At 72.8% G+C, this 229,502-nt stretch carries 203 protein-coding genes and 7 pseudogenes (2 of these 210 running past the window's edge); 105 read left to right on the top strand and 105 right to left on the bottom strand.

All coding sequences use genetic code 11. The features are described 5' to 3' along the window. A protein-coding gene (locus ABB07_RS08395) for an ABC transporter (RefSeq protein WP_208898132.1) crosses the window boundary here: on the top strand, positions 1–165 show its final stretch. 507 nt of this gene lie to the left of the window's left edge; only the last 165 of its 672 coding nucleotides appear in the window; the start codon falls outside the window, past its left edge; the stop codon is at positions 163–165. On the opposite strand, the gene ABB07_RS08390 is transcribed toward ABB07_RS08395, so the two are convergent. The 11 genes from ABB07_RS08390 to zapE all read right to left on the bottom strand — a co-directional run bounded on the left by ABB07_RS08390 (position 157) and on the right by zapE (position 9,888). Continuing rightward, positions 157–339: a hypothetical protein gene (locus ABB07_RS08390; RefSeq protein ID WP_208898131.1), complete on the bottom strand. Its 183-nt coding sequence runs from the start codon at positions 337–339 to the stop codon at positions 157–159. The two genes, ABB07_RS08395 and ABB07_RS08390, sit on opposite strands and share 9 nt — an antisense overlap. An 18-nt stretch (positions 340–357) precedes the next feature. Beyond that, complete coding sequence (locus tag ABB07_RS08385; protein WP_208898130.1) at positions 358–1,215, bottom strand: polysaccharide deacetylase family protein; 858 nt, start codon at positions 1,213–1,215, stop codon at positions 358–360. An 82-nt stretch (positions 1,216–1,297) separates the two neighbouring features. Further along, the gene (locus ABB07_RS08380) at positions 1,298–2,821 is read right to left on the bottom strand and encodes an FAD-dependent oxidoreductase (RefSeq protein WP_208898129.1); all 1,524 of its coding nucleotides are present in this window, start codon (positions 2,819–2,821) and stop codon (positions 1,298–1,300) included. Positions 2,822–3,052: 231 nt separating this feature from the next. Continuing rightward, positions 3,053–3,331 (bottom strand): hypothetical protein, encoded by a 279-nt coding sequence (locus ABB07_RS08375; RefSeq protein WP_208898128.1) that lies wholly within the window; start codon positions 3,329–3,331, stop codon positions 3,053–3,055. Between the two features lie 115 nt (positions 3,332–3,446). Continuing rightward, the gene (locus ABB07_RS08370; protein ID WP_208898127.1) at positions 3,447–4,310 is read right to left on the bottom strand and encodes a PPK2 family polyphosphate kinase; all 864 of its coding nucleotides are present in this window, start codon (positions 4,308–4,310) and stop codon (positions 3,447–3,449) included. A gap of 104 nt (positions 4,311–4,414) precedes the next feature. Then, entirely contained in the window at positions 4,415–4,990 is a 576-nt protein-coding gene (locus ABB07_RS08365; RefSeq protein ID WP_244189271.1) for a YbhB/YbcL family Raf kinase inhibitor-like protein, read from the bottom strand. A gap of 10 nt (positions 4,991–5,000) precedes the next feature. Then, positions 5,001–6,005 carry a slipin family protein gene (locus ABB07_RS08360; RefSeq protein WP_244189270.1) on the bottom strand — a complete coding sequence of 335 codons (1,005 nt, stop codon included), beginning with the start codon at positions 6,003–6,005 and terminating at the stop codon, positions 5,001–5,003. A 113-nt stretch (positions 6,006–6,118) separates the two neighbouring features. After that, the gene (locus tag ABB07_RS08355) at positions 6,119–7,600 is read right to left on the bottom strand and encodes a SulP family inorganic anion transporter (RefSeq protein ID WP_244189269.1); all 1,482 of its coding nucleotides are present in this window, start codon (positions 7,598–7,600) and stop codon (positions 6,119–6,121) included. 8 nt (positions 7,601–7,608) lie between these two features. Beyond that, positions 7,609–8,187, bottom strand: a complete 579-nt coding sequence (locus tag ABB07_RS08350; RefSeq protein WP_208903336.1) for a carbonic anhydrase — start codon at positions 8,185–8,187, stop codon at positions 7,609–7,611. Positions 8,188–8,266: 79 nt separating this feature from the next. Continuing rightward, a complete protein-coding gene (locus ABB07_RS08345) occupies positions 8,267–8,620 on the bottom strand; it encodes a hypothetical protein (protein WP_208898125.1) in 354 nt (117 codons plus the stop codon). Between the two features lie 164 nt (positions 8,621–8,784). After that, the gene (gene zapE, locus ABB07_RS08340; protein WP_208898124.1) at positions 8,785–9,888 is read right to left on the bottom strand and encodes a cell division protein ZapE; all 1,104 of its coding nucleotides are present in this window, start codon (positions 9,886–9,888) and stop codon (positions 8,785–8,787) included. Between the two features lie 37 nt (positions 9,889–9,925). Between zapE and ABB07_RS08335 the strand changes: the two genes are divergently transcribed. The 5 genes from ABB07_RS08335 to ABB07_RS08315 all read left to right on the top strand — a co-directional run bounded on the left by ABB07_RS08335 (position 9,926) and on the right by ABB07_RS08315 (position 14,804). Next, a complete protein-coding gene (locus ABB07_RS08335) occupies positions 9,926–10,822 on the top strand; it encodes a pyrimidine reductase family protein (RefSeq protein ID WP_208898123.1) in 897 nt (298 codons plus the stop codon). Positions 10,823–10,952: 130 nt separating this feature from the next. Then, on the top strand, positions 10,953–11,426 hold the full coding sequence (locus ABB07_RS08330) for an indole-3-glycerol phosphate synthase (RefSeq protein ID WP_208898122.1): 474 nt from the start codon (positions 10,953–10,955) through the stop codon (positions 11,424–11,426). Positions 11,427–11,549: 123 nt separating this feature from the next. Further along, the gene (gene murC, locus ABB07_RS08325) at positions 11,550–12,938 is read left to right on the top strand and encodes a UDP-N-acetylmuramate--L-alanine ligase (protein ID WP_208898121.1); all 1,389 of its coding nucleotides are present in this window, start codon (positions 11,550–11,552) and stop codon (positions 12,936–12,938) included. 14 nt (positions 12,939–12,952) lie between these two features. Next, positions 12,953–13,360: a peptide-methionine (R)-S-oxide reductase MsrB gene (gene msrB, locus ABB07_RS08320; protein ID WP_208898120.1), complete on the top strand. Its 408-nt coding sequence runs from the start codon at positions 12,953–12,955 to the stop codon at positions 13,358–13,360. Between the two features lie 106 nt (positions 13,361–13,466). Then, the gene (locus ABB07_RS08315; protein ID WP_244189268.1) at positions 13,467–14,804 is read left to right on the top strand and encodes a PP2C family protein-serine/threonine phosphatase; all 1,338 of its coding nucleotides are present in this window, start codon (positions 13,467–13,469) and stop codon (positions 14,802–14,804) included. Between the two features lie 78 nt (positions 14,805–14,882). On the opposite strand, the gene ABB07_RS08310 is transcribed toward ABB07_RS08315, so the two are convergent. Then, the gene (locus tag ABB07_RS08310) at positions 14,883–16,307 is read right to left on the bottom strand and encodes a sensor histidine kinase (RefSeq protein WP_208898118.1); all 1,425 of its coding nucleotides are present in this window, start codon (positions 16,305–16,307) and stop codon (positions 14,883–14,885) included. Beyond that, positions 16,304–16,996: a response regulator transcription factor gene (locus ABB07_RS08305; protein WP_279617383.1), complete on the bottom strand. Its 693-nt coding sequence runs from the start codon at positions 16,994–16,996 to the stop codon at positions 16,304–16,306. Before ABB07_RS08305 ends, ABB07_RS08310 begins: the two co-directional genes overlap by 4 nt. A 149-nt stretch (positions 16,997–17,145) precedes the next feature. Between ABB07_RS08305 and ABB07_RS08300 the strand changes: the two genes are divergently transcribed. The 8 genes and pseudogenes from ABB07_RS08300 (at position 17,146) to ABB07_RS08265 (ending at position 25,280) form a co-directional block, all read left to right on the top strand. Beyond that, complete coding sequence (locus ABB07_RS08300; RefSeq protein ID WP_208898116.1) at positions 17,146–18,483, top strand: ferredoxin reductase family protein; 1,338 nt, start codon at positions 17,146–17,148, stop codon at positions 18,481–18,483. A gap of 16 nt (positions 18,484–18,499) precedes the next feature. Continuing rightward, entirely contained in the window at positions 18,500–18,931 is a 432-nt protein-coding gene (locus ABB07_RS08295) for an FMN-binding protein (protein ID WP_208898115.1), read from the top strand. Position 18,932: 1 nt separating this feature from the next. Continuing rightward, positions 18,933–19,655 (top strand): FAD:protein FMN transferase, encoded by a 723-nt coding sequence (locus ABB07_RS08290; RefSeq protein ID WP_208898114.1) that lies wholly within the window; start codon positions 18,933–18,935, stop codon positions 19,653–19,655. A 136-nt stretch (positions 19,656–19,791) separates the two neighbouring features. Further along, positions 19,792–20,910: pseudogene (locus ABB07_RS08285) on the top strand (ABC transporter ATP-binding protein); the annotation flags it as partial. 362 nt (positions 20,911–21,272) lie between these two features. Next, positions 21,273–21,926 carry an ABC transporter permease gene (locus ABB07_RS08280; protein ID WP_208898113.1) on the top strand — a complete coding sequence of 218 codons (654 nt, stop codon included), beginning with the start codon at positions 21,273–21,275 and terminating at the stop codon, positions 21,924–21,926. Continuing rightward, positions 21,923–22,591: an ABC transporter permease gene (locus ABB07_RS08275; protein WP_208898112.1), complete on the top strand. Its 669-nt coding sequence runs from the start codon at positions 21,923–21,925 to the stop codon at positions 22,589–22,591. Before ABB07_RS08280 ends, ABB07_RS08275 begins: the two co-directional genes overlap by 4 nt. A gap of 118 nt (positions 22,592–22,709) precedes the next feature. Beyond that, the gene (locus tag ABB07_RS08270; protein ID WP_208898111.1) at positions 22,710–23,672 is read left to right on the top strand and encodes an ABC transporter substrate-binding protein; all 963 of its coding nucleotides are present in this window, start codon (positions 22,710–22,712) and stop codon (positions 23,670–23,672) included. 213 nt (positions 23,673–23,885) lie between these two features. After that, entirely contained in the window at positions 23,886–25,280 is a 1,395-nt protein-coding gene (locus ABB07_RS08265) for an MFS transporter (RefSeq protein WP_208898110.1), read from the top strand. A 118-nt stretch (positions 25,281–25,398) separates the two neighbouring features. Here the strand turns inward: ABB07_RS08265 and ABB07_RS08260 are convergent, their stop codons facing one another. After that, a complete protein-coding gene (locus ABB07_RS08260) occupies positions 25,399–26,412 on the bottom strand; it encodes an Lrp/AsnC family transcriptional regulator (protein ID WP_208898109.1) in 1,014 nt (337 codons plus the stop codon). 28 nt (positions 26,413–26,440) lie between these two features. Next, the gene (locus ABB07_RS08255; RefSeq protein ID WP_208898108.1) at positions 26,441–26,896 is read right to left on the bottom strand and encodes a tellurite resistance TerB family protein; all 456 of its coding nucleotides are present in this window, start codon (positions 26,894–26,896) and stop codon (positions 26,441–26,443) included. A 175-nt stretch (positions 26,897–27,071) separates the two neighbouring features. Here ABB07_RS08255 and ABB07_RS08250 point away from each other — a divergent pair, with 175 nt between their 5' ends. Beyond that, entirely contained in the window at positions 27,072–27,440 is a 369-nt protein-coding gene (locus ABB07_RS08250; RefSeq protein ID WP_208898107.1) for an ArsR/SmtB family transcription factor, read from the top strand. Positions 27,441–27,456: 16 nt separating this feature from the next. Then, positions 27,457–30,204 (top strand): HAD-IC family P-type ATPase, encoded by a 2,748-nt coding sequence (locus tag ABB07_RS08245; RefSeq protein ID WP_244189267.1) that lies wholly within the window; start codon positions 27,457–27,459, stop codon positions 30,202–30,204. A gap of 236 nt (positions 30,205–30,440) precedes the next feature. Here ABB07_RS08245 and ABB07_RS08240 read toward each other — a convergent pair whose 3' ends face one another. Together ABB07_RS08240 and ABB07_RS08235 are read right to left on the bottom strand one after the other, a co-directional pair. Next, the gene (locus ABB07_RS08240) at positions 30,441–30,902 is read right to left on the bottom strand and encodes a DUF6114 domain-containing protein (protein ID WP_244189266.1); all 462 of its coding nucleotides are present in this window, start codon (positions 30,900–30,902) and stop codon (positions 30,441–30,443) included. 5 nt (positions 30,903–30,907) lie between these two features. Further along, a complete protein-coding gene (locus tag ABB07_RS08235; protein ID WP_208898105.1) occupies positions 30,908–31,624 on the bottom strand; it encodes a DUF6230 family protein in 717 nt (238 codons plus the stop codon). Between the two features lie 687 nt (positions 31,625–32,311). Here ABB07_RS08235 and ABB07_RS08230 point away from each other — a divergent pair. Beyond that, complete coding sequence (locus ABB07_RS08230) at positions 32,312–32,965, top strand: Tat pathway signal sequence domain protein (protein WP_208898104.1); 654 nt, start codon at positions 32,312–32,314, stop codon at positions 32,963–32,965. Positions 32,966–32,995: 30 nt separating this feature from the next. On the opposite strand, the gene ABB07_RS08225 is transcribed toward ABB07_RS08230, so the two are convergent. Then, complete coding sequence (locus ABB07_RS08225; protein ID WP_208903335.1) at positions 32,996–33,910, bottom strand: lytic polysaccharide monooxygenase; 915 nt, start codon at positions 33,908–33,910, stop codon at positions 32,996–32,998. Between the two features lie 449 nt (positions 33,911–34,359). Between ABB07_RS08225 and ABB07_RS08220 the strand changes: the two genes are divergently transcribed. Next, positions 34,360–35,007 carry a ScbR family autoregulator-binding transcription factor gene (locus ABB07_RS08220; protein WP_208898103.1) on the top strand — a complete coding sequence of 216 codons (648 nt, stop codon included), beginning with the start codon at positions 34,360–34,362 and terminating at the stop codon, positions 35,005–35,007. A 22-nt stretch (positions 35,008–35,029) separates the two neighbouring features. Further along, the gene (locus ABB07_RS08215) at positions 35,030–36,220 is read left to right on the top strand and encodes a damage-control phosphatase ARMT1 family protein (RefSeq protein ID WP_208898102.1); all 1,191 of its coding nucleotides are present in this window, start codon (positions 35,030–35,032) and stop codon (positions 36,218–36,220) included. Here ABB07_RS08215 and ABB07_RS08210 read toward each other — a convergent pair. After that, positions 36,213–37,475, bottom strand: a complete 1,263-nt coding sequence (locus tag ABB07_RS08210; protein ID WP_208898101.1) for a cytochrome P450 — start codon at positions 37,473–37,475, stop codon at positions 36,213–36,215. The two genes, ABB07_RS08215 and ABB07_RS08210, sit on opposite strands and share 8 nt — an antisense overlap. Positions 37,476–37,651: 176 nt before the next feature. Continuing rightward, positions 37,652–38,416, bottom strand: a pseudogene (locus tag ABB07_RS08205) (alpha/beta fold hydrolase); the annotation flags it as partial. A gap of 9 nt (positions 38,417–38,425) precedes the next feature. Between ABB07_RS08205 and ABB07_RS41500 the strand changes: the two are divergent. Beyond that, positions 38,426–38,557 (top strand): hypothetical protein, encoded by a 132-nt coding sequence (locus ABB07_RS41500; protein ID WP_279617382.1) that lies wholly within the window; start codon positions 38,426–38,428, stop codon positions 38,555–38,557. 108 nt (positions 38,558–38,665) lie between these two features. Next, on the top strand, positions 38,666–40,828 hold the full coding sequence (cyc2, locus tag ABB07_RS08200) for a germacradienol/geosmin synthase Cyc2 (RefSeq protein WP_208898099.1): 2,163 nt from the start codon (positions 38,666–38,668) through the stop codon (positions 40,826–40,828). Here the strand turns inward: cyc2 and ABB07_RS08195 are convergent. Further along, positions 40,821–40,958 (bottom strand): hypothetical protein, encoded by a 138-nt coding sequence (locus ABB07_RS08195; RefSeq protein WP_208898098.1) that lies wholly within the window; start codon positions 40,956–40,958, stop codon positions 40,821–40,823. The genes cyc2 and ABB07_RS08195 overlap by 8 nt on opposite strands. A gap of 112 nt (positions 40,959–41,070) precedes the next feature. Between ABB07_RS08195 and phsA the strand changes: the two genes are divergently transcribed. After that, positions 41,071–42,963 carry an O-aminophenol oxidase PhsA gene (gene phsA / locus ABB07_RS08190; protein WP_208898097.1) on the top strand — a complete coding sequence of 631 codons (1,893 nt, stop codon included), beginning with the start codon at positions 41,071–41,073 and terminating at the stop codon, positions 42,961–42,963. A 39-nt stretch (positions 42,964–43,002) separates the two neighbouring features. Here phsA and ABB07_RS08185 read toward each other — a convergent pair whose 3' ends face one another. Beyond that, positions 43,003–43,725, bottom strand: a complete 723-nt coding sequence (locus ABB07_RS08185; RefSeq protein ID WP_208898096.1) for a CTP synthase C-terminal region-related (seleno)protein — start codon at positions 43,723–43,725, stop codon at positions 43,003–43,005. 87 nt (positions 43,726–43,812) lie between these two features. Between ABB07_RS08185 and ABB07_RS08180 the strand changes: the two genes are divergently transcribed. From ABB07_RS08180 to ABB07_RS08165, 4 genes are all read left to right on the top strand, one after another. Beyond that, on the top strand, positions 43,813–44,772 hold the full coding sequence (locus ABB07_RS08180; protein WP_208898095.1) for a LysR family transcriptional regulator: 960 nt from the start codon (positions 43,813–43,815) through the stop codon (positions 44,770–44,772). Positions 44,773–44,901: 129 nt separating this feature from the next. Beyond that, positions 44,902–45,486, top strand: coding sequence for a PDZ domain-containing protein (locus tag ABB07_RS08175; RefSeq protein WP_208898094.1), 585 nt, complete (start codon positions 44,902–44,904; stop codon positions 45,484–45,486). Between the two features lie 582 nt (positions 45,487–46,068). Continuing rightward, positions 46,069–47,196 carry an aminopeptidase P family protein gene (locus tag ABB07_RS08170; protein ID WP_208898093.1) on the top strand — a complete coding sequence of 376 codons (1,128 nt, stop codon included), beginning with the start codon at positions 46,069–46,071 and terminating at the stop codon, positions 47,194–47,196. 66 nt (positions 47,197–47,262) lie between these two features. Further along, the gene (locus tag ABB07_RS08165; RefSeq protein ID WP_208898092.1) at positions 47,263–48,198 is read left to right on the top strand and encodes a phosphotransferase family protein; all 936 of its coding nucleotides are present in this window, start codon (positions 47,263–47,265) and stop codon (positions 48,196–48,198) included. Positions 48,199–48,246: 48 nt separating this feature from the next. Here ABB07_RS08165 and treZ read toward each other — a convergent pair whose 3' ends face one another. Further along, positions 48,247–49,992 carry a malto-oligosyltrehalose trehalohydrolase gene (gene treZ / locus ABB07_RS08160; protein ID WP_208898091.1) on the bottom strand — a complete coding sequence of 582 codons (1,746 nt, stop codon included), beginning with the start codon at positions 49,990–49,992 and terminating at the stop codon, positions 48,247–48,249. Between the two features lie 191 nt (positions 49,993–50,183). Here treZ and ABB07_RS08155 point away from each other — a divergent pair, with 191 nt between their 5' ends. Next, a complete protein-coding gene (locus tag ABB07_RS08155) occupies positions 50,184–50,735 on the top strand; it encodes a DUF1707 and FHA domain-containing protein (RefSeq protein WP_208898090.1) in 552 nt (183 codons plus the stop codon). A gap of 107 nt (positions 50,736–50,842) precedes the next feature. Beyond that, positions 50,843–51,277 carry a subtilase-type protease inhibitor gene (locus ABB07_RS08150; protein WP_208898089.1) on the top strand — a complete coding sequence of 145 codons (435 nt, stop codon included), beginning with the start codon at positions 50,843–50,845 and terminating at the stop codon, positions 51,275–51,277. Positions 51,278–51,321: 44 nt separating this feature from the next. On the opposite strand, the gene ABB07_RS08145 is transcribed toward ABB07_RS08150, so the two are convergent. Then, positions 51,322–52,572 carry a M14 family zinc carboxypeptidase gene (locus ABB07_RS08145; protein ID WP_208898088.1) on the bottom strand — a complete coding sequence of 417 codons (1,251 nt, stop codon included), beginning with the start codon at positions 52,570–52,572 and terminating at the stop codon, positions 51,322–51,324. A gap of 138 nt (positions 52,573–52,710) precedes the next feature. Continuing rightward, a complete protein-coding gene (lpdA, locus tag ABB07_RS08140; RefSeq protein WP_208898087.1) occupies positions 52,711–54,144 on the bottom strand; it encodes a dihydrolipoyl dehydrogenase in 1,434 nt (477 codons plus the stop codon). 109 nt (positions 54,145–54,253) lie between these two features. Between lpdA and ABB07_RS08135 the strand changes: the two genes are divergently transcribed. Beyond that, positions 54,254–55,168 carry a LysR family transcriptional regulator gene (locus ABB07_RS08135; RefSeq protein ID WP_208898086.1) on the top strand — a complete coding sequence of 305 codons (915 nt, stop codon included), beginning with the start codon at positions 54,254–54,256 and terminating at the stop codon, positions 55,166–55,168. 44 nt (positions 55,169–55,212) lie between these two features. On the opposite strand, the gene treY is transcribed toward ABB07_RS08135, so the two are convergent. Together treY and glgX are read right to left on the bottom strand one after the other, a co-directional pair. Further along, the gene (gene treY, locus ABB07_RS08130) at positions 55,213–57,588 is read right to left on the bottom strand and encodes a malto-oligosyltrehalose synthase (RefSeq protein WP_208898085.1); all 2,376 of its coding nucleotides are present in this window, start codon (positions 57,586–57,588) and stop codon (positions 55,213–55,215) included. 63 nt (positions 57,589–57,651) lie between these two features. After that, complete coding sequence (gene glgX, locus ABB07_RS08125; RefSeq protein ID WP_208898084.1) at positions 57,652–59,763, bottom strand: glycogen debranching protein GlgX; 2,112 nt, start codon at positions 59,761–59,763, stop codon at positions 57,652–57,654. A gap of 194 nt (positions 59,764–59,957) precedes the next feature. Between glgX and ABB07_RS08120 the strand changes: the two genes are divergently transcribed. From ABB07_RS08120 to ABB07_RS08105, 4 genes are all read left to right on the top strand, one after another. Further along, complete coding sequence (locus ABB07_RS08120) at positions 59,958–60,758, top strand: Tat pathway signal sequence domain protein (protein WP_208898083.1); 801 nt, start codon at positions 59,958–59,960, stop codon at positions 60,756–60,758. Between the two features lie 48 nt (positions 60,759–60,806). Continuing rightward, positions 60,807–62,150 carry a copper amine oxidase gene (locus ABB07_RS08115; RefSeq protein ID WP_208898082.1) on the top strand — a complete coding sequence of 448 codons (1,344 nt, stop codon included), beginning with the start codon at positions 60,807–60,809 and terminating at the stop codon, positions 62,148–62,150. Positions 62,151–62,266: 116 nt separating this feature from the next. Beyond that, complete coding sequence (locus tag ABB07_RS08110) at positions 62,267–63,505, top strand: SAV2148 family HEPN domain-containing protein (RefSeq protein WP_208898081.1); 1,239 nt, start codon at positions 62,267–62,269, stop codon at positions 63,503–63,505. Positions 63,506–63,607: 102 nt separating this feature from the next. After that, positions 63,608–64,333 (top strand): 3'-5' exonuclease, encoded by a 726-nt coding sequence (locus tag ABB07_RS08105; protein WP_208898080.1) that lies wholly within the window; start codon positions 63,608–63,610, stop codon positions 64,331–64,333. A gap of 64 nt (positions 64,334–64,397) precedes the next feature. Here the strand turns inward: ABB07_RS08105 and ABB07_RS08100 are convergent, their stop codons facing one another. Both ABB07_RS08100 and ABB07_RS08095 read right to left on the bottom strand, forming a co-directional pair. Then, positions 64,398–65,261, bottom strand: a complete 864-nt coding sequence (locus ABB07_RS08100; RefSeq protein ID WP_208898079.1) for a phosphotransferase enzyme family protein — start codon at positions 65,259–65,261, stop codon at positions 64,398–64,400. A 368-nt stretch (positions 65,262–65,629) separates the two neighbouring features. Next, a complete protein-coding gene (locus ABB07_RS08095; protein WP_208898078.1) occupies positions 65,630–67,888 on the bottom strand; it encodes an MMPL family transporter in 2,259 nt (752 codons plus the stop codon). Between the two features lie 443 nt (positions 67,889–68,331). Between ABB07_RS08095 and ABB07_RS08090 the strand changes: the two genes are divergently transcribed. Then, positions 68,332–68,883: a DUF1697 domain-containing protein gene (locus tag ABB07_RS08090; protein ID WP_208898077.1), complete on the top strand. Its 552-nt coding sequence runs from the start codon at positions 68,332–68,334 to the stop codon at positions 68,881–68,883. On the opposite strand, the gene ABB07_RS08085 is transcribed toward ABB07_RS08090, so the two are convergent. Beyond that, on the bottom strand, positions 68,849–69,718 hold the full coding sequence (locus ABB07_RS08085) for a transglutaminase-like domain-containing protein (protein ID WP_208898076.1): 870 nt from the start codon (positions 69,716–69,718) through the stop codon (positions 68,849–68,851). The genes ABB07_RS08090 and ABB07_RS08085 overlap by 35 nt on opposite strands. A gap of 242 nt (positions 69,719–69,960) precedes the next feature. Here ABB07_RS08085 and ABB07_RS08080 point away from each other — a divergent pair, with 242 nt between their 5' ends. Beyond that, positions 69,961–70,596, top strand: coding sequence for a mycothiol-dependent nitroreductase Rv2466c family protein (locus ABB07_RS08080; RefSeq protein WP_208898075.1), 636 nt, complete (start codon positions 69,961–69,963; stop codon positions 70,594–70,596). A 598-nt stretch (positions 70,597–71,194) separates the two neighbouring features. Next, complete coding sequence (locus ABB07_RS08075) at positions 71,195–71,503, top strand: hypothetical protein (protein ID WP_208898074.1); 309 nt, start codon at positions 71,195–71,197, stop codon at positions 71,501–71,503. A 22-nt stretch (positions 71,504–71,525) separates the two neighbouring features. Here the strand turns inward: ABB07_RS08075 and ABB07_RS08070 are convergent, their stop codons facing one another. From ABB07_RS08070 to ABB07_RS08000, 15 genes are all read right to left on the bottom strand, one after another. Then, positions 71,526–72,263 (bottom strand): sirohydrochlorin chelatase, encoded by a 738-nt coding sequence (locus tag ABB07_RS08070; RefSeq protein ID WP_208898073.1) that lies wholly within the window; start codon positions 72,261–72,263, stop codon positions 71,526–71,528. 10 nt (positions 72,264–72,273) lie between these two features. Continuing rightward, positions 72,274–73,158, bottom strand: coding sequence for an ABC transporter permease (locus tag ABB07_RS08065; RefSeq protein ID WP_208898072.1), 885 nt, complete (start codon positions 73,156–73,158; stop codon positions 72,274–72,276). Further along, positions 73,145–73,948, bottom strand: a complete 804-nt coding sequence (locus ABB07_RS08060; RefSeq protein ID WP_208898071.1) for an ABC transporter ATP-binding protein — start codon at positions 73,946–73,948, stop codon at positions 73,145–73,147. The genes ABB07_RS08065 and ABB07_RS08060 overlap by 14 nt, the downstream gene beginning before the upstream one ends. Positions 73,949–73,959: 11 nt before the next feature. Then, positions 73,960–75,069 (bottom strand): aliphatic sulfonate ABC transporter substrate-binding protein, encoded by a 1,110-nt coding sequence (locus tag ABB07_RS08055; protein ID WP_208898070.1) that lies wholly within the window; start codon positions 75,067–75,069, stop codon positions 73,960–73,962. Positions 75,070–75,307: 238 nt separating this feature from the next. Next, on the bottom strand, positions 75,308–76,642 hold the full coding sequence (locus ABB07_RS08045) for a sulfate adenylyltransferase subunit 1 (protein ID WP_208898069.1): 1,335 nt from the start codon (positions 76,640–76,642) through the stop codon (positions 75,308–75,310). Between the two features lie 2 nt (positions 76,643–76,644). Further along, positions 76,645–77,589, bottom strand: a complete 945-nt coding sequence (gene cysD / locus ABB07_RS08040) for a sulfate adenylyltransferase subunit CysD (protein WP_208898068.1) — start codon at positions 77,587–77,589, stop codon at positions 76,645–76,647. Further along, the gene (gene cysC, locus ABB07_RS08035) at positions 77,586–78,155 is read right to left on the bottom strand and encodes an adenylyl-sulfate kinase (protein WP_208898067.1); all 570 of its coding nucleotides are present in this window, start codon (positions 78,153–78,155) and stop codon (positions 77,586–77,588) included. The genes cysD and cysC overlap by 4 nt, the downstream gene beginning before the upstream one ends. Further along, the gene (locus ABB07_RS08030; RefSeq protein ID WP_208898066.1) at positions 78,152–78,862 is read right to left on the bottom strand and encodes a phosphoadenylyl-sulfate reductase; all 711 of its coding nucleotides are present in this window, start codon (positions 78,860–78,862) and stop codon (positions 78,152–78,154) included. Before ABB07_RS08030 ends, cysC begins: the two co-directional genes overlap by 4 nt. Beyond that, a complete protein-coding gene (locus tag ABB07_RS08025) occupies positions 78,859–79,038 on the bottom strand; it encodes a hypothetical protein (protein WP_208898065.1) in 180 nt (59 codons plus the stop codon). Before ABB07_RS08025 ends, ABB07_RS08030 begins: the two co-directional genes overlap by 4 nt. Continuing rightward, positions 79,035–80,729, bottom strand: a complete 1,695-nt coding sequence (locus ABB07_RS08020; RefSeq protein ID WP_208898064.1) for a nitrite/sulfite reductase — start codon at positions 80,727–80,729, stop codon at positions 79,035–79,037. Before ABB07_RS08020 ends, ABB07_RS08025 begins: the two co-directional genes overlap by 4 nt. Positions 80,730–80,853: 124 nt before the next feature. Further along, a complete protein-coding gene (locus ABB07_RS41725) occupies positions 80,854–80,937 on the bottom strand; it encodes a putative leader peptide (RefSeq protein WP_309486338.1) in 84 nt (27 codons plus the stop codon). A gap of 127 nt (positions 80,938–81,064) precedes the next feature. After that, the gene (locus ABB07_RS08015; protein ID WP_208898063.1) at positions 81,065–81,637 is read right to left on the bottom strand and encodes a GNAT family N-acetyltransferase; all 573 of its coding nucleotides are present in this window, start codon (positions 81,635–81,637) and stop codon (positions 81,065–81,067) included. A gap of 82 nt (positions 81,638–81,719) precedes the next feature. After that, positions 81,720–83,051, bottom strand: a complete 1,332-nt coding sequence (locus ABB07_RS08010) for a hypothetical protein (protein ID WP_208898062.1) — start codon at positions 83,049–83,051, stop codon at positions 81,720–81,722. Positions 83,052–83,226: 175 nt separating this feature from the next. Further along, a complete protein-coding gene (locus ABB07_RS08005; protein WP_244189265.1) occupies positions 83,227–84,528 on the bottom strand; it encodes a GAF domain-containing protein in 1,302 nt (433 codons plus the stop codon). 294 nt (positions 84,529–84,822) lie between these two features. Continuing rightward, positions 84,823–86,460, bottom strand: a complete 1,638-nt coding sequence (locus ABB07_RS08000) for an acyl-CoA dehydrogenase family protein (protein ID WP_208898060.1) — start codon at positions 86,458–86,460, stop codon at positions 84,823–84,825. A gap of 131 nt (positions 86,461–86,591) precedes the next feature. Between ABB07_RS08000 and ABB07_RS07995 the strand changes: the two genes are divergently transcribed. The 3 genes from ABB07_RS07995 (at position 86,592) to ABB07_RS07985 (ending at position 89,838) form a co-directional block, all read left to right on the top strand. Further along, the gene (locus ABB07_RS07995) at positions 86,592–87,851 is read left to right on the top strand and encodes a YihY/virulence factor BrkB family protein (RefSeq protein WP_244189264.1); all 1,260 of its coding nucleotides are present in this window, start codon (positions 86,592–86,594) and stop codon (positions 87,849–87,851) included. Positions 87,852–88,051: 200 nt separating this feature from the next. Further along, positions 88,052–88,936 (top strand): VC0807 family protein, encoded by an 885-nt coding sequence (locus ABB07_RS07990; protein ID WP_244189263.1) that lies wholly within the window; start codon positions 88,052–88,054, stop codon positions 88,934–88,936. Positions 88,937–89,151: 215 nt separating this feature from the next. Further along, a complete protein-coding gene (locus tag ABB07_RS07985; RefSeq protein WP_208898059.1) occupies positions 89,152–89,838 on the top strand; it encodes a helix-turn-helix transcriptional regulator in 687 nt (228 codons plus the stop codon). Here the strand turns inward: ABB07_RS07985 and ABB07_RS07980 are convergent. Together ABB07_RS07980 and ABB07_RS07975 are read right to left on the bottom strand one after the other, a co-directional pair. Next, entirely contained in the window at positions 89,821–90,222 is a 402-nt protein-coding gene (locus tag ABB07_RS07980) for a VOC family protein (protein WP_208898058.1), read from the bottom strand. The genes ABB07_RS07985 and ABB07_RS07980 overlap by 18 nt on opposite strands. Before the next feature lie 172 nt (positions 90,223–90,394). Beyond that, positions 90,395–91,027 (bottom strand): VOC family protein, encoded by a 633-nt coding sequence (locus ABB07_RS07975; RefSeq protein ID WP_208898057.1) that lies wholly within the window; start codon positions 91,025–91,027, stop codon positions 90,395–90,397. A gap of 79 nt (positions 91,028–91,106) precedes the next feature. Between ABB07_RS07975 and ABB07_RS07970 the strand changes: the two genes are divergently transcribed. From ABB07_RS07970 to ABB07_RS07960, 3 genes are all read left to right on the top strand, one after another. Continuing rightward, entirely contained in the window at positions 91,107–91,763 is a 657-nt protein-coding gene (locus tag ABB07_RS07970; RefSeq protein ID WP_208898056.1) for a ThuA domain-containing protein, read from the top strand. Between the two features lie 157 nt (positions 91,764–91,920). After that, positions 91,921–92,784, top strand: a complete 864-nt coding sequence (locus ABB07_RS07965; protein ID WP_208898055.1) for an isocitrate lyase/PEP mutase family protein — start codon at positions 91,921–91,923, stop codon at positions 92,782–92,784. After that, on the top strand, positions 92,781–93,044 hold the full coding sequence (locus ABB07_RS07960) for a hypothetical protein (RefSeq protein ID WP_208898054.1): 264 nt from the start codon (positions 92,781–92,783) through the stop codon (positions 93,042–93,044). The genes ABB07_RS07965 and ABB07_RS07960 overlap by 4 nt, the downstream gene beginning before the upstream one ends. A gap of 275 nt (positions 93,045–93,319) precedes the next feature. On the opposite strand, the gene ABB07_RS07955 is transcribed toward ABB07_RS07960, so the two are convergent. Next, positions 93,320–94,333, bottom strand: coding sequence for a hydroxyacid dehydrogenase (locus ABB07_RS07955; RefSeq protein ID WP_208898053.1), 1,014 nt, complete (start codon positions 94,331–94,333; stop codon positions 93,320–93,322). Positions 94,334–94,743: 410 nt separating this feature from the next. Between ABB07_RS07955 and ABB07_RS07950 the strand changes: the two genes are divergently transcribed. Next, positions 94,744–96,324: a carboxylesterase/lipase family protein gene (locus ABB07_RS07950; RefSeq protein ID WP_208898052.1), complete on the top strand. Its 1,581-nt coding sequence runs from the start codon at positions 94,744–94,746 to the stop codon at positions 96,322–96,324. A gap of 181 nt (positions 96,325–96,505) precedes the next feature. Here the strand turns inward: ABB07_RS07950 and mmuM are convergent, their stop codons facing one another. Continuing rightward, positions 96,506–97,435 (bottom strand): homocysteine S-methyltransferase, encoded by a 930-nt coding sequence (mmuM, locus tag ABB07_RS07945; RefSeq protein ID WP_208898051.1) that lies wholly within the window; start codon positions 97,433–97,435, stop codon positions 96,506–96,508. A gap of 1 nt (position 97,436) precedes the next feature. Further along, positions 97,437–98,143, bottom strand: a pseudogene (locus tag ABB07_RS07940) (polysaccharide lyase family protein); the annotation flags it as partial. A 1-nt stretch (position 98,144) separates the two neighbouring features. Here ABB07_RS07940 and ABB07_RS07935 point away from each other — a divergent pair. From ABB07_RS07935 to ABB07_RS07915, 5 genes and pseudogenes are all read left to right on the top strand, one after another. Further along, positions 98,145–98,270, top strand: a pseudogene (locus ABB07_RS07935) (carbohydrate esterase); the annotation flags it as partial. A 67-nt stretch (positions 98,271–98,337) separates the two neighbouring features. Further along, complete coding sequence (locus ABB07_RS07930; protein ID WP_208903334.1) at positions 98,338–100,029, top strand: DUF2264 domain-containing protein; 1,692 nt, start codon at positions 98,338–98,340, stop codon at positions 100,027–100,029. A 139-nt stretch (positions 100,030–100,168) separates the two neighbouring features. Then, positions 100,169–102,160 carry a PE-PGRS family protein gene (locus tag ABB07_RS07925; RefSeq protein ID WP_208898050.1) on the top strand — a complete coding sequence of 664 codons (1,992 nt, stop codon included), beginning with the start codon at positions 100,169–100,171 and terminating at the stop codon, positions 102,158–102,160. A 214-nt stretch (positions 102,161–102,374) separates the two neighbouring features. Continuing rightward, the gene (locus ABB07_RS07920; protein WP_208898049.1) at positions 102,375–103,163 is read left to right on the top strand and encodes an isocitrate lyase/PEP mutase family protein; all 789 of its coding nucleotides are present in this window, start codon (positions 102,375–102,377) and stop codon (positions 103,161–103,163) included. Between the two features lie 261 nt (positions 103,164–103,424). Then, on the top strand, positions 103,425–104,483 hold the full coding sequence (locus tag ABB07_RS07915) for a cellulase family glycosylhydrolase (RefSeq protein ID WP_208898048.1): 1,059 nt from the start codon (positions 103,425–103,427) through the stop codon (positions 104,481–104,483). Between the two features lie 33 nt (positions 104,484–104,516). Here ABB07_RS07915 and ABB07_RS07910 read toward each other — a convergent pair whose 3' ends face one another. The 9 genes from ABB07_RS07910 to ABB07_RS07870 all read right to left on the bottom strand — a co-directional run bounded on the left by ABB07_RS07910 (position 104,517) and on the right by ABB07_RS07870 (position 115,333). Then, positions 104,517–105,326, bottom strand: a complete 810-nt coding sequence (locus ABB07_RS07910; RefSeq protein WP_208898047.1) for an alpha/beta fold hydrolase — start codon at positions 105,324–105,326, stop codon at positions 104,517–104,519. Then, complete coding sequence (locus tag ABB07_RS07905) at positions 105,319–105,903, bottom strand: TetR-like C-terminal domain-containing protein (RefSeq protein WP_208898046.1); 585 nt, start codon at positions 105,901–105,903, stop codon at positions 105,319–105,321. Before ABB07_RS07905 ends, ABB07_RS07910 begins: the two co-directional genes overlap by 8 nt. 318 nt (positions 105,904–106,221) lie before the next feature. Beyond that, the gene (locus tag ABB07_RS07900) at positions 106,222–109,098 is read right to left on the bottom strand and encodes a glycoside hydrolase family 2 TIM barrel-domain containing protein (RefSeq protein ID WP_208898045.1); all 2,877 of its coding nucleotides are present in this window, start codon (positions 109,096–109,098) and stop codon (positions 106,222–106,224) included. Positions 109,099–109,116: 18 nt separating this feature from the next. Further along, complete coding sequence (locus tag ABB07_RS07895; RefSeq protein ID WP_208903333.1) at positions 109,117–109,932, bottom strand: carbohydrate ABC transporter permease; 816 nt, start codon at positions 109,930–109,932, stop codon at positions 109,117–109,119. A 23-nt stretch (positions 109,933–109,955) separates the two neighbouring features. Then, positions 109,956–110,921: a carbohydrate ABC transporter permease gene (locus ABB07_RS07890; RefSeq protein WP_208898044.1), complete on the bottom strand. Its 966-nt coding sequence runs from the start codon at positions 110,919–110,921 to the stop codon at positions 109,956–109,958. 20 nt (positions 110,922–110,941) lie between these two features. After that, a complete protein-coding gene (locus ABB07_RS07885; RefSeq protein WP_208898043.1) occupies positions 110,942–112,204 on the bottom strand; it encodes an ABC transporter substrate-binding protein in 1,263 nt (420 codons plus the stop codon). 190 nt (positions 112,205–112,394) lie between these two features. Further along, positions 112,395–112,658 carry a hypothetical protein gene (locus ABB07_RS07880; RefSeq protein WP_341845874.1) on the bottom strand — a complete coding sequence of 88 codons (264 nt, stop codon included), beginning with the start codon at positions 112,656–112,658 and terminating at the stop codon, positions 112,395–112,397. 17 nt (positions 112,659–112,675) lie between these two features. Further along, positions 112,676–113,917, bottom strand: a complete 1,242-nt coding sequence (locus ABB07_RS07875) for an ROK family transcriptional regulator (protein ID WP_208898042.1) — start codon at positions 113,915–113,917, stop codon at positions 112,676–112,678. A 153-nt stretch (positions 113,918–114,070) separates the two neighbouring features. Continuing rightward, positions 114,071–115,333 (bottom strand): FAD-binding protein, encoded by a 1,263-nt coding sequence (locus ABB07_RS07870; RefSeq protein WP_208898041.1) that lies wholly within the window; start codon positions 115,331–115,333, stop codon positions 114,071–114,073. A gap of 158 nt (positions 115,334–115,491) precedes the next feature. Here ABB07_RS07870 and ABB07_RS07865 point away from each other — a divergent pair, with 158 nt between their 5' ends. From ABB07_RS07865 to rsgA, 4 genes are all read left to right on the top strand, one after another. Further along, positions 115,492–116,166 (top strand): pyridoxamine 5'-phosphate oxidase family protein, encoded by a 675-nt coding sequence (locus ABB07_RS07865; RefSeq protein ID WP_208898040.1) that lies wholly within the window; start codon positions 115,492–115,494, stop codon positions 116,164–116,166. A gap of 58 nt (positions 116,167–116,224) precedes the next feature. Next, the gene (locus tag ABB07_RS07860; protein WP_208898039.1) at positions 116,225–117,568 is read left to right on the top strand and encodes a radical SAM protein; all 1,344 of its coding nucleotides are present in this window, start codon (positions 116,225–116,227) and stop codon (positions 117,566–117,568) included. Positions 117,569–117,869: 301 nt separating this feature from the next. Further along, positions 117,870–119,348 (top strand): cellulose-binding domain-containing protein, encoded by a 1,479-nt coding sequence (locus tag ABB07_RS07855; protein ID WP_208898038.1) that lies wholly within the window; start codon positions 117,870–117,872, stop codon positions 119,346–119,348. A 306-nt stretch (positions 119,349–119,654) separates the two neighbouring features. Further along, complete coding sequence (gene rsgA, locus ABB07_RS07850) at positions 119,655–120,749, top strand: ribosome small subunit-dependent GTPase A (RefSeq protein WP_208898037.1); 1,095 nt, start codon at positions 119,655–119,657, stop codon at positions 120,747–120,749. Positions 120,750–120,937: 188 nt separating this feature from the next. On the opposite strand, the gene ABB07_RS07845 is transcribed toward rsgA, so the two are convergent. Continuing rightward, positions 120,938–121,546, bottom strand: a complete 609-nt coding sequence (locus ABB07_RS07845) for a TetR/AcrR family transcriptional regulator (RefSeq protein WP_208898036.1) — start codon at positions 121,544–121,546, stop codon at positions 120,938–120,940. Positions 121,547–121,645: 99 nt separating this feature from the next. On the opposite strand from ABB07_RS07845, the gene ABB07_RS07840 reads away from it, so the two are divergent. From ABB07_RS07840 to ABB07_RS07830, 3 genes and pseudogenes are all read left to right on the top strand, one after another. Then, positions 121,646–122,458, top strand: coding sequence for an alpha/beta hydrolase (locus ABB07_RS07840; RefSeq protein WP_244189262.1), 813 nt, complete (start codon positions 121,646–121,648; stop codon positions 122,456–122,458). Between the two features lie 425 nt (positions 122,459–122,883). Then, positions 122,884–124,301 (top strand): annotated as a pseudogene (locus tag ABB07_RS07835) (bifunctional transcriptional activator/DNA repair enzyme AdaA). Then, positions 124,301–124,801, top strand: coding sequence for a methylated-DNA--[protein]-cysteine S-methyltransferase (locus ABB07_RS07830; RefSeq protein WP_208898034.1), 501 nt, complete (start codon positions 124,301–124,303; stop codon positions 124,799–124,801). The pseudogene ABB07_RS07835 and the gene ABB07_RS07830 overlap by 1 nt, the downstream one beginning before the upstream one ends. Before the next feature lie 36 nt (positions 124,802–124,837). Here ABB07_RS07830 and ABB07_RS07825 read toward each other — a convergent pair whose 3' ends face one another. Next, positions 124,838–125,458 carry a TetR/AcrR family transcriptional regulator gene (locus ABB07_RS07825; protein WP_208898033.1) on the bottom strand — a complete coding sequence of 207 codons (621 nt, stop codon included), beginning with the start codon at positions 125,456–125,458 and terminating at the stop codon, positions 124,838–124,840. 117 nt (positions 125,459–125,575) lie between these two features. On the opposite strand from ABB07_RS07825, the gene ABB07_RS07820 reads away from it, so the two are divergent. Further along, the gene (locus ABB07_RS07820) at positions 125,576–126,511 is read left to right on the top strand and encodes an alpha/beta fold hydrolase (protein WP_244189261.1); all 936 of its coding nucleotides are present in this window, start codon (positions 125,576–125,578) and stop codon (positions 126,509–126,511) included. On the opposite strand, the gene ABB07_RS07815 is transcribed toward ABB07_RS07820, so the two are convergent. Next, on the bottom strand, positions 126,508–126,900 hold the full coding sequence (locus ABB07_RS07815; RefSeq protein ID WP_208898031.1) for a PPOX class F420-dependent oxidoreductase: 393 nt from the start codon (positions 126,898–126,900) through the stop codon (positions 126,508–126,510). The genes ABB07_RS07820 and ABB07_RS07815 overlap by 4 nt on opposite strands. Positions 126,901–127,071: 171 nt before the next feature. On the opposite strand from ABB07_RS07815, the gene ABB07_RS07810 reads away from it, so the two are divergent. After that, positions 127,072–128,265 (top strand): GDSL-type esterase/lipase family protein, encoded by a 1,194-nt coding sequence (locus ABB07_RS07810; protein ID WP_208898030.1) that lies wholly within the window; start codon positions 127,072–127,074, stop codon positions 128,263–128,265. A 114-nt stretch (positions 128,266–128,379) separates the two neighbouring features. On the opposite strand, the gene ABB07_RS07805 is transcribed toward ABB07_RS07810, so the two are convergent. Beyond that, complete coding sequence (locus ABB07_RS07805; protein WP_208898029.1) at positions 128,380–128,862, bottom strand: DUF456 domain-containing protein; 483 nt, start codon at positions 128,860–128,862, stop codon at positions 128,380–128,382. A gap of 50 nt (positions 128,863–128,912) precedes the next feature. Further along, positions 128,913–129,893, bottom strand: a complete 981-nt coding sequence (locus ABB07_RS07800) for a helix-turn-helix transcriptional regulator (RefSeq protein ID WP_208898028.1) — start codon at positions 129,891–129,893, stop codon at positions 128,913–128,915. Between the two features lie 480 nt (positions 129,894–130,373). On the opposite strand from ABB07_RS07800, the gene ABB07_RS07795 reads away from it, so the two are divergent. From ABB07_RS07795 to ABB07_RS07785, 3 genes and pseudogenes are all read left to right on the top strand, one after another. After that, positions 130,374–132,167 carry a protein phosphatase 2C domain-containing protein gene (locus tag ABB07_RS07795; protein WP_208898027.1) on the top strand — a complete coding sequence of 598 codons (1,794 nt, stop codon included), beginning with the start codon at positions 130,374–130,376 and terminating at the stop codon, positions 132,165–132,167. A 27-nt stretch (positions 132,168–132,194) separates the two neighbouring features. Then, a pseudogene (locus tag ABB07_RS07790) lies at positions 132,195–133,936 on the top strand (pyruvate dehydrogenase). A gap of 302 nt (positions 133,937–134,238) precedes the next feature. Next, positions 134,239–134,724 (top strand): ATP-binding protein, encoded by a 486-nt coding sequence (locus tag ABB07_RS07785; protein ID WP_244189260.1) that lies wholly within the window; start codon positions 134,239–134,241, stop codon positions 134,722–134,724. A 170-nt stretch (positions 134,725–134,894) separates the two neighbouring features. Here ABB07_RS07785 and ABB07_RS07780 read toward each other — a convergent pair whose 3' ends face one another. Beyond that, positions 134,895–135,944 (bottom strand): DUF2637 domain-containing protein, encoded by a 1,050-nt coding sequence (locus ABB07_RS07780; protein WP_208898026.1) that lies wholly within the window; start codon positions 135,942–135,944, stop codon positions 134,895–134,897. A gap of 403 nt (positions 135,945–136,347) precedes the next feature. Here ABB07_RS07780 and ABB07_RS07775 point away from each other — a divergent pair, with 403 nt between their 5' ends. Further along, entirely contained in the window at positions 136,348–137,115 is a 768-nt protein-coding gene (locus ABB07_RS07775) for a GntR family transcriptional regulator (protein WP_244189259.1), read from the top strand. Positions 137,116–137,356: 241 nt separating this feature from the next. On the opposite strand, the gene ABB07_RS07770 is transcribed toward ABB07_RS07775, so the two are convergent. Together ABB07_RS07770 and ABB07_RS07765 are read right to left on the bottom strand one after the other, a co-directional pair. After that, a complete protein-coding gene (locus tag ABB07_RS07770) occupies positions 137,357–138,124 on the bottom strand; it encodes a hypothetical protein (protein WP_208898024.1) in 768 nt (255 codons plus the stop codon). A 166-nt stretch (positions 138,125–138,290) separates the two neighbouring features. Next, the gene (locus ABB07_RS07765; RefSeq protein ID WP_208898023.1) at positions 138,291–139,964 is read right to left on the bottom strand and encodes a PucR family transcriptional regulator; all 1,674 of its coding nucleotides are present in this window, start codon (positions 139,962–139,964) and stop codon (positions 138,291–138,293) included. Positions 139,965–140,307: 343 nt separating this feature from the next. Between ABB07_RS07765 and ABB07_RS07760 the strand changes: the two genes are divergently transcribed. The 5 genes from ABB07_RS07760 to ABB07_RS07740 all read left to right on the top strand — a co-directional run bounded on the left by ABB07_RS07760 (position 140,308) and on the right by ABB07_RS07740 (position 147,064). Then, a complete protein-coding gene (locus tag ABB07_RS07760; RefSeq protein ID WP_208898022.1) occupies positions 140,308–141,201 on the top strand; it encodes an FAD binding domain-containing protein in 894 nt (297 codons plus the stop codon). Further along, on the top strand, positions 141,201–141,800 hold the full coding sequence (locus ABB07_RS07755) for a (2Fe-2S)-binding protein (protein WP_208898021.1): 600 nt from the start codon (positions 141,201–141,203) through the stop codon (positions 141,798–141,800). The genes ABB07_RS07760 and ABB07_RS07755 overlap by 1 nt, the downstream gene beginning before the upstream one ends. 1 nt (position 141,801) lies before the next feature. Next, complete coding sequence (locus ABB07_RS07750; protein WP_208898020.1) at positions 141,802–144,186, top strand: xanthine dehydrogenase family protein molybdopterin-binding subunit; 2,385 nt, start codon at positions 141,802–141,804, stop codon at positions 144,184–144,186. Positions 144,187–144,400: 214 nt separating this feature from the next. Beyond that, positions 144,401–145,867: an NCS2 family permease gene (locus ABB07_RS07745; RefSeq protein ID WP_208898019.1), complete on the top strand. Its 1,467-nt coding sequence runs from the start codon at positions 144,401–144,403 to the stop codon at positions 145,865–145,867. A gap of 45 nt (positions 145,868–145,912) precedes the next feature. Next, on the top strand, positions 145,913–147,064 hold the full coding sequence (locus ABB07_RS07740) for an XdhC family protein (RefSeq protein WP_208898018.1): 1,152 nt from the start codon (positions 145,913–145,915) through the stop codon (positions 147,062–147,064). Between the two features lie 107 nt (positions 147,065–147,171). On the opposite strand, the gene ABB07_RS07735 is transcribed toward ABB07_RS07740, so the two are convergent. Together ABB07_RS07735 and ABB07_RS07730 are read right to left on the bottom strand one after the other, a co-directional pair. Beyond that, positions 147,172–147,612 (bottom strand): SRPBCC family protein, encoded by a 441-nt coding sequence (locus ABB07_RS07735; protein ID WP_208898017.1) that lies wholly within the window; start codon positions 147,610–147,612, stop codon positions 147,172–147,174. 45 nt (positions 147,613–147,657) lie between these two features. After that, the gene (locus tag ABB07_RS07730; protein ID WP_244189741.1) at positions 147,658–148,425 is read right to left on the bottom strand and encodes a polysaccharide deacetylase family protein; all 768 of its coding nucleotides are present in this window, start codon (positions 148,423–148,425) and stop codon (positions 147,658–147,660) included. 165 nt (positions 148,426–148,590) lie between these two features. Between ABB07_RS07730 and ABB07_RS07725 the strand changes: the two genes are divergently transcribed. The 4 genes from ABB07_RS07725 (at position 148,591) to dmpI (ending at position 151,738) form a co-directional block, all read left to right on the top strand. Then, complete coding sequence (locus ABB07_RS07725) at positions 148,591–149,235, top strand: phosphoribosyltransferase (protein ID WP_208898015.1); 645 nt, start codon at positions 148,591–148,593, stop codon at positions 149,233–149,235. Positions 149,236–149,448: 213 nt separating this feature from the next. Next, a complete protein-coding gene (locus tag ABB07_RS07720; protein WP_208898014.1) occupies positions 149,449–150,573 on the top strand; it encodes a winged helix DNA-binding domain-containing protein in 1,125 nt (374 codons plus the stop codon). Between the two features lie 23 nt (positions 150,574–150,596). Beyond that, on the top strand, positions 150,597–151,463 hold the full coding sequence (locus tag ABB07_RS07715; protein ID WP_208898013.1) for a LysR family transcriptional regulator: 867 nt from the start codon (positions 150,597–150,599) through the stop codon (positions 151,461–151,463). A 92-nt stretch (positions 151,464–151,555) separates the two neighbouring features. Next, entirely contained in the window at positions 151,556–151,738 is a 183-nt protein-coding gene (dmpI, locus tag ABB07_RS07710; protein ID WP_076090755.1) for a 4-oxalocrotonate tautomerase DmpI, read from the top strand. Positions 151,739–151,880: 142 nt separating this feature from the next. Here dmpI and ABB07_RS07705 read toward each other — a convergent pair whose 3' ends face one another. From ABB07_RS07705 to ABB07_RS07695, 3 genes are all read right to left on the bottom strand, one after another. Further along, positions 151,881–152,672 carry a S1 family peptidase gene (locus tag ABB07_RS07705; RefSeq protein WP_208898012.1) on the bottom strand — a complete coding sequence of 264 codons (792 nt, stop codon included), beginning with the start codon at positions 152,670–152,672 and terminating at the stop codon, positions 151,881–151,883. A 205-nt stretch (positions 152,673–152,877) separates the two neighbouring features. Next, positions 152,878–155,697 (bottom strand): helix-turn-helix transcriptional regulator, encoded by a 2,820-nt coding sequence (locus tag ABB07_RS07700; RefSeq protein ID WP_208898011.1) that lies wholly within the window; start codon positions 155,695–155,697, stop codon positions 152,878–152,880. Between the two features lie 150 nt (positions 155,698–155,847). Beyond that, a complete protein-coding gene (locus tag ABB07_RS07695; protein ID WP_208898010.1) occupies positions 155,848–156,678 on the bottom strand; it encodes a helix-turn-helix transcriptional regulator in 831 nt (276 codons plus the stop codon). Positions 156,679–156,854: 176 nt separating this feature from the next. On the opposite strand from ABB07_RS07695, the gene ABB07_RS07690 reads away from it, so the two are divergent. Then, a complete protein-coding gene (locus ABB07_RS07690) occupies positions 156,855–158,528 on the top strand; it encodes an AMP-binding protein (protein ID WP_208898009.1) in 1,674 nt (557 codons plus the stop codon). Between the two features lie 32 nt (positions 158,529–158,560). Beyond that, positions 158,561–160,141: an AMP-binding protein gene (locus ABB07_RS07685; RefSeq protein ID WP_208903331.1), complete on the top strand. Its 1,581-nt coding sequence runs from the start codon at positions 158,561–158,563 to the stop codon at positions 160,139–160,141. A gap of 114 nt (positions 160,142–160,255) precedes the next feature. On the opposite strand, the gene ABB07_RS07680 is transcribed toward ABB07_RS07685, so the two are convergent. Beyond that, positions 160,256–161,095: a hypothetical protein gene (locus tag ABB07_RS07680; protein WP_208898008.1), complete on the bottom strand. Its 840-nt coding sequence runs from the start codon at positions 161,093–161,095 to the stop codon at positions 160,256–160,258. A 262-nt stretch (positions 161,096–161,357) separates the two neighbouring features. Here ABB07_RS07680 and gcl point away from each other — a divergent pair, with 262 nt between their 5' ends. Continuing rightward, positions 161,358–163,145: a glyoxylate carboligase gene (gene gcl / locus ABB07_RS07675; RefSeq protein WP_208898007.1), complete on the top strand. Its 1,788-nt coding sequence runs from the start codon at positions 161,358–161,360 to the stop codon at positions 163,143–163,145. 257 nt (positions 163,146–163,402) lie between these two features. Here gcl and ABB07_RS07670 read toward each other — a convergent pair whose 3' ends face one another. The 17 genes from ABB07_RS07670 to ABB07_RS07590 form a co-directional block, all read right to left on the bottom strand. After that, on the bottom strand, positions 163,403–163,633 hold the full coding sequence (locus ABB07_RS07670; protein ID WP_208898006.1) for a hypothetical protein: 231 nt from the start codon (positions 163,631–163,633) through the stop codon (positions 163,403–163,405). Between the two features lie 409 nt (positions 163,634–164,042). Beyond that, positions 164,043–165,521 carry a catalase gene (locus ABB07_RS07665; protein ID WP_208898005.1) on the bottom strand — a complete coding sequence of 493 codons (1,479 nt, stop codon included), beginning with the start codon at positions 165,519–165,521 and terminating at the stop codon, positions 164,043–164,045. Between the two features lie 173 nt (positions 165,522–165,694). Continuing rightward, positions 165,695–166,585 carry a 2-hydroxy-3-oxopropionate reductase gene (locus ABB07_RS07660; RefSeq protein WP_208898004.1) on the bottom strand — a complete coding sequence of 297 codons (891 nt, stop codon included), beginning with the start codon at positions 166,583–166,585 and terminating at the stop codon, positions 165,695–165,697. A gap of 43 nt (positions 166,586–166,628) precedes the next feature. After that, entirely contained in the window at positions 166,629–167,468 is an 840-nt protein-coding gene (locus ABB07_RS07655) for a TIM barrel protein (protein ID WP_208898003.1), read from the bottom strand. 149 nt (positions 167,469–167,617) lie between these two features. Continuing rightward, positions 167,618–168,439 carry a hypothetical protein gene (locus ABB07_RS07650; protein WP_208898002.1) on the bottom strand — a complete coding sequence of 274 codons (822 nt, stop codon included), beginning with the start codon at positions 168,437–168,439 and terminating at the stop codon, positions 167,618–167,620. A 34-nt stretch (positions 168,440–168,473) separates the two neighbouring features. Then, a complete protein-coding gene (locus tag ABB07_RS07645; RefSeq protein WP_244189258.1) occupies positions 168,474–168,962 on the bottom strand; it encodes a hypothetical protein in 489 nt (162 codons plus the stop codon). After that, positions 168,959–170,233 (bottom strand): MCE family protein, encoded by a 1,275-nt coding sequence (locus ABB07_RS07640; protein WP_208898000.1) that lies wholly within the window; start codon positions 170,231–170,233, stop codon positions 168,959–168,961. The genes ABB07_RS07645 and ABB07_RS07640 overlap by 4 nt, the downstream gene beginning before the upstream one ends. Further along, on the bottom strand, positions 170,230–171,504 hold the full coding sequence (locus tag ABB07_RS07635; RefSeq protein ID WP_208897999.1) for an MCE family protein: 1,275 nt from the start codon (positions 171,502–171,504) through the stop codon (positions 170,230–170,232). The genes ABB07_RS07640 and ABB07_RS07635 overlap by 4 nt, the downstream gene beginning before the upstream one ends. Further along, complete coding sequence (locus ABB07_RS07630) at positions 171,501–172,610, bottom strand: MCE family protein (RefSeq protein WP_208897998.1); 1,110 nt, start codon at positions 172,608–172,610, stop codon at positions 171,501–171,503. Before ABB07_RS07630 ends, ABB07_RS07635 begins: the two co-directional genes overlap by 4 nt. Further along, positions 172,607–173,617 carry an MCE family protein gene (locus ABB07_RS07625; protein WP_425264805.1) on the bottom strand — a complete coding sequence of 337 codons (1,011 nt, stop codon included), beginning with the start codon at positions 173,615–173,617 and terminating at the stop codon, positions 172,607–172,609. The genes ABB07_RS07630 and ABB07_RS07625 overlap by 4 nt, the downstream gene beginning before the upstream one ends. Positions 173,618–173,859: 242 nt before the next feature. After that, positions 173,860–174,900, bottom strand: coding sequence for an MCE family protein (locus ABB07_RS07620; protein WP_208897997.1), 1,041 nt, complete (start codon positions 174,898–174,900; stop codon positions 173,860–173,862). Beyond that, the gene (locus ABB07_RS07615; RefSeq protein ID WP_208897996.1) at positions 174,897–176,144 is read right to left on the bottom strand and encodes an MCE family protein; all 1,248 of its coding nucleotides are present in this window, start codon (positions 176,142–176,144) and stop codon (positions 174,897–174,899) included. The genes ABB07_RS07620 and ABB07_RS07615 overlap by 4 nt, the downstream gene beginning before the upstream one ends. 5 nt (positions 176,145–176,149) lie before the next feature. Next, on the bottom strand, positions 176,150–176,965 hold the full coding sequence (locus ABB07_RS07610) for an MlaE family ABC transporter permease (RefSeq protein ID WP_055703659.1): 816 nt from the start codon (positions 176,963–176,965) through the stop codon (positions 176,150–176,152). Between the two features lie 3 nt (positions 176,966–176,968). Beyond that, complete coding sequence (locus tag ABB07_RS07605; protein WP_208897995.1) at positions 176,969–177,739, bottom strand: MlaE family ABC transporter permease; 771 nt, start codon at positions 177,737–177,739, stop codon at positions 176,969–176,971. After that, a complete protein-coding gene (locus ABB07_RS07600) occupies positions 177,736–178,665 on the bottom strand; it encodes an ABC transporter ATP-binding protein (protein ID WP_208897994.1) in 930 nt (309 codons plus the stop codon). The genes ABB07_RS07605 and ABB07_RS07600 overlap by 4 nt, the downstream gene beginning before the upstream one ends. Before the next feature lie 120 nt (positions 178,666–178,785). Then, complete coding sequence (locus ABB07_RS07595; RefSeq protein ID WP_208897993.1) at positions 178,786–179,793, bottom strand: sigma-70 family RNA polymerase sigma factor; 1,008 nt, start codon at positions 179,791–179,793, stop codon at positions 178,786–178,788. Positions 179,794–179,894: 101 nt separating this feature from the next. Then, a complete protein-coding gene (locus tag ABB07_RS07590) occupies positions 179,895–180,881 on the bottom strand; it encodes a lytic transglycosylase domain-containing protein (RefSeq protein WP_208903329.1) in 987 nt (328 codons plus the stop codon). A gap of 195 nt (positions 180,882–181,076) precedes the next feature. On the opposite strand from ABB07_RS07590, the gene ABB07_RS07585 reads away from it, so the two are divergent. The 8 genes from ABB07_RS07585 to ABB07_RS07550 all read left to right on the top strand — a co-directional run bounded on the left by ABB07_RS07585 (position 181,077) and on the right by ABB07_RS07550 (position 188,728). Further along, positions 181,077–181,328 carry a hypothetical protein gene (locus tag ABB07_RS07585; protein ID WP_208897992.1) on the top strand — a complete coding sequence of 84 codons (252 nt, stop codon included), beginning with the start codon at positions 181,077–181,079 and terminating at the stop codon, positions 181,326–181,328. Positions 181,329–181,375: 47 nt separating this feature from the next. Beyond that, a complete protein-coding gene (locus tag ABB07_RS07580; protein WP_397998403.1) occupies positions 181,376–181,687 on the top strand; it encodes a helix-turn-helix domain-containing protein in 312 nt (103 codons plus the stop codon). A gap of 127 nt (positions 181,688–181,814) precedes the next feature. Further along, positions 181,815–182,327 carry a 2-oxo-4-hydroxy-4-carboxy-5-ureidoimidazoline decarboxylase gene (uraD, locus tag ABB07_RS07575; RefSeq protein ID WP_208897990.1) on the top strand — a complete coding sequence of 171 codons (513 nt, stop codon included), beginning with the start codon at positions 181,815–181,817 and terminating at the stop codon, positions 182,325–182,327. Between the two features lie 4 nt (positions 182,328–182,331). Next, the gene (gene uraH, locus ABB07_RS07570; RefSeq protein WP_055703394.1) at positions 182,332–182,730 is read left to right on the top strand and encodes a hydroxyisourate hydrolase; all 399 of its coding nucleotides are present in this window, start codon (positions 182,332–182,334) and stop codon (positions 182,728–182,730) included. A gap of 4 nt (positions 182,731–182,734) precedes the next feature. Beyond that, positions 182,735–183,658: a factor-independent urate hydroxylase gene (gene pucL, locus ABB07_RS07565; protein ID WP_208897989.1), complete on the top strand. Its 924-nt coding sequence runs from the start codon at positions 182,735–182,737 to the stop codon at positions 183,656–183,658. 63 nt (positions 183,659–183,721) lie between these two features. Further along, positions 183,722–185,149: a nucleobase:cation symporter-2 family protein gene (locus ABB07_RS07560; protein ID WP_208897988.1), complete on the top strand. Its 1,428-nt coding sequence runs from the start codon at positions 183,722–183,724 to the stop codon at positions 185,147–185,149. Between the two features lie 67 nt (positions 185,150–185,216). Continuing rightward, positions 185,217–186,602 carry an 8-oxoguanine deaminase gene (locus tag ABB07_RS07555; protein ID WP_208897987.1) on the top strand — a complete coding sequence of 462 codons (1,386 nt, stop codon included), beginning with the start codon at positions 185,217–185,219 and terminating at the stop codon, positions 186,600–186,602. A gap of 758 nt (positions 186,603–187,360) precedes the next feature. Then, a complete protein-coding gene (locus ABB07_RS07550) occupies positions 187,361–188,728 on the top strand; it encodes a nucleobase:cation symporter-2 family protein (protein ID WP_208897986.1) in 1,368 nt (455 codons plus the stop codon). Between the two features lie 199 nt (positions 188,729–188,927). Here ABB07_RS07550 and ABB07_RS07540 read toward each other — a convergent pair whose 3' ends face one another. Further along, entirely contained in the window at positions 188,928–189,722 is a 795-nt protein-coding gene (locus ABB07_RS07540; protein ID WP_208897985.1) for a helix-turn-helix domain-containing protein, read from the bottom strand. A gap of 96 nt (positions 189,723–189,818) precedes the next feature. Between ABB07_RS07540 and ABB07_RS07535 the strand changes: the two genes are divergently transcribed. Beyond that, positions 189,819–190,673, top strand: coding sequence for an NAD(P)H-binding protein (locus tag ABB07_RS07535; RefSeq protein ID WP_425264689.1), 855 nt, complete (start codon positions 189,819–189,821; stop codon positions 190,671–190,673). 39 nt (positions 190,674–190,712) lie between these two features. Here the strand turns inward: ABB07_RS07535 and ABB07_RS07530 are convergent, their stop codons facing one another. The 6 genes from ABB07_RS07530 to ABB07_RS07505 form a co-directional block, all read right to left on the bottom strand. After that, entirely contained in the window at positions 190,713–191,135 is a 423-nt protein-coding gene (locus tag ABB07_RS07530) for an acyl-CoA thioesterase (protein ID WP_208897983.1), read from the bottom strand. Between the two features lie 51 nt (positions 191,136–191,186). Beyond that, positions 191,187–191,825, bottom strand: coding sequence for a hypothetical protein (locus ABB07_RS07525; RefSeq protein ID WP_208897982.1), 639 nt, complete (start codon positions 191,823–191,825; stop codon positions 191,187–191,189). Positions 191,826–192,313: 488 nt separating this feature from the next. Then, complete coding sequence (locus ABB07_RS07520; protein ID WP_208897981.1) at positions 192,314–192,913, bottom strand: histidine phosphatase family protein; 600 nt, start codon at positions 192,911–192,913, stop codon at positions 192,314–192,316. 34 nt (positions 192,914–192,947) lie between these two features. Then, complete coding sequence (locus ABB07_RS07515) at positions 192,948–194,108, bottom strand: serine hydrolase domain-containing protein (RefSeq protein WP_208897980.1); 1,161 nt, start codon at positions 194,106–194,108, stop codon at positions 192,948–192,950. Between the two features lie 202 nt (positions 194,109–194,310). After that, positions 194,311–196,128 (bottom strand): trypsin-like serine peptidase, encoded by a 1,818-nt coding sequence (locus ABB07_RS07510; protein ID WP_244189257.1) that lies wholly within the window; start codon positions 196,126–196,128, stop codon positions 194,311–194,313. 151 nt (positions 196,129–196,279) lie between these two features. After that, the gene (locus ABB07_RS07505) at positions 196,280–197,488 is read right to left on the bottom strand and encodes a pyridoxal phosphate-dependent aminotransferase (protein WP_208897979.1); all 1,209 of its coding nucleotides are present in this window, start codon (positions 197,486–197,488) and stop codon (positions 196,280–196,282) included. Positions 197,489–197,569: 81 nt separating this feature from the next. Between ABB07_RS07505 and ABB07_RS07500 the strand changes: the two genes are divergently transcribed. The 3 genes from ABB07_RS07500 (at position 197,570) to ABB07_RS07490 (ending at position 199,376) form a co-directional block, all read left to right on the top strand. Further along, on the top strand, positions 197,570–198,211 hold the full coding sequence (locus ABB07_RS07500; protein WP_208897978.1) for a winged helix-turn-helix transcriptional regulator: 642 nt from the start codon (positions 197,570–197,572) through the stop codon (positions 198,209–198,211). A gap of 228 nt (positions 198,212–198,439) precedes the next feature. Next, complete coding sequence (locus ABB07_RS07495; RefSeq protein WP_208897977.1) at positions 198,440–198,790, top strand: antibiotic biosynthesis monooxygenase family protein; 351 nt, start codon at positions 198,440–198,442, stop codon at positions 198,788–198,790. 160 nt (positions 198,791–198,950) lie between these two features. After that, on the top strand, positions 198,951–199,376 hold the full coding sequence (locus ABB07_RS07490; protein ID WP_208897976.1) for a DUF4267 domain-containing protein: 426 nt from the start codon (positions 198,951–198,953) through the stop codon (positions 199,374–199,376). Positions 199,377–199,495: 119 nt separating this feature from the next. Here ABB07_RS07490 and ABB07_RS07485 read toward each other — a convergent pair whose 3' ends face one another. The 3 genes from ABB07_RS07485 to ABB07_RS07475 are packed head-to-tail and all read right to left on the bottom strand — an operon-like array spanning position 199,496 to position 203,112. After that, the gene (locus tag ABB07_RS07485) at positions 199,496–200,299 is read right to left on the bottom strand and encodes a hypothetical protein (protein WP_208897975.1); all 804 of its coding nucleotides are present in this window, start codon (positions 200,297–200,299) and stop codon (positions 199,496–199,498) included. Further along, positions 200,299–201,561 carry a VWA domain-containing protein gene (locus ABB07_RS07480; RefSeq protein ID WP_208897974.1) on the bottom strand — a complete coding sequence of 421 codons (1,263 nt, stop codon included), beginning with the start codon at positions 201,559–201,561 and terminating at the stop codon, positions 200,299–200,301. The genes ABB07_RS07485 and ABB07_RS07480 overlap by 1 nt, the downstream gene beginning before the upstream one ends. Positions 201,562–201,570: 9 nt before the next feature. Then, entirely contained in the window at positions 201,571–203,112 is a 1,542-nt protein-coding gene (locus ABB07_RS07475; protein WP_208897973.1) for an IucA/IucC family protein, read from the bottom strand. Positions 203,113–203,197: 85 nt separating this feature from the next. Between ABB07_RS07475 and ABB07_RS07470 the strand changes: the two genes are divergently transcribed. Further along, positions 203,198–204,712: an IucA/IucC family protein gene (locus ABB07_RS07470; RefSeq protein WP_208897972.1), complete on the top strand. Its 1,515-nt coding sequence runs from the start codon at positions 203,198–203,200 to the stop codon at positions 204,710–204,712. A gap of 36 nt (positions 204,713–204,748) precedes the next feature. Here ABB07_RS07470 and ABB07_RS07465 read toward each other — a convergent pair whose 3' ends face one another. Next, positions 204,749–205,489 (bottom strand): CAP domain-containing protein, encoded by a 741-nt coding sequence (locus tag ABB07_RS07465; RefSeq protein WP_208897971.1) that lies wholly within the window; start codon positions 205,487–205,489, stop codon positions 204,749–204,751. Between the two features lie 366 nt (positions 205,490–205,855). On the opposite strand from ABB07_RS07465, the pseudogene ABB07_RS07460 reads away from it, so the two are divergent. Together ABB07_RS07460 and ABB07_RS07455 are read left to right on the top strand one after the other, a co-directional pair. After that, positions 205,856–206,769 (top strand): annotated as a pseudogene (locus ABB07_RS07460) (HipA family kinase). 37 nt (positions 206,770–206,806) lie between these two features. Beyond that, positions 206,807–207,082 carry an Rdx family protein gene (locus ABB07_RS07455; protein ID WP_208897969.1) on the top strand — a complete coding sequence of 92 codons (276 nt, stop codon included), beginning with the start codon at positions 206,807–206,809 and terminating at the stop codon, positions 207,080–207,082. 3 nt (positions 207,083–207,085) lie between these two features. On the opposite strand, the gene aceB is transcribed toward ABB07_RS07455, so the two are convergent. Both aceB and ABB07_RS07445 read right to left on the bottom strand, forming a co-directional pair. After that, positions 207,086–208,711: a malate synthase A gene (gene aceB / locus ABB07_RS07450; RefSeq protein WP_208897968.1), complete on the bottom strand. Its 1,626-nt coding sequence runs from the start codon at positions 208,709–208,711 to the stop codon at positions 207,086–207,088. A 184-nt stretch (positions 208,712–208,895) separates the two neighbouring features. Next, positions 208,896–209,498, bottom strand: coding sequence for a nucleotidyltransferase family protein (locus ABB07_RS07445; protein WP_208897967.1), 603 nt, complete (start codon positions 209,496–209,498; stop codon positions 208,896–208,898). Between the two features lie 129 nt (positions 209,499–209,627). Here ABB07_RS07445 and ABB07_RS07440 point away from each other — a divergent pair, with 129 nt between their 5' ends. Next, positions 209,628–209,942 (top strand): DUF5955 family protein, encoded by a 315-nt coding sequence (locus ABB07_RS07440; protein ID WP_208897966.1) that lies wholly within the window; start codon positions 209,628–209,630, stop codon positions 209,940–209,942. Positions 209,943–210,061: 119 nt separating this feature from the next. Here ABB07_RS07440 and ABB07_RS07435 read toward each other — a convergent pair whose 3' ends face one another. Then, positions 210,062–210,856: an IclR family transcriptional regulator gene (locus ABB07_RS07435; RefSeq protein WP_208897965.1), complete on the bottom strand. Its 795-nt coding sequence runs from the start codon at positions 210,854–210,856 to the stop codon at positions 210,062–210,064. A gap of 273 nt (positions 210,857–211,129) precedes the next feature. Between ABB07_RS07435 and allB the strand changes: the two genes are divergently transcribed. From allB to ABB07_RS07390, 9 genes are all read left to right on the top strand, one after another. Then, positions 211,130–212,470 (top strand): allantoinase AllB, encoded by a 1,341-nt coding sequence (gene allB, locus ABB07_RS07430; RefSeq protein ID WP_208897964.1) that lies wholly within the window; start codon positions 211,130–211,132, stop codon positions 212,468–212,470. Positions 212,471–212,520: 50 nt separating this feature from the next. Continuing rightward, the gene (gene alc / locus ABB07_RS07425) at positions 212,521–213,651 is read left to right on the top strand and encodes an allantoicase (protein WP_208897963.1); all 1,131 of its coding nucleotides are present in this window, start codon (positions 212,521–212,523) and stop codon (positions 213,649–213,651) included. A 134-nt stretch (positions 213,652–213,785) separates the two neighbouring features. Further along, complete coding sequence (locus tag ABB07_RS07420; protein ID WP_208897962.1) at positions 213,786–214,601, top strand: AIM24 family protein; 816 nt, start codon at positions 213,786–213,788, stop codon at positions 214,599–214,601. Positions 214,602–214,675: 74 nt separating this feature from the next. Further along, a complete protein-coding gene (locus ABB07_RS07415; RefSeq protein ID WP_208897961.1) occupies positions 214,676–215,302 on the top strand; it encodes a dihydrofolate reductase family protein in 627 nt (208 codons plus the stop codon). A gap of 110 nt (positions 215,303–215,412) precedes the next feature. Further along, positions 215,413–216,324: a DMT family transporter gene (locus ABB07_RS07410; RefSeq protein WP_208897960.1), complete on the top strand. Its 912-nt coding sequence runs from the start codon at positions 215,413–215,415 to the stop codon at positions 216,322–216,324. 85 nt (positions 216,325–216,409) lie between these two features. Beyond that, entirely contained in the window at positions 216,410–216,805 is a 396-nt protein-coding gene (locus ABB07_RS07405; RefSeq protein ID WP_208897959.1) for a ribonuclease domain-containing protein, read from the top strand. Positions 216,806–217,134: 329 nt separating this feature from the next. After that, positions 217,135–218,385: a sensor histidine kinase gene (locus tag ABB07_RS07400; protein WP_208903327.1), complete on the top strand. Its 1,251-nt coding sequence runs from the start codon at positions 217,135–217,137 to the stop codon at positions 218,383–218,385. A gap of 226 nt (positions 218,386–218,611) precedes the next feature. Next, positions 218,612–219,283: a response regulator transcription factor gene (locus tag ABB07_RS07395; protein ID WP_208897958.1), complete on the top strand. Its 672-nt coding sequence runs from the start codon at positions 218,612–218,614 to the stop codon at positions 219,281–219,283. A gap of 72 nt (positions 219,284–219,355) precedes the next feature. Beyond that, positions 219,356–220,540, top strand: a complete 1,185-nt coding sequence (locus ABB07_RS07390; RefSeq protein ID WP_208897957.1) for a cytochrome P450 family protein — start codon at positions 219,356–219,358, stop codon at positions 220,538–220,540. Between the two features lie 23 nt (positions 220,541–220,563). Here the strand turns inward: ABB07_RS07390 and ABB07_RS07385 are convergent, their stop codons facing one another. Then, the gene (locus ABB07_RS07385; RefSeq protein ID WP_208897956.1) at positions 220,564–221,580 is read right to left on the bottom strand and encodes a Gfo/Idh/MocA family protein; all 1,017 of its coding nucleotides are present in this window, start codon (positions 221,578–221,580) and stop codon (positions 220,564–220,566) included. Positions 221,581–221,709: 129 nt separating this feature from the next. Here ABB07_RS07385 and ABB07_RS07380 point away from each other — a divergent pair, with 129 nt between their 5' ends. The 7 genes from ABB07_RS07380 to ABB07_RS07350 all read left to right on the top strand — a co-directional run. Continuing rightward, entirely contained in the window at positions 221,710–222,447 is a 738-nt protein-coding gene (locus ABB07_RS07380) for a GntR family transcriptional regulator (protein WP_208903326.1), read from the top strand. A 182-nt stretch (positions 222,448–222,629) separates the two neighbouring features. Next, the gene (locus ABB07_RS07375) at positions 222,630–223,634 is read left to right on the top strand and encodes a sugar ABC transporter substrate-binding protein (RefSeq protein WP_208897955.1); all 1,005 of its coding nucleotides are present in this window, start codon (positions 222,630–222,632) and stop codon (positions 223,632–223,634) included. Further along, positions 223,631–224,683, top strand: coding sequence for an ABC transporter permease (locus tag ABB07_RS07370; protein ID WP_208897954.1), 1,053 nt, complete (start codon positions 223,631–223,633; stop codon positions 224,681–224,683). Before ABB07_RS07375 ends, ABB07_RS07370 begins: the two co-directional genes overlap by 4 nt. Beyond that, positions 224,680–225,450 (top strand): ATP-binding cassette domain-containing protein, encoded by a 771-nt coding sequence (locus tag ABB07_RS07365; RefSeq protein ID WP_244189256.1) that lies wholly within the window; start codon positions 224,680–224,682, stop codon positions 225,448–225,450. The genes ABB07_RS07370 and ABB07_RS07365 overlap by 4 nt, the downstream gene beginning before the upstream one ends. 116 nt (positions 225,451–225,566) lie before the next feature. After that, positions 225,567–226,712: an ROK family glucokinase gene (locus tag ABB07_RS07360; RefSeq protein ID WP_208897953.1), complete on the top strand. Its 1,146-nt coding sequence runs from the start codon at positions 225,567–225,569 to the stop codon at positions 226,710–226,712. Continuing rightward, positions 226,709–227,293, top strand: coding sequence for a sugar kinase (locus ABB07_RS07355; RefSeq protein ID WP_208897952.1), 585 nt, complete (start codon positions 226,709–226,711; stop codon positions 227,291–227,293). The genes ABB07_RS07360 and ABB07_RS07355 overlap by 4 nt, the downstream gene beginning before the upstream one ends. 95 nt (positions 227,294–227,388) lie before the next feature. Beyond that, a protein-coding gene (locus ABB07_RS07350) for a DEAD/DEAH box helicase (RefSeq protein WP_208897951.1) crosses the window boundary here: on the top strand, positions 227,389–229,502 show its 5' portion. It continues 727 nt past the right edge of the window; only the first 2,114 of its 2,841 coding nucleotides appear in the window; its start codon is at positions 227,389–227,391; the stop codon falls past the right edge of the window.

The following is a 229,502-nucleotide window of genomic DNA, read 5'->3' as shown; positions in this document are numbered from 1 at the left end:
GTGGCGGTCAGCGGCTCCCCGGCGCAGGCGGCGGTCAGCGGCCTGGTCACCGGTTCGCAGACCGGCCGCGCGCCACTGCCGCTGCTGCCGCTGGCCGGGGCGGCCCTGCTGACGGCCGCCGCCTTCGCCCTGGCCGGCCGGCTGACCTCCCGCCGCTCACCCTGAGCAGGCGCTGCGCTGCGCCTCCAGCCACTCGCACCGTGGGCAGAGCGTGATGCCCTTGTACGACTCCGGGTACTCCGTCGGCTCCCGGCACAGCACACACTCCGCGTACGGCGGACCGTCGGCCTTCGGCGGCTTCACCGACTCGACGACCGTGCAGTAGTCCTCCTCGCTCATGTGTCCAGCGTAGGCCGGTCACCGATGGCCGGACGCCTCGCCGATGAGCTCGGAGACCTTCACGAACCGGTAGCCGCGCCCCCGCAGCTGCGGTACGACCGCGCGGACGACCCGCTCGGTGGTCGGGGCGGCGCTGCGGGTGCAGTGCATGACGACCACCGAGCCGGGTTTGACCCCGTCCAGCACCTGCTTGGTGACGGCGGCGGCGTCGGTCGCGAACGCGTCGCCGCTCACCACGTCCCACTGCACCGCGGTCACCCCGAGCCCGCTCAGCGCGCGCAGCGCCCGCCGGTCGTAACAGCCGCCGGGGAAGCGGAAGTACGGCAGCGGGTGCGGCACGCCCGCCCTGCGCAGGGAGGCGTACGCCCGTTCCACGTCCGAGCGCATCCTGCCGGCGGCGACGGTCGGCAGGCCGTAGCAGTCGGCCGTGAACGCATAGTGGCTGTAGGAGTGGTTGGCGACCTCGAACTGCGGGTCGTGGCCGAGGCTGCGGGCCTCGGTCGGGTACTCGTCGGCCCAGCGGCCGGTCATGAAGATCGTCGCCGGCACCTTCAGCGCGCGCAGGGTGCCGATGAGGTCCGGGTTGTCGAAGTGCTCGCCGGCGGCGGCGCGGGGCCCCTGGTCGGCGGTCATGTCGGCGTCGAAGGTCAGCGCGACCGTCCGGCCCAGGGTGCGCGGGCCGTGCTCGAAGACCGGGGTCAGGCCGCCGGGACCGGGCGCCAGCACGGGCGGACGCGAGGCCGGCGGGGAGGCGGAGACGGGGGAGGGCTCGGCAGGGGCCGGACGGGCACTGCCCGCGGAGCCCGCGCCGCCACAGGCGGCGAGCGCCGCGCCCAGGACACAGACGGCGGTGATACGGCGTACTCGTGGGGTCACCGTATGAACGTAGGGCCGGCTGTCCGCTTGTATGGCGATATGCCCTCGTGGCGCGGTGCTGCGGTCACCCGCGTGGCGGCCCTCAGATCTCCCGCTGCTCCAGCGGTCGCACCGCCGGCCCCTGGAGCACTCTGCCGTCGACGTCGAAGCGTGAGCCGTGGCAGGGGCACTCCCAGGCGCGTTCGGCCCGGTTGAAGGCGACCAGGCAGCCCAGGTGGGTGCAGCGGGCCGAGACCGCGTGCAGGGCGCCCGCCTCGTCCCGGTGCACCGCGAGCCGGCCGCCGCCCGCCCGGACCACCGCGCCGTCGCCGGGCGCCAGGTCGTCCACCGAGGCGGGCGGTTTCAGCCGGTCGCCGACGAAGTGCCGGGCCACCTCCGCCTGCGTCTTCAGCAGCGACGGCGCCTCGCGCACCACCGACTTCAGCCGCCGCGGGTCGTACAGCTCGCGCCAGGCGCAGTCCCGCCCGGTGATCAGCGCGGTCAGCAGCAGCCCGGCCATGATCCCGCCGCTCAGTCCCCAGCCGCCGAAACCGGTGGCGACCCAGGTGTGCCGGGCGCCGGGGTGGAAGGGGCCGACCAGCGGCACGGTGTCGGTGGAGTCGTTGTCCTGGGTGGCCCAGGCGTGGTCCAGGGTGACACCCGGGAAGTGCTCCTCGGCCCAGCCGGCGAGGCCGTCGAAGCCGGCCGGTACGCCGCCGGTGCCCGGCGTGAAGTGCTCCCCGGTGACGATCAGCAGCCGCTGCCCGTCCGTGCCGTACGGCGCGGTGCGCACCGAGCGGGTGTTCTCCTCCGGGGTGATGTACATGCCCTCCGGGTCCGGGCCCGCGCCCAGCGGTCCCGCCACCACCAGCTCGCGGCGCGGCGACAGCCGGGCGAACAGCAGCGCCCGGTCGAACACCGGGTAGTGCGTGGCGATCACGACGTCCCGGGCGGTGACCGTACGGCCCGACTCGGTCGTCAGCCGGCAGGGCTCTCCGCCCTCCTGCAGCCCGACGACCCGTGTCCCCTCGTACAGCAGACCGCCGCGCGCGACGAGATCCTCGGTGATCGCCCGCAGGTACCTGACCGGGTGGAACTGCGCCTGCCCGGTCACCCGGACCGCACCCGCCACCGGGAACGGCAGCCCGGTCTCCGTGGTGAACGAGGCCGGCAGCCCGGCGTCCCGCGCCGCCTCCGCCTCCGCCCGCAGCTCGTCCGCGCGCGCGGTGTCGCGCACATACGTGTACGCGTCCCGGGTCTCCCACTCGCAGTCGATGCCCAGCTCGTCCACCAGCGCCGCCGCGTGCTCGATCGCCTCGGACTGCGAGCGCGCGTACAGCCGGGCCCCCTCGGGGCCGCGGGTGCGCCGCAGCCGGTCGTAGACCAGGGTGTGCTGGGCGGTCAGCTTGGCCGTGGTGTGGCCGGTGACCCCGGCCGCCGCCCGTCCGGCCTCCAGCACCGCCACCCGCAGCCCGGCCCGGGCCAGTTCGTGCGCGGTGCTCAGCCCGGCGATGCCCGCGCCGACGACGGCCACCTCCACGTCCAGGTCCTCGCTCAGCGCGGGACGGGACGGCCCCGGTGCGGTCCGGAGCCAGTAGGAGTCGGTGATGTGCCGCTGCTCGTGCATGGCCGCCGGGTACCCGCCCGGGCGCGCCGCTCACCGGGTCCGCGCGGCGCCGTGCGGCGGCGTGCCGCACGGGCGCGGCGACCTCACGCGCGCTGACGGTCTCGCCGTCCTGCGTGCCCGCACGCGCGTGAGGTCGCCACACCTTCCATGCCGGCGGTGGGTGGGGCGGCCGGCCCACCGGAAGACCGGCCTGCCGCCGCTGTCCGCCGGCATGGGGTCCGAACCGGCCTGTTACCTGCCGCCGGCGCTGTTGTTGCAGCCCATGGTCGAGCCGATGTGGGTGCCCTGGGCGCCCGGGTCGCCCTCGCCGTTGAGCGCGTTGCCCAGCAGGCCGTTGAGGATGCCGACCTCGCCCAGGACGTCGAGGTTCAGGTCGTGGTCCTTGCAGTTGGTGCTCTGCAAGACCTTGCCCTCGTCGTCGTGCCCGCCGGCATAGGCGGTGCCGGCGGGCAGGAGGCTCACGCTGCCGAGCGCCGCGAGCAGGACGGCGGCCTTGCGAAGTCTGCGCATGTCATCTCCATGAGTGTGAGTGCGAGTGTGGATGCGGTGCGTAATGGATCGACCGCTTACAGTCACGGAGATTAGTGTGAAAATATCCCGTACCGGGCAGCGACGCGCCGGTTTCTCAGGCGCCCTTCAGCAGCCGCTCCCGGCACCGAGCCACCTCGAAGTCGCCTTTCGGGTACTGCGGGTCCAGCTCCCGCAGGTGCTCCAGCAGCAGGCGGCTGATCGCCCAGTTGCGGTACCACTTGCGGTCCGCCGGGATCAGGTACCAGGGCGCGTACGGCGCCGCGCAGCGCTCCAGGGCCAGCTGGTACGCCTCCTGGTAGGCGGGCCACAGCGCGCGCTCGTCGATGTCGCCGGGATCGAACTTCCAGTGCTTGTCCGGGCGGTCCAGGCGGCGCAGCAGCCGGCGTCTCTGCTCGTCGCGGGAGATGTGCAGGAAGCACTTGACCAGGGTCACGCCGTCCTCGGCGAGAGACCGCTCGAAGTCGTTGACGAGGCCGTAGCGGCTGCCGATCTCGGCGGGCCGGGCGAGGTGCCGGACGCGGGCGATGAGGACGTCCTCGTAGTGCGAGCGGTCGAAGATGCCGATCTCGCCCGGCCGGGGCAGGGCCGGACGCACCCGCCACAGGAAGTCGTGCCGCCGCTCCTCCTCCGTGGGCGCCTTGAACGCCCGGATCCGGCAGCCCGCCGGGTTGAGCTGGCCGATGACGTGCTTGACCGTGCCGCCCTTGCCGCTGGTGTCCATGCCCTGCAGCACCACCAGTACGCGCCGACGGTCCCCCGCCGTGCTCGCCGCCCACAGGCGCTCCTGCAGCCGCGCCAGCCGTTTCCCGGTGCGCACGGTGTCCTCCTTGGTCGCCCGCTTCCCGCCGGGGGCACCGGGGGTGGCCCGGGTGTCATGGGCGGCCAGGTCGACGGGGCGGCCGGGCGGCAGGCGCAGCGCCTCCCGCAGGTCCTCACGGGTTTCCTTCGCCACGGCCATCCCCTTCCTCTGTCGCCGACAGGGCGTGCACGCGCCCGAGGGGCGCGGGGAACCGCGCGACAGGCCACGACGGATCCGCAGACGCATGACGGCCTTTCGCGGCACTATCCACGGCCGTACCGGCCCGTCACCGTGCCCACGGCAAGCGTGTGCCCGGAAAACGCCCGCAGCAGATCGGCCGGAGTGGCCCCGGCGCCCAGCGACACCCGCCGGTCGACGGCGTACACCGTGAGGACATAGCGATGCGGCCGGTCCCCACGTGGCGGACAGGGCCCGCCGTACCCCGTCCTCCCGAAGTCGTTGCGGCCCTCGGTCGCGCCCCGCGGATGCTCACCCGCCGCCAGCCGTGTGGTGTGCGCGGCGATGTCCCACACCAGCCAGTGGGTGAACGTGCCGTGCGCGGCGTCCAAGTCCCGCAGCAGCAGGGCCAGCGAGGCCGTGTGCGCGGGTACGGCGCCGAGAGCGAGCGGAGGCGAGACGTCGGCGCCGTCGCAGGTGTTCCGACGGGGGATGGCGCCGCCGTCGGGGAAGGCCGTACTGCTGACGGTCAGCCGGTGGACGGCGGTCGGGGACAGGGCCGTCGGGGAGGGGGCCGTAGGGGCGGCGGCCGGCCCGCCGCCGCCCCCGCAGCCCGCGGTCACGGCCGTCGCGGCCACGGCGATCATCCAGCTCCTGCGCATGCCCGGCACGCTATCCGGACCGGAGCCCTCCGTCGTCGTGCGGCGCGGTCTGCCGGTCGCCGCTCTCCGGGCGGAGCTCTCCGTCGTCGTGCGGCGCGGTCTGCCGGTCGCCGCTCTCCGGGCGGAGCTCTCCGTTGTCGTGCGGCGCGGTCTGCCGGTCGCCGCTCTCCGGGCGGAGCCCTCCGTCGTCGTGCGGCGCGGTCCGGCGCTCGCCGCTCTCCGGGCGGAGCTCCCCGTCGCCGTCCGGCGCGGCCTGCCGGTTGCCCCGCTCCAGGAAGTGCAGCAGTTCCACCGGGATGGGCAGGACCAGCGTGGAGTTCTTCTCGGCGGACACCGCCATCACCGTCTGCAGCAGCCGCAGTTGCAGGGCGGCGGGGGTGTCGGCCATCTGCTGGGCCGCCTCGGCCAGCTTCTTGGAGGCCTGGTACTCGGCGTCCGCGTTGATGATCCGGGCCCGGCGTTCCCGGTCCGCCTCGGCCTGGCGGGCCATGGACCGCTTCATCGTGTCCGGCAGCGAGACGTCCTTGATCTCGACCCGGTCGACCTGGACGCCCCAGCCGACGGCGGGGCTGTCGATCATCAGCTCCAGGCCCTGGTTGAGCTTCTCGCGGTTGGAGAGGAGATCGTCCAGGTCGCTCTTGCCGATGATCGACCGGAGCGAGGTCTGGGCCATCTGCGAGACCGCGAACTTGTAGTCCTCGACCCGCACCAGCGCGCTCTCCGCGTCGACCACCCGGAAGTAGACGACCGCGTCCACGCGGACGGTGACGTTGTCGCGGGTGATGCCCTCCTGGGCGGGGACCGGCAGCGTCACGATCTGCATGTTGACCTTCTGCAGCCGGTCCACGAAGGGGATGATCAGCGTCAGGCCCGGCGGCCGTACGTCACCCGCGACGCGACCGAGGCGGAACAGCACGCCCCGTTCGTACTGCTTGACCACGCGGGCCGCCATCGCCAGGTACACCAGTCCGGTGCAGCCCGCCGCGGCGATCGCTCCCAGCAGTTCCTGGACCATGATGACCTCCTCACCGAGAGGCCCGTTTTTGTCCGCTGCTGCAACGATATGCCACTTCCCGGCCGACCGAGCCGGGAGGGGGCTGTCTCCCGACCCGGTCGGCCCGCGCCGCCTCAGCCCGCCCGCACGGGCACCGTCAGCCGAACCGGCTCCGTCCCCACCGCGTGCCGCTCGGCCCAGTTCTCCAGGGCCGTACGGCAGGCGTGGTCCAGGTGGTGCAGGCCGGACAGGTCCAGGCGGACCGGGCGGTCCTGGGGCAGCGACTCCAGGCTGTCCAGGATCTTCGGCAGCCGCAGGAAGGTCGCGTTGCCCGAGAGGTGGGCGTCCACCGGGCCCGCGCCCTTGTCGATGACCTCCAGCTTGACGTGCGAGGCCTGCCAGGCGGTCTTGACCACCGCCAGCGCCAGCCCGATCAGCACGCCCTCGAACATGCTGACCGCCACGATCGACACCGCGGTCACGGCCAGGATCAGCGCCTCGCCCCGGTGCTCGCGCCACAGCACGGCCAGCGCCCGGACCGGGACCAGCTTGGCACCGGAGTGGACGAGGATGCCGGCGAGCGCCGGGACCGGGATGTGGGCGAGCACACCCGGCAGCAGCGCGGCGAACAGCAGCAGCCACCCGCCGTGCAGCACGCGGGAGGCCTTGGTACGGGCACCCGCCTGGACGTTGGCCGCACTGCGCACGATCACCGCGGTCATCGGCAGCGCGCCGAGCAGCCCGCACACCGTGTTGCCGGCGCCCTGCGCGAGCAGCTCCTTGTCGTACTCGGTGCGCGGTCCGGAGTGCAGCCGGTCCACGGCGGCCGCGCTGAACAGCGACTCGGCCGAGGCGATCAGGGTGAAGGCCACGACCGTGCCGAGCAGCCCGACGCCCGCCAACTCGCCGAACGCGCTCAGCGGCGGCGGCTGGACCGAGCCCAGCAGACCCCGCACCGCCACCGTGGCCACCGGCAGGTCCAGCGCGAACGCGGCCACCGTGGCGAGGCCCACCGCGGCCAGCGGGCCGGGCAGCGTGCGGACCTTCGCCGGAACGTGCCTCCACAGCAGCAGCACCGCGATCGTGCCCGCGCACACCGCGAGCGAGGCCACCGCCCTGCCGTCGCCGAGGGCGTCCAGGAACGCCCCGGGCAGCCCGGCGATCTTGCCCAGGCCGGAGTCGGGGGCCTTGGCGGCCAGCGCCGGGTACAACTGCCCGGCGATGAGCACCAGTCCGATTCCGGCCAGCATGCCCTCGACGACCGAGACCGAGATGGCGCGGAAATAGCGGCCCAGTTTCAGCAGGCCCATCGTTATTTGGAGGAGTCCGGTGGCGAGCACGATCACGCCGAGCGCCGGCAGCCCGAACTCCTTGACCGCCTCGAAGACGAGCACGGTCAGTCCGGCCGCCGGACCCGACACCTGCAGACTGCTCCCGCGCATCAGCCCGGTCACGAGCCCGCCCACGATGCCGGTGACCAGGCCGAGTTCGGCCGGGACCCCGGAGGCGACGGCCACGCCCACGCACAGCGGCAGCGCGACCAGGAAGACGACGAGGGAAGCGGCGAAGTCGTGCCGCAGATACGGGAACCGGGATATGAGGTTCTTGCTGGTCACCGGCGCGCTCACAGGGACTCGAAAGTGTCGGTCCGCGGGCGGTGCGCCCGTACGGCGCCGGTGTGCACCTCGTAGTACCAGGCGTGCAGGGCGAGTTGACCCGCCGCCAGCCTGCGTCCGACGCACGGGTACGAGCGCAGCCGCAGCAACTGGGTCAGCACATGGGCCTGCACGCCCTCGGCGACCTCCGGGTCCTCGGCCTGGCCGGCCGGGCGCGGCGTGGCGTGCGCGAGCCAGTCGCGCACGGCGGGTACGGCGGTCAGGTCGTCGCCGCGCACCAGCGCGCCGACGGCACCGCAGTGCGAGTGACCGCAGACCACGATGTCGCGGACGCCGAGCACCTCCACGGCGTACTCGATGGTGGCGGCCTCGCTGGTGGGGTGCTGCGAGGTGTGCGGCGGGACGATGTTGCCCGCGGTGCGCAGCTCGAAGAGCTCGCCGGGGCGGGCGCCCGTGATCAGGGCCGGGACGACCCGGGAATCGGAGCAGGTGATGAACAGCACCTGCGGGGACTGGCCTTCGGCGAGCTTGGCGAACTCCTCAGGGCGCTGTCCGAAGGTACGGGCGTTGTCGATGAGGGGCTGCATAGGTGTGGGTTCCTCCTGGCGCGCCTGCACGGGCGCGTCGGACTTGAACGACATGTGTGGGGGAAGAGTTGAGCGCCTGTCAGCAGCGGAAGACCTGAAGGGCTGCCGGGGTGGGGGCTCTGGAGACTCCGGTGGCCGGGACGCGCGCGGTGCCGGGTGTGGGTGCGGGGCCGGCGCCGGCTGCCCGGCCGGGTATGGGCGGGTGCTGCGGCGCGCGGCGGGAGGCGTCACGCGCGAGACGGCGCCCGCCGAACACGTCCGCCTGATCGCCCGCCGGCTGTTCGGAGGGTGTGGTTCCGGTCTCGGCCTTGGCCGTTGCTTCACTGAGCGTGTGCGCAGGTGTGAAGGTTTCGGTGGGCGCGGAGAAGAGCAGGGCGAGCAGGACGACGGCGAGGGAGGCGAGTGCGGCCCGGGCCGTCGTACCTCGGAACATGCGCCCTCCCTCCGGAGTTCACGCCTCTCGCGCGCACCAAGCATTGGTCAATGGATGGTCAAGAAACAGATTAACCCTGCAAAGTCCTTTGCAGGGTTAACTGGGCGTTACGAGCGCAAGAGAGCGTGAAAAGTGCCGTTCGCGTGGCTGGATCCGGCCCCTGGCTACGAGCCGACGAGCCCCTTCGCGTCGCGGGCGAGCGCGGTGAGCCGGGATATCGCGCGGAAGTACTTCTTGCGGTAGCCGCCGTTCAGCATCTCCTCGCTGAACAGCCGGTCGAACGGCAGCCCGGAGGCCAGCACCGGGACCTCGCGGTCGTAGAGGCGGTCCGCGAGCACCACGAGCCGCAGCGCCGTCGACTGGTCCGGCACCGGCGCCACATCGGTGAGGCACACCGCCTTCACCCCGTCGGTCAGCGCGCCGTAGCGGCTCGGGTGCACCTTGGCCAGGTGCGCCAGCAGATGCGGGAAGTCGTCCAGCGAGGCGCCCTCGGTGGCGTAGGCCGCCTTCGTCACCTCTTCGTCGGTGAAGGGCCGCGGCGCCTCGGGCAGGCCGCGGTGGCGGTAGTCCTCGCCGTCGATGCGCAGGGTGCGGAAGTGGGCCGACAGGCCCTGGATCTCGCGCAGGAAGTCGGCGGCGGCGAACCGGCCCTCGCCCAGCTTGCCCGGCAGCGTGTTGGAGGTGGCGGCGAGCGCCACGCCCGCCTCGACCAGCTTGCCGAGCAGCGTTGACACGAGGACCGTGTCGCCCGGGTCGTCCAGCTCGAACTCGTCGATGCACAGCAGGCGGTGCCCGGAGAGGGTCCGCACGGTCTGCTGGAAGCCGAGGGCGCCGACCAGGTTCGTCAGCTCAACGAAGGTGCCGAACGCCTTCAGCGCGGGCTCGGCCGGGGTGGCGTGCCACAGGGAGGCGAGCAGATGGGTCTTGCCGACGCCGTAGCCGCCGTCCAGGTAGACCCCGCGCGGGCCGGCCGGGGCCTTGGGCGCCCTGGCCCTGCCGAGGCCGAGGAAGCCGCGCCGGCCGGCGCCGGTGGCGTGCGCCCCGCCGAGCCCGCCCGCGAAGCCCTCGAGCACCCGCACGGCCTCGGTCTGGCTGGGCTGGTTCGGGTCCGGTATGTACGTCGAGAAGCGGACCGAGTCGAAGCGCGGGGGCGGCACCATCTCGGCGACCAGCCGGTCCGCGGGGACGTGCGGCTCGCGGGCGCACAGGGAGAGGGGGCCCGCTTCGGTCAGAGGGCTGGATCCGGGGGCGGTGGTGGAGGACGACACGGTTATCCATGCTAAGCGCCGTGTCACACTGCACGACATGCGACGCCTGTTCCCTGTGACCGACGAGACAGCAGCCCAGGCCTCCGGCGGGGTGGCCGAGAGGGAGGGGGCCAGGGGGGTTGCCGGGACTCTGGTGGCCCATGCGCCCGGTGGTACCGGCGGCCATGCCGACCACGACGTCCACGTCGACCATGGCGCCCACGTCGACCGTGAGTGGAGCCTCGCCGAGCTGTCCGCCGCCTACGCCTACCCGGAGCCGCCCGGCGCCCCGCGGCCGTGGCTGCGGGCCAACATGGTGTCCACGCTCGACGGCGCCGCCCAGCACGAAGGGCGCTCCCAGCCCATCTCCAGCGCCGCCGACATGCGGATCTTCGGCACGCTGCGGGCGCTCGCGGACGTGATCGTGGTGGGCGCGGAGACGGTGCGCCAGGAGGGGTACCGCCCCGCACGCGCGCGTGCGGAGTTCGCCGGGGCGCGGGAGGCCGCCGGACAGGGCCCGGCGCCGGCGATCGCGGTCGTCAGCGCGAGCCTGGACCTGGACTTCTCGCTCCCGCTGTTCACCTCGCCGCTGGTGCCCACGCTGGTGCTCACCGGATCCGCGGCCGCCCCCGACCGGGTCGCCGCGGCCGAGAAGGCCGGCGCCAGGGTGGTGATCGCCGGTGAGGGCGGCGGGGTCGACCCCGCACGGGCGGTGCGTGCCCTGGCCGGTCTCGGCCACACCCGGCTGCTCACCGAGGGCGGCCCCCGGCTGCTCGGCCAGCTGGTCGCCGCCGAGGTGCTGGACGAGCTGTGCCTGACCCTGTCGCCGATGCTCACCGCGGGCGGCGCGCAGCGCATCGCCGGGGGACCGCCCGTCGCCGTGCCGCACCGGTTCGAGCTCGTGTCCCTCCTGGAGGACGCCGGATTCCTGTTCGGTCGCTACCGGCGGTCCTGAAATCAGCGGAATGTGCCGTTCCGTTTCGCTCCCGCAGGGCAGACTTGGGTACCGGCAGAACTCGTGCGATCACGGGCAGGATGGTTTCCGCAGGGGCCTTGTCCGGCCCACGGAGGAGAAGAGGCGTTCGGTGTTCACCAGCGTTCTGATGATCGAGAAGGCTCTGACGTCCGCCGACGTGGAGTTCGTCACCACCTTGCACGGAGACGAGCCGGTCGCGTTCCACGTGCTCCTCCAGCCGCGCGGCGACCAGGCGGACCGCCTGCTGCGGGCCATCGACGACATCGCGCTCGGCGAACTCGACGAGGCGGTCCGCGAACACGAGACGCCCGAGGGGGAGGACGCCCGGAGCGTCGGACAGCAGGCCCTGGACGTGTCGGTGCAGGCGCTGCGGGCCTCCGGGAGCCGGGCGGCGGGGCAGCTGGTGGAGGACCATCCCCTGGACGCGCTGAAGTCCCTGGTCGCCGAGGTGGACGCGGACGAGGTGATCGTGCTCACCGACCCCCACTACGTGGAGGAGTTCTTCCACCGGGACTGGGCCTCCCGGGCCCGGCACAAGGTGGGCGTGCCGGTGCTGAAGCTCTTCTCGCACAGCAAGGCATAGGGCTGCGCCCGCCCGCCCCTCGCACGGGGCCCGGCGCCCGCCCGCCCCTCGCACGGGGCCCGGCGCCCGAGCGCATAGGCTAGGGCCCGCTCAGCGTCGTACCGGAAACTTGGGGAGAACCACATGGCACCCGGCCTTCCTGCCGCCATGGACCGACCGCACTTCATCGGCATCGGCGGCGCCGGGATGTCGGGAATCGCCAAGATCCTCGCGCAGCGCGGGGCCGAGGTGGCCGGCAGTGACGCCAAGGAGTCGGCCACCGCCGAGGCGCTGCGGGCACTCGGTGCCACCGTGCGCATCGGGCACGCCGCCGAGCACCTCGCCGACGACGCGAGCTGTGTCGTCGTGTCCTCGGCGATCCGCCAGGACAACCCCGAGCTGGCCCGCGCCGCCGAGCTGGGCATCCCGGTGGTGCACCGCTCCGACGCGCTCGCCGCGCTGATGGACGGGCTGCGCCCGATCGCCGTGGCCGGTACCCACGGCAAAACGACGACCACCTCGATGCTGGCCGTCTCCCTCACCGAGCTGGGCCTGAAGCCGTCGTACGCCATCGGCGGCGACCTGGACGCGCCCGGCTCCAACGCGCTGCACGGCGAGGGCGACATCTTCGTCGCCGAGGCGGACGAATCGGACCGCAGCTTCCACAAGTACGCGCCCGAGGTCGCCATCGTCCTCAACGTCGAACTCGACCACCACGCCAACTACGCCTCGATGGACGAGATCTACGAGTCCTTCGAGACCTTCGCCGGGAAGATCGTCCCCGGCGGCACGCTGGTGATCTCCGCCGACCACGAGGGCGCCCGGGAGCTGACCCGGCGGCTGGCGGGGTCGGTGCGGACGGTGACGTACGGCGAGGCCGAGGACGCCGGCGTGCGCGTGCTGTCGATCGTCCCGCAGGGGCTGAAGAGCCGGGTCACCGTGGTCCTGGACGGACAGGAGCTGACCTTCACCGTCTCCGTGCCCGGCCGCCACTACGCCCTCAACGCCGTCGCCGCGCTCACCGCCGGGGCCGCCCTCGGCATCCCGGCCGACGCACTCGCGCCCGCGCTCGCCGCCTACACCGGGGTCAAGCGGCGCCTGCAGCTCAAGGGCGAGGCCGCCGGGGTGCAGGTCATCGACTCCTACGCCCACCACCCCACCGAGATGACCGCCGACCTGGAGGCCATGCGCGCCGCCGCCGGCGACTCCCGCATCCTCGTCGTCTTCCAGCCGCACCTGTTCTCCCGCACCCAGGAGCTCGGCAAGGAGATGGGGCAGTCGCTGGCGCTCGCCGACGCCTCGGTCGTCCTCGACATCTACCCGGCCCGCGAGGACCCGATCCCGGGCGTGACCAGCGAGCTGATCATCGAGGCCGCACGCGCGGCCGGCGCCGACGTCACCTCCGTCCACGACAAGGCCGAGATCCCTGCCGTGATCGCGGGAATGGCGAAGCCCGGCGATCTCGTTCTCACCATGGGCGCGGGCGACGTGACCGACCTGGGCCCGCTCATCCTGGACCGCCTGTCGCAGTAAAGGGGCTGAGGCTCATGTCGTACGACGTCGAGAAGCCGGACGAGCAGTGGCGCGCGGAGCTGACGCCGGCCGAGTACGCCGTGCTGCGGCAGGCCGCCACCGAGCCCGCCTTCACCGGTGAGTACACCGACACCAGGACCGAGGGCGTCTACTCCTGCCGCGCCTGCGGCGCGGAACTGTTCACCTCGGACACCAAGTTCGCGTCGCACTGCGGCTGGCCGTCCTTCTACGACCCGAAGGACACCGACGCCGTCGAACTGGTCGAGGACCGCTCCCACGGCATGGTCCGCACCGAGGTGCGCTGTGCCCGCTGCGGCTCCCACCTCGGGCACGTCTTCGAGGGGGAGGGGTACCCGACCCCGACCGACCAGCGGTACTGCATCAACTCCATCTCCCTGCGGCTGGCACCCGCCGAGGACTGAGCCCGTCCCGAACGACCGACAGGGGCCCGGGGCCGCCGGGGGCGCCGGCAGAGACGAGGCCGGTGCCCCGCTCACCCCGGTTTGAGATTCTGTGAGGGTGTTGGGTGTGGCGCGCTGGATCCAGTCCCGTCGCGGGCCCGTGCCCGCCGACAGCGGCCGCCACCGTGAGGACCGAGGCGGCACCGAGGCGACGGCGGCGTCCGCGGGGGCCGGGGACGCCGCTGCCGTCGCGGGCTCCGCGGAGTCGGCCGGCGGCGTGCCGGGCGCCGACGCCCTGGCGGCCGGCGGCGCGGGGCTGAGCGTGCTGCGGGAGGCGCTGGCCGGCATAGGGACGACCCTCGACGAGGGCACGACCTGCGCGGAGCTGACCCGGCTCGCCGTGCGGCTGGCCGGTGGCACGGCCGCCGTGATCCGCCGCACCGGCCGGACCATATCCGGATACGAGGCGATCACCGGGGACGCCGACGCGCTGCCCGACGCCCGGTGGGCCACCGCGGTGGCCCGCGAGACCGGGACACCGGCGCTCGGCGCAGAGCCGGAGCCCTGGCTGGAGTACCCGGGCGCCACCCGGACCCGGATCGCGCTGTGCGCCCCGCTGACCAGCGGCGAGGAGGCGTACGGCGTCCTGGTGTGGGCCCGCTCCGGGCAGCCCCTGCGCCGCGCGGAGGCCGAGCTGCTCAGCCTCCTGGCCGAGCGCGCCGCCTCCCACATCCGGCACGCCCGCGCCCACGCGAGCGTCAACCGCACCGCCGGCGACCTGCAGCGCGCCCTGCTCTCGGAGCCGGGCCGCCCGCACCCCAACCTCGACATCGCCGTCCGCTACCTGCCGGCCGGCGGCGGAGTGCTGGTCGGCGGCGACTGGTGCGAGACCGTACGGCTGCACTTCGGGCGGACCCTGCTGGTCGTCGGCGACGTCATGGGGCACGGCCTGGAGGCCGCCGTCGACATGAGCGTCTACCGCTCCTCCCTGCGCTACATCGCCGCCGCCGACCTGCCCCCGCACCGGGTGCTGCGGCAGATGGACGACATCGCCTCGCGGGAGGCCGACCTCAGGCCCGCCACCTGCCTGCTCGCCCGCGTCGACCCGGGACGCCACCAGGTCACGCTGGCCAGCGCCGGGCATCTGCCGCCCGTGCGCATCGCCTCCGGCGGCGAGGCCGCGATGGTGCCGGTGCCGGTCGGTCCGCCGCTGGGCACCGGGCTCGGCGGCTACGAGTCGGCCACGTATCCGCTGGCCGCGGGGGAGACGCTGGTGCTGTTCACGGACGGGCTGGTGGAGCGGCGGGGCGAGGACATCGACCGGTCTCTGGAGCGGCTGGCCGCGGTTCGGTTTCCCGGCGGGGAGGGGCTGGACGACGTGCTGGACATCATCCTGCGGCGGCTGGACGCGGAGCATGCGGAGGACGACGTCGCCGCGCTCGCCTGCCGGCCGCTCAGCCGATAGGGGTCTCGCCGTAGGGGGTGCGGGTGGTCTGCCGGGTGCTCGTCCGTGGTGGTCGCTCGCGCGGTTCCCCGCGCCCCTTCAGGTTGGCAGCCTGACCGTAAAGACCGTCATACCGCACTCCCGCGCCAGCCGCAGGCTGCCCCCGTGGGCCTCCGTCAGTGCTCTCGCCACCGACAACCCGAGCCCGCTGCCGCCCCGGTCTCTGCTGCGGGCCTTGTCCACCCGGTAGAAGCGGTCGAAGACCCGGTCCCGGTCCGCGTCCGGGATGCCGGGGCCCGTGTCGGTGACCCGGACGGTCGCGCCGGCGGGGCCGGCGGAGAGGGTCAGGGAGACCTTGGTGCCGGGAGGGGTGTGCACGGCCGCGTTGGTGAGCAGGTTGTCCAGCACCTGGCGGATGCGGACCGGGTCCAGGCGCAGCCGCAGCGGGCCAGGGCCTGTGTCCACGGTCAGGGGGTGGCCGGGGTGGCCCGCGCGGAAGGCGTCCGCGGCCTCGCGCACCAGCTGGGTCAGGTCGGTGTCGGCGCGGCGCGGCGGAGCCTCCACCTCGGCCGCGTCCAGCCGGGCGAGCAGCAGGAGGTCGTCCAGGAGGACGCCCATCCGGGCCGCCTCGGCGCGCAGCCGGGCCAGGTGGCGGTCGCGTTCGGCGGGTTCGTTGGCGGCCGCGTACTGGAACAGGTCGGCGTAGCCGCGCACCGACATCAGCGGGGTGCGCAGTTCGTGGGAGGCGTCCGCGACGAACCGGCGCAGCCGCTGCTCGGCCTCCGCGCGCACCGCGAGCGAGTCGTCGATGTGCTCCAGCATCGTGTTGAACGCCGTACGCAGTTCCTCGACTTCCGGGCCACCGCCGGGGGCGTCGGCGCGCAGCGGCAGCCGGGCCGCCGGGTCGGTCAGGTCGTGCGAGGTGATCCCGTGCGCGGTGTGCGCCATGTCGCTGAGCGGTTTCAGGCCCCGGCGCAGCAGGGTGCGGCCGATGACCACGAGCGCGAGCAGGGCCAGCGCGAACGCCACCACCTGGACCGTGATCAGCTGCCGTACCGTCGCCTCGACCTCCGCCATGGGGGCCGCGCTCACCAGGACCACCCCGGGCTCCACCTCGCAGGCCCGCAGCCGGTACGTGCCCTCCCCGGCGAGGCGCACGGTGCGGAAGAGGTCCGTCGAGGCGTGGGCGCGGGTCTCGGCGAGCGCGGTGAGCGGGGCGGTGTCGGCGGGCACGTCGGCGGGGGTGCGCAGGCGCGCCGGACCGCCGGAGACGTCGTAGACGGCCGTGTACCAGCCGTAGTACGGCCGGCGCTCGACCGTGCCGTGCGCGGAGGCGTCCTTGGTCTGCCCGATCTGCACCAGCCGCAGCTGCTCGCCGAGCTGGCGTTCCAGATAGCCGCGCATGTACGTGGTCAGCGCCGTGCCGACCACCGCGAACACCAGCAGGGACAGCACGCCGAGACCCAGCGCCAGACGGGTGCCCAGGCGCAGTCTGCCGTACGTCCGGCGCAGCCGGCGGATCACCGGGCCGGCCGCCGGACCGCGTACCCGAAGCCGCGCACGGTGTGGATCAGCGGCTCCTCGCCCGGGCCGTCCAGCTTGCGGCGCAGCCGGCTGATCACCAGCTCCACCACGTTCGAGCGGCCGCCGAAGCCGTACTCCCACACGTGGTCCAGGAGCTGCGCCTTGGTGAGCACCGACGGCGACCTGCGCAGGAGGTGGCGCAGCACCTCGAACTCGGTGGGGGTGAGGGCCAGCAGCCGCTCCGCGCGGCGGACCTCGCGGGTGTCCTCGTCCAGGGTCAGGTCGGCGACCCGCAGCACGGAGCGTCCGAAGTCCGGTCCCGCGGTGCGCCGCAGCACCGTGCGCAGCCGGGCCATCAGCTCCTCCACCGCGAACGGCTTGACCAGATAGTCGTCCCCGCCCCGGGTCAGGCCCGCGACCCGGTCGGCGACCCCGTCACGCGCGGTGAGGAACACGACCGGCACCATCGTCCCCGACCTGCGCAGCCGGTCCAGCACGCCGAAGCCGTCCACGTCGGGCAGCATCAGGTCCAGGACGACGATGTCCGGCCCGAACTCGGCGGCCCGGGCCAGCGCTTCCTCCCCGGAGTACGCGGTGACCGCCTCCCAGCCCTCGTAGCGGGCGACCGTGGCCACCAGGTCGGCGATCGGCGGGTCGTCGTCCACGACCAGCAGGCGTACTTTCTGCACCCGCCCATCCTGCGCCACCCGTCCGGCCCCGTCCGAGCTGCCGGCCCCCACGGGCCGCATCGATACTCAAGTGAAAGTCGTCCGACAGGAAAACGACAGCGTTGCCGGGCGAAGCTCGTCATCCAGGACCCGATCAAGGAGCCGCGTCCGTGACGACCCTCCAGACCCGTCCCGCACCCACCGCGACCATCCGGCCCCGCGCCGTGGCCCGTACCGGCCTGTACCTGCTGCTGGCCGTCAACGCGGCCGTGGTGGCCCGGTTCTTCGTCCAGGCCGGATTCGCCTCCAACGCGCTGATCGTGCTGGGCCGCCTGGCCGGCCTGTACGGCGCCCTCCTGATGGCCTTCCAGCTGCTGCTGGTGGCCCGGCTGCCCTGGCTGGACCGCCGGATCGGCATGGACCGGCTGACCTCGTGGCACCGCTGGACGGGCTTCGCTCTCCTGTGGACCCTGCTCACCCACGCGGTGTTCATCACCTTCGGCTACGCCCAGGCGTCGTCGATGGATCCGGTGAGCCAGCTGGTGAACCTCGCCGAGACCGTCGAGGGCGTGCTGCGCGCCGTCGTCGCGCTCGCGCTGATCGTGGTGGTCGGCGCCGTCTCGGCCCGCTGGGCCCGCCGCCGACTCGCCTACGAGACCTGGCACTTCATCCACCTGTACACCTACGCCGCCGTGGTCCTCGCCTTCACCCACCAGGTCGCGGCCGGTACGACCTTCACCTCCTCGCCCGCCGCACGGACGTACTGGTACACGCTGTGGGGCCTCGCCCTCGGCTCGGTCGCCCTGGGCCGGCTGGTGCTGCCGCTGTGGCGGAACCTGCGGCATCGGCTCCGGGTGTCGGCGGTCGTCCCCGAGTCCGACGACGTCGTCTCCGTCTACGTCACCGGCCGCGACCTGGACCGGCTGCCCGCGCGGGCCGGACAGTTCTTCCTCTGGCGGTTCCTCACCCGGGACCGCTGGTGGCAGGCCAACCCCTTCTCCCTGTCCGCCGCCCCCGACGGCCGCACCCTGCGTCTCACCGCGAAGGCGTCCGGCGACGGCAGCGCCGCACTGCGGCACCTCAAGCCCGGCACCCGCGTCTTCGCCGAGGGCCCCTACGGCGCCTTCACCACACTCCACCGCACCCGCCCGGAGTCCGTGCTCATCGCCGGCGGCGTCGGCGTCACGCCCATCCGGGCGCTGATGGAGGAACTGCAGGGCCACGCCGTGGTCATCTACCGGGTGACCACCGACCGCGACGCCGTCCTCTACGACGAGCTGTGCGACCTCGCCCTCACCAAGGGCGCCGAACTCCACCTGGTGACCGGACCGGTCCTCCCCGACAAGCTCGCCCCGCGCGAACTGGCGCGGCTCGTGCCCGACATCGGGGAGCGGGACGTCTTCCTGTGCGGGCCGCCCGGGATGATGACCGCCGTGCTGCGCAGCCTGGCCGACCTGGGCGTGCCCAGACGGCAGATCCACTTCGAGCGCTTCAGCCTCGCCGGCTGAGAGAGGGCGACCGACCGTGAAGCGAGCCATTCCCGTCTTCGTGCTGACCGTCGCCGGCCTGATACCGGTGTGGCGTTACCACCCCTCGGCCGGGACCGTCGACACCGCCCCGCCGGCGCCGACCCCGACCGCCGTGCCGTCCGCCGCGGCCTCCTCGCCCGCCGCGTCCTCCTCCGCCGCGTCCACCTCGAAGGTCGTCCACGGCACCGCGGTGAGCACCTCGAAGGGTGTCTTCCAGGTCGAGGTGACCTTCCGGGGCGACCGGATCACCGCCGTACGGATGCTCCAGGCCCCCCACCATCCGCAGACCCGGTGGGCGGTGCCCGAGCTGGTAGCGGAGACCCTCAAGGCGCAGAGCGCCCACATCGACTCGGTGTCCGGGGCCACGATCACGAGCCAGGGATACAGGGAGTCCCTCCAGGCCGCCATCGACGCCAAGGGGGCGTGAGGTGCGGCGTGTCGAGCACGTCATGGGGTTCCCCGTCTCGCTGCGGATCGACGACGAGGGCGACTTCGGCGCGGCGGCGGACGAGGTCTTCGCCTGGCTGCGTCAAGTGGACACCCGCTTCAGCCCGTTCAAGCACGGCAGCGAGGTGTCCCGCTACGGGCGCGGGGAACTGGCGGACGGCGAGCCGAGCGCGGACCTGAGGGAGGTCCTCGGCCTGTGCGAGCGGTACCGGGCCGCGACCGGCGGTGCCTTCGACGTGCGGCTGCCCGGCCGGGCCTTCGATCCCTGCGCGGTGGTCAAGGGCTGGTCGGTGCAGCGGGCGGCCGGGCTGCTGGCGGCGGCCGGGGCACGGCGGTTCTGCCTCAACGCCGGCGGTGACGTGGTGGTCTCCGGCGGGCCGTGGCGGGTCGGGGTACGGCACCCCGAACAGGCCGACCGGGTCTGTACCGTGCTGGCGGTCACCGACGCGGCCGTGGCCACCTCCGGGCGGTACGAGCGCGGCGACCACATCCTCGACGGCCGCACGGGACGCCCCGCGACCGGGCTGCTCAGCCTCACCGTGGTGGCCCCCACCCTGACCGAGGCGGACGCGACCGCCACCGCCGCCTTCGCGCTGGGCGCCGACGGGCCGGCCTGGGCCGCCGCCCGCCCCCGCTGCGAGGTGTTCGCGGTCGATGCCGGGCGGAGCGTGCTGCGCACCCCGGGCCTGCCGGTGGCGGCCTGACGGCGGTGACGGGGCCACGCGGGCGACAGAACGCTGCAACACTCGCGGTCTAGACTCTCCCCGCAACGGGCTGCGCAGCGACGACCGTGGCCGACAGCAGGCGGAAGACCGCCAGACCCGAAGGGCATGCGGCGTTTTGATACGCATAGAGTCAGTCACGAAGCGGTATCCGGACGGCACGGTCGCGGTCGACCGGCTGTCGCTCGAGATACCGGACCGCGCGATCACCGTCCTCGTCGGGCCCTCCGGCTGCGGCAAGACGACGACCCTGCGGATGATCAACCGGATGGTGGAGCCCACCGAGGGCAGCATCCTCCTCGACGGCACCGACATCCGCCGGCAGCCGGTCAACACCCTGCGCCGCTCGATGGGTTACGTCATCCAGAACGCCGGGCTCTTCCAGCACCGCACCATCCTCGACAACATCGCCACCGTGCCCCGGCTGCTCGGCTGGAGCAAGCAGAAGGCCCGCGCGCGAGCCGCCGAGCTGATGGAGCGGGTGGGGCTCGACACCGCGCTCGCCAAACGGTACCCGTACCAGCTCTCCGGCGGCCAGCAGCAGCGCGTCGGCGTGGCTAGGGCGCTCGCCGCCGATCCGCCGGTGCTGCTGATGGACGAGCCGTTCTCCGCCGTCGACCCCGTGGTGCGCAAGGGGCTGCAGGACGAACTGCTGCGCATCCAGGACGAGCTGGGCAAGACCATCGTCTTCGTCACCCACGACATCGACGAGGCGATCAAGCTCGGCACCATGGTCGCCGTCCTGCGCACCGGCGGCCGGCTCGCCCAGTTCGCGCCGCCCGCCGAACTGCTCAGCGCGCCCGCCGACGCCTTCGTGGAGGACTTCCTCGGTGCCGACCGCGGCATCCGCCGGCTGTCCTTCTTCCCGTCCGCCGGCCTGGAGCTGCAGACCGCGCCGATCGTGCGCGTCGACGCCGGCGCCGACGAGATCGCCTCCCGCGCCGACGCCCCCTACCTCCTCGTCACCGACCCCGACGGCAGGCCGCTCGGCTGGAGCGAGCCGGACCGGCTCACCGCCGGGACCGTCGACCCGGCTCAACTCCTCGACCACGGGCGCCCGTTCGTGCCCGGCAAGGACTCGCTGCGCACCGCGCTCGACGGGGCGGTGCTCTCGCCGACCGGCTGGGCCGTCGCGGTGGACGGCGAGGGACGCGCCGTGGGCGTCGTCTCCCAGCAGGTCATCGGCGAGGCCATCCGCACCGCCCACAGCCGGGCCGCGACCGCATCCGACACCGGGCAGGACCGGCCCGCGGACGGGGCGGAGGGCCGCGCCGCGGACGGGGCGGACGGTGCGAAGGACCGGGCGGTCGACGGTGCCGACGCGGCAGATGACCAGGACGCGGATGCCGGCGACGGCGCGAGGGGCCAGTCCGTGGACGGTGCCGACGGCGCGAGGGGCCAGTCCGTGGACGGTGCCGACGGCGCGAGGGGCCAGTCCGTGGACGGTGCCGACGGCGCGAAAGGACGGTCCGTGGATGGTGCCGACGGCGCGGGGGACCAGGCAACCGACCGCCCCGGCCCGGTAGCTGCCCGGCCGGCCGACGGCGCCGATGACGGCGGCGGTCAGGCCGCCGACGGTGCCGACCTCAAGGCCGCGCCGTGAACGGCTTCTTCGACCTCCCGAGCGACCTCCAGCACAGCTACCTCGGGCTCGTCGGGCTGCATGTGCGCGAGGGACTGCTGCCGGTGCTGGCCGCGCTGCTCGTCGCGCTGCCCGTGGCCCAGCTCTGCGTGCGCTTCCGCTGGGTCTACCCGCCCGTCCTCGGCGTCACCACCGTGCTCTACTCCATCCCGTCGCTGGCCTTCTTCGTCGTACTCATCGACTACTTCGGGCAGAGCGAGACCACGGTGATGATCCCGCTCGGGATCTACAGCCTGGTGGTGCTGGTGCCGGGGATCGTGGACGGCGTCCGCTCGGTGCCGCAGGAGACCCTGGCCGCCGCGCAGGCCATGGGCTTCGGGCCCGTACGCCGCTATCTCCAGGTCCAGTTGCCCATCGCCGCACCCGCGATCATCGCGGGCCTGAGGGTGGCGGTCGTCTCCAGCCTCTCCCTGGTCAGCGTCGGCATGCTCATCGGCAACCAGGGTGCGCTCGGCAACATGCTCTACACCGCCACGACCTACCACCGGCCCGCCCTGGCCGTGAACTCGGTCCTGACGACGGCGCTGCTGGGCGTCCTCGCCGACGCGCTGCTGGTGCTGCTGCGCCGCCTGCTCACCCCCTGGATGCCGAGGAAGGGTGCCACCCGGTGAACGTCCTGAACTTCGCGCACGCCTTCTTCAGCGACAGCGCCCACTGGCACGGCTACGACGGCATCCCCACCCGGCTCGCCGAGCACGTCAAGTACTCCCTGGAAGCACTGCTGTTCGCCGCCCTGATCGGACTGCCCGTCGGCCTGGTCACCGGCCACTACGGCCGCGGCGGCAACGCCCTCGCCCTGATCGCCACGGCCGGCCGGGCCCTGCCCAGCTTCGGTCTGCTGGTCCTGATGTTCATCTGGATCGGATTCGGGCTGGTGCCGGTGATGATCCCGCTGGTCGTGCTCGCCGTACCGCCCATCCTGGTCACCACCTACGAGGCGGTCCGCTCCGTCGACCCCGCGCCGGTGGACGCCGCCCGGGGCATGGGCATGCCCGAGGCCAGGGTGCTGTTCCAGGTCGAGCTGCCGGTCGCGCTGCCCCTCGTCCTGAGTGGCCTGCGCACCGCGGCCATCCAGATCGTCTCCACCGCCACCATCGCCGCGTACGTCAGCCTCGGCGGACTCGGCCGCTACATCATCGACGGTCTCTACCAGAAGGACTACGAGAAGGTGGTCGGCGGCGCCAGCCTGGTCGCCGGGCTCGCCCTGGTCACCCTCGTGGTGTTCTGGGCGGCCTCCCGCCTCACGGTCTCGCCGGGGGTACGGCGGAGCGGCTGACGTTTGTTTCCGTTCATCAAGAATCCGTTACAAGGCAGGTGCAAGTGCCCGCAGACCCAGTCGAATCGGAGATCCGCGGCACTTGACTGACCGAGAACCGGCTGGATTGGATCGGCGGGTGACTTCCATCAACCGCATCAGCAGGTCCATCCGGAGGAACCGAGGCGCGGCGGTGGTCGCCCTCGCGGCGGCGACGGCCCTGCTGGCGGGCTGTTCCTCCAACGGCGGCAAGTCCGGCGGCAACCCGCTGACGGACAGCCAGGCGAGCGGCGACACCGTGGTCGTCGGATCCAACAACTTCCCCGAGAGCACCCTGCTCGCCGACATCTACGGCGAGGCCCTCAAGGCCAAGGGAATCAAGGTCAGTTACAAGCCGAACATCGGCAGCCGCGAGACCACCTACGGGCTGATCAAGAACGGCGCCATCAAGGTGCTGCCCGAGTACAACGGCGCGCTGCTGGCCTACCTCGACCCGAAGGCCAAGCCGGTGTCGGCCGAGGCCACGACGACGGCCATCGAGGCCAAGCTGGACTCCGGGCTGACCCTGCTCAAGCCCGCGGCGGCGCAGTCCAAGGACTCGGTGACGCTCAACGCGGACACCGCGAAGAAGTACCACCTCACCGAGAAGTCGACCGTCGCCGACCTGAAGGACATCGCGAAGGACCTGGTCATCGGCGCCTCGCCGGAGTTCCAGACCCGGCAGCAGGGGCTGGTGGGCCTGAAGTCGGTCTACGGCCTTCAGTTCAAGTCGTTCAAGGCGCTCGACGCGGGCGGCCCGCTCACCCAGGCCGCCCTGCAGAAGAACGCCGTGCAGGCCGCGGACATCTTCACCACGGACCCGACCATCTCCAAGGAGAAGTTCGTCGTCCTGCAGGACCCGAAGAACCTCTTCGGCTTCGAGAACGTCCAGCCGCTCGTCCACAAGGGCGCCCTGTCCCAGAAGGGCGCGGACGCGCTCGACGCGGTCTCGGCCAAGCTCGACACCGCGACCCTGCTGGACCTGGACACCCAGGTACAGGTCAAGGGCAAGGACCCGCTGGACGTGGCCCGCGCCTGGCTGAAGACCGCCGGCCTCGCCTGACGGCCGGTCCTCGGCACGACTGCCTGCATGCCGACGCGGGTGCCCCCGGAGACCGGGAGCACCCGCGTCGCTTTTCCTCAGGATCAGCGCGGTCCATGGAAGAAATCCGCATCCCCACCGTTCCCGATGGAGCCCGTCTCCCTCGCTCCCGCACGCTGACCCGGGGCCGGTCCCGGCCCCCGCAGCGAGCGCGAGAGGAACAGTGGAACACCCATGACCACAGCACAGGTGGCCGTCGCCACCCCCTACCGCGGGCGGTGGCCCGGCCTGGCCGCCCTGCTGCTCGGCGAGGCGATGAACCTGCTGGACGCGACCGTCGTACAGGTGGCCGCGCCCGCCGTCCACGCCGACCTGGGCGGGCCGGTCTCGGACGTCCAGTGGTTCGGCGCCGCCTACACCCTGCCGTTCGCGGTGCTGCTCATCACCGGCGGACGGCTCGGGGACATCGCGGGCCGGCGCCGCATGTTCGTGCTCGGCGTCGCGCTGTTCACGGCGGCGTCCATGGCCTGCGCACTGGCGCCGTCGCCCGGGCTGCTCATCGCCTTCCGGGCGGTGCAGGGCGCGGCGGCGGCGCTGATCATTCCCCAGACCATCGGGCTGATCAAGGCGATGTTCTCGGGGGAGGAGACGGCGAAGGCGCTGGGCAGCATCGGACCGGTGATGGGCCTCGCCGCCGTCTGCGGGCCCGTCCTCGGCGGTGTACTGACCCACGCCGACCTGTTCGGCTCGTCCTGGCGGTCCGCGTTCCTGGTGAACGCGCCGGTGGCCGCGCTGGTGCTGGTCCTCGCCCGGCACCTGCCGGAGAACCGCGCCCCGCACCGCCCGGCCCTCGACTGGCCCGGCACCGCCCTGGCCGCACTCGGCACCGGGCTCCTGGTGTACCCGCTGATCGGCGGCGACCTCAGCCAACTGGGTACTACCGACTGGCTGTTGCTCGGCACCGGACTGCTCGTGCTCGCCGGCTTCGCCCGGCACCAGCGGCGCACGGCCCGTCCGCTGCTGGAGCCCGGTCTGTTCACCCACCGCGGCTTCCCGGCCGCTCTCGTCACCTCCACGGCCTTCTTCGCGGTGACCAACGGTCTGACCGTCGTGGTCGTGCTCCAGCTCCAGCTCGGCGCGGGCACCGGCGTGCTGGCGTCCGGACTGAGCCTGCTGCCGTGGTCCGCCGGTCTCGCCGTCGCCTCCTGGTGGGCGGGTTCACGGCTGGTACGGCGGCACGGACGCCGGGTCATGCCGTACGGGCTCGGGCTGCTGCTGACCGGACTGCTGGCCGCCGTGGCCGCGTACCGCACGACCACGCCGGGCCACTACCCGGTCGCCCTGCTCCCGGCCCTCGCCCTCGTCGGTCTCGGCGCCGGCCTGTTCACCCCCGCCTTCTTCACCCTCGCCCTGCACCCCCTGCGCCCGCAGGAGATCGGCTCGGCAGCCGGACTGCTCAACGCGGTACAGCAGTTGGGGGCCACGCTGGGCGTGGCGGTCCTCGGCAGCACATACCTGGCGGGAACGGGCCGCGGCGCACCCCAGGCGGCGTGCTGGGTGGCGGTGGGACTGCTGATGGTGGCGTGGATCGCGAGCGGGGCGGTCGGGACGGCGGAGGGAGCTTCATAGGCGCCCCGTGCCGCGCTGGGCGCGGTGGGTTTCGCTTGCCGGCGCCGGCGGGAAGCGCCCCGAAGGGGCGCGGGGAACTGCGCGACGAGCCACAACGCGCCCGCAGTCGCGCACGGTCTCAACCGCCCCACCCGGCAGGCGCCTTGCCCGGCTGTCCCCGCCGCACCCTTTCCAGATCCGTCAGCACAGGACTCGCCGCCTTGAAAGTCCGCAGCACCGGACTCGTCTCCAGCGCGTCGATCTCCCGCAGCGCACCCAGCCGCCGCGTCAGATACCGGTGCAGGTCGGCCGGATCGCGGCACAGCGCCTGCGCGACCAGGTTCGTGCGGCCGGTGGTCGCGGCCACGAAGGCCAGCTCGTCATGGCCGGCCAGGGCGAGCGCGACCTGCTCCAGGTCGGCCGGCCGCACCGACAGCCACAGCAGGGCCCGGGTGCGCACGCCGAAGAGCGCGGCGTCCACCTCCACGTCGAAGAACAGCGTGCCCGACGCGCGCAGTTCGGCCAGCCGCCGGGCCACGGTCGTGGGCGACCAGCCGGTCGCCCGGGCCAGTTCGCCCTGCCCGGCGCGCCCGTCCCGCTCCAGCGCGGCCAGCAACTCCGCCTCCTCCGGCCCCGGTTGCCGTACCCCCTCGGCGCTCTCCCGGTACCGCAGGGCAGCCTGCTGCTCCTCGTCGAGGGCCTGGGCGCTGCGGCGCCAGTTGGCGGGGCCGCCCAGGTAGGTGTGCAGCAGGCAGTGGGCGGAGACGGCCGTGATGCCGCCGGTGCGCGGGACGTCGTGCAGCAGGAGGGGGCCGGGGGAGGCGTCCTCGGCCGGGGCGTGGATCACCGCCGTGATCTCGGTGCCCCCCGACGTCAGCTTCACCCAGGACGTGTCCGCCCGCCGTACCAGCGCCCCGGCGATGTCCTGGGCCGAGCGTGCCGTCGCCGTCAGCCGGACCAGCCACTGCGCGCGGCCCGCCCGGTGCGGGTCGGCGAGGCCCACCACGCGCAGACCGGCCTCCTGGCGCAGCCGGCGGTAGCGGCGGGCCACGGTCTGTGCCGAGACACCGAGCACCTCGGCGATCCTGCTGAACGGCGCCCGGCCGTCCAGGTGCAGGGCGTGGATGAGGGCACGGTCGAGGTCGTCGAGCATGCGCCCATCCTCGCGTGGCCCGACGGGCTCAGAGGTCGAACTCGTGCGGCGGCAGGTCCAGCGTGTAGCAGGCCTCACGCACCACGGCCTGCTCCGTCTTGTCGAAGTCGCCGTCCGCGCCGCCGATCACGATGCCGATCTGGATCACCGCCCGCGCCTCGGCCGGCTTCTTCTTCGCCTTGGCGATCTCCTGCAGCACGCTCACCTTGCCGAAGGCGAAGTCCGTCGTCAGCTTGCTCAGGTTCTCCTCGAAGCGGCGCCTGAGGTCATCCGCCGGGAAGTTCTGCAACACCTCGTTCGTCGCGATGAGCTGGGCCACCCGCTGGCGCTCCGACGGATCCACGCTCCCGTCCGCGGCCGCGACGAGCGCGCACATCGCCATGCTCGCGTCGCGGAACGCGCCGCTCTTCAGGTCGTTCTTCTTCGCCACCAACTGGGTCTGCATCTGCGTCGCCGATTCCTTGACGCGGTCCCACAGTGCCATGCGCACTCCTCGTATCACTCGCGATCCACGGCCGGGCGTTCCCCGGCACACCGGCGAAGACTTCCGCAGCACCGGGGAAACTCCGGGGACCGCCGGGAAGTTCCCGCCACCTAGACTGAATCGCCGTACACGGACGGACAGACGGCACACAGGACGACGCGGAGGGAAGGCGACAGTGGCGACAGCGCCCGGCACCGGCTACCAGGACCCCTCCGCCGAGGTGCTCGCCGAGGCGGCCGCCGCCTTCGGGCTGCTCGCCTCGCCCGCCCGGCTGCACATCGTCTGGGCGCTGATCCAGGGGGAGAGCGACGTCACCGGGCTGGCCGAGCGGGTCGGCGGCGCGCTGCCCGCCGTCAGCCAGCACCTGACCAAGCTGAAGCTGGCCGGGCTGGTCCGCTCCCGTCGCGAGGGACGCCGCCAGGTGTACTTCGTGGACGCCGCCGGACAGGCCGCCGTCGTCGAGGTCGTACGCCTCCTCGTCGGCCGGCTCGCCGAGCGCGCCGCGGCCGTCCCGGCCCCCGCCCGCCGCCTCCGTGGCCTCTGAGGCCCCGACGGGTCCGGTGGGCGGACCCGGGACCGGCCCGGCGAGCGGCACGTCGCTGCAGGTGCTGCGCCGCCTCGACACCGGCCCGCGCGGACTCACCGACGCCGAGGCCGCCGCCCGGCTCGCCACCCACGGCGAGAACGCGCCGCCCCGCCCGCGCACCCCCTCCGCGCTCCGGCGCTGTCTGCGCGGCCTGCGCGACCCGTTCACCGCCGTCCTCCTCACCCTCGGCCTGGTCTCGGCGTTCGTCGCCTCCTGGGGCACCGCCACGGTGATCCTCGCCCTGGTCGCCGTCAGCTGCGCGCTGCGCGCGGCCGGCGAGCGCCGCGCCGACCGCTCGCTCGCCTCCCTGCGCGAACTGGTCGCCGGCACGGCCAGCGTGCTGCGCCGCGCCGACGGCACCGCCGCCCCGCGCGCCCACGAGGTCCCGGTGGCCGACCTGGTGCCCGGAGACGTCGTACGGCTCGGCCCGGGCGACCTCGTCCCGGCCGACGTACGACTGCTGCGCGCCCGCGGTCTCACCGTGTCCGAGGCCGCGCTCACCGGCGAGTCGGCGCCCGTGGCCAAGGCCGCCGCCGAACCGCCGGAGCCGCCCGGCGAGTCCACGCTGTGCTTCCAGGGCAGCGCGGTCGTCGCGGGCAGCGCCACCGCGGTCGTCGTGGCCACCGGGGCGCGCACCCGGTTCGCGGCCGCGCAGCGTGCGCCCAGGGCGCGCGAGCCCAGCGCCTTCGACCGGTCCGTGCACGGCATCGCCCGGGTGCTGGTCCGGTTCATGCTGCTCACCCCGCCGCTGGTGCTCATGGCGGGCGCGGTGCTGCGCGGCCAGGGCCTGCAGACGCTGCCGTTCGCCGTGTCCGTGGCCGTCGGGCTCACCCCCGAGATGCTCCCGGTGATCGTCACCACGTGCCTCGCCCGGAGTGCCGCACTGCTGGCCCGCACCCGCCGGGTCGTCGTACGGCGGCTGCCCGCGCTGCACGACCTCGGCGCGATCGACGTGCTGTGCGTGGACAAGACCGGCACCCTCACCCAGGACCGGCCGGTCGCCGCCCGTTCCCTCGGGCCCGACGGCAGGGACGATCCGGAGGTGCTGCGCTGGGCGGCCGCCGGTGCCTGGTGGACCCTGAACCTCGCCGAACTGCCCGCCCCCGACGCCCTGGACGCGGCGCTGCTCGACGTCGCCGGGTCCGCGGGGGAGGAGTACGACGGGCTCGCCGCGCTGCCCGTCGCGCCCGGCCGGCGGCTCGCGACCGCCGTCGTCGCCGGCCGGCTCGGCCACCACCTGCTGATCACCAAGGGAGCCGCCGAGGACGTCCTGGCGCGCTGCGCGCTGCCGGACGCCGAGCGGCAGCGGCTGCTCGCGCTCGCCGCACGCGAGGCGGAGACCGGACAGCGGGTGCTGGCCGTCGCCACCGCCGAACGCCCCGCCCGCACCCGCCCGTACACCCCCGCCGACGAACGCGGACTCACCTTCCGCGGCCTGGTCACCTTCCGCGACGAACTCGCCCCGGGCGCCGCCGAGTCCCTGCGTACCCTCGCCTCCCTGGGCGTCGGCGTCCACATCCTCACCGGCGACCACCCGGCGACCGCGGCACGCGTGTGCCGGGAGGCGGGGCTGGAGCCCGGGGAGGTGCGCACCGCGCAGGGCGGCGCGGGGGAGGGCCCGGGCCCGGGCCGGGCCTTGGGGACCACCACGGTCGTCGCCCGGTGCACCCCCGAGGACAAGGCCCGTGTCGTCGCCGGGCTGCGGGCCGCCGGGCACACCGTCGGTTTCCTCGGGGACGGCGTCAACGACGTGGCCGCGCTGCTCGCCGCCGACGTGGGGATCGCGCCGCGCGGGGCCGTGGCGGTGGCGCGGGAGAGCGCGGACGTCGTGCTGGCCGAGAAGGACCTCACCGCCATCGGACACGCCGTCACCGCCGGCCGCCGCAGCAGCGCCAACATCGCCGCCTATCTGCGGGTGACCCTCTCCTCCAACCTCGGCAACGTCCTCGCCATGCTCGCGGCCGGACTGCTGCTGCCCTTCCTGCCGATGCTCCCCGTGCAGGTGCTCGCGCAGAACCTGTGCTTCGACGCCGCCCAGCTCGCCTTCGCCCACGACCGCCCGGCCCCGGGCGAGCTGCGCCGGCCGACCGTGCTGCGACCGCCCGCCTTCCTGCGGTTCATCACCGGCTTCGGCGTCCTCAACGCCTTCGCCGACCTCGCCACCTTCGGCGTCCTCACGCTCGCCCTGAACGGCCCCGACGCCCTGCACGACGAGGCCGTCTTCCACTCCGCCTGGTTCACCGAGAACCTGCTCACCCAGGCGCTGGTCATGCTGCTCCTGCGCGACGGCCGGCGCCTCGCGCGTGACAGCCGGATCCTTGTGCGTGACGGCCGGCGCCTTGCGTGTGACGGGAGGCGCCGCGCGTGCGGCGGGTGGTGGCGCCTTGCGTGCGGCGGGTGGTGGCCCCTTGCGCGTGGCGGTCGGCGCCTCATGTGCGACGGGTGGCGCCGCACGAGGAGTGGGCGGCGCCTGACAAGTGGCGGGCGGCTCCTTGCGAGCGGCAGGCGGCGCCTTGTGAGCGGCGGGCGGTCCGGGCCGGTCGGCTGGGCCGCCGCCTTCCTCGCCGCCGTGGGGATCGCCGTACCGCCCAGCCCACTGGGCGCCGCGCTCGGCATGACCGCCCTGCCCGCCCCGTACCACCTGCTGCTGGCCGCCGTCCTCGGCCTGTACGCCGTGGCCCTCACGGTGACCACGAAGCGCCACGCGCGACAGCGGCCCTAGCATCGCGTTGCTCGACGTCGTCAGTCGGTTGAGGCCACCGGCCCGCCAGGAGCCGACGGCTCCCTCGTTCAGCAGCCGCCAGTGTCCCGCGATGAGTCTGGCCGCAGACTTGGCAGGGAGCATCCGCGCGGTGATCCACCGCGCGTAGCCCCCCCCCGAGCAGCTGCTCGCGCTTTCGGCCGCCGGTTCCGAGCACGGCGAGCTCCGCGACGGACCGAACCCGCCCTGCGGTGCCGTCAGGCGGCCAAGCCCTTCGCCCCCTTGGTGCCCTCTGCCTGTGCTCGTGCCGTCGCCTTCGCCTGCTTGCGGCGTTCGCGGCGGCTGACGCGCGGCTCCTGGTCGGGGAGCCAGCCGAAGGCGAGGCAGCTGCCGGTGACGCCCAGCAGGAGGCCGATGAAGAAGCCGCCGAGGTTGGACGTCACCCAGGTGCCCAGGGAGAGCAGGACGCCGGTGATGGAGTAGAAGAGCCGCTGCGCCGGGTTGAAGAGGATCAGCAGGCCCAGCAGCGCCATCAGCGTCGGCAGCAGGTAGCCGGCCGCCCCCTGCATGCCGATGTGCATCACGACCTTCAGCGAGGCTTTCTCGGTGAGCAGGATCTCGCCGCCGGCCAGCGCGAGCAGCAGCCCGCCCCAGAACGGCCGGCGGGCCCGCCAGCCACGGAAGGCGGCCCGCGCTCCCCGGCGTGGACGGTCGGCCACGGCGATCAGCAACCCGAGCCGCTGAAACGGAGCTTGAGACCGGGCAGCTTGAACACCCCAGCCGTGGTCGCGTAGTTGGTCTGCCGCAGGTTGGCGATGCGCACGGTGTCGGCCTGCTGGCTGAACACACCGATCGGGCCCTTCACGCCCGCCTTGGTCAGAGTGCTGGCGTCGTTGCCGATCTCGATGTTGTTGAACGCGGCGTCGCCGGACAGCTCGGTGGAGTCGGTGGTCAGGTCGCTCGCCTGCACCTTGTCCGCACCGCCGCCCGCCGTGATGAGCAGGTTGGTGCCGCCGAGGTCGACGCTCTGGCACAGCTTGGTGAGCGTGGCGTTCTTGATGGCGGAGGTCACCACCAGCTCCTGGCCCCCGGTGTCGCCGGCGTTCGGGCTGCCGTCCGCCATGTTGTCGAGACCGCCGAACTGCTCGAAACCGGTTCCGTTCAGTTCCGTCGCGGTGACCGTGAACGGCATGCCGGAGATCGCGAACTGCACGCCCAGCGCTCCCTGGGCGGTGAGCACCGCGAGACCGGCGGCGACGAGGGTGGCGGGTACCGCCATCACCGCGGCCCGGCGGGCCCGGACCCGGCCCCGTCTCTCGCCGCCCGCGGCGGTGACGGCCGCCTGCGGTGTTTCAGGGGTTTCAGAGGTTTCGGAGGGTGAACCGTTTCCCGGGTTCTCGGGGGTGTTGCCGACGGACGGGACGTCCGGGGACGAGGCCATGTCTGCTCCCATGGGCATGCATCAATGCGGGTCGGGCTTCAGAGGCGCGGTGTCCTGGCGCGGACAGCGACTGTCGCGTACGACTCCTCGCACCCCGGCGGAGCAAGGGCTTTCTCGTTACGCGGCAGTAGCCTTCGTGGAAGTTACCGCCGGTTACTTCGGGGGGTCAAGGCAGTTGTGAAAAAAGCGTGCCGGATGTGCGCGAGCTGCGATCAAGAGCCGTAACCCGCCTTGCCCGGCTTGACGTTGACGGTTGATCAGGTCTACAACTTCCCCTGCTTCCGCGGATCCGTGGCGCCGGATCCGCCGAGCGGCACCGGATGCGTTTCCCGGCCTCTCACACCGGCCGCTCACCTCGGACGACAGAAACCGTTCACATCGGTGCGGCCCGGCACGGCCCCCTTCCCCCCGGATCGTGCCCGGCCGACCCCTGCCGGCCCGGCCGAAGGCCTACCCCCGGGCCTTCGGCCGGTGCCCGCACGGCCGCCGTCGCCGGACCGTCGCGTACGGAGAAGGCGCACGGTCCTGCGTCGGCGGCACCGCGCACCTGATGGCACCGCGCACCTGACGGCACCGCGCCCGTACGGCGTCACATGCCGTCCCGCACCATCACCCGCCCATCCGCCACCCCCATCCGCCACCCCCCATCCACCTCATCCGGACCCCACCCAGGAAAGAGGCATCCGCATGCGTACCCGATCCCTTCTCGCCCTCGCCGGCACCGCCACCGCCCTCACCCTCGCGGTCGCCGCCCCCGCCTCCGCCGACGGCGGCGCCGTCCTCACCACCGGCAGCGCGGGCGGTACCGCCGTCGCGGCCGGCGACACCGTCACCGCGCCGCTCGCCTCCGGCACCTCCGCCACGCTCTACTCCAGCGCGACCGGCACCAGCGGCGTCAGCTGCACGTCCTCCCAGTTCACCGCCACGGTCACCGGCAACCCGGCCGCCCCCGGCACGGCCACCGAGTCCGTCACCGGGCACACCTTCGACCCCAGCTCCTGCACCAGCAACGTCACCGGCGTGCTCGGCGTCAGCAGCATCACCGTCGACAACCTGCCCTACACGGCGACGGTCGCCTCCGACGGCACCCTCACCGTCTCGCCGGCGAGCGGCTCCACCATCCAGACCACGGTCAAGCTGCGCACCCTGCTGGGCTCCATCACCTGCGTCTACCAGGCGGCCTCGCTGACGGGGAAGGCCGACAACGCCGACAACAGCATCAGCTTCACCAACCAGCAGTTCACCAAGACCTCCGGTTCGTCGCTGTGCTTCGCCAACGGCTACTTCACCGCCAAGTACGCGCCCGTGACGGACGGCGGCACCCCGGTCTACGTCAACTGAGCGACGAACTTCCCCTGAGAACCGCAGAGTTCAGCGTCGACGGAGACGCACTGCGAGGGCGGCGCCCCCGGTGAGCACCAGCACCGCGGCGGCGCCGCCCGCCAGCATGGGCGCGGAGGGGCCCGTGCCCCGGGTGACCTGCCCGCCCGCGGCGGGAGCCGGGCCCGGAGTCGTCACCCGCGCGGTCTCGGCCTGCCCTGATCCTGATCCCGGCCCTGATCCTGATCCCGGCCCTGATCCTGATCCCGGCCCCGACCCTGATCCCGGCCCCGGCCCCGCTCCCGCTCCCGCCTTCTTCTCGCCCTTCTCCGGAAAGACCACGTCGGAACACGAGTAGTAGGTGTCCGGCGTGCTGGTGTTCTGCCAGATGGTGTAGAGAACCTGACGGCCCGTCCGATCCCGCGGGAGTCTCCCGGCGATGTGATACGCCCCGTCCCGCAGCGGTGGATCGGTGACCTGGGCGAAGGGCCGCTCCGGCAGATCCGACCACCTGAGCGGTTTCGCCGGGTCGTAGCCGGGCTTGGTCAGATACAGCCGGAACGTGCCCGTGTGCGCGATCGTCGAGGCGTACGTCATCGTCAGTGCGGCCCCGGGCGTCAGCCGGGTCGCCGGCCAGTCCCGCCGCGCCAGGTCCAGGCCCCGGTACGCCGGCAGGTTTCCGCTGCACAGCCTGCCGTCCGGAATCACCTGCCGGTCACGGCCGTTCACCCCTGCCACGCGCAGGTTGTCCCACGCGGTGAAGGGGGCGCCGTTCGCCGTGACCGCCGCCCGGCAGGCCGCCGAACGCGCGGCGTCGCCGCCCTGTGGGGAGCAGGAGTAGACCCGGCTGACCGGATCCGTGGGGGCGCCGTGTGCCTGGGCAGACCCCGCCGCCCACGACAGGAGCAGGAGCGGGGCCGCGGCGGCGGCCGCCGTGACGCTCGGGCGGGCGGTCATCCGGGTCATCCGGGATGTCTCCTCGGCGGGCGCGGGAACGGGGTCTGCGCGGTCCAGTACGGCCGAGGCGTTGGGTGTGTTCACCCCGAGGTTCACCCCGAGCGGCGTATCGATGGTCAGGGGGCGCGAAAGCACCGACCGGTTCGGACGTTTCGCGCCTGATTCGAGGCCCCGTTGAGGAGCCGGCGGCCGTCCTCGTATCGTGGCGATCATGGGTTCGGCGCCCGCTGTCCCGCGGCTGCCGACGACAGCCGGGAAAGGAAGGGGGAAACCGTTCTCATCTCGCTGTTCACGGACCGCCAGGGCCTGTCCGGCGCCGGATCCACCGGTGACACGTGTGGGCCTGCCGGCCCGCACCCCGGGACCGCCGCTGCCGCTCGGTGAGTTATCGTGTGCAGGGGGTTAAAAACAAACCGCATGTCCCGTTCGTAGGTATGAGTCGCGAGGAGGGGTCCTAGATGGCGAGGCAGTTACGCGCCGAACAGACCCGGGCAACGATCATCACGGCCGCCGCCGATCTGTTCGACCGGCAAGGTTACGAGTCCACGAGTCTGAGCGACATCGTCGCGCACGCGAAGGTCACCAAGGGGGCGCTGTATTTTCACTTCGCCGCCAAGGAGGACCTCGCCCACGCCATTCTCGAACTCAACGCCAAGGCCGCGAAAGCGCTCGTCGCCGAGGTCGAGAGCCGCGGCTGCTCCTCGCTGGAGGCCCTGATACGGACCACGTTCGGGGTCGCCCGGCTCGCCGTCGAGGACCCGGTGCCGCGCGCCGCGCTCCGCCTCGCCACCGCCGATGTCGCCGTACGGCCGCCCCTCAGGCATCCGTTCACCGAGTGGCTGGAGTTCTCCGCCCGGAAGTTCACCGGAGCCGTCAGGGAGTCCGATGTGCACGGCGAGCTCGACGTCGGGGTCGTCGCGCACTCCCTGGTCTCCTTCTTCGTCGGCACCCGGGTCGCCGGCCGCTCGCTCGAACCGACGGGACGGCTGCCGCGCCGGGTCGCCGAGATGTGGCACCTGCTGATCCGGGGCCTGGTCCCGGTGCACCGCCGCCCCCGCTACGTCACGCTCGCCACGCAGCTGGAGCGGGAGATCAGAACCGCCTGAGGCGCGCGATACGGTGACGGACATGCCCCCCACCCCGTTCGCACCCGTGATCCTCGGCAACGAACCCGGCTCGTTCCCGCACAGCGTGCTGGCCGAACGGCATCCCGCCGTCATCGGCCGGGTGCGGGACGCCTTCCCGTACGGCCCCGGGCAGCACCGGGCGCTGGACGAGCTGCTGAAGAGCTGCACGGAGGGCACGGTCGAGCCGCTGCCCGCCGCTGCTCCGGACCGGGACCGGTGGCAGGAGTGGGGCCTGCCCGGCTGTGCCGGGCGGTCCTGGTACGACGTGCCGTGGCTGTGGGCCGAGAGCTACTTCTACCGCCGGCTGCTGGACGCCGTCGGCTGGTTCGGACCCGGCCCCTGGCAGGGCATCGACCCCTTCCGCCCGTTCAAGCGCGCCGAACTCGACGCGCCGGAGACGGACGGGGAACTGGCCGCGCTGGACGCCCTGCCCGGCCTGCCGGAGGAGGAGCGGGCGCGCGCCCTGCTGCACGGCTCGCTGTGGGGCAACCGCGCCGACCTCGGCTTCCGGCTCTCCGCCGAGGGCGCCGAGGCCCGGGACCCGGCGCCCGCGCTGGTCGCCGACGACAGCGCGGCCCTGTGGTCCCTGCTGCCGCCCGGCAGAGCGGCCACACTCGTGCTGGTCGCCGACAACGCCGGCCGTGAACTCGTCCCGGACCTGCTGCTGCTCGCCCATCTCCTCACCGAGGGCCGGGCCGCCCGGGCGGTGCTGCACGTCAAGCCGTACCCGTACTACGTCTCCGACGCCACCACCGCCGACGTCGTCGACGCGCTCCACCGGCTGCGGGCCGCGTCCGGCGCGGCCGCCGAGTACGCGCGCGTGCTCTGGTCCGCCATGGCCGACGGCCGCCTCACCGTGCGCGCCCATCCTTTCTCCTGCGCCCCGCTGCCGTACGCGGAGATGCCGGACGACCTGCGCGCCGAGTTCGCCGCGGCCGACCTGACCGTCTTCAAGGGCGACCTCAACTACCGCCGTCTGGTGGGCGACCGGCTCTGGCCGCCGACCACACCCTTCCAGGAGACGACCGACTGGTTCCCCGGCCCGGTCGCCGCGCTGCGCACCCTGAAGTCGGACGTGATCACCGGCCTGTCCGCGCCGACCGAGGCCGCGCTGGAGGCGGCCGAGCCCGGGAGCTGGCGCACCAGCGGCACGCACGCGCTGATCCAGGTCTCCGGCGCCGACGTCAAGTAACCTGGACCTCCAGGGACTTGATGCCGTTGATGAAGTTCGACACGAGACGCCCGGCCGGTGCCGCCGGTCGCGGAGCGGGGAGCGCCCGCAGCACCTCCTCGTGGAACAGCAGTAGTTGCAGCCGTGCGAAGTGGGCGCCCAGGCATACGTGCGGACCGTCGCCGAAGGACACGTGCGGGTTGGGGGAGCGGGCGAGGTCGAGCCGGGCCGGATCGGTGAAGACCCGCTCGTCCCGGTTGGCCGAGGCGTGGAAGACCACGACCTTGTCCCCGGCCCGGATCCGCTGCCCCGCCAGCTCGGTGTCCCGCACCGCCGTCCGCCGGAAGGTCAGCACCGGCGGATGCCAGCGCAGCAACTCCTCGATCGCTGTGGACAGTTCCGTCTTCCCGGCGCGCAGCGAGTCGTACGCCTCCGGGTGTTCCACCAGTGCCAGCAGCCCGCCCGGAGCCGCGCTGCGCACGGTGTCGTTGCCCGCGACGGTCAGCAGGAAGAAGAACATCTCCAGCTCACCGTCGGCGAGTTCGGCCTCGTGGGCGAGCGTCGTCAGGATGTCGTCGGCAGGATGCCGTCGCTTGTGGTCGGCCAACTGTCTCGCGTACGCGAACATGTCCTTCAGCATCGCCGGGGACCGCGGATCGACCGGCTTGCCCGTCGCGTCCAGCACCGCGGGACCGGCCTCGTCCGGGTCCTGGTAGCCGATGACCCGCTGCGTCCAGTGCAGCAGCAGCCGCCGGTCGCTCTCCGGCACGCCCAGCAGGTCCGCCAGGTTCAGCAGGGCGTACTCGTCGGTGACGGTGGCCACCACATCGACGGTGCCGTCCCCGTCCCGCGCCTGCTGCAGCGCCCCGGCGAGCAGGGTGCGCGCCCGCTCCCGGGCGACCGCCGCGAACCGGTCGATCCGGCCCGGCGTGAACGCCCGGCTCACCAGCCGCCGCAGGCGTCCGTGCCGCGGCGGGTCCTGGTTGAGCATCATGCGGCGGATGAACGGCAGGTCCGCCGGGTCCGGGTCACGGATCTGGGTCGCGCCGAGGTGGGAGGAGTACGTCGTGGCGTCCTTCAGCACCCGGACGACGTCCGCGTGCCGGGTCACCGCCCAGAATCCCGGCCCGGCCGGCCAGCCGAGCACCTCCGGCTCCTCCTGCCAGGCGACCGGGTGATGGTCGCGCAGCAGGCGGTAGTCGTCGTACGGCACACCGACGGCGTACCGGCGCGGGTCGAACACGTCGGGCACCGGCGGGTTCTCACGCACGCTCACGCGGGCTCGCCTTCGCCGACAGGGGCCACGTCGGCCGCCGGGTTGCCGGCGTCCCCACGGTTTTCGGCATGCGCAGGCCTTTCGGTGTCCGCAGGCCTTTCGGTGTCGGCAGGCATTGTGGTGTCCGCAGGCCTTTCGGTGTCGGCAGGCCTTGCGGTCTCGGCGGGCCTTTCGGTGTCCGCGCGCAGGAAGTCCTCGACCGCCCGGATCAGGTCCAGCGGGGACTCGTCCATGGCGTAGTGCCCGGCGAACGGCAGTGCCACGAGTTGGGCGCGCGGATACCAGGACATCCAGGTCTGCCGCATGACCTCGGGCGACAGGGCCGGATCCAGCTCCCCGGCCACGGCCAGGGCGGGCACCTCGCTGCCCTCGACAGCGGCGTGGAAGTCCTCGCCCGCCCACGAGTCCAGCCAGGCCCGGAACGCCTTGGCGTCACTGCGCTGCAGCGAACGGGCGACCATCCGGTCGAGCCAGGCGGCGGGACGCCGGCTCCCGGTGGTGAAGTCGATGATCGCGCGTCGGTTCTCCGGCCTGTGCGCGGCCTCCGTGAACAGCGCGGCCTGCTCGCCGGCCAGCGGCAGCCCCGAGGCCGGCACCGGGGAGACGCCGACCATCCGGCGCAGCCGGTGCGGCACGAGCGCGGCCAGCCGCTGTGCCACCGCGCCGCCCATGGAGTGCCCGAGCACCGAGAACCGGTCCCAGCCCAGCCGGTCGGCCAGCTCCACCAGGTCCCCGGCCGCCTCGGCCGTCGTGTACGCACCCGCCGCGTCCCGTGCCTCGCCGTACCCTCGCAGGTCGACCAACGCGTAACTGAAGGAGGCGCGGTCGAGATCCGGCAGAACGGCGGCGTAGGCGGACCGGTCGGCGAACCAGCCGTGCACGGCGAACACCTTGTGGGCGCCGTCGCCGTGCACCTCATGGGGCAGCACGAAGGAGGTCATGCGCCTACCGTGACCCGCCCGCGGGGGCACGGCAAGGGCGCGGACGGGGGCATACGGGTGGGGGCCGGCGGTGTCGCAGACCAGGAGGCCCGGGGTCACCCCGACGTCCACGGCCGGCAGGTGACCGCCCAGCAGGTGTGATCGCCCACAGCGGCGCGGAAGTTCCCCGTGCCCGACGGGTTTCACGCATGGTGTGATCATGTCCCGCGCGGTGGATGGGTGTTGTGGGCCACGGGTAGGGCCCCGGCCATGACGCAGCCGTTCGAACTCCCGCACTTCTACATGCCGTATCCCGCGCGGCTCAACCCGCACCTCGACGAGGCACGCGCCCACTCGACCGCGTGGGCGCGCGAGATGGGCATGCTGGAAGGGTCCGGGATCTGGGAGCAGGCCGACCTGGAGGCGCACGACTACGGACTCCTGTGCGCCTACACCCACCCCGACTGCGACGGGCCCGCTCTCTCGCTGATCACCGACTGGTACGTGTGGGTGTTCTTCTTCGACGACCACTTCCTCGACATGTACAAGCGCACCCAGGACCGCGCCGCCGGCAAGGCCCACCTGGACCGCCTGCCGCTGTTCATGCCGCTCGACCCGGCGACCCCCGTGCCGGAGCCGGAGAATCCCGTCGAGGCGGGGCTGAAGGACCTGTGGGCGCGCACGGTGCCGTCGATGTCCGTGGACTGGCGCCGCCGCTTCTCCGTGGCCACCGAGCACCTGCTCAACGAGTCGATGTGGGAGCTGTCGAACATCAACGAGGGCCGGATCGCCAACCCCGTCGAGTACATCGAGATGCGCCGCAAGGTCGGCGGCGCCCCCTGGTCGGCCGGGCTCGTGGAGTACGCGACGGCCGAGGTGCCCGCCGCCGTCGCCGGCACCCGGCCGCTGCGGGTCCTCATGGAGACGTTCTCCGACGCCGTCCACCTGCGCAACGACCTGTTCTCCTACCAGCGCGAGGTGGAGGACGAGGGCGAGAACAGCAACGGCGTGCTGGTGCTGGAGACCTTCTTCGGCTGTACGACCCAGGAGGCCGCCGAGACCGTCAACGACATCCTCACCTCACGCCTGCACCAGTTCGAGCACACCGCGCTCACCGAAGTACCCGCCGTGGCGCTGGAGAAGGGCCTCACCCCGGACCAGGCCGCCGCGGTCGCCGCCTACACCAAGGGACTTCAGGACTGGCAGTCCGGCGGCCATGAATGGCACCTGCGCTCCAGCCGCTACATGAACAAGGGCGTCCGGACCGGCTCGCCCTGGCAGCTGCCCAGCGGCCCCGGGGTCTTCGCCGCCGACGTCGGCGCGCTCCTCGCCTCGGCCGCCCGGGAACGCCTGCGCGCCTACACCCACCTGCCGTACCAGAAGGTCGGCCCCTCCGTCCTGCCCGAGTTCCACATGCCGTACCGGCTCGCACTGAGCCCGCATCTCGACGCCGCCCGCCGGAACCTCGTCGGCTGGTCGCGCCGCATGGGCATCCTCCAGGAGAGCGTGTGGGACGAGGACAAACTCGCCGCCTGCGACCTCGCGCTGTGCTCCGCGGGCCTGGACCCGGACGCCACCCCCGAGGCCCTCGACCTCAGCGCCCAGTGGCTCGCCTGGGGGACGTACGGCGACGACTACTACCCGCTGGTGTACGGCCACCGCCGCGACCTGGCCGCCGCCCGGCTGACCACGGCCCGGCTGTCGCAGTGCATGCCCGTCGACGGCGAGCCGGCCCTGGTCCCGGCCGACGCGATGGAGCGCGGGCTCCTCGACCTGTGGACTCGCACGACGGCCGGCATGGCCCCCGACCAGCGGCGCACCCTCAAGGCCTCCGTGGACGACATGACCGAGAGCTGGGTGTGGGAGCTGTCCAACCAGTTGCAGAACCGCATCCCCGACCCGGTCGACTACCTGGAGATGCGGCGCGCCACCTTCGGCTCCGACCTCACCCTGAGCCTGTGCCGGATGGGCCACGGTCCGGCCGTCCCGCCGGAGGTGTACCGCAGCGGCCCGGTGCGCTCCCTGGAGAACGCCGCCATCGACTACGCCTGTCTGCTCAACGACATCTTCTCCTACCAGAAGGAGATCGAGTACGAGGGCGAGATCCACAACGCCGTTCTCGTCGTGCAGAACTTCTTCGGCGTGGATCACCCCACCGCGCTCGGTGTCGTCCACGACCTGACGACCCAGCGCATGCAGCAGTTCGAACACGTCATCGAGCACGAACTGCCCGTGCTGTACGAGGACTTCAAGCTGTCCGACCAGGCGCGGGCGGCCATGGACGCCTATGTCGTCGACCTGCAGAACTGGCTCGCCGGAATCCTGCACTGGCACCGGAACGTGGACCGCTACCGGGCCGAGTGGCTGGGCCGCCGCTCCCACGGCTTCCTGCCCGACCGGGCCCCCGCGCCGCCCGTCCGGCTCGTCAGCTGACCTCGCCGAACCGCTCCGCCACCTCCGCCGCGGCCTCGTCCAGCCCCGCACGGGCCGCCCCGCCCAGCTCGCCGCGTATCGCCTCGCCGCCCGGCGTGGCCGCGTACCACTCGGCGCCTCCGTCCGGCACCCGCTGTTTTCGGCCCTTCGCCTCCGGAAGCGGACATTCAGGGAACTTCGGAGAGTCGCCGGGAGTCTTGCAGGGTGAGGGAACGAGACCAGAACACACGGGGGTGTTCAGCTTGACCGACCTCATCGAGCGGACCACCGGCGCGGCCGGGCAGCAGGCGGACAAGGAGCCGGACAAGACGCCGGTCACCGACGAACTGACGCCGTACGTCGCGCCGTTGCCCGTCCCGCCCGTCCTGCGCCCGGCCTCCGCGGACGTCCTGCGCGAGACCGAGATCGCCATCCGCCCGGCCTGGGTGCGCCTGCACCCGCAGCTGCCGCCGACCCTGATGTGGGGGTACGACGGGCAGGTGCCGGGCCCGACCATCGAGGTGCGGCGCGGCCAGCGCGTCCGCATCGCCTGGACCAACCGCATACCGAAGGACAGCGAGTACCCGGTCACCTCGGTCGAGGTGCCCGCCCGCGCTCCCGGCACGCCGCCGCCCAGCACCGATCCCGGCCGCGAGGGCGTCGAGCCCGACAAGGACGTCGCGGCGCTGCCCGCCTGGACGGTGACGCATCTGCACGGCGCCCAGACCGGCGGCGGCAACGACGGCTGGGCGGACAACGCCGTCGGGCACGGCGACGCGCAGCTGTCGGAGCACCCGAACGACCACCAGGCGGTGCAGTGGTGGTACCACGACCACGCGATGAACATCACGCGGTGGAACGTGATGACGGGCCTGTACGGCACCTACCTCGTCCGGGACGAGGAGGAGGACGCCCTCCGTCTGCCGTCCGGGGAGCGGGAGATACCGCTGCTCCTCGCGGACCGGAACCTCGACACCGACGAGGACGGCCGCCTCAACGGCCGGCTGCTGCACAAGACGGTGATCGTCCAGCAGAGCAACCCGGAGACCGGAAAGCCGGTCTCCATCCCGTTCACCGGCCCGTACACCACGGTCAACGGCCGCATCTGGCCGTACACCGAGGTGGATGCGGCCTGGTACCGCTTCCGGCTGGTCAACGCCTCGAACGCGCGCATCTTCGAGCTCGTGCTGATCGACGAGGACGGCAACCCGGTGCCGGGCGTCGTGCACCAGATCGGCAGCGACGGCGGGCTGCTGCCGCGCCCCGTGCCGGTCGACTTCGACGGCGACCTGCCCACGCTGACCGCGGCGCCGGCCGAGCGGTTCGACCTGCTGGTCGACTTCCGTGCGCTGGCGGGCCGCACCCTGCGGCTGGTGAACAAGGGCCCCGGCCAGCCGGCGGGGGTGCCGGACCCGGCCGGCAACGTGCGCTACCCGCACGTCCTGGAGTTCCGGATCCGCGAGACCTGCGCGGAGGACACCTTCGAGCTGCCCGAGGTGCTCTCCGGGTCCTTCCGCCGCCTGACCCACGACCTCCCGCACGGCCACCGCCTGATCCTGCTCACCCCGCCCGCCACCAAGGGGGCCGGCGGCCACCCGGAGATCTGGGAGCTGACCGAGGTCGGGGACCCGGGGGGCCTCACGCTCCCGGCCGACGGCATCGTGCAGGTCACCGGGCCCGACGGCACCACGCGGACATACCGGCGCACCTCCCGTACGTTCAACGACGGCCTCGGCTTCACCATCGCCGAGGGCGGCTACGAGCAGTGGAGCTTCCTCAACCTCGCGCCCATCGTCCACCCCATGCACATCCACCTGGCCGACTTCCAGCTGCTCGGCCGCGACGCCTACGACGTCTCGGGCTTCGACCCGGCCGTCGGCGGCACCCGCACACCGATCCGCTACGACGCCGGCCGGGCGATCCCGCTCGCACCCAACGAGCGGGGCAACAAGGACGTCTTCCGGGTGCCGGGCAGCCAGATGCTGCGGGTGATGGGCCGCTTCGACGGGGCGTACGGCCGGTTCATGTACCACTGCCATCTGCTGGAGCACGAGGACATGGGCATGATGCGGCCCTTCGTCGTGATGCCGGCCGAGGCGATGAGGTTCGACCACGGCGGGACGCACGGCGGCCATGGGGAGGGCCACACGGGCTGACACCGCGACCGGTACCGGCGGACCATCCCCGGCGGGCTGTCACGCCGGCCGGGCGAGCCGGGACGCGGCGTGCTCGACCGCGGCTCGCGCCAGCGCCCGGACCACCGGGTGCGGGCGCGAGCCGTCGCCGGCCAGCTCCGGCTGGAACAGGGACGCCAGGAAGAAGGGGTGACCGGGCAGTTCGGCGACCCGCACCTGCCCCTCCTCGTCGTGCCCGGAGAAGCGCAGACCGCGGGCGAGGAGCGTGTCGAGGTGGCGGGAGGGGCCGTAGGCGCAGAAGTACCGCTCGACCGTGCGCGCGGAGCCGATCACGGACTCCGCCAGCGTGCCCGGCTCGATCGTCACCGCGGCCTCATGGCCCACCAGCGAGCAGGCCAGCGGCTCGATGAGCGGGTCGGCGGCGTCCGGATCGTTCTCGGCGTGCGCCACCCCGGTCAGACCGCACACGTTGCGGGCGAACTCCAGCAGCGCGTGCTGGAAGCCGCCGCAGGTGCCCAGGAACGGAATCCCCTCCTCGCGCGCCGTGCGCACGGCCGCGAGGACACCCGCCTCGCTGCGGTACGGGCTGCCCGGCAGCACCCACACGGCGTCGAACCTCTGGACCGCACCCTCGGCCGCGGCGTCCTCGGAGGGGATCCAGTACGCGTCGAGGACCAGCCGGTCGTGCGTGGCCAGAGCCTCCAGCAGCAGCGGGACACGGGTGTGGGACACGACGTTGGGGGAGCGGTCGCCGACGAGGGCGATGGTGGCGGTGTTCGTCATGCCCTCATCCTCGACAGGACCCCGAGTTCACGTCCAACGATGATTACTGCACCATCGATAAGCAGAACTGATGGAATCCTGGGCCGTATGGACCCGCATCTGCTGCGCACGTACGTCACCGTGGCCCGCCTCGCCTCCTTCTCGGAGGCCGCCCGCGAGCTGGGCTACACCCAGTCCGCCGTCTCCCAGCACATCGCCGCGCTCGAACAGGACCTCGGCGCGCCCCTGCTGACCCGGAGGCCGGTCGGCCCCACCGCGGCCGGAGAGCGGCTCCTGGAGCACGCGGGCCCGCTGCTGCTGCGCCTGGACGCGGCCCGCGCCGACGTCCGCCGCATGGCCGCCGCACCCCAGCAGGGACTGACCCTCGCCACCACCCCGACCGCGCTCGGCGCCGCTGTCCTCGCCGCCCTCCCGCCGGCCGGTGTCACCCTGTGCGTCCTCACCCGGGCCCAGATCCCGGCCGCCGTCGCCACCGGCACCGCCGACCTCGGCCTCCTCGACGGGCTCGCCGCGCCCAGCGATCCGCTGCGCCTGCCCGACGTGGCGCCGCTGACCACGCACGGCGTCGCCGAGGAGCCCGTGAGCGTCCTGCTGCCCGCCGGGCACCCCCTCGCCACCCGGACCGGCCTCGGCCTGGCCGACCTCGCCGACGCCCGCTGGCTCGACGCCCCCGATGCGGCCCTCCCGCTCGACCAGCTGCGCGCGGCGACCCGCGGCGGCGCGTTCCGCTCGGCGCTGCGCTACGAGGGCACCGACCTGCGCGCCCTCACCGCCCTCGCCGCCGCCGGACACGGCCTCACCCTGCTGCCCCGCACGGCCGCCGACGCCGTACCCGGCGCGGTCGCCGTCCCGCTCACCGCGCCCCGGGTCGTCCACCGCACGGAACTCCTCCACGGCACAAGCCCCCAGGGCGCGGCACAGGACGTGGTACGGCGGCTGGTCGGACCGGTGGGAGCACTGGCGGGACGGGCGGGAGCACCGGCGGGACCGGCGGGAGCACCGGCGGGACCGGCGGGAGCACCGGCGGGACCGGTGGGAGCAGGCTGAGCACCACGCCCCGCGCGGTGGTCCCTGGAGTCATGGCTACCCTCCGCCACGCTCCGGCCAGTCTCACTCGTTCGTGTCTCGTCGCGGCCCGGCGCGCCGGGTAGAGCACCAGCCGGAGGCGAGCGAACCATGGAACAGACTGCGTTGCGTCCCAAGCCGATGCCCGGTCAGGACCCGGGTGGTACCCCCGGCCCGTCCCGCCGCCCGCACGCCGCGCCACGGCGCGGACGGCGGCTGCGGACCCTGCTGTTCGCCGTGTGCACCGGCATCCTGCTGGTGCTGGCCGGCGTCGGCATCGGCACGGTCGGCGCCACGGTGATCGGCATGAGCAGGCTCGCCGAACTGCAACGCCAGGCGCCGCCGGGCACACCGGGCACGCCGCCGTCCAGGGCCACGCGCACCGCCCCCGCCCCTGCCGCCACGCCCAGCGCCGCTCCCGCTGCCCCGGCCGGGGCGACCCTGGGCGTCGAGGCCGTCGACGCCGACAAGGCGGGCGCGCTGGTGGTGGGCGTGCACGTGCCCGGCCCCGGCTATACGGCCGGACTGGTCCGCGGGGACGTGCTGCTGCAGTTCGGCTCCGTCCGCGTCGACACCGCCGCCGACCTCGCCCGCGCCGTCGCCCGAGCCCGCCCCGGACAGGCGGTGCTCCTCACCGTGCGTCACAGCGGCGGGGGATACCAGCAGTTGAGCGCCGTACCGGGCGTGGTGACCTGAGCGGGCCGACGCGGGCGTTCCCTCACGCTCGCAGCGGACCGGTGCCGGCACCCATGCCTCACCGCCCCTCACCGCCCCTCACCGTCCTCAGCGTCCGGCGCGGGTCCCTGCCTCGGAACTCCTCAGCGGACCGGCGCGCCCTGCTCCACGGCTCTCAGCGGTCCGATCCGTGCCCGGGCCCATGACGTCTCAGCGGGGCGGTGCGCGCCCCTGCCTCACGATCTCTCATCGGGCCGGCACCTGCTCCTCACGACTCTCTGCGGGCCGGTAGCTGCCCCTCCTCGACTCTCCGCGGGTCGGCACCTGCCCCTCCTCACGCCTCTCCGCGGGCCGGTACGTGCCCCTGGCCCCATGCTTCCCAGCAGGCCCCTACGGCCCCGCCTCACCGCGTTCCGGTCACCCCGGGAAACCCGCTGGTCACCATCCGCACCTCGCGCCATGATGGGCCCATGCCGAGTTCCCTCCGAGCCGACCGCGTCCTGAGGGGAGCACCGGCGATCGGCTCGCGCGAGCCTGTCCGGCCGGGCAGGATGCTGCCCGAGATGCCGTCGCCCGTTTCCCGACCCTCGACCGGAGGCCCGGATGACCGGTAGTACGCCCGCGCCCTTCACCGCCGCCGACTACAGGGCCCGCATGGAGCGCGCAGCGCGCTCCGCTGCCGACGCCGGCCTGGCGGGGCTGCTCGTGGCGCCGGGACCGGACATGGTCTGGCTCACCGGCTACACGCCCACCGCCGTCACCGAACGGCTCACCGTGCTGGTCCTCACCCCCGGTCAGGACCCCGTGCTCGTCGTGCCCACCCTGGAGGCCCCCGACGCCGAGCACGCGATCGGCGCGTCCGCGCTCACCCTGCGCGACTGGACCGACGGAAAGGACCCCTACGACGTCACCGCCGCCCTCCTCGACGGCCGCGGCCGGTTCGGCATCAGCGACAACACCTGGGCCATGCACCTGCTGGGCCTCCAGCGAGCCCTGCCGGACACCTCCTACGCCTCTCTCACCGACGCCCTCCCCATGCTGCGCGCCGTCAAGGACGCCGCGGAACTGGAACTCCTCGCCGCCGCCGGAGCGGCTGCCGACGCAACGTTCGAGGAGATCCGCAAAGTTCCCTTCGCCGGCCGCCGGGAGTCCGACGTCGGCCAGGACCTCGCCGGCCTGCTGCGCCGCTTCGGCCACTCCCAGGTCGACTTCACCATCGTCGGATCCGGACCCAACGGCGCCAACCCGCACCACGAGGTCGGCGACCGCCTCATCGAGCGCGGCGACATGGTCGTCCTGGACTTCGGCGGCCTGAAGGACGGCTACGGCTCCGACACCACCCGTACGGTCCACGTGGGCGAGCCCACCGAGGAGGAGCGCCGGGTGCACGACATCGTGCGCGAGGCCCAGGAGGCGGGCTGCCAGGCCGTACGGCCCGGCGTGGCCTGCCAGGAGGTCGACCGCGCCGCCCGCGCGGTGATCACCGAGGCAGGGTACGGCGAGTACTTCATCCACCGCACCGGGCACGGCATCGGCGTCACCACGCACGAGCCGCCGTACATGATCGAGGGTGAGGAACAGCCGCTCGTGCCCGGCATGTGCTTCTCCGTCGAGCCCGGCATCTACCTGCCCGGCCGCTTCGGGGTGCGCATCGAGGACATCGTCACGGTCACCGAGGACGGCGGCCATCGTCTCAACAACACCACGCGTGACATGGTCATAGTGGGCTGAGAGACCAGCCGGAGAGCCAGGAGACACCTCTTTTCGACGACAACCGGGAACGGCGACGCGCGACCCATGACCCAGGCACCGACACCCACCGCGGACACCGTCCGCAGACTGGTCCGTTCGCTGCTCAAGGAGGGTGGCGACGACACCGCGGGCCCCGATGTGCGCCCCGTGACGGAGGGCCGCGCGTACACGTGGTGGGTCGGCGCCCGCCATGTGCTGCGCCTCGCGCCCGACCGCGAGGCCTCGGCACTGCGCCGCCGGGAACTGCGCCTGCGCGACCTGGTCCGGCCGCACGTGCCCGTGGCCGTACCCACCAGCGTCGCGCACGGCGACTGGGCGCCGGGCCTCGCCTACACCCTGGACACCAAGGTGCCCGGCGGCACGGCCGACGAGCACGACGTCTCCGCCGTCGGCGAGGCCGACCTCGCCGGGCTGCTCACCGGGCTGCGCACGGTGCCCGTACGGCAGGCGGAGGCGCTCGGCGTGCCGCGCACCGCCCCGCGCTCCCTGGAGGCGCTGCGCCGCATGGCCGTGCACGCGGCCGAACGGCTCGCCGCCGCCGACGAGTTCGACGCCGCCCGGCTGCACCAGCTGACCCCGCCCGGCGCAGCCCAGCTCGCCGCGCAGCCCGGCACCGCCGTCCTCACCCACCACGGCCTGACCGGCGAACACGTAGTGGTCAGCGCCGACGGCCGGGTGCGCGGCGTCCTGGAGTGGACCCGGGCGGCGCTGGGCGACCCCGCCGAGGACATCGCCGGGCTCGCCGCCGCCGTCGGCTCCCCGGCGGCCGTCCGTGCCGCCACCCTCGCCGGCTACGGCGCCCGCCCCTGCCTGCGCGGCCTGTGGCTCGCCCGCTGCGACGCGGTCATCCGGCTCGCCGACCACCTCGAGGGCCGCGCGGGCGGTTCCCCGGTGCTGCTGCGGACCCAGCTGCGGAGCGCGTGGGAGCCGATCCTGCTGGAGCGGTTGTCGGACTTCAAGGAGGACGAGCCGGAGCCGTAGCAGACCGGAGCCGTGGCAAACCGGCTCCGGACGGCTTCCGGCCCCGCCTCAGGGCTGCTCCAGCACCACGCACGACTCCGCGGGCACCTGCAGCAACCCGTCCGCCCCCGGAGGCTCCACCGGCTCCCACGCCGCGAGGACGGCCGCCGGACGGCTGCCCAGCGGGATCGCCGCCGTTGCCTTGCCCAGGTTCACCGCCACGCGTACGTCACCGCGCCGGAAGGCCAGCCAGCGGGCGTCCTCGTCGTACGCCACCTTGGTGTCGGCCAGGTCGGGGTCGGTGAGGTCCGGCTGTTCGCGCCTGAGGGCGATCAGCCGGCGGTACCAGGCGAGCACGCGCGCGTGGGGCTCGCGTTCCGGTTCCGACCAGTCCAGGCAGGACCGCTCACGGGTCGCCGGGTCCTGCGGGTCCGGCACGTCCTCCTCCGCCCAGCCGTGCGCCGCGAACTCCCGCCGCCGGCCCCGCCGTACCGCGTCCGCCAGCTCCGGGTCGGTGTGGTCGGTGAAGAACTGCCAGGGCGTGCCCGCCGCCCACTCCTCGCCCATGAACAGCATCGGCGTGAACGGCGAGGCCAGCGTGAGCGTCGCCGCGCAGGCCAGCAGACCGGGGGAGAGCCGGGCGGAGAGCCGGTCGCCCTGGGCGCGGTTGCCCACCTGGTCGTGCGTCTGGCCGTAGCCGAGCAGCCGGTGCCCGGCCACCCGCGCCCGGTCCAGCGGGCGGCCGTGGTGCCGGCCCCGGAACGACGAGTACGTGCCGTCGTGGAAGTAGCCACCGGTGAGCGTCTTGGCGAGCGCGGCGAACGGGGCGCGCGCGAAGTCCGCGTAGTAGCCCTGCGACTCCCCGGTCAGCGCGGTGTGCAGCGCGTGGTGGAAGTCGTCGTTCCACTGCGCGTGCAGCCCGAGGCCGTGCTCCGCGCGCGGGGTGATGACCCGCGGGTCGTTCAGGTCCGACTCGGCGATCAGGAACAGCGGCCGGCCCAGCTCCTCGGCGAGAGCGTCCACGGCCGTCGACAGCTCCTCCAGGAAGTGGCACGCGCGCGTGTCGTACAGCGCGTGCACCGCGTCCAGCCGCAGCCCGTCGATCCGGTAGTCCCGCAGCCACGCCAGCGCGCTGCCGACGAGAAACGCGCGCACCTCGTCCGAGCCGGGCCCGTCCAGATTCACCGCCGACCCCCACGGCGTGTGGTGCGCGTCGGTGAAGTACGGCCCGAAGAGCGGCAGACAGTTCCCGGACGGCCCCAAGTGGTTGTGCACGACGTCCAGGACGACACCCAGGCCGAGTCCGTGCGCCCGGTCCACGAACCGTTTCAGCGCCTCGGGGCCGCCGTACGGCTCGTGCACCGCCCACAGCGACACCCCCTCGTAGCCCCAGCCGTGCCGTCCGGGGAACGGGCACACGGGCATCAACTCGACATGGGTGACGCCCAGTTCCACCAGGTGCTCCAGCCGGGCCGCCGCCGCGTCCAGGGTGCCCTCCCGGGTGTACGTGCCCACGTGCATCTCATACAGCACGGCACCCGGCAGCTCCCGCCCCGCCCACTCGCCGCGCCACGCGTGGCGCCCGTGGTCCACGACCGCGCTCAGGCCCTCGGGGCCGTCCGGCTGGCGGCGCGAGCGGGGGTCCGGCAGCACGGGTCCGTCGTCCAGCGCGAAGCCGTACCGCGCGCCGTCCCCGGCCTCCGCCTCCCCCGTCCACCAGCCCGCGCGCTCGGGATCGCGCGCCAACGCGCGCGTGCCGCCCTCGCAATGGAGCGTCACTCGGTCTGCCTGCGGTGCCCACACCTCGAACTGCACGGACGGTTCCCCTTCGTCTGCGATGTCTCGCCTGCCCACCGTGATGTCCCGCGCCCTCATCGTGCCCGCCCGGACGACCGATCCGCTTTCGAACCCGCCCTTTTCCGGCGGGTGTCGCGGAAGTACCCGCAGACCGGCGCCGATTCCGCGTTTTCTGGACACCCGGGGTTCACTGCCCGACAATCACCAGCGTGACGTCGTCCTTCGAGTTCTCCACGTACCCCGCGCGGCTGTCCGACGCGGAGCGCGACAAGGCGCTGCAGGTGCTGCGTGACGGCGTCGCCATGGGCCGGCTCTCGCACGACACGTTCGTGCGCCGCATGGAACTGGCGCTGGCCGCCCGCCGCGCCGACGAACTGGCCGCCCTCGTCGCCGACCTGCCCCGGGAGAACCGCTTCTCCCGCGCGGTTTTCGGCACCGTCGAGGCCGTCTCCGGGTTCACCGTACGGCTGCGCCGGGCCTGGCAGGCCGAGCGGCTGCCCAAGCTGCTGCTGCCGCACCCGGCGCACACCCACCCCCTGCGCATCGGCCGCGACCCGGCCAACGGGCTGCGCCTGAACCACGAGACCGTCTCCCGGGTGCACGCCGAGCTCAGCCGCCAGGGCGGCATGTGGTTCCTCAGGGACCTCGGCTCCACCAACGGCACCACCGTCAACGGCCGCCGGGTCACCGGCTCGGTCGTGGTCCGCGAGGGCGACCAGGTCGCCTTCGGCAGGATGGCGTTCCGGCTCGCCGCGGCCTGAGGGGCACCGGCCGGGTGTGTCCGTACCGGCGCTCCCGCACGCGCGCGTGCCTCCCGATCGGGTGATCCGGGCTGTGGAACGCGGCCGCGCGTGCCGATGCATCGGGCATGACGTACCTCACCCGACTGACCACGGCCGCCGGCGCCCTGCTGGCCTGTGCCGGTCTCCTCGCCGCGGCCCCGGCCCAGGCGGCACCCCGCGCCGCGCGATCCACGTTTCCGCTCACCGACAACTGGCTCTATGTGACCGTCATCCGCGGCGAGAACGCCCAGGCCGGTGACAAGCACGGCACGCTGCTGATGTGCGACCCGCTGCCCCTGGGGTACGCGCGCGCGGCCGAGGCCTGCGACGAGCTCACCAGGGCGGGCGGCGACATCTCGCGCATCCCGCAGAAGAAGGTCTTCTGCCCGATGATCTACGCCCCCGTGACCGTCCACGCGCACGGGCAGTGGAACGGGCAGCCGGTCGACTACCAGGAGACCTACTCCAGCAAGTGCGCCATGGAGGCGCGGACGGGAGCGGTGTTCGCCGTGGACCACTGAGCCCGGCGCTTCCCGGGAGAGCCGGCGCGGGCGGCGTGCGGGCCTCACACCGCCCGCTCCCGGGCCTGCTGAGCCGCCACCAGCACCGTCCGGGACTGGTGCTCCACCTGGTGCTCCAACGGCACCCAGCGGGCCCGGAACCGCGCCGCGAAGGCATCGCACCAGTCGGCGACGAGCTGCTCCAGCCGCGGCGCCGCCCGGTCGTCCGTCTCCCGCAGCACCCGCAGCAGCATCGCCGCCGCACGCAGCGGCAGCCGCCGCCCGAAGGCGTCCACGCTGCCGACGTACGCCATCGTCGTGGCGGCGGGCGGGGTGTGGACCCAGTCCTCGGCCAGGCCCGGGATCAGCTCCAGCGCCCAGCGCGCCGCCCGCAGCAGCGGACCGTCCACGCCGTCGAGGCGGGGCAGCGCCTCGGCGAGGATCCGCTCCACCTCCAGCGAGTCCCGCAGCAGCCGCTGTGCCAGGCGCCGCATCGCCGCCGCCGGCGCCGGGTGCGGTGCCGGATCGTCCACCAGGTCGCTCGCCCACATCGGCACCTCCACCACGGCCGTCAGACCGCCGTAGCGGTGCGCGTGGTACCAGGTGCTGTGCCGGGCGTCGTCCGGCATGCTCGGGTAGGCGGCGCCGGTCTCCGGGCCGGGCATGACGTGCACCCCGGGGCCGGAGGCCGGCCAGCCGGCGGCGTCCGAGGCGCCCGCCTCCACCGGGATGTGCAGCTGCGCCGCGGACTTGGCGAACGGCTCCGCGAGCCCGGGCACGTCCCTGGTCAGCTGCACCCAGCTGCCGCCCAGGTCGGTGCCGTGCAGGGTCACCTGGAGGTAGGGCCGCAGCTCGTCGATCACTCCGGTCAGCGCGCGGGTCTCGGGCGGCAGCCGGTCCGGCGGGAGCACGGACGGCGACCACTCCGGCTGCTCGGCGCCCGTCGGCCGGTAGAAGCCGAGGTGGTAGTCGAGCAGGCTGCGCGGCGCCGGCGTCACATGCAGGCTCGCCCCGTCCGGATCCGCGCACAGCAGGAAGTGCCAGGAGGTGTCCGCCCGCAACTCCCGCTCGGCCAGTACGCGTTCGGCCAGCACCCGCAGGGTGGAGCCCCCGGTCGGCTCGTTGGCGTGGGCGCCGGCGACCACCAGCACCGCCCGCCGGGCGTGCCCCACCGACAGCAGGTGCAGGGGTCTGCCCGCGCGTGAGACGCCCACCTGCCTGAGCGAGCACAGCCCGGGTTCCTGAGCGGCCAACGCCTGTGCGGAGGCGATCAGTTCGGGAACGCTGGGGTAGCGCAGCTCCGGCAGAAGACTCACCCCCGACTTGTTCCGCCCGGCTTCGCCCTCCAAGTCCCGCACGCGACGGGTGAACTGTCAAGCATGCGGCGGGGGAGGCTACCGGGGGCGCCCGGACGGAAGCGCGGGGGTGCGGCGGGCGCGGTGCGTGCCGCGGGTTCACTGCTGGTGCAGGCCGCGTCCCGCGAGGGTCAGGAACACCTCGCCGACCGCCTCCGACAGCGTCGGGTGCGCGTGCACATGCCGGGCCACGTCCGCGGGCTCGGCGTCCCAGCCGACGATCAGCTGGCTCTCGGCGATCATCTCCGACACGTGCGGGCCGACCAGGTGCACGCCGAGCACCTGCCCGCCGCCGGCCTCGGCGACGACCTTCACCATGCCGCCCCGGCCGTGCACCATGCCCTTGGCCACGGCGGTCAGCGGCATGGTGTTCACCTCGACCTCGCGCCCGCGCGCGCGTGCCTCCGTCTCGCTCAGCCCCACCGCGGCGGTCTGCGGCGAGGAGTACGTCACCCGGGGCACGGCCGCGTAGTCGACCGGGGCCGGCCGCAGCCCGGCCAGGGTCTCGGCGACCAGCAGGCCCTCCGCGAACGAGGCGTGGGCGAGGCCCAGGGAGGGTGGCGGCAGCAGGTCGCCGACGACATGGATGCCCGGCACGGCGGTCCCCAGCCGGTTCCAGTCGGCCGGTACGACGAACCCCCGCCCGTCCGTCGTCAGGCCGGCCGCGGCCAGGTCCAGGCCCTCGGTGACCGGCGCCCGGCCGACGGCGACCAGCAGCCGCTCCGCCTCCACCGTGCGCGTCTCGCCCCGCGCGGTGCGCACACGCGCGCGTACGCCGTTCTCCAGGACCTCCGCGTCCAGCAGCCGCGCGCTCGCCTGCACGTCGATGCCGCGCTTCTTCAGCCCGCGCGTCAGATGCCTGCTCACCTCGGCGTCCTCCAGCGGAACAATCCGGTCCGCGGCCTCGACCAGGGTGACCTCCGCGCCCATGGACCGGTGGAAGGAGGCGTACTCGACGCCGATCGCGCCGCCGCCCAGCACCAGGACGGACGCCGGCAGCCCCGGCGCGAACAACGCGTCGTCGCTGGTGACCACGCGCCGCCCGTCCGGCTCCAGCCCCGGGAGCGTGCGCGGGCGTGAGCCGGTGGCGAGCACGATCCCCCGGCGCGCGGTGAGGTCGCGCACGCCGAGCGCGGAATCCGTTGTCACACCCTCCACGCGCACCGTGCGTGCCCCCGTCAGGCGTGCGCTGCCCCGCACCACCCGCACTCCGGCGTGCGCCAGATGCGCCTCGACCCCCTTGTGGTTGCGCGCCACGATGTCGTCCCGCGTGGCCACCAGCGCCGCCCAGTCGACCGAGTCCAGCGTGGCCTTCACGCCCCACCGCTCGCGTGCCTCGGCGATGCCGTCGACCAGTTCGGCGGCGTGCAGCATGGCCTTGCTCGGGATGCAGCCCCGGTGCAGACAGGTGCCGCCGACCTTGTCGCGTTCGACGAGGACGACGTCGAGACCGAGGGCGGCGGCGCGCAGAGCGGTGCTGTAACCGCCGGTGCCGCCGCCGATGACGATGACATCCGATGTGTTGATGGTCATGGCATCCACCCTCCGCCCACCTCTTGCCATGAGTCCAAGGCAATGTTCTTGTAGGAGCCATGCAGGATGCTTATGAGCCGGCGCCGGTGACTCGTAGGGGGGCGCGGAGTTGAGCCTGCGGCAGATGGAGTACTTCGTGGCGGTCGTCCACGAGGCGTCCTTCACCCGCGCGGCGGACGCCCTGCACGTCACCCAGCCCGCGCTCTCGCACCAGATCAAGGCCCTGGAGAAGTCGGTCGGCGGCGCCCTGCTGGAGCGCATGGCCCGCGGTGTGCGCCTCACCCCGATGGGCCGGGCCTTCCTGCCGCACGCCGAACTCGCCGTCCGCAGCGCCGCGCAGGCCCGCCGTGCGGCCCGCGCCACGGCCGGCGCCGAGGGCGGCGAACTGCACGTCGCGACCCTGCACTCCCTCGCCGTCGGCGTCCTGCCCGATGTCTTCGCCCGCTGGCGCGGGGCCCACCCCCGGGTCCTGCTGCGCCTGCACGAGTACGCCACCGCCGAGGCACTGGAGGAGGCCGTCCAGCGCGGCACCGCCGACCTCGCCTTCGGCCCGGAACCCGCCGGCCGGCCCGGCACCGTCGTACCGGTCGGCGAGGAGGAAGTCGTCCTGGTGGTCCCGTTCGACGACCGGCTGGCGGGCCGTACGACGGTGACGCTGCCGGAGCTGGCCGACCGGCCCTGGATCCGCTGTGCCATGGAACCCGTCGTGCACGGTGAGCGCTTCCTCGACTGGGCCTGCGGCCGGGCCGGGTTCAGCCCGCGGACCGCCGTGTGGACCGAGCACACCTCGACGGCCGTGCGGATGGCCGCCGCCGGCGTCGGCGTGTGCGCGTCCTCGGCCCACCTCGTACGCGGCGCCGTCGGCGAGGACTGCGTGATCCTCACTCCCGACCCGGCCTGGAAGCGCTCCATGGCCGTCTACGCGCGCGTGCCGCTCACGGGAGCCGCCGAGGCCTTCGTGGACCTCCTGCGCGCCGCCTGGGCCGATCTGGGAGCCCCGCCGGAACGGCCGTACGAGCACTGACGGCTGTCCACCGCGCCCACCGCCTGAGCCGGCTCGGTCCTGGCTCAGTCCTCCGCGACCCGCTCCAGCAGGGCGACCGGCAGCCGTCCGAAGAGGTCCGCCACGCGCGCGTGGCCCGTGAACTCCCGCCCGTCGGTGAGCACGTCCGCCCACCGCCCCGGCGGAAGCGCCAGCCGGGTGTCGCGCCAGCCGCCCGCCTCCGCGAGCCGCAGCGACAGCCGGGTCACCGCCGTCACCACCTCACCGGAGCGCGCGAACGCCACACAGTGCCCGGCCGCCGGCCCCTCGGCGGTCAGCGGCTCGTACGACGCGGCCGGGCCGAAGGCGCCGGGACGGCGGGCGCGCAGCCGCAGCGCCGCCGTCGTCAGCGCGTCCTTCTCGCCGGGCGTCTCGGGCGGGAACGGCACCGGACGCCGGTTGTCCGGGTCCACCAGCGCCCGGTACTCGCCCTCCGTGCCCTGGTACACGTCCGGCACCCCCGGCATCGTCAGATGGACCAGGGCGGTGCCGAGCACATTGGCCCGGATGTGCGGCTCCAGCGCCTTGCGGAAGGCGGCCACGCGCTCACCGGGCGGCCCGCACGGCCCCGCGGCGACGAACGCGGCCACCGCCTCCTCGTACGGCGGCTCCTGCTCCGTCCAGCTGGTGTACATGCCCGCCTCGCGCACATGCTTCAGCAGCGCCTGTTGCACCCGCTCCTCCTCGGCCGGCCCCAGCCCGAACACCGTCTGCCAGGCCGCCCACGCCAGCTGCCCGTCCGGCACGCCCACGCCCTCCTCCGGCCGGTTCACCTCCGCCAGCAGCTCCGCCCACCGGTCCGGGCACTCGGCGAGCACGGCCAGCGCGGCCCGCACGTCGGCGCTGCGCTTGGTGTCGTGCGTGGAGACCACCGTGCCGGTGGCCGGCCAGTCGCGCTGCACGCGCGCGCAGTACGCGTGGAAGTCCTCCGGCGACACGCCCGGCCGGCCCGGATCGCCGCCCACCTCGGTCGCCGACAGCAGCGGCACATAGCGGTAGAACGCCGTGTCCTCCACCGACTTGGCGCGCAGCGCGGAGGCGGTCTGCGCATACCGGGTGCGGAACTCCACCCGGTCGGCGTGGTCCGGCGCCGACGGGTCACCGGGCGGCTCCACCAGCAGCCGCCGCACGATGCCGACGGCCTCCGCCTCCTCGGGCACCACGAAGGCGAGCCGGGCCTCCTCGGCGGCCTCCTCGGTGACGACGGCGGCCGCGTCACCGGAGGCGTACGGCCGGTACACCCGCATCCGCACCAGCAGCTCCTCCACGGCCGTGCGCAGCGCCCAGGGCGCCCGGTCGCGCAGGTCCAGGTCGGGCGAGGCGGCGCACAGCCGGGTGGCCACCCGGGTGAGCCGGTCGGTCTCGGCGGCCAGCTCGTGCGTGAGCACCTTGTAGGCGGCCCGCCGTACCGTCGCGTCCCAGTTGCCGCCCCGGTCCGTCTGCGGGGCCGCGAACGCCCGGTAGCGGCCCAGCAGTTCGTACGCCCCCGTCTGGTCGGTGAACAGGCCGTCCACCTGGCGCAGGGCGTCGTAGCCGGTGGTGCCGGCGACCGGCCAGGACGCCGGCAGCAGCTCGCCGTCGGCGAGGATCTTCTCCACCACCGTCCAGCACCCGCCGGTCGCCTCGTGCAGCCGCGCCAGGTAGGCGTCGGGATCGGCGAGCCCGTCGGGGTGGTCGACGCGCAACCCGTCGATCACTCCCTCGCGCAGCAGCTGGAGGATCTTGGCGTGGGTGGCGTCGAACACCTCCGGATCCTCCACGCGCAGCCCGATCAGCTCCGAGATGCTGAAGAACCGCCGGTAGTTCAGCTCGGTGCGGGCCAGCCGCCACCACACCGGGCGGTACCACTGGGCGTCCAGCAGCCGGGGCAGCGGCAGGTCCTGCGTGCCGGCGCGGAGCGGGAAGGCGTGCTCGTGGTAGCGCAGCACGTCGCCGTCGACCACGAGGTGCTCCAGCTGCGAGCCGACCGGACCGCCCAGCACCGGCAGCAGCACCCGGCCGCCCTGTGCCTCCCAGTCGATGTCGAACCAGCGCGCGTACGGCGAGCCGGGACCCTCGCGCAGCACCTCCCACAGGGCGTGGTTGTACCGGGGGGCCATGGCCATGTGGTTCGGCACGAGGTCCGCCACCAGGCCCAGACCGTGCTCCCGCGCGGTCCGCGCCAGCGAGCGCAGGCCCTCCTCGCCGCCCAGTTCCTCGCGCACGCGCGCGTGGTCCACCACGTCGTAGCCGTGCGGGGAGCCCGGCACGGCCTCGAGGACCGGGGACAGGTGCAGGTGCGAGACGCCGAGCGAGGCCAGATACGGTACGGCCGCCGCGGCGGCGGCGAACGGGAACGCGGGCTGGAGCTGCAGCCGGTAGGTGGCCGTGGGCACCTCCGGTCCGGGGCGCGCAGAAGTCATGGAAACCTACGTACCCAGCCCGCCGTCTTTCCTGTCATCGGCGCCTGAACGGACCACGCCCGGTCACGTCGGCCGCTGCAGCACCGTCAGGCTGCGGTCGGCCAGGGTGATCCGGTCGCCCGCCCCGACCTTCGTCCCGGATCCCGGCGGCACCCCGTCCGGACGGGCGGTGTCGACGACCACCTGCCACTGCCGGCCGTGGTTGACCGGCACCAGGAAGTCCAGTGGCCCGGGGGAGGCGTTGAACATCAGCAGGAACGAGTCGTCCGTGATGCGCTCCCCGCGCGCGCCGGGCTCGGAGATCGCGTTGCCGTTCAGGAACACCGTCAGCGCGGACGCCCGCGCCGAGTCCCAGTCCCGCTGGGTCATCTCCTTGCCCTCCGGGGTGAACCAGGCGATGTCGGACAGCTCGTCGTGGGTGCCCTCCACCGGACGGCCGTGGAAGAAACGGCGCCGGCGCAGCACCGGGTGGTCCCGGCGCAGCCACACCATCGCGCGCGTGAACTGCAGCAGCTCGCTCTCCAGGGACTCCGGCCAGTGCAGCCACGACAGCTCGTTGTCCTGGCAGTAGGCGTTGTTGTTGCCGCGCTGGGTGCGGGCGAACTCGTCGCCGTGGCTGATCATCGGCACGCCCTGGGACAGCATCAGCGTGGCGATGAAGTTCCGCATCTGCCGGGTGCGCAGCGCGAGCACGTCCGGGTCGTCGGTCTCGCCCTCCGCGCCGCAGTTCCAGGACCGGTTGTGGCTCTCGCCGTCCCGGTTGTCCTCGCCGTTGGCCGCGTTGTGCTTGTCGTTGTACGAGACGAGGTCGTGCAGGGTGAAGCCGTCGTGGCAGGTGACGAAGTTGATCGAGGCCAGCGGGCGGCGGCCGTCGTCCTGGTACAGGTCGGAGGAGCCGGTCAGCCGGGAGGCGAACTCCGCGAGCGCCCGCGGCTCGCCCCGCCACAGGTCCCGTACCGTGTCCCGGTACTTGCCGTTCCACTCGGTCCACAGCGGCGGGAAGTTGCCCACCTGGTAGCCGCCCTCGCCCACGTCCCAGGGCTCGGCGATCAGCTTCACCTGGGAGACCACCGGGTCCTGCTGCACCAGGTCGAAGAACGACGACAGCCGGTCCACCTCGTGGAACTGCCGGGCCAGGGTCGCCGCGAGGTCGAAGCGGAAGCCGTCGACGTGCATCTCGGTGACCCAGTACCGCAGCGAGTCCATGATCAGCTGGAGCACGTGCGGGGACCGCATGAGCAGCGAGTTCCCGGTGCCGGTGGTGTCCATGTAGTAGCGGGGGTCGTCGGTGAGGCGGTAGTACTGCCGGTTGTCGATGCCCTTGAAGGACAGCGTGGGGCCCAGATGGTTGCCCTCGGCCGTGTGGTTGTAGACCACGTCCAGGATGACCTCGATGCCGGCCTCGTGCAGCGCCCGGACCGCCGACTTGAACTCCAGCACCTGCTGGCCGCGGTCGCCCCAGGAGGCGTAGGCGTTGTGCGGGGCGAAGAAACCGATGGTGTTGTAGCCCCAGTAGTTGTTCAGGCCCATGTCGACCAGCCGGTGGTCGTGCACGAACTGGTGGACCGGCATCAGCTCCAGGGCGGTCACCCCGAGCTTGGTCAGGTGTTCGATCAGCGCCGGATGCGCGAGCGCCGCGTAGGTGCCGCGCAGCTCCTCCGGGAGCCCCGGATGGCGCATGGTGAGGCCCTTGACGTGCGCCTCGTAGATCACGGTGTGGTGGTACTCGGTGCGCGGCGGCCGGTCGTCGCCCCAGTCGAAGTACGGGTTGATCACCACCGAGGCCATGGTGTGCGGGGCCGAGTCCAGGTCGTTGCGGCTGTCCGGGGCGCCGAAGTGGTAGCCGTACACCTCCTCGCCCCACCGCACCGAGCCGCTGACCGCCTTCGCGTACGGGTCGAGCAGCAGCTTCGCGGAGTTGCAGCGCAGCCCGCGCCCGGGGTCGTACGGGCCGTGCACCCGGAACCCGTAGCGCTGTCCCGGCATCACGCCCGGCACGTACGCGTGCCGTACGAACGCGTCGCTCTCGCGGAGTTCCACCGCTGTCTCCGAGCCGTCGTCGTGCAGCAGACACAGCTCTACTCGGTCCGCGACCTCCGTGAAGACCGCGAAGTTGGTTCCGGCGCCGTCATAGGTGGCGCCGAGCGGATACGCCTCTCCAGGCCAGACCTGCATGGCTACGACTCTCCCAGGTGTGCCGCCGCCCCGGGGCCGCGTTGGGCCCCGAGTCGCCCCGAATTGACGGAACCTCACGTGTCTTGCGTCCCTCTTACCCACCGACCAGCGCACACGGCGGCTCTCGTACCAGCCGTGTGCCGAACCAGTGGGGCAACACGTACTCCCGTGAACCACGGGGAGCAGGGGGAAATGTGCGTGAGACAGTGCACCGCCATCTGGGGAAGTTAGTGGCCGCGGCGGCCGTCGCGGCGGTGGGGACCGCCGCGATGGCCGCGATCACCCTGCCGGGCACGGCCGGGGCGGACACCTCGGCCGGCGCGAGCGGCGGTACGCGCGCCGGGCAGGACGCGGACGCGGTCCGGCCCGGTGTCGTCGAACGCGCGCCGGCCGAACGCGGCAGGGGCACCGGCCGGGATCCGCTCACCGACGACGAGATACGGCGGGCCGAGCGGATCGCCCTGAGCCGGCAGCCGCTGACCACGGGCGAGAACGTCGACGGCGGCCGCGGACCGCAGCGCCTGAGCGTCGACCTCGCCGAACCCGGGCCCGGCGAGGCGGACGGTCCGGCCGCACCGCGCCGGGCCGACCTCGCCTTCTACGACTACCGGACCGACACCCTCGTCACCACCACCGTCGACCTGGACACGGGCAGGGCCGAGCGGACCGGTGCCCAGCGCGGCGTCCAGCCGCCGCCGAGCCGGGACGAGAACACCGAGGCCGCCCGGCTCCTGATCGCCTCCCCGCTCGGTGCGGGCCTGAAGGCGGACTACAAGGACGCCACCGGCAAGGAGCTCACCTCCCCGGACCAGCTGCTGCTGAGCGGCGGCGTCTACCGGGCCGCTCCGGGCGCCCAGCCGGCGGTCCTCGACCAGTGCGGCGTGCACCGGTGCGTCCGGCTGTTCACCAAGGTCAGGAACGGGCCCTGGATCGACACCAGGTCCCTGGTGATCGACCTGAGTGCGCGCAAGGCCGCCGCTCTCGACCGCCGCTGAACAAACGTTTCCTCAGATCTTCGCCTCCGCCAAGGGAGCCCTTTCGTCATGCCCGAGTACGGAATCCGCCGTGCCCGCAGGACGGCGGCCGCCGGCCTGACCGTGGCCGCGCTGGCCGCCGGCGCGACGACCGCCGCGGGACCGGCCGCCGCTCGCCCGGTGACGGCCGCCGCCCGCCTGGTGACGGCCGCCGCCGCGCCCGCCGCCGACTGCAGTGCCGCCTACCGCATCGAACAGAAGCTCTCCACCGGCACGACCTGGCGCATGTGCTGGCACTACGACAGCAAGGCCGGTCTCGTCCTGGAGGACATCAGCTACCAGCCCAGGGACGAACCGAAGCCGATCAAGGTCCTCAACAGCGCCAGACTCGCCCAGATCCACGTCCCCTACGACGACGGCAAGAACGAGTACAGCGACCTGACCGGCCAGGACTACGCCCGGTCGCTGATGAACCTCTCACCCGCCGAATGCCCCGGCGGCACCATCCGGACCGTCAAGGTGCCGGACGCCGTGGACCCGCGGCACCCGGACGTGGGCGGCCTGTGCACGACCACCCGCGCCCGCGGCCACGCCTACCGCATGCACGACGACCGCGGCACGGGCAAGGTCTACCAGGCCCAGGGCAAGGACTTCCTCGTCTACACCGTCAACCAGGTCGGCTGGTACGAGTACATCACCGAGTGGCGCTTCCAGGACGACGGCATGATCGCCATGAACGTCGGCGCGACCGGCAGCCTGTCCTGGGAGGACTACGACGCCGGTGACGGACGCGGCTGGCCCGTCGGCAAGGGCGCCAAGGCCCATGCCACCAGCCACAGCCACAACGTCTTCTGGCGGCTGGACTTCGGTCTCGACGGCTCGTCGAGGACGAAGGTCGAACAGTACGACTCCGCCGTCAGCCCGCGCACCGGCGGACAGCAGGGGCCGACCACGAAGACCACCCGCACCGGGGTCACCAAGGAGACGGCGGGTGACCTGAAGGACTACCGCTGGTGGCGGGTGGTCAGCGCGACCGGCAGGAACAAGGACGGACACGCACGTTCGTACGAGGTGGTCCCCGGCCCCACCACCAAGTACCTCGGCCGCGACTTCACCAGGCACGACCTCTATGTCACCGAGTACAACCCGTGCGAACTGTTCGCCAGCGACAACCCGGCGTGCGACCGCGGGCACCCCTCGTCCGTCGACCGATGGGTGGGCGGACAGACCCTGACCCACCCGGTGATCTGGATGAACGTCGGTTTCCACCACATCGCGCGGGACGAGGACCAGCAGCCGATGCCGGTGCACTGGCAGGGCTTCGCCATCGTCCCCCGGGACGTGACCGCTATGAATCCGCTCACTCCGCGTGACCTGGCATGGCAGAACGGCCATTGGGAGTCGCGTAGTTGAGGAAAACAGTTGAGAAACCGACCTGTCCATCCGGCTGCACCGCCCACCCCTCGCGGAGTACCCTTCCTTGATCGTTGAGACGGGAAAGGTCCGGGGGACCGGAAGGCGGTGCGCGGGTGGGCTCGGGAGGCCTGGAGCTGCCCCCTGGTGACGAGGGTCACGAGGGGAACTCCGCTGACGTCCCGCCCGGCGCGGTGTCCCTGGCCCGGCCGATGGACGCGGGGTCCATCGGGCCGGAGCTGGACTGGGACGCCGACGCCTGGCGCGAGGTGCGCACCCGCGCCCAGCGGGCCGGCCGGGCCTACATCTGGCTGAACCTCGTCGAGCAGCGGCTGCGCGCGGTCGTGGCCGCTGTCCTGCGCCCGATCTACGAACCCGTCCACGGGGACGAGTGGGTGGTCGCCGCGGCCGGTCCGGCCGGGCAGGAGTGGGTGCAGCGTGCGGTCGCCGTCCGTGAGGTCAGCCGCCGCAAGGGCTACCTGCTCGACCCGGCCGACGACAACGTGCTCAGCTTCCTCACCCTGCCCCAGCTGCGTGAGCTGATGGTGCAGCACTGGCCCTGCTTCGAGCCGTACTTCGACGAGCGCCGCGACCTCGAACTCGCCCTCGACGAGCTGGAGGTGACCCGCAACGTCGTCTCCCGCAACCGGGCGCTGTCCGAGGCCGTGCTGAGCCAGGCCGAACGCGCCTCGGCCCGGCTGCTGGAGACGCTCGGCGCGGCCGGTGACGTGCCCTCCGCGCGCCGCCTGCCCGTGGACGCGGTCGAGGACCTGGTCGGTGACCGGTACGCCGACGTCGTCGCCGTCCACCCCGACCGGGTGCGGCTGATGCGCCAGTTCCCCGCCGAGGACCTCTTCGGCGGCGCGCGCCGCCTCGACGCCATCGGCATCGGCCTCAACCTGCTGGTGCAGAACTTCTCCGGCCGCCGTCTGGTCCGGCTCGCCGAGACCGGCTGCCGGGTACGGCTGCTCTTCCTCAACCCGGCCTCCAGCTCGGTCAAGCGCCGGGAGCGCGAACTCGGGATGAAACGGGGCGAACTGAGCCGGTCCGTCGAGATGAACATCCTGCACATGCGCCGGGTCCGCTCCCGGCTGCGCGACCCGGGCGCCTTCGAGATCCAGGTCTACGACGAGACACCGCGTTTCACCGCCTACCTGGTGGACGGCGACGGCGCCGACGGCATCGCCGTGGTGCAGTCCTATCTGCGCGGGGCACGCGGGATGGAGTCGCCGGTCCTGGTGCTGCGCAACGGCAGCAAGCTGGTCAAGTCGGATGAAGTGGGTGAAGCGGGACTCTTCCCCACGTACCGCGAGGAGTTCGAGCTGGCTTGGGCGGATTCGCGCCCCGTGTCCTGAACGGTTCATGACGGCAAGCGGAACGCGATCCTCTGGTTGTCAGTGCCGCGTGCGATGGTGGAGGCCACTGGGGGAAAGCACCACCAAGAAGGGGGGCCGCCCATGGGCTGGCACCGGGAGCTGCTGATCGGCTTCGACCTGGAGACGACCGGGACGGATCCGCGCGAGGCGCGCATCGTCACCGGCGCGGTGATCGAGGTCAGGGCCGGTGAGCCCGGGGGACGCAGGGAGTGGCTGGCCGATCCGGGCGTGGAGATCCCGGCCGACGCGGTGGCGGTGCACGGCATCAGCAACGAACGGGCGGCGGCCGAGGGCCACCCGGCCGACCGGGTGGCCGACGCCATCGCCGACGTCCTGGTGGAGTACTGGAAGTCGGGCGTCCCGCTCGTCGCCTACAACGCGGCCTTCGACCTCACCCTGCTCTCCGCCGAACTGCGCCGCCACGCCCTGCCGTCCCTCGCCGACCGCCTCGGCGGTGCCGCCCCGGCCCCGGTCATCGACCCCTACACCATCGACCGCTGGGTCGACCGCTACCGCCGCGGCAAACGGAACCTGGAAGCGGTCTGCGCCGAGTACGGCATACCCCTCGACGCGGCCCACACCGCCCCGGCCGACGCCCTCGCCGCGGCGCGCCTCGCCTCCGCGATAGCCGACCGCCACCCCAAGATCGCGTCCCTGAGCCCGGCCGACCTCCACCGACGCCAGATCGAGTGGTACGCGCAGTGGGCGGCGGACTTCCAGGCGTTCCTGCGCCGCAAGGGGGACGCGGAAGCGGTGGTGGACGGGGCATGGCCACTGCGGGAGCTGACGGAGAGCCAGCCGGTGTAGCCGGGCCGTGCGGCTCGCCGGGCTCAGCTCCGGCGCCGGGCATCCGGAGAACACCGGAGCACGGTCAGAACGCGTGCCAACGGACGGTCTCGTCCCCGTCCCGCAGCGACGCGACCCTGCGCCGGAACTCGGCCAAGGCCTTCGGGTTGCCCGGCGCGTGCTGGGCCACCCAGGCGCAGCCGGCCGTCTCCCGGGCGCCCCGCAGCACCGCACAGCCCTCCCACTCCCGCACGTCCCACCCGTACGCCTCGGTGAAGGAGTCGTACGCCTCGGCGGGCAGCCCGTACCGGTCGCGGGCGAGGGCCATGACCACCAGGTCGTGCTCACGCAGGTCGGCGGAGAAGGTCTCCAGGTCGACCAGGACCGGCCCGTCAGGACCGATGTGCACATTGCGGGGCAGCGCGTCGCCGTGGATCGGGCCCGGCGTCAGACGGGGCGTCAGCGCGGCCGCGGCCGCCGCGAACCCGTCCCGGCGCGCGCGGAGGTAGGCCGCGTCCCCGGGGTCGATCGCATCGCCCGCGAGCCGCAGCCAGCGCTCCACCCCGCCCAGCAGGTCGCGGGGCGGCAAGGCGAAGGGAGGAGAGGGAAGTGCGTGCACCATCCGCAGCAGCCGCGCGAGATCCCGCGGCTCGGCGGGGCGTACCGGATCGGGCAGCCGGTGCCACACGGTCACCGGGTGGCCCTCGACCAGCCGCGGTTCCGGCTCCGCCGCCCGTACCGCCGGCACGCCCGCCTCGGCCAGCCAGCCGGCGACGTCCAGCTCGTGCCGGGCCCGCTGCAGCAGCTCGGCGTCGCGGCCGACCTTCACCACCAGGTCACCGGCGGCGAACACCGCGTTCTCGCCGAGGGCGAGGAGAGCCGCGTCGCGGGCCCGGCCCGGCAGCACTCCCGCCGTGGCCAGTACGTCCCGTGCCCGTGCCTCGTCCATCGTGCCTCCGCGCCCCGCTGCCGTCCCGTGCCGTCTGTCCGGCCAGTCTCGCATTCCCACAGGTCGGGCCGTGTGCGCGGTCCCATGGCGGTGGGGACCAGGCCCGCCCTGGCGGACGACCCGGAGGCGGCGCGCCGCCTGAAGGACATCGGGCGGAGACGGCGAAGGAGGGAGGCACACGGCGGGCGGACCTGGTCGAGGCCGAACTGCCGGGCGGTGCGGGCGTGCAGGGCGGTACGGCAGCGCCCCGAAGGGGCGCGGGGCTGGGTCGCCATGCGGCTCCGCCGCGTGTGCCGACCAGCCCGCACGCCCCCGCACTCGCGCACGCTCCCCACCACTCCGCCGCGTGGGCACCGACGCGGACCCGCTCAGACCGGCAGGCGCTCACTCTCCTCGCGCCCCGGCCGCACCGCGGCCGCCAGCGGGGCCTCGTCATGGGTGAGGTCGGGAAGGCGGCGCAGCCACGTCGGCAGGTACCAGTTGCGCTCGCCGAGCAGGGCCATCACGGCCGGCAGCAGCACACCGCGGATGACCGTCGCGTCGATGAGGACCGCCGCGGCCAGGCCCACGCCCATCTGCTTCATGGACTGCATCGACAGCGTGCCGAAGATCGCGAACACGGCGACCATGATGACCGCGGCGCTGGTGACGACACCGGCCGTGGTGACCACGCCGTGCCGGATCGCGTCCTTCGTCGTACGGCCGTTCATGCGGGCCTCACGGATCCGGGACACCACGAACACGTGGTAGTCCATCGACAGCCCGAACAGGATCACGAACAGGAACAGCGGCAGCCAGGTCACGATCGCGCCGACCCCCTCCGCGCCCACCAGCGAGGCACCCCAGCCGTGCTGGAAGACCGCGACGAGGATGCCGTACGCGGCGCCCACCGACAGCAGGTTGAGCACGATCGAGGTGATCGCCACGGTCAGCGAGCGGAACGACAGCAGCATCAGCAGGAAGGCGAAGACGATCACGAACGCGAAGACCGGGACGACGGAACCGAGCAGCTGGTCGTTGAAGTCGTGGTTGCCGGCCACCTGTCCGGTGATCGGCGCCTGCACGCCGGACACCTTGCCGAGCGTGGCGGGCCGCACCTCGTCGCGCAGCTTGTCCAGGCTCTTGACCGCCCGGTCCATGTCGGAGCCGCCGACCAGCGGCACGGAGACCAGGGCGACGTTCTGTGCCGCGTGCAGCCGGATGTCGACCGGGCCGCGGGAGGCACCCGAGGAGACCGCCTCCTGCTTGAAGTCGGCCAGCGCCTGCCGCACCTCGGGCGCGTTGATGTCCTTGGCCTTGACGACGACCTGGGCCGGCTCACTGCCGCCCGGGAAGGCGTCGTTGACCCGGTTGTACGTCTGCACGATCGGCAGCGACTTCCCGAACTCCTGGTCCAGGGTCAGCTGTTGGGTCTTCATACCGAGCGCGGGCGCGGCCACCGCCAGCAGCGCGCCGGCCGCCACGACCACGGAGACCAGCGGCCTGGCCAGCACCACGCGCAGGACGGCGGTCCAGACCCGGCTGCCCTCGTCCTCGGCCCGCTTCCGGTTGCGGTTCCGGCGGCTCAGGAACGGGATCCGGCCCTTCTCCACGCGCTCACCGAGCAGCGACAGCAGCGCCGGCAGGACCGTCACCGACCCGGCCATGGCGACCGCGACCACCATCAGCGAGGCCAGACCCATCGCCTCGAACTGGGCGAGCCCGGTGAAAAGCATGCCCGCCATCGCCACGCACACCGTGACCCCGGAGACGATGACCGCCCGGCCGCTGGTGGCGGCGGCGATCCTGAGGGCGGTGCCCGGGTCCTTCCCGGCCTGGCGTTCCTCGCGCTCACGGCGCAGGTAGAACAGGCAGTAGTCGACACCGACGGCCATACCGACCAGCAGCATCACGGAGTTGGCGGTGTCGCTCATCGCCTGCAGATGGCTGACGAGGCCCATCAGACCCATCGTCGCCATGATCGCGGTGATCGCGAGGGCCACCGGCAGCAGCGCCGCCACCAGCGCCCCGAAGGCGATCAGCAGGATGCCGAGGGCCACCGGCACCGCCGAGTACTCGGCCTGCTTGAAGTCGTCCCCGAAGGCGTCCTTGTACTGCTTCTGCATGCTGGCGCCGCCGATCTCCTCGATCCGCAGCGAGCCGTGCGCCTTCTGCACCCCGGCCACCGCGTTCAGCACCGGCTCGACCCGGTCGACGGCCGTCTTGGCGTCCCCGCGCATGTCGAACTGCACCAGCGCGCTGCGGCCGTCCCGGGAGATGGTGTGCGTGTCGTACGGCGAGGTCACGGCCGTGACCTTCCCGGTGCCCTCGACGGCCTTCACCACGTCGGCGACGGCGGCCCGGAACTCGGCGCCGGTCGCCGTGACCCCCGTGTCCTTGCCCTGGATCAGGACGGTCTCGCCGGCCGGCTCCTTGATCCCCGCGTCGTCGATGATCTGGGCGGCGGTGTGCGTCTCGCCCTTGAGCTGGTTGTTCTCGTCTACGTCGACCCGGCCCGCCGCCGAGCCCAGCCCCATGGCCAGCACGACGAACAGCACCCAGATGCCCACGGCCGCCCAGCGGTGCCGGGCGCTCCAGCCCCCGGCGCGGGCGGCCAGCCCCCGCACCGGCACGTCCCTGTTCCCCATCGCGGGTCTACCCCCTCGTGTGCGGTGGCGACCCCCTGCCGCCACCTCTGCGCTTGCTCCGGTACGACCGTATGAGCCGGATAAACGCGTCTCGTCGTGCTGCCCGGTGAAGTCGGCGGCCCACCGGTCCGCACTGGGGAGGACCGCGGCCCCTTACACCTATCCGCGCTTCTCAGGGGCATGTCTCGGGGTTCGGCGGCCTGTTCCGCAGCCTGTCGCGCGGGTTGTAGGCCGCGGGTCGCCGGCCGCCGGACATGGGCTGTCCGTTCTGCCGCCGGCGCGGCGGTTTGTGATTACGAAACCTTGTTGAACAAGTCACAGCTGCGTGTAGAGGTTGATCCACCACCCGCTCATCGGCGAGAGTTTCGCGCAGCCCCGCCTGGCGCGGGCCCGGCCGTCGTGCCCACCCCCACGGGGCACGACGGCCGCTCTACGCTGGCCGGATGACGACCTACGCGGCGCTGTTGCGCGGAATCAACGTCGGCGGCAGCAGGAAGCTGCCGATGGCCGACCTCCGTACCCTGCTGACCGGCCTCGGCCACACCGGCGTACGCACCCATCTGCAGAGCGGCCAGGCCGTGTTCACCAGCGGACACGGCGACGAGGAGTCGCTGGCGGCGGAGTTGAGCCGGGCGATCGAGGAGCGGTTCGGTTTCCCGGTCGACGTGATCGTGCGCGACCACGCGTATCTGAAGGCGGTCGCCGAGGCCTGCCCGTTCCCGGCCGCCGATCTGCAGCCCAAGCAGCTGCACGTCACGTACTTCTCCGTACCGGTGAGCCCGGACCGCTTCGCGGACATCGACCCCGCCGCCCACCTCCCCGAGGAGTTCCGCCTCGGCGACCGCTGCCTGTACCTGTACGCCCCCGAGGGCCTCGGCCGCTCCAGGCTCGCCGAGGTGCTGTCCCGCAGCCCCCGGACCAAGGGCCTGATCGCCACGAGCCGGAACTGGAACACCGTGCTCAAGCTGGTCGAGTTGACGGCTCCGGGAGCGTGACGGTCCGCGGGCCGAGGAAGGTCGTGCGCGCGACGATCTCGCGGGGTACGGCGAGCCTCGGGTCCGCGTGCAGCCGGCGCTGCTCCTCGGCGGAGCCGGCGGCGGCCACCGCGTCCAGCAGCGCGAGCTCGTCAGGGCCGAGAGGACGCTCCGCATCCCATGGCCCCCAGCAGTCCCAGGGGAGCGTCTCGGTGCCGGCCACACAGGCCAGGTCCAGCACGACACTGTGGGCCACCATCCGCAGACCCCGCAGCTCCGGTACGCCCCAGACGCCGAAGGAGTCCGGGTCCGCCTCCCCGGACCGGCAGGCCCGCCACGCCTGCCCGGCGACGACGAACTGGTCCCGGGGCACGTCCAGCGGGTCGAACGGCACGCCGTAGCGGTCGTCGTGGACCTGCGGGTCGGCCAGCCGCCAGGAACCGTCGGGCAGTTGGTACTCGGTCACCCAGTGGTCGTCGTGGAAGCCGGCGACGAAGTAGGCGGCGTACCCGCCCCGGACGCGGGCCGGGGTGCCGGTGGCGCGCAGCAGCGAGCACAGCAGCAGCGCGTAGTCCCGGCAGACGCCCACGAACCGCTGCCCGTACGGCCGTTCCCCGGTCAGCGGGCCACTGCCGCGCTCGCGCAGGATGCGCAGGATCTCCGTCACGTACCGGGACTCGGCGTCATGGTGCAGCCGTTCCTCGGGAATGGCCCATCCGAAGCGCTCACCCTCCAGCCGGTGCAGCACCAGCCCGCGCACCAGCCCGGTGAGCCGGCGCGGATCTCGCGGCAGCACCGCCACGTCGAGATCACCCGGGTCGCTGTACGGCGTCTGCCGCAGAGAGAAGTCGTCCATGCCCCGCACGCTCCTGCTTGCCCCAGGGGCAAGGTCAAGCACGGCCTTCGCCTTCGGCGCGGGCGCCGGGATCAGCCGGATCGGCGTCGTGGCGGAACCGGAACGTCTGCGCCGGACACGGATCGCGGTGGTGGGCCCGGTGCGGCGGCCCGGGAGCGGTGGCTACCCCGAGGAAATGGACCACTTAATCGAGAGTTGATTGGGTCGGGACGCTGAACCAATGCGGCACTAGCGTCGTCGCCATGACCTACCGCGACACCGCTGCCCAGCCCGCCCCGACCCGCGTCGACTTCTTCTTCGACCCCGCCTGCCCCTTCGCCTGGATCACCTCCCGCTGGCTGCTGGAGGTCGAGCGCCTGCGCCCGCTCGACCTCCGGTTCCGGGTGATGAGCCTGTACCTGCACAACACGGGCAACGAACTCCCCGACTGGTACCGGGACCTGGTGGACCGGTCGATCGGGCCGGTGCGGGTCGCCGCGGCCGCCGCCGAACGGCACGGCGACAAGGTGCTGCGCGACCTGTACACCGCGTTCGGCACCCGGATCCACGAAGGCCGGACCGAGGACTTCGACCGGGTGGTCACCGAGTCGCTGGCCGAACTCGGCCTGCCCGCCGACCTGTCGGCCGCCGCCCACGACCCGTCGTACGACGACGCGGTGCGCCGCAGCCACGAGGCCGGCGTCGAGCCCGGGACGGGCGGCTATGTGGGCACGCCGACCCTGCACCTCGACGGCACGGTGTGGTTCGGTCCGGTGCTGCGGGCCATTCCGCGGGGCGAGGAGGCGGCCGAACTCTTCGACAGCTTCCGGGTGCTGGCCCGCCACCCCGACCTCTTCGAACTCAAGCGCACCCGCACCGGCGCCCTCCGCTTCGACTGAGCAGGAGCGAGGGGTGGCCGATAAACGTCCCTGGAGCGCCTCGGATTCGCCGCTCGTGTGACACGCGAGCCGGGGCCGGCGCAGAAGACCAAGAGCCGCCGTGGTCCGACGTCGCAGGGGAGCGCCGGACCCCGGCGGCAGCCCTTTACCACGCGCCCGTCCCCTTGGGCCAGCGCTCGCCGAACGCCGCGACAAACCCGTCCCGTTGTCCCTAGGGTGAGGCGCGCGGACGGCCGGAGGGGCGACCGGAAGGGGTGAGGGGACGGATGAGCGTGACGGGCGTACCACCACGGGCACTTCCGCGGTACGGCGGCGGCAGGAACAACCCGGCGGCGGAACGTCCCCCGTGCCCTCCACGGCCCGGTCAACGAACCCCGGTCACCCGGACGGGTGGCGATTTTCAGCCCAATCGGCGGTGTCGCGGCTGGCCGGACCCTGATCCACCGCACCGCACGCACGGTGTCCCTCTCCGCACCATCGGTAACGTCAGCCGCCTCAGCACCTTCATCTTCGGCAACCAGAGCCCGGTCGCCCGCGCCGAAGCCGTAGCCACCCCCCACCCCCGAAGGCTCCTTCGGACGACAAGCGAGGACAGGACATGAGCACCTACGACTTCGGGCACACCCCCGCCTATTTCGCCCGTATCGACCCCAGGAACGGCACACCCGATCTCGAAACCCTCATGGACGTCGCCGACCGGCTGACCGGGGCCCTGCGGGCCGAGTACCCGGGGATCGCCGGGAACGGTGAGGTCATCCAGGCGGAGCTGGCGCTGTCCGCGGAGGACGGCCTGCCGCCCAACCGGGGCCGGATCCGCACCGCACTGGAGAACGTCGCCATCACCGCGGGCGCGGGCACCGCCAGCCTCACCTACACCCAGCACCTCCTGCAGGCGCTCGGCCTGTGAGCCGGGGAGGGCCGGGGAACGGTCAGGCGCCCAGGGCCGTCAGCGCCGGCCGGCGCGCCGCGTCGTAGCGTTCCAGCAGCACCCGCGCCACCTCCGGCGCGGGGCCCAGCACGTCCGCCAGTACGTCCGCCCCGGCCGCGCCCCGCGCGATGCGGTCCGGCAGGAAGCCGGGGGCCAGGACGTACGGCGCGACGGCGACCCGCTCGCAGCCGAGGGCGCGCAGTTCCCGTACGGCGTCCTCGGTGCGCGGAAGGGATGCGGAGGCGAACGCAGGCCGCACGGCGCACCAACCGGTGTGCCACCACTCCCGCGCGATGTCGGCGATCACTGCGATCGCCTCCGGGTCGGAGGACCCCGCCGAGGCCAGCACGACCCCGGTCGAGGACTTGTCGGCGGGGCTCAGCCCCGCCTCGTACAGCCGCCGTTCCAGCGCCGACAGCAGCAGCGGCGACGGGCCCAGCACGTCCGCCTGCCGGATCCGCAGCCGGGCCGGCGCCTCCCGCAGCGCGGCGGGGATGTCGGCCTTGGCGTGGAAGGCCCGGGTCAGCAGCAGCGGCAGGGCGACGACGTCCCGCACCCCCTGCGCCGCGAGGTTCTCCAGCACCCCGGGCACGGACGGGACGTTGAAGTCCAGGAATCCGGTCTCCACGCGCAGCCCCGGTCGCAGCGAACGAACCCGCTCCACGAGGGCGTGCACGGCCTGGGCGTGCCGCGGGTCGCGGCTGCCATGGGCGATGACGAGGAGAACCGGATCCTGCATGGGGTGCGCCTCAGCCCTTCACCAGCAGACCGCGGCTGCGCAGCACCCACCGCTCCAGCGGGCTGAAGATCAGCAGGTCGATGGCGATGCCGACGAACAGGATGAGCAGGATGGCCTCGAACACCATGGCCATGTCGCTGGCCGTGCGGGCGTCCTCCAGCAGCTGGCCGAGGCCCGTGCCCAGGTCGGGGAAGTTGGCGATGATCTCCGCGGCCATCAGGGAGCGCCAGGAGAACGCCCAGCCCTGCTTCATGCCCGCCACGTACCCGGGCAGGGCGGCCGGCAGGGTGACGTGCCAGGTGCCCTTCAGGCCCGTGGCGCCCATCGTGCGGCCCGCCCGCAGGAACAGCGGCGGCACCTGGTCCACGCCGGACACCAGCCCGTTGGCGATGGACGGCACGGCACCGAGCAGGATCACCGCGTACATCATCGAGTTGTTCAGGCCCAGCCAGATCACCGCGGGCGGCACCCACGCCACCGACGGCAGCGACTGCAGACCGGACAGGATCGGCCCGATGGCCGCGCGCACGAACCTCACCCGCGCCACCACCAGGCCCAGCGGGGTGCCGATCAGCAGCGCGAAGCAGAACCCGAGCAGACCCCGCGAGACGCTGGTCCAGATGTAGCCGAGCAGCTTGCCCTGCAGCCAGTCGTTGCGGAAGGCGTGCCAGACCGCGCCCGGGGTGGGCAGCTTGGTCGGGTCGTCGACGATCTTCAGGCTGATCAGGCCCTGCCAGACCACCAGCACCACGACGATCGCGGTGATCGGCGGGACCACCTTGTCGACGAAGGTCTTACGAAACGGCGTACGACCCGGCTGCGCGGTCTCCAGCGCGTCGAGGCCCGCCTCCACGCTCCCCGTCTCGGGAGAGGTCGTCGTCTCAGTGCTGGCCATGGCGGCGGATCTCCCCACGCAGTACTTCGGTGATCTCCAGGGACAGTTCCGCCACCGGCGCGTCCTCGATGCGGCGCGGCTGCGGAATGTCGACCTCCCACTGGCGGGCCACCCGGCCCGGGCGGGAGGAGAGCAGCACGACACGCTGCGCGAGCCGCACCGCCTCGCGCACGTTGTGCGTCACGAACAGCACGGACAGCCCGGTCTCCGACCAGATCCGGGTCAGCTCGTCGTGCAGCACGTCCCGGGTGATGGCGTCCAGCGCCGCGAACGGCTCGTCCATCAGCAGCAGATTGCTCTCCTGCGCCAGCGCGCGGGCCAGCGCCACCCGCTGCCGCATACCGCCCGACAGCTCGTGGACACGCTTGCCGTACGCGCCCTTCAGCCGGACGAGTTCGAGCAGCTCCTCGGCCTTGCCGCGCCGCTCGGACTTGGCCACCCCCCTGAGCTTCAGGGCGAGTTCGATGTTCTTGCCCGCGGTCAGCCACGGGAACAGGGCGTGCTCCTGGAACATCAGGGCCGGGCGGCCGTCCGTGGTGATGGACCCGGCGGTGGGCCGGTCCAGGCCCGCCACCAGGTTCAGCAGGGTGGACTTGCCGCAGCCCGAGGCCCCCAGGAGGGTGACGAACTCGCCCGGCGCGACATCGAGGCTGATGTCGTCCAGGACGAGCTGCTGCCCGCCGGGTGTCGCGAAGGACTTCGAGACGTGCTCGAGGCGTGCGGCGTACTCGACCGACTCAGCGGCCTTGGCGAGGGTCGTGGCCATGGTCGTCACCTCCTGGGAACTCATCGGGACTGGCGTCAGCTGGTGCCGAGACCGGCGGCGTCGACCGGGCTCTCGCCCGCGGCCTTGAGGAGCTTGTTGAGGATCGTCAGGTCGTAGATCCCCTTCAGGTCCGGCTTGTCCAGCAGGCCGGCCTTGACCGCGTGCGCCGCCTCGGTGCTGAGGGTGGAGGCCAGCGGGTCGTCGGTGAACCGGATGGACTTCCACGCCGGGTCGAGGACCTTCGCCGGCAGCTCCTTGCCGGAGTCGATGCCCAGCTGCTTGTTCGCCGCCGCCTTCGCCGCCTCAGGGCTGGCGTTGATCCACTTGTTGGCCTCGACCGAGGCCTTCAGCACCGCCTCGACCGCCTTCGGGTGCTCCTTCAGGAAGGCCTGCCGCACGATGATGTTGGTGATCACGAACTTCTTGTCCGGCCACAGCGACGCCTCGTCCAGCAGCACCTTGCCGCCTTCGGCGACCAGCTTCGACGCGGTCGGCTCCGGCACCCAGGCGCCGTCGATCGACCCGGCCTTGAAGGCGTCCGGGGTGACCTTGTTGTCACTGCGGACGACCGTGACGTCGCCCTTGCCGCTCTGCGCGTCGACCTTCCAGCCCTGCTCGGCCACCCAGTTGAGGAACGCCACGTCCTGCGTGTTGCCCAGCTGCGGGGTGGCGATCTTCTTGCCCTTGACGTCCTTGAGGGACGAGATCTTCTTCGGGTTGACGACCAGCTTCACACCGCCGGAGGCCGAACCGCCGATGATCTTCAGGCTCTTGCCGTTCGACTTGGTGTAACCGTTGATCGCGGGCGAGGGGCCGATCCAGCCGATGTCGATGGAGCCGGAGTTGAGGGCCTCGATCTCGGACGGGCCGGCGTTGAAGGTGGCGTAGTCCGCCTTGGTGGCGCCCAGCTCCTTCTGGAAGTAGCCCTTCTGGTTGGCGACCAGCGCGGTGGCGTGGGTCAGGTTGCCGAAGTACCCGATCTTGACGGAGTCGAGCCCGTCGATCTTCTTGGCGCCGGCGGCGACCTTGGCGCTGTCGTCGTTCTTGGACTCGGAGCCGTAACCGCAGGCGGCGAGCGTGAGGAGGGGAAGGGCGGCGAGCGCGGCTATGCCGCGGCGCAGGAACGTCGAGCGGTTGGCAGGCACGGGAGGGTTTCCTCTCGTTGGCCCGGCGGTCACGGTCTCTCAGGTCGTGGCCGGGAGTTCGGCAAAGGGTCTTCGTCGTGTCCGGGACGACGCCGGGTGGGGGGACAGGGCGCGCGAGCGGTGCGCGTACGTCAGCGCACACATCGCGCCACCCCGCCCTGCCCGCTGCCGAGGGCGCCGCTGCCGACGCGGCCGCCCTCCTTCGCGAACGTCGAGTAGACGTCGGTCGTCTTCATGCTCAGAAGTCCCAGCCGTCGTCGTCGGACTCGTCCTTGACCGGCTCGGGGGAGGCGAAGGACTCGCCCACCATGCCCGCGGTCAGCGTGGTGCCGTCGCTGGGATCGATCAGGATGAAGGAGCCGGTGCGGCGCGAGTCGGCGTAGGAGTCGACCGGCAGCGGCTCGGCGGTACGGATCTTCACCCGGCCGATGTCGTTGGCGACGAGCTGTCCCGGGTGCGGGTGCAGGGACAGGTCGTCGAGCGTGAGCCGGGACGGGATGTCCTTCACGATCGCCTTGACCGTGCGGGTGCCGTGCTTGAGCAGCACCCGGTGACCGACGGTCAGCGGGGCGTCGGCCACGTGGCAGACGGTCGCCTCCACGTCCTGGGTGGTGGCCGGCGCGTCCTTCGTCGGCACGATCAGGTCACCGCGTGAGACGTCGATGTCGTCCTCGAGGAGGACCGTCACCGACTGCGTCGTCCACGCCACCTCGACCGGCTCGCCGAGCAGGTCGATGCCGGAGATCTTCGTGGTCCGCCCGGACGGCAGGACGGTGACCTCGTCGCCGACCCGGAAGGTGCCCGCCGCGATCTGGCCCGCGTAGCCCCGGTAGTCCGGGTGCTCGGCGGTCTGCGGCCGGATCACGTACTGCACGGGCAGCCGGGCGTGGCAGTGCGCCAGGTCGTGGCTGACGGGAACGGTCTCCAGGTGTTCCAGGACGGTCGGGCCGCCGTACCAGTCCATGGTGGCGGACGGCTCCACCACGTTGTCACCGGCGAGCGCCGAGATCGGGATCGCGGTGACCTCGGGCACGCCCAGCTCGGTGGCGTACGCCGTGAACTCCTCGGCGATCGCCGCGAACACCGACTCCTCGTAGCCGACCAGGTCCATCTTGTTGACCGCGAGGACCACGTGCGGGACCCGCAGCAGGGCCGCGATCGCCGCGTGCCGGCGGGTCTGCTCGACGACGCCGTTGCGGGCGTCCACCAGGATCACCGTCAGCTCGGCGGTGGAGGCGCCGGTGACCATGTTGCGGGTGTACTGCACGTGCCCGGGCGTGTCGGCCAGGATGAACCGGCGCCGGGGCGTGGCGAAGTAGCGGTAGGCGACATCGATGGTGATGCCCTGCTCCCGCTCGGCGCGCAGGCCGTCGGTGAGCAGCGCGAGGTCCGGGCCCTCCTGGCCACGGCTCGCGGAGGCCCGCTCCACGGCCTCCAGCTGGTCGGCGAGGACCGACTTGGAGTCGTGCAGGAGGCGTCCGACGAGCGTGGACTTGCCGTCGTCGACGGAGCCGGCGGTGGCGAACCGCAGCAGCGTGGTGGCCGAGAGCGCCTCGGTCGTGGTCGTGCTCATGGCTAGAAGTACCCCTCGCGCTTGCGGTCTTCCATCGCGGCCTCGGACAGCTTGTCGTCGGCGCGGGTCGCGCCCCGCTCGGTGAGCCGGGAGGCGGCGATCTCGGCGATCACGGCGTCCAGCGTGGTGGCGTCGGAGTCGACGGCACCGGTGCAGGACATGTCACCGACGGTGCGGTAGCGCACCTGGCGCTTCTCGACCGTCTCGCCGTCCTTCGGGCCGCCCCATTCACCCGCGGTCAGCCACATGCCGCCCCGCTGGAACACCTCGCGCTCGTGCGCGAAGTAGATCTGCGGCAGCTCGATGCCCTCACGCGCGATGTACTGCCACACGTCCAGCTCGGTCCAGTTCGACAGCGGGAACACCCGCACGTGCTCACCGGGGGCGTGCCGGCCGTTGTACAGGTTCCACAGCTCGGGGCGCTGGCGGCGCGGGTCCCACTGGGAGAACTCGTCGCGCAAGCTGAACACCCGCTCCTTGGCGCGGGCCTTCTCCTCGTCCCGGCGGCCGCCGCCGAAGACCGCGTCGAACTTCTCGCTCTGGATCTTCTCCGTCAGCGGCAGCGTCTGCAGCGGGTTGCGGGTGCCGTCGGGACGCTCCTTGAGCACACCCCGGTCGATGTAGTCCTGCACGGAGGCCACATGGAGGCGCAGCCCGTGCCTGGCCACCGTACGGTCGCGGTACTCAAGCACCTCGGGGAAGTTGTGCCCGGTGTCCACGTGCAGCAGCGAGAACGGGATCGCGGCCGGCGCGAACGCCTTCAGCGCCAGGTGCAGCATGACGATGGAGTCCTTGCCGCCGGAGAACAGGATCACCGGGTTCTCGAACTCGCCCGCCACCTCGCGGAAGATGTGCACCGCCTCGGACTCCAGCGCGTCCAGGTGCGACAGGGCGTACGGGCTCGCCGTACCCTCGTCGCCGGTCGCGGCCTTGGCCACGGTCGTCATGCCAGTCCCCTCTCGCTCAGCAGGGCGTGCACCGACGCCGCGGACTCCTGCACGGTCTGGTGCTGCGACTCGATGCGCAGATCCGGGGTCTCGGGCTCCTCGTAAGGGTCGTCTACACCCGTCAGCCCGGACAGCTCACCCGCGGCCTGCTTGGCGTACAGCCCCTTCACATCGCGCACGCTGCACACCTCGACCGGGGTCGCCACATGGATCTCCAGGTACGGCGTGCCGTTCTCCGCGTGCCGCTTGCGTACCGCGTCCCGGCTGTCCGTGTACGGCGCGATCACCGGCACCAGCGCCTTGACGCCGTTACGGGCGAGCAGCTCGGCGACGAAACCGATGCGCTGGACGTTGGTGTGCCGGTCCTCGCGGGAAAAGCCGAGGCCCGCCGAGATGAACTCGCGGATCTCGTCGCCGTCGAGCACCTCGACCCGGTGGCCCTCGGCACGCAGCCGGCCGGCCAGCTCGTACGCGATGGTGGTCTTGCCGGCGCTCGGCAGACCCGTGAGCCAGACGGTGGCTCCGGTCGTCACGTCGTTCTCCTGAAGGTTCCGATGGTTCGTCATCCGTGCAGCCCGCACTCGGTCTTGGCGCGGCCCGCCCAGCGGCCGGCCCGCGCGTCCTCGCCCTCGAGGACCCGGCGGGTGCAGGGGGCGCAGCCGATGGAGGCGTAGCCGTCCATCAGCAGCGGGTTGGTGAGCACTCCGTGTTCGGTGACGTAGGCGTCCACGTCGTCCTGCGTCCAGCGGGCGATCGGGGAGATCTTGACCTTCTGCCGCTTCTCGTCCCAGCCGACGACCGGGGTGTTCGCCCGGGTCGGGGACTCGTCGCGGCGCAGGCCGGTCGCCCAGGCCTGGTACCCCTTCAGCCCCTCTTCGAGCGGCTTGACCTTCCGCAGCGCGCAGCACAGGTCCGGGTCGCGGTCGTGCAGCTTCGGGCCGTACTCCGCGTCCTGCTCGGCGACCGTCTGCTTCGGCGTGAGGGTGATGACGTTGACGTCCATCACGGCCTCGACGGCGTCGCGGGTGCCGATGGTCTCCGGGAAGTGGTAGCCGGTGTCGAGGAAGACGACGTCCACGCCCTTCAGCACGCGCGAGGCGAGATGGGCGACGACGGCGTCCTCCATGGAGGAGGTGACGCAGAACCTCGCGCCGAAGGTGTCGACCGCCCACTGGAGGATCTCCAGCGCGGAGGCGTCCTCCAGATCGCGTCCCGCCTGTTCGGCGAGTGCCTTCAACTCCTCGGTCGTACGGTCTTCCTGAGCCGTCGTCATATCCGGTCCCCTCCGTGGTCGGCTCGCTGAAGGCCCCGGGCCAGCAGCCCGAGGAACTTCAGCTGGAATGCGCGGTTGCACGCCCCGCATTCCCAGGCGCCGTGACCCTCCTCGTTCGGACGCAGGTCCTCGTCGCCGCAGTAGGGGCAGTAGAAGGGCGCCGCACGCTCGCTCACGACAGCGCCTCCTCGGAAGCACGCGCGGCCCAGGTGGCGAACCGCTCGCCGTCCTCGCGCTCGGCCTGGAAGCGCTTCAGCACCCGCTCGACGTAGTCGGGCAGTTCCTCGGCCGTGACCTTCAGGCCGCGCACCTTGCGGCCGAAGCCCGGCTCCAGGCCGAGGGCGCCGCCGAGGTGCACCTGGTAGCCCTCGACCTGCTCGCCCTGGTCGTTCAGGACCAGCTGGCCCTTGAGGCCGATGTCCGCGACCTGGATACGGGCGCAGGCGTTCGGGCAGCCGTTGAGGTTGATGGTGATCGGCTCGTCGAAGTCCGGCAGGCGGCGCTCCAGTTCGTCGATCAGCTGCGAGCCGCGCTGCTTGGTCTCGACGATGGCGAGCTTGCAGAACTCGATGCCGGTGCAGGCCATGGTGCCGCGCCGGAAGGAGGACGGGCGGGCGGTGAGGTCCAGCGCCTCCAAGCCCTCGACCAGCGAGTCCACCTTGTCCTGCTCGGCATCCAGGATGATCATCTTCTGCTCGACGGTGGTACGCACCCGGCCCGAGCCGTGCGCCTCCGCGAGGTCGGCGATCTTCGTCAGCGTGGCGCCGTCGACGCGGCCGACCCGCGGGGCGAAACCGACGTAGAACCGGCCGTCCTTCTGCCGGTGCACACCGATGTGGTCGCGCCACTGCTGCACGGGCTGCTCGGGGGCGGGCCCGTCGGTCAGCTTCCGCTTCAGGTACTCGTCCTCCAGCACCTGGCGGAACTTCTCCGCACCCCAGTCGGCGACGAGGAACTTCAGGCGGGCCCGGTTGCGCAGCCGGCGGTAGCCGTAGTCACGGAAGATCGAGATGACGCCCTCGTAGACGTCCGGGACCTCGTCGATCGGCACCCAGGCCCCGAGCCGTACGCCCAGCTTGGGGTTGGTGGACAGACCGCCGCCGACCCACAGGTCGAAGCCCGGGCCGTGCTCGGGGTGCCGTACGCCGACGAACGCCACGTCGTTGATCTCGTGCACCACGTCCAGCAGCGGCGAACCCGAGATGGCCGTCTTGAACTTGCGGGGGAGGTTCGAGTACGCCTTGTTGTTCAGGACGCGGCGCTTCATCTCCTCCAGCGCCGGCGTGGCGTCGATGATCTCGTCCTCGGCGATGCCCGCCACCGGGGAGCCGATCATCACGCGCGGGGTGTCACCGCAGGCGGTGACCGTGGACAGGCCCACGCCCTCCAGTCGCTCCCAGATCTCCGGCACGTCCTCGATCCGGATCCAGTGGTACTGCACGTTCTGCCGGTCGGTGATGTCCGCGGTGCCGCGCGCGAACTCCTGGGAGATCTCACCGATGACGCGCAGCTGCTGGGTGGTCAGCGCGCCGCCGTCGATGCGCACCCGGAGCATGAAGTAGCGGTCGTCCAGCTCCTCCGGCTCCAGCACCGCCGTCTTGCCGCCGTCGATCCCGGGCTTGCGCTGGGTGTACAGCCCCCACCAGCGCATCCGGCCCCGCAGGTCGCTGGGGTCGATCGAGTCGAAACCGCGCTTGGAGTAGATCGTCTCAATGCGTGTCCGCACATTGAGACCGTCGTCGTCCTTCTTGACCTGCTCGTTGCCGTTCAGCGGGGTGAAGTGGCCCACGGCCCACTGACCCTCACCACGGTGACGGCTCACCTTGCGGCGGGGCGCTGCGGCGGAGTTCGGCGGAGTGGCGGCCATGGTGTGTACGTCCTTCGGACCGGTGGAAATCGGCTCTGACCTGCACGTATGCGCGCACGCGGGCAGGCGCGCGCGTCCTTGCGCGGGGAAAATCAGGTAGGGGGTTCGCGGCGGTGCTGGTGCGTCAGCTCGCCGGACAGATGGCGCTGGACATGCGGCCGAGGTCGACGTGCCGCCGACTCACCAAGGCAATTCCAGTTCCAGACATGACGGAAGCGTGTCACGGCGATCTGGACACAGTCCAGCTTTATCCATCATGCGGACACCCTTGTCCCGGAATATGGGACGAGGGTGTCGTCGCTCACATGCCGTGCGGGAAGGCTTGTACCGGCAGGTCAGACCCGGTATGCGCCGGGCCAGGGCCCCGGCGCCGCCACCTCCGGCTCCAGCTCGACCTTGGTGTCGAACAGCTTGAACCCGCGCCGCTGGTAGTTGTCCATGGCGAACTCGCCGTCCTTGCTGCACGTGTGCAGCCACACCCGCTTCGTCGGCGTCCGCCCGGGCCACCGCTCGGCCAGGTCCCAGGCGCGCGCCGTACCGTACGACAGCAGATGGCCGCCGATGCGCCGGCCGCGGAAGGCGGGGACCAGCCCGAAGTAGGCGATCTCCACCACACCCTCGTCCTGCGGGTCCAGCTCCACATAACCGCCCGGGGTGCCCCGGTCGTACGCCACCCAGGTCTCCACCCCGGGCCGGTCCAGGTACTCCTGCCACCGCGCGTACGTCCAGCCGAGCCGGTCGGTCCAGCGGATGTCGCCGCCGACCGAGGCGTACAGGTAGCGGCTGAACTCGGGGGAGGGCACCTCGGCGCGGGCGATCCGGACGTCGCCCTCCGGCGCGGCCGCGGGCAGGAGGTCGGCCGGCGAGGTCTGCTCCAGGGACCAGGTGGTGACAGGGACGCTGCTCATGCGGGCCAGGGAATCATCCCGCCGCCCGGTCTGTCGATCGGCCTGGTGAGCAGGTCGTTCCGGAGCGGGGCCGATGGCGCGGTCAGCGCAGGGAGCGGTCCAGTTCGGCCAGGGGCAGGGCGAAGAGCATCCGGTCCGACAGGGACCAGACCTCGCCCGTCTCCTGCCAGTAGGACAGGGAGCCCGCCGCCTCGGCCCAGCAGCGGTGCGAGCCGTCCGCGCCGCAGTGATCCGGCTTCGCCCCGCCGGCGTCCTGCCGCCACAGCGCACCGTGTCCGTCCCGTGAACCGGGCAGGCGTCCCACATACCAGGACGTGTCCTGCGTGCCCGGCCGCTGGTACGACAGCACCCCGCGAATCCCCGCCGCCCGGGTCCGGTACGCCTCCACCGCCGTCACCCGCCCCCCGGCGTCCGTGGCGAGCAGCCCCGCCCGCGCCGGAGCCGTGCTGAACGCGTACCGCCACAGCCGGGCGCTGCGGTGGCCGTCCGGCTCGGTCCACTCCGCGGCGACCAGGCTGTCCGGCACCGTGCCCCGGTCCAGGGCGAGCGCGCCGGGACAGGGCGGCCCGGAATGCCCGCACCTGCCCCCGGTGAAGCGGTACGAGCCGACCGCGGGCATCACATAGCGGTAGCCGTCGGCGGACCAGCCGCCGGGCACCCGGCCGATCGCGGGCCCGTCGACATCGGCGCGCTGGATCCGGTCGAGGTCGTAGACGTACAGCGCGTCGGCGCCGCCGGTCCTGGCGGTGACCAGCAGCTTGTCCTGGTACCAGACCATCCCGGAGATCCCGGAGGCCAGCCCCCGGTAGTCGCGGCCGCCGTCGACCGGCACCACCAGCAGCACCCAGCGGTAGGCGAGGTGGGCCGGGTCGTCGGCGTTCACGAAGGCGACCCTGGCGAGCCCCCGCTCGGCGGACCGGCCGCTGGAGGTGCTGTGGGTCCAGCCGGCGAGCACGACCCGGTGGGTGCCCCACACGCCGTCGTCGTCCGCGTCCCCGGAGGTGGTCACCGACGCCGGCCGCCAGGCGCCGCCGCCGGAGTCGGCCCGGTCCCAGCAGTAGGCGCGGGAGGCGGCCGGGGCGACGGGCAGGGACGCGCGGTCGGCGGAGGAGCAGTCGGAGGTGCGCATCGCGCGGTCGGTGCTCGCCAGCACGGCGTCCACGCCGACCGGACGGCCCATCGCGGCGGAGAGCCGGTCCAGGGTGCGGGCGGGGACCAGCTGCTCCTGGAGTCGCAGCCGGCCCGTGTCCGCGGGGGAGGAGAGCGGCTTGAGCGCGCCGGGGCTGTCCGTGACGGACGCCTGGGAGGCGCTGATCAGGGTGGCGGCCGCGGTGAGCGCCAGCGCGGTCCCGGTCAGGACCGCGCGCAGTGCGGCGCCCCGTCTGCGCCGGCGGTGTCTGCCGCGATGCTTCATCTCGTCCCCTTCTCCAGGCCTCCCGCGCCGCCCGGGCGCGCCGGCCGGTGGCGGGCCAACTGCGCCTGATGATCCGTTCGTTGACGCGAGAAGCGGCTGGGGAGGCCCCTAGGGGATGCTACGGCAGTAACGGCCCGCGCAGGGCGAAGACCCCGCAAATATGCGGAAGACACGCTCACCGGTCCGCGGGCCCCCCGCACCGCGCGGCCGTCCGCCCCCGCGTGATCGCCGGTGCCGTCGAGGAAGGCAGCAGGTCACGGGGGTTGTCGGGGAGGAGCGCCTCGATCTCCGCGTCCTCCCGGAACCGGTACGGCCGGTGCCGCAGGAGTTCCCCGCAGTACCGCCGGATCCGGGACATCTCCGCCCGTACCGTCACCGTGCGTGAGGAATCCCCGAACAGATCCTCGGCCAGGGCCGCCGCCCCGCGGCCGGCCCGGTGCACGGCGAGCAGATACAGCAACTCGGCGTGCCGGGGACTCAGTTCACGCGACCACGAGCCCGCCGAAGCGGACACCGTCAGCGTGCTGCGCCCCGGTCTGGCCAGGTCCAGCACGATCCGCGGGGCCGTGCCGACCGCGTCCTCCGCCGCCCGCAGCAGCCAGCCCCCGGCCAGCGGCTCCACCGCGCAGGAACCCAGCGACGGCAGCCACCGGCGGCCCGGCGCCAGCGACTTGGGCAGCGCGACGCGCCGTACGTACGGCATCCCCGACACCGCCGCCGTCCAGCCGTCCCGGTCCACCACCAGCGCCCGCCCGTCCAGCCGGGCCAGCACCGGCGCCGCCACCGCCCGCAGCCGCTCCAGCGAGTCCAGGTGCATCTCCCGCAGCCGCGCCTCGGCCAGCTTGGCCACCGAGTCCACCCAGGCGAGGGTCGCCGGATGCATGGTCTCCAGCGGGCCGCTGACGTCCACCACACCGATCAGCCGGCCGTCCCGGGGATCGGTGATGGGCGCGCCGGTGCAGGTCCAGGAGGCGTGCGAGCGGACGAAGTGCTCGGCGGCGAAGACCTGTACGGGCCGCCGTACGACCGCCGGGGTGCCCACTCCGTTGGTGCCGACGACGTCTTCGCGCCAGTCCGCGCCGAGTTCAAAACCCAGGCCGTCCGCCTTGCGCAGCACCGGCGGCGCCCCCTCGCGCCACAGCACCCGCCCGTCGGCGTCCGCGACGACCATGATGTGCTGGGCGACGTCGGCGACCGAAAGCAGACCCTGGCGCAGTACCGGCAGGACGTGCCGGAGCGGTGACTCCTCGCGCCGGCGCCGCACTTCGTCGGAGGACAGCAGCCCCGATCTGAAGTCGCGGTCGGGATCGACACCGCTGCGCAGCATCCGTCCCCAGGACTGCTCGATCACCGGCCGGGGCGCGATCCTCGCCCGCTGACCGGCGAGGGTGGCGTCGCGTACCTCGTTCAGCACTCGCGCCGCCTGCGTCGCGTCCACGGCGGCCAGGCGCGCCACGTTGATCGGCGGGTTCACCACGGGGGTCCTCCCGGAAAGGGCGTCGAACATGCTTGTCAAGCCGTCCGGGCGGCGGTTTCCGGTCCGGCTGCACCTCTCATACTGCCGTTCCGGGCAGGCCGGAGGCACACACTCCGCGCACGTGCGCCAAAAAGTTGCAACCCCTTGCAACCCTGGTGGACGCCCGGAGGGTGGCCGAGACTTGACGCGCAGCGGGGGTGGTGCCGTGTCGGCGCAGCACCACTCCCGCCGGGGGATCGGCCGGTTTCGCGGCAGAGAGTGCCTGGTGGGGGCGGGTTGCCCGCGCCGCGCGGCTTACAGCGTGAGGTGTGCTCGCGCCACAATCGACGCCAGATCCAGGGCCGTTGGCAGGGTGCCGAAAGCCGCCCCGTGGTCGCCGCCCAGGCGGGACGCGCAGAAAGCGTCTGCTACCTCCGGCGGGGCGTACCGGACCAGGAGGGAACCCTGGAGCACCAGTGCGAGGCGCTCCACGAGCCGGCGTGCGCGCCCCTCGACGGCGTTCAGGTCGGCGAGTTCGGTGAAGAGGTCCTTCACGGCGCGGTCGAGGCGGTGGTCGGTGCCATGGGTCCGGCCGATCTCCGTCAGGCAGGCGTCGAGCGCGCCCGGCTCACGTCGCAGCGCCCGCAGCACGTCCAGCGCCTGAACGTTTCCGGCGCCCTCCCAGACCGAGTTCAGCGGTGACTCCCGTACCAGCCGCGGCAGACCCGACTCCTCGACGTAACCGTTTCCGCCCAGGCACTCCGCGGCCTCGACCGCAACGGGCGCACAGCGCTTGGTGATCCAGTACTTGGCGGCCGGCACCGCCAGCCGCAGGAACGCGCGTTCCTGTTCGCCGCCGTCGTCGTAGGCGGCCGCCAGCCGGAGCGTGAGCGCGGTCGCCGCCTCCGACTCCAGCGCGAGGTCGGCGAGGACGTTCCGCATCAGCGGCTTGTCGATCAGCTTCCCGCCGAACGCCTCCCGGTGCGCGCAGTGGTGGATCGCCTGCGCCACCGCCTGCCGCATCAGGCCCGCCGAGCCCAGCGCGCAGTCCAGCCGGGTCGCCGCGACCATCTCGATGATCGTCCGCACCCCGCGCCCCTCCTCGCCCACCCGGCGCGCCCAGGTACCGGCGAACTCCACCTCGGCCGAGGCGTTGGACCGGTTGCCGAGCTTGTCCTTCAGCCGCTGGATGAGGAAGACGTTGCGGCTGCCGTCGGGCAGGACCCGCGGCACCAGGAAGCAGGTGAGGCCCTCCGGGGCCTGGGCCAGCACCAGGAAGGCGTCGGACATGGGAGCCGAGCAGAACCACTTGTGCCCGGTCAGCTCGTAGGTGCCCGGCTCCGCGAGCGGCCGGGCCCCCGTGGTGTTCGCGCGCACGTCGCTGCCGCCCTGCTTCTCGGTCATGCCCATACCGAACAGCGCCCCGGGCTTCTGCCCGGCGGGCCGCAGCTGACGGTCGTAGACCGTGGACGCCAGCCGCGGCTCCCACTCGGCGGCGAGCCGGGGGTCGGTCCGCAGCGCCGGTACCGCCGCGTGGGTCATGGACAGCGGGCAGCAGTTGCCCGCGTCGACCTGGGTCCAGACCAGGAAGCCGGCGGCCCGGCGGACATGCCCGGACGGCCGGGTCCAGGCGCCGGTCAGGCCCGCCGCGACACCCTTGCCGAGCAGCCGGTGCCAGGCCGGGTGGAAGTCGACCTCGTCGATCCGGTGGCCGTAGCGGTCGTGGGTGCGCAGCCGGGGCGGGTGCTCGTTCGCCTGCACCGCCCACTCCTGCAGCTGCGCCGAGCCCGCGGCGCGGCCCAGCGCGGACAGCTCCGACCGCACCTCGTCGAGCACGTCCGGACCGGTGTACCGCTCGACGGCCGCCACCAGGGCCCGGTCGGCGGTGAAGACGTCGTAGCCGACCAGGGGCGGCGGCTGGTTCGTCACGGTGTGGGTGGAGGTGCCTGCCATGGTGCGAACCTACCCGGGGAGGCGGCGGTGAAGGCCTCCAGAGTGGCACAGCGCCGCCACCGGGCGCGCGGATGCGGCGGGCCCGGCCCGGGAAGGTGAGGGCGGTCCGGTGCTGCGGATACCTTTGGGTCGTGCAGCCAGCAAGTGAACCCCCCGAGCCATCCGCCGGTCGTCTCCACCGGGCCAGAGCCCTCTACCGGAACGTCTCCAAGCGGAAGACCGCCTGGCTGCTGCTCAAGGACACCGTCAACTCCTGCATGGAGTACCGCATCCTGGGCCTGGCGGCCGAGGCGGCGTTCTTCACGCTGCTGTCCGTGCCGCCGCTGCTGCTCTGCCTCATCGGGCTGCTCGCCTACGTCGACACCTGGACCGGCGCCCACACCATCAGCAGCCTCGAGACCAACATCCTCGAGGCCTCCCGGACGGTCCTGTCCGACAAGGGTGTGAAGGAGATCACCGAGCCGATCCTGCACGACGTGATGAAGGGCCGGCCCGACATCATCTCCATCGGTTTCCTCTTCGCCCTGTGGTCCGGCTCCCGCGCGGTGAACGTCTTCATCGACACCATCACCGTCATGTACGGCCTCGACGGCGTCCGGGGCATCGTCAAGACCCGGGTGATGTCGTTCCTGCTGTTCATCGTGGCCCTGCTGATCGGCTCGGTGGCCCTGCCGCTGATGGTGGCGGGCCCCGACGCGGTGGTGCGGGTGGTGCCCTGGTCGGCCACCGTGGTGCAGGTCCTGTACTGGCCGGTCGTCATCGTCCTGTCCATCGCCTTCCTGACGACCCTGTACCACGTGTCCGTGCCGGTCCGCTCCCCGTGGATCGAGGACGTCCCCGGCGCCCTGGTCGCCCTGGCCATGTGGGTCCTGGGCAGCTTCCTCCTCCGGATCTACCTCGTGCACACCATCGAGGGCGCCACGATCTACGGCTCCCTCGCCGCCTCCGTCGCCGTGCTGCTGTGGATCGGTGTGTCCGCCTTCGCGGTGCTCGTCGGGGCGGCCGTGAACGCCGCCATCGACCGGGTCTGGCCCGCCGCCGCCACGGCCGCCGCCCGCGCCGCGAACGAACGGGTGCGCGAGGCCCAGGTCGTCGAGTACGTCGCCCGGGCCGCGGCGGCCCGCGAAGCCGACCCGGACGACCCCGACATGCCCTCCGAGTTCCCCGAGCGCTGGTCCCGCTTCCTGCCCCCGGAGGACGTCACCGCCCGCCTGCGCACCCACGCCAAGCACACCCACCAGGCCCACCAGGCCCACCAGGCTCACCACGCCCACCAGGCTCGCCAGGCCAACGGCCGGGAGCCGCACGAGCCCGACGGCGGGCTGCCGCACGACATCGGTGAACGGCATCCGCACCGTGCCAACGGGGACGCGGGCGCGGGACGGCAGTAGCCGGCCGACCCGCGCGCGGGCGCCGCCACCGCGTGTCCACCCCCTGGTCTCCACCCAGTGAGTGACACTGCCGTCCACCCTCTTTCCACCCGGTGCTCCACCCCTGCTCCGATCCGCCTGGTACCGCCCGGGACCTAGCGTTTTCGCGTGGGCCGGCGCTGTCCGGCCGGATGCACCGACCGGGCAGGGAGGCGGGGGACATGGCGGATGTGGCAGGCATGGCGGACGGGGCCGGCATGGCGGACGGGGCCGGCATGGCGGACGCGGGGAAGCCGGACGGAGCCGACGTGTCCGGCCAGGGACGGCCCTCGCGCACGGGGGCGGGGACACGCGGCATGGCCTACGGCCCGCTGCTGACCGTCGCCGTCGACATCCTGTTGCCGCTCCTCGTCTACTACGCCGCCCGCGGGCTCGCGGTCGGCCAGGGCCCCGCGCTGCTGCTCAGCGGCGCGCCCCCCGCCCTGCGCCTGGTGTCCGGTGCGGTGCGGCAGCGGCGGATCGACGGCGTGGACCTGTTCTGCACGGTGCTGCTGGCCGCCGCCGCGCTCGCCACGCTGATCGGTGGCGGCACCCGTCTTCTGCTGTTCAAGGACGCCGCACTGTCCCTCGTGGTGGGCGGCTGGATACTCGGCACCGCCTTCACGAGCAGGCCGCTGGCCTTCCAGCTGGGCCAGCGACTGCACCGAGGCCCTGCGGCCGGGGCACGGGCCGGCATATGGCGGGACTCCGCCGACTTCCGCCGGGCACTGCGCGTCCTGACCGTGGTCTGGGGCACCGGGCAACTGCTCGACGGCGGCCTCGGCACACTCGCCACCGCCACCCTGCCCACGGACGCCGTGCCGCTGCTCGCCCGGGTCCTCTCGCTGCTCCTGCTGGCCCTGACCGGCGCGGCCACCGTGGCCTGCGCCCGCCGCTTCCGCACCCGCCACGGCCTCCCGCTGTTCGGCGCACCCGGCACCGCAGCCGGCACCGGCGACCGCCCGGAGACGCACCGGCCGCCGACGAGGGAGCACATACGCACCCCGGCGGCCCAGAACTCTCCCGCGCCCTCGGCATCGGCGGCCCCCGCCCGGCGTCCGGGCTGAGCGGGTGCCTGCGCGCCGGGCCGGTGACTCCTCGTTCCCCGGCTCGCCGCCGAGGCGCCGGCGGACGCGCGTCGGACCGGCGTCTCCTGCCCGGAGAGCGGGGTGACCGTCTCCGAGCCGTAGTTGACCGGGGCCCGGCCGGGCCGACCGGAGTCGAGCTGATCGCGGAGCTCGGGGAGTGGGGCCCGGCATCGTCCGCGACGTAGGCTGCACCCGTGTACAGGGAGCGGTCGTCCCGGCTGACCGGCGCGGTCGTGTGGACGAACACGCCGGACGGGGCCGGTGGCGGACCGGTGCTGCCCGACGGCTGCATGGATCTGCTGTGGAGCGAGGGCCGGCTGCTGGTCGCGGGTCCCGACACCCGCCCGTACGTCCCCGGGGGCCCGCCCCGCTCCTGGGCCGGTGTCCGCTTCTTCCCCGGCACCGCGCCCGCCCTGCTGGGCGTGCCCGCGCACGAACTGCGCGACCTGCGGGTCGACGTGGCCGACCTCTGGCCCGCCGCCCGGGTCCGGCGGCTGCGCGAGCGCGTCGAGGCGGCGCCCGACCCGGCGACGGCCCTGGAGGACATCGCCCTGGACCAGGAGGCGCGGACCACCGCCCCCGACCCGCTGCTGCACCGGCTGGTGGAGCGCCTGGACCAGGGCCGCCCGGTGTCGGCCACGGCGGCCGAACTCGGCATCGGCACAAGGACCTTGCACCGCCGCTGCCTGGACGCGTTCGGCTACGGCCCCAAGACGCTGGCCCGCATCCTGCGGCTGCAGCGGGCGCTGGCGCTGGCCCGCTCCGGGACGCCGTACGCCGAGACGGCCGTCCGCGCCGGGTACGCGGACCAGCCCCACCTCGCGCGCGAGGTCAGGGAGTTGACCGGCATGCCGCTCGGGCGGCTACTCGGCGGCGGGTAGCGGGGCGAACAGGTCGACGCCGTTGCCGTCGGGGTCGTGCACGGTGGCGTACCGCTGGCCCCAGAACGCGTCCCACGGCTTCAGCTCTCCGTGGTATCCGGCGGCCACCAGATCCTCGTACAGGGCGTCGACCCCGGCGGGCGAGTCGCACCGGAACGCGAGCCCGACCCGGCCACCGCGCTCGGGCGGCTGCCAGCCGGAGTGGAAGGAGCGGACGGTCTCCTCGGTGTCCAGGGCGAAGATCATCCCGCCGGGCAGCTCGGCATCGACGTGCGGCTGCTCCTCGGACCCCTCGGGGAAGACGAGCCCGAGGCGACGGTAGAAGGCGAGCGCGGCGGCCATGTCGGACGTCACCACGCCGATCAGGGCGAATCGTGGAGTCATGCGGTCACCGTAGGCGGGCGGTCGCGGGCCGGTCTTGAAGGAATCGGACACGGGGAGGCGACGTGGGAGCGGACAAAAGCCCTCGCGCCCGCGATCGGGTCCCGCGCCCGGGCCTCATCCTCGGGACCGGCGCGCGCGACCGGGCCCCGCGAGCAGCGCCCGCGCCCCCGCCTCAGCCGAAGGTGACCGGGCCGTTGGGCGCGTCCACAGTGAAGGAGAGTGCGGCGGGTCCGGCTGTGATGAGCAACTCTGTGCCCAGAGCCGCCAGTCGGGCGCGCAGGTCCACCGGGTCCGGCGCCGTGGCGGAGACCTCCAGCAGTGGGGTGACCGGGAGCCCCGAGGCAGTGGGGTGGCGGGACTGTCCCCAGTCGATCAGGAACGGGACCAGACCGGAGGGATGCGTATGGCCGCCGTCGGTCAGCCGCCACCGCAGCACGGTGCCGTCAGGGGTGCGGCGGCTCATCGGGCGCACGGGCCCGGTGTCGTGGCCCCGCTCGCGGGCCGTGGTGATCGCCGCGTCCAGGTCGGGCGGGCTGATCGCCCAGGTCAGCGTGCGCGGCCCGGTCAGCTGGTCGACCCCGAACGGCCGCGGCCCAGCCGGCTCGGGCTGCTCGGGGTCGGGGCCGAGGATCTCCAGATAGCCGCGGCCGCCCAGTCCCACCAGATGGTTGCGCGTGCCGAGACCGGGATGGGCACCGCCGGGCACGGGCGTCACCCCGGTCCGCCGTGCGAAGTCGGCGATCGTCGCCGCCAGATCGGGCGTGGCGAGGACGAGGTGGTCCAGGAGCGGCGGAACGGCGTTCATGCCCGGCGAGGCTACGGTCAGCGGCCCTGCGCTTCAAGGGAGTTGGGCCCGGGCGGGCGGCTGGGGCTAGGGTCGTCGCATGGCCGCGCGACTGCTGCTCTACACCCGTACCACGGGCTACCGTCACGACTCGATCCCGGACGCCGTCGCCGCCGTACGCGCGCTCGGCCGGTTCGCCGTCGAACACACCGAGGACCCCCTGGACCTCGAACGGCCGCTGGACGGGTACGCGGCCGTGGTCTTCCTCTCCACCAGCGGCGATGTGCTGACCCCGGCCGGCCGGGAGCGGCTCGCGCGGTACGTCGGCTCGGGCGGCGGCTTCGCCGGGGTGCACGCGGCGGCCTGCACCGAGTACGGCTGGCCGTACTACGGCGAACTCCTCGGCGCCCGCTTCGCACGGCACCCCGCCCTGCAGCCCGGCCGGGCTGTCGTGGAGGACTCCGGCCACCCCGCGACCCGTGGGCTGCCGGCCGTCTGGGACCTCACCGACGAGTGGTACGACTTCGACGCGAGCCCCCGCGGGCGGGTGCGGGTGCTGCTGAGCGCGGACGAGGCGTCGTACGACGGCGGGGGGATGGGCGCGGACCATCCGCTGGCCTGGTGCCACGAGCAGGGCGCCGGCGGCGGTCGCGTCTTCTACACGGCGCTCGGTCACACCGCCGGGGCGTACCGCGACCCGCTCTTCCTGGCCCACCTGGACGGCGGGCTCCGCTGGGCGGGCCGACTCCCCGCGTGACGTTTCTGCGGTGAACCGGTTGCGCCATTGGGGTGAGTAAAGCTCGCTTACATGGAAGGTCATGTGAGTATCTAGAGATGCTCTTGTCTTGGCAAAGGGCGTCGAGACGTGTCGGCCATCCGGCCGCGTGTCACCCACCCACAGGAGGAGCCGGACCTTGACTTACGGTAAGAAGCTGCGCGAACGCATCGCCGGCCCCGGGACCACGCCGCTGATCGGCGTGTACGACATGTATTCCGCGTCGATCGCGGCCAAGCACTACGACGGGATGTTCGTTTCGGGCTTCGGCTTCGCGGCCTCGTACTACGGGCTGCCGGACATCGGTTTCATCGCCTGGCCCGACATGGTGGCCTTCGTTCAGCGCCTGCGCGGCGCCTTCCCGCACCATCACCTGCTGGTCGACATCGACGACGGGTACGTCGACCCCGAGGTCGCCTGTCACGTCGTCGAGGGGCTGGAGCGGATCGGAGCCTCCGGTGTGATCCTCGAGGACCAGAAACGGCCCCGCCGCTGCGGCCACGCCGACGGCAAACAGGTGCTGCCGCTGGAGGAGTACCTGGAGAAGCTGCACCAGGTCCTCGAGACGCGCAGGGACCTGGTCGTCGTCGCGCGTACGGACGCCACCGACGAGCACGACATCCTGCACCGCGCCGAGCGGCTGGCCGCGACCGACGCGGACGTGGTCCTGGTCGACGGGGTGCGCAGCGTCGAGTGGATCAAGCGCATCCGCGCGGTCGTCGGGGACAAGCCGCTGCTGTTCAACCAGATCGCCGGCGGCAAGTCGCCCCGCCTGTCCCTCGGTGAACTGTCCGACCTCGGCGTCGACGTCGCGATCTACAGCACCCCGTGCCTGTTCGCCGCGCACGAGGCGGTGGACTCCGCGCTCGCCGGGCTGAAGGCTGCCGACGGCCGGCTGCCGGAGCTGGACCCCGCGAGCGGGATCGGCGTGAAGGCCTCCACCAGCCTGCTGGAGCGCAACATCGCCCGTGAGCGGCTCGCTCCCGAGGGCGTGGGCGTGTGACCGGCGTCGTACCCCGGCTCGGAACGGCGGCGGCGGTCGCCGTCGCGGTGCTCGCGGCCGGTGCGGCACCGGCGGCCGCGTCCGGCAGTCTGATCACCGTGATCGACAACTCCCACGCCGACTCCTGGCTCGAGGTCGACCGCGCGGCCAACGTCCAGACCGGCAAGGGCACCGCCGGCAGCGACCACGACGGCAGCGCCGTGGACGCGATCGAGGCCCTCACCGGACACGACCACCAGCACAGGGAGGTCTGGGACTGACCGACCGGACGAGGATCGGTCGCCGGACGACGACCGGTCGTCGGCGGATTACCGGCGGCCAGGCGGCAACCTGGCTGCCGGACACGGCAACCGATGGCATGCTTCCCACCTGCCCGGACGGCGTTTTCCCACCGCCCGGGGCCCGGCCCGCGCCGGTGCGGAAACCGTATCCCCTCGTTACTCCGGGCCGGTTGGCCTGTGGACAACGGTCCTCCGGGACCCGGTGGGCCTGTGGACAACGGCCCGCGCGGGCATCGACGGCGGTCCACCGGGCATCAGGCGACCCGGCCCAGGTCCGCGTGCCGCACCTCGTGCAGCGGCGGCCGGCCCGCCGCCAGGCGCTCCAGCTCCGTCACCACGATCGTGCCCAGGCGCTCCAGCTCGTTGCCGAGCGAGCCCGCGATGTGCGGGGTGAGGAAGACGTTGGGCAGCCGGTACAGCGGGGAATCGGCGGGCAGCGGCTCGGGCTCGGTGACGTCGAGGACCGCGCGCAGCCGTCCGGAGACCAGGTCCTCGGTCAGCGCCTCGTGGTCGACCAGCGCGCCGCGCGCGGTGTTGATCAGCACAGCGCCGTCCCGGATGAGGGCGAGCCGGTCCCGGTCGAGCATGTGGTGGGTCTCGGGGATGTCGGGGGCGTGCAGGCTGACGGTGTCGCTGCGCCGCAACAGGTCCTCCAGCGGCAGCAGTTCCGCCCCGAGGGCGGCGGCCTCGGAGGGGCTCACATAGGGGTCGTGCAGCAGGACCGTGAGGTCGAACGGCCGCAGCAGCTCCATGAGCCGGCGGCCCACGCGGGAGGCGCCGACGAGCCCGACGCGGCGGCGGAAGTTGCCGGTGCCCGCGGTCTCGGCGGGGGTCGGATGGGTGTGGGCGCGGCCGTAGCGCTCACGGTGTTCGAAGGCGTCCTTCCCGGCGAGCAGGATCATCGCGAGCGTGTACTCCGCCACCGGCAGGGCGTTCCCGGTGACCGCGCTGGACACCGTGACACCGTGTTTCCACACGGCCTCGCCGATCAGGGAGCGGACCGAGCCCGCGGCATGCAGGACGGCACGCAGCCTCGGGACGGCGGCCAGGGCACCGGCGTCGAGGTGCGGGCAGCCCCAGCCGGTGATCAGTACGTCGGCCGAGGCGAGGGCGTCGGCGGCCGACGGATCGGCGAAGTCCCGTACGACGAGCTGCGCGTCGATGTCGGCCGTCCGCCTCAGCCGGGCCATGAGCGGCGGGGGGAAGAGCAGCGGCAGGTGTACCGGATCCATCGCGAACACGGCCCGCGGCGGTTGGGGGCTGGGCATGGCTCTCCTGGGAGGGAACGGGGTGGCGTGCTCCAGGGATGGAAAGAGTTTCAGAAAGCGCCTTCTACCGTATGGCTGCGGAGGGGGGTGGTCAATCGGCTGGGCGTACGGCCGACGGGTGGCAGGTAGGTGCGGTGCATGTACTGTCCGCGTGTCAGCCCAGCCGTGCCCGTCTCCAGGTCGTGGCATTGCTTCAGAAATCGGTTGCCACACCCTCGACGGGTACAGCGGAACCCAAGCGGCCGCCTGCCTCGCTTCTCGTGCCGTCCGCGCCGCCGACAACCGGTTACCCATCGTGCCGACATAGCCCGAACGGCCCTCCCCCGCGCCCGTGCACCGGAATACCGGACGCTCTTGTGATGCTCTGATGTTGCACGGTGCACGAGTGCGCGGCGAAGGGCTGGTGGGCGATGACGGCAGACCAGGCGGACCCCGAGGTCAGACCCGAGGTCAGGACCCCCTACGGGGCCGTACGCGGCCGGTACGAGCAGGGCGTCGCGGTGTTCCGGGGCATCCCGTACGCCGCCCCGCCCTTCGGCCCCCGCCGGTTCCGCCCGCCCGAGCCGCCCGAGCCCTGGGACGGCGTGCGCGACGCCGGTACCTTCGGGCCCACCGCGCCGAAACCGCCGTACTCCGAGGCCTTCGCCCAGTACCTGTCCGACCCGAAGATCCCCGGTGACGACTGCCTCAACCTCAACGTCTGGACCCCCGAACCGGATCCCGCCGCCCGCCTGCCGGTCCTGGTCTGGCTCCATGGCGGCGCCCTGACCAGGGGATCCTCCGCCGTTCCCGTCTACAACGGCGCCACCTTCGCCCGCGACGGCGTCGTCTGCGTCTCCGTCAACTACCGGCTCGGCGTCGAGGGCTACGGGCTGTTCCCCGACGCACCGCCCAACCCCGGCCTGCGCGACCAGCTCGCCGCCCTGCGCTGGGTGCACGACGCGATCGGTGCCTTCGGCGGCGACCCCGACCGGGTCACCCTGTGCGGCCAGTCGGCCGGTGCCATCAGTGCGGGCGCCCTGCTCGCCGCACCCGCTGCCCGGGGCCTGATCCGGCGCGCGGTGCTGCAGAGCGGGGCACCGGAGGCGTCCGAACGGGACAAGGTACGGCGCATGGTGCGCCGCATGGCCGGCCGGCTGAGGATCCCCGCCACCGCCGAGGCCTTCGCCGCCGTCGACCGCGACCTGCTGCTGCGCACCCAGGCCGAGGTCGGCAGGCTGAGCAGCCCGGTCCTGGGCGGACCCGCGTTCGGCATCGTCGTGGACGGCGACCTCGTGCCCCGCGACCCCCTCCAGGCCCTGATCGACGGCGACACCGCGCAGGGCGCCGACCTGCTCATGGGCTGGACCCGGGACGAGTACCGGCTCTGGCTCGTGCCCGGCGGCCTGCTGGACCACGTCGACCGGCTCGGCCCCGTCGCCCTCGCCGGAGCCATGGCCCGCTGCCGCGCCGGCCACGAGGTGCCCCGCGGCTACCGCGGCCTGCACCCCGATGCGGGCGCCGCCGAGATCGTCGGCCAGATGGTCACCGACCACCTGCTGCGCCTCCCGATGCACCGGCTCGCCGACGCCCGGCCCCGCACCTCCCACCTCTACGAGTTCGCCTGGCCGTCCCGCCTCCCCGACCTCGGCGCCTGCCACGCCCTGGAGCTGGGATTCGTGTTCGACTCCGGCGAACTGCCCGAGTCGAGGAGACTGGCGGGTGAGGGCGCCCCGCGGGAACTGGCCGAGGCGATGCACACGGCCTGGGTGCGGTTCGCGACGACCGGGGACCCCGGCTGGCAGCCCTGGGACGCCTCCCACCCGGTGCGGATCTTCGGCGACGGTGGACCGCATACCGCATACGGTCCACGGGATGCGGAACTCGCCCTCTGGTCGGCCGCCCCCACCGTCCCCGAACCCGCCCACGCCCCCGACTTCCGGGCCCCGGGAGCGGAACTGGCGGCGGCGGTACGGCGCCTGCGGCGGTCGGTGGGAGCCCGGCGCCGGTGAGCCGTCTACCGCCCGCGCCGGCCGGGCCGGCCCACCGAATCCCGCACCACCACGTGCGTGCCCAGGTGCGGCAACAGCATAGAAACCGGTTCCCATGCGGGAGGCTGGCGCTCAGCAGGGGACGCGGGCCAGTGCCGATGGGCGGCCCCCGCAGGGGAGAAGGGGGGCGAAGAGGCACCGATCAGGGGGCGCTGCCCAGCGCCTGCCTGATCGACGTGATCCCCTCCGGTCCCACCCGGCAGCACCCCCCGATGAGCCTCGCCCCCGCGTCCCGCCACGTCTTCACCTGGTCGGCGCCGAACCTGGTCCGCCCGGTCCAGGCGCGCGCCTCGGCGTCCCAGGCCTCGCCGCTGTTGGGATAGGCCACGACCGGCTTGCCGGTGACCCGCGCCGCGATCTCCACCGCGGGCCCGACGTCCTCCGGCACACAGCAGTTCACGCCGACCGCGATCACCTCGTCCACACCGGCGGCGAGGGCGAAGGCCTCCTCCAGCGGCTGCCCGGCCCGCGTGCGCCGACCGTCGACCGTGTACGACAGCCACGCCGGCACTCCCAGCCCGCGCACCGCCCCGAGCAGCGCCGCGCCCTCGTCGGCGTCCGGCACCGTCTCCAGCGCCAGGACGTCCGGCGCGGCGGCGGCCAGCACCTCCATCCGCGGCCGGTGGAAGCGTTCCAGCTCGGCCACGCTCAGCCCGTACCGGCCCCGGTACTCGGAGCCGTCCGCGAGCATCGCGCCGTACGGCCCGACGGACGCCGCCACCCACAACGGCCGGTCGGCGCCCGCGCCCTGGGCCTGCCGGGCGGCCTCACGCGCGAGCTCCACGCTCAGCGCGAGCAGCCGCGCGGCCTCGGCATGGCCGGTCCCGCGCCGCGCGAAACCCTCGAAGGTGGCCTGGTAGCTCGCGGTGATGGCCACGTCCGCGCCCGCCCGGAAGTAGGCGAGATGCGCCTGCGTCACCGCTTCCGGCCGCTCGGCGAGCAGCCGCGCCGACCACAGCTCGTCGCCGAGGTCGTGCCCGGCCGACTCCAGCTGGTTGGACATGCCGCCGTCGAGCACGACCGTCCCGGCGGCGAGCGCGTCGGCGAGGCTGGGGGAGGTGTTGCTGGTCATGTCACGACGCTAGTCGACGCGGAGGCGCACCGGGTGCCCGGGTGCCCCACACCCTGTGGCAGGGCGCGGCCCAACCGCTCACCACGTCGATCTTCAGCACGTTGTACTGGCTGGGGTCCGTGCGCCACGCCCTGGCCGGGACGCCGTAGCTGAACGTGTGGTTGTTGCCCCGGTAGGAGCCCACGGTGAGGGACCGGGTGCTCGGCTGGGTGGGCGGGGACGGGATCGCCGACGTCCAGCCGTCGTTGACCGTGCTCTGCGGCGGTCCGTCGGCGTAGGCCGTCGTCACGCCGATCCGCAGGGTGTGCGCGGCGGCGGCCTGTGCGGCGGTCAGCCTGAAGCGGACGAGCAGCCCGCTGCTGACGTCCTTCCGCAGACAGCACGGGAAGGCGGAGGTCTCGGAACCGCTTCCGATCACCACGTCGCCGGTCCGGTGATCGTATTGAGCGTGGTCGTCGCGCCCGCGGATACGGTCACCCGCGTACTGTATACAGCCAACTCGCCCTTGTAGACAGTCAGCGTGTATGCACCCGGCAGGATGCGGAACACCGAGAAATACCCGTCCGACGCACGTGCGGCTCCCCAGTACTGCGCCGCCGAGTCGGCGAGCCCGACCGTGTACGCGTACGCCGCGTCCCGCCCCGCGATGCCGACGCCGGCCACCCGGTCCCGGCCGCTGTCGGGGACGTACCCCGAGATGCCGAGCGCCCTCACCGACGAGAAGCACGACAACACGCACACCTCCGTGCACGGCGCCACCGTCTGCGCCGGCCTCGTCCGCGACGGACTTCTCGCCCGGCATCTGGTGCCCGAGGGCGCCGTACGGGTGGGATGAAGCCCTGGGGCGCCCCGACCGGAACCGGGGCGCCCCAGGTTCGCCAGGAAGGAAACCCACCGCCGTGATCGAACTGCCCCCCGACGACCGCGCGTCGAGCCCCTGCACCGGCTACACCCGCGCCCACTGGGAGACCGCCGCCGACGCGCTGCTGGCCGCCGTCGAGCCGTACGCCACCGCCGACCGCGCCCTGTACCACCTGCCCGGCGACCATGTGAGCCACGCGGGCCGCCTCTCCGACGGCCTGGAGGGGTACGCCCGTACGCTGCTGCTGGCCGCCTTCCGCCGCGACGAGACCGCGCTCGGCCGGTACGCCGACGGGCTCGCCACCGGCCCCGGCGGGGTGTGGCCGCGCATCGGGGACCGCAGCCAGCCGCTCGTCGAGGCCGCGTCCGTCGCGCTCGCCCTCCGCCTCACCCGGCCGCTGCTGTGGGACCGGCTGGACGACCCGGTACGGCAGCGCACCGCCGACTGGCTGGCGGACGCGCTCACCGCCGAACCCTGGCCCTGCAACTGGGAGTTGTTCCCCGTCACCGTCGGCGGCTTCCTGCAGGAGATCGGCCACCGGCCGGACGCCGCGCGCAAGGCGATCGACCGCGGCCTGGAGCGGATCGAGGGCTGGTACCTGGGCGACGGCTGGTACACCGACGGCGACGGCCGCAAGTTCGACCACTACAACGGCTGGGCCATGCACCTGTACACGGTCCTCCACGCATGGCTGGCGGACGACAGTGAACTGCTCTCTGTATACGGTCGGCGGTTGCCACTCCACCTCGCCGACCACTCCCGCCTGTTCGGCGGCGACGGCGCCCCGATGCATCAGGGCCGCTCCCTCACCTACCGTTTCGCGACGGCCGCCCCGCTCTGGCTCGGCGCGCTGACCGGGCAGACCCCCCTGACCCCCGGGGAGACCCGGCGCCTCGCGTCCGGCGCGCTGCGGTACTTCCTCGACGGCGGCGCGGTCGACGAGTGCGGCCTGCTCCCGCTGGGCTGGCTCGGCCCCGACGAGTCGCTCGTACAGGCGTACTCGGGGCCGGCCTCCCCGTACTGGGCCAGTAAAGGGTTCCTCGGCCTGTTGCTGCCCCCGGAGCACGAGGTGTGGACGGCGACGGAGGAACCCGGCCCGGCCGACCGCGCCGACGAGGTGCGCCCCCTCCCCGTCCCCAACTGGCTGCTGCAGACCACCCGTTCGGACGGCGTGGTCCGGCTGCACAACCACGGCAGCGAGGACGTCCGCTACGACCCCTACTACACCCGGCTCGCCTACTCGACCGCGACCGTGCCCGTCGCGTCGTACGACAACAGCGTGATCGTCGGCGGCGATCCGGGCCGCACCGGGATCGAGCCGCTCGGCACGGGCGAGGGGTGGATCGCCTCCCGGCACACCGTGCGCGACGGGATCACCGTCACCAGCGTCGTCCTGGCCGAGGGCGCGGTGGAGGTACGCGCCCATCTCGTGGCCGGGGCCGAGCCCGGCACGCCCGTGCGGATCACCGGATGGGTGGCCCCCGACGGGTTGCGCGCCGAACTCCTGCCCGCCGTCGGCCTGTCCGGCGCGCTCACCGGGACCGTCGGGGAGGGGGACACCCTCTTCGTCGCACTGGCCCGGCTCACCGGAGAGGCGGATCCGCCCCCGATGGGGGAGTTGGTGTCCGTGCGGCCGGACGGGGAGGGGGAGCTGGAGGTCCGGTGGAGCGGGGGCGGCGCGGCTCGGGTACGGCTGACGGCGGCGGGAGCGGAGGTCGTCGTACGGCGGTGAGCGCGTCCGAGAGGGAGCGGGCGTCGTCGTACAGCGGCGAGTGCGTGCGGGAGGGAGCGGGCGTCGTCGTACGGCGGTGAGCCGGGGCCTGCCGGGCGGGTTCGGCCGTGGTGGGGGCCCGTGCGGCAGGATGATCTCCATGAGGGGTGGGAGCGAAGAGCCGGCCGCGCTGCTGCGGCGGGCCGGGCTGGAGATCGTCGGGGACTGGCGGGTCGAGGAGGTGCTGCCGCCCTGGTCGGCCTGGCGTCGCGTCATCGGATGGCAGACCGAGCCGGCCGTGACCCTGCGGCCGGACCGGCCCGACCTGGTGGCCGAACTCAACCGGGAGTGGCACCGGTTGGCGTCCGAGGCCGGGATCCTCGGCGCGGACGGGGTGTTCCTGATCTCCGTCGCGGGGGACCGGGGGCGGGCGGCGAGCGGGTTCTGGACCCGGGTGCGGCTCACCGGCGACTGGGATCTCGCCGGCGTGCTGGGCGAGCACCCCGGGCAGCCGGAGTTCGTCACGCTGTCCCTGGACGGCGACGCCCTGGTGGCCGGCACGACCGAGGTGCACGAGGTCTGGCTGATCGCGCAGGACCGGATCAGGCAGCGCCAGGAGGCGGCCGCTCGGGCCGCGGGCCGGGAGACGCCCGAGGAGCGGGCCGCCGCGTGGGAGTCGCTGTTCCTGCTGAGGCCGCCCGAGAAGCTGCTCAACGCGTGGGCGAGGGGCCTCTCCCTCAACCCGGCCACCCCGCTGGACGTGCGCACCCGGCTGCTGGAGCGGTCGCACTACGCGATGTACGGCGCCATGCCGCCGGAGGTCGTGGACGCGGCCCTGGCCCACCCGGACCCGAAGTTCCGGCAGCGGACGGCCGAGTGCCAGCCCCGCATCAGCGCCGAGCAGTGGTCCCGGGCGATCCTCGGCGAGGAGGACGAGCGGAACCGGTGGATCCTCACCCTGCTGGCCGCCGACCGCCGGGCCGAGCTGCCCGGGGACACCTGCCGCAGGCTCGCCGCCGACCCCTCCCCGCGCGTCCGCTCGGAGGCCGCCCGCCTCGCGGGCCTGCCCGCGGCCGTCTCGGTCGCGCTGGCCGCCGACCCCGACGGCGGGGTGCGGTACGCGGCCTGCACGGCCGCCTGGCCGCACCTCGACGAGGCGGCACGCCGGGCGCTGCTGTCCGACCCCGTCGAACGAGTGCGCACGACGGCGCTGCTGCTGCACCACCGGGAACAGCCGATGCCGCGGCCGGTGTACGAAAGCCAGGGCGGTGCCTGGCCCGAGGCGCTGGAGACGTGCCGCCTCGAACGTGACCTCGCGGCGCACTTGGCGCGGCAAGGGGAGCGAGACGAGCGCCGCCGCCTGGCCGCCAATCCGTACCTGGACCCGGACCTGGTCGCCCTGCTCGGCGAGGACCCCGACGCCGGCGTCCGCTGGGCCGTCTCGGTGCGGGCCGACCTCACCGAGGAACAACGCGCCCGCATCCGCATCGACTTCGACCCCCGGGCCGTCTCCTGGGCGCTCGACTGGGTCGTCGGCCGCCACGGCGACCCCGACGCCATGCGCCGGCTGGCCGCCTCCGCCCACCCCCTCGTGCGCCGCAGCGTCGCCCGGGCCCGCCGCCTCCCGCCCGACTTGGTGGCCCGCCTGGCCCGGGACGAGGACCGGGTCGTCCAGCTCTTCCTCGCCGAGTCCTGCGACGACGCGCCCGCCGACATGCTTCTCGGCGTGTGGCGGTGGTGGACCGGCAGCCTGAGCACCCCCGACCGCCCGCGCGGTCATCCGAACTTCCCCCGCCGTGGGCTGCTGCGGTACGCCGACGATCCCGACCCGCGCATGCGCCGACTGGCACTGGACGACCCCGACTCGACCCCGGACCTGGTCGAGCGGTTCAGCCGGGACGCCGACGCCGAGGTACGGGGCGACGCGGCGGCCGACCCGCGGCTGTCCCCGACCGCCGCCGCCCGGCTGCTGGAGGACCCCCACGAACACATTCGCGGCGCGGCCGCCCGCCACCCCGCCCTGCCGGCCCGTCTCCTGACCGGCCTGCTGCGCCGCGACGGCGCCGCGGAGACGGCCGCCCGCAACCCGGCGCTGCCCGTCGAGGTCGTGCGCCGGATGGCGGAGCTGATCGGACCGCCTCTCGGCGAGTGAGGCGGGCAATCCCGAGGGGCGTCGTGCTGAGCACCGCGAAATCACCGGTGATCTTCTTCGGGGAAGCGGCACCGCGCGAGGCGAACGCGGGCGCGCACCGGCCGGGCTCCCGGCGCCCCTGCGAGGAGCGCGGCGCGGCCGGACGCGGGGCGGCAGCGGGGCCGGCCCGAACGGTTCGGCCGGCGCCGAAACGACCCGCGCCCAGCATGGCCGTATGACCGCAGAGCCCACCGTGACCCCGTTCGCCGCCCTGCACCACCGGCCCGGCGAGCCGCTGCTCCTGCCCAACGCCTGGGACCACGCCTCGGCTGCCGCGCTCGCCGCGCGGGGCTTCCCGGCGATCGGGACGACGAGTCTGGCCGTGGCGGCGGCCGCCGGACTGCGCGACGGCGACGGCGCGACCCGGGAGCACACGCTGCGTCTCGCCCTGACCCTCGGCTCGGAGCCCTACCTGCTGTCGGTCGACGCCGAGGACGGCTACAGCGAGGATCCCGGAGAAGTCGCCGCGCTGGCCCACGAGTTGCGGGCGGTGGGGGCGGCCGGGGTCAACCTGGAGGACGGGCTCGGCCCACGTGACCGGCACGCGGCGAAGATCGCCGCGGTGAAGGCAGCCGTACCCGGCCTGTTCGTCAACGCCCGGACCGACACGTACTGGTCGGGGGACGGCGACGAGCGGGACACCCTGCGGCGGCTCGACGCCTACCAAGAGGCCGGTGCCGACGCGGTGTTCGTGCCCGGACTGACCGACCCCGGGCGGATCGCGGCACTCGTCCGCCACCTCGACGTCCCCCTCAACATCCTCTACTCGCCCACGGGACCCACCGTCGCCCGTCTCGCCGATCTCGGCGTCCGCCGCGTCAGCCTGGGCTCGCTGCTCTACCGGCGGGCGTTGGGCGCGGCCGTGGCGGCGATGGCCGCCGTGGCGGCCGGGGGGACGCCGGAGGGCGCCACTCCGTCGTACGGCGAGGTGCAGGCACTCAGCGGCGCCCCGCACTTCCAGTAGGGGTTTGACGAAGTCCTGTCCGATGCCTTGACAGTGCCGGGCGGCTACGGCGAGGCTCTCGCCCGAAAGGTGATCGTTACGGCGTGACAGCGCGTCGGGCCACCCCCGTGGCGCGCCTTAGCCCATGCAGCCGCCCTGAGCCGCCCAAGCCTTCGGCCCAGCACGAGGACCGGCCCCGCCGGCGCCCGCGGGAACCCCGCCCGACGCCCGTGTCCGCGCGCCGCCTCCCGCCCCAGACCCGCGACAGGAAGGTCCCCGCACATGTTCCGCTCCGCACGCAGAGCCGCACGGCGCGCACCCCGACTCACCCGTACCGTTCTCGCGGCGGCCGTCGCGCTGAGCAGCACTGCCCTCATCGGACTGGCCTCCGTCCCGGCGTCGGGCGCGGACCGGGCCGCCGCCTCGCTCGAACCCCGGCAGTTCCACGGAGTGAACTGGGCCGACCCGCGCGACAACTACGCCGACGACCCCGTCGTCCTGTCCGGCCTGAGCCTGTCCGACGACTACGCCACCACCTACGCCAAGGCCAGTGACGTCATCGCCGGCTTCCGCAAGAACCTCCAGGCCGACACGGTACGGCTGCCGGTCAACCCGTACACCGTCAACGGCTCCTACTGGCGTTCCTACCGCGCCGTCATCGACGCGGCCACCGCACACGGCTTCAAGGTCGTCCTCAGCTACTGGGAGGGCACCGGCGCCCGGAAGGACGGCTTCATCGACAACCTGCCGGACTTCTGGCGCATGTGGGGCACCGTCACCCACACCTACCGGCGCAACCCGCTGGTCTACTTCGAGCCGATGAACGAGCCGCACGGCTACACCGCGCAGGCCTGGGCCGACCTGGTGGCCCAGTGGATCGGCACCTACCCCTCCGTGCCCCGCGACCGCGTCTTCGTCAGCGGCTCCGGCTACAACGACAGCGTCGTCAGCGTCTGCGCGGACCACCGCCTCGACGGCACCTACCTGTCCCTGCACCACTACGGCTTCTGGAAGCAGAGCGCCACCTACGCGGAGTGGGTCGCCGACCTCAAGGCGCGGATCGGCACGTGCGCCTCCCGCACGGTCGCGGACGAGTTCGGCGCCCCCATGACGACCGGGCTGAACTACGACCGGCCCGCCTCGGCGTCCAGCGACCCCAACTCGGTCGCCTTCATCCAGGCCGACACCGACACCTTCCGGGCCCTGCACATGGGCGCGGTCTACTGGCCGGGTCTGCGCACCGGCGACACCTACAGCATCCAGACCCTCACCGGCGGCGGCACCCACCTGGGCCTGGCCACCACCAACACCTCCGGCGCGGACCGCCTCGCCTGGGCCTGAGGCAAGGGACACCCCGCGACCGAGCAGTGACCGCTACCCGGCGGCCCGGGACCCGGAGGAGTGCAGCGCGTCCACGAGACACCGCGCGAACTCCTCCGGATGTTCCAGGGCGCCGAGATGGCCGCCGGGAAACTCCGTGAACGCGGCGCCCGCCGACTCCGCCGCCGTCACGGCCGTACGGTGCAGCAGCCGGCCCCGGGAGCCGGTACCCGCGCCCAGGGTGAGACGCGCGGAGACGGACCGCAGGGCTGCCGTGTCCGGCACGTACGCGGTGAACGGGAGCAGGACCCGGGTGAGGAAGATGCCCATGGGCGTGGTCAACTCCTCGCCGGGTATGGGCGGTTGGGCCTCCCCCGCCTCGGGTGCGGGTGTGCCGTCGAGCCCGGCGGCCAGCCGGGCCCCGGCCGCCCGCGACCCGGCGGCCCGGTAGGTGTCGGCCACCTCGGCGAACATCGTCCGCTGCCGGTCCGCGTCCGGGAGGACCTGCACCACGGGCGGCTCGTGCGCGACCACGTGCACCAGCCGCCCGGGATGCCGGGCGAGCAGGTCCAGCGCGGCGATGCCGCCGGAGCTGGTCCCGAAGACGTAGGCGGACCCGCCCTTGGGAAGCACCGCCTCCAGCAGCCGGTGCGCGCCCTCGCTCCAGTCCGCCACCCGCTGCTCGGGCACCGGCAGGCCGAGCCGGCCGTGGGCGAGGCCCAGCGGGTCGTACGTCACCACGGTGAAGTGCGCCGCCAGCCGCTCGGTCAGCGGTCCTAGCCCCATCGGATGCCCGGCCCCGCCCGGCAGGACCAGCAGCACGGGACCGCTGCCGGTGACGTCGTGGTGCGGGGGCTCAGTCATCGGTTTCCTTCTCCCGGGGCCAGTGGGTGAGGGCCAGGTGCAGGGCGTCGATCGCCTTGTCCCAGGAGGCCCGTACGTCCCGGTCCGCACCGAAGCCGCCGGCGGACTCCAGGGCGCAGTAGCCGTGGAAGGTGCTGCGCAGCAGGCGTACGGCGTCGGTCAGGTCGGGCTCGTCGAGGCCGTAGGCGCGCAGCATGCCGTAGGTGATCTCGGCGGTGCGGCGCATCGCGGGGGAGCCGGCGAGGAGGGACTGGTCGATGCGGATCTGGGTGGCCGCGTAGCGGCCGGGGTGCTCCAGGGCGTAGGCGCGGTAGGCGCCGGCGAAGGCGGCCAGCGCGTCCTTGCCCGCCCGGCCCGCCACGGCCGCCGCGATCCGGTCGATCAGCTCGCCGCCCGCGTGCAGCGCGAGCCGGGTGCGCAGGTCCGCGAGGCCCCTCACGTGCGAGTACAGGCTCGCGTCCTTCACGCCGAAGCGGCGGGCCAGTGCGGACAGGGTGACGTTCTCGAAGCCCGCCTCGTCGGCGAGTTCGGCGGCGGCCGCGACGACACGGTCGACGCTGAGGCCCGCTCGGGCCATGGGAGCCCTGCCTTTCCGCAATACGTAGCGCTGCCTAGGCCCTCTAGGCAACAAGCTAGGTATACCAGGAAATAGGTCGGGGCTCGCCGGAGGGACGGTGAAGGCGGCCGAGAAGATCCGCGGGTGACCACTTGGCCGCGCCCACCGCCATCAGGCCGTAACTCGCCGTCAGACGAACTCTGTTGGTGATGCGGATGTGTACGGCGTCGAAGGCGTGCACACCCGCAACCCCGCCGGGTGAAGTGCAGGCTCGGGCCGAGACCCGCGGCGGCCGGGAGAAGAGCCGGCCGGCCGCGGTGGACCTCGGGACCGTGTCGGTCAACTGGACTTCGCGTCGGGGGCGGCGGAGAACACGAAGGAGAACTCCGCCGGTTCGGCCCGCAGGTGGTACGGGGGCAGCGGGCCGGGGCCGCAGGACTGGGAGCCGATGCCGTGCTGGCCGTGGTCCAGGTTCACCCAGACCGTCTCGCCGGGAGCCAGACCGGTGCGGTGCGTGGCGGCGTCCAGCTGTTCCGTGGTCCAGCGGCGGGCGGTGAGCCAGAAGGCCGGATCGCCCTCGATGCGCAGGCCGCCCAGCTCGGCCCAGCGGACGTCGATACGGGCGCCGTTCTCCTGCGGGCGGACGTAGGGCGTCTGCATGCCGTCCACGGTCGACTGCCAACGGCCGACCGCCGCCGCCGTCCTGGTGTCCGGATACGCCTCGCCGGGGCCGCCGCCGTACCACCGCACCCGGTCGGCGGCGGAGAGTCCGAAGCGGATGCCGAGCCGGGGCAGGGGGACGGTCCAGTCGCCCTCGGGGATGGTGCATACGGTCAACCGCAGACGGTCTCCATCCGACGTCCAGCGGTATACCGTCGACAGGCCCAGCTCCCGCGCCGCCGGCGCCACCCGGGTGCGCACGGTCAGCGTGTGCTCGCCGGTCTCCACCCCGTCCAGCCGGTGCCGCATCCGGTGCAGGCCGAGCTTCCGCCACACCAGCCCGTAGCGCAGGTCGGACTGCCAGGGGGCACCGTCGTCGTTGTCGGTGGTGGCCCGCCACACGTCCAGGCGCGGCCCGGAGACGGGCACGCCGCCGACGGCCGTCAGGGCGCCGGTGCGGGCGTCGAAGGTGCCGGGGCCGAGGGTGATCACCCCGTCGCCGGTCACCGGCCGGGCGGTCGCCGGGACCGTGGGCACCGGGCGCTCGGACACCGGGACCTGGCCCCAGGCCACGACATGGCCCTTCGGCGCCCAGGCGGAGTCCGCCGCGAGCGCCGCCCGGACCGTCCAGAGGGCCTCACCGGCCGGCGCCCCGGCGGGCGGTGCGGGCAGCTTGACGTCGGCGGACTCGCCGGGCGCCAGCGCCGGCACCGACAGCGTCCCGGACTCCACCGTCTCCCCGTCGACCTCGTACGACCACGAGAACGCCAGCCCCGACAGCCCGGCGAAGTCCTGCTTGTTGGTGATCCGGACCGTGCCGTCGCCGAAGTCGCCGGTGATACCGACCGGTTCGATCACCTTCTTGAACTCGGCCAGGCCGGGGGAGGGCTCCCGGTCCGGGAAGAGCAGGCCGTCGCAGACGAAGTTGCCGTCGTGCAGCTCCTCGCCGAAGTCGCCGCCGTAGGCGTGACCCAGCTCCGGGTGGGCGATGCCGTGGTCGATCCACTCCCACACGAATCCGCCCTGCAGCCGGTCGTACGACTCGAACAGCCGCTGGTAGTCGGCGAGTCCGCCGGGGCCGTTGCCCATGGCGTGCGCGTACTCGCAGAGGATGAAGGGGAGCCCGCGCCGCTTGAGGGTGCCGCCGTCCAGGCCCCGGCCGATCCGCTCGACCTCGGCGTGGTCGGCGTACATCCGTGAGTACACGTCCGTGTCACGGCAGTTGAGGTCGCCCTCGTAGTGGAGCGGCCGGGAGGGGTCCCGGCCCTTGATCCACTCGGCCATCGCGGTCAGGCCGCGGCCGGTGCCGGCCTCGTTGCCCAGCGACCAGACGACGACCGACGGGTGGTTCTTGTCCCGTTCGACCATGCGCGCCGCCCGGTCCAGCAGGGCCGGGGTCCAGCGGTCGTCGTCCACCGGGTTGTCCCGCCAGCCCTGTTCGGTGAAGCCGTGGGTCTCCAGGTCGCACTCGTCGATCACCCACAGCCCGTACGTGTCGCACAGGTCGAGGAAGGCCGGGTGCGGCGGGTAGTGGGAGGTGCGGACGGCGTTGATGTTGTGCTGTTTCATCAGCAGCACGTCCTCGCGCATGGTGGCGAGGTCCAGCGCGCGGCCCTTCTCCGCGTGCCACTCGTGCCGGTTGACGCCCTTGAACAGCACCGGCCTGCCGTTGACCTCGATCAGGCCGTCCGTCAGTTCCACGGTACGGAAACCGATGCGCAGCGGTACCCGCTCGCCCTCGGTGGCCAGGGTGCCCTCGTACAGCCTCGGGGTCTCCGCCGACCACGGCTCGACCGGTACGGTCACGCTCTCGCCGGTCGCGATGTCGACGCCGAGCTCGGAAACGGTTACCCGGCCGTCCACGTCGGAGTCGACGCGCAGGGTTCCGGTGCCGGCGCGGTGGTCGTAGGAGGCGTGCACGAAGAAGTCGAGGACACAGCCCGCCGGGCGGTGCAGCAGGGTGACGTCCCGGAAGATGCCCGGCAGCCACCACTGGTCCTGGTCCTCCAGGTAGGAGCCGGCCGACCACTGGTGGACCCGGACGGCCAGGACATTGCCCTCGGGCCGCAGCAGATGGCCGACGGCGAACTCGTGCGGCAGCCGGGAGCCCTTGAACTCGCCGAGGTCCGTGCCGTTCAGCCACACCCGGGCGCAGGACTCCACCCCGTCGAAGCGGAGCACGGCGCCCCCGGCCGCGCGGTCCGGCCAGTCCTGCGGCAGGTCGAAGACCCGCAGATGGTCGCCGGTCGGGTTCTCCGTCGGTACCCGGGGCGGGTCGACCGGGAACGGGTAGAGGTGGTTGGTGTAGATCGGGGCGCCGTGGCCCTGCAGGACCCAGTGGCCGGGGACCGCGATCCGAGCCCAGTCACCGGCGTCGTACCCCTCCTCGGCGAAGGAGTCGTCCTCGGCGTCGGCCGTCGGCGACAGCCGGAAGCGCCAGCTGCCGTTCAGTGAGAGACAGGCGGCGCCGGAGGCCGCGTACCAGGCGCGGGGCGGCAGCGCCCCGGAGCCCGGCGAGACGTCCTCGACGTAGTCGGTGACGGTGCGCTTGCTCACAGGCATCGGTCTCCTAGCTCAGCCCTTGATGCCGGTCTGCGCGATCCCCTGCACCAGCCAGCGCTGGAGGAAGAGGAACACGAACAGCAGGGGCAGGATGGAAATGGCGGTTGCCAAGAAGATCTCGTGGAAGACGACGGTCTGGTTGGTGATGTACGACGAGAGCGCGACCTGCACGGTCCACGAGCTCGGGTCCTGCCCGATGACCAGCGGCCACAGGAAGGCGTTCCAGCCGTTGATGAACGTGATCGTGGCGATCGCGGCGAAGAAGTTCAGCGAGTTGGGTACGACGACCCGCCAGTACGCGCCCCAGTGGCCGAGCCCGTCCACCCGCGCCGCCTCCTCCAGCTCCTTGGGGAACCCGAGGAAGTACTGCCGGAACAGGAAGCAGGTGAAACCGCTGAACAGGCCCGGGACGATCAGGCCCCGGTAGGTGTCCACCCAGCCGAGTGAGGACACCAGCACGAAGCTCGGCACGAAGGTCACCGAGGTCGGGACCATCAGGGTGCCGAGGACGACGTAGAAGATCTTGTTGGCGTGCCGGTACGGGATGCGGGCCAGGGCGTAGCCGGCGAGCGAGCACACCAGCAGGATGCCGGCGGTCATGGAGACGGCGACGACCGTGGAGTTCAGCAGGGCCCGGGCGAACGGCACCGACTGGTCGTCGAAGAGCTCGCCGATGTTGCCCCACTGCAGGTGCGTGGGGAAGAACTCCCAGTGCTCCCCGGTGATCGCCGCGTCGGTGGACAGGGAGTTGCGCAGCAGCACGTAGAACGGGATCAGGAAGAGGAGGGCGGCGACACCGGTGGCGATGCACAGACCGGTGTTGCCCATCACCCCGCCCCTGCGTCTGGCGGTCACTTGGACTCTTCACCCCTTCCGAAGCCCATGATCCTGCCCTGGAAAAGGGTGACGACGACGATCAGCGCGGTCAGGATGACGGCGCCCGCGCTGCCGGCGCCGTAGTCCTGTTCCGTGCCCAGGGCGGTGTAGTACAGCTCGACCAGCGGCGGGCGGCCCCAGGTCGTCTTGTCGAGCAGGTTGTAGAACTCGTCGAAGGCCTGGTACGCGGCGATGAGCAGCAGCAGGATCACCGCGGTCGACGTGGCGCGCAGCTGGGGCAGCGTGATGTGCCGGAAGGTCTGCCAGCCCGGTCCGGCGCCGTCGATGGCGGCCGCCTCGTACAGCTCGGCCGGGATGTTCTGCAGCGCGGCCAGGAAGAGGATCATGTAGAAACCGGACTGCAGCCACAGCCGTGCCGTGACGATGACCAGCCAGTACCAGGGCGGGCTGGGGCTCGCCAGCCAGGCGATGTTGTCGATCCCGAACCAGCCGAGGACGGTGTTCATGAGGCCGAAGCGCACACCGCTGAAGAGGGACATCTTCCAGATCAGCGACGCGGCGACGTAACTGCACGCGGTCGGCAGGAAGAACACCGACCGGAAGAACGCCCGCATGAACCGCAGCCGGTTCACCAGCAGGGCGAGGCCCAGCGACACCGCCCAGGTGGTCGGCACGATGAACGCGGCGAAGACGGTGAAGGTGCCGAGCGAGTGGACGAACTTGGGGTCCGTCAGCATGTACGCGTAGTTGTCGAAACCGATGAACTTCGACGGTGTGACCGTGAAGCGTGCGTCGAAGAAGCTGAGGTAGACGCTCCAGACGATCGGCACGTAGATGAAGAACACCAGCCCGACGAGGAAGGGGCTGATGAAGAGCCAGAAGTTGAAGGTGCGGCTGCCGCGCAGACCCCGCCACGTGCGGGCCGGCCGGGCCTTCGCCGGGGCGGGGTCCGCGAGGGCGGGATTGGTCGTCGTCGACATGTCGTGGTCCGTCCGCCGGCCTATCCGAACAGCTTCTTCAGCTCGCGGTTGACGGTCGTGTCACACTCGTCCAGGGCCTTCTCCGGGTCACCGTCCTTGCGGACGCAGTTGGCGAGGAGGTCCCAGGTCGCCTGGATCATCGCCTGGGTCCAGCCGATGTTGTCGAAGTGCCCGTAGTCGTTGAAGAGCTTGACGCCCTGTGCGGGCAGACCGGACTTGAGCGTGCTCGCCGAGGCGGCGATCGAGGAGCGCGGCGGGATGTGGAAGCCGTACGAGGTCGAGAAGTCCTCCTGGTACTGCTTCTGGTCGATCCACAGCCACTTCACGTACTCCTTGGCCGCGTCGACGTCGGCGCCCTTGGCGTTGACGAACATCGACCAGCCGCCGTTGTAGACCGAGGGCTTGCCGGAGTCGACGGTCTTCGGGAAGGGGAAGATCCCGAGGTCGTCGCCGAGCGCCTTCTGGAACTGCGGCATGGCCCACATGCCGCAGAACTGGATGGCGCACAGGCCCTGGCTGAGCGAGGAGGGGTCCCAGAAGTCCGTCGGGGCGCCGAGGAGGAGATGGCCGCTGGTGAAGAGGGTGCGCAGCTTCTTCAGGCCCTCGACGACTCCGGGGGTGTGGTAGGCGATCCGGTTCTTGTCGTCGAGGGTGTCGGCGCCGGCGGACCAGATCAGCGGGTTGATGATCGAGTGCAGGTCGTTGCCGAGGTAGACGCCCTTCGTCTTGCCGGTGGTGAGCTTGGCGGCGGCCTCGATCAGCTCGTCGAGGGTCTCGGGGACCTTGACGCCGGCCTTCTCGAACAGCGAGGGCCGGTAGAAGAAGAACTGCGGGTCGTCGATCATCCGGACGCCGTAGATCTTCCCGTCCACCGTGTGTGACGTGATGTCGGCCGCGTTGAAGTCGTCCTTGACCGGATTGACGATGTCGCTCAGGTCCGCCACCTGACCGCTCTTCACCAGCTGGATCTGCGGGTGGAACTCGAACACGTCGGGCGCGTTCTTGGTGAGCAGGGTGGCGAACAGCTTGCTCTCGTAGTCGGCGCTGGTGATCCACTGCGTGCTCACGTGCGCCTTCTTGTACGCGGCGGCGTACCGCTTCACCGCCTGTTCCACCCCCGGCTCGCCGTAGGCGTGGAACATCTGGGTGAGCTGCCTGCCCGAACCGCTCCCGCCGCGCCCGTTGTTGCTGCCGCACGCGGCGAGCGGGGCGGCGACGGCCAGACCGGCGGCGGCCCGGAGTATCGAGCGGCGGTCCCAGGTGCTGTTGCGCTCTGCCGACATGGTGACGTCCTTGTCTGTCGAGGTGCGGGTGCTGCTGAGGCTGGCGGGACGTTAACCTTCGGCTAAGTCTTCGGCAAGGGGTTGGACGAAGTCTGTTCGAAGCGTTGTGTCCGGTTCGGGATCCCGAACGGCACGGTGGGAAAAGGGAATTGAGGGCCGCGGGGTCAGGGGAGTGGCCGACGGCCCTCGGTCAGGGGAGAGCGACGGTTACCGTCTGGCCCGGGCTGCGTCGTACGGACTGCACCTCGGGGGCGAAGTGCTGGAGGTCGTTGACCCACCAGGCGCCGGACGCGCCGATGTTGTCGATGGTCTGGGCGGCGTGCGGGGAGACCTCGGCGGCGGCCGGGGCGGCGTCGGCACGCGCGGAAGGTGGGGTGAGGAGGGCTCCGGTGACGGCCAGTGCGGCGTAGGCCGTCAGCAGCAGGGAGGATCTCCTGGCGCGGGGGTGAGACACGTGCATCCCTTCCGTCGTCATGAAGGCGGTGCGGTACGGCTCCTTGTGCTGCTGCGCTTTCCAGGCCTCTGCCCGACGGACTGCAGTGCCCCTTCCAGCGCGAACGTGGCCGCGCCCAGGGACACCGGGTCGGTGGGGACCGGGGAGAGGACGATCTCGGTGGCGGCCAGCGGCCGGCGCAGCGCGTGCCGCGCGACGGCCCGGCGGACCTCGTCGAGCAGCGGCTCGCCCAGCCGGGCGGCGACCCAGCTGCTGAGCACGACCACCTCGGGGTTGAGCAGGTTGATCAGGTCGGAGACGCCGGCGCCCAGGTAACGGGCGGTGTCCCGGACCACCTTGAGGGCCACCGGGTCGCCCGCGGCCACCGCGCCGGCCAGCGCGTCGATGCTGGCCGTCTGGTCCTCGGGGTGCAGCAGGGGCGACCGGGGGTCGAGTTCGCGCAGGTTCTGCATGATGCCGGGCGCGCCGACGTACGTCTCCACGCAGCCGTGATTGCCGCAGTGGCACAGCCGCCCGTCCAGCACCAGCGTGGTGTGGCCCCACTCGCCGGCGCTGTTGCTCACGCCCCGGTGCAGCCCCCCGCCGAGGGCGAGCCCGGCGCCGACCCCCGTGCCCAGGTTGACCACGACCGCGTCCCCACGGCCCCGCGCGGCCCCGAACCACAGCTCGGCCACCGCGCAGGCGCGCAGCGGGTTGTCCAGGTACAGGGGGTAGGCGATGTGCTCGGCGAGCAGGTCGAGCAACGGTACGTCGTGCCAGTCGAAGTTGGGCGCGTACTCGGCGACGCCGGTGTCCCGGTCCACCTGGCCCGGCACGCTCACCCCGACGCCGAGCACCCGGGCCGCCTCGACCCCGGCCTGCGCCACCACCGAGCCGACGGCCGCGGCCACCTGGCCGACCACCTGCTCCGGGCGGTTCTCGCCGGGCCGCATGTCCTCGTCGGCGCGGGCCAGCACGTTCAGCGCCAGGTCGAACAGCTCGACATGGACGTACGTCTCCGCGATGTCGACGCCGATCAACGCGCCCCCCGACGCGTTGACGGCGACCAGGCCCCGGGGGCGGCCGCCGGCCGAGTCCTCGAACCCCACCTCGGTGATCATGCGGAGGTCGAGCAGCTCACCGACCAGCGTGGCGACCGTGGCCAGGCTCAGCCCGGTGGCGGCGGCCAGCTCCTGCCGGGAGGTGGGAGACTCGGCGATGATCTGGCGCAGCACCTCGTAGCGGTTCGCGGTGCGGATGTCACGTGATGTGCGCTTCAACGCGGGGCCCCTCCCATCCCGTCCGGCCGGACCAGGCCGGGCGGCTCCGGCACCGGCGCGGGCGCCAGGCTATGGGCTGGGAGGGAATTTCGACAAGGGGTTAGGAAAGGGGCTGTAGAAAGTCCGCCGCGGCGAGACCGCGCCAGGTGACCGTCAGTCTGCCAGCAGATCCCGCACGAAGGCGTTGGTGAACTTCCCCGCCGGATCCAGGGAGCGGGCGAGGTCGCGGAATGCGTCGACGCGGGTGTAGCGCCGGCGGACCACCGCCGACGGGACCTCGTACACCTTCCCCCAGTGCGGCCTCGGATCGAACCGCACCAGCGCCTCCTCCAGCCGGCGCACCACCGGCAGGACGGCCGCCTCGTCCCGCACCCAGGTGAAGTGCAGGGCCACCGAGTTCCGCGCGTGGGCGGGGCTGAGCCACTGTGTGTCGGCGGCGACCGTCCGTACCTCGCACGTCTGCAGGACGCGGGCGACCGCCGGGCGAAGGGCGTCGATCCGCTGCAGCGCCTCCACCGCCGCCGTCCGCGGCAGCAGGTACTCCGACTGGATCTCCTCCCCGCTGCTCGGCGTGAACTCCGCCCGGAAGTGCGGCAGCCGCTCGTGCCACGGCCCGGGCACGCCCAGCTGCTCGGTGCAGTTGCCCGCGGGCATGCCCGGCACCGGGTGCAGCGGCACCCGCGCGGGCGCCGCCCACGGGAAGTCCACCGCGGGCTGGTCCGTGCGCCGCTTCACCCACACCTGCCTGAAGCCCGGCGCCCGCCAGTCGGTGAACAGGCTCACGCTGTATCCGGCGGCGGCGACGGCGGCGAAGTCCAGCCCCTCCAGCGGCAGTTCGGTGAACACGTGCTGCTCGACCTCGTACGCCGGCTCCAGGTCGAGGGTGAGCGCGGTGACGACGCCGAGCGCGCCGAGCGAGGTCACGGCACCGTCGAACCGCGGGTCGCCCCGGCCGATCGTCACCGTCGAGCCGTCCGCGACGACCAGCTCCACCTCCCGTACGGCCGAGGCGAGCGGCCCGTTGCCGACCCCCGATCCATGGGTGCCGGTCGCCACCGAACCGGCCACCGAGATGTGCGGCAGGGAGGCCATGTTGGCCAGGGCGAGGCCGTGCGCGTGGACGGTGTGGGCCAGTTCGGCGTAACGCACTCCGCCCGCGACCCGGACGGTGCGCGCGGCCGTGTCGACCTCGATCACCGGCGGCAGACCGGCCGTGGACAGCAGGACACCGTCCGCGCCCGGATCGGCGATCCGGTTGAAGGAGTGTCCGCTGCCCAGCACCCGTACCCGTGCACTGCGCGCCACCAGCGCCGCGAGCGCGTCGAGCGTGCGCGGCCGGTGGAACTCCCGCGCGGAGTAGGTGATGGTGCGCGCCCAGTTGGTGACCGCCCCGGCGGTCTCGGCCGTCCCTGCCACAGTTGCGTCCCTCCCGGAGAGTCCGTGTGCGCCGACCCTCTCATCCGGAAGGGCACGGGAGGGAGGCTTGCTGCGGATTTCGTCGCAGTAGGCGGTGTTGATTGATGTTTCTGAAATCTCGCTGGCTCGATGGATGCGATATCGGTACCTTCGGCTGCATGACCCAGGAACCGCTTCCCGCCCGCCTGCCCGTCACCGACCGCACCCGGCACCGCAGGCTGCGCGAGCAGGGCAGCCTGGAGCGGGCGGAGCTGGAGGCGATCCTCGACGCCGCCTTCGTCTGTCATCTCGGGGTGCTGGTCGACGGGCGGCCGGTCGTCGTGCCCACGGTCTACGGGCGGGACGAGCGGTGGCTGTATCTGCACGGGTCCGTGGCCAGCCGCAGCCTCGCCGGCGACACCCCCGTGTGCGTGACCGTGACGCACGTGGACGGGCTCGTGCTCGCCCGGTCCGTCTTCGAGCACGGCGTCAACTACCGCAGCGCCATGATCCACGGCATCGCCCGCAAGGTCACCGACCCCGAGGAGAAGCTCGCGGGCCTGCGCCGGCTCACCGAGCACTCCGCGCCCGGCCAGTGGTCGTACGCCCGCCGCCCCAACCGCAGGGAACTGGCCGCCACCACCCTGCTCGCCCTGTCCCTCCAGGAGGCCTCCGTCAAGATCCGCACCGGCGCCCCCGACGACGGCGACGGCCCCGACGCCGCCCTCGGCCTGTGGGCCGGCGTCCTGCCGCTGACCACGGTCTGGGGCGCCCCGGAGCCCGACCCGGCACTGCCGGCCCGGACCGCCGTACCGGACCACATCGCCCGCCGCGCGGGGACCCGGCACGGCTGAGCCGCAGGCGGGGGCATACGGTGTAAGCCGTACGCCTGAACCGGGAGGAGACAGACGGATGGGCAGTCGTACCGCGCTGGTCGAGGATCTGATGGAGCGGTTCCCGCACGTACCACGGGAAGCCGTCTTCAAGGAGGACCTGCTCCGCGGCGGCGTCGCCTTCGACCCGTCCGCCCTCAGCGACAACGAGAGCGGCGAGGTCAAGCCCAAGTCGTACTTCATCTTCTCCTTCGACCACGGCACCCTGCCCGAACTCGGCGAGGCCGCGCTCAGGCGCCCGCCGGAGGAGATCATCCTCACCGGTGGGCCGTACGACCTGCGCCGTACCGTCGTCTCCGTACGGGTGAACCCGGCCTCGCCGTACCGGGTGGCCGCCGACGAGGAAGGGCTGCTCGGGCTCTACCTCGACGGGAAGCGGATCGCCGACGTCGGTGTGCCGCCCATGCCGGAGTACTACCGGCACACCCTCTCCAACGGGAAGTCCGTGATGGAGGTGGCCCCGACCATCCAGTGGGGTTACCTGATCTATCTCACCGTTTTCCGGGTCTGCCAGTACTTCGGCGCCAAGGAGGAGTGCCAGTACTGCGACATCAACCACAACTGGCGCCAGCACAAGGCGGCCGGGCGGCCGTACACCGGCGTGAAGGACGTCGAGGAGGTGCTGGAGGCCCTCGAGATCATCGACCGGTACGACACCCAGAAGGCCTCCACCGCCTACACCCTGACCGGCGGCGCCATCACGAAAACGGTTGCCGGGCGCGACGAGGCCGACTTCTACGGCCACTACGCCAAGGCCATCGAGGAGCGCTTCCCGGGCCGCTGGATCGGCAAGGTCGTCGCCCAGGCGCTGCCCAAGGCCGACGTGCAGCGGTTCAAGGACTACGGCGTGCAGATCTACCACCCCAACTTCGAGGTGTGGGACCGGCGCCTGTTCGAGCTGTACTGCCCCGGCAAGGAGCGCTACGTCGGCCGCGACGAGTGGCACAGGCGGATCCTGGACTCCGCCGAGGTGTTCGGCGCGCGCAACGTGATTCCCAACTTCGTGGCGGGCGTGGAGATGGCCGAGCCCTTCGGGTTCACGACGGTGGACGAGGCGATCGCGTCGACCACCGAGGGGCTGCGCTTCTTCATGTCGCACGGCATCACGCCCCGCTTCACCACCTGGTGCCCCGAGCCCACCACCCCGCTCGGCAAGGCCAACCCGCAGGGTGCGCCGCTGGAGTACCACATCCGGCTGCTGCAGGCCTACCGGCAGACGATGGAGGACTTCGGGCTGTCCTCCCCGCCCGGCTACGGCCCGCCCGGACCCGGCCGCGCGGTCTTCTCCGTCAGCTCCTTCATGGACAGCCTGCCCGCGGAGGACCCGGCGGCGGACGCCGCGGAGGCGCCGGCCGAGCTGTGACGCCGCGCACCGGACCAGCGGGAGGTCGAGCGGGGCCGGCGGGAGGTCGAGCGGGGCCGGCGGGACGTTGAGCCGGGCCGGCGGCAGTTTGAGCGAAAGGACGCCCGCCTCCGTATGTGAGGCCGGAGTTGTGGGCTCGCTCGCGGCACGCATCCGCGCCGCCACCATCGGTAACCGGATGTGAACAGGTCGCTTGTCAGTTGTGTCAGGGACGTGAAAGGCTCTGTGCCCTGCCGCGAGGTTCCCCGCAACTCCCTTCCGTCTGTGGTGAGTTGCCCTCGCTCGTGGATGCAGGAGTCCCATGCCCGACCTGCCGACCCCCAAGGACGCCACCGAGTCCGCGCTGTTCTCGGAGGGCTGGGACGCGGTGCTCAGTTACGCCGACCTGTGCACCTCCGGATCCCTGACGGCCCATCAACTGGCGACCGAGGCCTTCACGCTCGGCATGCGCGAGATCCGCGCCGCCGCGAGCACCCATGTGCGCGGCGCGGGCCGCCGCACCGCCCGGCTGCCCACGATCCCGGCGCTGCTCACCGCCGTACGCGACACCGCCGCCGCCTGGGAGGCCGACGGGCAGGGCCACAAGCTCGACCCCGACCTCAGGCTGTGGCTCAACTCCTCCAACGCCGCCCGCTACGCCGGCCCGCCGCTGGAGCGCCCGGTCGCGCTGCGCGGCCTGCGGGACATGCAGGAGGCCGACGCCTCACTGCTGTGGCTGGCCGAGGTCGAGGCGCTGCCCCTGCCCACCGTCGCCCGCCGGCTCGGCCTGGACCCCGCCACCGTCGCCGACGAACTCGACCAGGTGCGCACCCTGTTCCGGGACCGCTGCCACCGCGCCCACCTCGACACGCCGATGGACGCGCGGTGCCGCTCCTACGCCCGCCTGCTGGACGCGGTCACCCGCTCGCCCGCCGCCGACACCCCCGACGACCTCTCCCGGCACCTCGCGACCTGCGTGCGCTGTGCCGAGGCCGCCGCGTGCCTGCGCCTGCACGGTGGCGGGCTGCCCGCCGCGCTGGCCGGCGGGGCCATCGGCTGGGGCGGCCTCGCCTACCTGGAACGCCGCCGCCGCGCCGCCGAGGTCCGCCTCGGCGCGGGCCGCCCCGCCGGTGCCGAGGCCGCCGGAGATCCGGAGGAGGGCGCCGGCCGCAGCCGGGCCCTGCGCGGTGGCCTGCTCGCCGCCGCCGTGCTGCTCTCGGCGCTGGCGCTCGGCGTGTCGCTGATGCCGTTCGGCGGCTCCGGCGACGACAGCGCCGCCGCCCGCGACGACCGGCAGCCGGTCGCCGACCCCAGCGTCCCCCGGACCACGGCCCCGCCCGGCTCGCCGACGGCATCCGGCACCACGTCCTCAGCGACGCCGACCAGGGCCGAATCCGGCCGCAAGCAGCAGCCCGACCCCGAGCCCCAGGGACGTACCTCCTCGGCGGCGCCCGGTCCCGGCCCCGTCCGCTCCAGTGCCCCCGTGGCCGGCTGCCGGGTCGCCTACCACCTGGTCGACCAGTGGCCCAGCGGCTTCCAGGCCGCCGTCACCGTCACCACCGACCGGCCCCTCGACGGCTGGAGCCTGTCCTGGGCGTTTCGCGACGGCCAGCAGGTCGGCCAGATGTGGGACGCCACCGTCCACCAGAGCGGCTCCCGGGTCACCGCCACCGCAGCCGACTACAACAGGACCGTCGCCGCGCACGGCACGCTGTCCCTGGGATTCATCGGCACCTGGCAGGGCAGAAACCGGTCCCCGTACGGTTTCACGCTCAACGGGGCGGTCTGCACGGCGGGCTGAGCGCGGCGTACGGAAAACCGTCGTACGGAGACACGGCGTACGGAGACACGCCGACGGAAACACGCCCGGAAACACGCCGTACGGAAAATGCTTTGACGTGACTCCCCCTGGGTGGGCTACGTTTTCAGGGCACGCCGAGTGGTGTGCGCACGCACGAGTGGGACGAGGAGGTGTCGACCGATGGCTGTCACTGCGATGGGCGCTGCCCGCATCCAGGAATCCGTCCAGTCCACCTCCGTGGCCACCGGCTGAACCCACCGCGCGCCGAACGCGCCTGCCCGGGGCCACCCTTGTGAAGGGTCTCCCTTGACTTCCACCTCCGCAGTGTCCTCCGCGCTGGCTCCCTACGGCTGGGACGAGGCCTGGGCCGACGCGTTCGCGCCCCACGCCGCCGACGGGCTGCTGCCCGGCCGGGTCGTCCGGGTCGACCGCGGCCAGTGCGACGTCGTCACCGCCGACGGGACCGTCCGCGCCGACACCGAGTTCGTCGTGCCCCGCGATCCGATGAAGGTCGTGTGCACGGGCGACTGGGTCGCCGTCGACCCCGACGGTGACCCCCGGTACGTCCGCGCGTACCTGCCGCGCCGCACCGCCTTCGTGCGCTCCACCTCCTCCAAGCGGTCCGACGGACAGATCCTCGCCGCCAACGTCGACCACGCCGTGGTCGCCGTGTCGCTCGCCGTCGAGCTCGACCTCGGCCGCATCGAACGCTTCCTCGCCCTGGCCTGGGAGTCCGGCGCCCAGCCCGTCGTCGTCCTCACCAAGGCCGACCTGGTGCCGGACCCGGTCACCCTCGCCCACCTCGTGCAGGACGTGGAGACCAGCGCGCCCGGCGTGCCGGTGCTCACCGTCAGCGCCCTGCACGGAGAGGGGCTCGACATCCTCGTCGCGCTCGTCGGCTCCGGTACGTCCGTGCTGCTGGGCCAGTCCGGCGCGGGCAAGTCCACGCTGGCCAACGCCCTCGTCGGCCGGGACGTCATGGACGTGCGGGCGGCGCGGGACGTCGACGGCAAGGGCCGGCACACCACGACCACCCGCAACCTGCTCGCCCTGCCCTCGGGCGGGGTCCTCATCGACACACCCGGGCTGCGGGGCGTCGGCCTGTACGACGCCGGGAGCGGGGTCGGCCAGGTGTTCACCGAGATCGAGGAACTGGCCGAGCGGTGCCGTTTCCACGACTGCTCCCACGACACCGAGCCGGACTGCGCGGTGCGCTCCGCCGTGGAGAGCGGGGAGCTTCCGCAACGCCGGCTGGAGAGCTACCGCAAGCTGGTGCGGGAGAACCAGTGGATCGTGGCCAAGACCGATGCCAGGGTCCGTGCGGAGCTTCGGCGGGAGTGGAAGAGGAGGGGGGCGATGGGGAAGGCGGCGATGGAGATGAAGCGAGGGCACCGCATGTAGGAGGGCGGCTGGGGCAGCGCCCGGAGGATCATGGTCTGCTCGGGGCTACCGCGGAGGGCAGTTGGCTCGAGGTAGCCCCGTCAAAGCCGGCCGGCCTGTCCAGTGCCGGGCCCCTGGGCGTCCGGCGGAGCCCGCCGACGTGCCCGGATGGGTGTGCGGCCCGGGCGCTGATCCACCGGCCTGGGAAGTCAGGCAGCGGATTCAGCCTGGTGAGCGGAGGCCGGCCGGCCCAGGACGGCGTGGACGCCATGTGCCAGCGCGTCGGAGACGGCCGGTCCGTCGAGATAGCCACCGACCATGGCGCCGTCGCGCAGCAGTACCAGCAGGGCCGCGGCCGCGGAAGGGTCGGGATGCCCGCACGCGGCCGCCAGGGACGCGAGGGCGTCGCGGAACCAGGCCCGGTGCTCTTCGACGGCCCGGCGTACGGGGTGCCGCGGGTCGGGGTATTCCGCGGCCGCGTTGATGAACGGGCAGCCCCGGAAACCTGCGCCGCAGGTCTCCTCGGCGATCCCGGCGACGAGCAGGTCGAGGGCCTGCTGGGGAGAGCCGACCCGGGCGGTGCCGGCGGCGAACTGCGCGCGAATGGCGGCGTCGCGCCCGCGCAGGTAGGCCAGGACCAGGTCGTCCTTGCCGGGGAAGTGCCGGTAGAACGTCGCCTTGGTCACTCCGCCCTCGGCGATCAGCCGGTCCACCCCGACGGCCTGGATCCCCTCGGCGTAGAAGAGGCGCGACGCGGTCTCCAGCAGCCGCTCACGCGGCTTCGACTTCGTCGCGGCACGGTCGGTCGCGGCATCCATACCCCCAAGGTAACAGACAGGTCTGTCTTGACAGGGGTCTCTGCCGCGTGTTCGGCTGGAAGTAGACAGAACAGTCTGTCTCTCGAAGGAGTGATGACCATGTCCCCGAAGTCCCTCGTCCTGATCCACGGCCTCTGGCTGAGCCCGCACAGCTGGCAGCCCTGGATCGACCGCTACACCGCCCAGGGCCACACCGTCCACGCCCCGGCCTGGCCCGGCATCTCCGAGCTCCACGAGCCGCTCGACCACGACCGGGCCCCCGCCGGCCTGGGCGTGGCAGAGATCGCCGACCACTACGAACGCTTCCTGCGCACCCTCGACGAGCCGCCCGTCATCATCGGCCACTCCTTCGGCGGCCTGGTCACCCAGATTCTGCTCGACCGCGGCCTCGGCGCCGCGGGCGTGGCCCTGCACCCCGCACCGGCCAAGGGCGTCCTGCGCCTGCCGCTGACCACCCTGCTCGCCGCCCGGCCCGTCCTCGGCAACCCGGCCAACCTGCGCCGAACCGTCGAGCTGACCGACCGCCAGTTCCGCTACGCCTTCGCCAACACCGTGTCCGAGGAGCAGGCCGCCGCCGAGCGCGCCCGCTGGTCCGTGCCGGGCGTGGGCCGTCCCCTGTTCCAGGCCGGGTTCGCCAACTTCACCCCGGCCGGCCGTGCCGCCACCGCCGTCCGGTTCGACAACTCCGACCGCGCACCGCTGCTGCTGGTCGGGGGGACCGCCGACCACATCGTTCCGGCCGCGGTCGTCCGCGAGACCCACCGCCGCTACCGCCGCTCCACGGCGCTCACCGAGTACAAGGAGTACGCCGGCCGAGACCACGGCACGGCCTTCCACGAGGGCTGGGAGTCCGTCGCGGACGACGTCCTCGACTGGGCCCTGCAGGCGCGAGGGCCGGCCCACACCTACTGACACCGAACCGCGCGCTTCCGGTGCTCACCGCAACCCCGCAGCGTCGTGGTGGTCGGATCACTCCGGCCGCGGACCGCGAGGTGCCTGCCTCCGTCGACCGCCGCCCCGATCACCAGGAGGACCTCACGAGATCCGGGTGCCGGCCGATCACGGGCACCGCGGTCTCCTGCCGGTGGAGGGCGGCGACGGATCACCCGGCCGTGCACATCCGCCACCACGCGCTCACGAGCGCGCCACCTCCTTCGGCACGGGTGGAGCGGAACGACATCCACGTCGACACCGCGAGGCCGTCCGTGCCGGAACAAGCGCGAAATCCTTTACGGAAGCTCCTCAGCCCCGCCCTGCGGCGCGACCCGCAACGTTCACGACCGCAGTGTCCGATTTCCGCCAGCCCCGCCCTCGTCCGCGGCCGCACACTGGAACACGTGAGGGACGAAGACACCAGGTACGAGGCGGTGCGGAGCAGGGACGGGCGGTTCGACGGAGTCTTTTTCTTCGCCGTGCAGACCACCGGGATCTACTGTCGGCCCAGCTGTCCGGCGGTGACGCCCAAGCGGCACAACGTGCGGTTCTTCGCGACGGCCGCCGCCGCGCAGGGCGCCGGGTTCCGGGCCTGCCGGCGGTGCCGGCCGGACGCCGTGCCGGGGTCGGCGGAGTGGAACGTGCGGGCGGACGTCGTCGGGCGGGCCATGCGGCTGATCGCCGACGGCGTCGTGGACCGCGAGGGCGTCGCCGGGCTCGCCGCGCGGCTCGGCTACAGCGCGCGGCAGGTCCAGCGGCAGCTCACCGCGGAACTCGGCGCCGGGCCCGTGGCGCTCGCCCGGGCCCAGCGGGCGCACACCGCGCGGGTGCTGCTGCAGACCACCGAGCTGCCGGTCACCGAGATCGCGTTCGCGTCCGGGTTCGCCAGCGTGCGCCAGTTCAACGACACCGTCCGGGGGGTGTACGCCGCGACGCCGACCGAGCTGCGGGCCGCCGCCCCCGCCGCGGGCCGGGGGCCTCCCGGGGCCGGGGCGCCGGCCGGGCCGCTCCGGGCGCCGGTATCCCGCTGCGGCTCGCCCACCGCGGGCCCTACCAGGCCGCCGCCGTCTTCGACCAGCTCGCGGCGGAGGCGGTAACCGGTGTCGAGGAGGTTTCCGGCCCGCCGGGCGGCCGTACCTACCGGCGCGCGCTGCGGCTGCCGTACGGCACCGGGATCGTCTCCGTCGAGGAGCGGACCGGGGCGCCGCGGCCCGGTACCGGCACCCGTCCGGGCGGCTGGCTCGACGCGCGGCTGCACCTCACCGACCCGCGGGACCTCACCACCGCGGTGCAGCGGCTGCGGCGCCTGTTCGACCTGGACGCCGACCCGTACGCCGTCGACGAGCGGCTCGGCGCCGACCCCCGGCTCGGCCCGCTGGTCGCCGCCCGGCCCGGACTGCGCTCACCCGGCGCCGTGGACCCCGCGGAGGCCGCCGTCCGCGCCCTGGCCGGGAAGGACGGCGCCCAGGAGCTGGTGCGGCGCTACGGCAAGGTGCTCGACGCGCCCTGCGGCAGCCTCACCCATCTCTTCCCCGAGCCGGCCGTCCTCGCCGAGGCCGAGCCGCACGGGCCGCTGGGTGCGCTGGCCGCCGCCCTCGCCGACGGGACCGTACGGCTGGACCCGGGGGCCGACCGGGAGGAAGCGCAGGAAGCGTTGCTCGCGCTGCCCGGGATGGCCCCGGCCACCGTCGCCGCCGTACGCGTACGCGCCCTCGGTGATCCGGACGTCGCCCCGCCCGGCGCGGAGGTGCCGGACGAGTGGCGGCCCTGGCGTTCGTACGCCGTCCGGCATCTGCGGGTGGCAGGGGAGTGGAACAACTGATGACAACCGTTTACTGGACCGAACTCGACGCTCCCGTGGGCCGGTTGCTGCTCACCGCCGACGCGGAGGGGGCACTCACGTCGCTGTCCGTGCCCGGGCAGAAGGGCGGGCTGAGCGTCCGGGGCGTGCCGGACGCCTGGCGGCACGATGCCGGGCCGTTCCGGGCCGCCGCGGACCAGCTCGCCGCCTACTTCGCCGGTGAACTCAAGGAATTCCGGCTGCCGTTGAGCCCCCGGGGCACCGAGTTCCGGCAGCGGGTCTGGACCGCGCTGGACGAGGTGCCGTACGGCGCCACCGTCACCTACGGAGAGATCGCCGCGCGGATCGGCGCCTCCCGCGCGGCGGTGCGCGCCGTCGGCGGGGCGATCGGCGCCAACCCCCTGCTGGTCGTGCGCCCGTGCCACCGGGTCATCGGCGCGGACGGATCGATGACCGGGTACGCGGGCGGCGTCGAACGCAAGGCATGGCTCCTGACCCTGGAGGGCGCGCTCACCGGCTAGGTCCCGGCGTCGACCGGACGTGGTGCGGGCCAGGCCCTACGCGGTGTCTGTGGGCCGCGGTTGGAAGATCCGGTCCAGGTGGTAGCCGAGGACGGCGGTGGCGGACTCCGCGTCGCGCTGGCCCACGAGGACGCTGGTGCCGAGCCCGGCCGACATGGCGAGCAGGCCGACCGCCTCCGCGTGGGCGTCCACGCCGGCGCGCAGCAGCCCGGCGTCGGCGGCCTGCCGGAGCAGCCCGGCCACGGTGGCCTCGGCGGCGTCGGGATCCTTGATGAACGGCTGGGCGGCGAGCGCCTCGTCGGTCACGGAGAGCACGGCGTACGAGGTGTAGAGGTGGTGGAAGAGGCGGCTCTCCTCGTCGACCGGCAGGGCGGCCGTCAGCAGCGCCTCGATCACCGCCCGCGGCCCTGGATCGGCACCGGCGGCGCGGACTCGCGCGGTCACCCGCTCCCCGAACCTGCCGGCCAGGTGGCGCAGTCCGAACAGGAGCAGCTTCTCCTTGGACTCGAAGTAGTACTGCACCAGGCGGAGCGAGACGCCGGCCTCGGCCGCCACGTCGCGCATCCCCACCGCGTGCAGCCCGAGCCGCCCGGCCGCCCGGACGAGCCCGTCCGCGATCTCGGTACGCCGCTCTGCGTGATCCACGCGCTTGGGCATCGTCCGGCTCTCCGCCTCGTGTCTCCGGCTTTTCGATGGGCCCTTTGATGGTACAGCTGTACCATTTTTATGGTACGTTCGTATCACAAAGATCGACTGCCCGCCCTGGAGGTGGCCGTGCCCGAGTCCACAGCAGCCCGTTCCCGGCCCGACGTCGGCCGTTACGTCAGCGACGCCTGGCGCGAGCGCTACTTCGCGGCCTGTGACGCGCTCTACGCGCTGGGTGCGCCCGCGTCCTGGGAGCAGGACGTGGAGACGTCGTTCGGGACCACGCACGTCTACCGCTACGACCCCGACGATGCGGCCGCCCGCGACCGCACCCCTGTCGTGCTCGTCCACGGCGCCGGCTCCTGCTCGGCCATGTGGTACCTGAACACGGCCGCCCTCAGCGCCGAACGACCCGTCTACGCGATCGACACCCCGGGCGACCCGGGCCGCAGTGTGCAGCGCGCGCCGATCCACGAGCCCGAACGGGCGGCCCGGTGGCTGGACGAGACACTCGCCGGACTCGGGCTGGACCGGGTGCACCTCGTCGGCTCCTCGTACGGCGGCTGGCTCGCCCTGAACCAGGCCCACCGCGCACCCGGACGCCTCGCCTCGGTCACGCTGCTCGACCCGGGCGGCCTGGAGAAGGTGGGGCTGCGCTTCTTCGTGTGGATCTTCGTCAGCCTGTTCGCCACCTTCGCCCCGAAGCGGCTGCGGCCACGTCTCGCGGCCTGGCTGGAACAGCCGGTCCTCGTCGTGCCGGAACTGCGCGCCATGGTCCATGCCGGGGTCCGCGCGTACCGCATCCGCAGGCCTGTGCCGCAGCCCCTGACCGAGGCCGAACTCGCCACCATCCGCACGCCGTTGTACCTGGTGCTCGGCAGGCGCAGCCTCCTGGTGCACCCGGACCGGCAGGTCGAACGCGTGCCCCGGCTGGTCCCCGGTGCCAGGGCCGAGATCATCTCCCGGACCGGCCACGGGCCCCAGATCGACCACGCGGAGCGGACCAACCGGCTGATGCTGGACTTCATGGACTCCGCCGAGCGCGGCCTGCCCGCGCCCTGCTAGCTCTGGTCGGACCCCGGTTGCTTCTCCTCCAGGCCCCAGCTGTGCACCCGGTGGGGATGGATGCGGATCAGCTCCTCGCTGAAGTGCGGGCCCAAGTCGTGGGGTCCGACGAGGAGTTCGGCCTCGCCGCGGATGTCGACGCCGCGCACCCGCCAGGGCCGTACGCTCGCGATGTCGTCCACGACCAGGGCCACCTTCGGGTTGTGGCGGAGATTACGCCACTTCTTCGTCGTCCCCATCGCGTAGCCGCCGATCAGGATCGTGCCGTCGTCCTGGACGTGGAAGCCCACGGGGTTCGCCTGCGGCCGGCCCTGCGGGTCCACGGTGGCCATGCGGCCCAGCCGCTGCGACGCCAGATACGCCCGTTCCGCCGCGCTGAATTCGGTCATGACGGCAGCCAAGCACGTCGGCCGACGGCACACATCGGCTGTGCGCCCTAGGCCCGCCGTCCTACGCCCGGTTGCGCCGAGCGGGTGGACCGCCGTCGCGGGTGCGGTGGCCGGGCCCGGCCGTGTGGCACGGTCTGCTCCGACGGGCAACGGGGAAGGGCGGGTGCGGAGATGGCCGGGGCCGGGCGGATCCTGACGGTGCTGGTGCTGGCGATGCTGCCGGGCACGATGGCGCCCGCCGTGGCGGAGCCGGCACCGCCACGGCCGGCCTGGACGGGCAGCTGGGAGACCGCGCCGTCGGGAACCGCTTCCGCGCTGCCCGGCGCCGCGATCCGCAACGTCGTGCACCTCAGCGTCGGCGGTACGGCCGTGCGCATCCGGCTCGGCAACCGTTTCGGCACCGCGCCCCTGCGGCTCGGCGCGGTCACCGTCGCGCTGCGCCGGGGGGCCGGCCCGGACGCGGTGCCCGGCACGGTGCGCACCGCCACCTTCCACGGCGCCCCGGCGGTCACCGTCCCACCGGGTCAGGACGCGGTCACCGACCCGGTGCCGCTGCGCGTCCCGGCCGCCGCCGATCTGCTCGTCACCGTGTACACCCCTTACGACAGCGGACCCGCCACCTACCACCGGACCGCCCTGCAGACCAGCTACGTCGCCCCGGTGGGTGCGGGCCGGGCCGCCGACGAGGACGGCGGCGCCTACACCACCCTCGTCAGCCGCTGGTACTACGTCACCGGCGTCGACGTACTCGGGACCACCGCGGGCAGCATCGCCGCGTTCGGCGACTCCCTCACCGACGGAAACGGTTCCACCCCCGACACCAACCACCGCTGGCCCGACCGGCTCGCCGAACAGCTCCGCGCCTACCGGCTGGGTGTCCTCAACGCCGGAATCTCCGGTAACCGTTTGCTACGCGACGGCACCGGCCCGAGCGCCCTCGCCCGCCTGGACGCCGACGCCCTGGACCGGGCCGGGGTACGGGTCCTGGTCGTCCTGGAGGGCATCAACGACATCAAGGGCACACCGGCGGCGGACGACGTCACCGCCTACGCCGAGGCCTACCGCGCCCTCGTCGCCCGCGCCCACGCCCGGGGCATCCGGGTCGTCGGCGTCACCCTCACCCCGTACCGGGGCTTTCCCGCCTACACGGACGCCCGCGAGGCGGTACGGCAGCGGGTGAACGCCTTCATCCGCGCCGCCGGCGCCTTCGACGCGGTCGCCGACGCCGACGCCGCCCTCCGCGACCCGGCCGACCCCACCCGCCTCCTCCCCGCCTACGACCCCGGGGACCACCTGCACTTCAACGACACCGGGATGGCGGCAGTGGCGGAGACGGTGCGCGACGCCCTCGGCAGGGTGCGGTGACGGGGGACGGGAGGCGGGGGCGAGTGGCGGCGGTGTGTGACGGGGCTGAGCGGCGGGGGTGTGTGACGGGGTGTGCCCGCCACTTTTTCCGGCTCCGCTCCGTGACGCGATGGCTCACCCCCACAGCACCGCTCCCAGCCACGCCCCCGCGATCAGCAGGCAGGCGAACAGTTCCGCGAGGACGCTGGAGCCGCCCGAGCGCATCGTGGTCCGGAGGGCGGCCACCGCCTCGCCGTGCCGGCCCAGGCGCAGGCGCTCGTGGAGGTAGATGCCGGCCACGAAGCCCGGCAGGGCGCCCAGCACCGGCAGCAGGACGAAACCGAGGAACGCCCCGGCGCCCGCGTACAGCCGCATCCGCGGGGTGGCGCCGCTCTGGCGGAGCCGGCGCGGGGGGAGCGCCGAGCGGACCGCCAGCGACAGCAGCAGCACCGCGCCGGCCCCCACCAGCACGGCCCAGGCCAGGGGGTGCGGATCCGTCAGCGCCCACCACAGCACCGCGGCCCACACCAGCCACGACCCCGGCACCCCGGGCACCAGCACTCCGCACAGGCCGAGCGTGACGACCACCCCGACCAGCAGGAGTTCCCACACTCCCATCTGCCCAGAGTGCCGGAGAAGGCAGGCGGGCGCCGGGCGGGGCCGGGGCACTAGGAGCGCGCGACCCAGCCCCGTTCGTACGCGTGCCAGCCCAGCTGCAGCCGGGTCGACACCCCGGCCACCTCCATCAGCCGCCGCACCCGGCGCTGCACGGTCCTGAGCCCCAGGTCGAGCTGCTTGGCCACGCTCGCGTCGGTCAGCCCGGCCAGCAGCAGCGACAGCACCTCCAGATCGGTGGCGTCCGGGCCGTCGGGTTCGTCCTCCACCACCCCCGACGCCCCCAGCCGCAGCGGCAGCGCCTCCCGCCACACCGACTCGAACAGCCCGGCCAGCAGTTCCAGCAGCCCGCTGGCGTGCACCACCAGCGCGGCCGGCTCCGCCGTGCGCGAGGTCAGCGGCACCATCGCGAGCGCACGGTCGGCGATCACCAGCTTCGTCGGCACCCGGTCCACCGCCCGCACCCGCTCGTCCCGGGCGAGCGCGGCCGTCAACTCGGTCATTCCGTGCGGCAGTTCCAGCACCGCGCGCTCCACCACCACCCGGTAGCGCACCCCGCGCCCGGCCGCCTGTGCCTCGGCCTCGTTCTCCAGCCCGGACACGACCACCGGATTGCCCGTCACCAGCGCGCACACCTCCTCGGCCGCGCCCAGCTGCAGCTGCAGGAAGCGCTGGGCCACCGCCGAGGCACCGGTCACCACCTCCACCAGGTCGTGCACCGCGGGCTCGGCCGCCGCCGCCCGGTACTCCTCGGCGAGCAGTGCCGCCGCCAGCTCCGCCTTCTCCAGCTCGTGCCGCTGCTGGGTGAGCAGCGCGCCCAGCGCCACCCCCGGCGGGGCCGCCACCCAGCGGCCCGGCCGTGCCGGGGACTGGGCGGCGAGCCCCTGCCGCTCCAGCCGGCGCAGCGCCCGCTCGGCGTCCGGCTCGGACAGCCGCAGGTGCCGCGCCAGATCGGTCACCTCGGCCGCGCCCACCGACACCAGCGCCCGGTACGCCGCCTCGTGCCTGTCGTCCAGCCCTATCGCCGCCAGCATCGGCCCACGTCCCTCCCCTGGAACGGACCTGGACCCCAGGCCCGGGAACACGACGGCGGGCCCGGCCTGGCGGAAACCGGCCACGGCGCAAACCCGCCGCGGAACATCATCGCCGTACCGGAGGCGGGTCTGCCAAGGTGGCAGCACCGCGGGACGCGGGCCGTGCGCTCGATTCACAGCCCGGTCCCAGGAAACCAAGCCACAATCCGGCCATCCGACCGGTGCCCTGTCACGGCCCGGTCGTCAGGTTCGTGGCCCGGGCCCGGACGTGTGCGAGCCACGCGAAGGGGATTCGGGGCCGGGCCACTTGGGACGTCGCCGGGCGGTCCTCCCGTGGGGGGTGGGGCCGTCCGGCGGCCATCTGCCCTCTCTCGTACGGCTGTTCACTCCGTCACCCGACACGCCCTTCGAACGGCCGGGTGCGCCGGATTTTCCCCATGCTCCGTTTTCATACGCCCCGTGCGGTGGACAATCAGGGGCATGAGCCAGCAGGGGGGAAGGCCCGCCCGTCCTGAGGACGACTGGTGGGGACAGCTGTACGACGACTCCACCGAGGACACGGGCCCCACGGCAGCGCCCGATTCCCTGGACGACCGCTTCGCCTCCGCGAAGCGCACGGTCACGGGCCGGCCGGTGCCGGCGCCGACGAGTGACCGGGCGCCGGGTGCCGGGGGCGCGCCGCGAGACGACACGGGCTCGGCACGGGGGAGCGGGGCCGTCCTCGGTGCCGGGGGCGCCGGCGGTGCCGAAGGTGCCGGGGGATCGGAGTGGCGGGGCGCCGCGGTGCCGACGCAACGCACGGCCCAGGACCCGCCGTCCGCGCCGCCGGTCCAACCGCCACCGGTGACACCGGCCGCTCAGCCTGCGGCTCCCGACACCGCGACCGGCACGCCGCCCCGCCCACGGTCCCCGTGGGAGCCCCCGTCGTCCCTGCCCTCGACCGGCAGGCCCCCGGAACCGTCCACGACACCACCGGAATCCACCGCCCCACCATCACCCGCCGCCCCCACCTCGCCGACGCCGTCGGCGCCGCCGACCCCCAATCACCCGGCGCACACCCTGCCGACGCCCCCGCCCGAAGGCCCCACACAGGACGCGCAGGCACCCGCGTCCCCCACCACACCCACCGAACCACCCACCAGCCGCCCCCCACAGGACCCGCCCACACCCCCCTCGCCCCCGTCCGCTGAGCCGCGTGGTCTGCCCACCCCCGCCGCCACCGGCTCAGCGTCGGTTCCGGCCCCGGCCCCGGCCCCGGACCCGGCGCCCGCGCCCTCCGTGTCCCCCTCGCCCCCGGCCCCCTCCGCCGTCGACTACGTCGGTTCCGGGCCGCCCACCTACGACCCGGAGCCGACCGCGCTGCCGGACGCCGATCCGGACGGGCTGGGGGAGTTGGGCGCGGACACGGTGCTGGACGGGGCCCGGTACGGGGCGTGCACGCTGCGGGCGGTGTCGATGCGCGGGGACTCGGCGCGGTTCCGGGGCGAGCCGCGCCGGGACTCGCTGCTCACCGCCCGGTTCGGGACGGGGCGGCAGGCGCTGGTGCTCGTCGCGATGGCGACCGGGGTGCGGGGCACCCCGGTCGCGCACCTGGCGGCGTCGGAGGCGTGCCGGTGGATCGGGCGGGCCGTGGGCCGCAGTCATCACCGGCTCGTGGAGGACATCCGGGCGGCCCGGCGCGGCGACCTGAAGTCGGGCCTGCACCGGCTGACCGACCGCAGCCTCGGCAAGCTCCGCGCGAGCGCCGCCGAACAGGGCGTCGACCCGGAGCAGTACACGGCGAGCCTGCGCTGTCTGCTGCTGCCCGCCGACCCCGACTGCCGTACCCGCGTGTTCTTCGGCGTCGGCGACGGCGGCCTGTTCCGGCTGCGGGACGGCGCGTGGCAGGACATCGAGCCGAAGGTCACGGCCGAGGGCACCGCCGGAGCACCCGTGGTCGGCTTCGGCTCGCCCCCGCCGGAGACCCCCGAGGGCGACCGGCTCACCATGGACTTCGGCATCCCGACCCCGCCGAGCCCGTACGAGCCGGCGCCCGAGCCGCCCCGCGAGCCGTTCCGCTTCCGCACCTCGGTAGCCCGCCCGGGTGATGCCCTGGTGATGTGCACCGCCGGCCTGGCCGATCCGCTGCGCGGCGAGGCCGCCCTCTGCGCCTACCTGGCCCGCCGCTGGTCCGGCCGCACCCCGCCCGGGCTCGCCGCGTTCCTCGCCGACGCCCAGGTGCGGGTGAAGGGCTACGCCGACGACCGTACGGCCGCGGCCGTGTGGGAGGCGTAACCGTTTTCCCTGTGCATCCATGGGTGCATGGCCAAACAGAACGTAGCGGAGCAGTTCGTCGACATCCTCGTCCGCGCCGGTGTGCGCCGTCTCTACGGCGTGGTCGGGGACAGTCTCAACCCGGTGGTGGACGCCGTCCGCCGCAACGCCGCCATCGACTGGATCCACGTGCGCCACGAGGAGACCGCCGCCTTCGCGGCCGGCGCCGAGGCGCAGATCACCGGCAAGCTGGCGGCCTGCGCCGGCTCCTGCGGCCCGGGCAACCTGCACCTGATCAACGGCCTGTACGACGCGCACCGCTCCATGGCCCCGGTGCTCGCGCTGGCCTCGCACATCCCGTCGAGCGAGATCGGCCTCGGCTACTTCCAGGAGACCCACCCCGACCGGCTCTTCCAGGAGTGCAGCCACTACAGCGAGCTGATCTCCAGCCCGAAGCAGATGCCCCGGCTGCTGCAGACCGCGATCCAGCACGCGGTCGGGCGGAGCGGGGTCAGCGTGGTCGCGCTGCCCGGTGACATCGCCGCCCAGCCGGCCCCGGAGAAGGCCGCGCAGAGCGCCCTCGTCACCTCCCGGCCGACGGTCCGGCCCGGCGACGCCGAGATCGACGCGCTCGCCGGGATGATCGACCGGGCCGACAAGGTCACCCTGTTCTGCGGCAGCGGCACGGCCGGTGCGCACGCCGAGGTCATGGCGTTCGCGGAGAAGATCAAGTCACCCGTCGGGCACGCCCTGCGGGGCAAGGAGTTCATCCAGTACGACAACAGGTTCGACGTCGGTATGAGCGGGCTCCTCGGCTACGGCGCCGCCTACGAGGCCACCCACCAGTGCGACCTGCTGATCCTGCTCGGCACCGACTTCCCGTACAACGCCTTCCTCCCCGACGACGTGCGGATCGCCCAGGTCGACGTACGGCCCGAGGTGCTCGGCCGCCGCTCCCGGCTCGACCTCGCCGTGTGGGGCGACGTACGCGAGACCCTGCGCTGTCTCATCCCGAGGGTGAAGGAGAAGACCGACCGGCGCTTCCTCGACCGGATGCTGCGCAAGCACGCCGACGCGCTGGAGGGCGTGGTCAAGGCGTACACCCGCAACGTCGACAAGCACGTGCCGATCCACCCCGAGTACGTGGCCGCCGTCCTCGACGAAGTCGCCTCCGCGACGCGGTGTTCACCGTGGACACCGGAATGTGCAACGTGTGGGCCGCCCGGTACCTCTCGCCCAACGGCCGCCGCCGGATCATCGGTTCGTTCTCGCACGGGTCGATGGCGAACGCGCTGCCCATGGCGATCGGCGCCCAGTTCACCGACCGGCGCAGGCAGGTGGTCTCCCTGTCCGGCGACGACGGGTTCTCCATGCTGATGGGTGACTTCCTGACGCTCGTGCAGTACGACCTGCCCGTCAAGGTCGTGCTGTTCAACAACTCCTCCCTCGGCATGGTCGAGCTGGAGATGCTGGTCTCCGGGCTGCCCTCCTACGGCACCGCCAACACCAACCCCGACTTCGCCGCCGTCGCCCGCGCCTGCGGCGCCCAGGGGATCCGGGTGGAGAAGCCCAAACAGCTCGCCGGCGCGCTCAAGGACGCCTTCAAGCACAAGGGACCGGCCCTGGTGGACGTCGTCACCGATCCCAACGCCCTGTCCATCCCGCCGAAGATCAGCGCCGAGATGGTCACCGGTTTCGCGCTGTCCGCCTCCAGGATCGTGCTGGACGGCGGCGTCGGCCGCATGCTCCAGATGGCCCGCTCCAACCTCCGCAATGTGCCGCGCCCTTGAGAAAGCCCGGAACCGGGGAGCGGATTTCGGCCAGTTTCACGGCGCGTGACGGCGTGCCGACGGCCGGTGCCGGGCGCATCTGCCCCGCCGTCCCGGGGCATCCGTGGCGCCCAGGGCCCTGCGGGGAGCCGGCCGGCCGGGTGCGGCACGGTCCGGTGGCCGGCCCGGACGCCGTACGGCCGTGGCCGAACCGCCGGTCTTCGGGCGTGCGTGATGACTGCCTGTGTGCGTGCTGGGCAAGCATCCTCCGTGAACGTGTTCGACCAGGAGGGGCAGGGTCCGGCGGCGTGCGGGCGGGGGTCATGAAGAGTCAGGCACGAGGGGGCGGTCCCGCGGTCGTCGGGGGCTCCTCGGCGACGACGGGGGAGACGGCGGGGGAAGAGCCCGGCACCATCGCGGAACACGCGCACCGGCTCCGGCGCAGGCTGGGGCGGGCGGATCTCAAGGCGGTGCCCGAGGCCCGCCGGGAGCTGCGCGAACTGCTGCGGCACTGGGGGAAGCCGGGGCGCTCGGAGATCGCCGAGCTGCTCACCAGCGAACTGGTCACCAACGCGCTCGTCCACACCGACGACGACGCGGTCCTCACGGCGGTCGTGGAGCCGGGCGGACTGCGCGTGGAGGTACGGGACTTCCTGGCCCGCAGACCGGAACCGAGAGGCCCGGACTCGGACGACGACACCCATGGGCGGGGTCTGGTGCTGGTGCAGTCCCTCGCGGACGCCTGGGGCGTGCGGCCGCACGGGGTGGGCAAGTCGGTGTGGTTCGAACTGGGCGCCGAGGCGGCGTGACCGCTCCTCGGGGAGACCGGGTCGTCGGGTGCGGGCGCGTCGTCGCCGGTACAGCCGCGCACCCCCGGGGAGTTGCGGAGACGGGGACGGGCCGGGGGCGTGACCCGTGCGGTCACGCCCCCGGCCCGTCATCAGCGGTGGTCCCGGCCGGACCGCGCCGGGCGGCGGTCCTAGCCGAACTGCTGCTCCAGGTCCTTCAGCTTGCGCTCCAGGGAGTCCAGGCGCGGCAGGGCCATGGTGTCGTCCTCGGCGGTGAGGTCGACGGTCACCTGCTCAGCGGACCCGCTGCGGACGGGCTGCAGGGAGGGGCGGGCGCGTACGGGCAGCTGTTCCGGGGTCGATATGGCAGGCTCCGCGGTCGCCTGGGCGGGGCCGCGTTCCACGGCCTGCACCTCCACCTCGACCTGCCGTCCGCCCCGGCTGACGAAGCCGCGGTGGCCCCGGCTGATGGCCTTCAGCTGGGCGCGCTCGATGCGCTGCTGCTCGCGCCGGCGCTGCCGGGCCTGCTCCTTCTGCCGGTTGTCCTCGCGGACCTCCTCGACCGCCTCGTCCAGGCTGCGCACGCCTTCCAGGAGCATCAGCGACCAGGCCCGGTAGGTCTCGCGGGGGGCGCGCAGCCAGCGCACGATACGGATCTGCGGCAGCGGACGCGGCACGAGGCCCTGCTCGCGCAGCGCGGCCCGGCGGGTCTGCTTCAGCGCCCGGTCGAACAGGACGGCCGCCGACAGCGACATACCGGAGAAGAACTGCGGCGCGCCCGCGTGGCCGGCGCCCCGGGGCGCGTGCACCCAGTTGAACCAGGCCGCCGCCGCGGCGAACAGCCACACGAGGATCCGTGAGCCGAGGGCCGCGTCACCGTGGCTGGCCTCGCGCACCGCGAGGACGGAGCAGAACATCGCCGCGCCGTCCAGGCCGAACGGCACCAGGTACTGCCAGCCGTCGGTCAGCCCCAGGTTCTGTTCGCCGAAGCCGACGAGGCCGTGGAAGGACAGGGCGGCGGCGACCGCCGCACAGCAGAACAGGAGCACGTAGGAGGCGGTGCCGTAGATGGCCTCCTTGCGTCTGCGGCGCTCCTCGCTGCGCTCCCAGGAGTCGTCCGCGCTCGCGTTCTCCCCGGAGGAGCGCTTGCCGCGCGCGAGCACCGCCACCGCCGCCAGCATTCCCAGGAGCAGTACGGCGCCCGGAAGCAGCCAGTTCAGCGATATGTCGGTCAGTCTCATCAGGGGTCCCTTGCATTGGGATAGGGCGTAACGCCCGCCATAGTGGCCCACTCCCGAGGGCCCTCAGGGGGTTTCGGGGCAAGAGGCCGCCAAGGAAGTGCAAGGGGATGCCCAGGACGGCGTTCTGCTCGAACTGCCGCTTGAGGGGCGGGAGTTGAGTTCGAATAAGACTACCCGTACCGGTGGTTCCGCGGAAAGTTCCCGTGGCCCGTGAGAAAGCCGTGAACGCGGATGATCGTAGTGGACGCGAAGCCGTGCTCGGACATGGTCAAATGAGGTAAACCTACCCTTATATGATCTTCGGTGAATTTGCACGGCCCGCTCCGGCGCCTATGGTGCTTGACGGACCAGTGACAACCCACCGTTAATGACCCAAGTGCCGACAAGCCGCCAGGAGGGATCCGTGAAGCAGAGCACGCAGGGCTCCGTCGGCGCCCGGGTGCCCGCGCAGCCGCGCGCCGCGGACGCCCCCGACGGCTTCCGCGAGCGGGACACCGCGGTGCCCGCCGCGCGGGGCGAGCACACGCACAGTGAGCGGCCGATCCCCGGACCGCGGCCGGCCGTGCAGCGCTCCTCGGTGCGCGGGCAGATCCTGGACGCGCTGCGTACGGCGCTGGTGACCGGCGAGCTGAAGCCGGGCGAGGTCTACTCGGCGCCGGTGCTCGGTGAGCGGTTCGGGGTCTCCGCCACGCCCGTGCGGGAGGCCATGCAGCAGCTCGCCCTGGAGGGCGCCGTCGAGGTCGTGCCCAACCGCGGGTTCCGGGTGGTCGAGCGGGGGGCGCGGGAACTGGCCGAGCTGGCGGAGGTGCGGGCGCTCATCGAGGTGCCGGTGTTGCTGCGGCTCGCCGGGACCGTGCCGGGTGAGCGGTGGGCCGCTCTGCGTCCGCTCGCGGAGGCGACGGTGCGTGCGGCGGCGGCCGGGTGCCCGGCGGCGTACGCCGAGTCCGACCGCGCCTTCCACCGCGCCCTGCTCGCCCTGTCGGGCAACGAGCAGCTGGTCGCCGTCGCGGCCGATCTCCATCGCCGGTCCCAGTGGCCACCGGTCCGGCGGGGCCGGGCGTACCTGGTCGCGGACGCCGCCCAGCACGTGGCTCTGCTGGACGGGTTGATCGCGGGGGACGTGGATGCGGTGCGGGGGTTGGTGTCGGAACACTTCGGTGGGGTGGGCTGAGGAGTCGCCCGGTGCTGTAGCCGGGCCTGGTTCGGGGCGCTGCTCGCTGTGAGGTGCCGCCTGCGCCCACCCGTGCCGCCCCAGCGGCACGACTGCCCGCAGGCTGCGGCGGTGGGTAGCGTCCCGAAGGGGCGCTGGGCTGTATCGATATGCGGCTCCGCCGCGTGGGCGCGACCAGCCCACCACTCACCCGCACCCGGCAACGAGACCGCACCCACCCGCCCCTGCGCCGCACCCGCCGCTAAGCCGTGGCAACCCCCGGTGCCGGCGGGGACAACTGCCGTGCCAGCCACGTCGGTACACCCCCGAGCAGCCGGAACAGCCTGCGCGCCTCCTCCCGCAGCCGTGAGGCCTCCGGCTCGGACTCCGCGTCGGCCAGGGAGGCCAGCGCGGGCGCCGTACCCACCAGGTACCCCAACTCCTCCCGGATCCGCAGGGATTCCGCGAAGCCGTGCCGGGCCTCGGTCAACTCCCCGTCCCGCAGGGCGAGTCCGGCGAGATGCCGCCAGGTGAAGGACAGCAGCAGCGGGTCGGCGTGGGCCGCGGCACCCGCGTGGGCCCGGCGGTATGCCGCGCGCGCCGCCTGCGGGGCCCGGGTCAGGTTCTCCGCGATCAGGCCCCGGCGGAAGTCGAGCAGGGCCCGCCCCGGCGCCGCCGGCGGGATCAGCGCCGCCGCGCGCCCCAGCGCGGCCCGCGCCTCGTCCGCGCGGTCCCGGACCCCGTGCAGCGTCGCGGTGTAGGCGAGTTGGCCGCGCTCGCAGGCGGCCGCCCCCCGCTCCTCGTCGGTGTGCGCGAGCGCCTCCGCCGTCCGCAGGGCGTCCTCCGCCTCCGCCCAGCCCCGCTCGGTGTACAGACACCGTTCGACCAGCAGCGCGGCCCGCTGCAGCGTCGCGCCGGCGGTGTCCCGCGGCAGCAGGGCCGCCGCGTCCGCCCAGCAGGCCCGCGAGCGCAACCGCCATACCGCGGTCTGGAGCGGATCGTCACCGGCGGTCGTTCCGTCACCAGACATGGCGGGATGCGCCACGTTGCCCTCCCCGAGCACGCCATCGAGCTGTTGAGTGGTGGCGGCATTCCAGCACCAATCGGCGGGCCGGGCCAAGAGGGTGGGTGAAAAATTTCACAAAGTCGTGGGGCGTGGGCGTGACCGTATCCGGCCGCCGCGCGCCCCGCCCGCCTCAGCTCATCCGCAGGGCGAGGAAGAAGTCGAGCTTGTCCTCCAGGCGCGAGAGGTCCCGTCCCGTCAACTGCTCGATCCGGCCGACCCGGTAGCGCAGCGTGTTGACGTGCAGGTGGAGCCGGGTGGCGCAGCGGGTCCAGGAGCCGTCGCAGTCCAGGAACGCCTCCAGGGTCGGGATCAGCTCGGCCCGGTGGCGGCGGTCGTAGTCCGTCAGCGGGTCCAGCAGGCGTGCGGTGAAGGCGCGCCGCACGTCGTCCGGGACGAAGGGCAGGAGCAGCACGTGCGACGCCAGCTCCTGGTGTCCCGCCGCGCAGACCCGGCCCGGGCGGGCGGCCGCCACCCGGCGGGCGTGCCGGGCCTCCTCCAGGGCGCCGCGCAGCCCCTCCGCGGAGTGCACGGCCGCGCTGACGCCGAGGGTGAGGCGGCCGTCGTCGTTCAGGCCCGCCGACAGCGTCTCCCGCACCGACTGCAGCAGGGAGTCGGCCAGCAGCCCGGTCTCCGAGCCGTCGTGCTCGGCGGTGACCGCCGGGAGCGGCACCAGGGCGATCGCCTCGTCGCCGGTGTGCGCGACGGCGATCCGGTCGGACGGCTCGGGGCCGGTCGCCGCCGGGTCGACCAGCACCTCCTCCAGCAGCGACTGGGCGACCGGGCCGCCGTCGACCTCGCCGTCCTCCCACTCCACGCGGGCCACCACCACCTGCCAGTGCGGGGCCGCGCCCAGCCCGGGCAGCAGCACCGGCGCGGCCACCCTCAGGCGGGCCGCGATCTCGGCCGGCGCGGCGCCCGTCTGGACCAGCTCCAGCACCTCCTGGGCGAGCCGGCGCCGCACCGTGCGGGCCGCGTCCCGGCGGTCGCGCTCGACCGCGATCAGCTGGGTGACGCCCTGCAGCAGGTCCAGGCGCTCCTCCGCCCAGTCGCCCGCGTCCGCCTCGACGGCCAGCAGCCAGTCCGACAGCACCGTCTCGCGCACATCGCGGGCGGCCTGCGGGGAGCGGCCGGAGGAGCGGATCGGGAACAGCGAGTACGTCGTGCCGCCGAGCAGCACGCGGTGCGGGCCGCGGCGGCCGGTGCGGGTGGCGGCCAGGTGCTCGGCGGCGAGCCGCGCGCAGGTCTCGGCGGGCAGCGCCGGGCCCCCGACCTTGGAACCGGCGATCAGCCGGCCGGTCGGGGCCAGCACCCAGGCGCGCAGGTCCAGGTCGGTGCCGAGCAGGTCCAGGACCACGTCCGGGCCGCCGCCCGCCGGGCCGGAGGTCATCATCCGGCGGTGCCGGTCGACCACGGCCGCGAGGTCTCCGGCGCGCTCGCCGGAGACCTGCCGGACGACGTATTCGGTGATGGTCGCGAAGGCCACCGACTCGTGCACCGCGAACAGCGGCAGCCGGTGCCTGGCGCAGGCCAGGACCAGGTCGTCCGGGATGTCGCCCAGCTCCGCCTCACCGGCCGCGAGGGCCGCCACCCCGGCCTGCACCAGGATCCGTACGAACGGCTCGGAGTCGGCGGCGTCCCGGCGCCAGGCGAGGCCGGTCAGCACCAGTTCGCCCCCGGAGAGATAGCGGCTCGGGTCGCGCAGGTCGGTGGTCATCACCCCGCGCACCGAACGGTCCAGCTCGTCCTCGCCGCCGAGCAGCCGCAGGCCCAGCGCATCGGTGTCCAGAAGTGCGCGCAGCCGCATCTCGTCGCCGCCGTTCTTTGTCTCGAAACCTACGATGGATCTTGGAGGGTGACGGTCGAGTCACCCGGAACCGGCCGCACAGGGGCGCTCCAGGGCGTCTCTGTGCTGTTTCCTGCGTTTCTCCAGGAAATCGGAGAGGTTACCGATGACCTCCGTTCATACGAATCTACAAGATGCCCGGCGTGGCCAGCCAACTCCTTCATGGTTTCGGTGACTGACCGACCAGGGCTCGGGGCGGTGTACTGAGTCCACCGCGCGTTAACAGGACGTGAACGAGCCGCGCCCGCCGCATACGGATTGGCTCAATCTGTACGACCCATTGAGACGGAGAAGAGAGCCGGTCATGGACTTCCTTCGCCCCGCCAGCTGGGACGAGGCGCTCGCCGCCAAGGCCGAGCACCCCACCGCTGTGCCGATCGCGGGTGGCACCGATGTGATGGTCGAGATCAACTTCGACCACCGCCGGCCCGAGTACCTGCTCGACCTCAACCGCATCGGTGACCTCTACGAGTGGGAGGTCGGCGAGGAGACCGTACGGCTCGGTGCCTCCGTGCCGTACACCAGGATCATGGAGCACCTCCGTGCCGAGCTGCCGGGCCTCGCGCTCGCCTCGCACACGGTGGCCTCCCCGCAGATCCGCAACCGCGGCGGCGTCGGCGGCAACCTCGGCACGGCCTCGCCCGCCGGCGACGCCCACCCCGCGCTGCTCGCGGCGGGCGCCGAGGTCGAGGTGGAGTCCGCGGCCCGGGGCACCCGGCTCATCCCGGTCGACGCGTTCTACACCGGCGTCAAGCGCAACGCCCTGCAGCCCGACGAGCTGATCCGCGCCGTGCACATCAAGAAGGCGGACGGCCCGCAGCAGTACTCGAAGGTCGGCACCCGCAACGCCATGGTCATCGCCGTGTGCGCCTTCGGCCTCGCCCTGCACCCCGGGACCCGTACGGTCCGGACCGGCATCGGCTCCGCCGCGCCCACGCCCGTGCGGGCCGAGGCGGCCGAGGAGTTCCTGAACGCGGCGCTCGAAGAGGGCGGTTTCTGGGACAACGGAAAGATCATCCCCCCGTCGGTCGCCAAGCAGTTCGCGCAGCTGTGCTCCGGCGCCTGCAACCCGATCGACGACGTCCGGGGCACCGCGAGCTACCGCCGCCACGCGGTCGGCGTCATGGCCCGCCGGACGCTCACCTGGACCTGGGAGTCGTACCGCGGCAACCACCGCACCACCGAGGGAGCCGCGTGATGCGCGTCAACTTCACCGTCAACGGACGTCCGCAGGAGGCCGACGACGTCTGGGAGGGCGAGTCCCTCCTCTACGTCCTGCGCGAGCGCCTCGGCCTGCCGGGCTCCAAGAACGCCTGTGAGCAGGGCGAGTGCGGCTCCTGCACCGTGCGCCTGGACGGCGTGCCGGTCTGTTCCTGCCTGGTCGCGGCCGGTCAGGTCGAGGGCCGTGACGTGGTGACCGTCGAGGGCCTGGCGGACTACGCCAAGCAGCGCGCGGAGCACGGCGGCTGCGCCACCGGCGCCTGCGGCACCTCGCTCGACGAGGCCGAGGGACGGCAGGCGAAAGGCACCGACTCCCAGACCGGCGAGGGCGCTCTGTCCCCGGGCGCAGCCCTCTCGCCGATCCAGCAGGCGTTCATCGACGCCGGCGCCGTCCAGTGCGGCTTCTGCACCCCCGGTCTGCTCGTCGCCTCGGACGAACTCCTGGAGCGCAACCCGAACCCGACCGACGCGGACATCCGTGAGGCGCTGTCGGGCAACCTGTGCCGCTGCACGGGCTACGAGAAGATCATGGACGCGGTCCGCCTGGCGGCCGCCCGCCAGTCCGAGGGGGCCTGACATGACGGCCAACGGCGCTCCTACGAAGATCACGCAGGGTTCGCAGACCAAGGGCGGCATCGGCGAGTCCACGCTCCGCCCCGACGGCACCCTCAAGGTGACCGGCGAGTTCGCGTACTCGTCCGACATGTGGCACGAGGACATGCTCTGGGGCCAGATCCTGCGCTCCACCGTCGCGCACGCCGAGATCGTCTCGATCGACACCGCCGAGGCCCTCGCCACGCCGGGTGTGTACGCGGTCCTGACGTACGACGACCTGCCCACCGAGGTGAAGAACTACGGCCTGGAGATCCAGGACACCCCGGTCCTCGCGCACGGCAAGGTACGCCACCACGGCGAGCCGGTCGCGCTCGTCGCCGCCGACCACCCGGAGACGGCCCGCCGCGCCGCCGCGAAGATCAAGGTCGACTACCGCGAACTCCCGGTGATCACCGACGAGAAGTCGGCCCTCGCGCCGGACGCGATCCTCGTCCACGAGAACCGCGACGACCACCACATCGGGCACGTCCCGCACCCGAACATCGTCCACCGCCAGCCGATCATCCGCGGAAACGTGGCGGAGGCCCGCGAGCGGGCCGACGTGATCGTCGAGGGCGAGTACACCTTCGGCATGCAGGACCAGGCCTTCCTCGGCCCCGAGTCCGGCCTCGCCGTGCCCGAGGAGGACGGCGGCGTCCACCTCTACATCGCCACCCAGTGGCTCCACTCCGACCTGCGCCAGATCGCGCCCGTCCTCGGCCTGCCCGAGGAGAAGGTGCGGATGACGCTGGCCGGCGTCGGCGGCGCGTTCGGCGGCCGCGAGGACCTGTCGATGCAGATCCACGCCTGCCTGCTCGCCCTGCGCACCGGCAAGCCCGTCAAGATCGTCTACAACCGGTTCGAGTCCTTCTTCGGGCACGTCCACCGCCACCCGGCCAAGCTCCACTACGAGCACGGGGCCACGCGCGACGGCAAGTTGACCCACATGAAGTGCCGGATCGTCCTGGACGGCGGCGCCTACGCCTCCGCCTCCCCGGCGGTCGTGGGCAACGCCTCCTCCCTGTCGGTCGGCCCGTACGTGGTGGACGACGTCGACATCGAGGCCATCGCCCTCTACACCAACAACCCGCCCTGCGGCGCCATGCGCGGCTTCGGCGCGGTCCAGGCGTGCTTCGCCTACGAGGCGCAGATGGACAAGCTGGCGAAGGAGCTGGGCATGGACCCGGTGGAGTTCCGGCAGCTGAACGCCATGGAGCAGGGGACCATCATGCCGACCGGGCAGCCGGTCGACTCCCCGGCCCCGGTCGCCGAACTCCTGCGCCGGGTCAAGGCGATGCCGCTGCCGCCGGAGCGCCAGTGGGAGTCCAGCGAGGGCGCCGACGTACGGCAGCTGCCCGGCGGTCTGTCCAACACCACGCACGGTGAGGGCGTCGTACGCGGAATCGGTTACGCGGTCGGCATCAAGAACGTCGGCTTCTCCGAGGGCTTCGACGACTACTCCACCGCCAAGGTGCGCATGGAGGTCGTGGGCGGTGAGCCGGTCGCGACCGTGCACACCGCGATGGCGGAGGTCGGCCAGGGCGGGGTCACCGTCCACGCGCAGATCGCCCGCACCGAGCTCGGCGTCACCCAGGTGACCATCCACCCCGCCGACACCCAGGTCGGCTCCGCGGGCTCGACCTCGGCCTCCCGGCAGACGTACGTCACCGGCGGCGCCGTGAAGAACGCCTGCGAGATCGTCCGCGAGAAGGTCCTGGAGATCGGGCGCCGCAAGTTCGGCTCCTACCACCCGGCCTGGGCGACCGCCGAACTCCTGCTGGAGGGCGGCAAGGTCGTCACCGACGGCGGCGAGATCCTCGGCGACCTGGCCGACGTCCTCCAGGACGAGGTCGTGGAGGTCGAGGAGGAGTGGCGGCACCGGCCGACCGAGGCCTTCGACCTGCGCACCGGCCAGGGCAACGGACACGTCCAGTACTCCTTCGCCGCGCACCGCGCGGTGGTCGAGGTCGACACCGAGCTGGGCCTGGTCAAGGTCATCGAGCTGGCCTGCGCCCAGGACGTCGGCAAGGCGCTCAACCCGCTCTCCGTCATCGGCCAGATCCAGGGCGGTACGACCCAGGGCCTGGGCGTGGCGGTGATGGAGGAGATCATCGTCGACCCGAAGACCGCCAAGGTCAGGAACCCGTCCTTCACGGACTACCTGATCCCCACGATCCTCGACACGCCGACCATCCCGGTCGACGTGCTCGAACTCGCCGACGAGCACGCCCCCTACGGGCTGCGCGGCATCGGCGAGGCCCCGACCCTGTCGTCCACCCCGGCCGTCCTCGCGGCGATCCGGGACGCGACCGGGCTGGAGCTCAACCGCACTCCGGTGCGGCCCGAGCACCTCACGGGAACCGCGTAACACCGGCAACAAAGCTCTCCGGGCGGCGCAGGGAACGTCACACACTCCGCCGCGCCGCCCGGAGGAACCCCCTTTGAGTTCCGCACCGCTCGCGGTCCTTGAAGTACCAGGAAATTCGTTCGTCTCGGGCCGTCCCCCGGGTCGTCCATTCCCAAATCCCGTGACCGCCCAGGCGGTTGCACGGGTGCCCCTGTGAACCTTGGGAGATGGCACCATGACCCAGCAGTCAGTGGAGCCCACGACCACCGCCGAAGAAGCGGGCGCGGGTTCGCGTCCGCCGGCCGGCAGGTCGTGGCTCGACCGGTACTTCCACATATCCGAAAGAGGATCCACCGTCGCGACCGAGGTCCGCGGTGGCGTCACCACCTTCATGGCGATGGCGTACATCCTCCTGCTCAACCCGGTGATCCTCAGCGGCGCGGACAAGTCCGGCGACTCCCTGAGCCAGAAGGCCCTCATCACGGCCACCGCGCTCGGCGCGGCGTTCACCACCCTCCTCATGGGCTGGGTCGGCAAGGTGCCGCTCGCCATGGCCGCCGGACTGTCCGTCTCCGGTGTGCTGGCCGGTCTGGTCATGGGCACCAAGGACCTGACGTGGGCCCAGGGCCTGGCGATGTGCGTCGCCTACGGCGTCGTGATCATGCTGTTGGTGGTCACCGGCCTCCGCGAGATGATCATGAACGCGATCCCGCTGCCGCTCAAGCACGGCATCACGATCGGCATCGGTCTGTTCATCGCCTTCATCGGCCTGGTCAAGGCCGGGTTCGTGCACGCCGGTACGGCGACCCCGGTCACCCTGGGCAACGGGGGCGAGCTCGTCGGCTGGCCCGTCCTGCTCTTCGCGGTCACGCTCCTGCTGATCTTCGCCCTCCAGTCCCGGAACGTCCCCGGCGCCATCCTCATCGGCATCGTCACCGGCACCGTTCTCGCGATGGTCGTCAACGCGGCCGGCCTGGTGGACGACAAGTCCTGGGCCAACGGTGAGGGCCCCGCGCTGCACGGCGGTGCCGTGTCGATGCCGGACTTCTCGCTCATCGGCAAGGTGTCCTTCGGCGGCCTCGGCGACGTCGGCTACATGACGGTCACCTTCATCGTCTTCACCCTGGTCCTCGCCGGCTTCTTCGACGCGATGGCCACCATCATCGGCATCGGCACCGAGGCCAAGCTCGCCGACCACCAGGGGCGGATGCCGGGCCTGTCCAAGGCGCTGTTCATCGACGGTGCCGGCGGCGCCATCGGCGGCGTGGTGGGCGGCTCCGGGCAGACCGTGTTCGTGGAGTCCGCGACCGGCGTCGGCGAGGGCGCCCGCACCGGCCTGGCCTCGGTGGTCACCGGTGGCTTCTTCGCCCTGTGCCTGTTCTTCACGCCGATCACCGCGATCGTGCCGCGCGAGGTGGCCTCGGCCGCCCTCGTCACCATCGGCGCGATGATGATGATGAACGCCCGTCACGTGGACTGGGGGGACCGCTCCGTGGCGATCCCGGTCTTCCTGACCGTCGTGATCATGCCGTTCACGTACTCGATCACTCCCGGTGTCGCCGCCGGTGTGATCTCCTACGTCGTCATCAAGCTCGCCCAGGGCAAGTGGCGGGAGATCGGTCCCTTCATGTGGGGTCTGACGGTGCTCTTCCTCGTCTACTTCTCCCTGCATCCCGTCCGGGCCCTGCTGGGCGTGCACTAGCCGGTTCAACTCCCCTCCCGCGCAACCCCGTCAGGAGACCGACAGATGCTGGACATCGCCGAAGAGCTGTACCGGTGGGTCGAGCAGGGCCGGGACTTCGCCGTCGCCACCGTGGTGGCCGTCGGCGGCAGCGCCCCGCGCCAGCCCGGCGCCGCCCTCGCGGTGGACGCCGAGGGCACGGCCGTCGGCTCGGTCTCCGGCGGGTGCGTGGAGGGCGCCGTGTACGAGCTGTGCCGTCAGGCGCTTCAGGACGGGGAGACCGTGCTCGAACGCTTCGGCTACAGCGACGAGGATGCCTTCGCCGTCGGCCTGACCTGTGGCGGCGTCATCGACATCCTCGTCACACCGGTGTGGGCGGACGGTCCCGCCCGGCCGGTGTTCGCGGCCGCGCTGGCCGCCGCCGCCCGTGGGGAGGCGGCGGCGGTCGCGCGGATCGTGGCGGGGCCGGCCGAGCTGCGGGGCCGGGCCCTCCTCGTCCGCCCCGACGGCTCCTGTGACGGCGGCTTCGGCGGCCACCCCGAGCTGGACCGCACGGTCGCCGCCGAGGCCGGCGCCTTCCTGGACGCGGGCCGCACCGGCACCCTGGAGATCGGCGAACGGGGCTCGCGCTGCGGCGCCCCGCTCACCGTCCTGGTGGAGTCCTCGGTCCCCGCACCCCGGATGATCGTCTTCGGCGCGATCGACTTCGCCGCCGCGCTGGTCCGCGTCGGCAAGTTCCTCGGCTACCACGTCACCGTGTGCGACGCCCGCCCGGTGTTCGCCACGAGGGCCCGCTTCCCGGAGGCGGACGAGATCGTGGTCGAGTGGCCCCACACGTACCTGGAGCGCACGGAGACCGACGGCCGTACGGTCCTGTGCGTGCTCACCCACGACGTCAAGTTCGACGTTCCCCTGCTCCAGCTGGCCCTGCGCCTGCCGGTCGCCTACGTCGGCGCGATGGGCTCCCGCCGCACCCACCTCGACCGCAACGAGCGCCTGCGCGCGGTCGGCGTCACCGACCTGGAACTGGCCCGCCTGCGCTCCCCGATCGGCCTCGACCTCGGCGCCCGCACGCCGGAGGAGACGGCGCTGTCCATCGGCGCGGAGATCGTCGCCAACCGGCGCGGTGGGAGCGGGGTTTCCCTCACCGGTGCGCATACTCCCATCCACCGTGAGCTGTCCTCGGCGCCCACCGGGAGGATCGGGTCGGTGGCCTGAGCGCAGCACGGGGTGCCGCGGGGGACCGGCCGGCGGCCGCGGGTCCGTGTCCCGCGCCCACGCGGCGGAGCCGCACATCGACACAGCCTCGCGCCCCTTCGGGGCACCTACGGCTGCCGGAGCAGGCGGTTCACCGCTCTTCCGAACATCGCCCGCCCCGTGCTCTCCAGTACGCCGTCGAAGGCATGCGGCAGGAAGCGCACCCGGAGTTCCTCCCGCCACAGCACCCGGCTGCGGCCCCCGGGGCCCGGCAGGACCTCGATCTCCGCCCAGCCCAGCACCGTACGGCCGCGCTTCTCCAGGCGGCACCGTCCGCCCTCGCCGTCGGCGGGCGGGTGCCAGACGGTGACCTCCATGACGTCGTCGAAGGCCAGCGGGCCGATGCCCGAGCGGGCCACGAAGCGCGTCCCCACGCCCGTGGGCCCGGCCGTGAGCACCCTGATCCGGGTGAGCGGGACCGCGTCGGCGTGGCGGGGCCACTCGGTGAGCCGGCGCCACGCCTCGTCGAGGGGGAGCGGGGCCGTACGGGCGAAGGAGAAGATCGGCACGGCACGATCGTAGGCAATGCGCGCCGGTCAGCGGGACGTTCGCGGTCAGGGACGGTAGACCTTGCCCGGTTCCGCCCTGCCGGGCGCCAGCAGCTGAGGCACCGTCACGAAGACGTACCCGCGCGCCTTCAGTGCGTCGATGATGCCCGGTACGGCGGGCACGGTGCCCGGGTAGATGTCGTGCAGCAGGATGATCCCGTCCCGGGACGCCTGGTCGAGGACCCGCTTGGTGATGAGCCCGGAGTCGTTGGTCGTGTAGTCCTTGGCGGTCACGCTCCACAGCACCTCCGCCAGCCCCATCTCCTTGGCGATCCTGTGCACGTTGCTGTCCGTACGGCCCTGCGGCGGGCGCATCAGCGTGGGCCTGCGCCCGGTGAGCCGCTGGATCGCGTCGTCCGGCCGCTGCAGCTCCTCGCGGATCTGCGCGTCCGGGATCCGGGTGAGGATCTTGTGGTCCCAGGTGTGGCTCGCGACCTCGTGCCCCTCGGCCGCCATCCGCCTGACCAGCTGCGGGTACTTCTCGATGTGGTTCTTGCCCAGGAGGAAGAAGGTCGCCGGGACCTTCTTCTGCTTGAGGATGTCGAGCAGCCGCGCCGAGTTCTCGCTGGGCCCCGCGTCGAAGGTGAGCGCGATGCACTTGGCCTCGCGGCAGTCGACGGTCCCGAACGCCGCCGGTGCGCCGTGCGCCGCCGCGGCCCGCGCGGTGCTCGGTGCGGTCGTGTCGACCTGGGCGCAGCCGGACAGGGTGAGCGCCAGGCCTGCCGCGGCCGAGGCGAGCGCGGCCGGGCGCAACCTCCGGGCGGCTGCGCGCATCTTCCTGGCCGCGTGCCGCGGTCTGTGTCCCGGGCTCGGGATCTTGTGGGTCGAAAGAGGCATGCGGAGACTATACACTCAAGGTATAGAACGCTTGTTTGAATATCGCGCGACGGTCCGGCCGGTAGCACCATGGAAGGGGAGGCACCGCGGAGGAGGACGGCCATGCGCTTCCGGGACCGTGCCGAAGCCGGACGGGAACTCGCCGGACTGCTGAGCGACCTGCGCGCACAGGGCGCCCTCGTCGATCCGCTCGTCCTCGCCCTGCCCCGCGGCGGAATCGCCGTCGCCGAGCCCGTCGCCCGCGCCCTCGGCGCCCAGCTCGACGTGCTCATCGTCCGCAAGATCGGCGCCCCGCACCACCAGGAGTTCGCCGTCGGCGCGCTGGTCGGCGACGACCCGCCGCTCTTCAACACCGGATCCCTGGACCGGCTCGGCCTGACCGAGGAGTCCATGGCCCCGGTCGTGGAACGCGAGCGGCGCGAACTGCGGCGCCGCGAGGAGCGGTACCGCGGCGGCCGGCCGGCGCCGGACCCCGCGGGCCGTACGGTGATCGTCGTCGACGACGGGCTGGCCACCGGGGCGACCGCCCGGGCGGCCCTGCGGCACGTGCGGCGGCGCGGGCCCGCGCGGCTCGTCCTGGCCGTTCCCGTCGGCGCGCCGGACTCCGTCGAGCAGCTCTCCGGCGAGGCCGACCTGGTCGTGTGCCCGCACCGGCCGGCCGGGTTCACGGCGGTGGGGCAGTGGTACGAGGACTTCGGGCAGCTGACCGATGCGGAGGTGCTGGCGGCGCTCGGCAGTTTCGGGTGAGCGCCGTGGGGGTGTCCCGCCGTTGCCGGGTGCGGCGCCGTCGTGGCTTCTCGCGCCCACGCGGCGGAGCCGCACATCGATGGAGCCCCGCGCCCCTGGGCTGGCTGCGCCGACGCAACCTGGACAGCAGCCGTATCTCCCGCGCGCCGTGAGCGGTTCACAGGATCGCCGCCGCGGACAGCGGCTGTCCGCGATCCCGGTTAGCGTGCGGCCATGACGAAGAGCAGTGCCTCGAAGAGCTCGGTGTCGAAGGCTCCCCTCCTGGGCCTCCGTGCCCTCAACCGTGCCACGCTGGAACGCCAGTTGCTGCTGCGCCGCTCGGCGCTGTCCGCGTCGGCCGCCGTGCGGCATCTGCTCGGGCTGCAGGCGCAGAACGTGAAACCGCCGTACCACGCCCTCGCCGCCCGCCTCGACGGCTTCGCACCGCAGGAGCTGTCCGCGCTCATGGCCGACCGCGAGGTCGCCCGGATCGTCACCCTGCGCTCCACCCTGCACACCCACACCGCCGACGACTGCCTGACCCTGCGGCCGCTCGTCCAGCCGGCCCGCGACCGCGAGCTGAGCGGTTTCCGCGCCGGCCTGGCCGGCGTCGACCTGGACCTGCTGGCCCGTCACGCCCGTGAGCTGGTCGAGGCCGAGCCGCGGACCATGGCCCAGCTGCGGCAGGCACTGGGCGCCCGGTGGCCGGACGCCGACCCGCGCGCGCTCGCCGTCGCCGCCCGCTGCACCCTCCCGCTGGTCCAGGTCACCCCGCGCGGACTGTGGGGCAGGAGCGGCCAGGTCGCCCTCACCACCGCCGAACACTGGCTCGGCCGCCCGGCCGGACCGGCCCCCGAACCGGACGCCGTGGTCCTGCGCTATCTCGCCGCCTTCGGCCCGGCGTCGGTGAGGGACATGCAGACGTGGGCCGGGCTCACCCGGCTGAGGGAGGTCTTCGAACGGCTCCGCCCCCGGCTGCTGACCTTCCGCGACCCGAACGGCACCGAGCTCTTCGACCTCCCCGACGCCCCCCGCCCCGACCCGGACACCCCGGCCCCGCCCCGCTTCCTGCCCGAGTTCGACAACCTCCTGCTCTCCCACGCCGACCGCGGCCGCGTCGTACCCGCCGAGCACCGGGGCCGGCACTGGCGGGGCAACCAGGCCCACTGCACCCTCCTGGTCGACGGTTTCCTGGCGGGCCTGTGGAGACTGGACCCCGGCGCCCTGGTCATCGAGCCCTTCACCGGGCTCACCGCGGCCCAGCGGGAGGAGGTGACCGCGGAGGGCGAGCGGATGCTGCGCGTGCTGTACCCCGAGGCGTCGTACGACATCCGGTTCGGGACGGTCGTACGGCCCTGAACGCCACCCTCTACAGTCGGCCCATGGAACTCCGCCAGCTCAGCTATTTCGTCGCCGTCGCCGAGGAGTTGCACTTCGGACGGGCCGCAGAAAGGCTGCACATCGTGCAGTCGGCGGTCAGTCAGCAGATACAGCGGCTGGAGCGGGAGCTGGGCGCGGAGCTGTTCGACCGGTCGCCGCGCCGGGTGCGGCTGACCGGGGCGGGGGAGCGGCTGCTGCCCGAGGCGCGCGCGGTGCTCGCGGCGGCGGAGAAGGCGCGGGCCTCGGTGGCGGCGCCCGCCGGGCTGCGGCTCGGCACCAGCACCGGGCTCGGCGCGCATCTGGACCGGGTGCTGGCCGCGTTCGCGGAGCGGGCGCCGGAGGTGCCGGTGGAGCTGGTCTCCCTGCCGGCAGAAGAGCGGCTGGACCGGGTCGCGGCGGGCCGGCTGGACGCGGCGTTCGTGCGGTCGGCCGAACCCCCGGCCGGTGTGCGGGTGGTTCCGCTGTGGCCGGATCCGCTGGTCGCCGCCCTGCCGGCCACGCATCCGCTCGCGCGGCGGGACGAGATCGACCTCGCCGACCTCGCCGGACTGCCCCTCGCCCTCACCCCGCGCCGCACCAACCCCGCCCTCGTGGACCTGGTCCTCGGCGCCTGCCATGCCGCCGGGTTCGAGCCGGTGCCCGGACCGGCCGGCGGCACCCTGCAGGACACCCTCGCCACCATCGGCGTGCGGCCGCTGTGGACGGTCGTGTACGCCTCCCACGCGCGCGTGCTGGCCACGCCCCGGGTGGCGTACGTGCCGTTCCGCGCACCCGGGCTGGCCCTCGCCACCGGTCTCGCGGTGCCCGCCGCGGACCCCTCCCCGCACCTGGAGGAACTGCTCCTGGCCTGCGGTGATCACGACAGCTGATCGCTGCGGTCGCGGACTGCTCCTTGGTCCGGGGCGCGCGCCGCGATGGACTGGACCCACCGAACAGGAACACCGATCGAGGGAGTTCAGCCATGCCGATCGTCACCATCCAGCAGGGCCCGCGCGACGTCGAGCTCAAGCGGGAGCTGGTCAAGCGGGTCACCGACGCGTTCGTCGACGCCTACCGGATCCCGGCGGAGACCGTGCAGGTGTGGATCCACGAGGTCCCGGCGGACAGCTGGGGTGCGGCCGGGAAGCTCACGGCCGACAAGTAGCCCCCACGCCCCAGGCCCCACACCCCACGGCTCCGCGTTTCGCGGGGGTGAACGTGGAGAGGGGGGCGCTGCGGGCCGCTCGTGGTGGCTCGCAGCGCCCCCCTGGCATCTACCCGAGGGGTGCCCGGGTGGTCTTCACTGGCTACGAGTTGACCTGCGCGGTCACGAGGGCCGAGAAGGTGGTCAGCCGGGTGTACACACCCGGGTAACCGGCCTCCGCGCACCCCTCGCCCCAGGAAGTGATCCCTGCCAGGACGCCCCCGATGAGCAGGGGACCGCCGCTGTCGCCCTGGCAGGTGTCTACGCCGCCGGAGGAGTATCCGGCGCACACCATGTCGGACTGGACGAAGTCCGAACCGTAGGAGCTCTTGCAGCTGGAGTCGGACACGAGCGGGACGGTCGCGGTCCGCAGCTGATTGGAGGAGCTGCCGTTCTCCGAGGTGGTCCCCCAGCCGAGGATGCGGGCCGTGGCGCCGGCCGCGTACACGTCCGTCTGGGAGGAGGAGACGTACGACACCGGCTTGTACGGCATCGACGTCGCGAGGGTCAGCACGGCCACGTCATGGCCGTTGGTGGCATCCGTGTAGTCCGGGTTGACCCAGATCCTGCTGACCTTGGCGACCGTGCCGTCGGTGCCGTTGAGATCGGTCCGGCCGCCGACCACACGGACGTTGCCCGCGGACTCGCCCGCCATGCAGTGCGCGGCCGTCACGACCTTGTTGGCGGCCACCAGGGTGCCACCGCAGAACTGGCTGCCGGACGCGTCGGTGATCTGCATGACGAACGGGTAGGCCGCCGTCGTGGTGGTCGTACCGCCGACGATGGGCTGCGGGGCGGCGCTCGCCGTGGGGGAGGCGAGCAGCGCGGTCGCCGCGGCGGCGGCACCGGCCACCAGGGTCGCGGCGGTCTGTCTTGCACGTCTGGACCCGAACATGAAGCTCCTCAGTGGGTTGCACCGGTGGGGGATCGCACGGGCGTGGGGGTTGTGCACGGGGGTCGCGGGACCGACCCCCGTATGCCCGGGCGAGCGGCACGCCCATTACGCTAGGACCCGGAACCCTCGGCTCCCAATGAGGGAACCCCCTAGGGGGTTGGGTGAGGGAAAACCCTCGGTCCGGTTCAGTTAACAAGAGCGGTGCTCAGCGCGCCCGTCGAGCCGCCGCCAATCGGACGATGTCCACCCGCGAGCGGATCCCCAGCTTGCGGTAGACCCGGGTCAGGGTCGCCTCCACCGTCTTGACGCTGATGAACAGCCGGGCGGCGATCTCCCGGTTGGTGGCACCCTCCATGACCAGCGCGGCGACCTGACGCTCCATCGCGGCCAGCACCTCCAGCGCGTCCAGCGCCTCCGGCACGGCGAGCGCGGGCTCGGGCTCGGGGGCGGCGAGGGATTCGTCCACCTGGCGCAGCCAGGGCAGCGCCCGGCAGCGGCGGAACATCCGGGTCGCCTCGTCGTACGCCGCTGAACCGGGCCCCCGGCCGCGCAGCCGGGCGAGCGCGAACGCGGCCCGGGCCTCCTCCAGCCCGTAGCCGAGCTTGCCGAGCCGGTCCTGAGCGGACGTCAGCTGGGCGACCGCGGCGTCCAGCTCGCCCCGCGCGGCCCGGACCAGGGCCTCGGAGCGGTCGAGGACGGCGAGGACGCTCTCCCGGCCGAGCCTGAGGGCGTGCTCGCGGCTCGCGTCGATGACGTCCTGCGCCTCGGCCGGTTCACCGATCCGGACCAGCGCCTCGGCGAGATCCCCCTGCCAGCGGCCGCGCGCGGGGTCGGTGATCCCGAGCCCGAGCTCCAGCGTCCGCACCCGGCGCAGCGAGCGCACGGTGCCCGCCGGGTCCCCGGCCACCAGCTGGGCGTACCCGAGCGCGCCCAGGGCCCGGGAGAGGTACATCTGGTCGCCGTCCTCCTCGGCGTGCTCCACCGCCTCCCGGGCGAGCGCGAGGGCCCGGTCCACGTCCCCGCCGGAGGCCTCGGCGAGCGAGGTGAGCATCGCCGAGGCGGTCTCGCCGATCCCGGAGTCCCGGGCCAGGCGCAGGCTCTCCCGGGCCAGTTCCAGGGCGCGCCCGCAGTGCCCGGCGCGCAGCTCGGTCTCGGCGAGGCCGCGCAGGAAGTGCACCTCGCTCTCCACCGAGCCGCGCCGGCGCACCTCGCGCAGCAGCGCGGTGACCGTCGCCCGGGCCTCGGCCAGCTGGTCGCCCATGACCAGCCAGCGGAACCGGGCGCTGCTCGCCCCGTTGTGGTGACAGGCCACCCGGGGGTCCTGAGGCTCCTTCAGGGCGCGCTGGATGGTCCGGGGCGCCTCCGGGTGGCCCATCAGGGTCTCGGTCTGGGCCTGGAAGGCGAGGGAGAGCAGCTCGGTGCGCCGGTCCTTGCCCCGGGCGGCCAGCTCGGCGGCGTGCGCGGCGGCCTCGCGGGCCTCGGTGAAGTCGCCCTCGACGATCAGCGCCCGCCAGGCCAGCTGGTAGTGCACCAGGCCCAGCAGCCGGGGGTCGTCGCCGGCGTCGGCGAGGGCCTGCGGGAAGACGGCGTCGACCTCGGCCATGGTGTGGCCGGCGCTGTCGATGACGATGATCCAGGCCCGCACCCGGTCGGCGGGCACGGTCGCCCGGGACAGCACCTCACGGGCGATGTCCCGGGCCAGGTCGATCTCGCCCGCGGTGATCGCGTCCTCGGCGGCCTGCAGCCGGCGCTCCTCCTGGCTCGGCACCCCGTCGGCGGGGGTGTGCCGGGCGGCGAGCAGCCCCAGGTGGGCGGCGACCGAGGGGGCGCCGCGGTCCCGGGCGAGGGCGGCGGCCTCGGCGAGCCGGGCGGCGACCTCCGGGTCGGTGCCGGTGGTGGCCAGGGCCAGGTGCCGGGCCCGCTCGATCGGGTCGGAGGCGGCCGTGGACAGGGCCGCGTGCGCGGCGCGCCGTTCGTGCGCGGGCGCCTCCGCGTACAGCGCGGCGGATATCAGCGGGTGCGCGAACCGCACGGCGGGGGCGTCGGGCCCGGTGGCCAGCAGCCCGAGTTCGGCGGCCTGGGCGCACTCGGCCTCGGCGTTGGTCCGGCCGGCCGCGTGCAGCAGCGCCGGGGTGGGGCGGGCGCCGGCGCTGGCCACCAGCAGGGTGCGGCGGGCCTCGACCGACAGCATGTCCAGGCGGCTGAGCACCAGGGCGCGCAGGCTGGTCGGCACCGGCAGCGGCTCGCCCGGCCGGGGCGGGGTGGGGCTGTCGGCGAGGGCGCGGCCGAGTTCCAGGGCGAACAGCGGATTGCCGCCGGACGTGCGGTGGATCTCGCGGACGGTGGAGCGGGGCAGGCCGGCGTGGCCGCGGTGGTCGAGCAGCTGGGCGACCTGGGCGCGGGAGAGCGGGCCCAGCCGGACCGCGAGGGTGCCCGGCGGGCAGGAGCGCAGGTGCCGGTCGTACTCCTGGCTCTCCTGGCCCTCGGTGCGTACCGCGCACAGCAGTTGCACCGGGGTGCCCTCCAGGCGGCGGGCGGCGAAGCCGAGCAGTTCGGCGCTGGCCGGGTCCAGCCACTGCAGGTCGTCGGCGACGACGAGGACACCGCCGTGCGCGGCCAGGGCGCGCAGCGCGGAGAGCACCGCGAGGCGCAGCGCGAGTCCGTCGCGCTGCAGGCTGGACTCGCCGCGGCCGGTGAGCGCCGACTCCAGGGCGGTGCGCTGGGCGAGGGGCAGCCGGGGGGCGATGTCGTCGAGGACCAGGCCGAGGAGGTCGGCGAGGGCCAGGAAGGGCAGGTGGGATTCGGACTCGGTGGCGGAGCAGCGCAGGACGGTGCGGGCGGTGGCGCCGTATTCCTCGGCCAATGCCCGCAGGACGGTGGATTTCCCTATTCCGGCGGGACCGTGGAGCAGCACACTGCCGCCCGAGGCGAGTTGGTCACGGGCGCCGGCGAGCAGGTCTGCGCGGCCGATGACCAGGTCGGGGCGGCACCTGGCAGGCTCCTGGAAGTCCCGTCGCACGGTCACCGCTCCCCTCGTGTCGTGTCCGGGCCAAATTCTAGGCAACGATCCTTCAAATTCGGACGGAAGCCGTGGTGAGGGAAATAACAAATGGTCAAGCATAAGGAAATTCAAAGCGTCGCCGCCTGAATGGGCAGGTTTCCCAACTGACCGCCGTCACGGCAGCAGTCCCGCCCTGCGCGCCGCGGTCACCGCCTCCCCCCGGGTGTGCGCGCCCAGCTTCCGCATCGCCGAACGCAGATAGCCCTTCACCGTCTCCGCGCGCAGCCCCAGCCGCTCGGCCACGGCCGCGTTGGTCGCCCCCGCCGCCACCCAGGACAGCACGTCCAGCTCGCGCGGCGCCAGGGTCACGCCACCGGACCGTGGCGGCGCCGTCAGCAGGCCGCAGGCCGCGAGCAGTTCGGCCCGCAGCTCCGGATCGCCGATCCGCGGCGCCAGGGCCCGCAGCGCCGCATGCGCCTCGCGCACCTGTTCCCAGGCGGCACCCTGGTCGCCGCCGGCCGCCTCCGGGCGGGCCGCCGCCAGCAGCCCCCGCGCCTCGTCGCGCACCACCAGCGCCTGCTCCACGTCCCGGGCCACGGCCACGGCCGCGCCCAGCGTGCGGTCGCCGAGCGGCTGGGCCGAACGCAGCGCGCCGTACAGCACGCCGCGCACCCGGCGCCGTACCACCACCGGGACCGCGACGACCGAGCGGATGCCCTCCGCGGCCACCGGCACGTCGTACTCGTGGCTGATCTGCCGGGAGCTGGAGTAGTCCGTCACGGCGCACGGGCGGGCCAGCGCCACCGCCTTGCCGCCCAGCCCGTTGCCGGAGGTCACCGCGAGCGAGCGCAGGGCGGCCGTGGTCGTGCCGCTCAGCTCGCTGATCCGGATCTGCGGCCGGCCGGACTCGACCAGCCCGCCGAAGGCGACCGGAAGCCCCGTGGCACGCCGCAGCCGGGCCAGTGCGCCGCCGATCTCCACCGTGCCCGCCGCGTCTGCCGTCACGTGTCCGCCCCTTCTGCCGCCCCCACCCCCGTTCGGGGGTGGTGAGACCTGCATCACGGATTAGACGATGCCAGAGAGCCGCCCGGCAATGGTCCGGAACAGGCGGGAGCGAGCCGTAGGCCCTCCGGTGGCACGCGCGCCCGGAGGTGAACGACCCACAGCGCGAGGAGTGTGTGATGACGACGGCGACCGAGTCGTTCCGCAGGGCCAGGGACTTTCTGCTGGCGCACCGAGAGGACTATGCCGCCGCCTGCGACGGCTTCACCTGGCCGCGGCCCGCGCACTTCAACTGGGCGCTGGACTGGTTCGACGTGATCGCCGCCGGCAACGACAGGACCGCGCTGCACATCGTCGAGGAGGACGGCGGCGAGACCCGTCTGTCCTTCGCCGAGCTGTCCGAGCGGTCGAACCGGGTCGCGAACCAGCTGCGGGCGCGGGGTGTCGCCGCCGAGGACCGGATCCTGGTCATGCTCGGCAACCAGACCGAGCTGTGGGAGACCGCGCTGGCCGCGATGAAACTGCGCGCGGTGGTCATCCCGGCCACCCCGCTGCTCGGGCCGGCCGATCTGCGCGACCGGGTGGACCGGGGCCGGGTGCGGCACGTGATCGCACGGGCCGAGGACACCGCGAAGTTCGCCGACGTGCCCGGCGGTTACACGCGGATCTCGGTCGGCGGCCTGCCCGAGGAGGGCTGGGAGCCGTACGAGGACGCGTACGCCGCCCCCGCCGAGTTCCTGCCCGACGGCCCCACCCTGGCCGACGACCCGCTGATGCTCTACTTCACCTCCGGCACGACCGCCCGCCCCAAGCTGGTCGAGCACACCCACACCTCGTACCCCATCGGGCACCTGGCGACCATGTACTGGATCGGCCTGAAACCCGGGGACGTGCACCTGAACATCTCCTCGCCGGGCTGGGCCAAGCACGCCTGGTCCAATCTGTTCGCGCCGTGGAACGCCGAGGCGACCGTCTTCCTCTTCAACTACACCCGCTTCGACGCGGCCCGGCTGATGGCCGAGATGGACCGGGCCGGCGTCACCACCTTCTGCGCGCCGCCGACCGTGTGGCGCATGCTCATCCAGGCCGACCTGGGCCAGCTGCGCACGCCGCCGCGCGAGGTGGTGGCCGCGGGCGAGCCGCTCAACCCCGAGGTCATCGAACAGGTCCGGCGGGCCTGGGGCGTGACCATCCGGGACGGCTTCGGGCAGACCGAGACCGCCGTACAGGTCTCCAACAGCCCCGGCCAGCCGCTGAAGACCGGCTCCATGGGCCGCCCGAGCCCCGGCTACCGCGTCGAGCTCCTCGACCCGGTCTCCGGCGCGCCCGGCGCCGCCGAGGGCGAGATCGCCCTCGACCTGTCCGAGCGCCCGGTCGGCCTGATGACCGGCTACCACGGCGACCCGGACCGCACGGCCGAGGCCATGGCGGGCGGCTACTACCGCACCGGGGACATCGCCTCCCGCGACGCGGAGGGATACCTGACGTACGTGGGCCGGGCGGACGACGTATTCAAGGCAAGTGACTACAAGATCTCCCCATTCGAGCTGGAAAGCGCCCTTCTGGAGCACGAGGCGGTGGCCGAGGCGGCCGTGGTGCCCGCGCCGGACGAGCTGCGGCTCGCCGTGCCCAAGGCGTACGTCGTGCTCGCCGAGGGGTTCGAGCCCGGACCGGACACCGCGAAGGTCATCTTCGAGCACTCCCGTCAGGTGCTCGCCCCCTACAAGCGCGTCCGCCGGCTGGAGTTCGGCGCGCTGCCCAAGACCGTCTCCGGCAAGATCCGCCGGATCGAGCTGCGCGAGGCGACCGCCGCCGGCTCCGCGAACGAGTACCGCGAGGAGGACTTCCGGTGACCGCACCGCTGCCGCACACGCGGGGCACATCGCTGTCGTACACCCACGGAACCGGTTCCACCGCCCTGCTCGGCGACACCATCGGCGCCAACCTGGACCGGGCCGTGGCCGCCTGGCCGGACCGCGAGGCGCTGGTCGACGTGCCGTCGGGGCGGCGCTGGACGTACGCGGAATTCGGCGCGGCCGTCGAGGAGCTGGCCCAGGCGCTGGTCGCGAGCGGCGTCGTCAAGGGCGACCGGGTGGGCATCTGGGCGGTGAACTGCCCGGAGTGGGTCCTGGTCCAGTACGCCACCGCCCGCATCGGCGCGATCATGGTGAACATCAACCCGGCCTACCGCACCCACGAGGTCGAGTACGTGCTGGGCCAGGCCGGGATCTCGCTGCTGTTCGCCTCCTCGAGCCACAAGAGCAGCGACTACCGGGCGATGGTCGAGGAGGTGCGCGGCAGGTGCCCGGCGCTGCGGGAGGTCGTGTACATCGGCGACCCGAGCTGGGAGGCACTGCTCGCACGGGGCACCGGTGACGCGCCGTACGCGGAACTGTCCTGCGACGACCCCATCAACATCCAGTACACCTCGGGGACCACCGGTTTCCCGAAGGGCGCCACCCTGTCGCACCACAACATCCTCAACAACGGTTACTTCGTAGGGGAGTTGATCGCCTACTCCGAGCAGGACCGGATCTGCGTCCCGGTGCCCTTCTACCACTGCTTCGGCATGGTCATGGGCAACCTGGCCGCCACCTCGCACGGCGCCTGCATGGTCATCCCGGCCCCGTCCTTCGAGCCGAAGGCCACCCTGGAGGCGGTGCAGCGGGAGCGCTGCACCTCCCTGTACGGCGTCCCGACCATGTTCATCGCCGAGCTGAACCTCCCCGGCTTCGCCACGTACGACCTCTCCACCCTGCGCACCGGCATCATGGCGGGCTCGCCGTGCCCGGTGGAGGTGATGAAGCGGGTCGTCGCCGAGATGCACATGGCGGAGGTGTCCATCTGCTACGGCATGACCGAGACCTCCCCGGTGTCGCTGCAGACCCGCCGCGACGACGACCTGGAGCACCGCACCGGCACCGTCGGACGTGTGCTGCCGCACCTGGAGGTCAAGGTCGTCGACCCGGCCACCGGCGTCACCCAACCGCGCGGCACAGCGGGGGAGTTGTGCACCCGCGGCTACAGCGTGATGCTCGGCTACTGGAACGAGCCCGAGAAGACCGCCGACGCCGTCGACGCCGGTCGCTGGATGCACACCGGGGACCTGGCGGTGATGCGCGAGGACGGGTACGTCGAGATCGTCGGCCGCATCAAGGACATGATCATCCGGGGCGGCGAGAACATCTACCCGCGCGAGATCGAGGAGTTCCTCTACGCCCACCCGAAGATCAGGGACGTCCAGGTCGTCGGGGTGCCGCACGAGACGTACGGCGAGGAGGTCCTGGCCTGCGTCATCCCGCACGACGCGGCCGACCCGCTCACCCTGGAGGAACTCCGCGCCTTCTGCCGGGGCCGGCTCGCCCACTACAAGATCCCCAGCCGGCTGCGGATCCTCGACTCCTTCCCGATGACGGTGTCCGGAAAGGTGCGCAAGGTCGAACTGCGGGAGAAGTACCAGGTGTGAGACGGCGGGAACCGAGCATCCGATAGATGCCCGGGGACGGGTCCCGGAGGAGCGCGCTGTCGGCGGCGCACTCGGCCGGGACCCGTCGAGCAGCCGGCATCGACCCCGGGGGGCTCAGTTCCGCCGGTCCCGCGGGCGGGGCCCCGGTTCCGGCGCGCCCTCGGTGTTCAGCGCGTCGGCGTGGTCGTTCACCGGCTGCGGGACGCCCGCGAGGTCCAGGACGAAGAGGGGGACGCCGAGGGTGTTCGCGCGGGCCCGGGCGTCGTCCCGGTAACCCGCGAGGGAGAAGTACACGCACCCCGCGGACTCCGTCATCGCCGTCAGCCACAGGCACTCCACGTCCCGCGGCACCGCCGGGCGCACGGTCGGGTCCACCTGGGCGAGGAGCCCGTGCGCGGCGAGGCCGATGCCGTTCGGGGGCCGCTGGTCGGCGCGGCGGATGTCCCGGTAGCCGAGCCAGCGCAGATACAGCGCGGCGACGGTGACGGCGTCACGGGCGGTGCGGATGGCGCGCGGCTGGAAGGCGCGGCGGTGAGCGGGGCGTTGGGCGGGGGTTTCGGGCTCGCCCGGCGCCGAGAGGAGACCGCTGTCCGCCGTACCGCTGTCCGCCGTACGGCTGTCCGCCGAGGGGAAACCGGTGTCCGGCGACGGCGGACCGGGGTCCGGTGACGGCTTGCCGGTGTCCGCCGGAGGTGTCACCGCCACCGGGACGCGCAGGACCGTGCCGCAGGGGCAGCCCAGCTCCGGGTGCGGCCACTGGCACAGGCGCCCGCAGGCGGTGCACGGCACGGAGATCCATTCGTCGTCCCAGGCCCGGTGGGCGGCCACGGCCGGAGCGCGCGCCGGATCCAGCCGCGGGGCGGTGGGCGCGCCGCACGCGCACGGATACGACGGCGCGGTGTAGACGTGCTCGCGCCGGCAGGCCGGGCAGCGCACCGGCACGCTCTCGGGCATGGCCCACCCCCAGGCGTCACCTCGGAACCGTCGCGTCAGGACAGCGGCTCCCATCGTCCTCCTCCCGGCGCCGCTTGTCCGGCGCTTGCCCGGTCTCCGTCTCCCTTGACGACAGTTGGTGCGCGCTTCTACATTGATTCCAGATAGTAGAAGTTAACTTCCGCAATACGGAAAAGATTGCGGAGTTTGACCACCTGGAGACTGTGCTCACCGCGGGGCGCGACGGGAGTACGCATCCGAGAAGCCGAAGCAGGAGTACTCGATGGCTCGTATGACCGCTGCCCGCGCGGCAGTTGAGATCCTCAAGCGCGAGGGCGTCACCGACGCCTTCGGTGTGCCGGGCGCGGCGATCAACCCCTTCTACAAGGCGCTGAAAGAGGGAGGTGGCATCAACCACACCCTCGCCCGCCATGTCGAGGGCGCTTCGCACATGGCCGAGGGGTACACCCGCACCCGGCCGGGCAACATCGGCGTCTGCATCGGCACGTCCGGCCCGGCCGGCACCGACATGATCACCGGCCTGTACTCGGCCATCGGTGACTCCATCCCGATCCTGTGCATCACGGGCCAGGCGCCCACCAGCGTGATCCACAAGGAGGACTTCCAGGCCGTCGACATCGCCTCGATCGCCAAGCCGGTCACCAAGATGGCGGTCACCGTCCTGGAGGCCGCGCAGGTCCCCGGCGTCTTCCAGCAGGCCTTCCACCTGATGCGCTCCGGCCGTCCCGGCCCGGTCCTGATCGACCTGCCGATCGACGTCCAGCTCACCGAGATCGAGTTCGACCCGGAGACGTACGAGCCGCTGCCGGTCTACAAGCCGGCCGCGACCCGCGCCCAGATCGAGAAGGCGATCAGCTTTCTTCTGGAGTCGCAGCGCCCGGTCATCGTGGCCGGCGGCGGCATCATCGGCGCCGACGCCGCCGACCTGCTGGTGGAGTTCGCCGAGCTGACCCAGACCCCGGTCGTCCCGACCCTGATGGGCTGGGGCGCGCTGCCCGACGACCACGAGCTGAACGCCGGCATGGTGGGCGTGCAGACCTCGCACCGGTACGGCAACGCCAACTTCCTGGAGTCCGACTTCGTCCTCGGCATCGGCAACCGCTGGGCCAACCGCCACACCGGGTACAAGCTCGACGTCTACCGGGGCGACCGTAAGTTCGTCCACGTCGACATCGAGCCCACCCAGATCGGCAAGATCTTCCCGCCGGACTACGGTGTCGTCTCCGACGCCAAGGCCGCGCTGGAGCTGTTCCTCGAGGTGGCGAAGGAGCTGAAGGCGGAGGGCAGGCTGCCCGACCGCGCCGACTGGGTCGCCTCCACGCAGGAGCGCAAGGCGACCCTGCTGCGCCGTACGCACTTCGACAACGTGCCCATGAAGCCGCAGCGCGTGTACGAGGAGATGAACAAGGCCTTCGGTCCGGACACCCGGTACGTCACCACCATCGGCCTCTCCCAGATCGCCGGCGCGCAGATGCTGCACGTCTACAAGCCGCGGCACTGGATCAACTGCGGCCAGGCCGGCCCGCTCGGCTGGACCATCCCGGCCGCGATCGGCGTCGCCAAGGCCGACCCGGACTCCCCGGTGGTCGCGCTGTCCGGCGACTACGACTTCCAGTTCCTGATCGAGGAGCTGGCGGTCGCCGCCCAGCACCGGATCCCCTACGTCCACGTGCTGGTGAACAACGCCTACCTGGGCCTGATCCGCCAGGCGCAGCTCGGCCTGGACATCAACTTCCAGGTCAACCTGGAGTTCGAGAACATCAACACGCCCGAGATCGGCGTCTACGGCGTGGACCACGTCAAGGTCGCCGAGGGCCTGGGCTGCAAGGCGATCCGGGTCACCGAGCCGGACCAGCTGGGCGCGGCCTTCGAGCAGGCGAAGAAGCTGGCTGCGGAGTACCGGGTGCCGGTCGTCGTCGAGGCGATCCTGGAGCGGATCACCAACATCTCGATGAGCCGCACCATGGACATCAGCGACATCTCCGAGTTCGAGGAGCTGGCCACCGAGCCCGGTCACGCGCCGACGTCCATCAAGCCGCTGAAGGTCTGACACCGCCGGAACACAAGGCCCGACACCGCCAGGCACACCAAGGGCGGCCCGTCCACCAGGACGGGCCGCCCTTTCGCGTCCCCCGTGCCATCCCCCGTCGTGCTCCCCCGTGCGGGGCCCGCCGCCCCCGTGCCGGCGGGCCCCTGATGCACGTAATCTGCCCTACCGCGGGGGCGGTTGAAGCCTCCAGCGCCGTCTTCAGAGGTTCATTTGAGGATGGCGTAGCCCGCCTACGACCGCTGTCGTACGCCCGGCCGCTACAGCTCGTGCTCCGACAGCCCGGGCCAGTCGTCGGGTCCGCCGCCCTGCCACTCGATGAGATCGCTCTCCTCCACCTCGATCCGGTCCAGATCGGCCAGTCGCAGGATCTCCACGACATCGTCCAGATGCGAGGCGATCCCCAGCGTCACGTCTCCCTCGGTGACCCTCCGGGACCCGTCCAGGGCGGGCGAGTGGACCACGATGTGCGGGAACTGTGTATTGCCCATGTGCTCAGCGTGCGGCGGACCCGGCGGCCCCGCACGCCGGGCCCGCACAGCACGAAGCGCTCCCCCTGGCCGGGGGAGCGCTTCGTGTCCGTGTGGTGACCGTCCGACGGCGCGAGGCTGGGCGCGACAGGTCGTTCGCGCCGCCGGACGGAGCTTGTGGCCCCGTGCAGGGGGCTGGGTGGGACCGTGGTGGGTGCGACGGAGCCGGGGACCCCCTTCCCTCTGGTCGAGAAGGGGACCCGGTCCTTCACCACCGCACTGGCTCGCACGCCGCCACGGTCCTCGCCCTGCCCGCGCCCACCGCCGTACGGCCACCCCTCATCCGGGTCGTACGGCGTGCCGCGCGGGCCGCGTGCGGAGATCATGACCTCCCGTCAGATCCCGTACGCAGATTGGGTGTTACCTGTCCTCAGTCCTCGCGCAGGGCGCGGACCGCCTCCTCCACGCGCTTGCCGTACTCCGGGTCGGCGGCGTGGAAGTGGGCCAGGTTCTTCTCGATCACGTCGTCGCGGGAGACCTGCGAGAGGCCGCCGGCGATGTTCGCGACCAGGCGGGACTTCTCCTCCGCGGACATCAGCCGGTACAGCTCGCCCGCCTGGAAGAAGTCGTCGTCCTTGGTGTGGAGGGGGGCCGTGTGGGTGCCCGTGTGGCCCGAGACCGCCAGCGGGGCGGACAGCGGGCGGCCGGTCTCCACCGGGCCGTCGTAGGAGTTCGGCTCGTAGTTCTTGGCGCCGCGGCCCTGGCCGTTGACCGCCATGAAGCCGTCGCGGCCGTAGTTCCGGGCGCCGCCCGGGACCGCCTTGGGGGCGTTCACGGCGAGCAGGGTGTGGTTGACGCCCAGGCGGTAGCGGTGCGCGTCCGCGTAGGCGAACAGGCGGCCCTGGAGCATCTTGTCCGGGGAGGGGCCGATGCCCGGCACGAAGTTGTTCGGGGAGAACGCGGCCTGCTCGACCTCGGCGAAGACGTTGTCCGGGTTGCGGTCCAGCACCAGGCGGCCCACGCGCTGCAGCGGGTAGTCCTTGTGCGGCCACACCTTGGTCAGGTCGAACGGGTTGAAGCGGTAGTCCGCCGCCTCGGCCGCCGGCATGAGCTGCACGTACAGGGTCCACGACGGGTGCACACCCCGCTCGATGGCCTGCAGCAGATCCGTCTGGTGCGAGTTGGGGTCCTTGCCCGCCAGGTCCGCGGCCTGCTCGCTGCTCAGCGAGCGGATGCCCTGGTTCGTCTTGAAGTGGTACTTGACGAAGAAGGCCTCGCCCTCGGCGTTCGTCCACTGGTAGGTGTGCGAGCCGTAGCCGTTCATGTGCCGGTACGACGCCGGGATGCCGCGGTCGCCCATCAGCCAGGTCACCTGGTGCGTGGCCTCGGGGGCATGCGCCCAGAAGTCCCAGACGTTGTCCGGCTCCTGACGGCCCGTGAACGGGTCGCGCTTCTGCGAGTGGATGAAGTCGGGGAACTTGATCGGGTCCTTGATGAAGAACACCGGGGTGTTGTTGCCGACGAGGTCGTAGTTGCCCTCCTCGGTGTAGAACTTCACCGCGAAGCCGCGCGGGTCACGGACGGCGTCCGCGCCGCCGAGGGAGTCGGCGACGGTGGAGAAGCGCACGAACACCTCGGTGCGCTTGCCGATCTCGCTCAGGAAGTCGGCGTGGGTGAAGCCGGTGACGTCGTCCGTCACCTCGAAGTGGCCGTACGCGCCGGAGCCACGGGCGTGCACCACGCGCTCCGGGATGCGCTCGCGGTTGAAGCGCGCGAGCTTCTCCAGGAGGTGCTGGTCCTGGATCAGGAGCGGGCCGCCTACGCCGGCGGAGGCGGAATTCTGGTTGTCTGCGACCGGGGCGCCGGACTCCGTAGTGAGTGTTCTCGCCGTGAGCACGCGCTTCGACATCGTGGACCTTCCGTGCGGGTGGCAGCGGAAATCTTCTTCCGCTTTGTGGAGCCTAGAAGTAGGGCGATCTGGGCGTCAACAGTTTGTTGAAGTTGATTCCGGGCCGCGGCGCCGCCTGGGCGCGACAGGACAGGTGTCAGCGGCGCCGCGGCCCGGAAGTCTTCAGGGGCCGGTCAGACCTGGGCGCCGGAGAGGCGCTCCACGGCCCGCAGCAGGGCCGAGTGGTCCAGGCCCCCGTCGCCCTGGGCGCGCAGGGAGGCGACCAGCTGGGCGACCACGGCGCCGACCGGCAGGGCCGCGCCGACGTTGCGGGCGGCGTCGGTGACGATTCCCATGTCCTTGTGGTGCAGGTCGATGCGGAAGCCCGGCTTGAAGTCGCGGTTGAGGAAGTTGTCCTTCTTGCGCGTCAGCACGGTCGAGCCCGCCAGACCGCCGTTGAGGACGTCCAGGGCGGCCTGCAGGTCCACGCCCGACTTCTCCAGGAAGACCACGGCCTCGGCGCACGCCTGGATGTTCACGGCGACGATCAGCTGGTTGGCCGCCTTCACGGTCTGGCCCGAGCCGTGCGGGCCGCACAGCACGATGGTCTTGCCGAGGGTCTCGAAGATCGGCTTGGCCTGGTCGAAGTCGGCCTGCTCGCCGCCGACCATGATCGACAGTACGGCCTCGACGGCACCGGCCTCACCGCCGGACACCGGGGCGTCCAGCACCCGGATGCCCTTGTCCTTGGCGGCCTTCGCGAGGTCCACGGAGGTCTGCGGGGTGATCGAGGACATGTCGATCAGCAGGGCGCCCTGCCTGGCGTTCTCCAGGATGCCTTCGGGGCCGTAGGAGATGGCCTCGACCTGCGGGGAGGCGGGCACCATGGTGATGACCACGTCGGCGTCGCGCACGGCCTCGGCGATGGAGGGGGCGGCGGTGCCGCCGGCGGCGGCCAGGCGGTCCAGCTTGTCCTGCTCCAGGGTGTAGCCGGTGACCTGGTAACCCGCCTTGATCAGGTTCTCGGACATGGGGGAGCCCATGATGCCGAGGCCGATCCACGCGATCTTGGGAAGAGTGCTCATGTCAGGGGTGCCTCTCTCAACTGCTGTGCAAAGTCAGGGGGGTTCAGCGCGCGGCGCGTGCTTCGCGCGGGAGCCAGCCGAAGGCCTCGGCGCTCGGGCGGTCGCCGGCCTTGTACTCCAGGCCGACCCAGCCGTCGTAGCCGGCCTTCTTCAGCTGGTCGAGCAGCTCCTCCAGGGGGAGCGAGCCCGTCCCGGGGGCGCCGCGGCCGGGGTTGTCGGCGATCTGGACGTGGCCGGTCTTCGCCGCGTACTGCTCGATGACGGAGGGCAGGTCCTCGCCGTTCATGGACAGGTGGTACAGGTCCATCAGGAACTTGGCGTTCCCGAGACCGGTGGCCGCGTTGACCTTGTCCACGATCTCGATCGCCTTGGGCGCGCTCACGATCGGGCACTTCGGCGACTCGGGTGCGTTGAGCGCCTCGATCAGGACGGTGCCGCCGACCCGGCCGACGGCCTCGGCCGCGAGGACCAGGTTCTCCAGGGCGAGCGCGTCCTGCTCGGCCGGGTCCACGCCGTCGACGCGGTTGCCGTACAGGGCGTTGAACGTCGTGCAGCCCAGGGACTGGGCGAAGGCGATGGCCACGTCGATGTTGGCGCGGAACCTCTCCGACTCCGCACCGGGGACGGACAGGGCGCCGCGGTCCGGGCCCGGCAGCTGCCCGGCGTAGAAGTTCAGGCCCGTGAGCTGCACGCCCGCGCCCTCGATCGCCTTCTTCAGGGCGTCGAGCTCGGACTGCTCGGGGGTGGGGGAGTCGACCCAGGGCCACCACAGCTCGACCGCCGTGAAGCCCGCCGCGGCGGCGGCCGCGGGGCGCTCCAGGAGCGGGAGTTCCGTGAAGAGGATCGACAGGTTGACGTTGAAGCGCTGGTCTGCGAATCCCACGGGGACGGCGCTCCCTTCCCTATTATTCCGTAATGCGGAAGTTCGTTTCTGCTGTATGGAAAGACTGCCTGTGAGTGGGGAGGACTGTCAAGAGAGCCCACGAAAAAGTGCCCCCGCGCGAGCGCGCGGGGGCACGGGGGAAGGCCTGGTCAGAGGGCGTCGACGCCGCTCACCTTCCAGCCGCCGGAGGTGCGGGTGAGGGTCATCCGCACCCGGTTCAGGTCCAGCCGGGGCTCGGAAACCTGGGTGCTCTCGGTGACCTGGTTGACGAAGAGCAGGACGACGGCCCGGTCCGGCGAGGCGGACACGACGGAGACCGCCGGGGCGCCACCGTCGGAGGGCGTGGCCACGGTCGCCTTCACCACGCCGTGGTACTTCGTCGCGGTCGGCGCGACCACCGTCTTCGTCGTCCTGCCGTACTGGTCGCGGAAGTGCCCGGTCAGCAGGGCGCGGGCCCGGGCGAAGTCCCGGTCCAGGTGCCGGTAGTCGTACGACAGCACGACGGGCGCCGCCTGCCGCGCGGCCGCGAGGGCCGCGCCGCGGGCCTGCTCCGCCTGCCGTCCCTCCCGGTACTGCCACCCGAGCACGGCGGCCACGACCAGGCCCGCGACGAGGACGACGCCCAGTACGGCGGTGAGCACGCGCCGTCCGAGCCCGCGTGGGGGCGGGGTTTCCTGCGGCTCCTCGCCGGACGCCTCGGGCGACTCGGGTGACGCGGGCGATGCGGATGACGCGGACGACTCGATCGTCTCCGACGGCTCGGCCGGCTCGGGTTCCGGCGGGTCCTCCCAGCCGGCCGCCGGCGGGTCGATGAGCAGGGTGCGCCCGGGGAGCGTCTCCTGGTCCGGGCCGGTACCGCGTTCGGGCAGCGTCGGCCGCCCCGCCCGCTTGGCCGCCGCGCGGGCGGCCGCGGTCAGCGTGCGGCGGGCCGGGGAGCCGGTGCCCCGGACGCGGGAAGTGGGGTGTGCCACGGTGTCTCTCCTCAACTCCGGTCTCACGGGCGGGTCAGCCCACGAAGGCGACGTCGGAGGTCAGCCAGCGGCCGGCCACCCGCACGAGGTCGAGCTGGATCCGGTAGGTGCGCGCCTGGCCCTCGGGCGCGGCGGTGTTGGTCACCTTGCTGTCGGCCACGACCAGGACCCGGGCCGAGTGCTCGTCGGAGCGCACGATGCCCGCTTCCAGGACCTGCCCCTCGGACACCGACCTGTTCTGCGCGACGAGCTTGGTCAACTGCGCGGTCTGCGCGGCGAACTGCTTCTTGAAGTCGCCGGTGGCGCCGTTCAGCACGGTGCGGCTGTCCCGGCCGTAGTGCCGGTAGTCGAGCGAGGTGAAGTTCAGCGCCGACTGGCGGGCCGCCGCCAGGATGTCCTGCCGGCGCTGCTCCGCCCCGCGCTGGTCGGCCAGCCTCAGGCCCAGCCAGACACACAGCACGGTCGTCAGCACGGTCGCGGCGACGAGCCCCGCCGACAGCAGCCTCGCCCGCCCCCCTGTCATGCCATCGGTCCCACGAGCAGCCATTGCCACGACTCCTTTCCGAACACGGTCTGTTCGCCGCCCGTCGAGCCGATCTCGACGGGGGTTCCGCCCGGGCCGGTCACGGTGCCGGTCTCCGGGTCGTACGGGGCCACGAACGCGGCCTGGTTCGCCCCGGCCGGACCGGTCGTCGCGCCGGGTGCGTGCTGCGCGCCACGCACCGAGGTCGTGCCGCCGCGCGGTGCCGTGCAGTGCGCGGCGGTGTTCGCCGGGCGGGTGCTGGTGTCGGCCGGGTCGCGCCGCTGGGTGCCGTAGCCCTGGGTGCAGGCGGGCGGGTCGTCGGCGTTCACGGTCAGCCCGAAGTGGGTGGTGCCGTCGCCGGGGATCACCGTGTAGCTGCCCGCGACATTGAGCGGGAGCGTGACCAGGGCCTGTTCGACGCCGGGCAGCCGGGCCACGGTGATCTGGCCGCCGCTGATCAGGTTGGCCAGCAGCACCGGTACCTGCGGTCGCGTGGACTTCAGCAGGGAGTCGAGCTGCTGGGTGGCGGGCACCGTGTTGCCGATCAGCCGGCGCAGATCGCCGTCGCTCGATTTCAGCTGCTGGGTGAGATCGGCCAGGTCGCGGGAGAAGGACTTGATCGCCGAGCCCTGGTCGGCCTGGGTCCTGAGCACCTTCCGCGAGTCCTCGATCAGCGAGGTCGTCTCCGGGAGCGACTGGGACGCCGACTCCACCAGCGCGTTGCCGGAGTCCACCAGACGGCTCAGGTTCGGCCCGGTGCCCGCGAACGCCTTGCCCAGCTCGTCGACGGTGACTCGCAGATCGTCCTTGCCGACCGAGTTGACCAGCCGGTCGAGGCTGAGGACCAGGTCGGTGACGGGCAGCGGGGTCCGGGTCCGGCTGCGCGGGATCGGGCTGCCGTCCATCAGGTACGGCCCGCCCGACCGGCGCGGCTGGAGGTCGACGTACTGCTCGCCCACCGCCGAACGGTCGGCGATCACGGCGAGCGTGTCGGCCGGGATCCGCGGGGCGCCGTCCTCGATCTTCAGTGCCACCGACACCCCGGAGCCGTTCAGCCGCAGGTCACCCACGCGGCCCACCGGCACACCCCGGTAGGTGACCTCGGCGCCGGGGAAGACGCCCCCGGACTCGGCGAAGTCGGCGCGCACGGTGTAGCCGCGGTGCAGGACGTCGTCCACCAGGCCCGTGTACCGGGCGCCGACGTACGACACCCCGAGGGCGGTGACGGCCGCGAAGGCGAGCAGCTGGGCCCTGACCGTACGTGTGATCACGGCAGTATCCCCTTCAGCATCAGCTCGGCGAGGCCGAGGTCGACCCCGGGCGGGAGGCCACGCGCGCCGTCCGTGGTGCCGTAGGCCGCCGTACACACCGGTGGGCACAGCAGGGTGCTGCCGTCGGACGGCTTCGAGGGCACGGGCGGCACGGACGGGGTGGCGGGCAGGGACGGAGTGCCCGGCAGGGACGGGAGCGGGGTGGGTGTGGGGACGCCGGGCAGGCTCGGCGGCCTGGGCACCGGGGACTTCCCGCCCTTCCCCGGCTTCCCGGTGACGTTGCCGTAGAGGCCGGCCAGGTCCAGGTCGGCGGTGATCCTCAGATTGACGTAGTCGCCCTTGATGGCGTCGACGGCGTTGCGCGGGAAGGGGTAAGTGGTCAGGATCTCCAGGGAGTTGGGGAGGTCGTCGCCCGCCTTGTTCAGCTCCGCCAGGATGGGCTGCAGCTTCTTCAGGTTGGCGACCGTGTCGTCCTTGGAGGCGTTCACCACGCGGGTGCCGGTGGTGCCGAGCCTGGACAGGGCGGTGAGCATCGTCGTCAGGTCCTTGCGCTGGTCGGCGAGGGCCTTCAGGGCGGGCGGCATGGTGTCGACGGCCTGGGCGATGGTCTTCTTCTCCTTCGTCAGCCGCTTGGCCAGCCGGTCGACGCCCCCCAGCGCGCGCACGATCTCCGCCCGCTGGTCGTCGAGGCCGCCGAGGAACGTGTCGAGCTGCTTCAGCAGCGACCTGACCCGGTCCTCGCGGCCGTTCAGGGCCTTGTTCAGCTCGACGGTGATCGTCTTCAGCTGGGCCACCCCGCCGCCGTTGAGCAGCGCGGACAGGGCCGACAGCACCTCCTCGGCCTCCGGGTTGCGGCCGCTGCGGGAGAGCGGGATGCGGTCGCCGTCGCGGAGCCGCCCGACGGGCCGGGTGCCGGGCGGCGCGGACAGGGCCACGTACTTCTCGCCGAGCATGCTGGTCTGCCGCAGATCGGCGACCGCGTTGCCGGGCAGCTTCACCGAGTCGGCGATCCTGAGCCGCACGCGCGCGTGCCAGCCGTCCAGCTGCACCTTCTCGACCGTGCCCACGGTGACGTTGTTCACCTTCACCGCCGACTGCGGCACCAGGTCCAGTACGTCCCGGAACTCCACGGTGACGTGGTAGGCGTGGCCGTCCGAGGCGGCGCCGCCGGGCAGCGGGACGTCGTACCAGCCGTTGAACTCGCAGCCGGTCAGCAGCAGCGAGCCGACCGCCGTCCAGGCGGCCGCCCGCCCCATGCGCCGTACGCTCATGCCCGTGCCCCCAGGATTCCGCCGAGGGTCTTGTCGACCGTGCCCGTCGTCGCGGGCGCCGCCGGCACCTTCGGCAGCGAGTCGAAGAGTTTCCTCAGGTCCGTGCAGCCGCCGTGGTCGTCCCCGGTCGTCCTGAGGATCGAGCAGAGCAGGGACGCCGGGTCCTGCGGGGTCTGGGCGTTGTTGCGGGTGTCGAGGGTGCCGGCGGCCGGGTTGTAGGCGTTCTGCAGGTTCGACAGACCCGTGGGGGCGACGGTCAACAGCTCCTCCAGTGCGGCCCGTTGGGTGACGAGGACCTTGGTGACCTTGGCCAGGCCCGCGACGTCCGAGGTCAGCGCCTTCTTGTTGCCCTTCACGAAGCCGGACACGTCTGCGAGCGCGGCGGCCAGGTACTTCAGCGCGGCCGCGAGATCCGTGCGCTCCCCGGCGAGCTGCCCGGCCACATCGGCGAGGTCGGTGTCGAACGACCGCACGCTGGTGTCGTCCGCCGCCAGCGCGGCCGTGAACACCTGGAGGTGCCGCACGGTTCCGAACAGGTCGCCGCGCCCGTCGGACAGCGTGGTGACCGCCTGGGAGAGGTCCTGGACCGTCTGGTTGAGGTTCTTGCCCTGCCCCTGGAGGTTGTCCGCGCTCACCCCGAGCAGCCGGGACAGCGAGCCCTGCCTGTTGGCGCCGTTCGGGCCGAGCGCCTCGGCGGTGGTGTGCAGGCTGTCGAAGATCCGGTCCAGCTCGACGGGGACGGCCGTACGGGACTCGGGGATCACGTCGCCGTTCCGCAGGACCGGTCCCTTCCGGTACACCGGCAGCAGCTGCACGTAACGGTCGCTGACCACCGAGGAGTTGACGATGGCGGCCTGCGCGTCGGCGGGGACCTTGCGGCCCCGGTCGTACGCCAGCTCCACCCGGACCCGGCCGCCCTCCGGTGTGACCTTCTCGACCTCGCCGATGCGGACACCGAGGACGCGGACGTCGGAGCCGGGGTAGATGCCGACCGTACGCGGGAAGTACGCCGTGACCCGGACGGGGTCGGCGTGCGGCCACAGCACCACGGCGAGCGCCACGACGACGGCGAGCGCGGTGAACAGGGCCAGGAGTCTGCGGGTCATCGGGTGCCTCCCGTCCGCGGCGTGACCGGAGCCGCGACCAGGTTCTGGACGTAGGAGTCGAACCACCGGCCGTTGCCGAGGGTGTTGGTGAACAGCCGGACGTACGGCGCGAGGAGCTGCACACTGCGGTCGAGGCTCGCCTGGTTGCGCTCCAGCATGGTCAGGAAGGTGTTGAGGTTCTTCAGGGCCGGCCCGATCTCCTTGCTGTTGTCGTCGACCAGGCCGGACAGCTCGATGCCCAGCAGCGCCGAGGCCTTGAGCAGTTTGTGGATCGCCGCGCGGCGGTCGGCGATCTCCTTGAACAGCGCGTCGCCGTCCTTCACCAGCGCGGAGAAGTCCTTCGTGTGGTCGGCCAGCACCTTGGTGACCCCGTTCGCATGGTCGAGGAGCTCGCGCAGCGCCTTGTCCCGGGAGGCGACGGTCCGGGAGATCCGCGACAGCCCCTTGATCGACGCCCGTACCTCGGCCGGCGAGTCCTGGAAGGTGACGGAGATCGTGTCCAGCGCCTTGGCGAGCCGGTCCGTGTCGACCTTCTCGCTGGTGGTGGTCAGGTCGCTGAACGCCTGGACGACGTCGTACGCCGACACCGTCCGCCCGAGCGGGATCTCACTGCCCGGCTTCAACTGGCCCGGCCCCTTCGGGTACAGCGCCAGGTACTTGGCGCCGAGGATCGTCTTGACCCGGATCGCCGCGCCCGTGTCGGTGCCGAACCCCGGGTGGCCCTTCACCTTGAAGGTGACCTTGACGTGGTCGCCGTCCAGGTCGACGCCGTCGACCTTGCCGACCTTGACCCCGGCGATCCGCACCTCGTCGCCCGGCTTGAGCCCGCCCGCCTCCGAGAAGGCCGCGCTGTAGGTGTCGCCGCCACCGATCAGCGGCAGGCTGTCGGCGTTGAACGCGGCGACCGTGAGCAGCGCGAGGACGGTGAGCCCGACGGCGCCGACGACGACCGGGTTGCGCTCGCGGAACGGCTTCAGGCGCGGGCGCCTCAGCCGGATCGCGGGCAGCTTCGGCGGCAGGACGCGCACCCTGACCAGGGGCTGGGGGCGGGGCCTGCGCTTCGACAGCCGGGGGAGCCGGGGGAGATGCGGGAGCCTCAGGAGCCTCGGTGGCAGGACGCGCACCTGCACGAGGGGCTCGGGGCGGCCCGGCCGCTTCGGCACCGGCCGGCGGAGTCCCGGCAGCCTCGGCGGCAGGACCCGCACCTTCACCAGGGGCTCGGGGCGGCGCTTTCGTACGGCACGCAGACTCATCCGCCACACCTCGCCCGCGCCACGTGCAGCTCCGGGGTGAGCACCTGCTTCGTCTCCGGCAGCACGATCCGGCCGTCGAAGTCGCAGAGGTAGAAGTTGAACCACGAGCCGTAGGACGCCGTCCCGGTCAGCTCGTTGAGCTTGTTCGGCAGCCGTTGCAGGACGCCCTCCACGGTCTTCTGGTTGTCGTTCAGCGTTCCGGTGAGCTCGCCGAGCCCGGCGATGTCGTCCTTCAGCGGCGGACGCGCGTCCTTCAGCAGACCCGAGGTGACGCCCGCGAGGTCGCCGATGCTCACCAGCGACCTCCCGATGGGCCCCCGGTCGGCGGAGAGCCCCGAGACGACCCGGCGCAGCTGGGTGAGCAGGTCGGAGAAGCGGGAGCCGCGCTTGTCGAGGGTGGCCAGGACGGTGTTGAGGTTGTCGATCACCGAGCCGATCAGCTGGTCGCGGTCGGCGAGCGTCGTGGTGAGCGAGGCGGTGTGCGTGAGCAGGCTGTTCACCGTGCCGCCCTCGCCCTGGAAGGTCTGGATGATCTCGGTGGCGAGCTGGTTGACGTCGCTCGGGCTGAGCGCGGCGAACAGCGGCTTGAAGCCGTTCAGCAGGGCGTTGAGGTCCAGCGCCGGCTCGGTGCGGGACAGCGGGATGGTGCCGCCCGGCCGCAGCCGCCCCGTGCCGTCGCCGGTGCCCTCGGTGAGCGCGACGTACCGCTGCCCGACCAGGTTGCGGTAGCGGACGACCGCGTGGGTGGACGTCAGCAGCGGCCGGTCGGCGGTGACGGAGAACGTGACCTCGGCCAGGGTCCGGTCCTTGATCCGGATGTCCTCGACCTGACCGACCCGCACTCCGGCCACCCGGATGTCGTCCCCGGTCTCCAGTCCGGTCACGTCGGAGAACACCGCGTGGTAGGTGTCCTTCGGGGTGAAGGAGAGGTTGACGATGGTGGCGGCGAGCAGCGCCGTCGCCGCGATCGTGACCAGCGCGAACAGGCTGAACTTGATCAGCGGTGCGGCCGTCTGCCGGGCTCCTGACCTGCTCATGCGACGCTCACCGCCGTTCCGCGCGCGAGCGGCCCGAACAGCAGGGTCGCGACGGGCGGCACCTGATCCGCGGGCACGCCCATGACGGGAGCCACGAGCGAGCCGACGGCCCGCTGCTCGGCCCGGGTGGCGGACACGTCGACACCTCCGGGGAGTGCGCCGCCGGAACCTCCGGCGGACGTACCGTCGTCGAGATGGGGCTTCGGCCCCGGTACCGATGGGTGCGGCAGACCACGGCAGTTAGGGCCCGACCGCTCGCCGTAGACCGGCTCCTCACCGGGCCGGTACGCCCCCTGCGGCCGGACGACCTCCAGGGTGATCCGCATCTCGCCGCCCCGGAACGCGTCCTCGGACGCCTTCTCCTGCCGGACCAGGCCCTGGAACAGGCACGGGTACTCGGGGGAGTAGCGGGCGAACAGCTCCAGGGTGGGGCGGGAGACCCGGCCGAGGGTGATCAGCCGGTCGCCGTTGCGGGACAGGAAGTCGTCCGCGGTGCCCGCCACCGCCGCGGTCGAGCGGAGCCCCGCGGCCAGCTGGTCCTGCTTCTCGACGATCGTGCGGCTGGTGGTGACCGTGTTGCGCAGGATCCGCATCAGGTCGGGCGCGGCGTCGCCGTACACCTGGGCGACGTCGGCGAACCGGGAGATGTCCTCCTTCAGCGACGGCAGGTGGGGGTTGAGCCGGCGCAGATAGCCCTCGACCCGGGCGAGGTTGCCGCCGATCCGGTCGCCGCGGCCCTCCAGGGCGGTGGCGAACGCCGAGAGCGTGGCGTTGAGTTCGCCCGGCCGGACGGTCCGCAGCAGCGGCAGCAGGTCGTTCATCAGCTGCTGCACCTCGATGCCGACCTTCGTACGGTCCTGGGTGATCACGTCTCCGGCGCGGATCGGCCGGGCCGAGGAGCGGGCGGGCGGGACCAGGTCGACGTACTTCTCGCCGAACAGCGTCTTGGGCAGCAGCCGGGCGTGCACGTCCGCGGGGATGTACGGGACGTAACCCGGCTTCAGCGCGATGTCGAGGGTCGCCTTCGTGCCGTCGGCGTGCACCTCGCGCACCTCGCCGACCAGCACCCCGCGCAGCTTGACGTCGGCGCGCGGATCGAGCTGGTTGCCGAGGGCGTCGGCCCGCAGGGTGATCGGTACGACGGAGGTGAACGCCTGCTGGTAGACGGCCACCGCGAGGGACAGCAGCAGCGCGAGCACGGCGAGGAACGCGATGCCGTACAGCCTGAGTCTCAGCGTTCGCACCGGCCTCACCCCGCGATCCGTACGGTCGTGTTGGCGCCCCAGATCGCGAGGCTCAGGAAGAAGTCCAGGACGTTGATGGCGACGATGGACGTCCGCACCGCCCGGCCCACCGCGACGCCGACGCCCGCCGGACCGCCGCTCGCGTGGTAGCCGTAGTAGCAGTGCACCAGGATGATCAGCACCGCGAAGACGATCACCTTGCCGAACGACCACAGGACGTCCACCGGCGGCAGGTACTGGTGGAAGTAGTGGTCGTAGGTGCCCGTCGACTGCCCGTAGTAGCCGGTGGTGATGGTGCGGGCGGCGAGGTAGGAGGACAGCAGGCCGATCACGTACAGCGGGATCACCGCGACGAAACCGGCGATCATCCGGGTCGTCACCAGGAACGGCAGCGACGGGACGCCCATCACCTCCAGCGCGTCCGTCTCCTCGCTGATCCGCATCGCGCCGAGCTGTGCGGTGAACCCGGCGCCGACCGTCGCGGACAGCGCGAGTCCGGCCACCAGCGGGGCGATCTCCCTGGTGTTGAAGTACGCCGACAGGAACGCCACGAAGTTGGAGGTGCCGAGCTGGTTCAGGGCCGCGTACCCCTGCAGGCCGACCTCGGTGCCGGTGAAGAAGGACAGGAAGGCGATCACGCCGACCGTGCCGCCGACGACGGCGAGGGCACCGCGCCCGAAGCTCACCTCGGCGAGCAGCCGCAGGATCTCCTTCTTGTAGCGGCGCAGGGTGCGGCCCGTCCACGCGAGTGAACGGCCGTAGAAGGACAGTTGGGTGCCCAGCTCTTCGAGGGAGCGCAAGGGGCGGTCGAGGAGTCTCATCGGCTACCCCTTCTGCGGGACGACCTGGAAGTACACGGCGGTCATCACGAAGTTGGTCACGAACAGCAACATGAAGGTGATCACCACGGACTGGTTGACGGCATCGCCCACGCCCTTCGGACCGCCCTTCGCGGTCAGCCCCTTGTACGAGGCGACGATCGCCGCGATGGCCCCGAACACCAGCGCCTTGGTCTCGGCCGCCCACAGGTCGGACAGCTGGGCGAGGGTGGTGAAGGACGCCAGGTAGGCGCCGGGCGTGCCGTGCTGGAGGATGACGTTGAAGAAATAGCCGCCCGCGACGCCGACCACCGAGACGAGTCCGTTGAGCAGGACGGCCACGACCATCGACGCCAGGACGCGGGGTACGACGAGCCGGTGGATCGGGTCGATGCCGAGCACCTGCATCGCGTCGATCTCGTCCCGGATCTTGCGCGCCCCGAGGTCCGCGCAGATCGCCGTGCCGCCCGCGCCCGCGATCAGCAGCGCGGTGACGATCGGGGAGGCCTCGCGCAGCACGGCGAGCACGGACGCGGCACCGGAGAAGGACTGCGCGCCGAGCTGCCGGGTCAGGCTGCCGATCTGCAGCGCGATGACCGCGCCGAAGGGGATCGAGACGAGCGCCGTCGGCAGGATCGTCACACTCGCCACGAACCATGCCTGCTGGATGAACTCCCGTGCCTGGAAGGGCCGTCGGGGCAGGGTCCGCACGACGTCCAGCGCCATCGCGAACAGGTTGCCCGAGTGCCTGAGCGCACCGGTCGGGGAGAGGCTCACGCGCCCGCCACCCCCGTCCCGTGCAACTCGGCCTCGCGTCTCGCGATCGCCTCCCAGCGGGGCGGGCGGGTGATGCCGGGGCCGGGCAGCAGGCGGGGCGTGAGGCCCTGGACCGAGCCGCCGTCGTCGAGCTGGGCCAGCTCCTGCTCGACCTGGGCGGCGTCCTTCTCCTCCGCCATGCCGATCGGCCCCTGCATCCGCCCGTTCAGGAACTGCCGTACGACCGGCTCGTCGCTGGTCAGCAGTTCCTCGCGGGGCCCGAACAGCACCAGCTCGCGCCGGAACAGCAGCCCGATGTTGTCCGGGACCTGGCGGGCCGAGGCGATGTCGTGGGTGACGATCAGGAAGGTCGCGTCGATCTGTGCGTTGAGGTCGACGATGAGCTGGTTGAGGTAGGCCACGCGGACCGGGTCCAGGCCCGAGTCCGGCTCGTCGAACAGGATGATCTCCGGGTCGAGGACCAGGGCGCGGGCGAGCCCGGCCCGCTTGCGCATACCGCCGGAGATCTCGCCGGGCAGCTTCCGCTCGGCGCCGATCAGCCCGACCATGTCCATCTTCTCGAGGACGATGCGCCGGATCTCGGTCTCGGACTTGCGGGTGTGCTCGCGCAGCGGGAAGGCGATGTTGTCGTACAGGTCCATCGAGCCGAACAGCGCGCCGTCCTGGAACAGCACCCCGAACAACTTGCGCACCTCGTACAGGTCGTGCTCGCGGAGCCTGGTGATGTCCCGGCCCTGGATCGTGATCGAGCCGCGCTCCGGCTTCAGCAGCCCGACGAGCGTCTTGAGGAACACCGACTTGCCCGTCCCCGAGGGGCCGAGCAGCACCGAGACCTCCCCGGCGGGCAGCGTCAGCGAGACGTCCTGCCAGATGACCTGGTGGCCGAAGGACTTGGTCAGCCCTTCCACACAGATCTCGACACCCATCCGGTCCCACCCTTCGCCCGTGGAGCAGCTCCGACATCTGCTCTACGGGGAGGGGCGGGGCGTCCGTCGCGGCGACCGCGAAATTTTTTCCGGACGCGTGTGCGGCACGTTTCCTGCGTGCTACGGCAGCTTGGGGGCGGGCACGCTCGCGGCCGGCACGGGGAGGGAGGCGGACGGGAGCGGGGGAGCGGAGGGCGGCGAGGGCAGCGCGGGCACCGAGGGCAAGGACGGCACCTTCGGCACCGACGGCACCGCGGTCTTCACCGGCAGCTCCGGGAGCGGAGGCGTCGAGACCTTCGGCAGGGGCGGCACGGAGAGCGGTGCGGCGGAATCGCCGGCGGACGGCGGGACCGTCGTCCGTACCGGGGCCGCCGGCACCCGGCCCGGGCGCGGCACACGTACCGGCTCCGTGCCGCCGCTGCGGAGCACCTGCGCCACCCCGCGGGACGTTGCCGGGTGCGGCGCCGGAGCGGTCGCGCCACCGCCCCCGCCGAGCACCTGCGGCAGCACGAACCCCGCCACCGCCAGGGTCGCCGCCGTCGAGGTGACCGCCACGGCCTGCACCTTCCCGCCCCCGCGCGGACGCCCGCGCCCGACGAGGAACAGCACCAGCCCGAGCGTGCCGGCCAGCGAGGCGCGCAGCGTGCGCCGGGCCCGGGCGAGCAGCGACTCGACGGTCCGGTAGCTGAGCCCCATCCGCACCGCGACCTGGCCGACGTCCAGGTCCTCGGACTTCAGCCGGAGCGCCTCCGCCTGCCGGGCGGGCAGCTCCCCGCTGCGGACGGCGAGCCATCTCGCCTCGGCCCGGTCGCACACCGCCTCCTCGACCGGCACCGGGCCCGGCGCGACGAGCGTGGGGCGGCGGCCCACCTCGGCCTCGCGGTTGACCTGCCGGTACCGGTCGACGCACAGCCGCATCGTCACCGTCGTCAGCCAGGCGCCGAGCCGCTCGTCGTCGAGGTCCGGGCGCTCCGCGGCCCGCAGCATGGCCTCGTGTACGGCGTCCTCGGCGTCCTCCTGGCTCATCGAGCGCCGCCGGGCCACCTTGAGCAGCTGCTCGCGGTGGCTCCACATGCGCCGCCAACGCGCGTCGGCGGCTTCCGTGTCCGCAGGCATGTCCGTCGCCATGAGGGCCCCTTCGCACTCACCCGCCGGTCCCGTGCTTCCGGCGGGTGGCGACATTACCGCCGGGTATCCGCGGTTGTGGAGGGGGAGACTCCCATCGTGTTCTACCTGTTGCCCGTGGTCAGCGGCCCGGCGCCGGACAGCACCCCGCCGCCGGGCAGGGTGAGGGTCGGTTGGGGGACGGGAATCACCGGCGTCGCGGACTCCACCGGGGCGGCGGCCGTGGGGGACGGCGTGGGCGTGGGGGAGGGGGCCGGCGCCGACGGGGTGCGCGACGGCCCGGGGCCCGGCTCACGGCCGGCCGGCGGCTTCGGCGACGAGGGCTCCGGTGTCTTCGCTGCCTTCGCGTGGGAGGGCTCCGGGCGGTGCGCCCCGGTCCCCGCGACGGCGTCCGGCACCACGCGGTGTCCGGTCAGGTAGTACGCGTACCAGGCCTTCACCGTGCGCAGATAGGCGTCCGAGTGGTTGTAGCCGAGGATCGCCCGGTCCAGGTCGGCGGGGTTCGACAGGTCCCGGCCGCCGGCGCACAGGTAGTGGCCGGCGGCGAGAGCGGCGTCGTAGACGTTGTCCGGGTCGGCGCGCCCGTCGCCGTTGCCGTCCGCGCCCCAATGGGCCCAGGTCGACGGGATGAACTGCATCGGGCCCACCGCGCGGTCGTACACGGGGTCCCCGTCGTAGGCGCCGCCGTCGGTGTCCGGTACGACGGCGAAGGCACCGCCCGTCAGCCGGGGGCCGAGGATGGGCGTCACGGTCGTACCGTCCGGGGTCACCCGGCCGCCCCAGGCCTGCCCGGACTCCACCTGGCCGATCGCGGCCAGCAGCTGCCAGCGCAGCCCGCAGCCCGGCGAGGTGCGCGCGAGCTCCTCCTCGGCACGCCGGTACGCGGCGAACACGGTCGCGGGCAGGGCGCCGCCGTCCGTCACCGCCGGCGCCGAGCCCTTCTTCCGCGTCCGCAGCGGCGGCAGCTCGGTGCGGTACGGGGTGTCCCCGGTCACGCTGGGGCCGTGCCCGGCGGGGGCCGCCTGCCGCGCGGGCTCCGCCGCCCCGGCCGAGACCGCTCCCGGCGCCTGTGACGCGGTCAGCGCGGCCATCGCCGCCGCCGCGACCGCCGTACCCCTGGCACCCCTTAGCGCCCCTGTGCGTGCACGCAGTGTCACTGTGCCCTTCCCCTCCCTGAACGGATCCGTCGTCCGCTCTACGCGGGCGGGCGCCGGGTCCGTCGCGCGGAGTGTGCGAGGACCCGCCAGGGCTGCCGGAACATCGCCGCCGCGCGTTAGGTTGGGCGCGTGCGATTGAGAGTGGAGTTCACCACCGAACCCTTCGACCTCGACGAGGCGCCGGCGCATGCGCTGGCGGCGCGCGAGGTCATCGAGACGGCCGCGCTGGACGCCGTCGACGTCGGTCCGTTCGGCAACACCGCCGAAGGGGGCGCCGACCGCGTGCTCACCGCCGTGGACGCCCTGCTGCGCAGGAGCCTTCAAGCCGGTGCGACCCGGATCTCCCTCCAGGTCAACGTGATCACGGAGGGTGACAGGTGACCGGGGACGAGCCCTTCATCACGGCCGTGAAACCGCTGGTCGACGCCATGGGCGGGGACATGCTCCCGCCGGACGAGGCCGGCCCCGAGGACGTCGTCCTCGCCTGGGAGGGCGTCGACGTCGTCGCCGTACGCCTGCCCCAGCTGGCCGACTCCCTCGACCACATCCTCGCCGCCATGGAGCGCCGGCAGGGCCGGCCGCTGGCCGACCTGGACCGCAAGGCCAAGCAGGAGATCGTGCGGATACTGGAGGCGCGCGGCGCCTTCGCCGTGCGGCACGGCGTCGAGACCGTGGCGAGCGCGCTCGGGGTGAGCCGCTTCACGGTCTACAACTACCTCAACCGGGAGAAGGGGGTCTGAGCCGGGGCTGCGGAATCAGCGTTGTCACGCGGAATTTTCAACAAAGTGTTGACGCCGTGTTTCGGAGGGCGTTAGCTGTTCGCAGCCCGTTCAGCACGAAGGCCGGATCCGGCCACGGAGGCTCCCCGTGACTTCGACTTCCACGCCCCCGGGCCTGGCCCGGTTCAACGACCTGGAGGAGCGCGAGGCCCTCGCCGCCCTCCACGAGGCGTGTGCCTCCACGGAGTGGGCCCGGCGCCTGCTCGCCGCCCGCCCCTACGCCACCCCCGACGCGCTCTACGCCGCCAGCGACGCCGCCATGGCCGAGCTGACCACGGCGGACCTTCAGGAGGCGATGGCCGGACACCCGCCGATCGGGCGGCCCAGGCCCGGGGACCCGACCTCCGCGCGGGAGCAGGCCGGCATGGCCGGCGCCGCCGAGGCACTCAAGGCCGAGATGCTCGAACTGAACCTGGCCTACCAGGAGAAGTTCGGCCATGTGTTCCTGATCTGCGCCACCGGCCGCACCGGTGAGCAGATGCGCGACGCGGTCAAGGAGCGGATCGGCAACGCGCCGGAGCAGGAGCGGGAGATCGTCCGCACCGAGCTGGGCAAGATCAACCGCATCCGACTGGCCCGACTCGTCGAAGAGGACGCCTGACACCATGAGCACCAGCACCACCGCCTCCGTGTCCACCCACATCCTGGACACCTCGATCGGCCGCCCCGCCGAGGGCGTCGCCATCCAGCTCTCCGCCCGCTCCGGGCGTGCGGCCGACTGGCAGGCGCTCGGCGGCTCCGCGACCGACGCCGACGGCCGGTGCAAGGACCTGCCGGCACTGCCGGAGGGGACCACCCACGTACGGCTCGACTTCGCCGTCGAGCCGTATTTCGAGAAAAAGCAAGCCGATGCGCAGCAGGACGCCCCCGCGAATCGGGACAGCGGTGCGCAGTCCGTGTTCTTCCCGGAGGTGGCGATCACGTTCGCCGTCGTACCGGGCGAGCACTACCACGTGCCGCTGCTGCTCAACCCGTTCGGCTACTCCGTTTACCGAGGGAGCTAGCTAAATGCCCACCATCCTGGGACAGAACCAGTACGGCAAGGCCGAGAACCGAGTCGTAAAGATCACGCGGGACGGCGCCACCCACCACATCAAGGACCTCAACGTCTCCGTCGCGCTGAGCGGCGACATGGAGGAGGTCCACTACTCCGGCTCCAACGCCAACTGCCTGCCGACCGACACCACCAAGAACACGGTGTACGCGTTCGCCAAGGAGTACGGCATCGAGTCCGCCGAGCAGTTCGGCATCCACCTCGCCCGCCACTTCGTCACCTCGCAGGAGCCGATCCACCGCGCCCGGATCCGGATCGAGGAGTACGCCTGGGAGCGGATCGAGACCTCCGACGCCAACTCCAGGTTCATCGGCGCGGACGAGGTCAAGCACTCCTTCGTCCGCAAGGGCCAGGAGATCCGCGTCACCCAGATCACCTACGACGGTGAGAAGTGGGAGGTCGTCTCCGGCCTGAAGGACCTGGTCGTGATGAACTCGACGAACTCCGAATTCTGGGGGTACGTCAAGGACAAGTACACGACGCTCAAGGAGGCGTACGACCGCATCCTGGCCACCCAGGTCTCCGGCCGCTGGCGGTTCAACTGGACCGACGACGAGCAGAGGATGCCCAACTGGGAGAAGTCCTACGAGCAGGTCAAGAAGCACATGCTCCAGGCCTTCGCCGAGACCTACTCCCTCTCCCTGCAGCAGACGCTGTACCAGATGGGCGCGCGCATCATCAACAACCGCAGCGAGATCGACGAGGTCCGCTTCTCGCTGCCGAACAAGCACCACTTCCTGGTCGACCTGGAGCCCTTCGGGCTCAAGAACGACAACGAGGTCTACTTCGCCGCCGACCGGCCCTACGGCCTGATCGAGGCGACCATCCTCCGGGACGGCTGCGAGCCGAAGATCCCGGTCGACATGACCAACCTCTGACGCGGGACGCGTGTCCCCGGACCCGCCCACCGGGCCGGGGCACGCCACACCGGAGGGAACACCATGGCACAGCCTGCGAAGGGGCCGGCCCACGCCCCTTGTTCCACCCCGCCGGCGCACACCGGGAACGCCGTCACGCCCGACGCCGTCACGTCCGTGCACCCGGTGGACGAAAAGCTCCACCCGACCCGGCTCGTCCCCGCCGCGCTCCAGCACATCGCCGCCATGTACGCAGGCGTCGTCACTCCTCCGCTCATCATCGGCCAGGCCTGCGGACTCGACCTCGCGGCCCGCACCCGGCTGATCGCCGCGAGCCTGCTCGTCGCCGGCGTCGCCACCATCCTGCAGACCATCGGCGTGAAGGGACTCGTCGGCAACCGGCTGCCCTTCGTCAACGCCGCCTCCTCCGCCGGCATCGCCCCGATCCTGGCGATCGCCGAGAGCAACAGCAAGGGCCACCAACTCCCCGCCGTCTACGGCGCGGTGATGGTCGCCGGCGTCTTCTGCCTGGCCGTCGGCCCGTTCTTCGGACGGCTGCTGCGCTTCTTCCCGCCCCTGGTCACCGGCGTCGTCATCACCCTGATCGGCGTCACGCTGATGCCGGTCCCGGTCAGCTGGGCCCAGGGCGGCGACAAGAACGCCGCCGACTTCGGCGCCATGCCGCACCTCGCGCTCGCCGGGTTCACGCTCGCCGTGATCCTGCTGGTCCAGCGCTTCGGCCGCGGCTTCGTCAAGCAGGTCGCCCTGCTGTTCGGGCTGCTCATCGGCACCCTGGCGGCGATCCCGTTCGGCATGGCCGACTTCGGCGCCCTGAAGTCCGCGCCCGTCGCGGCCCTGCCCGCGCCCTTCGCCTTCGGACCACCCGAGTTCCAGCCCGCGGCGATCCTGTCGCTGTGCATCGTGATGCTGGTGCTGATGACCGAGTCCAGCGCCGGCATGCTCGCCCTCGGCGAGATCTGCGAGCGCCGCACCGACGCGCGGACCCTCACCCGGGGCCTGCGCACCGACGGCATCGCCACCCTGCTCGGCCCCGTCTTCGGCGGCTTCCCCACCTCCGCCTTCGCCCAGAACGTCGGCGTCGTCTCGCTCACCCGGGTGCGCAGCCGCTATGTCGTCGCCGTGGCCGGCGGCGCCCTGCTGGTCCTCGGCGCCTTCCCGGTGCTCGGCGCGGTCGTCTCCCTGGTCCCCATGCCGGTCCTCGGCGGCGCGGGCATCGTGCTCTTCGGCTCGATCGCCGTCAGCGGCATCCGTACGCTGTCGGAGGCGGGCCTGGACGACAGCTCCAACATCGTCCTGGTGGCCGTGGCGCTCGGCGCCGGCATCATCCCGCTGGCCGCGCCGGCCTTCTACGCCGGCTTCCCGGCCTGGGCGCGGACCGTGCTCGGTTCCGGGATCAGCGCGGGAGCGCTGGCCGCGGTCCTGCTCAACCTGTTCTTCCACCACCTCGGCACCCGGAGCCGTCACCCGGCCCCGGCACTCAAATCCTCCTAGGGTCCTGCCGTGCCCTCCCGTGGACCCTCCCCCTCCACGGGCCGCCACTCACAGACAAGGAAGCACGATGGCACCATCGGCAGCCCAGCGCATCGTCATCGAGAACTGTGCGATCGCGACCGTGGACGCGGGCGACACCGAGTACGCCTCGGGACACCTCGTCCTCGCCGGCAACCGCATCGAGTCCGTCGGCGCGGGACGGGCCCCCGAGGGCCTTCAGAACGTGGTGCGCCGGATCGACGCGAGCGGCCACCTGGCCACGCCCGGTCTGGTCAACACCCACCACCACTTCTACCAGTGGATCACCCGGGGTCTGGCCACCGACCACAACCTGTTCAACTGGCTCGTCGCGCTCTACCCCACCTGGGCGCGCATCGACGAGCAGATGACCTACGTGGCCGCGCAGGGTTCCCTCGCCATGATGGCCCGCGGCGGAGTCACCACCGCCATGGACCACCACTACGTCTTCCCGCACGGCTCCGGGGACCTGTCGGGCTCGATCATCCGGGCCGCCGCCGAGACGGGCGTCCGCTTCACACTGGCCCGCGGCTCGATGGACCGCAGCGTCAAGGACGGCGGGCTGCCGCCGGACTTCGCCGTCGAGACGCTGGAGGGTGCGCTCGCGGCGACCGAGGAGACCGTGCTCAGGCACCACGACGCCTCCTTCGACGCCATGACCCAGGTGGCCGTGGCGCCCTGCTCCCCGTTCTCGGTGTCGACCGAACTCCTCAAGCAGGGTGCGGAGCTGGCCCGCCGGCTGGGCGTACGGCTGCACACCCACGGCTCGGAGACCGTGGAGGAGGAGAAGTTCTGCCACGAGCTGTTCGGCATGGGCCCGACCGACTACTTCGAGTCCACCGGCTGGCTCGGTGAGGACGTGTGGATGGCGCACTGCGTCCACATGAACGACTCCGACATCGCCGCGTTCGCCCGTACGAAGACGGGCGTGGCCCACTGTCCGTCGTCCAACGCCCGCCTCGCGGCCGGCATCGCCAGGGTCCCCGACATGCTGAGGTCGGGCGTCCCGGTCGGCCTCGGCGTCGACGGTACGGCGTCCAACGAGTCCGGCGAACTCCACACCGAGCTGCGCAACGCCCTGCTGATCAACCGCCTCGGCGCCCACCGCGAGGCCGCGCTGAACGCCCGTCAGGCGCTGCGTCTCGGCACCCACGGCGGCGCCCAGGTCCTCGGCCGGGCCGACCAGATCGGCTCGCTGGAGCCGGGCAAGCTGGCCGACGTGGTGCTGTGGCGGATGGACACCCTCGCCCACGCCTCCATCGCCGACCCGGTGACCGCGCTGGTCTTCGGCGCGGCGGCCCCGGTCACCGCGTCCTTCGTCAACGGCGAGCAGATCGTGGAGAACGGCCGCCTGCTCACCGTCGACGAGGACACCATCGCCCGTACCACCCGCGAGGAGGCCCAGCGCCTCGCCCGGATCACCGCCCAGGCCTGATTCCTCACCCACGTGCCGGTGGGCCGGCCATGCCTACGCCCGGCCCACCGGACACTTCGGCCGAGCCGCCGCGAGGCGGGATACGCCGGCCCCCTCGGCGACCGCCCCCAGCGGCCGCCGGCACACCTGGCGGTCGCCCCGCGAGGCGGCCCGCCGGACACCCCGGCAGGCGGCCCCGCGGCCGGCTCGCCAGAAGCCCTGGCGGTCGCCCGCGCGGTGACCACCGGGGGACGGAGGACCAGGCGGACCGGACCGTGCGGCCGGTCCGCCGGACAACTCGGCGGTCACCTCTCGCGGGTGGCCGGCCGGAAGACGTGGCGGTCACCTCTCGCGGGTGACGCGCCGGAAAGGCCTCGGCGGGCCGGAGCATGCGGCCGGCCTGCCGGAGGACGTGGCAGGCCGGGCCGTGCGGTCGGTCTGCCGGAGTACTCGGCGGGCCGGGCCGTGTGGCCGGGTCGCCGGAGTACTCGGCGGGCCGCCCCGTGCGGGCGGTCTGCCGGAGGACGCGGCGGTCGCCCCTGCGGGCGGCTCGCCGGAACGCTCCGGTCGGGAGGGACGGCTCCCGACCGGGGTCCGTGGACCCGAGCGGGGTCCACGGCAGCCGTCCGGGGCGCGTGCGGAAGCACGCGCCCCGGAACGGTCACCGCTCGCACCGCTCAAGCGCCACCCCACCCCCGTCCCGGTCCCGCACGACCACACGCACCACCTCCATGAAACCCACGTCGACAAAGACGTGTCAGCCGCTCGGAGGAGCCGCCGTGGCCGCCCATCCTGTTGACGAGAAACTCCCCGCCCTCAAAATGGCGACCAGCGGCCTGCAGCACGTGGCCGCCATGTACGCGGGAGTCGTCGCCCCACCCCTGATCGTCGGCGCGGCCGTAGGCCTGTCCGGCAAAGACCTCACCTTCCTCACCGGAGCCTGTCTGTTCACCGCCGGGCTCGCCACCTTCCTGCAGACCCTCGGCTTCTGGAAGATCGGCGCCCGCCTGCCCTTCGTCAACGGTGTGACGTTCGCCGGCGTCGCCCCCATGACGGCGATCGTGGCGTCCGCCAAGGACAAGTCCGACGCCCTGCCGATGATCTACGGCGCGGTCATCGTCGCGGGCCTCCTCGGCTTCGTCGCGGCCCCCTTCTTCAGCAAGGCCGTCCGCTTCTTCCCGCCCGTCGTCACCGGCTCGGTCATCACCCTGATCGGCGTCTCCCTGCTCCCGGTCGCCTTCGGCTGGGCCCAGGGACCGAACCCGGCCGCGCACGACTACGGCTCGACGGCCAACCTCACCCTGGCCGGCATCACCCTTCTGATCGTGCTGCTGCTGCGCCGCTTCACCCGCGGCTTCGTCAAGCAGATCGCGGTCCTGCTCGGCCTGATCATCGGCACGCTGATCGCGATACCCTTCGGCGCCACCGACTTCTCCCCGGTCGCGCACTCCGCCGTCGTCGGCTTCCCGACCCCCTTCCACTTCGGCGCACCCACGTTCCACATCGCGGCGATCCTGTCGATGTGCGTGGTGATGGTCGTCTCCATGACCGAGTCCACCGCCGACATGCTGGCGCTCGGCGAGATCGTCGAACGCCCCGCGGACGAGCGGACCATCGCGGCCGGCCTGCGCGCCGACACCCTCGGCTCCGCCCTCAGCCCGCTGTTCAACGGCTTCATGTGCAGCGCCTTCGCCCAGAACATCGGCCTCGTCGCCATGACGAGGATCCGCAGCCGCTTCGTGGTCGCCGTCGGCGGCGGCTTCCTCGTGCTGATGGGCCTGTGCCCGATGGCCGCCTCGCTCATCGCCGTCGTCCCCCGCCCGGTCCTCGGCGGCGCCGGCGTCGTCCTGTTCGGCTCGGTCGCCGCGAGCGGCATCCAGACCCTGGTCCGGGCCGGCCTGGAGAAGGACAACAACGTCCTGATCGTCGCCGTCTCCCTCGCGGTCGGCATCGTCCCGATCACGGTCCCGGACTTCTACCACGCCTTCCCCGAGACCGCGAAGATCGTCCTGGACTCCGGCATCTCCACCGGCTGTGTGACGGCCGTCGTCCTCAACCTCCTCTTCAACCACATCGGCAAGGGCCAGGAGGCCGAGGACGTCACGCACCCGATGGAGCCGGGCCAGGAACTCACGGCCGCCCACTGAACACCCCCGCGGGGCACGGCGATCACCGTGCCCCGCACGGCCGCGTGCCGCGGTCCGGGCTCATCGACCCGCCGCGGGACCGGCCCACGCCATGAGGTTGGCCAGCAGCTCCGCCTGCTCGATCGCGTCGTCGAGGGCGTGGTGGGTGTGCCGGCGCCGGGACAGCATGGCAGCCACGGCCCCGGCCGCGCATTCCGATTCAGGCGCGCCGGCCCACCTGGCAGGGTGTGACCGCGGGGAGCCGGCCGGTGAAGTACGACCCGGGCGGCACGCCCATCAGGGCGCGGAAGTCGGACGTCATGTGCGACTGGTCGAAGTAGCCGGTGGCGGCGGCGAGGTCGGACCAGCGGGCGCTCCCGGCCCGGGTGGCGACCGTACGGACGCGGTCGATGCGGGCGTAGTGCTTGGGGGAGACCCCGACGCCGTCGGCGAACAGGTTCCGCAACTGCCGCTCGCTGACGGCCAGTTCCCGGGCGACATCCCGGACCTGCGCGGGCGCCCGGTCCAGCCGCACCGACAGCGCCGCCACGCCCGCCCGCAGCGCCGTCCGGGCCGGATCCACGGCGTCGGACAGCAGCCCGGGCAGCACCTCGGCCACGCGCGGCAGCGCCTCCCGGGGCTCCAGCCGGCGCACCTCGCGCGCGAGCCGGACCGCCGCCGGGCCCGGCAGTTCGTGCAGCGGCACCACCCGGCCGACCAGTCCGGCGGCAGCAACCCCCAGCAGGGGCCGGGCCGTACCCGGTGCGAGGCGCAGCTCCAGACAGGAGATGCTGGTCTTGCCCTCGTGGTAGGAGGCCCGTACCCGCGGCCCTACGGCCAGCACGTCACGCCGCCCGTCCGCGGTCACCCGCAGCACCACCTTGGTCACCGCGTCGGGCAGATGGACGAACGCCTCCTCGGGCGGCTCGGCGAAGGACACGGTCCGCACCCCGGCGAGCCACGGGCGCAGTACCCCGGGCGTGCTGCGGGACTGCCAGGCGGTGGTGTTCGGCACCCTTCCACCGTAAGCGCCCGGCGCCGCGGGACGGGTGGCCCGGCCGTGCCGGAATTTCCAAGAGCCGGGCCCCTCGGCCGGTCCACGGTGGATCTCATGATTCTGGTGACGGGTGCCACGGGCACCATCGGGAGTGACGTCGTACGACAGCTGGCCGCGCGCGGTGAGAAGGTGCGCGCCCTCACCCGCGACCCGGCGAGGGCACGGGTGCCCGCCGGGGTGGAGGCGGTGCGCGGGGACTTCCGCGAACCGGCGTCCCTGCGGGCCGCGTTGGAGGGAGTGACGGCCGCTTTCCTGCTGCGTCCGCCGGGCCCCGACGAGGGCCAGGACGCGGCGCTGGTCGCGGCGGCCGGTGCGGCGGGCGTACGGCGGCTGGTGAAGCTCTCCGCCATCGGCACCGGGGATCCGGCGGTCGGCCCCTCCGGGCTCTGGCACCTGGACGGCGAGCGCGCCGTGCGCGACAGCGGCGCCGAGTGGACGGTGCTGAGGCCGTCGTCGTTCGCCTCCAACACGCTGAGCTGGGCGGAGTCGCTCCGGGCGGGCGAGCCGGTGCCCAACATGACCGGGGACGGGGCATCGGGTGTCGTCGATCCCCGTGATGTGGCCGCGGTCGCGGTGACGGCCCTGGCCGACGCCGGGCACGCGGGGCGGACGTACACCCTGACCGGGCCCGAGGCCATCGGCGTCCCCGGTCAGACGGCCGTGCTCGCCGACGTCCTGGGCCGCCCGGTCCCGGTCCGGAACCTGACGCCGGGGGAGGCCCGCGAATTCCTGCGCACCGCCTGGGGTTTCGACGCGGAGCGGGTGGACGGCGTCCTGAGCGGCGTCGCGTACGTCCGCGACGGCGGCAACGCCGTGGTCACCGAGGACGTGCCCGAGGTGCTGGGCCGCCCGGCCCGGACCTTCCGGGAGTGGGCCGAGGACCACAAGGAGGCCTTCGGCGCGGACTGACCCTCCGGGGACCGGCAGCGGGCGCAGGCCTGCGGGGGCCTACAGACCGAACAGGGCGAGGTCCGTCGTCAGCTCCTTGAAGACCTCCCGCGGGTCGGCGACCAGCTTGCGCTCCTCGAGATCCAGCAGTCCGCCCACCGCGCTGACCTCGGCCGCGAGGGTGCCGTCGGTCTTGCGTATGTGCTGCAGGATCCGGAACGTCCTGCCGCCGCCCCACTCGAACTCGCAGGTCACCTCCACCTCGTCACCGGCGAGCAGTTCGCGCCGGAAACGGATCGTCGTCTCCAGTGCCACCGGACCGACACCCCGGCCCACCAGCCGGGCCTGGCTGATGCCGGCCGCCTGCAGCAGCGACCAGCGGGCGTGCTCCGCGTAGTTGAGGTACACCGACTGGTTGAGGTGTCCCTGGGTGTCGGTCTCGTAGCCGCGGACGGTCACGCGCACGGAAAACGGTTCGCTCACGGATTCCCCTTCTCGTGTACGGCACACAGACCCACTGATCCTTGCACGCGCTCACACCCGGCGCGGCGACGCCAGCAGATAGCGCACTCTCGTGCGCGGTTCGGTGTACTCGCCGGCCTGCCAGCCCGCGCGCTCCAGCGTGGCCGCGCAGGCCGCGAGGCTCTCCGCCCCCGGCGCGTACACGGCGACCGCCTCCGGCTGCGGGGTCGCACGCACCCGGTAACCCTCCGCCTCCCCGGCCGCCGGACGGTGCCCGGCCGCCTCCAGGGCCAGCGCCGCCGCCCGCACCAGATGCGTGCGCTCCCAGCCGCACGGCCGGTCCACGGCGCCGTCGGGGTTGGTCATCCGGCGCAGCTCCAGCAGCCCCTGCCAGGCGCCGTGCACCTCGCGCAGCCGGGCCGGACCGTCGGCGGGGGGTGCCTCCTCGCCGCCGACCCGCGCCGCGAACACCCCGGAGTCCGCCGCGGGCTCCGGGGTGTTCGGCTCCGGCACCGCCTGCCCCGGCTTCGCCTCCCGTATCCGATGCCCCGCCGGTGTCAGGAAGTGCTCATGCGGCGGCCGCGGGTGCCGGAAGGCCAGCCCCCGCCGCACCAGCGCCGCCAGCTGCGCCTCCGTACCCCGCAACCGCCCGGTCACCGGATCCGCGGCCTCGATCACCCGCCGCTGCGCGGCGGTCGGCGGTCGGCTCACAGCGCACCCCTTCCGCTCCCGTCCCCTGCCCGCGGGCCGCCCGTCACCCGGCCCATTTCGCAGAGTACGGCCCGGGTCCGACAACGCGGCCCTGGCTTCCGGGCGGCCGTCCACCCGCCGACAGCGGACGCAGGCCTGTCCGAGGCTCGTCCGAGGACAACCGCATTCGCCGGGCCGCATTCGCCGGGCCGCATTCGCCGGGCCGCATTCGCCGGGCCGCATTCGCCGGGCCGCATTCGCCGGGCCGCATTCGCCGGGCCGCATTCGCCGGGCCGCATTCGCCGGGCCGCATTCGCCGGGCCGCATACGCCGGGCCGCATACGCCGGGCCGTATACGCCGGGCCGCATACGCGCGGCCGTACACGGGGGTCCGCACACCGTATCCCGCACACGGTATGCAGTCGGCCCGGCCCGCGCCGCCGCCCGTACGCTGCCGCACCCACCCCCTGGTCCCGCAACCCCGCTGCCGCACGCCCGCTCCCGTGCACCTACTCCCGCGGCCCGATGTTCCACCCCGCCACCACCGGCCGCTCGTGCTCCGTCCCCAGCCGGCACAGGGTGCCCGTCGCCAGCTGGAACAGGGCCCCGTGCCGGGGCGGGAGGCCGAGGCGGCGGGCGGTGAGCACGCGCAGGAAGTGGCCGTGGGCGATCAGCACGACACCGTCCTCGGAGCCGGCGAGGGCGGCGTCGACCTTGGCCAGCATCCGGTCGGCGCGCTCGCCGACCTGCTCCGGGGTCTCGCCCGGATGCTCCGGCGGCCCCGGCGCCACACCGTCCGTGAAGAGGAACCAGCCGGGCCGGCTCCGCTGGATCTCGGCGGTGGTCACGCCCTCGTACCCGCCGTAGTCCCACTCCCGCAGGTCGGCGTCGACCCGGGCGTCCGGGATCCCGATCAGCTCGGCGGTCTCCCGGGCCCGCCGCAGAGGGCTGACGAACGCGGCCCCGATCCGGTGCGAGCGGATCAGCGGCACCAGCCGGCGCGCCTCCTCCCGCCCGTGCTCGGTGAGGGGCACGTCGGTCCAGCCGGTGTGCCGTCCGGACCGCGACCACTCGGTCTCACCGTGCCGGACGAGAAAGAGGTCACCCACGTCAGCGCCTTCCCGCTCGCCTGTCAGCACCGTGTCACAGGGAGGCGGCCGCCCGCAGGACGGACTCGGCCAGACGGCCGTTCTCCGGGGCGGCGCCCACCCCGGAGGGGAAGGAGAACCGGCGCCGGGTGTAGGCGTACGCGATGCCGTTCGCGGGGTCGGCGAAGCCCAGCGAGCCGGTCGCGCCGCTGTGCCCGAAGGTGCCGATGTCCAGGACCGGGTAGAGCCCGGGGGTGTGCTCGAAGCCGCGCGCGAAGTGGTTCTCGCTGCCGACGACCAGGTCGGGGCCGCCCGGGGTGCGCAGCTCGGCGAACAGGGCCGCGGTCGCGGGCGTGAGCAGCGGCGGCCTGCCGTCGACGGTGCTGATGGCGGCCGCGTACATCCCGGCGACTCCGCGGGCGTTGCCCACACCGCCCGAGGACGTCGGGCCGAGCGCCTTCACCCGGGGGTGGTTGCCGAAGGCCACGAGGTCGATCGGCTCCGGCCCGTGCGCGCCGAACGCGATGCCCCGGAGGCTGTCGGGAGCCGCCGCCCGCTCCTTCAGCAGTGCGGCCTCCTCCGGGGTCGGCAGCAGCGGCTGCACGTCCACCCAGCGCTTCTCGGCCTCCGCGGGCAGCCCCAGGTAGTAGTCGAGACCGTACGGCACCCGGATCCGCTCCTCGTACAGCTCCTGGATCGACCGGCCGGTCACCCGGCGCACCACCTCGCCGGTGAGGGCGCCGATGACGAAGGCGTGGTAGCCCCAGGCGGTGCCCGGCTCCCACAGCGGCTCGCGCTGCGCCAGCCGGGCCGCGATGATCCGGTCGTCCGCCAGCTCCTCGGTGGTGAAGGCCTGTTCGGCGTCACCGACGAGTCCGGCCCGGTGCTCCAGCAGCTCGCCCAGCGTCAGCCGGTCCTTGCCGTGCACGCCGAACTCCGGCCAGTAGGCGGCGACTTCACGGTCCAGGTCGAGCACCCCTTCCTGCACCAGCAGGGCGACGACGAGGTGGGCGGCTCCCTTGGCGATGGAGTACAGGGTCGTCAGCGAGTCCCCGTCGATGCCGTCCCCGCCCCACAGGTCCACCACGCGCCGCCCGTGCCGGTACACCACGAGCTGTGCGCCCGGATCGTCCCGCTCCCCGGCGAGCACCGCCGCGAACTCCTCGCGTACGCCCTCGAATCCCTCCGCCACCGTTCCGTGCACGTCGATCCGCATACGTCAGCCCCCTGTTCGGCGATCGGGTACGGAGTGCACCAACCGCAGGGCCGGGCCGGGCATTCCCGGGGCCGGCCGCCGGATGTGCCGTCAGGATCCGGTCGAGTCGCGCCTCGGCGGTTCCCTGGCGAGGGGCCCTTGTTGCCGCCGGCCGGGCGCCCGGTCGCGGGCGTCGTCGTCCCTGGTGCCGTCGTCGTGTCGGTCAGCTGCCCGACGGGACCAGCGTGTTCTCGGTGCCGAGGGACTTGGTGCCGGTCTCGGCGTACAGCGAGGTCTCGCCGTCGGACCAGCGCACGACGAGGTCGTTGCCGGTGTGGTCGGCGGTGAAGTCACCGGAGGTCATGACCTGGGCGTGCGGCCAGGTGCCGTTGGGGCCGACCAGCCGGGACCGGGTGCCGAGCCCGGCGGCCGAGATGCCGGAGTAGCTGTCGAGCGAGCCGTCGGACCAGCGCACGAGCAGGTCCGCGCCGCTCGTGCCCTTGAAGGCGCCGCCGCTGAACAGCGCGGCCTTGGTCCAGGTGCCGTTCGCCCCGACGAGCCGCTTGCCGGTGCCGAAGGAGCCGGAGCGGATCCCGGTGTACAGCACCAGGCTGCCGTCGGACCGGCGCACCAGCAGGTCGGTCGCGCCCTGGGCGCCGTGGAACTGCCCGGCGGTGAGCTGCACGGCGTTCGTCCAGTCGGACTTGGGCTTGGCCATCTGCACCTCGCGGCCCACGCCGGAGGCACCGAGGTCCGGGTAGAGGGTGACCTCGCCGTCGGACCAGCGCACCAGCAGGCCCGGCCGGGTGCCGCCGAAGGTCCCGCCGGTGATGCTCCGGGCGTGCGTCCAGGTGGAGTTGGCCTTCAGCAGCCGCTTCTCGGCCCCGAACCCGCCCTTGCCGTCGCCGGGGTACAGCGTGACCCCGCCGTCGGTCCAGACGACGAGCAGATCGCCGAGGCGGTCACCGGTGTAGTCCGCGGAGGCCATCAGCGCGGCGCCCTTCCAGCGGGCCGCGCCACCGGGCAACTGGAGTCCCGTGTACGGCGGCAGACCGGACGGCGGGTCCTGGCCGGCCACCGCGTCGGCGAGGAGGTTCGCGGCGTCGGCGCCGAACGCCGGGGCGTAGCTGATGTAGTCGACGTTCGCGTCGTTGCCGCCGCCGTTGTAGCCGCCGAGGTTGCCTATGACGTGGCCGGTGAGGGCCCCGTCCCGGTAGTCGGTGATCCAGGGGCTGCCGGACGTGCCGCCGTAGTAGCCGCCGCAGGTCATGGACATCTGCCGGTAGCCGGGGAGCTGGGTCGTCGGCACGGTGCACTTGACGGCCCGGCCCGCGCTGTTGTGCTGGTAGGAGGGGTAACCGACGACGGTGACGTTCTTCTGCGTGTAGCCGCCGGGGCGGGTGAAGGTCAGTCCGCCGCCCACCGCGTCCTGGAGGCTCTGGCCCTTCTGGTTGGCCGAGACCCGGGCGAACGCGGTGTCCAGGTCGGACGAGGGTCCCTTGGTGGTCGACGAGCCCTTGTCGGGCGTGTACCGGGGGTCGATGTAGACGTGCTGGATGTGGAAGATGCCGTACGGCTGCTGGTCCGGGCCGGCGCCCTGCACGAACTGCGGCACGAACACGTAGTCGCTCTTCATGTTCAGCGCGCAGTGGGCCGCGGTGAGGACGACGTTCCGTACGGAGGTGTCGATGACGCTGCCGGTGCAGTGCCAGGTGGTGCCGCTCGGCCCGTCGGAGCCGAAGAACGTCCCGACCAGCGGCGTCCCCGTGAACAGGGTGCCCTGGGGCCGTCCCGCCGCCGCGACCTGCGGCCCGGGTCCGCCGGGTGCCGTGCGGGCCGCGTCCAGCGGCTGGGCGTCCGCCATGCGCTGCGCGGTCCAGAACCGCGCGGCCTGCCGGGCCTCCTGCCCGGCCGACGGCGCCGGCGACCCGGCCGCCTGGGCCTGCGCGGCCGGAATCCCCCCGCCGAGGGCGGCGCCGCACACCGCGGCGACGGTCACCCGGCGTATGCGGGACGAGGACGGCTTTCTGTACGAGAACAACGGTGCTCCCCCTGGTCTGCTGGAACGCACCAGGGGGAGCTGCGGCGCGGCGCTGGTCGGGCGCGCACCGAGAGCGCGGTACCGGCCTGAGCGGAGGTCCCCCCGGTCATGCGGGTGATCTTCGCACAAGCGCGCGAACGAGCGAAACGGGCTACTGCCGGTACCCGCCGAGGAACCGCCCGATCCGGCCGATCGCCGCCTCCAGGTCCTCCGCGTGGGGCAGGGTGAGGATGCGGAAGTGGTCGGACGAGGGCCAGTTGAAGCCGGTGCCCTGGACCACCTGGATCTTCTCGCGCAGCAGCAGGTCGAGGACGAACTTCTCGTCGTCCAGGATCCTGTGCACCTTCGGGTCGATGCGCGGGAAGGCGTACAGCGCGCCCTTCGGTTTCACGCAGGACACGCCGGGGATCTCGTTCAGCTTCTCCCAGGCCACGTTGCGCTGCTCGTGCAACCGGCCGCCGGGCAGGGTGAGTTCGCGGATGGACTGCCGGCCGCCGAGCGCGGCCTGGATGGCGTACTGGGCGGGCGCGTTGGCGCACAGGCGCATGGAGGCCAGCATGGTCAGGCCCTCCAGGTAGTCGCGCGCGTGCTGCCTGGGCCCCGTCACCACCAGCCAGCCAGAGCGGAAACCGGCCACCCGGTACGTCTTCGACAGCCCGCAGAAGGTGAGGACGACCAGGTCGGGGGCGAGGGCGGCCGCCGAGTGGTGGACGGCGTCGTCGTAGAGGATCTGGTCGTAGATCTCGTCGGCGAACACCATCAGGCCGTGCCGGCGGGCGAGGTCCAGGATGCCCTCGACGACCTCCTTCGGATACACCGCGCCTGTGGGATTGTTCGGGTTGATGATGACCACGGCCTTGGTGCGGTCCGTGATCTTCGACGCCATGTCCGCCAGGTCCGGGTTCCAGTCGGCCTGTTCGTCGCACAGGTAGTGCACCGCCTTGCCGCCGGCGAGCGTCGTCACGGCGGTCCAGAGGGGGTAGTCCGGGGCGGGGACGAGGATTTCGTCGCCGTCCTCGATCAGCGCCTGTACGGCCATGGAGATCAGTTCCGAGACGCCGTTGCCCAGGAAGACGTCGTCCACGCCGACCTCGAGGCCGAGGGTCTGGTAGCGCTGGGCGACCGCCCGGCGGGCGGAGAGGATGCCGCGGGAGTCGGTGTAGCCGTGCGCCTGCGGCAGCATCCGGATCATGTCCTGGAGGATCTCCTCCGGCGCCTCGAAGCCGAAGGCCGCGGGGTTGCCGGTGTTCAGGCGCAGCACGCTGTGCCCCGCCTCCTCCAGCGCGTTGGCCTGCTCGATCACCGGGCCGCGGATCTCGTAACAGACCTCGCTGAGCTTGTTCGACTGCCGGAACTCCATGCGCCCCTCCGGAAACTGATGTTGCTTGGTTTTACCAAGTGGACGCTTGGAAAGTCCAACGTCTTGTCTAGACTGCGTCGCATGTCGCCACGCCGAAGCTACGACCAGTACTGCTCCGCAGCCCGCGCCCTCGATCTCGTCGGCGACCGCTGGACGCTGCTGATCGTCCGGGAGCTGCTGGCCGGCCCCCGCCGCTACACGGACCTGCACGCGGACCTCCCCGGCGTGAGCACGGACGTACTCGCCTCCCGGCTGAAGGACATGGAGCGCGACGGTCTCACGACCCGCCGCCGACTGCCCCCGCCCGGCGCCGCCTACGTCTACGAACTCACCGGCCGCGGACGTCAGTTGCTGCCCGTTCTGCAGGCGCTGGGCAGCTGGGGCGAGGCCGAACTGGGGGAGCGGCGCCCGACGGACGCGGTACGCGCCCACTGGTTCGCCCTGCCGCTGCTGCGCGCACTGGAGGGCGACGGCCTGGTCGAAGTCCGGCTGACGGAGGGGGACTTCCATCTGCGCCTCGGCGCGCCGGAGGGCCCGGTGTACGGCGACGGACCCGCCCCCGCCGAGCCCGACGCCCGCCTGACGATGGACGCGGCGACCTGCGAGGCGGTCGCCCGGGGCGAGGTGGGCCTGAGGGACGCGGTACGGGACGGCCGGGTGACGGTCACCGGCGACGGCGCACCGGCGAAGGCGCTCCGGGACGCCTGCCCCGGGCAACGGTGAACAGCGGTCGGTGCTGAGGGCTGATCCTGCCGCCCAGGCAGGACGTTGAGGTCACTGAACTGAGCTTCGGCAGGCGCTCGTTGAGTGTCGCCCCGCGTGCTCCCACGCGCTTGACAGGTGGGTGAGTACTCACTCACCATAGGGGCGGCGAAGGGGGTGAGTGAGCACTCACCCACCCATCGCCCACGGAGCGGCACGGACAACCGACAGCGAGAGGAAGTGCCGAAGATGGCCACGCTGCAGAGCCTGGACCCGAATACGCCGATGTTCGCGCAGTTCAAGGAGAAGGCCGGGCCCGTCGTCCTGGCCAACACCTTCTTCGTCCCGAAGGAGAGGACTGAGGCGTTCCTGGCCCTCTTCCGGAGGCAGGCCGAGTTCATGAAGGCTCAGCCGGGATTCGTCTCCCTGCGGATGCACAAGGGAACGGCGGACAGCCGGCTTCTGATGAACGTCGCCGTCTGGGAGTCGACCGAGGCGCTCGCCACGGCGTTCGGCAGCCCGGAGTTCCAGCGCATGGCGGCCGACTTCCCCGACGACATCGTGTCGTACCCGCACATCTTCGAGCAGATCGACCTATGACCCGGCAGCCGCGCGCCCGGGCGGCGCCGGGGCGTGAGGCCGGCGGACGTGACGGGCGCTCCGTCCGCGTCGCCGTCATCACCGCCGCCTTCGCCCGTCCGGTCGCCCCCTCGCTCCACGAAGCCCGCCAAGCCGACGCACACGCGCGAGGAGAAGAACGATGTCGCTGAAGAAGATCAACACCGTCCTGGTCGCCGCCTTCATCCTCTTCATCCTGTGGTTCGGAGGGGAGTTCATCCTGAGCCCGGAGACGACGGCGCCGAGCTTCGGCCTGCCGAGCTGGCCGTCCGGCGACGGCGGCGGCTTCCTGATCATCAAGGGAATCCGCGACGTCGTCCTGGCCCTGGTCCTGGGCATCCTGCTGGTGACGGGCCGGCGCCGGGCGCTGGGCTGGGTGCTGGTGGTGGAGGCCCTCGCCGCGTACGGCGACATGGCCACCGTGCTGGCCCACCACGGCTCCGTCGCCACCGCGCTCGGCGTCCACGGCCTGACCGGGACACTGATGGTGGTCAACGGCCTGCTGTTGATGCGCGAGACCCGCGAGGTCGCGACCGCTCCGGCGACGCCCGTCCCGCAGCCCGCCTGACGCCACCTCGGCGCGTGGCGGTATCCGCCTGCCGGCGCCCGCAGGGAGACGCGGCAGGCCGGAGGCGTAACGGCGTGAAGCGAAGACCCGCCGGCCGGCGGGTCTTCGGTCACGTCGGTTCAGGCGTTCGGCGGCACCCGCGACGGCCGTCCCGACCCCCGCGTCAGCGCATACCCGCCGATCCCGGCGAGAGCCGCGAGCACGGCCCCGATCCCGGTCCACACCCACCGGTCGGACCACCAGCCGGAGGACCAGCCGTCGTGCGAGCCGAAGCTGGACAGCACCGCCGGCTTCGAACCGTCCGTCTTCTCCGAGGACGTGACGGCGATACCGGGTACCAGCGGCTTGCCCAGCGAGCCGTCCGCGGCGGCCGCACCGCCGATGTCCTTGGAGTCGACGCGTACTTCGGCGCTCACGGGCTGACCGAGGTCGCCGGCGCCGAGGTCCACGACGGTCAGCCGGATGTAGTACGTCCCCGGCAGCGGGTCGTTGGCAGACGGCTCGGCCCAGCCGCGCACCGTACGCAGCACACAGGCGAGCTCGACCGAGGAGGCGTCCGGCGCGGCGGTACGGGGGTCGGCGCCGTACTGGCACGCCTGCCGGCGCCGCAGCCCGTCGTACACGTCGAGCTGCCAGCTCTGCGTGCCGTGCGTCCGCGGCAGCTTCACCTTCGCCTTGACGGTGGGCCGCTGGCCGATGTCCGCCGGGAACGACCAGTACATGTAGTCACCGGTGGAGCCGGACGCGGTGGCCTGCTGCCCCTGCTCCAGCTCCGTCGCCGTGCGGAAGGAGGTGCCCGCCCTGGTGGGCGCCGAGCCGTCGGCGGACGCGCTCGGCGAGGGGCTCGGGGTGTCGGCGGCGGCCGGCCCGGCGGCCAGGCCCAGCGCCAGCAGCGCCCCGCCCAGCACTCGTGTGATCCGCATCAGTTGGTCCTCCAGACCGCGATCCGCCAGCGCGACAGCCAGCCCCACAGCAGACCGGCGAGGAAGCCGGTCAGCACCAGGACGCCCAGCAGCCACCAGCCACGGCCGAGGCCGAAGGAGGCCACGTCGTGATGCCCGGACGGCCCGTCCACCACGTCCACGGTCAGCTCCAGCGGCAGACCCGGCGTGGTCTTCACACCGGACGCCGGCGAGAAGGAGTTGGTGACCTCAAGGCACACCGTCTCCGCGGGCGCGTTGTCGTCGTCGCTCGCCGGCTTCGGATAGCGCAGACCCGTCGAGATCACGTCCGTACGGCCCGTGCCCGCGGCCTCGCCCCGCACGATCTCGCGTCCGGGCACGGTCACCGCCCGCAGCAGCACCCCGTAGTCCGGGTTCACGGCACGGTCGTCGGCCACGCTCACCGAGGCGCGCAGCTCCTTGCCGGGGTCGACGTCGACCTTGTACCAGCGCTGCTGCCCGAACTCCTCCCGGTCCGTGTACAGCCCGGACTTCAGCGTCGGCGCCTTCGCGCACTGCGCGGCGCCCTCGGTGGCCACCGGCGTCACCACCGGGTCCGCCGCCCGGTCGACCAACTGGCCGACCCGGTCGGACAGTTCCTCCTTGTGCCGGACGTCGGTGTAGGTGCCGCCGGTGGCGTCCGCGATGCAGCTGAGCTGGTCGCGGGTCCTGGCGTCGGGCACCAGGCCGAGGGTGTCGATGGTCAGACCGATGCCCTTGGCCGCTATCTCGCGGGCCACCTCGCACGGGTCGAGCGGCTGGCAGGTGTCCTCACCGTCGCTGATCAGGACGATACGGCGGGTTCCACTGCCGCCGTTCAGGTCGTCCGCCGCCTTCAGCAGCGCGGGCCCGATCGGTGTCCAGCCGGTGGGCTGCAGCGTGGCCACCGCCGTCTTCGCGTCGGTCCGGTTCAGCGGGCCGACCGGGTAGAGCTGCGCGGTGTCCTTGCAGCCCTCCTTGCGGTCGTTGCCGCGGTAGTTGGCGCCCAGCGTGCGGATGCCGAGCCGCACCTCCTGCGGCGTCGCGTCCAGCACCTCGTCGAACGCCTGCTTCGCCGCGGCCATCCGGGAGCCGCCGTCGATGTCCCGCGTCCGCATGGAACCGCTGACGTCCAGCACCAGTTCGACCTTCGGAGCGGCCTGTTCCGTCTCGTCGGCGACGGCCCCGCCGGGGAACGCGATCCCGGCCGCCAGGGCGGCGAGCAGAGCACAGACGCCCGCCGCCAGCCGTTGTCTTGTGATCATCGGCGGATCTTATTGATCAGACGGTGCGTGCTCCAAAACGAGCGGGTTCGGCAGCGACGTCCACTGGTCGCCGGGAGTCCGCAGGGACAGCCGCATCAGGGTCAACGCCTTCGCCGGCAGCGGCCCTTCGCGCAGGACACGCAGGTCGGGGGTGTCGGGCAGGTCCGGTACGGCGGCTGTCAGCGCCGCTCCCAGGGCCGGGCCCGAACCCGCCGTACCGGCCAGGGCGCCCGCCACCAGGGAGCCGAACAGCTTGCGGCGCAGGGCGGTTTCGTCGTCGGTGATCAGCCGACCGGTCAGCGGCGGCGGGGCGATGCCGTGCCGGGCCAGGCGGACCGGGCTGATCCTGATGTCGGCGAGGTCGCGGTAGACCAGCCGCAGCGGGGTGCCGTCGGCCGACAGGATGACCAGCAGGTTCTGGCCGTGCGCCTCCAGGGCCACGCCGAGGTCGAGCAGCCGCAGCCCCACGGCCAGCGCGAGCCGGGTGAACGCCGCCAGCCAGGCGGGGGAGCCGGGCAGGGCCGTCGTGGCGAGCGCGGCCACGGGCACGACCCGCTCGCCCGGCCCGGCGTACACCTCGGGCGACTCCCGCAGCAGCGCGGCCAGGTCCGGGGAGCGGGCCGAGACCGCGCCCAGCGTGCGGGTGACGTGCAGCAGGCCTCCGGTGCGCGCCGCCAGCTCCTCGCCGAGGGCGGACAGGGGCGCGGCGGCCTCGACCGAGTACGGGGAGATGTCCCGCACCGAGGACGTCAGCCGGGCGCTGAGCGCGGTCTTCACATGCGGGCCGTCCGGGAGCGCCAGGGTGCGCAGGGAGAGCAGGGGGTGGGCCGGGCGCCAGGCGGCGTACGGCCGCTTCAGGACGTGGTCCGCCTGCCAGGGGTGCACCGGCACCAGCACCCGCTCGCCGTCCCGCAGTTCCTCCGGCCAGTCGCCGGTGACCAGGCACCCGTCCGCCGGCACCGGCACCGTCCGCAGCTCCACGACCGGCCGGTGCTCCGGGCCGTACGCGAGCTGGTCCGCCACGGAGAAACCGGGCCGGGAACGGCAGCCCGGGTGGTACGGATGCCCGTCGGTCACCCGCTGCTCCCACTCCCAGTCCCTCACCCGGCCGTCGGCCGGGGGGACCGCCACCGGCCACTCCTCCGGGTGATCCGCGCCGGCCCGGGACAGCGCCAACGAGGCGACGCTGTCGGCCAGTTCGGCCGCGAACGCGGGGCCGTGCGGCACGCCGAGGGCGGTCATCAGCCCGGCCGGATCCACCTGGCGCTCCCGGTCCAGGCGGACTCCGGTGACGTACGCGCCGGTGGCGTACGGGTCCGCGTGCGGCCCGTACAGCGTCCGGCCGTCCGCGAGGCGCAGCGCGAGGCTGTGCGCGCCGTGCACCCTGCCGGTGATCCACGGCAGCGGCTCATGGGCCAGCGCCCGCCACAGCCGGGTCAGCACCGCGGCGCGGGCGCCCGGCAGCTCCGCCGTGTACCGGGGCAGCAGCCCGGGCCGGACGGCGGCCAGTTCCTCGGCGACCCGGGTCTCGGCGGCGGGGGGACGGTGCACGGTCGGCTCCTCGGGTACACGGCGCACGGAGGACGATTGTCGGCGACGACAGACATACTGATCGCGACCACCCCGGACGAAACGAATGGATCGCGTGGACTCCTCACCCTCCTCCGGAGCACCCGCCCCAGGAGCCGTCGGCGGCCGTGCCGACGCCTACGCGGCCGCGCCCCTGCTGAACTGCCTGCTGCGCGAGGTGGCCGAGCCGCTCGGGCACCCCGGTGACCCGCGGATCCACCGGCTGCCGAGCGGGCGGCTGCTGCGCGTGCGACCCGGTCGGCGCCCCGCCGATCCCGAGGTGCGCGCGGCCGGGACCTGGCACCGCGTCGGCCACTCCGAACTGGTCAAACTGGTCGCCGAGGAGCTGCGCGGGCACACCGGGCTGCCGGGCGGCGACCTGCCCGCCGAGATGGTCGACAGCCGGGACGCGGTCGCGGCGCTGCTCACCGCCCGCGCCCGGGCGACGGCACCCGCGGACCCGTATCTGCGGTCCGAGCAGTCCCTGATCGGCGGCCACCCGTACCACCCGGCGCCCAAGGCGCGCGGCGGCGGCCCGGTCGCCTCCTGGCTGCCGTACGCCCCCGAGGCGCACGCCCGTTTCCCGCTGGTGCTGCTCGGCGTCCGCGAGGACCAGGTGGCCGAGGAGGGCGACACGCGCGCCCTGGACGCGCTCGGCTCGGCCCCGCCGGGCTACCGCCTGCTGCCGGCCCACCCCTGGCAGCTGGACCTGGTCGGCCGCGACCTCACCCCGGCCTTCGCCGACGGCCGCCTGCTCCGCCTCGGCACGACCGCCTTCGACACCTGGCCGACGGCGGCGATCCGCACGGTGTACGAGCCCCGGCGCGACCTGTTCCTGAAGTTCAGCCTGGACGTCCGCATCACCAACGACATCCGCCGGCTCTGGCGCCACGACCTGCGCCGACTGCAACGTACCGACGCGGCCGCCCGGCACGCCTTCGCGGCGCTGGGCCCGCCCGCCGCCTGGCTGAGCGACCGCGGCTACCGCACGGCCGCCTTCGCCTTCGAGGAGCTCGCCGTCCTGGTGCGCGACGGCCTGCGCGGCCATCTGCTGCCGGGCGCCACCCCGTTGCTCGCCGCCGGCCTCGCCGAGGGCTTCGACGGCAGCCCGCTGGCCACCGCGGCCGACCCGGCGGCCTGGTGGCAGGCCTACCTGCGCCAGGTCGTGCCGCCCGCCCTCACGGCGTTCGACGACCACGGAGTCGTCCTCGAAGCCCATCTGCAGAACACCCTCGTCGCCGTGGACGCGGCCGGCGCGCCCGTCCAGGCGCTGTTCCGGGACGCCGAGGGCGCCAAGCTGCTGCCGGAGGTGACCCGCGCGGCGGGCTGGGAGCGGCTGGTGTACTGCCTGGTCGTCAACCATCTCACCGAGATCGCCGCCGCCCTCGCCGAACACCATCCCGGACTCGACCCCTGGCCCGCCGCCCGCCGCGAACTCGCCCGGCACGGCCTGCCCGAGATCCCATCCCTGCTCACCTCGCCCACGCTGCCCGGCAAGACCAACCTGCTGCTGCGCTGGACCGGAGCGGACGGCGCGGACGCCCGCTACCTGCCCCTGCCGAACCCGCTGGCGGGCGGCTGACCCGGCGCGGGACCCACCCGGCCGTGCCGCAGCCGCTCACCCGGCCGTGCCGAAGTCCTGGGTCCAGTAGCTGCCCGGCTGGGCGAGACCGACGCCGATCTCCTTGTACGAGCAGTTGAGGATGTTGGCCCGGTGCCCGGGGCTGTTCATCCAGCCGTTCATGACCTGCTCCGGGGTGGCGTAGCCGTAGGCGACGTTCTCGCCGTAGGCGCTCCAGCTGTAGCCGGCCCGCGTGATGCGGTCGCCCGGGGAGGACCCGTCGGACCCGGTGTGCGACATGTTCTGGTGGGCCGCCATGTCCGCGCTGTGGGCCTGCGCCGCCTTGGCCAGCTCCGGGTTCACGGTCAGCGGGTGGCAACCGGCCTTGGCGCGCTCGGCGTTGACGAGCTGCACGACGCGCGCGACGGCGCCGGACGCGGTGGCCGTGGGCGTGGGCGTCGGCTTCGGAGCGCTGGACGCGGTGGCGGTGGGCCGGGGAGTACGGGGAGCGGTCGTGCTCCTGGGCTTGGGCGCCGTGGCCCGCTGGGTGGGCGACGCGGTGGCGCTCGGCGTGCCTGTGGGGTGGTGGCCGTTGCGGTGGTGATGGCGGTGGTGCCGGTGGCCGTGGTGCTCCGACGGCTGGGGCGTGCCCGTGGCCGCGGCGTCGGCGGCCCGGTCCCTGCCGCCGTACGGCCAGTCGGAACACGCCAGGGCGACGGACGGCACGCCCACGGCTCCGATGGCGACGGCGGCGACGACTATGCGCCGGTACTGCTGCGTCTTGCGGTGCTTGGCCATTCGTCAACCTCGCTCGGTGATCGCCGGGGCGCTCATTTTCGGGAGGGCCTCACAAGCAGCGCAAAGGCGGCTCCTACTACCGCCTCTCGTAGCGGTTCAAGGCTCTTGTCAGCCGGGCGAAGAGATGCCGGGTTCGCTTACGCGACGTTTGCAAAGGTCTGGCGCCCTGTCAGGTCGGCGGAACGAGGGGCAAATACGGGGCGGTGCCGAACGGGCGCTGTGCCGTGGCCCGATGAGCGGTTCGCCTCGGCGGCAAGCCGGACAAATCCCATATGTCAGCGGAGCCGCTTCTACTACCCGGGATGGTTGGTTGCCGGGTCCGCTGTGAGGGATGTCACTTCACCGGCCTGCCTTAGGCTGATCGATGTGCTGCGCGACGTGACTGCCACCCGATACGTGACCCCCTGCGGTCCGGCGGCTCCGTGCCGGGGGTCGTCGAGGCCGACGACCTCGGCACCTACGTCGTGAAGTTCACCGGTTCCGCGCAGGGGCACAAGGCGCTGGTCGCCGAGGTGATCGTCGGAGAGCTGGCCCGGGCGCTCGGGCTGCGCTTCCCCGAGCTGGTCCTCGTCCACTTCGACCCCGCGATCGCCGCCGCCGAGCCGCACCAGGAGGTGCGGGAGCTGCACGGCGCGAGCGCGGGCGTGAACCTCGGCATGGACTACCTGCCGGGCGCCCGGGACTTCACCCCGGAGATCGCGAAGAGCTTCCCGGTGGACCCGCTGGAGGCGGGCCGGATCGTCTGGCTGGACGCGCTGACCGTCAACGTGGACCGTACGGTCCACAGCTCCAACCTCATGGTCTGGCCCACGCTCGGCACCGTACCGCCCCGTCTGTGGCTCATCGACCACGGCGCCGCCCTGGTCTTCCACCACCGCTGGGACACCACGACCCCGGGCAAGAGGTACGACTTCCGCCATCACGCCCTGGGCCACTACGCCCCCGACGTCCGGGCCGCCGACGCCGAACTCGCCCCGAAGGTGACCGAGGACCTGCTGCGCGGGATCGTCGCCGAGGTGCCGGACGCCTGGCTCGCCGAGGACGCCGGCTTCGCGAGCCCCGACGACGTCCGCGCCGCCTACGTCGACTACCTCCTGGCCCGGGTGCGCCGGTCGCCCGAGTGGCTGCCCACCGACTTCCCGAGCCGCGAGCAGCTCGTGGCCGAGGAGGCCGCCCGCGCGGCGAGGACGCAGGCGGGCCGCCCGGCCTGGCTCAAGCGCGTCCCGGACCTGCACGGCAAGCCGGCGGCGGAACAGGACTGGACGGTCCACCTGGGATGAGGCACAGCGGATGGGCACAGCGGATGAGGTGCAGCGGATGAGTCATCGCGTACAGATCGAGTACTGCACACAGTGCCGCTGGCTGCCCCGCGCCGCCTGGCTGGCGCAGGAGCTGCTCACCACCTTCGAGGCGGAGCTGACCGAGCTGGCGCTCAAGCCCGGCACCGGGGGCGTCTTCGTGGTCCGCGTCGACGGCGAGGTGGTGTGGGACCGCACGGCGCAGGGTTTCCCGGAGCCCACCGCGGTCAAGCGCCTCGTACGCGACCGAGTGGCCCCGGGGAAGTCCCTGGGCCACTCGGACAGGACCGGGTAGGCGTCAGCCCTTGAGCTGCTCGTACGCCGGCAGGGTGAGGAAGTCGGCGTAGTTCTCGTCCAGGGAGACCCTCAGCAGCAGGTCGTGGGCCTCCTGCCAGTGGCCGGCGGCGAACGCCTGCTCGCCGATCTCCTGGCGGATGTTCGACAGTTCCTCGGCGGCGACCTTGCGGGCCAGCTCGGGCGTCGCCCTGTCGCCGTTCTCGAACTCGACGCCCGCGTTGATCCACTGCCAGATCTGCGAGCGGGAGATCTCGGCGGTGGCCGCGTCCTCCATCAGGTTGAAGATGGCGACCGCGCCGAGCCCGCGCAGCCAGGCCTCGATGTAGCGGATGCCGACCTGGACGGCGTTGACCAGGCCCGCGTACGTCGGCTTCGCGTCCAGCGAGTCGATCGCGATCAGGTCGGCAGCCTCGACGTGGACGTCCTCACGCAGCCGGTCCTTCTGGTTCGGCCGGTCGCCGAGGACCTTGTCGAAGGACTCCATGGCGATCGGGACGAGGTCGGGGTGGGCGACCCAGGAGCCGTCGAAGCCGTCGCCGGCCTCGCGGTCCTTGTCGGCCCGGACCTTCTCGAAGGCGACCTTGTTGACCTCGGCGTCGCGGCGGGACGGGATGAACGCGGCCATGCCGCCGATCGCGTGCGCGCCGCGCTTGTGGCAGGTGCGCACGAGGAGTTCGGTGTAGGCCCGCATGAACGGGGCCGTCATCGTGACCGCGTTGCGGTCCGGGAGGACGAACTTCGGCCCGCCGTCACGGAAGTTCTTCACGATGGAGAACAGGTAGTCCCAGCGGCCGGCGTTCAACCCGGAGGCGTGGTCGCGCAGTTCGTAGAGGATCTCCTCCATCTCGTACGCGGCCGTGATCGTCTCGATCAGGACGGTGGCGCGGACGGTGCCCTGCGGGATGCCGACGTAGTCCTGCGCGAAGACGAACACGTCGTTCCACAGCCGGGCCTCGAGGTGCGACTCGGTCTTCGGCAGGTAGAAGTACGGGCCCTTGCCGAGGTCCAGCAGCCGCTGGGCGTTGTGGAAGAAGTACAGGCCGAAGTCGACGAAGGCGCCGGGGACGGCGCGGCCGTCGGCGTCGGTCAGATGACGCTCGTCCAGGTGCCAGCCGCGCGGGCGCATGACGACCGTCGCCAGCTCCTCGTTCGGCCGGAGGGCGTACGTCTTGCCGGACTTCGGGGCGGTGAAGTCGATGTTCCTGGTGTAGGCGTCGATCAGGTTGACCTGGCCGAGGATCACGTTCTCCCAGGTGGGTGCGGAGGCGTCCTCGAAGTCGGCGAGCCAGACCTTGGCGCCCGAGTTGAGCGCGTTGATGGTCATCTTGCGGTCGGTGGGTCCGGTGATCTCGACGCGCCGGTCGTTCAGCGCGGCCGGGGCCGGGGCGACCTTCCAGGAGTCGTCCGCGCGGATCGCGGCCGTCCCGGGGAGGAAGTCGAGCGTGGAGGTGCGGGCGATCTCGGCGCGGCGCTCGGCCCGGCGGGCGAGGAGTTCGTCACGGCGCGGGGTGAACCGCCGGTGCAGCTCCGCCACGAAGGCGAGCGCCGCGTCCGTGAGGACCTCTTCCTGCCGGGGCAGAGGCTCGGCGTCGACGATGGCCAGCGGGGACGGCGCTGGTGCGGACATGAGCTGTCACTTCCTTCAGCGGTGGCACCGGGTGCCAAGTGGCACGTACAGGGCGAACAGCGCCGACTGTGCGGGCAGGCGCTTCTGAACAGTGGATAGTAGTTTCCTCATTGTGGAACTTCAATGGTTTGTTGATGTCGAGATTCTCTGAGTCGAGGCAAGGTGGCGCCCAGTGCCACCCCCCTCACTCAAGGTGGCGCAGGTCCGCCTCGGTGTCGATGTCGTACGGCTCGGCCACGTCCGCGCACTCCACGAGCCGGATCCGGGCCGCGTGCTCCGTCAGGTACGCACGGGCGCCGCGATCCCCGGTGGCGGTCGCCGCGATGCCCGGCCAGTGGGCCGCGCCGAAGAGCACCGGATGCCCGCGCGTGCCGTCGTAGGCGGCCGAGACCAGCGATTTCTCGTCCTCGTAGGCGCCGAGCACCCGCGCCACGGCCGCCGGCCCGATGCCGGGCTGGTCGACGAGGCTCACCAGGGCCGCGCGCACCCCCGTACCGGCCAGCGAGGCCAGTCCGGCGCGCAGCGAGGTGCCCATGCCCTCGGCCCAGTCGGGGTTGTCCACGAGCACGCAGCCGCTGAGATCGGCGCGCCGGCGGACGTCGTCCGCCCGCGCCCCCAGCACGACGTGGATCCGGCCGCACCCGGCCGCGCGCAGCACCTGGACCGCGTGCTCGACCAGGAGGCGCCCCCGGTGCTCCAGCAGCGCCTTGGGCCGCCCGCCGAGCCGCCGGCCCCCGCCGGCGGCGAGCAGCAGCCCGGCGACCTCCTCGTGATGCTTGTCCGTCATGCGTCCTGCATACCTGACGGGGGCCGCGGCGGCCGGTTTCCTTGGGCTGAATTTCGGTCCGCGCGGTGGCGCTCCCGGACGCGGTGGCGTTTACTGGCCCGCGCACGACGGCGTGTGAGGGGGAGGGCTGTGTTGCGGAGCTTGGGGCAGAGGCCAGTGACCGGCAGCGACGAGGACCCGCGAGTGGCGGAGCTGCGGACCGCGGTGTCCCGGCTGCGCCGCGAACTCGCCGCGCTGCCCTCCGAGTTCCCCGACCGCGCCATAGCCGAGGACGAACTGGCCGCGCTGGCCGCGATGGCCTCCGGCGGTTCCCCCGAGATCCCGCGCCTGCGCAGCTCCCTGTTACTGATCGCGGGCGCGATCGGCTCGGTGAGTGCTCTGGGGAGGGGCCTGAGGGAGGTCAGGGAGGCAGTGGATCTGTTCGGAGAGTCGCCGAGAACTTGACAGCTGGGGCGAGCGGACCCACCTAGGGGCGCGGGCCGTATCGATGTGCGGCTCCGCCGCGTGGGCGCGACGAGCCGCAACGCACCCGCACTCGCCCACGCACCCGGGGCACCCCCTGATCAGGCGCCCGAACTCGCCAAGGCCTGAGACAACTCAAGGGCGATCTGCTGCAGCACCGGCACGATCTTCTCGGTAGCCGCTTCCGTGACCCGCCCGGCCGGCCCGGAGATGGAGATCGCCGCAGCCGTCGGAGACTCCGGCACGGACACCGCCAGGCACCGAACCCCTATCTCCTGCTCGTTGTCGTCCACGGCGTACCCCAGCTGCCGTACATCCTCCAGCGCCGCCAGGAACCCCTCGGGCGTGGTGATGGTCTTCTCCGTGGCCGCAGGCATCCCGGTACGCGCCAGCAGCGCGCGCACCTCCTCGTCGGGCACGCCGGCCAGCAGCGCTTTCCCCACGCCGGTGGAGTGCGGCAGCACCCGGCGGCCCACCTCGGTGAACATCCGCATCGAGTGCTTCGACGGCACCTGCGCCACGTACACGATCTCGTCGCCGTCCAGCAGCGCCATGTTCGCCGTCTCGCCGGTCTCCTCGACCAGCCGCGCGAGATACGGCCGCGCCCACGTGCCGAGCAGCCGGGACGCCGACTCGCCGAGCCGGATGAGCCGGGGGCCGAGCGCGTAGCGCCGGTTCGGCTGCTGGCGGACGTACCCGCAGGCGACCAGCGTGCGCATCAGCCGGTGGATGGTCGGCAGCGGCAGCCCGCTGGTCGCGGACAGCTCGCTCAGGCCGACCTCGCCGCCCGCGTCCGCCATCCGCTCGAGCAGATCGAAGGCGCGCTCCAGGGACTGGACCCCGCCACCGGCGGAGGATTTGGCGGAGTCGGTGGTGCTGGCGCTGGACGTCGGCACGGCGCGTTCCTTTCGGGACTGGCGGGAGGTGAGAAGCCTACCCGGCGGCCGGTTGACTCCCTGCTTGTAGATAGCTACGTTCTGCTTGCTGGAATTCTAATTCCGCTTTGTGGAAACGTCCAGAGCGGGTGCGCGTCGCGCGCCGTCCCGAAGTGTGCCCCTTGACGGCGGGGGAGTGGGAGTGAAGACTCCTTCAACAGAACGTTGAAATCCGTTTCGTGGGTGTAAATCCCGTTTCCTGGGCGTAAAACGGCGGTACAGAGAGGGGTTCGGGTGTCCGACGCTGAACTGGTCCTGCGCTCGACGCGCGTCATCACTCCGGAGGGGACGCGGGCCGCCGCGGTCGCCGTGTCCGCCGGAAGGATCACGGCGGTCCTGCCGTACGACGCCGAGGTCCCGGCCGGCGCGCGGCTGGAGGACCTCGGCGACCACGTCCTGCTGCCCGGCCTGGTCGACACCCACGTGCACGTCAACGACCCGGGCCGCACCGAGTGGGAGGGCTTCTGGACCGCCACCCGCGCGGCGGCGGCGGGCGGCATCACCACGCTGGTCGACATGCCGCTCAACTCCCTGCCGCCGACCACGACCGTCGCGAACCTGCGGGTGAAGCAGCAGGTCGCCGCCGACAAGGCGCACATCGACGTGGGCTTCTGGGGCGGCGCCCTGCCGGACAACGTCAAGGACCTGCGCCCGCTGCACGACGCGGGTGTCTTCGGCTTCAAGGCCTTCCTGTCCCCGTCCGGCGTGGACGAGTTCCCGCACCTCGACCAGGAACAGCTGGCCCAGTCCCTGGCGGAGATCGCCGGCTTCGACGGCCTGCTGATCGTGCACGCCGAGGACCCGCACCACCTCGCCGCCGCCCCCCAGCACGGCGGCCCCAGGTACGCCGACTTCCTCGCCTCCCGGCCGCGCGACGCCGAGGACACGGCCATCGCGAACCTCATCGCCCAGGCCCGCCGCCTCCACGCGCGCGTGCACGTGCTGCACCTGTCCTCCGGCGACGCGCTGCCGCTGATCCGCGCCGCCCGCGCCGAGGGCGTGCGGATCACCGTGGAGACCTGCCCGCACTACCTCACCCTGACCGCCGAGGAAGTCCCGGACGGCGCCAGCGAGTTCAAGTGCTGCCCGCCCATCCGCGAGGCGGCCAACCAGGACCTGCTCTGGGAGGCGCTGGCCGACGGCACCATCGACTGCGTCGTCACCGACCACTCGCCCTCCACCGCCGACCTGAAGACCGACGACTTCGCCACCGCCTGGGGCGGCATCTCCGGCCTCCAGCTGAGCCTGTCCGCCGTATGGACCGCGGCACGCGCGCGTGGCCACGGCCTGGAGGACGTCGTGCGCTGGATGTCCACGAAGACCGCCGCCCTGGCCGGCCTCGACGCCCGCAAGGGAGCCATCGCGCCCGGCCGTGACGCCGACTTCGCCGTCCTCGCCCCCGACGAGACCTTCACCGTCGACCCGGCCGGCCTCCAGCACCGCAACCGGGTCACCGCGTACGCCGGCAAGACCCTGTACGGCGTCGTGAAGTCCACCTGGCTGCGCGGCGAACGCATCGTCGCGGACGGCGAGTTCACCGGCCCGAAGGGCACCCTGCTCGCCCGCCCCCAGTAAGCCCCCCGCACCCGCAACCGGCCGACTCCAGAAAGGACCCCCTGATCACCGTGACGGCGCTGCAGCAACCGAGTTTGGCCACCTTCACCGGCGACGCGAACCCCTACGGAGGCGGCGACCCGTACGCGGACTACCGCACCGCCGACTTCCCCTTCACCCAGTACGCCAACCTCGCCGACCGGCAGCTCGGCGCCGGTGTCATCGCCGCCAACGACGAGTTCTTCGCCCAGCGGGAGAACCTGCTGGTGCCCGAACGGGCCGAGTTCGACCCCGAGCACTTCGGGCACAAGGGCAAGATCATGGACGGCTGGGAGACCCGCCGCCGGCGCGGCGCCTCCGCTGAGCACCCGTGGCCGACCGCCGAGGACCACGACTGGGCGCTGGTCCGCCTCGGTGCGCCCGGTGTGATCCGCGGAATCGTCGTCGACACCGCCCACTTCCGCGGCAACTACCCGCAGGCGGTCTCCATCGAGGGCACGTCCGTACCCGGCTCGCCGTCCCCGGAGGAGCTGCTGGGCGACGACGTGAAGTGGACGACGATCGTCCCGCGCACCGCCGTCGGCGGCCACGCGGCGAACGGTTTCTCCGTATCGGTGGAGCAGCGCTTCACGCACCTGCGCGTCAACCAGCACCCCGACGGCGGCATCGCCCGCCTGCGCGTGTACGGCGAGGTCGTCCCGGACCCCGAGTGGCTGTCGGTGCTCGGCACCTTCGACGTGGTCGCCCTGGAGAACGGCGGCCGGGTCGAGGACGCCTCCAACCTCTTCTACTCCCCGGCCACCAACACCATCCAGCCGGGCCGCTCGCGCAAGATGGACGACGGCTGGGAGACCCGCCGCCGCCGCGACCAGGGCAACGACTGGATCCGCTACCAGCTGGTCGCCCAGTCGCAGATCCGCGCGATCGAGATCGACACCGCCTACCTGAAGGGCAACAGCGCCGGCTGGGCGTCGGTGTCCGTCAAGGACGGCGAGAACGGCGACTGGACCGAGATCGTCCCGCGCACCCGCCTCCAGCCCGACACCAACCACCGCTTCGTGCTCCCCGAGCCCGCGGTCGGCACGCACGCGCGGATCGACATCTTCCCCGACGGCGGCATCTCCCGGCTGCGCCTGTTCGGCTCCCTGACCGGGCAGGGCGCGGCCGCCCTCGCCGCCCGCCACCAGGAACTGGGCGGCTGACCCACTCCCCGGCCCACCCCTGACCCGCGCGGGGCGCCCCGGCCTGGACAGCACCGGGCGCCCCGCGTGTCACCCACAAGGACCCGTTTCCGGGTGGCTGGAACTTACGGGTCCGTCTCCGGCGTTCTCCCCGCGTGACCCTTCAGCAAGAGATCGTCGGCAACGCCATGCAGATGGCGGTCGTCAACCTGCAGCCCGGCCAGACCGTGTACTGCGAGGCCGGAAAGTTCCTGTTCAAGACGACGAACGTGACCATGGAGACCCGGCTGTCCGGCCCGTCGGGCAACGGCGGACAGCAGCAGGGCGGCTCCGGCGGCGGCATGGGCGGCCTGCTCCGCCAGGCCATGGGCACCGCCATGCAGGTGGGCCAGCGCATGCTCGCGGGCGAGTCGCTGGCGTTCCAGTACTTCACCTCCCAGGGCGGTGAGGGCACGGTCGGCTTCGCCGGTGTGCTCCCGGGCGAGATGCGGGCCCTGGAACTCGACGGCAGGCGCGCGTGGTTCGCCGAGAAGGACGCCTTCGTGGCCGCCGAGTCCACCGTCGAGTTCGGCATCGCCTTCGCGGGCGGCCGCACCGGCATGAGCGGCGGCGAGGGCTTCATCCTGGAGAAGTTCACCGGGTACGGCACGGTGATCATCGCCGGCGCGGGCAACTTCATCGACCTCAACCCGGCGGACTTCGGCGGCCGCATCGAGGTAGACACCGGCTGCGTGGTCGCCTTCGAGGAGGGCATCCAGTACGGCGTCCAGCGCGTCGGAGGCCTCAACCGCCAGGGGATCATGAACGCCGTGTTCGGCGGCGAGGGCCTGTCCCTGGCCACCCTGGAGGGCAACGGCCGGGTGATCCTGCAGTCCCTGACCATCGAGAGCCTCGCCAACGCCCTGAAGAAGGCCCAGGGCGGCGACAAGCAGGGCCCGACCGGCGGACTGTTCTCCACCCACGCCGGCTGAGCCGATGAGTTCCGGGCCGCGGCGGGGTCTGAGGTGATGACAGCAGACCCCGCACCCGGAAGAAGGCACCCCTCATGGGCAAGCTCGTCTCCACCGTCTTCGTCACCCTCGACGGCGTCTACCAGGCCCCGGGCGGTCCCCAGGAGGACACCAGCGGCGGCTTCACCCGCGGCGGCTGGAGCTTCGTGTACGGCGACGACGACTTCGGCAGGTTCGTCACCGAGGTCTTCGACCGGGCCGGCGCCTTCCTGCTCGGCCGCCGTACGTACGACATCTTCGCCGCGTACTGGCCCAAGGTGACCGACCCGGCCAACCCCATCGCCGCCAAGCTCAACGCCCTGCCGAAGTACGTCCCCTCCGCGACCCTCACCGACCCGGCCTGGTCCGGCACCACCGTGCTCGGCGGCGACCTCGCCAAGGAGGTCCAGGCCCTGAAGGAGCGGACGGACGGCGAACTCCAGGTCCACGGCAGCGGCGCGCTGGTCCGCTCGCTCATCGGCCTCCGGCTCCTCGACACCCTGAACCTGGTGACCTTCCCGGTCCTCCTCGGCTCCGGCCGCCGTCTGTTCCCCGAGGGCACGGCCCCCACCGGCTTCCGCCACACCGCCGGCCGCGTCACGGGCGCGGGCGTCTCCATCCAGTCGTACGACCTGGCCGGCGACCCCGAGTACGGCTCGTACGAGCTCCCCGAAGACGCCTGAGGCGCACCCGCAAACCCCTGGCCGAAGATCGTCCCCGCCGGTACGGTGATCGCGCCCCGTGCGAGCCGCCGACGTCTCCGCACCCCTTCGGAGACCGGGAGAGCCGCCCCATGTCGTCGATCGCCGTACCGGGCCCCACCGCCCTGCCCCGGCGTGCCTGGCACACCGACCTGCCCGTGCTGCTCGTCGCCGTGTGCTGGGGTGCCAGCTACCTCGCCGCCAAGGACATCACCACCGCCCGTACGGTCCTCGCCGTGCTGGTGCTGCGGTTCGCGCTCGCCGTGCCCGCCCTGGCCGTCGCCGGGCGGCGCGTCCTGCGCGAGCTGACCCCCGCCCAGTGGCGCGGCGCCGCCCTGCTGGGAGTGATCCTCAGCGGGATCTTCCTGCTGGAGACGTACGGGGTGGTGCACACCTCGGCGACCAACGCCGGTCTGATCATCAGCCTCACCATGGTCTTCACCCCGCTCGCCGAGGCCGCCGTCACCCGCACCCGGCCCACGCCGGCCTTCCTCGGCGCGGCCCTGCTGTCGGTGCTCGGCGTCGTCCTGCTCACCCAGGGCGGCGGCTTCACCCGGCCGGGCACCGGCGACCTGCTGATGCTGCTCGCCGCGCTCGCCCGCACCCTGCACGTCCTCGCCATGTCCCGGCTCCGGGCCGTGCGGGGCGCCGGCGCGCTGCCGCTGACCACGGTCCAGCTCGGCGTGTCCGTCGCCGTCTTCGCGCTGCTGTCCGCGGTCTCGGGCGGTCCGGCGCCCTGGGCGGTCGCGGCCGGGTTCGGTGCCCGGGACTGGGCGGGGCTGCTGTTCCTGTCCGCGCTGTGCACGGTGTTCGCCTTCTTCGTGCAGATGTGGGCGGTCCGCCGTACGTCACCGTCCCGGGTCGGGCTGCTGCTCGGCACCGAGCCGCTGTGGGCCGCCGCGGCGGGCATCGCCCTGGGCGGGGAACGGCTCGGCCCGCTCGCCCTCGCGGGCGGTGCGCTGGTGCTCGTGGGGACCGCCTGGGGGCGCGGCGCGGCAGGTTAACTTCACGAAAACTCCCCGGACTTGAAAGGAAAATCTTCAATCTTGTCGTTGACATGCCAACGTCTACGCGCGTCATCATGAGGGCATGAGATTCCCCCCACGCGCCACTCGTATCGGCGCCGCAGCCGCGCTCCTGTCCGCCCTCCTCGTGGGCGGCACCGTCTCCGCCACCACGGCGGACGCCGCAGCCTCGTCGGCCGGCAGCATCTGCTACGGAAACCTGCCGTCGCAGGCCCACGACACCCTGGACCTGATCGCCAAGGGCGGCCCGTACCCGTACTCGCAGGACGGCACCGTCTTCTCCAACAAGGAAGGCGTCCTGCCCAGCGAGTCCTACGGCTACTACCACGAGTACACGGTGATCACCCCCGGCTCCCCCACGCGGGGCGCCCGGCGCATCGTCACCGGTGAGCAGTCCCAGGAGGACTACTACACCTCCGACCACTACGCCACGTTCAACCTGATCGACTTCGGCTGCTGAGCCGGTCCACCACACCCAACGGAACGGCGCGAGACGCGTGCCCCGCACGCTCGCCCACGGCTGTCTCCCCCCACCCAGAGGCCGCGGGCGGCGCAGCGGCACGGCACCACCAGCGGGCCGCCGGGATCCGTCCCGGCGGCCCGCTGTCGTCCGTCCGGCCCGCTGTCGTCCCGCCCGCTGTCGTCCGGCGGCCGCTGGCCGGACGGGCGGGAGCCGCCGAAAGTCCATGAGTCCGCGACTTTGGTAGCCGATCACGCGCAGGGCGCGGCCGGCGTCCCGCGGGCTGCGTAGATTGGTCGACCGTGACGGAGAACGGGCTTGGCCCCACCATGACGCGCGGGGCGTGGCCCCGCCCGTGGATGCTGCCCTCCGCCCTGCTGCACGGGCTGGACCCGGACTCCGGCCCCGACGGCCGGCGGCCCCGGCGCACCGCACGGGACTGGATCGTCGACAGCTGCTGCTTCCTGCTGGCCCTGCTCCTGTTCCTGACGACCGCCGACGGTCTGCGCCAGGAACCGGACGTGTCCGGGGGGCTCGCCGTCGCCGATGTCGTGCTGGGCGCCCTGTCCTGCTGCGCTGTCTGGCTGCGCCGCCGCCGGCCGGTGGGCCTCGCCGCCGCGATGGTCGCCGTCGGCATGGTGTCCGCCACGTCGGGCGGCGCGGGCGCGGTCGCCCTGTTCACCCTCGCCGTGCACCGGCCCTTCCGCTACGTCGCCTGGGTCGGCGGCGTCGACCTCGCCCTCGTACCCGTCTACTACTGGCTGCGCCCGGACCCCGACCTGCCCTTCGCCGCCGCCGTCGTGTTCGTCGTGCTGCTCGTCGTCTCCGTCATCGGCTGGGGCATGTTCGTGCGCTCCAAGCGCCTGCTGCTGCTCAGCCTGCGCGAGCGGGCCCACCGGGCGGAGACCGAGGCGCGGCTGCGCGCCGAGCAGGCGCAGCGGCTCGCCCGCGAGGCCATCGCCCGCGAGATGCACGACGTCCTCGCCCATCGGCTCACCCTGCTCAGCGTGCACGCGGGCGCGCTGGAGTTCCGGCCGGACGCGCCGCGCGAGGAGATCGCCCGGGCCGCCGGAGTGATCCGGGAGAGCGCGCACGAGGCGCTCCAGGACCTGCGGGAGATCATCGGCGTGCTGCGGGCCGGCGAGGCCGAGGACGCGGTCGGCGAGCGCCGCCAACCGACGCTGGCCGCGCTGGACGCCCTGGTCGCCGAGTGCCGCGAGGCGGGCATGAAGGTCACCCTGGACCACCGGGTCGCCGACCCGGCCGCCGTCCCCGCCTCCGTGGGCCGCACCGCCTACCGCATCGCCCAGGAGGCCCTGACCAACGCCCGCAAACACGCCCCCGGCGCCGAGGTCGCCCTGAGCCTCGCCGGCACCCCGGGCGAGGGCCTCACCGTCACGGTCACCAATCCCGCGCCCACCATCGAGCCCACACCCGTCCCCGGCTCCGGCCAGGGCCTGATCGGCCTCACCGAACGCGCGAACCTCACCGGCGGCCGCCTGGACCACGGCACCACGGCCGACGGGGGCTTCGAGGTACGAGCCTGGCTGCCCTGGGGGCGACCGGGACCGCGGCCCTGAGAACGCCGGGCGGGTGCCGACCGCCCCTGGAGGGGCGCGGGGCCGCATCGATCAGCGGCTCCGCCGCGGGGCGCGACCAGCCACCGACACCCCGCACCCGGCGATGGCGGATGTGCCCCGAGTCCCGCTCCGCGCACCGCGGTTGCCGCAGCGCCCGCGGAGTACGGACGGTTCCGGATGCGGAGCCACGGCACCAGGGCCCGCGCAACCATGATTACGTAAGGCCATGACGCCGATCAGACTCCTCCTCGTCGACGACGACCCGCTCGTACGGGCCGGACTGGCCCTGATGATCGGCGGGGCCGAGGACATCGAGATCGTCGGCGAGGCCGCGGACGGCGCCCAGGCCGAGGAAGCCGTCTCGCGCACCCGGCCGGACGTCGTCCTCATGGACATCCGCATGCCGTCGGTGGACGGGCTCACCGCGACCGAGCGGCTGCGCGCGCGGGCCGACGCCCCGCAGGTCGTGGTGCTCACCACCTTCCACGCCGACGAGCAGGTGCTGCACGCCCTGCGCGCGGGCGCCGCCGGTTTCGTGCTGAAGGACACCCCGCCCGCCGAGATCGTCGACGCCGTGCGCCGGGTCGCGGCCGGCGACCCCGTGCTGTCGCCCGCCGTCACCCGGCAGTTGATGCGCCACGCGGCCGGCGGCGCCGCCGACGCGCGCCAGGCACGCGCGCGTGACCGGCTCGCCGTCCTCAACGACCGGGAACGCGAGGTCGCCGTCGCCGTCGGCCGGGGCCTCGCCAACGCGGCGATCGCCGGCGAGCTGTTCATGAGCGTGGCCACCGTCAAGACCCACGTCTCCCGCATCCTCGCCAAACTCGGCCTCGCCAACCGCGTCCAGATCGCCCTGCTCGCCTACGACGCGGGACTGGTCGACGGGGACGGGCACTAAGCCCGTGCGCCGCGCGTTGTCGCAGTACCGGGAGGTGCCCGGCGGGCCTCGGGGGTGTCCGGAAGGGGAGCGATGGACAGGCAACACGTGGTCGATCTAGGGGAGTTCGGGGACGCGCTGCGCACGGATCCCCATCCGGTGTACGCCCGGCTGCGCGAGCAGGGCCCCGTGCGCCGCGTCCGGCTGCCGGGCTGGGAGGACGAGGCCTGGCTGGTCGTCGGGTACGAGGAGGCGCGGGCGGCCCTCGCGGACAGCAGGCTGGCGAAGGACACCAGCAAGATCGGCGTGACCGTCGCGGACCAGGAGATGATCGGCGAGCACCTGCTGGCCACCGATCCGCCCCAGCACACCCGCCTGCGCGCCCTCGTCACGCGCGCGTTCACGATGCGCCGGGTGGAGCGACTGCGCCCGCGGATCCAGCAGATCACCGACGAACTGCTGGACGAGATGCTCCCGGCCGGCCGCGCCGACCTCATCGCCTCCCTCGCCTACCCGCTGCCCATCACCGTCATCTGCGAACTCCTCGGCGTCCCCGACATGGACCGCGAGGAGTTCCGCAAGACGTCCACGGAGGTGGTCGCGCCGACCAACGAGCAGACGGGCTACGACGCGGTCGTCCGCCTCGGCGCGTACCTCACCGAGCTGATCGAGGACAAGCGCAGCTCCGGCCCCACCGACGACCTGCTCAGCGATCTGATCCGCACCACCGCCGAGGACGGCGACCGGCTCTCCGCGCCGGAACTGCGCGGCATGGCCTTCCTGCTGCTGATCGCCGGCCACGAGACCACCGTCAACCTCATCGGCAACGGCGTCCACGCCCTCCTGACCCACCCCGCCCAACTCACCGCCCTGCGCGCCGACATGAGCCTCCTGGACGGCGCCGTCGAGGAGATGCTGCGCTACGAGGGCCCGGTGCAGAGCGCCACCTACCGGTTCGCCGCCGAGCCCCTGGAGATCGCAGGCGCGGCCATCGAGCGGGGCGCCCATGTGGTGATCAGCCTGACCGCCGCCCAGCGCGACGGCGAGCGCTATGACGACCCGCACCGGTTCGACATCCGCCGCGACACCCGCGGCCACCTCGCCTTCGGCCACGGCATCCACTACTGCCTCGGCGCACCCCTGGCCCGCCTGGAGGGCCGTACGGCCATCGGTACACTGCTGCGCCGCGCCCCCGGCCTCGCGCTCGACGGCGCCCCCGGCGCATGGCTGCCCGGCCTGCTGATGAGAGGGATGCGCAGCCTTCCGGTGCGCTGGTGAGCGGCCTCTGACACCAGCCCGTCCTACGACGCCCGTACCCGGTCCGGGATCTCCGCCAGCACCACCGGGCGCCGCTCCCGCCGGGAGACCTCGCAGGCCTCGGCCACCCGCAGGGCCTGCAGAGCCTCGTGGCCGTCGCACGGGTTGGCGCGCTCGCCGCGCACCACCTCCACGAAGGCGTTCAGCTCGGCCTCGTAGGCGGGCCCGAACCGCTCCAGGAAGCCGGGCCACGGCTTGGCCGCGGGCGGCGGCCCGGTCGGCTCGGTGGACGCGAGGGGCGTACGGTCGTCCAGGCCGACCACGACCGTGTCCGCCTCCCCCGCCAGCTCCATGCGCACGTCGTAGCCCGCGCCGTTCAGCCGGGTCGCCGTGGCCGTGGCGAGGGTGCCGTCGTCCAGCGTGAGCAGCGCCGCGCCCGTGCCGACGTCGCCCGCCTCGCGGAACATCGCGGGCCCGGCGTCGGACCCGGTGGCGTAGACGTCGGCCACCTCGCGGCCCGTCACCCACCGCAGCACGTCGAAGTCGTGGATCAGCGTGTCCCGGAACAGCCCGCCGGACAGCGGCAGCCAGTCGGCCGGGGGAGGGGACTGGTCGCAGGTCATCGCGCGCACGGTGTGCAGCCGGCCGAGGCGCCCCGAGCGGACGGCCTCGCGGGCGCCCGCGTAGCCCACGTCGAAGCGCCGCTGGAACCCCATCTGCAGGACCGTGCCGGCCGACTCCACCTCGGCGAGCGCCTGGAGCGTGCCCGGCAGGTCGAGCGCGATCGGCTTCTCGCAGAACACCGGCAGGCCCGAGCGGGCTGCCCGACCGATCAGTTCGGCGTGGGCCGACGTCGCCGTGGTGATCACCACCGCGTCCACGCCCCACTTGAAGATCTCGTCCACACTCGGCGCCGCCGTCTCGCCCAGCCGGTGTGCCAGTCCCTGAGCCCGTGCCGGATCCGCGTCCGTCAGGATCAGCGATCCGACATCGCGGTGGCGGCTGAGCGTTCTCGCGTGAAGGGTGCCGATGCGGCCCGTACCGATGACCCCGATGCGCATGGAAACAAAGTGAGGGCGGAGCCCGTACGCTGTCAATGCGTATGTCCGGACAATCGGACTACACAACTTCCCGTCAACCGGCCACGGGGCTACGCTCGGCCCGTGCCGAAACCAGATGTGGACCCGACCGTGTCGCTCGATCTCCATGTGGACCGGAGCTCCCCGGTACCGCTGTACTTCCAGCTCTCGCAGCAGCTGGAGGCCGCCATCGAGCACGGCAGCCTCACCCCGGGCAGCCTCCTGGGCAACGAGATCGAGCTGGCCGCGCGGCTCGGCCTGTCCCGTCCGACGGTCCGCCAGGCCATCCAGTCCCTCGTCGACAAGGGGCTCCTCGTCCGCCGCCGCGGCGTCGGCACCCAGGTGGTGCACAGCCAGGTCAAGCGCCCGCTGGAGCTGAGCAGCCTGTACGACGACCTGGAGGCGGCCGGCCAGCGTCCCGCGACCAGGGTGCTGGTCAACACCGTCGTGCCGGCCACCGCCGAGGTCGCCGCCGCGCTCGGCGTGCCCGAGGGCGGCGACGTGCACCGCATCGAGCGGCTGCGCCTCGCGCACGGCGAACCGATGGCGTACCTGACCAACCACCTCCCGCCCGGCCTGCTCGACCTGGACACCGGGCAGCTGGAGGCCACCGGCCTGTACCGGCTGATGCGCTCGGCGGGGATCACCCTGCACAGCGCCCGCCAGTCCATCGGCGCCCGCGGTGCCACGGCGGCCGAGGCCGAGCGCCTCTCCGAGGCCGAGGGGGCGCCTCTGCTCACCATGCAGCGCACCACCTTCGACGACACCGGCCGCGCGGTCGAGTTCGGCGACCACACCTACCGTCCGAGCCGCTACTCCTTCGAGTTCCAGCTGCTCGTACGGTCGTGACGGCGGGCTCCGGGCGCGACGGAGGGCCCCTAACGGTCACAATGTCCGGACAATAAGACCGCAGACGCACCCCCGGTCCTGTCACGAGTGTTCATGGTGTTCGATACTGGAGCGTTCGGGGCCGCTGATCTGATCACCGGCCCCTTCCGCACGTACGAACACGGCAAGAAGGGCACGGCCTCGTGGCACGGTTTCGGACCTGGGCGGTCATAGCGCTGACAGGGGCACTTTCGCTGTCCCTGGGGGCGTGCAGCAGCACCGGGGGCAAGCGGGCGGAGGACGCCCGCAAGGCCGCCGCGGCCCAGGGAAGGGCGGCGGTGAACACCCCGCGCTGGACCTTCGCGATGATCACCCACTCGGGAGACGGCGACACCTTCTGGGACATCGTGCAGAGCGGCGCCAAGCAGGCCGCCGTCAAGGACAACATCAACTTCCTCTACTCGCACGACGACCAGGCCCAGCAGCAGGCGCAGCTCGTGGACGCGGCGGTCGACAAGAAGGTCGACGGCATCATCGTCACCCTCGCCAAGCCCGACGCCATGAAGGCCGCCGTCGCCCGCGCCGAGAAGGCCGGCATCCCGGTCATCACGGTGAACTCCGGCTCCGAGGAGTCCAAGGCCTTCGGCGCCCTCACCCACATCGGCCAGGACGAGACCGTCGCCGGCGAGGCCGTCGGCGACGAGCTGAACAAGCGGGGGAGGAAGAAGGCCCTGTGCGTGCTGCACGAGCAGGGCAACGTCGGCCACGAGCAGCGCTGCGACGGCGTCGCCAGGACCTTCCGCGGCACGCTGCGGAAGCTGTACGTCAACGGCACCGACATGCCCGACGTCCAGTCCGCGATCGAGGCCAAGCTCCAGGCCGACAGGTCCATCGACTCCGTCGTCACGCTCGGCGCCCCGTACGCCGACACCGCCGTGAAGGCCAGGAGCGACGCGGGCAGCAAGGCCGAGATCGACACCTTCGACCTCAACGCCCAGGTCGCCGCCGAGCTGAAGAACGGCACCCTCGGCTTCGCCGTGGACCAGCAGCCGTACCTCCAGGGGTACGAGGCGGTCGACCTGCTGTGGGCCTACAAGTACAACGGCGACGTCCTCGGCGGCGGCAAGCCGGTGCTGACCGGCCCGCAGATCGTCACCAGGGACCAGGCCTCCGCGCTGGCCGCGTACACCGAGCGGGGCACCCGATGAGTGCGACCCTGGAGAAAACGGCGGGCGAGACCGCTGACGAAAGGATTCTGCAGAGCTCTCCGCTGCGGAAGCTGCTCGCCCGGCCCGAGCTGGGCTCGGTCGTCGGCGCGCTCGCCGTCTTCGTCTTCTTCGCCTGCGCCGCCGACGGTTTCCTGCGCGCCACCAGCCTCAGCACGGTCCTGTACGCCTCCTCGACCATCGGCATCATGGCCGTACCCGTGGCACTGCTGATGATCGGCGGCGAGTTCGACCTGTCGGCCGGTGTCCTGGTGACGTCCTCGGCGCTGATCTCCTCGATGTTCAGCTACCAGATGACGGCGAACACCTGGGTCGGCGTCGGCGTCTCGCTCCTGGCGACCCTCGCCGTCGGCGCCTTCAACGGCTTCGTCCTCACCCGCACCAAGCTGCCCAGCTTCATCGTCACGCTGGGCACCTTCCTGATGCTGACCGGCATGAACCTCGGCTTCACCAAGCTCATCGACGGCACGGTGTCGACGAAGACCATCGGCGACATGGAGGGCTTCCCCGCCGCCCACGCGGTCTTCGCCTCGACGCTCACGATCGGCGGGGTCGACTTCAAGGTCACGATCCTCTGGTGGTTCGCACTGGTGGCCGTGGCCTCCTGGATCCTGCTGCGCACGCGGGCCGGCAACTGGATCTTCGCGGTCGGCGGCAACCAGGACGCGGCCCGCGCGGTCGGCGTCCCGGTCGCCAGGACCAAGATCGGCCTCTACATGGGCGTGGCCTTCGGCGCCTGGATCTGCGGCCAGCACCTGCTGTTCTCCTTCGACGCCGTCCAGTCCGGCGAGGGCGTCGGCAACGAGCTGATCTACATCATCGCGGCCGTGATCGGCGGCTGCCTGATCACCGGCGGCTACGGCAGCGCGATCGGCTCCGCCGTGGGCGCCCTCCTCTTCGGCATGACCAGCAAGGGCATCGTCTTCGCCGAGTGGAACCCCGACTGGTTCAAGTTCTTCCTCGGAGCGATGCTGCTCCTCGCGACCCTGCTCAACGCCTGGGTCAAGAAGCGCGCGGAGGCCAACAAGTGACTCTGGTCGAGCTGTCCGACGTCAGCAAGCACTACGGCACCGTCCGCGCCCTCGAAGGCGTCTCGCTGGAGGTCCACCCCGGCGAGATCACCTGCGTCCTCGGCGACAACGGAGCCGGCAAGTCCACCCTCATCAAGATCGTCGCGGGACTGCACCGGCACGACGGCGGCACCCTGCGCATCGAGGGTGAGGAGACGACCCTCGCCTCCCCGCGGGAGGCCCTGGACCGCGGCATCGCCACGGTCCACCAGGACCTGGCGGTGGTCCCCCTCATGCCGGTGTGGCGCAACTTCTTCCTCGGCTCCGAGCCCCGCAAGGGCAAGGGGCCCTTCAAGCGCCTGGACACCGGCCTCATGCGCCGCACCACCCGCGAGGCACTGCTGCGCATGGGCATCGACCTCCGGGACGTCGACCAGCCCATCGGCACCCTCTCCGGCGGCGAACGCCAGTGCGTGGCGATCGCCCGCGCGGTCCACTTCGGCGCGAAGGTCCTGGTCCTGGACGAGCCCACGGCGGCACTGGGGGTCAAGCAGTCCGGTGTGGTCCTCAAATATGTGGCCGCGGCACGCGACCAGGGCCTGGGCGTTGTCTTGATCACCCACAACCCGCATCACGCGTACCTGGTGGGGGACAGGTTTGTACTGCTGCGCAGGGGCACGATGGTGGGCAATTACACACGGGACGACATAACACTGGACGAGCTGACCCAGCAGATGGCGGGAGGATCCGACCTCGAGGCTCTACGCCATGAACTGCAGCGTGGTTGAGGGGCGCGGGGCCCTGCGCGATCGTCCACGACGGGCCCGCACCCGGCAACGATCGCGCACCCCGTCTCCTCGCCCCGCGCAGCACCCAGCGTGAGCGTGCGGCACAATCGAGCCCGATGAGCACCTACCGCGACCTCACCGCCCCCATCGGCTCCCGCCGGGCCCCCGTGCTCCGTACGGTCGGCACCAGGGAACGCCGCTCCCACCTGACCGCACCCCGTGTGCCGACGGTAGGGATCGACATCGGCGGCACCAAGGTCATGGCGGGCGTCGTGGACGCCGACGGCAACATCCTGGAGAAGCTCCGCGCGGAGACCCCGGACAAGTCCAAGAGCCCCAAGGTCGTCGAGGACACCATCGTCGAACTGGTCCTGGACCTGTCCGACCGGCACGACGTGCACGCCGTCGGCATCGGCGCGGCCGGCTGGGTCGACGCCGACCGCAACCGCGTCCTGTTCGCCCCCCACCTGTCCTGGCGCAACGAACCGCTGCGCGACCGCCTGAGCGGCCGCCTCTCCGTGCCGGTCCTGGTCGACAACGACGCCAACACCGCCGCCTGGGCGGAGTGGCGCTTCGGCGCCGGCCGTGGCGAGGACCACCTCGTCATGATCACGCTCGGCACCGGCATCGGCGGCGCCATCCTGGAGGACGGCCAGGTCAAGCGCGGCAAGTACGGCGTCGCGGGTGAGTTCGGGCACATGCAGGTCGTGCCCGGCGGCCACCGCTGCCCGTGCGGCAACCGCGGCTGCTGGGAGCAGTACAGCTCCGGCAATGCCCTCGTCCGCGAGGCCAAGGAGCTGGCCGCCGCCGACTCCCCGGTGGCCTACGGCATCATCGAGCACGTCAAGGGCCAGATCGGCGACATCACCGGCCCGATGATCACGGAGCTGGCCCGCGAGGGCGACGCGATGTGCATCGAGCTGCTCCAGGACATCGGCCAGTGGCTCGGCGTCGGCATCGCCAACCTCGCCGCCGCCCTCGACCCCTCCTGCTTCGTCATCGGCGGCGGGGTCTCGGCCGCCGACGACCTGCTCATCGGCCCGGCCCGGGACGCCTTCAAGCGTCACCTCACCGGCCGCGGCTACCGCCCCGAGGCCCGCATCACCCGGGCCCAGCTCGGCCCCGAGGCCGGCATGGTGGGCGCCGCCGACCTGGCCCGGCTGGTGGCCCGCCGGTTCCGCCGGGCCAAGCGCCGCCGGGTGGAGCGGTACGAACGCTACGAGCGGTACGCCCAGGCCCGCCGCGACCGGGACACCGCATGACCGCCTCCCTGCCCCGCCAGGCCGCCCCGCCGGACGAGCCGCGCCACCTCCCCGCCGAGAACCCCCGGCACAAGGCCAGGCGCCGCGCCCTCACCCTGCTGATCATCGGGCTGCTGATCGGCGTCCCGGCCGGCTACCTGGTGATCTCCGCGAACCAGAGCCGCGACAGCGGCAAGGACAAGGAGGCCAAGTACTCCGCGACCGGCCTGACCCCGGGCTGGCCGTCGAAGGTGCAGCGCCGCCTCTACCAGGTGGCGGTCCCGTACCCGGCCGACTACGTCGCCTCCTACGAGACGAACAACTGGAAGACCAGCCGCCTCTACGTGCAGTTCCGCACCAACGAGGCCGGCCTGTACAGCTTCCTGCAGACCATGGGCACAGGCCGGGACGAGCTGAAGAAGGACGACATCGCCATCGGCGCCCGCGACCAGAAGGTCAGCGGCTGGCACTTCACCGGCACCGGCCCGTGGTGGGGACTGACCCACAAGCAGAAGAACCCGGCGCCGACCCAGGACGTGGTCGTGAACATGTCCGACCCGAAGAACCCGGTGGTCTACGTCGTCTCCCGCACGGTTCCGTAACCGCGGGCCCGGCCGGTCCCGGGGCCGATTGTCAGACCCCGCCCGTAGAGTCGAAGACGTCTGATCCGACGCACGGGCGGGAGGTGGCAGGACGTATGAGCGCAGGCGCGGCCGCGGTGGCCGAGCACACGGAAGGCTCCGGGCGGACCGAGGACCGGGTCCCGGTGCGCCTCGCGTCCGTGTATCTCCCGGCGCCCCTCCCGCGCGACGGCCGCGTCGCCTTCTGGGACCCCGACGGAGGGGCCGTCGAGGGCGGCACCGCCGAGCTCACGGTCGTACGACGCCATGGTGCGGGGGTGCGCCGCCGGAAGGTGCCCGCACTGACCCTGCCGCTCGCCGAGGCCCTGCCGCTGCTGGTCCGGGCCCGCCGCGACCCGGCCGCCCATCCGGCCACGGCCTGCTGGGGCGCCGCCGCGCTGCACGCGCTGCGGCTGGTCGCCCGCGGCCGCCTGCTGCCGGGCCTGACCCCGAGCGGTCATGACGCCTGGCGGGCGGGCCCGCTGGAGCCCGCCGACATCGCCCACCTGCGCGCGGTCGCCGCGGCCCTGCCGCCGGAGGGCCACGCCGTGCCGCTTCCGGACCCCGGTCCGCTGCGGCTGCCCGAGCCGGAGGCCCTGATCCGCTCCTTCCTGGACGCGGTCGCCGACGCCCTGCCCCGCACCCCGGCCGCCCCGCACGCCTCCGGCCGGCCCTTCGCCGCCCGGGAGCCCGTGGCGCTGCCACAGGCCCATGAATGGGCGGCCGAGGTCGCCGCCGGCATGGACGCGGGCGTGCGGATCTCGCTCCGCCTGGACCTGTCCGCGTACGACGTCTTCGACGCCGGGGAGAGTGCCGGCGCCCGCGCCGCCGGGGCGGCCGTCGTCCAGGTGCACAGCCTCGCCGACCCCACCCTGGTGGCCGACGCGGCGGCCCTGTGGGCGGGAGAGGCCGACTCGGCGTTCGGGCCGCGCTCGCGGGTGGACGCCGCCCTCGCCGTGCGGCGCGCGGCCCGCGTGTGGCCGCCCCTGGACCGGCTCGCCGAACAGGACGTGCCCGACGTCCTCGCCCTGTCCGAGGAGGAGCTGGGCGAACTGCTCGGCGTCGCCGCCACGCGGCTGGCCGCTGCCGGGGTCGCCGTGCACTGGCCCCGGGACCTCGCCCACGACCTCACGGCCACCGCGGTGGTCCGCCCGGCGCCCGGCTCGGCGACCGACGGCACCGGCTTCTTCGAGAGCGAGGAACTGCTCCGGTTCCGCTGGCAGTTGGCGCTCGGCGGGGATCCGCTCAGCGAGGCCGAGATGGACTCCCTCGCCGAGGCCCACCGCCCCGTCGTACGGCTGCGGGACCGCTGGGTGCTGGTCGACCCGGCCCTCGTCCGCAAGGCCCGCAAGCGCGAACTGGGCCTGCTCGACCCGGTCGACGCGCTGTCCGTCGCGCTCACCGGCACCGCCGACGTGGACGGCGAGACCGTCGAGGCCGTACCGGTCGGCGCGCTGGCCGCCCTCCGCGACCGCCTCACGGCGGGCCTGCGCCCCGCCGACCCGCCCGCCGGGCTGGCCGCCACCCTGCGCGACTACCAACTCCGCGGCCTGGCCTGGCTGGACCTCATGACCTCCCTCGGCCTCGGCGGCTGCCTCGCCGACGACATGGGCCTCGGCAAGACCGTCACCCTCATCGCCCTGCACCTCAGGCGCGCCCGCAGCGAGCCGACCCTCGTGGTCTGCCCGGCCTCCCTGCTCGGCAACTGGCAGCGGGAGATCGCCCGGTTCGCGCCCGGCGTCCCCGTCCGCCGCTTCCACGGCCAGGACCGCACCCTGGACGGCCTCGAGGGCGGCTTCGTCCTCACCACGTACGGCACGATGAGGTCGGCGGCCGCCCATCTCGCCGAACAGCCCTGGGGCATGGTCGTCGCCGACGAGGCCCAGCATGTGAAGAACCCCTACTCGGCCACCGCCAAGGCGCTGCGCACCATCCCGGCCCCCGCGCGGGTGGCGCTGACCGGCACCCCCGTGGAGAACAACCTCTCCGAGCTGTGGGCCCTGCTCGACTGGACCACGCCCGGACTCCTCGGCCCCCTGAAGTCCTTCCGCGCCCGGCACGCACGCGCGGTCGAGAACGGCGAGGACCAGGAGGCCGTCGAGCGCCTCGCCCGCCTGGTCCGTCCCTTCCTCCTCCGCCGCAAGAAGTCCGACCCCGGCATCGTCCCCGAACTGCCCCCCAAGACCGAGAC

This window comes from Streptomyces incarnatus (genome assembly GCF_001027185.1).
In the GTDB taxonomy this organism is placed as follows: Bacteria; Actinomycetota; Actinomycetes; order Streptomycetales; family Streptomycetaceae; genus Streptomyces; species Streptomyces puniciscabiei.
Note: the sequence above shows the minus strand (reverse complement) of the source record. Positions and strands in the feature narration are given on the sequence as shown.

Bases quoted from the DNA above. Each gene is read 5' to 3' on its own strand.
- ABB07_RS08390 (WP_208898131.1), bottom strand. From the start codon at position 339: ATGAGCGAGGAGGACTACTGCACGGTCGTCGAGTCGGTGAAGCCGCCG.
- ABB07_RS08380 (WP_208898129.1), bottom strand. From the start codon at position 2,821: ATGCACGAGCAGCGGCACATCACCGACTCCTACTGGCTCCGGACCGCA.
- ABB07_RS08375 (WP_208898128.1), bottom strand. From the start codon at position 3,331: ATGCGCAGACTTCGCAAGGCCGCCGTCCTGCTCGCGGCGCTCGGCAGC.
- ABB07_RS08370 (WP_208898127.1), bottom strand. From the start codon at position 4,310: ATGGCCGTGGCGAAGGAAACCCGTGAGGACCTGCGGGAGGCGCTGCGC.
- ABB07_RS08365 (WP_244189271.1), bottom strand. From the start codon at position 4,990: ATGCGCAGGAGCTGGATGATCGCCGTGGCCGCGACGGCCGTGACCGCG.
- ABB07_RS08360 (WP_244189270.1), bottom strand. From the start codon at position 6,005: ATGGTCCAGGAACTGCTGGGAGCGATCGCCGCGGCGGGCTGCACCGGA.
- ABB07_RS08350 (WP_208903336.1), bottom strand. From the start codon at position 8,187: ATGCAGCCCCTCATCGACAACGCCCGTACCTTCGGACAGCGCCCTGAG.
- ABB07_RS08345 (WP_208898125.1), bottom strand. From the start codon at position 8,620: ATGTTCCGAGGTACGACGGCCCGGGCCGCACTCGCCTCCCTCGCCGTC.
- ABB07_RS08335 (WP_208898123.1), top strand. From the start codon at position 9,926: ATGCGACGCCTGTTCCCTGTGACCGACGAGACAGCAGCCCAGGCCTCC.
- murC (WP_208898121.1), top strand. From the start codon at position 11,550: ATGGCACCCGGCCTTCCTGCCGCCATGGACCGACCGCACTTCATCGGC.
- msrB (WP_208898120.1), top strand. From the start codon at position 12,953: ATGTCGTACGACGTCGAGAAGCCGGACGAGCAGTGGCGCGCGGAGCTG.
- ABB07_RS08265 (WP_208898110.1), top strand. From the start codon at position 23,886: ATGACCACAGCACAGGTGGCCGTCGCCACCCCCTACCGCGGGCGGTGG.
- ABB07_RS08260 (WP_208898109.1), bottom strand. From the start codon at position 26,412: ATGCTCGACGACCTCGACCGTGCCCTCATCCACGCCCTGCACCTGGAC.
- ABB07_RS08255 (WP_208898108.1), bottom strand. From the start codon at position 26,896: ATGGCACTGTGGGACCGCGTCAAGGAATCGGCGACGCAGATGCAGACC.
- ABB07_RS08235 (WP_208898105.1), bottom strand. From the start codon at position 31,624: ATGGCCTCGTCCCCGGACGTCCCGTCCGTCGGCAACACCCCCGAGAAC.
- ABB07_RS08230 (WP_208898104.1), top strand. From the start codon at position 32,312: ATGCGTACCCGATCCCTTCTCGCCCTCGCCGGCACCGCCACCGCCCTC.
- ABB07_RS08225 (WP_208903335.1), bottom strand. From the start codon at position 33,910: ATGACCCGGATGACCGCCCGCCCGAGCGTCACGGCGGCCGCCGCCGCG.
- ABB07_RS08220 (WP_208898103.1), top strand. From the start codon at position 34,360: ATGGCGAGGCAGTTACGCGCCGAACAGACCCGGGCAACGATCATCACG.
- ABB07_RS08215 (WP_208898102.1), top strand. From the start codon at position 35,030: ATGCCCCCCACCCCGTTCGCACCCGTGATCCTCGGCAACGAACCCGGC.
- cyc2 (WP_208898099.1), top strand. From the start codon at position 38,666: ATGACGCAGCCGTTCGAACTCCCGCACTTCTACATGCCGTATCCCGCG.
- ABB07_RS08185 (WP_208898096.1), bottom strand. From the start codon at position 43,725: ATGACGAACACCGCCACCATCGCCCTCGTCGGCGACCGCTCCCCCAAC.
- ABB07_RS08180 (WP_208898095.1), top strand. From the start codon at position 43,813: ATGGACCCGCATCTGCTGCGCACGTACGTCACCGTGGCCCGCCTCGCC.
- ABB07_RS08175 (WP_208898094.1), top strand. From the start codon at position 44,902: ATGGAACAGACTGCGTTGCGTCCCAAGCCGATGCCCGGTCAGGACCCG.
- ABB07_RS08170 (WP_208898093.1), top strand. From the start codon at position 46,069: ATGACCGGTAGTACGCCCGCGCCCTTCACCGCCGCCGACTACAGGGCC.
- ABB07_RS08165 (WP_208898092.1), top strand. From the start codon at position 47,263: ATGACCCAGGCACCGACACCCACCGCGGACACCGTCCGCAGACTGGTC.
- ABB07_RS08150 (WP_208898089.1), top strand. From the start codon at position 50,843: ATGACGTACCTCACCCGACTGACCACGGCCGCCGGCGCCCTGCTGGCC.
- lpdA (WP_208898087.1), bottom strand. From the start codon at position 54,144: ATGACCATCAACACATCGGATGTCATCGTCATCGGCGGCGGCACCGGC.
- treY (WP_208898085.1), bottom strand. From the start codon at position 57,588: ATGACTTCTGCGCGCCCCGGACCGGAGGTGCCCACGGCCACCTACCGG.
- glgX (WP_208898084.1), bottom strand. From the start codon at position 59,763: ATGCAGGTCTGGCCTGGAGAGGCGTATCCGCTCGGCGCCACCTATGAC.
- ABB07_RS08115 (WP_208898082.1), top strand. From the start codon at position 60,807: ATGCCCGAGTACGGAATCCGCCGTGCCCGCAGGACGGCGGCCGCCGGC.
- ABB07_RS08105 (WP_208898080.1), top strand. From the start codon at position 63,608: ATGGGCTGGCACCGGGAGCTGCTGATCGGCTTCGACCTGGAGACGACC.
- ABB07_RS08100 (WP_208898079.1), bottom strand. From the start codon at position 65,261: ATGGACGAGGCACGGGCACGGGACGTACTGGCCACGGCGGGAGTGCTG.
- ABB07_RS08095 (WP_208898078.1), bottom strand. From the start codon at position 67,888: ATGGGGAACAGGGACGTGCCGGTGCGGGGGCTGGCCGCCCGCGCCGGG.
- ABB07_RS08090 (WP_208898077.1), top strand. From the start codon at position 68,332: ATGACGACCTACGCGGCGCTGTTGCGCGGAATCAACGTCGGCGGCAGC.
- ABB07_RS08085 (WP_208898076.1), bottom strand. From the start codon at position 69,718: ATGGACGACTTCTCTCTGCGGCAGACGCCGTACAGCGACCCGGGTGAT.
- ABB07_RS08080 (WP_208898075.1), top strand. From the start codon at position 69,961: ATGACCTACCGCGACACCGCTGCCCAGCCCGCCCCGACCCGCGTCGAC.
- ABB07_RS08075 (WP_208898074.1), top strand. From the start codon at position 71,195: ATGAGCACCTACGACTTCGGGCACACCCCCGCCTATTTCGCCCGTATC.
- ABB07_RS08070 (WP_208898073.1), bottom strand. From the start codon at position 72,263: ATGCAGGATCCGGTTCTCCTCGTCATCGCCCATGGCAGCCGCGACCCG.
- ABB07_RS08065 (WP_208898072.1), bottom strand. From the start codon at position 73,158: ATGGCCAGCACTGAGACGACGACCTCTCCCGAGACGGGGAGCGTGGAG.
- ABB07_RS08060 (WP_208898071.1), bottom strand. From the start codon at position 73,948: ATGAGTTCCCAGGAGGTGACGACCATGGCCACGACCCTCGCCAAGGCC.
- ABB07_RS08045 (WP_208898069.1), bottom strand. From the start codon at position 76,642: ATGAGCACGACCACGACCGAGGCGCTCTCGGCCACCACGCTGCTGCGG.
- cysD (WP_208898068.1), bottom strand. From the start codon at position 77,589: ATGACGACCGTGGCCAAGGCCGCGACCGGCGACGAGGGTACGGCGAGC.
- cysC (WP_208898067.1), bottom strand. From the start codon at position 78,155: ATGACGAACCATCGGAACCTTCAGGAGAACGACGTGACGACCGGAGCC.
- ABB07_RS08030 (WP_208898066.1), bottom strand. From the start codon at position 78,862: ATGACGACGGCTCAGGAAGACCGTACGACCGAGGAGTTGAAGGCACTC.
- ABB07_RS08020 (WP_208898064.1), bottom strand. From the start codon at position 80,729: ATGGCCGCCACTCCGCCGAACTCCGCCGCAGCGCCCCGCCGCAAGGTG.
- ABB07_RS41725 (WP_309486338.1), bottom strand. From the start codon at position 80,937: ATGTCTGGAACTGGAATTGCCTTGGTGAGTCGGCGGCACGTCGACCTC.
- ABB07_RS08015 (WP_208898063.1), bottom strand. From the start codon at position 81,637: ATGAGCAGCGTCCCTGTCACCACCTGGTCCCTGGAGCAGACCTCGCCG.
- ABB07_RS08010 (WP_208898062.1), bottom strand. From the start codon at position 83,051: ATGAAGCATCGCGGCAGACACCGCCGGCGCAGACGGGGCGCCGCACTG.
- ABB07_RS08000 (WP_208898060.1), bottom strand. From the start codon at position 86,460: ATGGCAGGCACCTCCACCCACACCGTGACGAACCAGCCGCCGCCCCTG.
- ABB07_RS07990 (WP_244189263.1), top strand. From the start codon at position 88,052: ATGGCGGATGTGGCAGGCATGGCGGACGGGGCCGGCATGGCGGACGGG.
- ABB07_RS07980 (WP_208898058.1), bottom strand. From the start codon at position 90,222: ATGACTCCACGATTCGCCCTGATCGGCGTGGTGACGTCCGACATGGCC.
- ABB07_RS07975 (WP_208898057.1), bottom strand. From the start codon at position 91,027: ATGAACGCCGTTCCGCCGCTCCTGGACCACCTCGTCCTCGCCACGCCC.
- ABB07_RS07970 (WP_208898056.1), top strand. From the start codon at position 91,107: ATGGCCGCGCGACTGCTGCTCTACACCCGTACCACGGGCTACCGTCAC.
- ABB07_RS07955 (WP_208898053.1), bottom strand. From the start codon at position 94,333: ATGCCCAGCCCCCAACCGCCGCGGGCCGTGTTCGCGATGGATCCGGTA.
- ABB07_RS07950 (WP_208898052.1), top strand. From the start codon at position 94,744: ATGACGGCAGACCAGGCGGACCCCGAGGTCAGACCCGAGGTCAGGACC.
- mmuM (WP_208898051.1), bottom strand. From the start codon at position 97,435: ATGACCAGCAACACCTCCCCCAGCCTCGCCGACGCGCTCGCCGCCGGG.
- ABB07_RS07925 (WP_208898050.1), top strand. From the start codon at position 100,169: ATGAGGGGTGGGAGCGAAGAGCCGGCCGCGCTGCTGCGGCGGGCCGGG.
- ABB07_RS07920 (WP_208898049.1), top strand. From the start codon at position 102,375: ATGACCGCAGAGCCCACCGTGACCCCGTTCGCCGCCCTGCACCACCGG.
- ABB07_RS07915 (WP_208898048.1), top strand. From the start codon at position 103,425: ATGTTCCGCTCCGCACGCAGAGCCGCACGGCGCGCACCCCGACTCACC.
- ABB07_RS07910 (WP_208898047.1), bottom strand. From the start codon at position 105,326: ATGACTGAGCCCCCGCACCACGACGTCACCGGCAGCGGTCCCGTGCTG.
- ABB07_RS07905 (WP_208898046.1), bottom strand. From the start codon at position 105,903: ATGGCCCGAGCGGGCCTCAGCGTCGACCGTGTCGTCGCGGCCGCCGCC.
- ABB07_RS07895 (WP_208903333.1), bottom strand. From the start codon at position 109,932: ATGGGCAACACCGGTCTGTGCATCGCCACCGGTGTCGCCGCCCTCCTC.
- ABB07_RS07890 (WP_208898044.1), bottom strand. From the start codon at position 110,921: ATGTCGACGACGACCAATCCCGCCCTCGCGGACCCCGCCCCGGCGAAG.
- ABB07_RS07885 (WP_208898043.1), bottom strand. From the start codon at position 112,204: ATGTCGGCAGAGCGCAACAGCACCTGGGACCGCCGCTCGATACTCCGG.
- ABB07_RS07865 (WP_208898040.1), top strand. From the start codon at position 115,492: ATGACCCAGGAACCGCTTCCCGCCCGCCTGCCCGTCACCGACCGCACC.
- ABB07_RS07860 (WP_208898039.1), top strand. From the start codon at position 116,225: ATGGGCAGTCGTACCGCGCTGGTCGAGGATCTGATGGAGCGGTTCCCG.
- ABB07_RS07855 (WP_208898038.1), top strand. From the start codon at position 117,870: ATGCCCGACCTGCCGACCCCCAAGGACGCCACCGAGTCCGCGCTGTTC.
- ABB07_RS07845 (WP_208898036.1), bottom strand. From the start codon at position 121,546: ATGGATGCCGCGACCGACCGTGCCGCGACGAAGTCGAAGCCGCGTGAG.
- ABB07_RS07840 (WP_244189262.1), top strand. From the start codon at position 121,646: ATGTCCCCGAAGTCCCTCGTCCTGATCCACGGCCTCTGGCTGAGCCCG.
- ABB07_RS07830 (WP_208898034.1), top strand. From the start codon at position 124,301: ATGACAACCGTTTACTGGACCGAACTCGACGCTCCCGTGGGCCGGTTG.
- ABB07_RS07825 (WP_208898033.1), bottom strand. From the start codon at position 125,458: ATGCCCAAGCGCGTGGATCACGCAGAGCGGCGTACCGAGATCGCGGAC.
- ABB07_RS07815 (WP_208898031.1), bottom strand. From the start codon at position 126,900: ATGACCGAATTCAGCGCGGCGGAACGGGCGTATCTGGCGTCGCAGCGG.
- ABB07_RS07810 (WP_208898030.1), top strand. From the start codon at position 127,072: ATGGCCGGGGCCGGGCGGATCCTGACGGTGCTGGTGCTGGCGATGCTG.
- ABB07_RS07805 (WP_208898029.1), bottom strand. From the start codon at position 128,862: ATGGGAGTGTGGGAACTCCTGCTGGTCGGGGTGGTCGTCACGCTCGGC.
- ABB07_RS07800 (WP_208898028.1), bottom strand. From the start codon at position 129,893: ATGCTGGCGGCGATAGGGCTGGACGACAGGCACGAGGCGGCGTACCGG.
- ABB07_RS07795 (WP_208898027.1), top strand. From the start codon at position 130,374: ATGAGCCAGCAGGGGGGAAGGCCCGCCCGTCCTGAGGACGACTGGTGG.
- ABB07_RS07785 (WP_244189260.1), top strand. From the start codon at position 134,239: ATGAAGAGTCAGGCACGAGGGGGCGGTCCCGCGGTCGTCGGGGGCTCC.
- ABB07_RS07780 (WP_208898026.1), bottom strand. From the start codon at position 135,944: ATGAGACTGACCGACATATCGCTGAACTGGCTGCTTCCGGGCGCCGTA.
- ABB07_RS07770 (WP_208898024.1), bottom strand. From the start codon at position 138,124: ATGTCTGGTGACGGAACGACCGCCGGTGACGATCCGCTCCAGACCGCG.
- ABB07_RS07765 (WP_208898023.1), bottom strand. From the start codon at position 139,964: ATGCGGCTGCGCGCACTTCTGGACACCGATGCGCTGGGCCTGCGGCTG.
- ABB07_RS07760 (WP_208898022.1), top strand. From the start codon at position 140,308: ATGGACTTCCTTCGCCCCGCCAGCTGGGACGAGGCGCTCGCCGCCAAG.
- ABB07_RS07755 (WP_208898021.1), top strand. From the start codon at position 141,201: ATGCGCGTCAACTTCACCGTCAACGGACGTCCGCAGGAGGCCGACGAC.
- ABB07_RS07750 (WP_208898020.1), top strand. From the start codon at position 141,802: ATGACGGCCAACGGCGCTCCTACGAAGATCACGCAGGGTTCGCAGACC.
- ABB07_RS07745 (WP_208898019.1), top strand. From the start codon at position 144,401: ATGACCCAGCAGTCAGTGGAGCCCACGACCACCGCCGAAGAAGCGGGC.
- ABB07_RS07740 (WP_208898018.1), top strand. From the start codon at position 145,913: ATGCTGGACATCGCCGAAGAGCTGTACCGGTGGGTCGAGCAGGGCCGG.
- ABB07_RS07730 (WP_244189741.1), bottom strand. From the start codon at position 148,425: ATGCGCGCAGCCGCCCGGAGGTTGCGCCCGGCCGCGCTCGCCTCGGCC.
- ABB07_RS07725 (WP_208898015.1), top strand. From the start codon at position 148,591: ATGCGCTTCCGGGACCGTGCCGAAGCCGGACGGGAACTCGCCGGACTG.
- ABB07_RS07720 (WP_208898014.1), top strand. From the start codon at position 149,449: ATGACGAAGAGCAGTGCCTCGAAGAGCTCGGTGTCGAAGGCTCCCCTC.
- ABB07_RS07715 (WP_208898013.1), top strand. From the start codon at position 150,597: ATGGAACTCCGCCAGCTCAGCTATTTCGTCGCCGTCGCCGAGGAGTTG.
- dmpI (WP_076090755.1), top strand. From the start codon at position 151,556: ATGCCGATCGTCACCATCCAGCAGGGCCCGCGCGACGTCGAGCTCAAG.
- ABB07_RS07705 (WP_208898012.1), bottom strand. From the start codon at position 152,672: ATGTTCGGGTCCAGACGTGCAAGACAGACCGCCGCGACCCTGGTGGCC.
- ABB07_RS07690 (WP_208898009.1), top strand. From the start codon at position 156,855: ATGACGACGGCGACCGAGTCGTTCCGCAGGGCCAGGGACTTTCTGCTG.
- ABB07_RS07680 (WP_208898008.1), bottom strand. From the start codon at position 161,095: ATGCCCGAGAGCGTGCCGGTGCGCTGCCCGGCCTGCCGGCGCGAGCAC.
- gcl (WP_208898007.1), top strand. From the start codon at position 161,358: ATGGCTCGTATGACCGCTGCCCGCGCGGCAGTTGAGATCCTCAAGCGC.
- ABB07_RS07670 (WP_208898006.1), bottom strand. From the start codon at position 163,633: ATGGGCAATACACAGTTCCCGCACATCGTGGTCCACTCGCCCGCCCTG.
- ABB07_RS07665 (WP_208898005.1), bottom strand. From the start codon at position 165,521: ATGTCGAAGCGCGTGCTCACGGCGAGAACACTCACTACGGAGTCCGGC.
- ABB07_RS07660 (WP_208898004.1), bottom strand. From the start codon at position 166,585: ATGAGCACTCTTCCCAAGATCGCGTGGATCGGCCTCGGCATCATGGGC.
- ABB07_RS07645 (WP_244189258.1), bottom strand. From the start codon at position 168,962: ATGACAGGGGGGCGGGCGAGGCTGCTGTCGGCGGGGCTCGTCGCCGCG.
- ABB07_RS07635 (WP_208897999.1), bottom strand. From the start codon at position 171,504: ATGAGCGTACGGCGCATGGGGCGGGCGGCCGCCTGGACGGCGGTCGGC.
- ABB07_RS07630 (WP_208897998.1), bottom strand. From the start codon at position 172,610: ATGACCCGCAGACTCCTGGCCCTGTTCACCGCGCTCGCCGTCGTCGTG.
- ABB07_RS07620 (WP_208897997.1), bottom strand. From the start codon at position 174,900: ATGAGCAGGTCAGGAGCCCGGCAGACGGCCGCACCGCTGATCAAGTTC.
- ABB07_RS07610 (WP_055703659.1), bottom strand. From the start codon at position 176,965: ATGAGACTCCTCGACCGCCCCTTGCGCTCCCTCGAAGAGCTGGGCACC.
- ABB07_RS07600 (WP_208897994.1), bottom strand. From the start codon at position 178,665: ATGGGTGTCGAGATCTGTGTGGAAGGGCTGACCAAGTCCTTCGGCCAC.
- ABB07_RS07595 (WP_208897993.1), bottom strand. From the start codon at position 179,793: ATGGCGACGGACATGCCTGCGGACACGGAAGCCGCCGACGCGCGTTGG.
- ABB07_RS07590 (WP_208903329.1), bottom strand. From the start codon at position 180,881: ATGGCCGCGCTGACCGCGTCACAGGCGCCGGGAGCGGTCTCGGCCGGG.
- ABB07_RS07580 (WP_397998403.1), top strand. From the start codon at position 181,376: ATGGGCGGGGACATGCTCCCGCCGGACGAGGCCGGCCCCGAGGACGTC.
- uraH (WP_055703394.1), top strand. From the start codon at position 182,332: ATGAGCACCAGCACCACCGCCTCCGTGTCCACCCACATCCTGGACACC.
- pucL (WP_208897989.1), top strand. From the start codon at position 182,735: ATGCCCACCATCCTGGGACAGAACCAGTACGGCAAGGCCGAGAACCGA.
- ABB07_RS07560 (WP_208897988.1), top strand. From the start codon at position 183,722: ATGGCACAGCCTGCGAAGGGGCCGGCCCACGCCCCTTGTTCCACCCCG.
- ABB07_RS07555 (WP_208897987.1), top strand. From the start codon at position 185,217: ATGGCACCATCGGCAGCCCAGCGCATCGTCATCGAGAACTGTGCGATC.
- ABB07_RS07535 (WP_425264689.1), top strand. From the start codon at position 189,819: ATGATTCTGGTGACGGGTGCCACGGGCACCATCGGGAGTGACGTCGTA.
- ABB07_RS07515 (WP_208897980.1), bottom strand. From the start codon at position 194,108: ATGCGGATCGACGTGCACGGAACGGTGGCGGAGGGATTCGAGGGCGTA.
- ABB07_RS07505 (WP_208897979.1), bottom strand. From the start codon at position 197,488: ATGGAGTTCCGGCAGTCGAACAAGCTCAGCGAGGTCTGTTACGAGATC.
- ABB07_RS07500 (WP_208897978.1), top strand. From the start codon at position 197,570: ATGTCGCCACGCCGAAGCTACGACCAGTACTGCTCCGCAGCCCGCGCC.
- ABB07_RS07495 (WP_208897977.1), top strand. From the start codon at position 198,440: ATGGCCACGCTGCAGAGCCTGGACCCGAATACGCCGATGTTCGCGCAG.
- ABB07_RS07490 (WP_208897976.1), top strand. From the start codon at position 198,951: ATGTCGCTGAAGAAGATCAACACCGTCCTGGTCGCCGCCTTCATCCTC.
- ABB07_RS07485 (WP_208897975.1), bottom strand. From the start codon at position 200,299: ATGCGGATCACACGAGTGCTGGGCGGGGCGCTGCTGGCGCTGGGCCTG.
- ABB07_RS07480 (WP_208897974.1), bottom strand. From the start codon at position 201,561: ATGATCACAAGACAACGGCTGGCGGCGGGCGTCTGTGCTCTGCTCGCC.
- ABB07_RS07470 (WP_208897972.1), top strand. From the start codon at position 203,198: ATGGATCGCGTGGACTCCTCACCCTCCTCCGGAGCACCCGCCCCAGGA.
- ABB07_RS07465 (WP_208897971.1), bottom strand. From the start codon at position 205,489: ATGGCCAAGCACCGCAAGACGCAGCAGTACCGGCGCATAGTCGTCGCC.
- ABB07_RS07455 (WP_208897969.1), top strand. From the start codon at position 206,807: ATGAGTCATCGCGTACAGATCGAGTACTGCACACAGTGCCGCTGGCTG.
- aceB (WP_208897968.1), bottom strand. From the start codon at position 208,711: ATGTCCGCACCAGCGCCGTCCCCGCTGGCCATCGTCGACGCCGAGCCT.
- ABB07_RS07445 (WP_208897967.1), bottom strand. From the start codon at position 209,498: ATGACGGACAAGCATCACGAGGAGGTCGCCGGGCTGCTGCTCGCCGCC.
- ABB07_RS07415 (WP_208897961.1), top strand. From the start codon at position 214,676: ATGGGCAAGCTCGTCTCCACCGTCTTCGTCACCCTCGACGGCGTCTAC.
- ABB07_RS07410 (WP_208897960.1), top strand. From the start codon at position 215,413: ATGTCGTCGATCGCCGTACCGGGCCCCACCGCCCTGCCCCGGCGTGCC.
- ABB07_RS07405 (WP_208897959.1), top strand. From the start codon at position 216,410: ATGAGATTCCCCCCACGCGCCACTCGTATCGGCGCCGCAGCCGCGCTC.
- ABB07_RS07400 (WP_208903327.1), top strand. From the start codon at position 217,135: ATGACGCGCGGGGCGTGGCCCCGCCCGTGGATGCTGCCCTCCGCCCTG.
- ABB07_RS07395 (WP_208897958.1), top strand. From the start codon at position 218,612: ATGACGCCGATCAGACTCCTCCTCGTCGACGACGACCCGCTCGTACGG.
- ABB07_RS07390 (WP_208897957.1), top strand. From the start codon at position 219,356: ATGGACAGGCAACACGTGGTCGATCTAGGGGAGTTCGGGGACGCGCTG.
- ABB07_RS07385 (WP_208897956.1), bottom strand. From the start codon at position 221,580: ATGCGCATCGGGGTCATCGGTACGGGCCGCATCGGCACCCTTCACGCG.
- ABB07_RS07370 (WP_208897954.1), top strand. From the start codon at position 223,631: ATGAGTGCGACCCTGGAGAAAACGGCGGGCGAGACCGCTGACGAAAGG.
- ABB07_RS07360 (WP_208897953.1), top strand. From the start codon at position 225,567: ATGAGCACCTACCGCGACCTCACCGCCCCCATCGGCTCCCGCCGGGCC.
- ABB07_RS07355 (WP_208897952.1), top strand. From the start codon at position 226,709: ATGACCGCCTCCCTGCCCCGCCAGGCCGCCCCGCCGGACGAGCCGCGC.